Annotated in this window: 219 protein-coding genes, 3 tRNA genes, 1 other RNA gene and 1 riboswitch (2 of these 224 cut by a window edge); of the genes, 101 read left to right on the top strand and 122 right to left on the bottom strand. The window is 39.3% G+C overall.

From position 1 onward, the window contains the following. From ABFU83_RS05075 to ABFU83_RS05060, 4 genes are all read left to right on the top strand, one after another. Nucleotides 1–1,555: the 3' portion of a TonB-dependent receptor gene (locus ABFU83_RS05075; RefSeq protein ID WP_347069392.1), read on the top strand. It extends 812 nt beyond the left edge of the window; only the last 1,555 of its 2,367 coding nucleotides appear in the window; its start codon lies beyond the left edge, outside the window; its stop codon occupies nucleotides 1,553–1,555. 24 nt (nucleotides 1,556–1,579) lie between these two features. Beyond that, nucleotides 1,580–2,395 carry a DUF4249 domain-containing protein gene (locus ABFU83_RS05070; RefSeq protein ID WP_347069391.1) on the top strand — a complete coding sequence of 272 codons (816 nt, stop codon included), beginning with the start codon at nucleotides 1,580–1,582 and terminating at the stop codon, nucleotides 2,393–2,395. Nucleotides 2,396–2,477: 82 nt separating this feature from the next. Continuing rightward, a complete protein-coding gene (locus tag ABFU83_RS05065) occupies nucleotides 2,478–3,140 on the top strand; it encodes a thiamine diphosphokinase (protein ID WP_347069390.1) in 663 nt (220 codons plus the stop codon). 121 nt (nucleotides 3,141–3,261) lie between these two features. Beyond that, nucleotides 3,262–4,284: a M28 family metallopeptidase gene (locus ABFU83_RS05060; protein WP_347069389.1), complete on the top strand. Its 1,023-nt coding sequence runs from the start codon at nucleotides 3,262–3,264 to the stop codon at nucleotides 4,282–4,284. Nucleotides 4,285–4,386: 102 nt separating this feature from the next. Here ABFU83_RS05060 and ABFU83_RS05055 read toward each other — a convergent pair whose 3' ends face one another. From ABFU83_RS05055 to ABFU83_RS05025, 7 genes are all read right to left on the bottom strand, one after another. Continuing rightward, nucleotides 4,387–4,602, bottom strand: a complete 216-nt coding sequence (locus tag ABFU83_RS05055) for a heavy-metal-associated domain-containing protein (RefSeq protein ID WP_136401253.1) — start codon at nucleotides 4,600–4,602, stop codon at nucleotides 4,387–4,389. Nucleotides 4,603–4,607: 5 nt separating this feature from the next. Continuing rightward, nucleotides 4,608–6,812, bottom strand: coding sequence for a heavy metal translocating P-type ATPase (locus ABFU83_RS05050; protein ID WP_347069388.1), 2,205 nt, complete (start codon nucleotides 6,810–6,812; stop codon nucleotides 4,608–4,610). Between the two features lie 83 nt (nucleotides 6,813–6,895). Then, nucleotides 6,896–7,456 carry an AraC family transcriptional regulator gene (locus ABFU83_RS05045; protein WP_347069387.1) on the bottom strand — a complete coding sequence of 187 codons (561 nt, stop codon included), beginning with the start codon at nucleotides 7,454–7,456 and terminating at the stop codon, nucleotides 6,896–6,898. A gap of 61 nt (nucleotides 7,457–7,517) precedes the next feature. Further along, nucleotides 7,518–9,788: a cation:proton antiporter gene (locus ABFU83_RS05040; protein ID WP_347069386.1), complete on the bottom strand. Its 2,271-nt coding sequence runs from the start codon at nucleotides 9,786–9,788 to the stop codon at nucleotides 7,518–7,520. A 124-nt stretch (nucleotides 9,789–9,912) separates the two neighbouring features. Next, on the bottom strand, nucleotides 9,913–10,632 hold the full coding sequence (locus ABFU83_RS05035; protein WP_347069384.1) for a response regulator transcription factor: 720 nt from the start codon (nucleotides 10,630–10,632) through the stop codon (nucleotides 9,913–9,915). Next, nucleotides 10,601–11,347: a histidine kinase gene (locus ABFU83_RS05030; RefSeq protein WP_347069382.1), complete on the bottom strand. Its 747-nt coding sequence runs from the start codon at nucleotides 11,345–11,347 to the stop codon at nucleotides 10,601–10,603. The genes ABFU83_RS05035 and ABFU83_RS05030 overlap by 32 nt, the downstream gene beginning before the upstream one ends. A 12-nt stretch (nucleotides 11,348–11,359) precedes the next feature. After that, nucleotides 11,360–11,761: a rhodanese-like domain-containing protein gene (locus ABFU83_RS05025; RefSeq protein WP_347069380.1), complete on the bottom strand. Its 402-nt coding sequence runs from the start codon at nucleotides 11,759–11,761 to the stop codon at nucleotides 11,360–11,362. A 134-nt stretch (nucleotides 11,762–11,895) separates the two neighbouring features. On the opposite strand from ABFU83_RS05025, the gene hemN reads away from it, so the two are divergent. Then, entirely contained in the window at nucleotides 11,896–13,254 is a 1,359-nt protein-coding gene (gene hemN / locus ABFU83_RS05020; protein WP_347069378.1) for an oxygen-independent coproporphyrinogen III oxidase, read from the top strand. 1 nt (nucleotide 13,255) lies between these two features. Here hemN and ABFU83_RS05015 read toward each other — a convergent pair whose 3' ends face one another. Then, the gene (locus ABFU83_RS05015) at nucleotides 13,256–13,720 is read right to left on the bottom strand and encodes a hypothetical protein (RefSeq protein ID WP_347069376.1); all 465 of its coding nucleotides are present in this window, start codon (nucleotides 13,718–13,720) and stop codon (nucleotides 13,256–13,258) included. Between the two features lie 117 nt (nucleotides 13,721–13,837). On the opposite strand from ABFU83_RS05015, the gene ABFU83_RS05010 reads away from it, so the two are divergent. After that, on the top strand, nucleotides 13,838–14,413 hold the full coding sequence (locus tag ABFU83_RS05010; RefSeq protein WP_347069374.1) for a uracil-DNA glycosylase family protein: 576 nt from the start codon (nucleotides 13,838–13,840) through the stop codon (nucleotides 14,411–14,413). Here ABFU83_RS05010 and ABFU83_RS05005 read toward each other — a convergent pair. The 8 genes from ABFU83_RS05005 to ABFU83_RS04970 all read right to left on the bottom strand — a co-directional run bounded on the left by ABFU83_RS05005 (nucleotide 14,410) and on the right by ABFU83_RS04970 (nucleotide 23,184). Beyond that, entirely contained in the window at nucleotides 14,410–15,111 is a 702-nt protein-coding gene (locus tag ABFU83_RS05005) for a sulfite exporter TauE/SafE family protein (RefSeq protein ID WP_347069372.1), read from the bottom strand. The two genes, ABFU83_RS05010 and ABFU83_RS05005, sit on opposite strands and share 4 nt — an antisense overlap. Before the next feature lie 79 nt (nucleotides 15,112–15,190). Next, nucleotides 15,191–15,637 carry a FixH family protein gene (locus ABFU83_RS05000; protein ID WP_347069370.1) on the bottom strand — a complete coding sequence of 149 codons (447 nt, stop codon included), beginning with the start codon at nucleotides 15,635–15,637 and terminating at the stop codon, nucleotides 15,191–15,193. Nucleotides 15,638–15,669: 32 nt separating this feature from the next. Next, nucleotides 15,670–17,088 carry a cytochrome c oxidase accessory protein CcoG gene (gene ccoG / locus ABFU83_RS04995; RefSeq protein WP_347069368.1) on the bottom strand — a complete coding sequence of 473 codons (1,419 nt, stop codon included), beginning with the start codon at nucleotides 17,086–17,088 and terminating at the stop codon, nucleotides 15,670–15,672. 46 nt (nucleotides 17,089–17,134) lie between these two features. Beyond that, on the bottom strand, nucleotides 17,135–18,079 hold the full coding sequence (locus tag ABFU83_RS04990) for a cbb3-type cytochrome c oxidase N-terminal domain-containing protein (RefSeq protein WP_347069366.1): 945 nt from the start codon (nucleotides 18,077–18,079) through the stop codon (nucleotides 17,135–17,137). A gap of 11 nt (nucleotides 18,080–18,090) precedes the next feature. Continuing rightward, on the bottom strand, nucleotides 18,091–18,279 hold the full coding sequence (locus tag ABFU83_RS04985; RefSeq protein WP_136401240.1) for a CcoQ/FixQ family Cbb3-type cytochrome c oxidase assembly chaperone: 189 nt from the start codon (nucleotides 18,277–18,279) through the stop codon (nucleotides 18,091–18,093). Between the two features lie 6 nt (nucleotides 18,280–18,285). After that, entirely contained in the window at nucleotides 18,286–20,481 is a 2,196-nt protein-coding gene (gene ccoN, locus ABFU83_RS04980) for a cytochrome-c oxidase, cbb3-type subunit I (protein ID WP_347069365.1), read from the bottom strand. A 2-nt stretch (nucleotides 20,482–20,483) separates the two neighbouring features. Continuing rightward, nucleotides 20,484–20,675, bottom strand: coding sequence for a cbb3-type cytochrome oxidase assembly protein CcoS (ccoS, locus tag ABFU83_RS04975; RefSeq protein WP_136401238.1), 192 nt, complete (start codon nucleotides 20,673–20,675; stop codon nucleotides 20,484–20,486). 133 nt (nucleotides 20,676–20,808) lie between these two features. Further along, nucleotides 20,809–23,184: a heavy metal translocating P-type ATPase metal-binding domain-containing protein gene (locus ABFU83_RS04970; RefSeq protein WP_347069362.1), complete on the bottom strand. Its 2,376-nt coding sequence runs from the start codon at nucleotides 23,182–23,184 to the stop codon at nucleotides 20,809–20,811. A gap of 105 nt (nucleotides 23,185–23,289) precedes the next feature. Here ABFU83_RS04970 and ABFU83_RS04965 point away from each other — a divergent pair, with 105 nt between their 5' ends. Then, on the top strand, nucleotides 23,290–23,970 hold the full coding sequence (locus ABFU83_RS04965; protein WP_347069360.1) for a Crp/Fnr family transcriptional regulator: 681 nt from the start codon (nucleotides 23,290–23,292) through the stop codon (nucleotides 23,968–23,970). A 35-nt stretch (nucleotides 23,971–24,005) separates the two neighbouring features. Here the strand turns inward: ABFU83_RS04965 and ABFU83_RS04960 are convergent, their stop codons facing one another. From ABFU83_RS04960 to guaA, 11 genes are all read right to left on the bottom strand, one after another. After that, nucleotides 24,006–24,944: a nitronate monooxygenase gene (locus ABFU83_RS04960; RefSeq protein WP_347069358.1), complete on the bottom strand. Its 939-nt coding sequence runs from the start codon at nucleotides 24,942–24,944 to the stop codon at nucleotides 24,006–24,008. 11 nt (nucleotides 24,945–24,955) lie between these two features. Further along, complete coding sequence (locus ABFU83_RS04955; RefSeq protein WP_347069356.1) at nucleotides 24,956–26,566, bottom strand: S8 family serine peptidase; 1,611 nt, start codon at nucleotides 26,564–26,566, stop codon at nucleotides 24,956–24,958. A 25-nt stretch (nucleotides 26,567–26,591) separates the two neighbouring features. Beyond that, nucleotides 26,592–27,779 (bottom strand): tRNA 2-thiouridine(34) synthase MnmA, encoded by a 1,188-nt coding sequence (gene mnmA, locus ABFU83_RS04950; protein WP_136401233.1) that lies wholly within the window; start codon nucleotides 27,777–27,779, stop codon nucleotides 26,592–26,594. Nucleotides 27,780–27,837: 58 nt separating this feature from the next. Continuing rightward, nucleotides 27,838–28,584, bottom strand: coding sequence for a hypothetical protein (locus ABFU83_RS04945; RefSeq protein ID WP_347069355.1), 747 nt, complete (start codon nucleotides 28,582–28,584; stop codon nucleotides 27,838–27,840). 115 nt (nucleotides 28,585–28,699) lie between these two features. After that, nucleotides 28,700–30,595, bottom strand: a complete 1,896-nt coding sequence (gene yidC, locus ABFU83_RS04940) for a membrane protein insertase YidC (protein ID WP_347069354.1) — start codon at nucleotides 30,593–30,595, stop codon at nucleotides 28,700–28,702. 31 nt (nucleotides 30,596–30,626) lie between these two features. Next, nucleotides 30,627–32,243: a CTP synthase gene (locus tag ABFU83_RS04935; protein WP_347069353.1), complete on the bottom strand. Its 1,617-nt coding sequence runs from the start codon at nucleotides 32,241–32,243 to the stop codon at nucleotides 30,627–30,629. Nucleotides 32,244–32,345: 102 nt separating this feature from the next. After that, nucleotides 32,346–32,582 (bottom strand): DUF3820 family protein, encoded by a 237-nt coding sequence (locus ABFU83_RS04930; protein ID WP_347069352.1) that lies wholly within the window; start codon nucleotides 32,580–32,582, stop codon nucleotides 32,346–32,348. Next, complete coding sequence (locus ABFU83_RS04925; protein WP_347069350.1) at nucleotides 32,582–33,022, bottom strand: DUF805 domain-containing protein; 441 nt, start codon at nucleotides 33,020–33,022, stop codon at nucleotides 32,582–32,584. The genes ABFU83_RS04930 and ABFU83_RS04925 overlap by 1 nt, the downstream gene beginning before the upstream one ends. Continuing rightward, entirely contained in the window at nucleotides 33,022–33,423 is a 402-nt protein-coding gene (locus tag ABFU83_RS04920) for an OsmC family protein (protein WP_347069349.1), read from the bottom strand. Before ABFU83_RS04920 ends, ABFU83_RS04925 begins: the two co-directional genes overlap by 1 nt. Next, a complete protein-coding gene (locus ABFU83_RS04915; protein ID WP_347069348.1) occupies nucleotides 33,423–35,423 on the bottom strand; it encodes a LysM peptidoglycan-binding domain-containing protein in 2,001 nt (666 codons plus the stop codon). The genes ABFU83_RS04920 and ABFU83_RS04915 overlap by 1 nt, the downstream gene beginning before the upstream one ends. 75 nt (nucleotides 35,424–35,498) lie before the next feature. Then, nucleotides 35,499–37,028 (bottom strand): glutamine-hydrolyzing GMP synthase, encoded by a 1,530-nt coding sequence (gene guaA / locus ABFU83_RS04910; RefSeq protein ID WP_347069347.1) that lies wholly within the window; start codon nucleotides 37,026–37,028, stop codon nucleotides 35,499–35,501. Nucleotides 37,029–37,321: 293 nt separating this feature from the next. On the opposite strand from guaA, the gene ABFU83_RS04905 reads away from it, so the two are divergent. Next, complete coding sequence (locus tag ABFU83_RS04905; protein WP_347069346.1) at nucleotides 37,322–37,525, top strand: hypothetical protein; 204 nt, start codon at nucleotides 37,322–37,324, stop codon at nucleotides 37,523–37,525. A gap of 54 nt (nucleotides 37,526–37,579) precedes the next feature. On the opposite strand, the gene ABFU83_RS04900 is transcribed toward ABFU83_RS04905, so the two are convergent. Together ABFU83_RS04900 and ABFU83_RS04895 are read right to left on the bottom strand one after the other, a co-directional pair. Then, the gene (locus tag ABFU83_RS04900; RefSeq protein WP_347069344.1) at nucleotides 37,580–38,269 is read right to left on the bottom strand and encodes an SIMPL domain-containing protein; all 690 of its coding nucleotides are present in this window, start codon (nucleotides 38,267–38,269) and stop codon (nucleotides 37,580–37,582) included. 49 nt (nucleotides 38,270–38,318) lie between these two features. Next, the gene (locus ABFU83_RS04895; RefSeq protein ID WP_347069343.1) at nucleotides 38,319–38,957 is read right to left on the bottom strand and encodes a rhomboid family intramembrane serine protease; all 639 of its coding nucleotides are present in this window, start codon (nucleotides 38,955–38,957) and stop codon (nucleotides 38,319–38,321) included. A gap of 110 nt (nucleotides 38,958–39,067) precedes the next feature. On the opposite strand from ABFU83_RS04895, the gene ABFU83_RS04890 reads away from it, so the two are divergent. Continuing rightward, the gene (locus tag ABFU83_RS04890) at nucleotides 39,068–39,979 is read left to right on the top strand and encodes a lysophospholipid acyltransferase family protein (protein WP_347069342.1); all 912 of its coding nucleotides are present in this window, start codon (nucleotides 39,068–39,070) and stop codon (nucleotides 39,977–39,979) included. 19 nt (nucleotides 39,980–39,998) lie between these two features. Here the strand turns inward: ABFU83_RS04890 and ABFU83_RS04885 are convergent, their stop codons facing one another. From ABFU83_RS04885 to def, 8 genes are all read right to left on the bottom strand, one after another. Then, a complete protein-coding gene (locus ABFU83_RS04885; protein ID WP_347069341.1) occupies nucleotides 39,999–41,492 on the bottom strand; it encodes an aminotransferase class V-fold PLP-dependent enzyme in 1,494 nt (497 codons plus the stop codon). Between the two features lie 154 nt (nucleotides 41,493–41,646). After that, on the bottom strand, nucleotides 41,647–42,393 hold the full coding sequence (locus ABFU83_RS04880; protein WP_347069340.1) for a succinate dehydrogenase/fumarate reductase iron-sulfur subunit: 747 nt from the start codon (nucleotides 42,391–42,393) through the stop codon (nucleotides 41,647–41,649). 16 nt (nucleotides 42,394–42,409) lie between these two features. Then, a complete protein-coding gene (locus ABFU83_RS04875; RefSeq protein WP_347069339.1) occupies nucleotides 42,410–44,326 on the bottom strand; it encodes a fumarate reductase/succinate dehydrogenase flavoprotein subunit in 1,917 nt (638 codons plus the stop codon). 13 nt (nucleotides 44,327–44,339) lie between these two features. Further along, entirely contained in the window at nucleotides 44,340–44,996 is a 657-nt protein-coding gene (locus ABFU83_RS04870; RefSeq protein WP_347069337.1) for a succinate dehydrogenase cytochrome b subunit, read from the bottom strand. A gap of 16 nt (nucleotides 44,997–45,012) precedes the next feature. Beyond that, nucleotides 45,013–46,443, bottom strand: a complete 1,431-nt coding sequence (locus ABFU83_RS04865) for an anion permease (protein ID WP_347069336.1) — start codon at nucleotides 46,441–46,443, stop codon at nucleotides 45,013–45,015. Nucleotides 46,444–46,469: 26 nt separating this feature from the next. Beyond that, entirely contained in the window at nucleotides 46,470–47,642 is a 1,173-nt protein-coding gene (locus ABFU83_RS04860; RefSeq protein ID WP_347069335.1) for a porin, read from the bottom strand. Between the two features lie 198 nt (nucleotides 47,643–47,840). Beyond that, nucleotides 47,841–48,233, bottom strand: coding sequence for a VOC family protein (locus tag ABFU83_RS04855; protein ID WP_347069334.1), 393 nt, complete (start codon nucleotides 48,231–48,233; stop codon nucleotides 47,841–47,843). 2 nt (nucleotides 48,234–48,235) lie between these two features. After that, nucleotides 48,236–48,883 carry a peptide deformylase gene (gene def / locus ABFU83_RS04850; protein WP_347069333.1) on the bottom strand — a complete coding sequence of 216 codons (648 nt, stop codon included), beginning with the start codon at nucleotides 48,881–48,883 and terminating at the stop codon, nucleotides 48,236–48,238. 75 nt (nucleotides 48,884–48,958) lie between these two features. On the opposite strand from def, the gene ABFU83_RS04845 reads away from it, so the two are divergent. The 6 genes from ABFU83_RS04845 (at nucleotide 48,959) to ABFU83_RS04820 (ending at nucleotide 53,445) form a co-directional block, all read left to right on the top strand. Next, nucleotides 48,959–49,771, top strand: a complete 813-nt coding sequence (locus ABFU83_RS04845) for a helix-turn-helix domain-containing protein (RefSeq protein ID WP_347069332.1) — start codon at nucleotides 48,959–48,961, stop codon at nucleotides 49,769–49,771. Between the two features lie 92 nt (nucleotides 49,772–49,863). Continuing rightward, a complete protein-coding gene (locus ABFU83_RS04840; RefSeq protein ID WP_347069331.1) occupies nucleotides 49,864–50,238 on the top strand; it encodes a VOC family protein in 375 nt (124 codons plus the stop codon). Between the two features lie 48 nt (nucleotides 50,239–50,286). Continuing rightward, complete coding sequence (locus ABFU83_RS04835) at nucleotides 50,287–51,537, top strand: agmatine deiminase family protein (protein WP_347069330.1); 1,251 nt, start codon at nucleotides 50,287–50,289, stop codon at nucleotides 51,535–51,537. 119 nt (nucleotides 51,538–51,656) lie between these two features. Continuing rightward, entirely contained in the window at nucleotides 51,657–52,085 is a 429-nt protein-coding gene (locus ABFU83_RS04830; protein ID WP_347069328.1) for a GNAT family N-acetyltransferase, read from the top strand. Between the two features lie 6 nt (nucleotides 52,086–52,091). Next, nucleotides 52,092–52,610: a 5'(3')-deoxyribonucleotidase gene (locus ABFU83_RS04825; protein ID WP_347069326.1), complete on the top strand. Its 519-nt coding sequence runs from the start codon at nucleotides 52,092–52,094 to the stop codon at nucleotides 52,608–52,610. 76 nt (nucleotides 52,611–52,686) lie between these two features. Then, nucleotides 52,687–53,445, top strand: a complete 759-nt coding sequence (locus ABFU83_RS04820; RefSeq protein ID WP_347069324.1) for an SDR family oxidoreductase — start codon at nucleotides 52,687–52,689, stop codon at nucleotides 53,443–53,445. A gap of 82 nt (nucleotides 53,446–53,527) precedes the next feature. Here ABFU83_RS04820 and glmM read toward each other — a convergent pair whose 3' ends face one another. Then, complete coding sequence (gene glmM, locus ABFU83_RS04815) at nucleotides 53,528–54,916, bottom strand: phosphoglucosamine mutase (protein ID WP_347069322.1); 1,389 nt, start codon at nucleotides 54,914–54,916, stop codon at nucleotides 53,528–53,530. 80 nt (nucleotides 54,917–54,996) lie between these two features. Further along, nucleotides 54,997–56,064 (bottom strand): acyltransferase, encoded by a 1,068-nt coding sequence (locus tag ABFU83_RS04810; RefSeq protein ID WP_347069320.1) that lies wholly within the window; start codon nucleotides 56,062–56,064, stop codon nucleotides 54,997–54,999. A 78-nt stretch (nucleotides 56,065–56,142) separates the two neighbouring features. Between ABFU83_RS04810 and ABFU83_RS04805 the strand changes: the two genes are divergently transcribed. From ABFU83_RS04805 to ABFU83_RS04775, 7 genes are all read left to right on the top strand, one after another. After that, nucleotides 56,143–56,745, top strand: a complete 603-nt coding sequence (locus ABFU83_RS04805) for an acyl carrier protein phosphodiesterase (RefSeq protein WP_347069319.1) — start codon at nucleotides 56,143–56,145, stop codon at nucleotides 56,743–56,745. Continuing rightward, on the top strand, nucleotides 56,729–57,394 hold the full coding sequence (locus ABFU83_RS04800) for a DNA alkylation repair protein (protein WP_347069318.1): 666 nt from the start codon (nucleotides 56,729–56,731) through the stop codon (nucleotides 57,392–57,394). Before ABFU83_RS04805 ends, ABFU83_RS04800 begins: the two co-directional genes overlap by 17 nt. 81 nt (nucleotides 57,395–57,475) lie before the next feature. Next, the gene (locus ABFU83_RS04795) at nucleotides 57,476–59,296 is read left to right on the top strand and encodes a chloride channel protein (RefSeq protein ID WP_347069317.1); all 1,821 of its coding nucleotides are present in this window, start codon (nucleotides 57,476–57,478) and stop codon (nucleotides 59,294–59,296) included. Nucleotides 59,297–59,549: 253 nt separating this feature from the next. Next, the gene (uvrA, locus tag ABFU83_RS04790) at nucleotides 59,550–62,384 is read left to right on the top strand and encodes an excinuclease ABC subunit UvrA (RefSeq protein ID WP_347069316.1); all 2,835 of its coding nucleotides are present in this window, start codon (nucleotides 59,550–59,552) and stop codon (nucleotides 62,382–62,384) included. Between the two features lie 320 nt (nucleotides 62,385–62,704). Beyond that, nucleotides 62,705–63,430, top strand: a complete 726-nt coding sequence (locus tag ABFU83_RS04785) for a TIGR00730 family Rossman fold protein (RefSeq protein ID WP_136401203.1) — start codon at nucleotides 62,705–62,707, stop codon at nucleotides 63,428–63,430. Nucleotides 63,431–63,459: 29 nt separating this feature from the next. Beyond that, nucleotides 63,460–64,035 (top strand): transposase, encoded by a 576-nt coding sequence (locus ABFU83_RS04780; RefSeq protein ID WP_347065527.1) that lies wholly within the window; start codon nucleotides 63,460–63,462, stop codon nucleotides 64,033–64,035. Continuing rightward, nucleotides 63,945–64,868: an IS3 family transposase gene (locus tag ABFU83_RS04775; protein WP_347070195.1), complete on the top strand. Its 924-nt coding sequence runs from the start codon at nucleotides 63,945–63,947 to the stop codon at nucleotides 64,866–64,868. Before ABFU83_RS04780 ends, ABFU83_RS04775 begins: the two co-directional genes overlap by 91 nt. A gap of 48 nt (nucleotides 64,869–64,916) precedes the next feature. Here ABFU83_RS04775 and ABFU83_RS04770 read toward each other — a convergent pair whose 3' ends face one another. Then, on the bottom strand, nucleotides 64,917–65,237 hold the full coding sequence (locus tag ABFU83_RS04770; protein ID WP_347069314.1) for a rhodanese-like domain-containing protein: 321 nt from the start codon (nucleotides 65,235–65,237) through the stop codon (nucleotides 64,917–64,919). A gap of 158 nt (nucleotides 65,238–65,395) precedes the next feature. On the opposite strand from ABFU83_RS04770, the gene ABFU83_RS04765 reads away from it, so the two are divergent. Together ABFU83_RS04765 and ABFU83_RS04760 are read left to right on the top strand one after the other, a co-directional pair. After that, entirely contained in the window at nucleotides 65,396–65,746 is a 351-nt protein-coding gene (locus ABFU83_RS04765; protein WP_347069313.1) for a hypothetical protein, read from the top strand. Nucleotide 65,747: 1 nt separating this feature from the next. Continuing rightward, nucleotides 65,748–66,182 carry a hypothetical protein gene (locus ABFU83_RS04760; RefSeq protein ID WP_347069312.1) on the top strand — a complete coding sequence of 145 codons (435 nt, stop codon included), beginning with the start codon at nucleotides 65,748–65,750 and terminating at the stop codon, nucleotides 66,180–66,182. Between the two features lie 67 nt (nucleotides 66,183–66,249). Here ABFU83_RS04760 and ABFU83_RS04755 read toward each other — a convergent pair whose 3' ends face one another. The 3 genes from ABFU83_RS04755 to ABFU83_RS04745 form a co-directional block, all read right to left on the bottom strand. Next, nucleotides 66,250–66,678 carry a lipocalin family protein gene (locus tag ABFU83_RS04755; RefSeq protein ID WP_347069311.1) on the bottom strand — a complete coding sequence of 143 codons (429 nt, stop codon included), beginning with the start codon at nucleotides 66,676–66,678 and terminating at the stop codon, nucleotides 66,250–66,252. Nucleotides 66,679–66,922: 244 nt separating this feature from the next. Beyond that, nucleotides 66,923–67,534 (bottom strand): thioredoxin family protein, encoded by a 612-nt coding sequence (locus tag ABFU83_RS04750; RefSeq protein ID WP_347069310.1) that lies wholly within the window; start codon nucleotides 67,532–67,534, stop codon nucleotides 66,923–66,925. Nucleotides 67,535–67,558: 24 nt separating this feature from the next. Beyond that, the gene (locus ABFU83_RS04745) at nucleotides 67,559–68,125 is read right to left on the bottom strand and encodes a TlpA family protein disulfide reductase (RefSeq protein ID WP_347069308.1); all 567 of its coding nucleotides are present in this window, start codon (nucleotides 68,123–68,125) and stop codon (nucleotides 67,559–67,561) included. Between the two features lie 136 nt (nucleotides 68,126–68,261). Between ABFU83_RS04745 and ABFU83_RS04740 the strand changes: the two genes are divergently transcribed. The 3 genes from ABFU83_RS04740 to ABFU83_RS04730 are packed head-to-tail and all read left to right on the top strand — an operon-like array spanning nucleotide 68,262 to nucleotide 69,957. After that, complete coding sequence (locus ABFU83_RS04740; RefSeq protein WP_300488200.1) at nucleotides 68,262–68,717, top strand: MarR family winged helix-turn-helix transcriptional regulator; 456 nt, start codon at nucleotides 68,262–68,264, stop codon at nucleotides 68,715–68,717. Nucleotides 68,718–68,729: 12 nt separating this feature from the next. After that, a complete protein-coding gene (locus ABFU83_RS04735) occupies nucleotides 68,730–69,362 on the top strand; it encodes an NAD(P)H-dependent oxidoreductase (RefSeq protein WP_347069307.1) in 633 nt (210 codons plus the stop codon). A gap of 28 nt (nucleotides 69,363–69,390) precedes the next feature. Beyond that, nucleotides 69,391–69,957 carry a YceI family protein gene (locus ABFU83_RS04730; RefSeq protein WP_347069306.1) on the top strand — a complete coding sequence of 189 codons (567 nt, stop codon included), beginning with the start codon at nucleotides 69,391–69,393 and terminating at the stop codon, nucleotides 69,955–69,957. 81 nt (nucleotides 69,958–70,038) lie between these two features. On the opposite strand, the gene ABFU83_RS04725 is transcribed toward ABFU83_RS04730, so the two are convergent. From ABFU83_RS04725 to ABFU83_RS04680, 10 genes are read right to left on the bottom strand one after another with little or no spacing between them, the layout of a single operon-like run. Next, a complete protein-coding gene (locus ABFU83_RS04725; protein WP_347069305.1) occupies nucleotides 70,039–71,490 on the bottom strand; it encodes a TSUP family transporter in 1,452 nt (483 codons plus the stop codon). Then, on the bottom strand, nucleotides 71,480–72,187 hold the full coding sequence (locus tag ABFU83_RS04720; RefSeq protein WP_347069304.1) for a DUF2490 domain-containing protein: 708 nt from the start codon (nucleotides 72,185–72,187) through the stop codon (nucleotides 71,480–71,482). The genes ABFU83_RS04725 and ABFU83_RS04720 overlap by 11 nt, the downstream gene beginning before the upstream one ends. A 52-nt stretch (nucleotides 72,188–72,239) precedes the next feature. Beyond that, the gene (locus ABFU83_RS04715; RefSeq protein WP_347069303.1) at nucleotides 72,240–73,889 is read right to left on the bottom strand and encodes an NADPH-dependent assimilatory sulfite reductase hemoprotein subunit; all 1,650 of its coding nucleotides are present in this window, start codon (nucleotides 73,887–73,889) and stop codon (nucleotides 72,240–72,242) included. 24 nt (nucleotides 73,890–73,913) lie between these two features. Beyond that, nucleotides 73,914–75,569: a flavodoxin domain-containing protein gene (locus ABFU83_RS04710; protein ID WP_347069302.1), complete on the bottom strand. Its 1,656-nt coding sequence runs from the start codon at nucleotides 75,567–75,569 to the stop codon at nucleotides 73,914–73,916. Next, nucleotides 75,559–76,374, bottom strand: coding sequence for a uroporphyrinogen-III C-methyltransferase (gene cobA / locus ABFU83_RS04705; RefSeq protein WP_347069300.1), 816 nt, complete (start codon nucleotides 76,372–76,374; stop codon nucleotides 75,559–75,561). The genes ABFU83_RS04710 and cobA overlap by 11 nt, the downstream gene beginning before the upstream one ends. A gap of 32 nt (nucleotides 76,375–76,406) precedes the next feature. Then, entirely contained in the window at nucleotides 76,407–77,318 is a 912-nt protein-coding gene (gene cysK, locus ABFU83_RS04700; RefSeq protein WP_347069299.1) for a cysteine synthase A, read from the bottom strand. A gap of 21 nt (nucleotides 77,319–77,339) precedes the next feature. Continuing rightward, complete coding sequence (gene epsC / locus ABFU83_RS04695) at nucleotides 77,340–78,152, bottom strand: serine O-acetyltransferase EpsC (protein ID WP_347069298.1); 813 nt, start codon at nucleotides 78,150–78,152, stop codon at nucleotides 77,340–77,342. 4 nt (nucleotides 78,153–78,156) lie between these two features. Continuing rightward, a complete protein-coding gene (locus tag ABFU83_RS04690; protein WP_347069297.1) occupies nucleotides 78,157–79,392 on the bottom strand; it encodes a GTP-binding protein in 1,236 nt (411 codons plus the stop codon). 27 nt (nucleotides 79,393–79,419) lie between these two features. Continuing rightward, complete coding sequence (gene cysD, locus ABFU83_RS04685; protein WP_347069296.1) at nucleotides 79,420–80,325, bottom strand: sulfate adenylyltransferase subunit CysD; 906 nt, start codon at nucleotides 80,323–80,325, stop codon at nucleotides 79,420–79,422. Nucleotides 80,326–80,345: 20 nt separating this feature from the next. Further along, complete coding sequence (locus ABFU83_RS04680) at nucleotides 80,346–81,041, bottom strand: phosphoadenylyl-sulfate reductase (RefSeq protein ID WP_347069294.1); 696 nt, start codon at nucleotides 81,039–81,041, stop codon at nucleotides 80,346–80,348. Between the two features lie 632 nt (nucleotides 81,042–81,673). Next, a riboswitch (Fluoride riboswitch) is annotated at nucleotides 81,674–81,736 on the top strand. A 37-nt stretch (nucleotides 81,737–81,773) separates the two neighbouring features. Between ABFU83_RS04680 and ABFU83_RS04675 the strand changes: the two genes are divergently transcribed. From ABFU83_RS04675 to ABFU83_RS04615, 13 genes are all read left to right on the top strand, one after another. Next, nucleotides 81,774–83,078 carry a voltage-gated chloride channel family protein gene (locus ABFU83_RS04675; protein WP_347069293.1) on the top strand — a complete coding sequence of 435 codons (1,305 nt, stop codon included), beginning with the start codon at nucleotides 81,774–81,776 and terminating at the stop codon, nucleotides 83,076–83,078. A 243-nt stretch (nucleotides 83,079–83,321) separates the two neighbouring features. Next, nucleotides 83,322–84,722: an anthranilate synthase component I family protein gene (locus ABFU83_RS04670; RefSeq protein ID WP_347069292.1), complete on the top strand. Its 1,401-nt coding sequence runs from the start codon at nucleotides 83,322–83,324 to the stop codon at nucleotides 84,720–84,722. Between the two features lie 42 nt (nucleotides 84,723–84,764). Next, nucleotides 84,765–85,334 carry an aminodeoxychorismate/anthranilate synthase component II gene (locus ABFU83_RS04665; RefSeq protein WP_347069291.1) on the top strand — a complete coding sequence of 190 codons (570 nt, stop codon included), beginning with the start codon at nucleotides 84,765–84,767 and terminating at the stop codon, nucleotides 85,332–85,334. Nucleotides 85,335–85,417: 83 nt separating this feature from the next. Then, nucleotides 85,418–86,413, top strand: coding sequence for an anthranilate phosphoribosyltransferase (gene trpD, locus ABFU83_RS04660; protein ID WP_347069290.1), 996 nt, complete (start codon nucleotides 85,418–85,420; stop codon nucleotides 86,411–86,413). Nucleotide 86,414: 1 nt separating this feature from the next. Beyond that, on the top strand, nucleotides 86,415–87,200 hold the full coding sequence (gene trpC / locus ABFU83_RS04655) for an indole-3-glycerol phosphate synthase TrpC (RefSeq protein WP_347069289.1): 786 nt from the start codon (nucleotides 86,415–86,417) through the stop codon (nucleotides 87,198–87,200). Nucleotides 87,201–87,202: 2 nt separating this feature from the next. Further along, nucleotides 87,203–87,826: a phosphoribosylanthranilate isomerase gene (locus ABFU83_RS04650; protein WP_347069287.1), complete on the top strand. Its 624-nt coding sequence runs from the start codon at nucleotides 87,203–87,205 to the stop codon at nucleotides 87,824–87,826. A gap of 1 nt (nucleotide 87,827) precedes the next feature. Then, nucleotides 87,828–89,015 carry a tryptophan synthase subunit beta gene (gene trpB, locus ABFU83_RS04645; protein WP_347069286.1) on the top strand — a complete coding sequence of 396 codons (1,188 nt, stop codon included), beginning with the start codon at nucleotides 87,828–87,830 and terminating at the stop codon, nucleotides 89,013–89,015. A gap of 18 nt (nucleotides 89,016–89,033) precedes the next feature. Continuing rightward, nucleotides 89,034–89,795, top strand: coding sequence for a tryptophan synthase subunit alpha (gene trpA / locus ABFU83_RS04640; RefSeq protein ID WP_347069285.1), 762 nt, complete (start codon nucleotides 89,034–89,036; stop codon nucleotides 89,793–89,795). Nucleotides 89,796–90,162: 367 nt separating this feature from the next. Next, complete coding sequence (locus ABFU83_RS04635) at nucleotides 90,163–90,786, top strand: TetR/AcrR family transcriptional regulator (RefSeq protein ID WP_136401805.1); 624 nt, start codon at nucleotides 90,163–90,165, stop codon at nucleotides 90,784–90,786. After that, nucleotides 90,776–92,098 (top strand): TolC family protein, encoded by a 1,323-nt coding sequence (locus ABFU83_RS04630; RefSeq protein ID WP_347069283.1) that lies wholly within the window; start codon nucleotides 90,776–90,778, stop codon nucleotides 92,096–92,098. The genes ABFU83_RS04635 and ABFU83_RS04630 overlap by 11 nt, the downstream gene beginning before the upstream one ends. A gap of 20 nt (nucleotides 92,099–92,118) precedes the next feature. Beyond that, a complete protein-coding gene (locus ABFU83_RS04625; RefSeq protein ID WP_347069282.1) occupies nucleotides 92,119–93,198 on the top strand; it encodes an HlyD family secretion protein in 1,080 nt (359 codons plus the stop codon). A gap of 1 nt (nucleotide 93,199) precedes the next feature. Continuing rightward, nucleotides 93,200–94,783: an MDR family MFS transporter gene (locus tag ABFU83_RS04620; protein ID WP_347069281.1), complete on the top strand. Its 1,584-nt coding sequence runs from the start codon at nucleotides 93,200–93,202 to the stop codon at nucleotides 94,781–94,783. Between the two features lie 181 nt (nucleotides 94,784–94,964). Next, nucleotides 94,965–95,315, top strand: coding sequence for a hypothetical protein (locus ABFU83_RS04615; protein WP_347069280.1), 351 nt, complete (start codon nucleotides 94,965–94,967; stop codon nucleotides 95,313–95,315). Between the two features lie 35 nt (nucleotides 95,316–95,350). Here the strand turns inward: ABFU83_RS04615 and ABFU83_RS04610 are convergent, their stop codons facing one another. The 5 genes from ABFU83_RS04610 to ABFU83_RS04590 form a co-directional block, all read right to left on the bottom strand. Further along, a complete protein-coding gene (locus tag ABFU83_RS04610; RefSeq protein ID WP_347069279.1) occupies nucleotides 95,351–95,809 on the bottom strand; it encodes a hypothetical protein in 459 nt (152 codons plus the stop codon). A 20-nt stretch (nucleotides 95,810–95,829) separates the two neighbouring features. Next, the gene (locus ABFU83_RS04605) at nucleotides 95,830–96,261 is read right to left on the bottom strand and encodes an META domain-containing protein (RefSeq protein ID WP_347069278.1); all 432 of its coding nucleotides are present in this window, start codon (nucleotides 96,259–96,261) and stop codon (nucleotides 95,830–95,832) included. Nucleotides 96,262–96,340: 79 nt separating this feature from the next. Beyond that, a complete protein-coding gene (gene yaaA / locus ABFU83_RS04600; RefSeq protein ID WP_347069277.1) occupies nucleotides 96,341–97,099 on the bottom strand; it encodes a peroxide stress protein YaaA in 759 nt (252 codons plus the stop codon). 92 nt (nucleotides 97,100–97,191) lie between these two features. Beyond that, nucleotides 97,192–97,578: a hypothetical protein gene (locus ABFU83_RS04595; RefSeq protein WP_347069276.1), complete on the bottom strand. Its 387-nt coding sequence runs from the start codon at nucleotides 97,576–97,578 to the stop codon at nucleotides 97,192–97,194. 145 nt (nucleotides 97,579–97,723) lie between these two features. After that, nucleotides 97,724–98,725, bottom strand: a complete 1,002-nt coding sequence (locus ABFU83_RS04590; protein ID WP_347069275.1) for a metal-dependent hydrolase — start codon at nucleotides 98,723–98,725, stop codon at nucleotides 97,724–97,726. A gap of 190 nt (nucleotides 98,726–98,915) precedes the next feature. On the opposite strand from ABFU83_RS04590, the gene ABFU83_RS04585 reads away from it, so the two are divergent. The 4 genes from ABFU83_RS04585 (at nucleotide 98,916) to ABFU83_RS04570 (ending at nucleotide 101,398) form a co-directional block, all read left to right on the top strand. Next, nucleotides 98,916–99,269 carry a hypothetical protein gene (locus ABFU83_RS04585; protein ID WP_347069274.1) on the top strand — a complete coding sequence of 118 codons (354 nt, stop codon included), beginning with the start codon at nucleotides 98,916–98,918 and terminating at the stop codon, nucleotides 99,267–99,269. A 4-nt stretch (nucleotides 99,270–99,273) separates the two neighbouring features. After that, on the top strand, nucleotides 99,274–100,383 hold the full coding sequence (locus ABFU83_RS04580; protein WP_347069273.1) for a hypothetical protein: 1,110 nt from the start codon (nucleotides 99,274–99,276) through the stop codon (nucleotides 100,381–100,383). Nucleotides 100,384–100,602: 219 nt separating this feature from the next. Then, complete coding sequence (locus ABFU83_RS04575) at nucleotides 100,603–100,818, top strand: hypothetical protein (protein ID WP_347069272.1); 216 nt, start codon at nucleotides 100,603–100,605, stop codon at nucleotides 100,816–100,818. A gap of 13 nt (nucleotides 100,819–100,831) precedes the next feature. Next, nucleotides 100,832–101,398 carry a hypothetical protein gene (locus ABFU83_RS04570; protein ID WP_347069271.1) on the top strand — a complete coding sequence of 189 codons (567 nt, stop codon included), beginning with the start codon at nucleotides 100,832–100,834 and terminating at the stop codon, nucleotides 101,396–101,398. A 110-nt stretch (nucleotides 101,399–101,508) separates the two neighbouring features. On the opposite strand, the gene ABFU83_RS04565 is transcribed toward ABFU83_RS04570, so the two are convergent. Continuing rightward, the gene (locus ABFU83_RS04565) at nucleotides 101,509–102,084 is read right to left on the bottom strand and encodes an inclusion body family protein (protein ID WP_347069270.1); all 576 of its coding nucleotides are present in this window, start codon (nucleotides 102,082–102,084) and stop codon (nucleotides 101,509–101,511) included. Between the two features lie 800 nt (nucleotides 102,085–102,884). On the opposite strand from ABFU83_RS04565, the gene ABFU83_RS04560 reads away from it, so the two are divergent. Both ABFU83_RS04560 and eptA read left to right on the top strand, forming a co-directional pair. Then, nucleotides 102,885–103,712, top strand: a complete 828-nt coding sequence (locus tag ABFU83_RS04560; RefSeq protein WP_347069269.1) for a phosphatase PAP2 family protein — start codon at nucleotides 102,885–102,887, stop codon at nucleotides 103,710–103,712. After that, the gene (eptA, locus tag ABFU83_RS04555) at nucleotides 103,699–105,222 is read left to right on the top strand and encodes a phosphoethanolamine--lipid A transferase EptA (RefSeq protein WP_347069268.1); all 1,524 of its coding nucleotides are present in this window, start codon (nucleotides 103,699–103,701) and stop codon (nucleotides 105,220–105,222) included. Before ABFU83_RS04560 ends, eptA begins: the two co-directional genes overlap by 14 nt. Nucleotides 105,223–105,331: 109 nt before the next feature. Here eptA and ABFU83_RS04550 read toward each other — a convergent pair whose 3' ends face one another. The 3 genes from ABFU83_RS04550 to ssrA form a co-directional block, all read right to left on the bottom strand. Beyond that, a complete protein-coding gene (locus ABFU83_RS04550) occupies nucleotides 105,332–106,801 on the bottom strand; it encodes a PAS domain S-box protein (protein WP_347069267.1) in 1,470 nt (489 codons plus the stop codon). A gap of 279 nt (nucleotides 106,802–107,080) precedes the next feature. Next, nucleotides 107,081–107,491: a RidA family protein gene (locus ABFU83_RS04545; protein WP_347069266.1), complete on the bottom strand. Its 411-nt coding sequence runs from the start codon at nucleotides 107,489–107,491 to the stop codon at nucleotides 107,081–107,083. A 448-nt stretch (nucleotides 107,492–107,939) separates the two neighbouring features. Continuing rightward, nucleotides 107,940–108,336, bottom strand: a transfer-messenger RNA (tmRNA) gene (ssrA, locus tag ABFU83_RS04540). A gap of 208 nt (nucleotides 108,337–108,544) precedes the next feature. On the opposite strand from ssrA, the gene ABFU83_RS04535 reads away from it, so the two are divergent. Further along, a complete protein-coding gene (locus tag ABFU83_RS04535; protein WP_347069265.1) occupies nucleotides 108,545–109,747 on the top strand; it encodes an NAD(P)-dependent oxidoreductase in 1,203 nt (400 codons plus the stop codon). Between the two features lie 87 nt (nucleotides 109,748–109,834). On the opposite strand, the gene ABFU83_RS04530 is transcribed toward ABFU83_RS04535, so the two are convergent. The 4 genes from ABFU83_RS04530 to ABFU83_RS04515 all read right to left on the bottom strand — a co-directional run bounded on the left by ABFU83_RS04530 (nucleotide 109,835) and on the right by ABFU83_RS04515 (nucleotide 115,872). Next, on the bottom strand, nucleotides 109,835–110,197 hold the full coding sequence (locus tag ABFU83_RS04530) for a hypothetical protein (RefSeq protein ID WP_347069264.1): 363 nt from the start codon (nucleotides 110,195–110,197) through the stop codon (nucleotides 109,835–109,837). A gap of 1 nt (nucleotide 110,198) precedes the next feature. Then, nucleotides 110,199–113,267, bottom strand: a complete 3,069-nt coding sequence (locus ABFU83_RS04525; RefSeq protein ID WP_347069263.1) for a hypothetical protein — start codon at nucleotides 113,265–113,267, stop codon at nucleotides 110,199–110,201. A gap of 266 nt (nucleotides 113,268–113,533) precedes the next feature. Further along, nucleotides 113,534–113,968, bottom strand: a complete 435-nt coding sequence (locus ABFU83_RS04520; protein WP_347069261.1) for a response regulator — start codon at nucleotides 113,966–113,968, stop codon at nucleotides 113,534–113,536. 26 nt (nucleotides 113,969–113,994) lie between these two features. Next, a complete protein-coding gene (locus tag ABFU83_RS04515; RefSeq protein WP_347069260.1) occupies nucleotides 113,995–115,872 on the bottom strand; it encodes a PAS domain S-box protein in 1,878 nt (625 codons plus the stop codon). A 461-nt stretch (nucleotides 115,873–116,333) separates the two neighbouring features. On the opposite strand from ABFU83_RS04515, the gene ABFU83_RS04510 reads away from it, so the two are divergent. The 3 genes from ABFU83_RS04510 to ABFU83_RS04500 all read left to right on the top strand — a co-directional run bounded on the left by ABFU83_RS04510 (nucleotide 116,334) and on the right by ABFU83_RS04500 (nucleotide 120,315). After that, nucleotides 116,334–117,647, top strand: a complete 1,314-nt coding sequence (locus ABFU83_RS04510; protein WP_347069259.1) for a PAS domain S-box protein — start codon at nucleotides 116,334–116,336, stop codon at nucleotides 117,645–117,647. A 126-nt stretch (nucleotides 117,648–117,773) separates the two neighbouring features. After that, the gene (locus tag ABFU83_RS04505) at nucleotides 117,774–118,583 is read left to right on the top strand and encodes a helix-turn-helix transcriptional regulator (protein WP_347069258.1); all 810 of its coding nucleotides are present in this window, start codon (nucleotides 117,774–117,776) and stop codon (nucleotides 118,581–118,583) included. A gap of 73 nt (nucleotides 118,584–118,656) precedes the next feature. Then, nucleotides 118,657–120,315, top strand: coding sequence for a serine hydrolase (locus ABFU83_RS04500; protein ID WP_347069257.1), 1,659 nt, complete (start codon nucleotides 118,657–118,659; stop codon nucleotides 120,313–120,315). Between the two features lie 190 nt (nucleotides 120,316–120,505). Here ABFU83_RS04500 and ABFU83_RS04495 read toward each other — a convergent pair whose 3' ends face one another. Then, nucleotides 120,506–121,087 (bottom strand): hypothetical protein, encoded by a 582-nt coding sequence (locus ABFU83_RS04495; RefSeq protein WP_347069256.1) that lies wholly within the window; start codon nucleotides 121,085–121,087, stop codon nucleotides 120,506–120,508. Nucleotides 121,088–121,362: 275 nt separating this feature from the next. On the opposite strand from ABFU83_RS04495, the gene ABFU83_RS04490 reads away from it, so the two are divergent. Beyond that, complete coding sequence (locus ABFU83_RS04490) at nucleotides 121,363–122,430, top strand: serine hydrolase domain-containing protein (protein WP_347069254.1); 1,068 nt, start codon at nucleotides 121,363–121,365, stop codon at nucleotides 122,428–122,430. 196 nt (nucleotides 122,431–122,626) lie between these two features. Here the strand turns inward: ABFU83_RS04490 and ABFU83_RS04485 are convergent, their stop codons facing one another. Beyond that, complete coding sequence (locus ABFU83_RS04485; RefSeq protein ID WP_347069253.1) at nucleotides 122,627–122,794, bottom strand: hypothetical protein; 168 nt, start codon at nucleotides 122,792–122,794, stop codon at nucleotides 122,627–122,629. Between the two features lie 522 nt (nucleotides 122,795–123,316). Between ABFU83_RS04485 and ABFU83_RS04480 the strand changes: the two genes are divergently transcribed. Further along, the gene (locus ABFU83_RS04480; RefSeq protein ID WP_347069252.1) at nucleotides 123,317–124,024 is read left to right on the top strand and encodes a CPBP family intramembrane glutamic endopeptidase; all 708 of its coding nucleotides are present in this window, start codon (nucleotides 123,317–123,319) and stop codon (nucleotides 124,022–124,024) included. A 3-nt stretch (nucleotides 124,025–124,027) separates the two neighbouring features. Here the strand turns inward: ABFU83_RS04480 and ABFU83_RS04475 are convergent, their stop codons facing one another. After that, nucleotides 124,028–124,540, bottom strand: a complete 513-nt coding sequence (locus ABFU83_RS04475; RefSeq protein WP_347069251.1) for a contractile injection system tape measure protein — start codon at nucleotides 124,538–124,540, stop codon at nucleotides 124,028–124,030. A 283-nt stretch (nucleotides 124,541–124,823) separates the two neighbouring features. Between ABFU83_RS04475 and ABFU83_RS04470 the strand changes: the two genes are divergently transcribed. Continuing rightward, a complete protein-coding gene (locus ABFU83_RS04470; RefSeq protein ID WP_347069250.1) occupies nucleotides 124,824–126,080 on the top strand; it encodes a S8 family serine peptidase in 1,257 nt (418 codons plus the stop codon). Nucleotides 126,081–126,093: 13 nt separating this feature from the next. Further along, nucleotides 126,094–126,327, top strand: a complete 234-nt coding sequence (locus tag ABFU83_RS04465) for a hypothetical protein (protein WP_347069248.1) — start codon at nucleotides 126,094–126,096, stop codon at nucleotides 126,325–126,327. Nucleotides 126,328–126,755: 428 nt separating this feature from the next. Here ABFU83_RS04465 and ABFU83_RS04460 read toward each other — a convergent pair whose 3' ends face one another. From ABFU83_RS04460 to ABFU83_RS04450, 3 genes are all read right to left on the bottom strand, one after another. Further along, entirely contained in the window at nucleotides 126,756–127,097 is a 342-nt protein-coding gene (locus tag ABFU83_RS04460) for a TolC family protein (RefSeq protein ID WP_347069247.1), read from the bottom strand. Next, nucleotides 127,078–127,467 (bottom strand): hypothetical protein, encoded by a 390-nt coding sequence (locus ABFU83_RS04455; protein WP_347069246.1) that lies wholly within the window; start codon nucleotides 127,465–127,467, stop codon nucleotides 127,078–127,080. The genes ABFU83_RS04460 and ABFU83_RS04455 overlap by 20 nt, the downstream gene beginning before the upstream one ends. 315 nt (nucleotides 127,468–127,782) lie before the next feature. Then, complete coding sequence (locus ABFU83_RS04450) at nucleotides 127,783–128,697, bottom strand: bestrophin family ion channel (RefSeq protein ID WP_347069245.1); 915 nt, start codon at nucleotides 128,695–128,697, stop codon at nucleotides 127,783–127,785. A gap of 179 nt (nucleotides 128,698–128,876) precedes the next feature. Here ABFU83_RS04450 and ABFU83_RS04445 point away from each other — a divergent pair, with 179 nt between their 5' ends. Then, nucleotides 128,877–129,767: a hypothetical protein gene (locus ABFU83_RS04445; protein WP_347069244.1), complete on the top strand. Its 891-nt coding sequence runs from the start codon at nucleotides 128,877–128,879 to the stop codon at nucleotides 129,765–129,767. 37 nt (nucleotides 129,768–129,804) lie between these two features. Here ABFU83_RS04445 and ABFU83_RS04440 read toward each other — a convergent pair whose 3' ends face one another. Continuing rightward, nucleotides 129,805–130,518, bottom strand: a complete 714-nt coding sequence (locus ABFU83_RS04440; RefSeq protein ID WP_347069242.1) for a DUF3667 domain-containing protein — start codon at nucleotides 130,516–130,518, stop codon at nucleotides 129,805–129,807. A 30-nt stretch (nucleotides 130,519–130,548) separates the two neighbouring features. After that, nucleotides 130,549–131,157 (bottom strand): hypothetical protein, encoded by a 609-nt coding sequence (locus ABFU83_RS04435; protein WP_347069241.1) that lies wholly within the window; start codon nucleotides 131,155–131,157, stop codon nucleotides 130,549–130,551. 163 nt (nucleotides 131,158–131,320) lie between these two features. On the opposite strand from ABFU83_RS04435, the gene ABFU83_RS04430 reads away from it, so the two are divergent. Beyond that, nucleotides 131,321–132,259, top strand: coding sequence for a 2-dehydropantoate 2-reductase (locus ABFU83_RS04430; protein WP_347069240.1), 939 nt, complete (start codon nucleotides 131,321–131,323; stop codon nucleotides 132,257–132,259). Nucleotides 132,260–132,294: 35 nt separating this feature from the next. Here the strand turns inward: ABFU83_RS04430 and ABFU83_RS04425 are convergent, their stop codons facing one another. Continuing rightward, nucleotides 132,295–133,443, bottom strand: coding sequence for a patatin-like phospholipase family protein (locus tag ABFU83_RS04425; RefSeq protein WP_347069239.1), 1,149 nt, complete (start codon nucleotides 133,441–133,443; stop codon nucleotides 132,295–132,297). Between the two features lie 229 nt (nucleotides 133,444–133,672). Between ABFU83_RS04425 and ABFU83_RS04420 the strand changes: the two genes are divergently transcribed. After that, complete coding sequence (locus tag ABFU83_RS04420) at nucleotides 133,673–135,361, top strand: pseudouridine synthase (RefSeq protein ID WP_347069238.1); 1,689 nt, start codon at nucleotides 133,673–133,675, stop codon at nucleotides 135,359–135,361. Here the strand turns inward: ABFU83_RS04420 and ABFU83_RS04415 are convergent. The 4 genes from ABFU83_RS04415 to ABFU83_RS04400 form a co-directional block, all read right to left on the bottom strand. Continuing rightward, nucleotides 135,358–136,269: a helix-turn-helix domain-containing protein gene (locus tag ABFU83_RS04415; protein ID WP_347069237.1), complete on the bottom strand. Its 912-nt coding sequence runs from the start codon at nucleotides 136,267–136,269 to the stop codon at nucleotides 135,358–135,360. The two genes, ABFU83_RS04420 and ABFU83_RS04415, sit on opposite strands and share 4 nt — an antisense overlap. Nucleotides 136,270–136,368: 99 nt before the next feature. Further along, a complete protein-coding gene (locus ABFU83_RS04410; protein ID WP_347069236.1) occupies nucleotides 136,369–136,869 on the bottom strand; it encodes a hypothetical protein in 501 nt (166 codons plus the stop codon). 340 nt (nucleotides 136,870–137,209) lie between these two features. Continuing rightward, on the bottom strand, nucleotides 137,210–137,938 hold the full coding sequence (locus tag ABFU83_RS04405; RefSeq protein WP_347069234.1) for an MBL fold metallo-hydrolase: 729 nt from the start codon (nucleotides 137,936–137,938) through the stop codon (nucleotides 137,210–137,212). 2 nt (nucleotides 137,939–137,940) lie between these two features. Continuing rightward, nucleotides 137,941–139,185, bottom strand: coding sequence for an MFS transporter (locus tag ABFU83_RS04400; RefSeq protein ID WP_347069233.1), 1,245 nt, complete (start codon nucleotides 139,183–139,185; stop codon nucleotides 137,941–137,943). A 94-nt stretch (nucleotides 139,186–139,279) separates the two neighbouring features. On the opposite strand from ABFU83_RS04400, the gene ABFU83_RS04395 reads away from it, so the two are divergent. Then, nucleotides 139,280–140,167: a LysR substrate-binding domain-containing protein gene (locus ABFU83_RS04395; RefSeq protein ID WP_347069232.1), complete on the top strand. Its 888-nt coding sequence runs from the start codon at nucleotides 139,280–139,282 to the stop codon at nucleotides 140,165–140,167. Nucleotides 140,168–140,349: 182 nt separating this feature from the next. Here ABFU83_RS04395 and ABFU83_RS04390 read toward each other — a convergent pair whose 3' ends face one another. From ABFU83_RS04390 to ABFU83_RS04375, 4 genes are all read right to left on the bottom strand, one after another. Then, nucleotides 140,350–141,486, bottom strand: coding sequence for an efflux RND transporter periplasmic adaptor subunit (locus tag ABFU83_RS04390; RefSeq protein ID WP_347069231.1), 1,137 nt, complete (start codon nucleotides 141,484–141,486; stop codon nucleotides 140,350–140,352). A 3-nt stretch (nucleotides 141,487–141,489) separates the two neighbouring features. Further along, entirely contained in the window at nucleotides 141,490–145,869 is a 4,380-nt protein-coding gene (locus ABFU83_RS04385; RefSeq protein ID WP_347069229.1) for a CusA/CzcA family heavy metal efflux RND transporter, read from the bottom strand. Between the two features lie 79 nt (nucleotides 145,870–145,948). Continuing rightward, nucleotides 145,949–146,329, bottom strand: a complete 381-nt coding sequence (locus ABFU83_RS04380; protein WP_347069228.1) for a hypothetical protein — start codon at nucleotides 146,327–146,329, stop codon at nucleotides 145,949–145,951. An 82-nt stretch (nucleotides 146,330–146,411) separates the two neighbouring features. Next, entirely contained in the window at nucleotides 146,412–147,224 is an 813-nt protein-coding gene (locus ABFU83_RS04375) for a universal stress protein (RefSeq protein ID WP_347069227.1), read from the bottom strand. 1,190 nt (nucleotides 147,225–148,414) lie between these two features. On the opposite strand from ABFU83_RS04375, the gene ABFU83_RS04370 reads away from it, so the two are divergent. Further along, the gene (locus ABFU83_RS04370; RefSeq protein ID WP_347069226.1) at nucleotides 148,415–149,293 is read left to right on the top strand and encodes an AraC family transcriptional regulator; all 879 of its coding nucleotides are present in this window, start codon (nucleotides 148,415–148,417) and stop codon (nucleotides 149,291–149,293) included. Nucleotides 149,294–149,599: 306 nt separating this feature from the next. Here the strand turns inward: ABFU83_RS04370 and ABFU83_RS04365 are convergent, their stop codons facing one another. From ABFU83_RS04365 to ABFU83_RS04355, 3 genes are all read right to left on the bottom strand, one after another. After that, the gene (locus ABFU83_RS04365) at nucleotides 149,600–150,799 is read right to left on the bottom strand and encodes a PorP/SprF family type IX secretion system membrane protein (RefSeq protein WP_347069225.1); all 1,200 of its coding nucleotides are present in this window, start codon (nucleotides 150,797–150,799) and stop codon (nucleotides 149,600–149,602) included. Nucleotides 150,800–150,872: 73 nt separating this feature from the next. After that, entirely contained in the window at nucleotides 150,873–152,105 is a 1,233-nt protein-coding gene (locus tag ABFU83_RS04360) for a gliding motility-associated C-terminal domain-containing protein (RefSeq protein ID WP_347069223.1), read from the bottom strand. 108 nt (nucleotides 152,106–152,213) lie between these two features. Further along, complete coding sequence (locus ABFU83_RS04355; protein ID WP_347069222.1) at nucleotides 152,214–156,497, bottom strand: hypothetical protein; 4,284 nt, start codon at nucleotides 156,495–156,497, stop codon at nucleotides 152,214–152,216. Nucleotides 156,498–157,200: 703 nt separating this feature from the next. Here ABFU83_RS04355 and ABFU83_RS04350 point away from each other — a divergent pair. Next, nucleotides 157,201–157,521, top strand: coding sequence for a hypothetical protein (locus ABFU83_RS04350; protein ID WP_347069221.1), 321 nt, complete (start codon nucleotides 157,201–157,203; stop codon nucleotides 157,519–157,521). Between the two features lie 73 nt (nucleotides 157,522–157,594). On the opposite strand, the gene ABFU83_RS04345 is transcribed toward ABFU83_RS04350, so the two are convergent. The 3 genes from ABFU83_RS04345 to ABFU83_RS04335 form a co-directional block, all read right to left on the bottom strand. Then, on the bottom strand, nucleotides 157,595–157,966 hold the full coding sequence (locus tag ABFU83_RS04345; protein WP_347069219.1) for a MauE/DoxX family redox-associated membrane protein: 372 nt from the start codon (nucleotides 157,964–157,966) through the stop codon (nucleotides 157,595–157,597). Nucleotides 157,967–157,984: 18 nt separating this feature from the next. Then, the gene (locus ABFU83_RS04340; RefSeq protein ID WP_347069218.1) at nucleotides 157,985–158,476 is read right to left on the bottom strand and encodes a DUF4199 domain-containing protein; all 492 of its coding nucleotides are present in this window, start codon (nucleotides 158,474–158,476) and stop codon (nucleotides 157,985–157,987) included. A 200-nt stretch (nucleotides 158,477–158,676) separates the two neighbouring features. After that, the gene (locus tag ABFU83_RS04335) at nucleotides 158,677–160,005 is read right to left on the bottom strand and encodes an amidohydrolase family protein (RefSeq protein ID WP_347069217.1); all 1,329 of its coding nucleotides are present in this window, start codon (nucleotides 160,003–160,005) and stop codon (nucleotides 158,677–158,679) included. A 342-nt stretch (nucleotides 160,006–160,347) separates the two neighbouring features. On the opposite strand from ABFU83_RS04335, the gene ABFU83_RS04330 reads away from it, so the two are divergent. The 6 genes from ABFU83_RS04330 to ABFU83_RS04305 all read left to right on the top strand — a co-directional run bounded on the left by ABFU83_RS04330 (nucleotide 160,348) and on the right by ABFU83_RS04305 (nucleotide 164,170). Next, nucleotides 160,348–160,767, top strand: a complete 420-nt coding sequence (locus tag ABFU83_RS04330) for a DUF6591 domain-containing protein (RefSeq protein WP_347069216.1) — start codon at nucleotides 160,348–160,350, stop codon at nucleotides 160,765–160,767. 61 nt (nucleotides 160,768–160,828) lie between these two features. Next, the gene (locus ABFU83_RS04325) at nucleotides 160,829–161,701 is read left to right on the top strand and encodes a hypothetical protein (protein ID WP_347069215.1); all 873 of its coding nucleotides are present in this window, start codon (nucleotides 160,829–160,831) and stop codon (nucleotides 161,699–161,701) included. A 55-nt stretch (nucleotides 161,702–161,756) separates the two neighbouring features. Beyond that, nucleotides 161,757–163,043 (top strand): SPFH domain-containing protein, encoded by a 1,287-nt coding sequence (locus ABFU83_RS04320; RefSeq protein ID WP_347069214.1) that lies wholly within the window; start codon nucleotides 161,757–161,759, stop codon nucleotides 163,041–163,043. Between the two features lie 11 nt (nucleotides 163,044–163,054). After that, nucleotides 163,055–163,399 (top strand): hypothetical protein, encoded by a 345-nt coding sequence (locus ABFU83_RS04315; protein WP_347069213.1) that lies wholly within the window; start codon nucleotides 163,055–163,057, stop codon nucleotides 163,397–163,399. A gap of 206 nt (nucleotides 163,400–163,605) precedes the next feature. Then, nucleotides 163,606–163,938: a hypothetical protein gene (locus ABFU83_RS04310; RefSeq protein ID WP_347069211.1), complete on the top strand. Its 333-nt coding sequence runs from the start codon at nucleotides 163,606–163,608 to the stop codon at nucleotides 163,936–163,938. Then, the gene (locus ABFU83_RS04305; RefSeq protein WP_347069210.1) at nucleotides 163,931–164,170 is read left to right on the top strand and encodes a hypothetical protein; all 240 of its coding nucleotides are present in this window, start codon (nucleotides 163,931–163,933) and stop codon (nucleotides 164,168–164,170) included. Before ABFU83_RS04310 ends, ABFU83_RS04305 begins: the two co-directional genes overlap by 8 nt. 31 nt (nucleotides 164,171–164,201) lie before the next feature. Here the strand turns inward: ABFU83_RS04305 and ABFU83_RS04300 are convergent, their stop codons facing one another. From ABFU83_RS04300 to ABFU83_RS04270, 7 genes are all read right to left on the bottom strand, one after another. Further along, nucleotides 164,202–165,236 (bottom strand): hypothetical protein, encoded by a 1,035-nt coding sequence (locus ABFU83_RS04300; protein ID WP_347069209.1) that lies wholly within the window; start codon nucleotides 165,234–165,236, stop codon nucleotides 164,202–164,204. A 137-nt stretch (nucleotides 165,237–165,373) separates the two neighbouring features. Next, complete coding sequence (locus ABFU83_RS04295) at nucleotides 165,374–165,661, bottom strand: hypothetical protein (protein WP_347069208.1); 288 nt, start codon at nucleotides 165,659–165,661, stop codon at nucleotides 165,374–165,376. Beyond that, a complete protein-coding gene (locus ABFU83_RS04290) occupies nucleotides 165,652–166,176 on the bottom strand; it encodes a hypothetical protein (RefSeq protein ID WP_347069207.1) in 525 nt (174 codons plus the stop codon). Before ABFU83_RS04290 ends, ABFU83_RS04295 begins: the two co-directional genes overlap by 10 nt. Before the next feature lie 238 nt (nucleotides 166,177–166,414). Next, nucleotides 166,415–166,490: transfer RNA gene (locus ABFU83_RS04285), tRNA-His, on the bottom strand. 62 nt (nucleotides 166,491–166,552) lie between these two features. Beyond that, nucleotides 166,553–167,269: a bacillithiol biosynthesis deacetylase BshB1 gene (bshB1, locus tag ABFU83_RS04280; RefSeq protein WP_347069206.1), complete on the bottom strand. Its 717-nt coding sequence runs from the start codon at nucleotides 167,267–167,269 to the stop codon at nucleotides 166,553–166,555. 18 nt (nucleotides 167,270–167,287) lie between these two features. Further along, a complete protein-coding gene (locus ABFU83_RS04275; RefSeq protein ID WP_347069204.1) occupies nucleotides 167,288–168,352 on the bottom strand; it encodes a chorismate-binding protein in 1,065 nt (354 codons plus the stop codon). After that, nucleotides 168,349–168,777, bottom strand: a complete 429-nt coding sequence (locus ABFU83_RS04270; RefSeq protein WP_347069203.1) for a PaaI family thioesterase — start codon at nucleotides 168,775–168,777, stop codon at nucleotides 168,349–168,351. Before ABFU83_RS04270 ends, ABFU83_RS04275 begins: the two co-directional genes overlap by 4 nt. Nucleotides 168,778–168,915: 138 nt before the next feature. Here ABFU83_RS04270 and ABFU83_RS04265 point away from each other — a divergent pair, with 138 nt between their 5' ends. Further along, nucleotides 168,916–170,469: a hypothetical protein gene (locus ABFU83_RS04265; protein ID WP_347069202.1), complete on the top strand. Its 1,554-nt coding sequence runs from the start codon at nucleotides 168,916–168,918 to the stop codon at nucleotides 170,467–170,469. A 90-nt stretch (nucleotides 170,470–170,559) separates the two neighbouring features. Then, nucleotides 170,560–174,246, top strand: coding sequence for a phosphoribosylformylglycinamidine synthase (purL, locus tag ABFU83_RS04260; protein ID WP_347069201.1), 3,687 nt, complete (start codon nucleotides 170,560–170,562; stop codon nucleotides 174,244–174,246). 88 nt (nucleotides 174,247–174,334) lie between these two features. On the opposite strand, the gene ABFU83_RS04255 is transcribed toward purL, so the two are convergent. Together ABFU83_RS04255 and ABFU83_RS04250 are read right to left on the bottom strand one after the other, a co-directional pair. Further along, a complete protein-coding gene (locus ABFU83_RS04255; RefSeq protein WP_347069200.1) occupies nucleotides 174,335–175,378 on the bottom strand; it encodes an RluA family pseudouridine synthase in 1,044 nt (347 codons plus the stop codon). Then, a complete protein-coding gene (locus ABFU83_RS04250) occupies nucleotides 175,368–175,988 on the bottom strand; it encodes a PASTA domain-containing protein (protein ID WP_347069199.1) in 621 nt (206 codons plus the stop codon). Before ABFU83_RS04250 ends, ABFU83_RS04255 begins: the two co-directional genes overlap by 11 nt. A gap of 141 nt (nucleotides 175,989–176,129) precedes the next feature. On the opposite strand from ABFU83_RS04250, the gene ABFU83_RS04245 reads away from it, so the two are divergent. Together ABFU83_RS04245 and coaD are read left to right on the top strand one after the other, a co-directional pair. Beyond that, nucleotides 176,130–177,101 carry a D-alanine--D-alanine ligase gene (locus ABFU83_RS04245; RefSeq protein ID WP_347069197.1) on the top strand — a complete coding sequence of 324 codons (972 nt, stop codon included), beginning with the start codon at nucleotides 176,130–176,132 and terminating at the stop codon, nucleotides 177,099–177,101. Between the two features lies 1 nt (nucleotide 177,102). Then, nucleotides 177,103–177,558, top strand: a complete 456-nt coding sequence (coaD, locus tag ABFU83_RS04240; protein ID WP_347069196.1) for a pantetheine-phosphate adenylyltransferase — start codon at nucleotides 177,103–177,105, stop codon at nucleotides 177,556–177,558. A gap of 47 nt (nucleotides 177,559–177,605) precedes the next feature. Here coaD and ABFU83_RS04235 read toward each other — a convergent pair whose 3' ends face one another. After that, nucleotides 177,606–178,457 carry a T9SS type A sorting domain-containing protein gene (locus ABFU83_RS04235; protein ID WP_347069195.1) on the bottom strand — a complete coding sequence of 284 codons (852 nt, stop codon included), beginning with the start codon at nucleotides 178,455–178,457 and terminating at the stop codon, nucleotides 177,606–177,608. 286 nt (nucleotides 178,458–178,743) lie between these two features. Here ABFU83_RS04235 and ABFU83_RS04230 point away from each other — a divergent pair, with 286 nt between their 5' ends. Beyond that, nucleotides 178,744–180,477, top strand: a complete 1,734-nt coding sequence (locus ABFU83_RS04230; RefSeq protein ID WP_347069194.1) for a M14 family metallopeptidase — start codon at nucleotides 178,744–178,746, stop codon at nucleotides 180,475–180,477. 25 nt (nucleotides 180,478–180,502) lie between these two features. Here ABFU83_RS04230 and ABFU83_RS04225 read toward each other — a convergent pair whose 3' ends face one another. Then, nucleotides 180,503–181,105, bottom strand: a complete 603-nt coding sequence (locus tag ABFU83_RS04225) for an NUDIX domain-containing protein (protein WP_347069193.1) — start codon at nucleotides 181,103–181,105, stop codon at nucleotides 180,503–180,505. Nucleotides 181,106–181,112: 7 nt separating this feature from the next. Here ABFU83_RS04225 and pyrE point away from each other — a divergent pair, with 7 nt between their 5' ends. The 4 genes from pyrE (at nucleotide 181,113) to bla (ending at nucleotide 184,969) form a co-directional block, all read left to right on the top strand. Beyond that, nucleotides 181,113–181,760 carry an orotate phosphoribosyltransferase gene (pyrE, locus tag ABFU83_RS04220; RefSeq protein WP_136401882.1) on the top strand — a complete coding sequence of 216 codons (648 nt, stop codon included), beginning with the start codon at nucleotides 181,113–181,115 and terminating at the stop codon, nucleotides 181,758–181,760. A 33-nt stretch (nucleotides 181,761–181,793) separates the two neighbouring features. Continuing rightward, nucleotides 181,794–182,186 carry an SRPBCC family protein gene (locus ABFU83_RS04215; protein ID WP_136401883.1) on the top strand — a complete coding sequence of 131 codons (393 nt, stop codon included), beginning with the start codon at nucleotides 181,794–181,796 and terminating at the stop codon, nucleotides 182,184–182,186. 194 nt (nucleotides 182,187–182,380) lie between these two features. After that, entirely contained in the window at nucleotides 182,381–183,910 is a 1,530-nt protein-coding gene (locus ABFU83_RS04210; protein ID WP_347069191.1) for a hypothetical protein, read from the top strand. A gap of 162 nt (nucleotides 183,911–184,072) precedes the next feature. After that, a complete protein-coding gene (gene bla / locus ABFU83_RS04205; RefSeq protein ID WP_347069190.1) occupies nucleotides 184,073–184,969 on the top strand; it encodes a class A beta-lactamase, subclass A2 in 897 nt (298 codons plus the stop codon). A gap of 2 nt (nucleotides 184,970–184,971) precedes the next feature. Here the strand turns inward: bla and ABFU83_RS04200 are convergent, their stop codons facing one another. Further along, nucleotides 184,972–185,349, bottom strand: a complete 378-nt coding sequence (locus ABFU83_RS04200; protein WP_347069189.1) for a YchJ family metal-binding protein — start codon at nucleotides 185,347–185,349, stop codon at nucleotides 184,972–184,974. A gap of 135 nt (nucleotides 185,350–185,484) precedes the next feature. Further along, on the bottom strand, nucleotides 185,485–186,036 hold the full coding sequence (locus tag ABFU83_RS04195; RefSeq protein WP_347069188.1) for a hypothetical protein: 552 nt from the start codon (nucleotides 186,034–186,036) through the stop codon (nucleotides 185,485–185,487). Between the two features lie 107 nt (nucleotides 186,037–186,143). Between ABFU83_RS04195 and ABFU83_RS04190 the strand changes: the two genes are divergently transcribed. Then, the gene (locus tag ABFU83_RS04190; protein ID WP_347069187.1) at nucleotides 186,144–186,524 is read left to right on the top strand and encodes a DUF423 domain-containing protein; all 381 of its coding nucleotides are present in this window, start codon (nucleotides 186,144–186,146) and stop codon (nucleotides 186,522–186,524) included. A 60-nt stretch (nucleotides 186,525–186,584) separates the two neighbouring features. Here ABFU83_RS04190 and ABFU83_RS04185 read toward each other — a convergent pair whose 3' ends face one another. Together ABFU83_RS04185 and ABFU83_RS04180 are read right to left on the bottom strand one after the other, a co-directional pair. Then, nucleotides 186,585–187,859, bottom strand: coding sequence for a Glu/Leu/Phe/Val dehydrogenase (locus ABFU83_RS04185; RefSeq protein ID WP_136401890.1), 1,275 nt, complete (start codon nucleotides 187,857–187,859; stop codon nucleotides 186,585–186,587). A gap of 546 nt (nucleotides 187,860–188,405) precedes the next feature. Continuing rightward, on the bottom strand, nucleotides 188,406–190,418 hold the full coding sequence (locus ABFU83_RS04180; RefSeq protein WP_347069186.1) for a TonB-dependent receptor: 2,013 nt from the start codon (nucleotides 190,416–190,418) through the stop codon (nucleotides 188,406–188,408). Nucleotides 190,419–190,750: 332 nt separating this feature from the next. Here ABFU83_RS04180 and ABFU83_RS04175 point away from each other — a divergent pair, with 332 nt between their 5' ends. The 5 genes from ABFU83_RS04175 (at nucleotide 190,751) to ABFU83_RS04155 (ending at nucleotide 195,155) form a co-directional block, all read left to right on the top strand. Beyond that, nucleotides 190,751–191,383 carry a Crp/Fnr family transcriptional regulator gene (locus ABFU83_RS04175; RefSeq protein ID WP_347069185.1) on the top strand — a complete coding sequence of 211 codons (633 nt, stop codon included), beginning with the start codon at nucleotides 190,751–190,753 and terminating at the stop codon, nucleotides 191,381–191,383. 1 nt (nucleotide 191,384) lies between these two features. Then, nucleotides 191,385–192,185: a sulfite exporter TauE/SafE family protein gene (locus ABFU83_RS04170; protein ID WP_347069184.1), complete on the top strand. Its 801-nt coding sequence runs from the start codon at nucleotides 191,385–191,387 to the stop codon at nucleotides 192,183–192,185. Nucleotides 192,186–192,246: 61 nt separating this feature from the next. Next, nucleotides 192,247–193,662, top strand: a complete 1,416-nt coding sequence (locus tag ABFU83_RS04165; protein WP_347069183.1) for an MBL fold metallo-hydrolase — start codon at nucleotides 192,247–192,249, stop codon at nucleotides 193,660–193,662. 132 nt (nucleotides 193,663–193,794) lie between these two features. Continuing rightward, nucleotides 193,795–194,913: a TlpA disulfide reductase family protein gene (locus ABFU83_RS04160; RefSeq protein WP_347069182.1), complete on the top strand. Its 1,119-nt coding sequence runs from the start codon at nucleotides 193,795–193,797 to the stop codon at nucleotides 194,911–194,913. A gap of 160 nt (nucleotides 194,914–195,073) precedes the next feature. After that, nucleotides 195,074–195,155 (top strand) — tRNA-Tyr (locus ABFU83_RS04155). Between the two features lie 142 nt (nucleotides 195,156–195,297). Here ABFU83_RS04155 and ABFU83_RS04150 read toward each other — a convergent pair. The 3 genes from ABFU83_RS04150 to ABFU83_RS04140 form a co-directional block, all read right to left on the bottom strand. Beyond that, the gene (locus ABFU83_RS04150; protein ID WP_347069180.1) at nucleotides 195,298–195,996 is read right to left on the bottom strand and encodes a DUF1826 domain-containing protein; all 699 of its coding nucleotides are present in this window, start codon (nucleotides 195,994–195,996) and stop codon (nucleotides 195,298–195,300) included. Between the two features lie 140 nt (nucleotides 195,997–196,136). After that, on the bottom strand, nucleotides 196,137–196,619 hold the full coding sequence (locus ABFU83_RS04145; protein ID WP_347069179.1) for a hypothetical protein: 483 nt from the start codon (nucleotides 196,617–196,619) through the stop codon (nucleotides 196,137–196,139). Nucleotides 196,620–196,741: 122 nt separating this feature from the next. Beyond that, nucleotides 196,742–198,664, bottom strand: a complete 1,923-nt coding sequence (locus ABFU83_RS04140) for a sulfatase-like hydrolase/transferase (RefSeq protein WP_347069178.1) — start codon at nucleotides 198,662–198,664, stop codon at nucleotides 196,742–196,744. 132 nt (nucleotides 198,665–198,796) lie between these two features. Here ABFU83_RS04140 and ABFU83_RS04135 point away from each other — a divergent pair, with 132 nt between their 5' ends. The 8 genes from ABFU83_RS04135 to ABFU83_RS04100 all read left to right on the top strand — a co-directional run bounded on the left by ABFU83_RS04135 (nucleotide 198,797) and on the right by ABFU83_RS04100 (nucleotide 209,070). Continuing rightward, nucleotides 198,797–200,575, top strand: coding sequence for an AMP-dependent synthetase/ligase (locus ABFU83_RS04135; RefSeq protein ID WP_347069177.1), 1,779 nt, complete (start codon nucleotides 198,797–198,799; stop codon nucleotides 200,573–200,575). A gap of 116 nt (nucleotides 200,576–200,691) precedes the next feature. Beyond that, the gene (locus ABFU83_RS04130; protein ID WP_347069175.1) at nucleotides 200,692–201,144 is read left to right on the top strand and encodes a MarR family transcriptional regulator; all 453 of its coding nucleotides are present in this window, start codon (nucleotides 200,692–200,694) and stop codon (nucleotides 201,142–201,144) included. Between the two features lie 70 nt (nucleotides 201,145–201,214). Then, nucleotides 201,215–203,605 (top strand): 3-hydroxyacyl-CoA dehydrogenase/enoyl-CoA hydratase family protein, encoded by a 2,391-nt coding sequence (locus ABFU83_RS04125; protein WP_347069174.1) that lies wholly within the window; start codon nucleotides 201,215–201,217, stop codon nucleotides 203,603–203,605. A gap of 49 nt (nucleotides 203,606–203,654) precedes the next feature. Continuing rightward, a complete protein-coding gene (locus tag ABFU83_RS04120) occupies nucleotides 203,655–204,836 on the top strand; it encodes an acetyl-CoA C-acyltransferase (RefSeq protein ID WP_347069173.1) in 1,182 nt (393 codons plus the stop codon). A gap of 85 nt (nucleotides 204,837–204,921) precedes the next feature. After that, a complete protein-coding gene (locus ABFU83_RS04115; RefSeq protein ID WP_347069172.1) occupies nucleotides 204,922–205,254 on the top strand; it encodes a four helix bundle protein in 333 nt (110 codons plus the stop codon). A gap of 45 nt (nucleotides 205,255–205,299) precedes the next feature. Next, a complete protein-coding gene (locus ABFU83_RS04110) occupies nucleotides 205,300–207,090 on the top strand; it encodes an acyl-CoA dehydrogenase family protein (RefSeq protein WP_347069171.1) in 1,791 nt (596 codons plus the stop codon). A gap of 129 nt (nucleotides 207,091–207,219) precedes the next feature. Continuing rightward, nucleotides 207,220–207,744 (top strand): superoxide dismutase family protein, encoded by a 525-nt coding sequence (locus ABFU83_RS04105; RefSeq protein WP_347069170.1) that lies wholly within the window; start codon nucleotides 207,220–207,222, stop codon nucleotides 207,742–207,744. Between the two features lie 123 nt (nucleotides 207,745–207,867). Next, nucleotides 207,868–209,070, top strand: coding sequence for an LETM1-related biofilm-associated protein (locus ABFU83_RS04100; protein ID WP_347069169.1), 1,203 nt, complete (start codon nucleotides 207,868–207,870; stop codon nucleotides 209,068–209,070). A gap of 88 nt (nucleotides 209,071–209,158) precedes the next feature. On the opposite strand, the gene can is transcribed toward ABFU83_RS04100, so the two are convergent. From can to ABFU83_RS04075, 5 genes are all read right to left on the bottom strand, one after another. Next, on the bottom strand, nucleotides 209,159–209,794 hold the full coding sequence (gene can, locus ABFU83_RS04095; protein ID WP_136401908.1) for a carbonate dehydratase: 636 nt from the start codon (nucleotides 209,792–209,794) through the stop codon (nucleotides 209,159–209,161). Nucleotides 209,795–209,826: 32 nt separating this feature from the next. Further along, entirely contained in the window at nucleotides 209,827–210,465 is a 639-nt protein-coding gene (locus ABFU83_RS04090) for a carbonic anhydrase (RefSeq protein WP_347069168.1), read from the bottom strand. A 135-nt stretch (nucleotides 210,466–210,600) separates the two neighbouring features. After that, a complete protein-coding gene (locus ABFU83_RS04085) occupies nucleotides 210,601–212,199 on the bottom strand; it encodes a SulP family inorganic anion transporter (protein WP_347069166.1) in 1,599 nt (532 codons plus the stop codon). 81 nt (nucleotides 212,200–212,280) lie between these two features. After that, on the bottom strand, nucleotides 212,281–212,568 hold the full coding sequence (locus ABFU83_RS04080) for a hypothetical protein (protein ID WP_347069165.1): 288 nt from the start codon (nucleotides 212,566–212,568) through the stop codon (nucleotides 212,281–212,283). Between the two features lie 109 nt (nucleotides 212,569–212,677). Continuing rightward, a complete protein-coding gene (locus ABFU83_RS04075) occupies nucleotides 212,678–213,157 on the bottom strand; it encodes a Dps family protein (protein ID WP_136401912.1) in 480 nt (159 codons plus the stop codon). A gap of 106 nt (nucleotides 213,158–213,263) precedes the next feature. On the opposite strand from ABFU83_RS04075, the gene ABFU83_RS04070 reads away from it, so the two are divergent. After that, complete coding sequence (locus ABFU83_RS04070; RefSeq protein WP_347069164.1) at nucleotides 213,264–214,217, top strand: LysR substrate-binding domain-containing protein; 954 nt, start codon at nucleotides 213,264–213,266, stop codon at nucleotides 214,215–214,217. A gap of 15 nt (nucleotides 214,218–214,232) precedes the next feature. Here ABFU83_RS04070 and ABFU83_RS04065 read toward each other — a convergent pair whose 3' ends face one another. The 4 genes from ABFU83_RS04065 to ABFU83_RS04050 all read right to left on the bottom strand — a co-directional run bounded on the left by ABFU83_RS04065 (nucleotide 214,233) and on the right by ABFU83_RS04050 (nucleotide 216,170). Then, a complete protein-coding gene (locus ABFU83_RS04065; RefSeq protein WP_347069162.1) occupies nucleotides 214,233–214,430 on the bottom strand; it encodes a hypothetical protein in 198 nt (65 codons plus the stop codon). 126 nt (nucleotides 214,431–214,556) lie between these two features. Beyond that, the gene (gene mnmD, locus ABFU83_RS04060; RefSeq protein ID WP_347069161.1) at nucleotides 214,557–215,219 is read right to left on the bottom strand and encodes a tRNA (5-methylaminomethyl-2-thiouridine)(34)-methyltransferase MnmD; all 663 of its coding nucleotides are present in this window, start codon (nucleotides 215,217–215,219) and stop codon (nucleotides 214,557–214,559) included. 1 nt (nucleotide 215,220) lies between these two features. After that, nucleotides 215,221–215,673, bottom strand: a complete 453-nt coding sequence (locus tag ABFU83_RS04055) for a hypothetical protein (protein WP_347069159.1) — start codon at nucleotides 215,671–215,673, stop codon at nucleotides 215,221–215,223. Next, nucleotides 215,673–216,170 (bottom strand): DUF4920 domain-containing protein, encoded by a 498-nt coding sequence (locus ABFU83_RS04050; protein WP_347069157.1) that lies wholly within the window; start codon nucleotides 216,168–216,170, stop codon nucleotides 215,673–215,675. The genes ABFU83_RS04055 and ABFU83_RS04050 overlap by 1 nt, the downstream gene beginning before the upstream one ends. 354 nt (nucleotides 216,171–216,524) lie before the next feature. Between ABFU83_RS04050 and ABFU83_RS04045 the strand changes: the two genes are divergently transcribed. After that, on the top strand, nucleotides 216,525–217,592 hold the full coding sequence (locus ABFU83_RS04045) for a branched-chain amino acid aminotransferase (RefSeq protein WP_347069156.1): 1,068 nt from the start codon (nucleotides 216,525–216,527) through the stop codon (nucleotides 217,590–217,592). A 49-nt stretch (nucleotides 217,593–217,641) separates the two neighbouring features. Here ABFU83_RS04045 and ABFU83_RS04040 read toward each other — a convergent pair whose 3' ends face one another. Beyond that, nucleotides 217,642–218,025, bottom strand: a complete 384-nt coding sequence (locus ABFU83_RS04040) for a nucleoside triphosphate pyrophosphohydrolase family protein (RefSeq protein WP_347069154.1) — start codon at nucleotides 218,023–218,025, stop codon at nucleotides 217,642–217,644. Nucleotides 218,026–218,096: 71 nt separating this feature from the next. On the opposite strand from ABFU83_RS04040, the gene ABFU83_RS04035 reads away from it, so the two are divergent. Next, nucleotides 218,097–218,285, top strand: coding sequence for a hypothetical protein (locus ABFU83_RS04035; RefSeq protein WP_347069153.1), 189 nt, complete (start codon nucleotides 218,097–218,099; stop codon nucleotides 218,283–218,285). A gap of 43 nt (nucleotides 218,286–218,328) precedes the next feature. Then, entirely contained in the window at nucleotides 218,329–219,432 is a 1,104-nt protein-coding gene (locus tag ABFU83_RS04030; RefSeq protein WP_347069152.1) for a GyrI-like domain-containing protein, read from the top strand. Nucleotides 219,433–219,482: 50 nt separating this feature from the next. Here the strand turns inward: ABFU83_RS04030 and ABFU83_RS04025 are convergent, their stop codons facing one another. Genes ABFU83_RS04025 through ABFU83_RS04015 form a run of 3 tightly spaced genes read right to left on the bottom strand, consistent with a single transcriptional unit; the run spans nucleotide 219,483 to nucleotide 221,456 of the window. Then, on the bottom strand, nucleotides 219,483–220,205 hold the full coding sequence (locus ABFU83_RS04025; RefSeq protein WP_347069150.1) for a tRNA threonylcarbamoyladenosine dehydratase: 723 nt from the start codon (nucleotides 220,203–220,205) through the stop codon (nucleotides 219,483–219,485). 7 nt (nucleotides 220,206–220,212) lie between these two features. Further along, nucleotides 220,213–220,854, bottom strand: a complete 642-nt coding sequence (locus ABFU83_RS04020) for a TatD family hydrolase (RefSeq protein WP_347069149.1) — start codon at nucleotides 220,852–220,854, stop codon at nucleotides 220,213–220,215. After that, complete coding sequence (locus ABFU83_RS04015) at nucleotides 220,854–221,456, bottom strand: DUF1684 domain-containing protein (RefSeq protein ID WP_347069147.1); 603 nt, start codon at nucleotides 221,454–221,456, stop codon at nucleotides 220,854–220,856. The genes ABFU83_RS04020 and ABFU83_RS04015 overlap by 1 nt, the downstream gene beginning before the upstream one ends. Nucleotides 221,457–221,605: 149 nt before the next feature. On the opposite strand from ABFU83_RS04015, the gene ABFU83_RS04010 reads away from it, so the two are divergent. The 4 genes from ABFU83_RS04010 to ABFU83_RS03995 all read left to right on the top strand — a co-directional run bounded on the left by ABFU83_RS04010 (nucleotide 221,606) and on the right by ABFU83_RS03995 (nucleotide 225,470). After that, entirely contained in the window at nucleotides 221,606–222,820 is a 1,215-nt protein-coding gene (locus tag ABFU83_RS04010) for an MFS transporter (protein ID WP_347069145.1), read from the top strand. 166 nt (nucleotides 222,821–222,986) lie between these two features. Continuing rightward, complete coding sequence (locus tag ABFU83_RS04005; RefSeq protein WP_136401925.1) at nucleotides 222,987–223,343, top strand: BlaI/MecI/CopY family transcriptional regulator; 357 nt, start codon at nucleotides 222,987–222,989, stop codon at nucleotides 223,341–223,343. A gap of 6 nt (nucleotides 223,344–223,349) precedes the next feature. Continuing rightward, nucleotides 223,350–225,272 (top strand): M56 family metallopeptidase, encoded by a 1,923-nt coding sequence (locus ABFU83_RS04000; protein ID WP_347069143.1) that lies wholly within the window; start codon nucleotides 223,350–223,352, stop codon nucleotides 225,270–225,272. Between the two features lie 57 nt (nucleotides 225,273–225,329). After that, nucleotides 225,330–225,470, top strand: coding sequence for an SsrA-binding protein (locus tag ABFU83_RS03995; RefSeq protein ID WP_347069141.1), 141 nt, complete (start codon nucleotides 225,330–225,332; stop codon nucleotides 225,468–225,470). Here ABFU83_RS03995 and ABFU83_RS03990 read toward each other — a convergent pair. Beyond that, entirely contained in the window at nucleotides 225,467–225,979 is a 513-nt protein-coding gene (locus ABFU83_RS03990) for an adenine phosphoribosyltransferase (protein WP_347069139.1), read from the bottom strand. The two genes, ABFU83_RS03995 and ABFU83_RS03990, sit on opposite strands and share 4 nt — an antisense overlap. Nucleotides 225,980–226,056: 77 nt before the next feature. On the opposite strand from ABFU83_RS03990, the gene ABFU83_RS03985 reads away from it, so the two are divergent. From ABFU83_RS03985 to ABFU83_RS03970, 4 genes are all read left to right on the top strand, one after another. Then, a tRNA-Arg gene (locus tag ABFU83_RS03985) sits at nucleotides 226,057–226,130 on the top strand. Between the two features lie 151 nt (nucleotides 226,131–226,281). Beyond that, a complete protein-coding gene (locus ABFU83_RS03980; RefSeq protein WP_347069137.1) occupies nucleotides 226,282–229,125 on the top strand; it encodes a PAS domain S-box protein in 2,844 nt (947 codons plus the stop codon). Beyond that, nucleotides 229,122–229,526 (top strand): response regulator, encoded by a 405-nt coding sequence (locus ABFU83_RS03975; RefSeq protein ID WP_300490824.1) that lies wholly within the window; start codon nucleotides 229,122–229,124, stop codon nucleotides 229,524–229,526. The genes ABFU83_RS03980 and ABFU83_RS03975 overlap by 4 nt, the downstream gene beginning before the upstream one ends. Nucleotides 229,527–229,568: 42 nt before the next feature. Further along, nucleotides 229,569–230,144: a pentapeptide repeat-containing protein gene (locus ABFU83_RS03970; RefSeq protein WP_347069135.1), complete on the top strand. Its 576-nt coding sequence runs from the start codon at nucleotides 229,569–229,571 to the stop codon at nucleotides 230,142–230,144. 2 nt (nucleotides 230,145–230,146) lie between these two features. Here ABFU83_RS03970 and ABFU83_RS03965 read toward each other — a convergent pair whose 3' ends face one another. Further along, nucleotides 230,147–230,686, bottom strand: the 3' portion of a protein-coding gene (locus tag ABFU83_RS03965) for a biotin--[acetyl-CoA-carboxylase] ligase (RefSeq protein WP_347069133.1). 192 nt of this gene lie beyond the right edge of the window; the window shows 540 of its 732 coding nt (coding positions 193–732); its start codon lies off the right edge, out of view — the gene reads right to left on this strand; it ends in the stop codon at nucleotides 230,147–230,149.

Below are 230,686 nucleotides of genomic sequence, written 5' to 3'. Positions count from 1 at the left end.
TTTATTCCTAAAAATGACAGACAATAAAAACTCGGCCTATTTTTATGACCTGAATACCAAGTTGAGCTATAAACTCAACGATAACAACAACCTGTATTTGTCCGGATATTTCGGTCGTGACGTATTCGATCTGAATAGTAATTTTATAAATACATACGGAAATACGGTTTTTAACCTACGTTGGAATCATTTGTTTTCGGATAAACTATTCTCTAATATGTCGATGATCTATAGTGATTATTACTATGGTCTTACATTAGACTTTGTAGGATTTAACTGGGATTCCGGTATCAAAAACTACAATTTCAAATACGATCTCAAACATTATGTATCCAATAAGCTACAATTGAGCTACGGTGTAAACGCCATTTATTATGATTTTAACCCGGGAACGATCGAACCGAACAAACCAAATTCGGGTATCAACGCAGATCAATTGGATAAAAAATATGCTTTTGAACCTTCGTTCTATATTGATGCCGAGCAAAAAATCACGGATAATCTTTCCGTTAATTATGGTTTACGCTATTCGATGTTCTACCGTTTGGGACAACAAAAAATGAATATTTACGAAAACAATCAAGCCGTTATCTTTAATGATGATCTGAAAATTTATGAAAAAGCAACACCAACCGGCAGCGAATATTTCGGACGTAATAAAACAATTGCAAGCTTTGATAATTTCGAACCTCGGGTAGCCGTTTCCTATGCTTTAAATGACGATCAATCTGTAAAAGCAAGTTATAATCGTATGAGTCAGTATTTGCATTTGATCTCCAACACAGCTTCTCCTACGCCTTTAGACGTATGGGCGCCAAGTGATAATTTCTTAAAACCACAGACTCTGGATCAGTATGCGATTGGCTATTTCCGCAACTTTAGTGAGGACAAATATTCCCTTGAAGTAGAAACCTTTTACAAAAACATCAAAAACCGCGTTGACTATATTGACGGAGCCGATCTGATTGCCAATAATGCGATCGAACAGGTCGTCCTAAACGGAAAAGCCCGCGCCTACGGTTTGGAAGTATTGTTACGCAAAAACACCGGAAAACTAACCGGATGGGTATCGTATACCTTGTCCCGTTCCGAACAGCAAACACCGGGAAGAACCCCGAACGAAACCGGAATCAACAATGGCGACTGGTACCGTACCGGATACGACAAAACCCATAACCTTTCGATAACGGGATCATATACCCATACCGAAAAATGGACATTTGGAGCCATCTTTGCGTTACAATCCGGACAACCGGTAACCTACCCGAATGGACAATATATTTATCAGGGAATTTCGGTACCAAGTTATGGCGCGCGAAACGACAATAACCTTCCGTTATACCACCACCTGGATGTATCGGCAACCTATACGCCAAAACCGGAAAAGAAAAAAGGATGGCAGGGCGAATGGGTATTTAGTATTTACAACCTGTACAGCCGCAAAAATGCAGCATCAATCAGTTTCCGTCAAAATGAGGATACCGCCCGAAACGAAGCGATAAAACTATCTATTTTCGGGATCGTACCATCTGTAACGTATAACTTCAAATTCTAAAGTTTCAATTAAGATTCTATCATTATGAAAACGATATTAAAATATTTTACATTCCTGTTTACTATTCTGATGCTGAATAGCTGCGAAGAAGTTGTTGACGTTAAACTGGACACTGCTCCGCCCCGCCTGGTTGTGGATGCCGCCCTTAACTGGATTAAAGGCACAACGGGCAATAATCAGGTAATCTATTTAACCACCACCGCCGATTATTTCGGTACGGAAATTCCGAAAGTAAGCGGTGCCACAGTGGTCGTAACCAACAGTAGTAATGTTGACTTTAACTTTTTGGAAGCCGTACCCGGTGAATATATCTGTACCAATTTCCAACCGGTTTTAGGAGAAACCTACACCCTAACCATCGTTAGCAATGGGGTAACCTATAAAGCGACCGAAACCTTAAAAAGCGTAGCCAGTATTCTAAATATCGAACAGAAAAACGATGGTGGTTTTACCGGTGATCAGATTGAGTTAAAAACCTATTATAACGATCCCGGAGACGAAGACAATTACTATTTATTCCGTTACATTCGCAATAATACTCTGGCTGTTTTCCGTGCCAGCGACGACCGTTTTGTACAGGGAAATACGACTTTCGATATTTATTCGCACGAAGATCTGGAAGCCAATGATAAAGTAAACATCCGTTTGATGGGAATTTCCAGACAATATTACAACTATATGAACATCCTGATTAGTGTGGCACAAGGCGGTGGCGGGCCGTTCCAAACACCACCGGCTACCGTACGTGGTAATGTGATCAACCAAAACAATCAGGCCAACTATCCCCTCGGGTATTTTAGCCTGTCGGAAGTCGACGAAACCACTTATACCGTTCAATAAAAATCAAAAAGACAACTTTCACCGGTTGTCTTTTTTGTTTTAAAATCATTGCTTACTTTTGGAATAACTCAAAAGCAAACAAATGTCTTCACACCATATTGTCCGCGACGACCAGGAACCGGCCTTAATTATTGCCAACGGAGCGCCCTGTAATGACGAATTGCTCGGACAGTTATTGGAATGGTCACCTTTAGTTATCGTACTCGATTCGGCTATGGAACGCGTTCTGGATCTGGGAATCAAAGTAGATATCCTTTTGGGCGATTTCGACCGGAATTTTGATGCGGAATTTTACCAGCAAACCCAATATCCGATTGAGATCGTTCATACGCCCGATCAGGACAAAACCGATCTGGAAAAAGCCTTTGACTATCTTATCGAACGAAAAATACCGGCAGTTAACGTGGTTTGGGCCACCGGAAAAAGAGCTGATCATACCATTAGCAACATCACCAATATTGTACGCTATCGCAACCAGCTTAAGATTGTGATACTGGACGATCATTCCAAAGTGTTCCTACTCCCGAAAAAGTTTGAGAAATGGTATCCGGCCGATACGATACTGTCCTTAATTCCGATCGGAACCGTAAAGGGTATCCATTCGAAAAACCTGTTTTATCCGTTAGAGGACGATACCCTATCCATTGGCTATCGAACCGGAAGTAGCAATCATGTTAATGAAGACGGACTGGTGTGTATCGAACACGAATCCGGTGATTTATTATTAATGGAATGCTTTGATTAGTATTTATTATTGATTTTTTTAGCCTAAAAGCAAATAATAGCTAAAATTCACTCTTCAATTGAAACAAAATAGTATTTTAGGCTACCTATAAATAAGCATACAACCTACAACTCCAGAACCAATGAAAAAAATATTGCTTTGCGGCTTCGCACTTTCCCTGTTTTTAAGCAGCTGTTCTACTCAAAAAACCAGCGCTTCCAAGGATTATGTATCCAGGTATATGAATACAATTAATAAAGACGAGTTAAAAAAACACCTTTATATTGTAGCTTCCGACGAGATGCAAGGACGAGATACCGGCACACCGGGACAGAAAAAAGCCGGTGAATACCTGATTGCCGAATATAAAAAAATGGGGATTTCCTATCCAAAAGGAGCCGATGGTTTTTACCAGAAAGTTCCGTCCGAATTTATGGCACGTCCCTTTAGTCCGAAACTTAATGATTCTGAAAACATTTGGGCCTATATCGAAGGTTCTGAAAAACCGGATGAGGTATTGGTGATTTCCGCACATTATGATCACGTAGGAATGAAAAACGGAGAAATTTACAATGGCGCCGATGACGATGGTTCCGGAACGGTAGCCTTACTGGAAATCGCTCAGGCCTTTATGGATGCCAAAAAAGCCGGCCACGGTCCAAAACGTTCGATCCTTTTCCTACATGTTACCGGAGAAGAACACGGATTACACGGATCCCGCTATTATTCTGAACATCCGTTATTCCCGTTAAAAAATACGATTGCCGATATCAATATCGATATGATCGGACGACGCGATCCGGCACATAAAGACAATGGCAATTATGTATATGTGATCGGTTCCGACCGTTTGAGTACGGATTTGCATAACATCAATGAGGAAGCGAATAAAAAATATGTAAACCTGTTGTTGGATTACAAATACAACGACCGCAACGATCCGGAGCAAATCTATTACCGTTCCGATCATTATAACTTTGCCAAACACGGCATACCGGCGATCTTTTTCTTTAATGGTGTTCACGAAGATTACCACCAACCGGGTGACACTCCGGACAAAATCGAATACGACTTACTGGAAAAAAGAGCCCAATTGGCTTTTGCTACTGCCTGGGAGTTGGCCAATCGCCCTAACCGCATTGTAGTAGATAAAAACGGCGAATAAGCCTTACAATAAAAACACCTGATCCATTTCAAAAACAGATCAGGTGCACAAATTAAAGAGTATTAGAAGACACTTGTCAGACAAAACCTGACAGGTGTTTTTTTATTCGGTTACTTTTTCAATGATATAACCTACATTTTTTAATTGTTCCGTTAAAGTAGCTTCTGAAACCGTATCGCTGTTAATTGTTAGTATCTTTTGCGGGTTTTCGGTGTCTACTTTCCAGTTATCCGAACCGACAAGCGGATTTAAAACCGGAGTTACTTTTTCGATACATCCGGCACATTTAATATTGGTTTTAAATTTCATCGTTTTCATTGTATTTATTTTTTAAATTTTAAAAGTAAACTGTTACTCACCACACTTACGGAACTCATCGCCATGGCCGCTCCGGCAATCATCGGGTTTAATAAAAATCCGTTAATCGGGAACAATACGCCGGCGGCAATCGGAATTCCGATAACGTTATAGATAAACGCCCAAAACAGGTTTTGTTTGATCGTTTTTACGGTTTGTTTTGACAGGTGAATCGCCACCGGAATTTTTTTCAGATCGGACGAAATGATTGTCATGTGTGCCACATCCATCGCAATATCCGATCCTTTACCCATCGCAATACTCACATTCGCCTGCGCTAATGCTGCACTGTCGTTAATTCCGTCGCCAACCATTGCCACCACGCGACCTTCTTTTTGCAATTGTTTTACAAAATCCGATTTATCTTGTGGTAATACACCCGCTTTGTACCGTTTAATATTGAGCTGTCTGGAAACGGAGGCAGCAGTAGCTTCATTATCGCCGGTTAGCATAATCACTTCGATACCATCGCGTTGTAATTCTTCGATAGCGTGTACCGATGTTGGTTTAATCGCATCCTGAACAGCAATAATTGCCAGGACTTCCTGAGTCGACCCAAAAAACAAAACGGTAGCCGCATTTTGGTAATATTCGTTTGCAAACTGTTGTAATTCATCTGAAATGCGAATCTTTTCATTTTCCATCAATTTTTGATTTCCAACAAAATAGGTTTCGCCACCGGCTGTTGCTTTTACGCCAAATCCGGTAATGCTCTCAAAATGATCCAGACCAATAGTATCCAATAAAACATATTCCTCGACCACCGCCTGCGCTAATGGATGTTCGGATTGTTTTTCAATCGTTTTTAAGACCGTTGCTTTAGCCGCATTATCGTGTAACCATTTTGTAGCAGCCACTTTTGGTTTTCCTTCGGTAATTGTTCCGGTTTTATCCAAAATGATGGTATCCACTTTTTGAGCCAATTCCAGACTTTCGGCATCTTTTATCAAAATACCCTGTTCGGCTCCTTTTCCAACACCAACCATAATAGCCGTTGGTGTGGCCAATCCCAACGCACACGGGCAGGCAATTACCAATACGGTTACCATCGCCATTAAGCCTTGCGTAAATCCATTTTCACCGCCAAAAATTAACCATACGATTAAAGTCAGAATCGAAATTCCCACCACAATCGGTACAAATATCCCGGCAATTTTATCGACCAGTTTTTGAACCGGTGCTTTACTACCCTGTGCATTCTGTACCATTTTAATGATATGTGCCAGTAAGGTATCCCCGCCTACTTTCCGCGCCCGGAACTGTAAACTTCCTTTTTGATTAAGTGTTCCGGCAAAAACAGTCGTTCCGATTCCCTTTTCAACCGGCACCGGCTCTCCGGAAATCATACTTTCGTCCACAAACGAACTACCGGAAACCACTTCCCCATCTACTGCGATTTTTTCTCCGGGTTTTACCAGAATCAGATCGTCCAATACAATCGATTCGATTGGCACTTCCATAAACTCGCCGTTATCCTTTACCACGGTTACTGTTTTGGGTTGTAATCCCATCAGTTTTTTAATTGCCGAAGCGGTGTTTCCTTTAGCCTTTTCTTCCAGTAATTTACCCAAAAGAATAAACGCGATCACGACAGTAGCCGCTTCAAAATAAACATGCGCATGTAGTCCTCTTTGATGCCAGAAATCGGCAAAAAGGGTATTAAAGACACTAAAAATATAGGCGATACCGGTACTTAATGCGACCAAGGTATCCATATTGGCCGAACGGTGTTTTAACTGTCTCCATGCATTTATAAAGAAATCTTTTCCGTACCAGAACAAAACCGGAGTAGCAAAAAACCACATGATTTCGTTTCCGTAGGGCATATCCATAAAAAACATCCCGATGATAAAAACCGGAAGGGTTAATAGCGACGCGCCTATCGTTTTCTTTTTTAGTTCTTCGTAATGATTTTTTTGTTGGGTTTCGACTAGCTCGTTTACATTGCCATCTTCTTCAATGATCATATCGTAACCAATGGCTTGCATTGCTTTTTTAAAATCGTCGAGCGAAGCGACATCCGAATCGTATTCTACTTTGGCAGAGGCATTCGCATAATTAACAGCGGCATCGATAACACCTTTCTGATGTTTCAACATACTCTCCACGCTTACCGCACATGAAGCACAGGTCATCCCGGTTACCGGAAAATTTTTAATGATTGCTTCCATATCGTTATTTGTTTTTGTTAGAACAAAATTAGATCGGAATGCGCAAAAAACTGTTGTAGAATTTTATAATGGAGTTGTAAGATTTACACTTTGTCCAACGGGATTCGTTTTTCGTCCCGGATATTTTTAAAGTGTGATGGTGTTAATCCCGTTACTTTTTTAAACTGATTACTCAGATAGGCCACACTACTGTATCCCAACAGATCGGCAATTTGTTTTAGCGAAAGTTCGTCGTAAACAATCAGTTCCTTTACTTTTTCGATTTTTTGATTGATCAGGTATTTTTCGATCGTAATGCCTTCCATTTCCGAAAAAAGACTACTCAGATAGTTATAGTCGTATTGTACTTTATCCGAGAGAAACTCCGACACCGTCAGTTTTGTTTTTTCCTGATCGTGATGAATAAAGTTGATAATCGTCGTTTTTACTTTTTCAATAAGCTGCTTGCGTTTGTCATCGATAATCTCGAAACCGATCGCCTCCAAAGCATCCGAAAACTGTTGCCGTTTTTCTTCCGAAACAGAATCCGAAAGTATCACTTCCCCCATTGTAACCTGTTGGTATGGAAGTTCCATTTGATCCAGGATTTGGGTAACCGCCAAAACGCAACGTTGGCAAACCATATTTTTAACAGCTATTTTCATATTCTAAATATACTGTCAAAAATACAATTTGCCAACGGTATTTTAAATTCTTAACTTCTTTTTAAGGTTTTAAGATTAATAGCGATGGTGTATTATTAAGCCAGGTACTTCTGGATTCTACCAGTTTTTTCCAGCTGTCAACACTAATGATCATCAAATCTTGATCCTGTAAAAAGTTTTTTTCGATTTTACGTTCGTTTAGCAACTTAATATGATTGGGCGCCTGTTGTTCGATTGCGCGGATACCTTCTTTAATTGTCGCATTATTTTTAATATTTCCAACCACATCCAGCACCGTTACCTGCGATTCGACATTTGCGATCAGCTTTTGGGCATATTCGATCAGGAAAGCATCGGAATCATCGAATAAGGTTACAAAAACGCGATCGGCTTTTTCAAAATTCTTGTTGACCAACACCCCAACCGGAACTTCTGTTTTCGCCAGAATCTGTTCGGTGCGCTCGTCAAACGGTGAATTTTCGAATAGTTTTTCCTTACCGGTAAACTTATTCAACAGGTTTTCCGGATTAATGATACGGGTTGTAAAACCAAGAATTTTCCCCAATAGTGTTCCTTCAAAAATAGATTGTCCTAAAGCGACCAAAACCAGGTCAAATTCACCTTTATTAGACACTTCAATGATATCCGAATCCACATCGGTTGAGGTTTTAAACAAAGTGGTCACCTTTTGTTTTAACTCTTTCGATTCGGCTAATACCGGTTTAAAGCATTGTTCTTCGAATTCTTCCACATTAAAGGGATGTACTTCGTTACTCGACGGAATATGCATGGCCGTAACCATCGCATTTTTCTTCATTTTTTTAACAAAAGTATTCGCCAGTCGTAATAAACCTTTTCCTTCTTCGGGCGTATCGAACGACACCAATACCTTATATTTACTTACCTGACTGATTTCAGCCGGAATAATCTCGTCTTTCGTCTTAAATATGTAATTGATCAAATCTAAAGCCGGTCCGGTCATTAAGGTCGTCGCCAAAGCCATGATGACCATCATCGCAAAGATTTCCGGTTTTAACACACCTAAATCATATCCGATATTTAACACGACCAGCTCCATCAATCCTCTGGTATTCATCAACGCGCCGATCATTAAACTATCACGCCAGTTCTGACCTACGAACCTTGCCGTTATCGTACTTCCTACAAATTTTCCAACAACGGCTACCAATACAATCAAACCACAGATTTTCCATAAATACGGATCATCCAAAAGTCCGATTTGCGTACGTAATCCGGTAAAAACGAAAAACAACGGTAGCAACATTACCTGCGAAACGTCCTCCACTTTTTCGATAAAGATATTTCGAAAACGCATATTGTCCGGCATAATTGCCCCGGCCATAAAGGCTCCGAATAAAGCGTGAATACCGATTACTTCCGTAGCATAGGATGAGATTAATAACGTCAGGAAAAATATTGCCACAACCGATTTGGTAATGCTTTCTTTACTGGTATACAATTCCCCGATTCTTTTTAGGAACGGGCGTACCACTTTTAGCATTAGAATCACATAGATAATCGCAAGCGCTATAATATATAAGGAACTTAAAAACGAACCGGCCTTAACGATTGCGATTACAGCGGCCAGAATACACCAGGCCGTAATATCGTCGGCTGCGGCACAGGTAATTACCATTGCGCCAAGTTTGGTTCGGTGTAATCCTCTTTCCTGTACAATACGTGCCAATACCGGGAAAGCCGTAATACTCATTGCGATACCGGTAAACAAAGCAAACGAAAGGAATTCTACACCATCCGGGGCAAATTGGGTGTAAATAAAATAAGCCAGAACCATCCCGAGTGTAAACGGAATCACGATACTCGCATGGCTGATAACTACTGCTTCTTTGGCTTTATTTTGTAGTACTTTCAGATCGAGTTCCATCCCGACCACAAACATAAAAAGAATTAATCCGATCTGACTCAGGAACTGTAAATTCCCTAATGAGGCTTCCGGAAATAATAAATTGGAAAACTCCGGGAAATAGGTTCCTACAAGCGAAGGACCTAAGACAATACCGGCCAGTATCTCACCAATAACCATTGGTTGGCCTATTTTTTTACATAACTCTCCGAACAAACGCGCCACAAAAACAATGGTCACAATTTGTGCTAATAAAATCGCTAACGGGTGTGTCAGATTATGAATTAGAGATGCTAAAAATTCCTGCCATTGGCTATTCCCGGAATTGGGTAATACAATATGACGGCCATCTTCCAAAATCTTTCCATTTTGGACAGTCCAGTACATGGCCGCAAAAGCGACACCCAATACGCCGACATAAAAGAAGCTATTTTTAAAATTTTTCATAAGTTATCATTTTGGCTTACACTTATTTTGGTGCAAATATGCTATATAAAGCCTTGAAAAAAAATGAATTTGTACTATTAAAAACGCCTCTTGTAACGAAGCCGGTGAAAATTGTAATGAAATGCTAGAGCTTCACTTTCTCTACAAATTCCGGTCGGTAACTTTCACTTAAACCGAAACTAAACGGCTTACCGTTTGCCATCATCACATTGGCAGTAATCTCGTCGTGCGAATAAAACTGTATATTTTTTATAGCCAATGCTTCTTTTTTATTGATACGGCAAAACTCTTCCGTAGGCAATTGTTGTAACAACTTATCAAAAGAGTAATTTTTAGCAACAAAATTGGTAAGATCCTGTAGATAAATCACTTTATCCCGGCTGTCGGTTTCTGCCGATTTGATAAAGAAAATCTGATCGATCGACAATATGGTTTTTCCTTTATCGGTATTTAACTGTAGGTGTTTTCGAGTCGTTTTTGTAGTTTCAAAACGTTTTAATGCTTTTTGAACCGCTTGCTGCAGGCGTTCTTTTTTAATTGGTTTTACGACATAATCCACCGCATCAAGGTCGTATGCTTCGACCGCAAAGTCTTTATAGGCCGTAGTAAAAATAATTGCCTTCCCTTCCAATAAGTTAGCGACTTGTAATCCATTGATTCCCGGCATCTCAATATCGGAAATCAAAAGGTCAAAATCATACTTATTACATTCGGCAAGAAAGGTTTCCGGGTTATTAAAAGCTTTGATCACTTCCAATTCGGGAATTTGCTCACAAAGCATTTTAAGATAGGTTAATCCCGGTAATTCGTCGTCAAGAAGCAAGCATTTGAGTTTTGTACTCACGTAAATCAATTTTTAATTGTGCAACATAGACATCTCCTTCAATGAATTTGTCTAGTTTATAATGGTTTTTATAAATAATCTTTAATCGTTGTTCCAAGGTTTCCGATCCTAGTCCACTATTGTCTTTTTTAAAGGCCGCTTTACTGGAAATTTTATTGGTCACCATCATTGAAAAAACCTGACCTTTTAATTCGATAACAACCGTAATAAAAGCATCGGCACTTTGTAAATCGGCATGTTTAAAAGCATTTTCAATCAGATCGATCGAAATTAGCGGCGCCATTAACTGTTGTTGGTACGAGGCATCCGTTTCGTCGATTTTCTTTTTTACCGTAAGGGCAAAAAGTGGACTAATTTTGATTTTATTAATCTCAATCAGGTTTAAAGCGAAGTCGATTTCTTCTTTTGGGCTCACAAAACGCCTTCTACTTTCATACAAGATATAATCCAGTACATTCGACAACTTATCCATCGCAAAATAGGTTTGATAAGCATGTGATTGTATCGAATTTAATATATTTTTAAACAAATGCGGGTTCAGTTTGGATTCGAGTGTTTCCAATTGCAAATGGTTAAAACGTTCTTCAAAATCCACATATTTAACCTGCATATACTTTTTCTCTTTTTCCAACTGTTGCAGTCGATACAAGAGATAGCCCGCGATGCAAAGGATCAGCAGACACAAAACTAAAAATATATAATCCAGGTTTGTCATGTAATGAAAAGCTTATTTTTCCACCGTTTTTTTCTGATCATTCCATGCGTCGATACCACCGTCCAGTTCTACGATTTTTTTAAACCCTTTTTCTTGTAGGATTTCAACGGCTTCGGCACTTCTTCCTCCTGCTTTGCAGTAGACATAAACCGGTTTTGTTTTATCCAATTTGTCCACTTCCTCTCCGAAGTTTTTTTCGTAGATATGAAGGTTTTTAGCCCCTTTCAGGTGACCGGACTGGTATTCTTTTGGAGTACGCACATCGATCAGTTGTCCTTTATTGGCTGTGATTGTTTTTTCAAAAGCTTCCGGGTTTACCAATTGCGTTCCGTCTTTTACCTGTGCCTGACAAGCAGTAAAAAATAATAGCAAAAATAATAGCAAAAATAACAGTTTAAAAATGTTCCGTTTCATAATCGTCCAATATTAAAGGCCTAAAAGTACAAAAAATGTCTGTAATCGTCTGCCAATGTTTTCGTATGATAAATATCATTTTTTTTTGAAGTCCTATAATTTAATTTTGTTTGTTGAAAATTCAGTTTTAGGTTATGGCAATTTCACTAGTTCAAAAATATAATGTTCCCGGACCGCGCTATACAAGCTATCCAACGGTTCCGTATTGGGACGATTCGCAGTTTTCTGTTGCGGCATGGCGGGATACATATATCCGTTCGTTTCGGGAGAGCAATACTTCCGAAGGTATTAGTCTTTATATACATCTACCGTTTTGCGAAAGTCTGTGTACTTTTTGCGGATGTCACAAACGGATTACCAAACGTCATGATGTTGAATACACCTATATTCAGGCGGTTTTAAAGGAATGGGCATTGTATTGCGATACCTTTCCGGAAACACCAAATATCCGGGAAATTCATTTGGGCGGTGGTACGCCTACTTTTTTTTCTCCGGAAAATCTTGAACTTTTGATCAATGGAATTTTGAGTCGTTCCAACCGTATGGATAACTACGAATTCAGCTTTGAAGGACATCCCAACAATACAACCCGGGCACATCTGGTAAAACTTTATGAACTGGGATTTCGCAGGGTCAGTTTTGGTGTTCAGGACTACAGTCCCGTCGTTCAGAAAGCGATCCATCGTGAACAACCGTTTCACAATGTAGCCAAAGTAACTTTTTGGGCCAAAGAAATTGGCTATACCTCTATTTCGCATGATCTTGTATTTGGTTTACCTTTTCAAAAACTGGAAGATGTGATTGATACGATCGAAAAAACAAAATCGCTGGCGCCACACCGTCTGTCATTTTACAGTTATGCCCATGTACCGTGGATTAAAGGAACCGGGCAACGTGGTTTTAAAGACGAAGATGTACCTAAAGATCAGAAAAAAAGGCAACTTTACGAGGTCGGAAAAATGATGTTGGAAAAAAACGGTTTTCATGAAATCGGTATGGATCATTTTGCAATTGAAGAAGACTCGATGTATACAGCATTTCATAAAGGAAAGTTACACCGTAATTTTATGGGGTATACCTCCTCCAAAACACAATTGATGATTGGATTGGGTATGTCCTCTATTAGCGACAGTTGGTATGCTTTTGCTCAAAATGAAAAAACACTGGAAGACTATTATGCCCGTCTGGAACAAAACGAACTGGCAGTTTTTAAAGGTCATATTTTAACGGATGAAGATTTGATCATTCGTCGTCATATTTTAAACCTGATGTGCCGTTTTCAGACGAGTTGGACTCAAGAAACATTTCCCGAAAAAGACATGATAATAGCACAATTACGGGAAATGGAAAAAGATGAATTAGTGGTCATGACAGCCGATGGCATTACCGTTACCGAAAAGGGAAAGCCATTTGTTCGAAATATCTGTATGGCTTTTGATTTACGCCTGAAGCGAAAAGCACCACAAACCCAGTTATTTTCAATGACGATTTGATTTAAAGCAGTTCTGCATCGGTGATCACAATATTATTAAAGGCGAACTGTCGGTAAATACCTTTCAGCATGACTTTATCTCCATTTTTAATATCGCTGTAAAGTTGTTTCATATAGCATCCAATGTTATCCATATCTCCTACCTTTAATATCAGATAGGGCGTTTTATCGATATCCTGATCTCTTCTAAGCACAGTTCCGACGATCAGGATTTCCTTATTGTGTAGACAGGAATCTATTTCACATTTTTCGTTACAAATGAGGCCTGCAATTTCCGGTGTCAGAATATAAGCTTTAGGGAGATTATCAGCAACTTTTACCGGATTTTCTACAATAGCGGTTACTTCTTTTTTTATATCGGTAATCGGTTTGAGAAAATAAAACATCCACAGACTGGTTATTCCATACACAATGACCATTGCCCAAAACGTTGCTTTTAGCATAAATTTTAGTTGTTTTTTCTTCATGTTACCCTTAAATTTTAAAATCAAAAACCTTTTTTCAATACCAGACCGAACACAATCAAAATACAGGAAGAAGTATTATTTTTACTACTTAAACCTTTTGATCTAAAACATTTCATTATGAACCCGTTATTAGAACGTATCCATTTGTGTACACTGTGTCAGGCGTCATTACCTAACCCACCGAAGCCTATACTTTCTTTTGAGAGTACCTCCCGGGTTTTAATTATCGGACAGGCACCGGGACAAAAGGCACATACCAGTGGGATTCCGTGGAATGATGCAAGTGGGGAAAAATTAAGAAACTGGTTAGATGTGGGACCATCTGAATTTTACGATACGTCATTATTTGGTATCGTTCCAATGGGGTTTTGTTTTCCGGGTAAAGGAAAGTCAGGGGATTTACGTCCGAGGCCGGAATGTGCGCCAACCTGGCATTCACAGATCTTTACGGCACTTACGGATGTAAAACTTATTTTATTGATTGGGTCATATGCCCAATCTTACTATCTTAAGGAACGCTCCTATCGAACGTTGACAGAAAACGTATTGCATTACCGCGATTTTTTACCGGATTATTTTCCTTTGGTTCATCCATCACCGCGAAACCGGATCTGGCAGAAAAAAAATCCCTGGTTTGAGGAGGAAGTTATCCCCGAATTACGAAAACAAGTCCGGAAGGCACTGGTTCCTTAACCACAATGCGCTTCACCTCTAACAAAAAGACTCATATTCCCGGGAGAAACATATGGAATACCGAGTCCCAATCCTCTCAATATAAACAACATACCAATACAAACCGCTACATAAGGAATTATTTTCCCTATTTTGTTTCGTATTGGCTGACTTATCCAATTGGAGGCATATACAACGGTAGTCATCATGGGTATCGTACCTAATCCGTAAAGTACCATATATACAACACCGAGTGATTCACTCTGCATCGCAATGGCACCAAACAGAGCGGCATATACCAATCCACAAGGCAGCAATCCATTGAGCAGACCTATTGTAAAAAGTGCTGTATAACTTTTCTTTTTAAACTGATTTCCCAGACTACTTTTAATTTTAGAAAGCAGACGATACACCGGTTTTGAAAAATTATAACGCGCGAGGATTTTCTCCGGAACAAGCACGACTACAATCATTAAAATTCCGGCTATAATAGACATTTGTTGCTGCAATCCGGCCAAATAAAGACCTTTTCCGACCATCCCAAAAACCAATCCTAAGGTAGCATAGGCCATTAAACGACCACTATGGTACATTAATATCTGGATTACTTTTTTAGCTGGATTATGCTGATCAACTGGTAACATCATGGCAATAGGTCCACACATACCAATGCAGTGTAGACTACTTACCAAACCGAATATAAATGCAGAAAGCAACATACTTTTTCGGATTAATTTAGTTTGTAGCCAGGAGACAACCAAAAAACTATTAAAAACATCCCTGACTACAAACTAAAAATTACAAATTGACTACTAACTTATTCAAATAGGCTTTTCCTTCGTATTCCCAATCGATAGTAATGTCCCAACGACCGTCCACCAAATTTGTTTTAGGTATGAGCAAATTTGAAGCAGACAACGAAATCGGAACTTCGAAGTCCAGTTTCTGGTTGGACGGTCTGTAGAGGGACACTTTTCCTTTGATTTTGTCTTTATTGAAACTTGCCGGAAAAGCAATCATAATACCTTCTGGTGTTGCGGAGACTGTCACTTTTTCGGTTAAGTCGGCCGCATTTTGTTCTTTATCGAGCTGTTGCTGAAAGCTCATTTCTTTTTTATAATATTCTTCTGTAACCATTTCGTGGTCATAATTTTTATCGGACTGTACTTTAAATACGAAGTACATGATAAAAGTGATAAACAATCCGAAAGCGATTACGATGCTGGTTCCCCAATTTACTTTCATGGTGCGTTTTTTTTAAGGGTTATAAACGATCTTTAGTTAAAACTCCGCGGACCTAAAAAGTTGGTCGTTGTGGTTTCAATCAATACGTCTCCGTCATAGACTTCAATCGTTATTTTGGTTTTATCTCCTTTTAGAAAAGCCGGATGAATCTCGATAAACAATGTTCCCTGAGCCATTCCTTCTTTTTTAATCTGAAACTGTGGTTTTCCCACTACTATAATTTTTCCTTTAGGATCTACTAATTTAAAGTGTACCTTATTAAAATCTTTTACGGTTTTATTGACGATTTTATAGGTAAATACATTGCTAATATTATCGCCTTTACGTTCGTATAATTGTCCCGGCAACCGCAACACGGTGGCTTCTACCTCGTTTCTCAGAAATAACATTCCAACAAAAACACCTGTTAATATTATCAGAACGGACACATAACCTTTCATTCGCGCCGTAAAGACGAATTTTTCTTTTTTTACAATTTCATCTTCAGATGCATAGCGAATCAATCCTTTTGGCAGGTTGACACTTTCCATGATGTGATCACATTCGTCGATACAAGCGGTACAATTGATACATTCCAATTGCGTTCCGTTTCGGATATCGATTCCGGTTGGACATACGTTTACACATTGCCGGCAATCGATACAATCCCCTTTTCCGACTTGTGACCGGTCCTCATTTTTACGGAATTTGGCTCTTCCGTTTTCACCTTCTCCCCTCACATGGTCGTAGGCCACAACAATTGACTTATTATCCAATAAGACGCCCTGTAAACGCCCGTAAGGACAAGCAATAATACAAACCTGTTCTCTGAGCCACGCAAAAACAAAATAGAACACTGCTGTAAAAATCAACAGCGCGATCAACGTATTGGTATTGTGAAACGGTCCTTCTTTTACCATTTCGAGCACATGATCACTTCCAACCAGATAGGCCAGAAATACATTGGCAATTAAAAACGATATGATAAAGAACACGATCCATTTGGTAACTCTTTTTCGTATTTTTTCGGCATTCCACTCTTGTTTGGCCAGACGCATTTGTGCCCCTCTGTCGCCATCGATCCAGAATTCGATTCGTCGGAAAACCATTTCCATAAAAATGGTCTGCGGACAAATCCATCCGCAAAAAATACGTCCGAAAGCAACGGTAAAGAGTGTTACAAACACAACACCAACGATCATCGAGATTACCACCAGGTGGAAATCCTGTGGCCAGAATGGAAATCCAAAAAAATTAAACTTCCGATCCAACACATTAAATAACAGAAACTGATTTCCGTTAATTTTAATAAAAGGGGCCGAAAACAAGAAGGCTAGCAGAAAATAGCTGACCAGCTTTCTTTTTTCGTAGAATTTTCCTTTCGGAATTTTAGGGAAAACCCAAGCTCTTTTACCTTCTTTATCGATAGTTCCGATACTATCTCTAAAACTTTCATCGGGTAAACCAGACATGATATTTTTGATTTAACCTCAGGGTTATGCATCCTGAGGTGTTATTTTACTTTAGGGTTACAGCAGCCGTATGAAGGCTGTCGGCCGGTTTGGCAGCGTCGGTAGCCGGAGCACTGTCGTCTTTCCAAACATCACCTTCCGGAGCTTTTCCATCTTTTGGATTAGATCCTTGCAAACTCAGCACATAACTGGCTACTTTCTGGATATCGGATGGTTTGATAATCGCTTTCCAGGATACCATTCCTTTTCCGTCACGTCCTCCTTCCATAACCGTATTGAATACATTTTTGATTCCACCTCCAAGAATCCAGTGGTCGTCGGTTAAATTCGGTCCGATACCTCCACCACCATCATTTCGGTGACAAGCAATACAGTTGGTTTCGAAAATCGCTTTACCGGCAGCCAGTGAAGCCGCATCCGTGAGCAATGTTACTTTTTCTTTATCCATTAAATCCGGTGCCGTTTTTTTGTATTCTTCGACTGCTATTTTGGCTTCCGCCATTTCTTTTTCAAATTCCGCGGTCTGATCGTCATAACCCAGGATATGGAATTTCACCAGATAAATAAAGGCAAACGCAATACAGGCATAGAACAGATACACCCACCATGGCGGCAATACGTTGTCTAACTCTTTGATTCCGTCGTAATCGTGGTCCATCATTAGCTCACCTTCTTCTTCCATTTTACGGGAACGCGTTAGTTTTTGCAACAGATTTTTTACAAACGGTGTTTCAGCCAGTGGAAGATTCTCTTCGATTTCTTTTTGTTTGCGTTGTTCTTCCGTTAACAACGCATTAAGGATATTATTGGTCGCTTTTAGGACAATTTCTATTGCAATCAATACAAAAAGGAACAATAATAAGATTATCGATACGATAGGATACTTGATAAAAGCGGGTCTGTCGCCGGAATCGATAAAGAATTCCATGGCCATAAAAAAGATGGCAAATAAAACCGGAATTCGAACATATACTGGAAAATACTTTTTCATATTACTTACAATTATTGGTTGTTGGCCATGTCCTGATCTTCAAAAGGGATATTACTCATTTCGGTGATTTTTTCTTTTTTATAAGTAAAAACCCATACATACAATCCTATAAAAAACAGGAAGAAAATAAGTAGTGAAATGATGGGATAGATTTCAATTCCTGAAATGGTCTCCATATTGTGTTTGATGAACTTTAGCATAACAAATTAATTTTTATTTTCCGCTACATCTTTAATTTTAATATCCGTTCCCAAGCGTTGTAAGTAGGCAATTAAGGCTACAATTTCCCGGTCATGCATTGGTACAAAAGCTTCTCCTCTGGCAGCAGCATTCTTTTTACTTTCTTCATAACTCTTCACAAAATCCGGATCGGCATGTAAATTCTTTTCTATTTTTTGAGCCTGCTCTTTAATCTGTTGTTGCGCATTGGCGATTTCCTGATCGGTATATGGAACCCCTAATTTTACCATGACCCTCATTTTATCTTCTGTTTTGGAATAATCCATCGGTTTATTATCGAACAGCCATTTGTAACCCGGCATAATAGATCCGGCTGAGGTACTTTGTGGATCCCACATATGGTTAAAATGCCAGTTGTCGGAATATTTTCCACCTACACGCATCAAATCGGGACCGGTTCGTTTGGATCCCCATAAGAACGGGTGATCGTAAACATATTCTCCGGATTTGGAATATTCGCCATAACGCTCTACTTCCGAACGGAAAGGTCGTACCATTTGAGAGTGACAACCCACACAGCCTTCGCGGATATACAGATCACGTCCTTCCAGCTCCAGCGGTGTATACGGTTTAACACTCGTAATCGTTGGAATATTCGATTTTACTACCAGTGTTGGAATAATCTGTACAATACCACCGATAAGGATGGCTATAGTCGCTAAAACTGTCAACTGGATTGGTTTTCTTTCCAACCATCCGTGGAATTTTTCGCCTTTTAGTCGGCCGCTTGAAATTTTTTGTAATTCCGGTGCTTCTGCCAATTCATCTTCAATTTTCTGACCTACTTTAATGGTCATGATAATATTGTATACCAGCACCAGTAAACCAATTACGAACAGGGTACCACCAACGGCTCTCATCGCATACATTGGCATGATCTCTTTTACCGTTTCCAGGAAGTTACCGTAAACCAATGAACCGTCCGGGTTGAATTGTTTCCACATTTGCGCCTGAACAAATCCGGCTACATAAAGTGGTAAAGCATATAAGATAATCCCTAGTGTACCAATCCAAAAGTGGAAATTGGCCAGTTTGGTCGAATACAATTGTGTTTTTGTCATACGCGGGATTAGCCAGTAAATCATACCGAAGGTCATAAAACCATTCCAGGCTAATGCTCCAACGTGCACGTGTGCTACGATCCAGTCGGTAAAGTGTGCAATGGCATTTACGTTTTTAAGGGATAGCATTGGTCCTTCGAATGTTGCCATACCGTATCCGGTGATCGCTACGACGAAGAATTTTAAAACCGGTTCGGTTCGTACTTTATCCCAAACACCTCTTAGTGTTAGTAATCCGTTAATCATACCTCCCCATGATGGCGCGATTAGCATTACAGAGAAAACAACACCCAGATTTTGTGCCCAATCCGGTAAAGCGGTGTACAACAAATGGTGAGGACCAGCCCAGATATACAGGAAGATTAAAGACCAAAAGTGGATGATAGACAAACGGTAGGAATATACCGGGCGGTTTGCTGCTTTGGGAACGAAATAATACATCAGTCCGAGGAATGGTGTGGTTAAGAAAAATGCTACCGCATTATGTCCGTACCACCATTGTACCAGTGCATCCTGAACTCCGGCATAAACCGAATAACTTTTCATGGCACTCACTGGTAATGCGAGACTATTAAAGATATGCAGCACTGCAACGGTCACAAATGTTGCCAGATAAAACCAGATTGCGACATATAAATGGCGCTCCCTTCTTCGCAAAATGGTCATTATCATATTAATACCAAATACTACCCAAATAATTGCAATGGCAATATCTATGGGCCATTCCAGCTCTGCATATTCTTTAGATGTTGTATAACCTAACGGTAATGATATGGCAGCGGCAACGATAATTAACTGCCAACCCCAGAAATTGATGTTACTCAGTACATCGCTGTACATTCTGGTTTTTAATAATCGTTGTAAAGAATAGTAGACTCCCGCAAAGATAGCATTCCCTACAAAGGCAAAAATAACAGCATTTGTATGTAATGGTCTTAAACGTCCGTAACTCAACCAGGAGATTCCATCGGTTAAATTCGGAAACAGGTACATCGTAGCTATAAGGAGCCCGACGAGCATTCCCACAACCCCAAAAACGATTGAGGCATACAGGAATTTCTTTACAATTTTGTTGTCGTAATAAAATTGTTGCACTTCCATAATTAGTTTTGTTTTTCTATTTTTGTTTCTGTTTTTTGTTTGTTATCCTTCTGTAACTCATCGTCGAAAAGCATTCGTACAGATGGTGTGTAATCGTCGTCAAACTGTCCGCTTTTGACTGCCTTTATAAAGACATACAGAAACACTGCAGCAACAACTATACTGATGGAGATTAAAATGTAAATGACACTCATACCTTAAAATTGTGTTAAACAAAATTACTCTAGTTGCTTGTCAAAAAACATGATATTTATCATGTCTTCGCAGATATTTAAATCCCACAAACAACTGTATTTCACTAATATACAAATAAATTTTATTTTAATTTCACTCTTTGCGAGCGTATAGATTACTCATTACCGTTACAAAGCTTACAATCGTGATGGTGCTCAAAGGCATAATGATCGCAGCAACCAGAGGAGAAAGATTTCCTGTTACCGCAAAACTCAATCCTACGATATTATACAGCAGTGATAATCCAAAACTCATCATGATGGTTTTCATAGCATTATGGGAATACTTCAGGAAATAGCCGATTTTAGAAAACTGACCGGCATCAAGTATACCGTCGCAAGCCGGTGAAAAGACATTTACATTTTCGGAAATTGAAATTCCTACATTACTCTGCGCCAAAGCACCGGCGTCGTTTAATCCGTCGCCAATCATCATCACATTGCTTCCTTTTTCCTGTAATTCCTTTATATAGGCGAGTTTTTCTTCGGGTTTCTGATTAAAGACCAGGGTAGTTCCAGCCGGTAATAATTGCGTCAGGTTTTCCCGCTCACCTTCATTATCTCCGGAAAGAACGGTAAGGCTGTATTTACGGCTTAACCGTGCAAACAATTTTTCCAGTCCTTCCCGGTATTGATTATCGAAGGTGAATTTTCCTTTATAAACACTATCAATACTAACATGGACATTGGTTTGTTTTGATTTTTCCGTTTTTGTCAATCCTACAAATGTTGCCGAACCCAAACGGATTTCCCGATTGGCAACGATAGCACGAATTCCTTTTCCGGTTATTTCTTCAAACTCCCGGATTTCCAATAGATCCATAACCGGTAGAAAATCATATAATCTTCTGCTCAACGGATGATTGGAAGCCCGCAGTACATTCTTGATTTTACCGATTTCTTTTTCAAGCAAGGGTGTACCATCATAGGCAATCGCCGATTTTTTATTGGACGTAATCGTACCGGTTTTATCAAATACAATAGTATTGACCTTCGCCATTTGTTCGATGACGGTTGCATTTTTCAGATAGAGTTTTTTATTTCCCATAATCCGCAATACATTTCCCAGTGTAAAAGGAGCCGTAAGTGCCAACGCACAAGGACAGGCAACAATTAATATGGCAGTAAAAACATTAAAAGCGGTGTTGGTATCGATAAAAATCCAGTAGCCAAACGAGACAAAAGCCAGTAATAATAAGGCCGGAGTAAAATAGCGACTTACGGTATCGGTAATAGTTTTGTATTTTAAGTTCGTTTTTTTCTGAAAAACTTCATTACTCCACAACTGTGTCAGATAACTTTGTGAAACGGAATGCAACACTTCCATTTCAATCACTTTTCCGATTTGTTTTCCACCGGCAAAAATTTTATCGCCCGATTTTTTCACAATCGGTACTTCTTCACCGGTTACAAAACTATAGTCGATATAGGCGTTTTCGGAAATTAGAATTCCATCAACCGGGATAAGTTCCTGATTTCGGATTAACAAACGATCTCCTTTTTCGACCTCATATACCTGCGTTGCTTCTTCTCTTCCATCGCGATTAATTTTGGTAACGGCTATTGGAAAATAGGATTTATAATCGCGTTCAAACGACAGGAAACTATAGGTTTTTTGTTGAAATAATTTTCCGAGTAACATAAAAAAGATCAAACCACACATACTGTCAAAAAAGCCCTGGCCGTAATCGAATACGATATCAACGGTACTTCTCACAAACATGACAATGATTCCCAATGCGATTGGAATATCAATGCTAAGCATACGCGATTGAATGCTTTTCCAGGCAGACACATAGTATCCCCAACCGGAATAGAAAAATGCGGGAAGTGAGAGTGCGAAGATCAGCCAGCGGAAGAAATCTTTATATTGATCAATCCAGTATTCGCCAACTTCAAAATATTCAGGAAAAGACAGGAGCATTATATTTCCAAAACAAAAAAACGCTACCCCTATTTTGTAAATTAAACTCCTGTCGACGGTTTTCCTGATACCTTCATAATTTTCAAGACTTATATACGGTTCGTACCCGATAGCGTTTAAAAGGAGTACGATGGTCTTCAGATCGGTAAGTTGCGGATCATAAGTAATACGCACTTTTTTTTGGGAAAAGTTTACCTGTGACTGACTGATACCTTTTTGTAATTTTTGCAGATTTTCCAGTATCCAGATACAGGAACTACAATGTATATGCGGAATATAAAGCGATACAATATGTACCGTATCTTCTTCAAATTCCAGCAATCTGGAAACGATTTCCCGATTATCGAGAAAATCGTATTTTCCGTGAACTTCTTGTGGTGTCGCACCCGGTGCTTTTTCGAAATCGTAATAACTTGTCAGGTCGTTTTGGCTGAAAATTTCATATACCGTTTTACAACCCAGACAACAGAATGATTTATCCTCAAAGAGGATTTCTTCCGTTTTTACAATATCGTTACCACAATGGAAACAATTTTGCGTATTCATAATTTGCTCATTTTACCTATTACAAAGATTAGAATTCGTCTATATATAAAATATGATATTTGTCATACTTTTGTTATATTTGTATGAAACGCTAAGGATAATTTTATGGGGAAATGTGAACAATGTATCGTTAGGGAATTCAGCTCACTCAAGGCCTTGAATAAGGAGGAGTTACTGAAGATCGCAAGCTGTAAAACTTCGTACACTATAAAAAAAGGGGAACCTGTTTTTGAAGAAGGAGAGATTACCAATGGTATTTATTGTGTAAAGGACGGTGTTTGTAAATTATCCAAACTGAGCCAAAACGGTAAAGACCAGATTGTAAAACTGGTAAAACCCGGCGAACTTTTAGGTCAGCGTTCGATGATTAGTGACGAACCAACCAATTTAAGTGCGATTGCTTTAGAAGATATGCAGGTTTGTTTTATTCCGAAGAGTGAAATTCTTGCATTTTTCAACAACAACAATCAGTTTTCCATGAATGTAATGCGAACGATTTGCAGTGATCTAAAGGAAGCTGATGACCATATGGTTTCCATGGCGCAAAAAAGTGTAAAAGAACGTTTGGCTGAGACTTTATTATACCTGCACGATACTTTTGGTGTTAATGCAGACGGTACTTTAAAAATTCAGCTTTCGCGTGAAGAGCTGAGTAGTATTATCGGTACCGCGACTGAAAGTTGTATCCGTTTATTATCTGATTTTAACAAAAGTGGGTTTATTACCCTAACCGGAAAGAAAATAAGCTTAAAAGATAAAAATCAACTGCGAAAAATGGCAGAATAGAAAACCGGCAGCATCGAACTGCCGGCTTTTTTTATTTAGAATGTTGCTACTTGTTTTTTAGCGGCTTCAAATTCGGCGATAACATTTGTCACGATTTCCGAAACCGGTTTAATTTCGTGGATTAATCCTGCTATTTGTCCGATTTCCAGTTCTCCGTCTTCCAGATCGCCTTCGAACATCCCTCGTTTGGCTCTTGCACGCCCCAATAAGGCTTTTAATTCGTCCGGTGTAGGACATTTGGTATATAGAGTCTGTACTTCTTCGTAAAACTTATTTTTGATCAATCGAACGGGAGCCAACTCTTTTAACGTTAACTGCGTATCCCCTTCTTTTACATTTAATATTGTTTGCTTAAAATTATCGTGCGACGAACTTTCTTCGGAAGCCGCAAAACGCGATCCCATTTGTACGCCATCAGCACCTAATACCATCGCAGCCAACATTCCTCTTCCGGTAGCGATTCCACCGGCAGCAATTAACGGAATATTGATTTGCTCTTTTACCATTGGGATTAATGTAAGCGTTGTGGTTTCTTCCCTACCGTTATGTCCTCCGGCTTCAAAACCTTCGGCTACAACTGCATCGACTCCGGCTTCCTGTGCTTTTAACGCAAACTTGGAACTACTTACCACATGAACAACCGTAATTCCTTTTTCTTTTAAAAAAGCGGTCCATGTTTTCGGATTTCCGGCCGAAGTAAAAACGATTTTTACATCTTCTTCTACAATTATATTCATAATCTCCTCAATGTTAGGATATAACATTGGAACATTCACCCCAAAAGGTTTATCGGTTGCTTTTTTACATTTCTGAATGTGTTCGCGTAATACGTGCGGATACATTGATCCGGCACCGATAAGCCCAAGTCCTCCGGCATTACTTACGGCACTGGCTAATTTATAGCCACTGTTCCAGATCATTCCTCCCTGAACAATCGGATATTGAATATTAAAAAGTTCTGTTATTCTATTCATTATACTATTTACTATTTTTTTATGATCTTTCCTGAAAACGTATTTTGTCCCGACACAATGGTATACAGGTACATACCGGATCTCAGATTTTCCATCGAAACCGTTGTTTCCTGCAGGTCATTTAATTTTTTACGGATTATTTCCTGTCCAAGGTTATTGTAAAGTACAAAACTAGCTTCTCTTTGTCCCGAAGCCGAAATGGTTAGGTTTGCATTTGTAGGATTCGGATATAGGCTAAATCCGTTTAATGTAAAAGCCTCGGTTGCCAATGTAAGACTTAAGGCCGAATAGAAATCCGGAATTCCATAGCCGTAAAAATTGTCCGGGTTAGTATAGCGATCGGCCGATTGTTTTATGCGTTGTACAATCTCCGCATTGGTTTTGTCTGGTAATGCCTGCCACAAACAAGCTACTAATCCGGCAAGCGTTGGTGATGAAAAAGATGTTCCATTATTAAAGCCTAATTCTCCGGTTTCAGTAGTTACAGCCGAACCGGCACCCATAGCCATTACATCAGGCTTAATTCTTCCGTCGGCAGTAGGTCCCTGCGAACTAAACGACGAACGTACTTCAGATGCATTTACAGAACCGATGGTCAAAACATTTGGTCCATCTGCAGGAGCCGTAATATATTTCCACGGTTTTGCCCCTTCGTTACCGGCTGAACACACTACAATCATACCTCTTGTAAAAGCGATATTGGCACCGCGAGTCACAAAGGTTGTAGTACCGTTCATGTCCTGATAGGTATAATTATAACTGGCGTTTGTGAACTGACTATAACCTAAAGAAGAATTGATCACATCCACACCCAAACTATCAGCCATTTCTGCCGCTTCCACCCAAAGGCTTTCTTCCAGTGGATTCTCGGTATTATAATCTTCCGTTACAAATAAATAATAGGATGCATCCGGTGCGGTTCCCACCAACTGGTTTTCGACATAAGCCGCCATATTCGACAACACCTGGGTACCGTGCTGGTAACCAGTATAAAAATCAGTATTGCGGTTTACAAAATTATAGCCGCCTTTAATCTGATTATTATTTCGGATACGGGCAAATGGTGTGGTTGTATTTACTCCCGGAAAACCGGCATCGAGTACGGCAATAATCTTTCCGCTACCGGTATAATTTTGCTGGTGTAGTAAATGTCCGTTGAGCATTTGTATTTGTGCTGCCGATTGTCCATAGGGAAAATCCGCCTGTACATTCAATGTTTTGTGGAACAAACCGGAAACCGGGTTTTGTATCATTTTTCCGGCATTCAAGGTTTTATTCGCAAAGTCAATACTACTCACAAACGGCAGACTTGTTAAATCAGTAATAGCTTGTTGTGTTCCGCGAACATGTAATGCATTTAACCATTTGGATTGGGCCATAACCGTAACCCCCGGAGTTGCTGTTACCTGATCAATATAGGATTGATGAATGGGTGCATCTTTTTCATCGAGTGCGATTCCCTGTGCGGTTCTCCGGTCTAAAGCACGTTGTGAAAGTATTGACAACGGATTATTCAGAAACGTTTGCGCATTGGGTTTATCCAAAAAATAAACCCAAGCGTCTTCTTGTGAAAAGGATACGTTATATAATAAAAGTATAAATAGCGTAAAGTACGTTCTCATGTTTTCGGGGATTTGAAAACGCAATTTAAGAAATTACTCCCGAACCAACTAATTCTTCTCCAATATGCCATGAGACAAATTGCCCCTCTGTTATGGCCGATTGTGGCTCTTCGAAAAGGACATACATTCCGTCTTCAAATTGGAATAAGGTTGCTTTTTGTAATGGTTGCCGGTAGCGGATACGCGCCATCACTTCCATTTTTTCACCGGCTTTTAATTTCAAATCCTCACGAATCCAGTGCACTTCCGGTTGTTGGATAAACAAGGCTTTTTTAAACAAACCGGGATGGTTGTTCCCCTGACCGGTATAAATCGTATTCGACGTAACATCGGTAGCAATGATAAACAACGGTTCTTTTGTACCGCCAACATTCAAACCTTTACGCTGACCGATTGTAAAATAGTGCGCGCCCTGGTGTTTTCCAACCACTTTCCCCAATTCGGGTGTATAGGCTATATTTTTAGATAAATAGGCCAATTCTTCTTCCTGCGAAGCGAATGTTGGTTGTTCCTGATGGTACACCGGACTATCGGCATCCACTTCAAAAATTAATCCTTCTTTCGGTTGTAATTGTTGTTGTAAAAACTCCGGTAGGCGTACTTTTCCGATAAAACAAAGTCCTTGTGAATCTTTCTTTTCAGCCGTAACCAATTCCATGCGCGCTGCAATTTCGCGTACCTGCGGTTTGGTTAATTCTCCGATAGGAAACAAGGATTTAGCCAGTTGCTCCTGCGATAACTGACATAGGAAATACGATTGGTCTTTATTCCCATCGACACCCGCCAGCAGTTGATATACTTCTTCTCCGTCTTTTTCAAGGATTCCTTTACGACAATAATGTCCGGTAGCCACATAATCGGCACCAAGACTTAACGCAATTTTCATAAAGACATCAAACTTGATTTCGCGGTTGCAAAGTACATCCGGGTTTGGGGTTCTCCCCTTTTCGTATTCGTTAAACATATAGTCTACAATACGTTCTTTATATTGTTCACTCAGATCGACCGTCTGAAAAGGAATTCCTAATTTTTCGGCGACCAAAAGCGCATCATTACTATCTTCCAGCCATGGGCATTCGTTCGATATTGTTACCGAATCATCGTGCCAGTTTTTCATAAAAAGGCCAATCACTTCATAGCCCTGCTCTTGTAAAAGATAGGCTGCCACACTCGAATCCACACCACCGGAAAGTCCTACGACTACTCGTTTCATTTATTTATTCTCCTTCTTTTTATATTGATTTTCAGTTATTTTCAGCAAAAGTACAATATTATTCGGTTTTGCTTTTTAATTCGGTTGGTTTCTTCTTTCCGTCCGAATCGGTAACCATTTTAAACGTCATATCGTTTACCTTTTTCGCATTGACTTCCTTAACCAGTTTATTTTTTTCGTAGAATTTCCAGATTCCGGATTTTTTACCATTTTTAAACTGACCGCGAACGGTTACTTCATTGGCGGCATTGCGATAGATAGACGGTCCGTCGAATTGATCATTAAGATAACCCGTTTCTTCAATCACCACTCCTTTATCGGAATACTTTTTATAAATCCCTTGCTTGACCCCGTTCACATAGGTTACTTCTTCGGCAATCGCACCATTTGGGTAGAAAGTCTTTCGTATACCGTCTAATTTTCCGTTTTTATAATACTCCAGTGTCATCACCGGTTTCCCCCCTTTGTGGTAAATTTTCCATTCGCCTTCGTGTTCTTTGTTAACAATTTTCCCTTCGCTTACCTTATTTCCTTTCTGATCGAAAAAAATACTGTAATTAGACCCATCGTTGGCTGAAAAATCACGAGTCCCAATAACCGGACCTGCTTTGGTGTTGTCGAAATATTTAAAAACACCTGTTTCTTTACCATGATCAAATGTTCCTTCATAGCGCGGGTACTTAGTATCTTCATAAATACCTTTCCACAATCCGTGACGTTGACCTTTATCGTCGGTTTTATTGATTTCCTGTGCGAAAGCTACAGCAGAGAATAAAGAGCATAGCGTTAAAAATGTTGTTTTCATAGTATTGGGCTTATCCAAAATTAAAACGTAAAATCCTGAAAATAATTTTATAATGTCGGTTTGCTAATTTATCAAAAGATTGTACAAAAAAAGCATCCGTGATGGATGCTTTTTTTTATTTTTTGTTGCCCTTGGCATTTTTCTGTGCCTCGGCCTGCTCCATCATTTCCTGCATTTTTCGTTGAAACTTACTCTGTTTCTGAGGTTTCGTCTTATTTTCCTGAATCTGAGCATGGATCTTCTCTTCGTTAACAATGTAATTCTTGATAACCAACATAATACCAATTGTGATGGTGTTTGAAATAAAATAGTACAAACTCAAACCAGAGGCATAGTTATTAAAGAAGAACAACATCATAATAGGTGAAACATAGATCATGATTTTCATGATTTTGCTCATATCCGGCATTCCTTCCTGTGGTGGCGTACTCATTGCCTGATCTCCGGTTGTCATTTTCATATAGAAGAAAATCGCAACAGAAGCTAATATCGGGAATAAACTCACGTGGTTTCCATAGAATGGAATATAGAATGGTAAATGTAATACCGAATCGTATGATGATAAGTCATCTGCCCAAAGGAAACTCTTCTGTCTTAAATCGAAATAGGATGGGAAGAACTGGAAGAGTGCGTAGAAAACCGGAATCTGCATCAGCGCCGGCAAACAACCTGCCATTGGGTTTACACCTGCCTTATTGTACAGTTTCATCGTTTCCTGTTGTTTTTTCATCGGATCTTTACCGTATTTCTCGTTTAATTCGGCAATCTCCGGACGCAATACTTTCATTTTCGCCTGCGACAGGTAGGATTTATACGTTACCGGTGACATCACCAAACGCACTAAGATCGTAAAGATAATGATCGCGATTCCGTGAGGGATATAATCGCTCAATACGTTGTAAACCGGGATAAATACATAACGGTTGATCCAACCGAAGATTCCCCATCCCAAAGGCATGATTTCGTCTAAATTCTTATTGTATGAATTTAAGATATTATAATCCGATGGACCATAATACCAGTTCATATTATAGTTTAATTCTCCGTTTTTAAATTCCAACGGTAATTTTGCTACAAAGTTTTTAGTATAAACCGTGTCGATTTTTTCGTCGTGAACCAGGTTTTCCGACTTTAACTGAGCCGTTTTAAACGGTGTATCGGTTAATAAAATCGATGTAAAGAAATGTTGTTTAAACGCCACATACGTTACAGCTTCAGCCGATTTCTCGTCTAGTTTACTCGTCGCACTTAGCGAGTTGTCTTTTCCGTTTTCGTATTCGTATACCAAATCGGTATAACGGTTTTCGTAGCTTACACTTTTCTCGTTACGGAACGATTTTAACTGCCATTCCATATCCAACGGTTTCGCTGTGTTTACCACAGAACTCAACCCTTGCGAACGGATCGCGAAATCCATCATGTATTCTTTTGGTTTTAATACATAACGGTATTCCAGGAATTGATTCGCACCTGCTTTTAAACGCATGGTTACAACATCGTTAGCGCCTTCTTTGGTAACGGTTGGTTCGAAATAAAGGTCTTTCGTATTTAAAATACGATTGTCCTGCGTATGGATTTGTAAGTTCAGGTTAGCATTGTTTTGCTGAATCAAAGCCACCTGTTTTTTAGAATCTTTACTGAATTGCTCAAAACCGTTAATAGTTGCTTCGGTGATATAACCACCTTTGTTCGCAATTTTTAACGTTAAAACGCCATTGGATACTTCCGTAACGTTTTCTTTAGCCGACGGCAATGACGCGCTATAGGCAAAAGCTCCTAATGAACCCTGTAACGCTTTTACGCGAAGAGAGTCCGTTTTGGTGGTATCAGCTATTACTTTACTAACAGCAGTTTCCCTGGCTTTTTCCACTTTTTCAGTTTTCGCTTTTTCAGCGTCAGCAGCCATGGATTTTTTCTCTTTCTCGATGTTGTTAAACATCATCCAGATCATCAATCCGGCAATCAAAACAAATCCTACAATAGATTTTGCGTCTAATTTCTTTTCTTCCATTCTAATGTTTACTATTTACGGTGTTGCTTTTTTAGCAACCAACTTTATTCGTAACCGCCGCTTGTACAAAATGTACAAATAACGGATGCGGATTGGCAACGGTACTCTTGTATTCCGGATGGTACTGAACTCCGATAAAGAATGGATGGTTTTCCAATTCGATAACTTCTACCAGTCCGGTGTCCGGATTCACACCCGATGCTTTTAATCCTGCATTTTCCAGAACTTCCATATAATCGCCGTTAAATTCGTAACGGTGACGGTGGCGTTCCAAAATATTGGTTTTCCCATAAATGGAGTGTGCCAATGTATTTTCTTTTAAAGTACATTTCCAGGCGCCCAAACGCATGGTTCCTCCTTTATCGGTAATATTTTTTTGTTCTTCCATGATACTGATTACCGGATATGCCGTGCTTTCGTTCATTTCGGTCGAATTGGCATCCACATAACCCAGTACATTTCTGGAATATTCGATCACCGCCATTTGCATACCCAAACAGATTCCGAAAAACGGAATTTTGTTTTCACGGGCGTAGCGTACGGTTTCAATTTTTCCTTCAATTCCTCTTCCACCAAATCCGGGTGCTACTAAAATACCATCCAGACCTTTTAGCTTGTCGGCTACCGTTCTTTCGTCCAAATGCTCGGAGTGAATGCTGATCACGTTCACTTTTGTTTCATTGGCCGCTCCGGCGTGAATAAAGGCTTCCAGGATCGATTTATACGAATCCTGTAATTCTACATATTTCCCAACCAAACCGATGTTAACGGTGTGCTTCGGGTTTTTCAGTTTGTGCAAGAACTCATTCCATTGTGACAAATCCGGAGTATTTTTTTCCGGTAAGTCCAGTTTTTTTAACGCTACGCGATCCAATCCTTCTTCGAGCATTAAATTTGGTACGTCGTAAATCGTAGAAGCATCGATCGATTGAATCACTGCTTCTTTTTTAACGTTACAGAACAAAGCCAGTTTCTGACGTAAATCAGACGATATTTCATGTTCGGTTCTACAAACCAGGATATCGGCTTTGATTCCGCTTTCCATCAGGGTTTTAACCGAGTGTTGCGTTGGTTTTGTTTTTAACTCACCCGCAGCCGCCAGATACGGAACCAATGTCAGGTGAATCACAATTCCGTTGTTATCGCCCAATTCCCATAATAACTGACGAACCGATTCGATATACGGTAAGGATTCGATATCTCCTACTGTTCCACCAATTTCAGTGATCACTATATCATAATCGCCGGATTTCCCCAGCAATTGCATGCGTTCTTTAATTTCGTTGGTGATATGCGGCACCACCTGAACCGTTTTTCCTAAAAACTCACCACGACGTTCTTTTTCGATTACCGAAAGATACACTCTACCGGTAGTGACGTTATTGGCCTGCGATGTCGGTACATTTAGAAAACGTTCGTAATGTCCTAAATCCAGGTCTGTTTCTGCACCATCATCCGTTACATAACACTCCCCATGTTCGTAGGGATTTAATGTCCCCGGATCCACATTAATATAGGGATCGAATTTCTGGATCGTCGTTCGGTAACCTCTTGCCTGTAATAATTTAGCTAAAGAAGCTGCGATAATTCCTTTTCCTAAGGAAGAAGTCACACCTCCTGTAACAAAAATATATTTTGTCTGATTCATTGTGTTGTTGTTTGTTGTAGTTGTGTAAAAAACTTGGCAAAAGTACAATTATAAATTGAGAATTAATAACGGTACCCTGACAATTATTCGTTAATAAATCGGTTACGGTTTTGGGAAATTCCTTCTGATGTTTCGCACCAATTCTTCCAGTCCGTTTAGTTTTAATTCGTATACCAACTGTAGTTGTTCGCCCAGTTGTCCTTTTGGAAAACCTTTATTGTGATACCATACGACATAATATTCGGGCAGGTCGATAAGAAAACGCCCTTCGTATTTTCCAAAGGGCATTTTGGTATGCGCTATTTTTATTAGTAATTCTTTTTGTTTATCCGGAAACATTACTCTATTCCTATTTGGGAAATTGCACTTCTGCCTGGTGGCATTTTTGGATCTTCTCCATAATCGTTTCTTCCGTGGTCACCGTACAATACCATATAATATAACAGCATAAACGATCCAAACGGAATCAAACAAATCAGGTACATCCAGCCGCTTTTATTCACATCGTGCAATCTTCTTACTGTAACAGCCAGTGACGGAAGAATTGTCCCCAAAACATATACTATCAACAAAATGGCCATCAATCCTCCAAACATTTCAGATTCCGAACCAAGACCCACAAAAACTCCCATCCATAATGAAAACATAACAATTATATGAAACAGCATAAAATTCCAATATTCCGCACGTCGGGCTCGGCCGGAAAAGGTAGCATAATTATCCAGCATCACTTTTCTCCACCAGTCTAACATATTGTAATCTTGTTCCTTCTTAATCATTATTTCCAGTTAAAGGTTATTACTTTTTTGATATCCGGATTTAAACTCAAATACACCGGACAGGTTAATGCCGTTCTTTCCAGAATCGTTCTGGTTTTAGCATCGGCTTCGATATCCATATGGAAAACCACCTGAATTTCTGAAATTTTACGGGGTTCGGCTTGCATGATTTTGGTTACTTCGGCTGTCGATCCGGAAAAATCCACCTCCATCGAACGGGCCTTAATTCCCATAACGGTAAACATACAACTCGCCAAAGCATTGGCTACCGTATCGGTTGGTGAAAAGGCTTCTCCTTTTCCGTTATTATCTACCGGCGCATCGGAAATAATTTCACTCCCGGATTGTAGATGGATAGACGATGTTCTTAAATCGCCCAGATAGGTTACTTTTGAGGTCATTATTTTGCTTCTTTAACGGTTAAATCATCGTTGTAATTCATAATAAACACACCGGTATTGTAGTAACCACCACCCAAACTGGTATAGTCAAATTTATTTTCCACCTGTTCGGAAGCGTTTTCATTCACCGATTCTTTAAATCCGTTTTCCTGGAACATACGCACAATTACGTCGAACGTTACATCGAAACCACGGGTTGCAAAACGGTTCGGGAAAATATTGTTTTTCTTTTTAAAGGTATTGGCAAAAACCAAAGCCTCCGGTGTTTCGTTATCTTTGGTAACCGACGGATACAATAAGCGTAGTTTGGTTAAACGACTCAACGGAATTTCATCAAAATCCAGCGTTTCGTTTTTCTCTAATGTTACCAGTTGTACCTGGAATTGCGATAAGGCACTCACCAAAACATTCAGCGAATTCAATACCAATGTTTTGCTTTCGGTTTCCAGAATTACAAAATTCACTTTATCGGCTTCCATCAGGCTTTTGATATTTTCCAACGTAACCGCTCCTTTTTCGTTTAATTCCGCCAATCGTACCGATGGGTAATTTTCTTTTAGAAATTGTCGTGAAGAACCTTTTTTCGGATCGACAATTGCAATAATGTTTCCATTTTTAGATTGCATATAATCGAACATCTTGCGTTTTACATCATCCGAATTGGGCATCGATTGGAACAGGTTCGAATAGGGTTTTCCTTTTTCGTTCGACAATGGCGAAATCACCGGTGTATTGTACTGACTTAACAAGTTTGCAGTATTTTCCACATTTGACTGGAAAAACGGACCGATAACGGCATCGGTATTCGAAAAATTGTTTTTATCAATAACTGCCGCAACAGCCGAGTTGTTTTTCGTTTCTTTCGAATCAAAAATTCGGACTTTAACCGGTAATCCCAGTGCGCGCGCCGAATCGATCGCCATTAAAGCACCGGCATAAAAATCCAGTGTCATGTTTAGGAATTTATCCGAACGCAATCGTTCCTGAGTGGTACGTACTGAGTCCGAAGCAATACGATCCAGATTAAACGGCATAAACAATACCAATTCCTTTTCGTTGTCTTTTTTCAGCGTTTTTACGATATCAACGGATGTTTTATTTCCTTTAACCTCGTCAAATTTAGACGTATTCGGCATTTTCAATTGCATTCCCGCTTTCACTCCGTCTTTTAATTCCGGGTTTAACGCCACAAGCTGTTCTTCCGACAAACCGGACGATTTGGTTAAACGGTACATGGTTTCCTTTGGTTTGACCTCGTAGGTCATGTATTTATTGTTTACAGCGACTTTTTCGATTTCTTTTTCTACGGTTTTCGGAACCGCCGGAACATTTTTACTCAATCTAAGATTGTATCCGATTTCCAGATTCTCTTTGATCGCCGGGTTCAAGTCTTCCAGTTCCGAAACCGATAATCCGTATTTTTTAGCGATTCCAAATTTGGTTTCTTTGGCTTCCACTATATGATACGAGGTTTTACCATTGGTTGGCACAAGTGATTGTTTCACTTCCTGAACCGTATTTTTAACCGGCTCTTTGTCTGTTTTTGGTACACTAATCGTTAATACCTGACCAATTTTTAATCCTTCTTTTTCGACAGACGGATTGCTTTTATAAATCGCTTCAATAGAGGTTCCGTATTTTTTTGCGATACCGTATACTCCTTCTTTTGGTTCTACCGTATGTGTGATGGTTTTAGTCGCAACCGCTTCTTTGACCTTATCTTTCACCACCTCTTTAACCGGGGCTTTTTTATCATCTGTTTTAGCAGCAAGCATTTTGCCGGCACCTGTCGGAACCAGTATTTTCGTATTTTCCTTTAATCCGTTTTGCGAATCGGGATTCATCCGATAAATATCATAAGGCGTTACACTGTATTTCTTGGCAATCTGCACTACCGTTTCTCCTTTTTCTACCTTATGTTCGATGTAATTTTTGGTTTGCGCAAAGGCAACATTCGACAGGAACAATCCTGAAATTACAACAGTTACAAAATGTTTCATACTACTTTTTTTACGCGAATAAGTCGTTATAAAGTTAGAATTTTATAACGACTTATTCAGAATTTACTTTTCTTTTTATTCCCACTCAATAGTGGCTGGCGGTTTAGAGCTGATATCATAAACAACCCGATTTACCCCTTTCACTTTATTGATAATTTCGTTTGATATTTTCATCAGGAAATCATATGGCAAATGCACCCAGTCAGCCGTCATTCCGTCGGTCGATTCCACCGCACGTAATGCCACCACTTTTTCATAGGTACGCTCGTCTCCCATAACTCCTACGCTATTTACCGGAAGGAGAATCGCTCCCGCCTGCCATACCTTATCATATAATCCGTGTGATTTTAAACCTTCGATAAAGATCGCATCCACATCCTGTAGAATCTGAACTTTTTCCGGTGTAATATCCCCTAAAATACGGATCGATAAACCTGGTCCCGGGAATGGATGTCTTCCTAATAAATCCGGACTGATTCCCAATGTAGCGCCTACTCTTCGTACTTCATCTTTAAACAACATTCGAAGTGGTTCTACGATTTGTAATTTCATATAATCCGGTAAACCACCCACATTATGGTGTGATTTAATTGTAGCCGATGGTCCTTTAACGGATACCGATTCGATTACATCCGGGTAAATCGTACCCTGAGCCAGCCATTTTACATCTTCGATCAGATGGGCTTCATCATCAAATACTTCAATGAACACACGTCCGATAGTTTTTCGTTTTAACTCCGGATCTTCAATTCCTGCTAACTCAGTCAAAAAACGTGCCGAGGCGTCTACTCCTTTTACATTTAATCCCATTCCTTTGTATTGTTCCAATACACTTTCGAATTCATTTTTACGTAAAAGTCCGTTATTCACGAAGATACAGTATAAGTTTTCACCGATTGCTTTATTTAACAATACGGCTGCCACGGTGGAGTCGACACCGCCAGAAAGTCCTAAAACCACCTTGTCACCCTTGATTTTCTCGCGCATTTCTTCCACGATTTCCTCTACAAAGGCTTTTGGTGTAAATGTTTGTGGTACTTCAGCAATTTTTACCAGGAAGTTTTCCAACATTTGTTTTCCATCGGTCGAATGGTATACTTCCGGGTGGAACTGAATGGCATATGTTGTTTCACCTTCAATACGGTAGGCTGCGTTTTCCACATCTTTGGTACTGGCCAGGCGTACACCGTTCGTTGGTAATTGTTTAATCGTATCGCTATGGCTCATCCAAACCTGACTGTTCAATGCTACTTCATCAAAAAACAATTCATCGTCTTTAACAAAAGACAAATTGGCGCGACCGTATTCACGGATATTGGAAGGCGCTACTTCGCCACCGCTAAAATGTGCCAGATATTGTGCACCGTAACAAACGGCTAATAACGGCATTTTACCTCTGATTTGAGACAAATCAGGATGTGGAGCGTCTTCTGATCTAACGGAATACGGGCTACCGGAAAGGATAACCGCTTTATAACTTGATAAATCACTCGGAAAGTGATTGTAAGGAAAAATTTCGCAGAAAATGTTTAATTCGCGAACTCTTCTCGCAATAAGCTGTGTGTATTGCGACCCGAAATCTAAAATAAGTACGTTGTGTTGCATGTGCAAAAATAGACAATTCTTGAAAATTGAAAAATTTAAACGATCGAAAAAATGTAAAGAAATCGTATTCAAATGTTTACAGAATCATTTTCACCCAATAGTAGTCGTTTTCGCTGCTAAACCCGGCATATAAACCTGACAGGTTTGCGAAACCTGTCAGGTTTAAAACTCACAAAGACCTATTTTGGATGACCCTTTTCAGTAAAACAAAACGGGATAATTTTGGCCGAAAATGTCCTAAAGGATTTCTGGAAATACACTTTTAATCCAGAAAAAAAGCCGTAACTTAGGCTATGAATAAAGCCAAACTATATAAAATCATCGATTTGCTAGACGAAATCCGTGCCGTAAACGAAATGATCCAGTTACACCTAAATCATAACGATGGCGCTATGATGCTAGGTCAATATCAGCATCGAAAAAATCGATTGATTGAAGACTTGGCTTATGAAATAGATCCAAACAAATCGAAAACAATAACTCTTTCAGGTTTATAAATAAAAAAACGGCTTCAATGAAGCCGTTTTTTTGTTCTTATGTAAGACGCTTTGTTAGTCTAAAGCGTAGTTGATCGTTACGTTTGCTGTTACTTCGATTTCACCGATAGCCAATGTTTCTCTTGACATTTCCGTATCAGCCGACATTTTCATGGCCGCCATATACGGTCTTGGGTAATAGGTCGATGAATTATCAGACACTAAAATCGCTTTCCCCATTTTCTGGTTTAAAGCACCGGCATAATCCTGTGCTTTAGCTTTAGCATTCTGAACTGCTTTTACACGTGCCTGTGATTCGTATTCTGCTACTTTTGTCGATCTGAAATCTACTCCGTTGATCACATTGATACCAGAATCTACTAATCCTAACATCACCGTATCGTATTTAGACAAATCTTTTAACGTAATCGAAATCGTCTGACTTGCTGTAAAGTAATGTTTTTTCTTTTCGTAATCGTAGGTTTTGTTTAATTGTACCTGTTTGGTTTGAAAATCCGATTCCGGTAATTTCGATTTTTTCAGGTATTTGATCACCGCGTCGATTGCGATATCATTTTTCTTTTTCACATCGGCAGCTTGCTCGCCGGTATTTTCCACTCCTACGCTAATGATCACATAGTCTGGGGTTACTTTAATTTTCCCTTCTCCGGAAACAATTATCTGTGGTTGTGTTTTCATTTCCTGTGCGTTTGTTGTAACGGTTGCCATAAATAAGGCTACTGCGAATACTGCTAATTTTTTCATTTTTGTGCTTTTAAAGTTAAATCGTATAAATCAAATGTGATGCCAAAATTTATAACTTTCCTGTTTTCGCCAGAAAAAACAGGATAATAATTGGTATGGCCAACAGGATTACCATAAGGGTATTTTCGGTTAACATTTCGGGTACTTTGGCAATTGTGATCACATAGCCGCCAATTGCGCCGCCAAAATGCGCCACATGTCCAATATTGTCGTTTTTGGCTTTCATTCCATAAATCGAATACAGCAAATAGCCAATTCCGAACAAATAGGCCGGAACCGGGATAATAAAATACAATCCCAACGTCATATCCGGACGCAATAATATGGCCGAATACAATATTCCCGTAACCGCTCCCGAAGCGCCAATTGCCCGGTAATAATAATCGTCTTTATGAAAATATAATGTGAGTAAACTGCCACACAACAAACTTCCGATATAGATGATCAAAAACGAAAGCGTACCCAAATCATGTAGTACCACCGGTGCAAAAAAGAAAAGGGTTATCATGTTAAAAGCCAAGTGGGCAATATCGGCATGTAGAAAAGAAGATGAAAACATTCTGATCTGTTCTCCGGCACGAATACTACCGATATGAAATTCGTATTTTCTAAAAAAAGCCGGATCGTTAAATCCTTTAAAACTTACGATTACATTAATCGCAATAATCACTAACAATACAGGATCCATGCTGCTCTATTATTTTCTTTGTGTAAAAATACACATTGTTTGTTTAGGTAATGTTAATTTGGAATGGTAAAAATATTTTTAAAAGGTATATTTGTAAAAAATAATTAAAAATGCAGTTTATACTCTATATAATAGCATACCCGTTTTTATGGTGTGTCTCTATGCTTCCTTTCCCTGTTTTTTATCTGCTTTCGGACTGTATTTATTTTATAGTATACCATGTTATCGGATACCGAAAAAAGACCGTGCGAAAAAATTTAGCCGATACTTTACCCCATTTATCGGAACAGGAACGCCGTCGTATTGAACGAAAGTTTTTCCAGCATATGTGTGATATGTTTTTGGAAATGGTAAAAACAATGACCATCTCGGAAGCCGAAATGAAAAAACGATTTGTTTTTACCAATATCGAGTTGGTACAGGAAATGGAGAAAAAAAATAAAAGTATCATCATGATGTGTGCCCATTATGCCAGTTGGGAATGGTTGATCATTATCGATAAATACATTAATTTCAGAACATTTGCCGTTTACAAAAAAATACAAAACAAATATTTTGACAAACTAATCCGTGATATTCGTTCCCGTTTTAATTCGACGGTAATCGAAGCCAAAGAAACCGTCGATGGCATTCGTCGCAACGAAATCAATAATGTAAAAGGATTCTACGGATTTGCGAGTGATCAATCGCCGCAATTACACCGTACAAACTATTTCGATACTTTTATGGGAATCAATGTTCCGGTATTTACCGGTGCGGAAATGTTGGCTAAAAAACTGGATTTATCGTTGGTTTTTGTAAAAGTACAAAAGGTAAAACGAGGTCATTATCAAGCCACTTTTGTTCCATTATCTGAAAATCCAAAGGAAATTCCGAATTACGAAATCACCTCAACTTATTTGCGAATGGTTGAAGCACAAATTTATGAAGCGCCGGAATTTTATTTGTGGACACACAAACGCTGGAAACACCGTGACAAACAATCGGATCGATCGCCAAGAATTAAAAAAGCCCTGACATAATCAGGGCTTTGTTTTTTTTTTATAGTTGAAACCAGTTTTCTACCATTTGTTTTTCGGAATGCAACGCTTGCTTATGAACAAACTCATTTGATTTTTTGTTGTATTCATAATCCTTGCTCCATTCTTTATGATTTTCGGCCAAAGCTTGTAAGCTATTACAAACATACTCTACCTCATCGGTCGTGGTCGTCGGGTGAATGGACATACGAATCCATCCTGGTTTTTCGATCAAATCACCCGAAGTAATTTTATCGGTAAGATAATGCGATGTTTCCTGATCAACGTGTAACAGATAGTGTCCGTACGTACCGGCACAACTGCAACCGCCACGGGTTTGAATACCAAATTTATCGTTTAGTATTTTTACGCCCAGATTAAAATGCAGTTCGTTGATATAAAACGAAACCACCCCCAAACGATCTTCGTGTTGTCCGGCCAAAATATTGATATTCGGTACACTTTTTAAACGTCCAAAAACCTGTTCGATAATTTCATGTTCGCGTTTCAGTATATTATCAATCCCCATTTGTTCTTTTAGCTTCACAGCTAAAGCGGTTTTGATTACCTGTAAAAAGCCGGGAGTACCACCGTCTTCGCGTTCTTCGATATTATCCAGATATTTGTGTTCGCCCCAAGGATTCGTCCAACTCACAGTACCGCCACCCGGGCAGTCCGGGATCATATTTTTGTATAGTTTTTTATTAAATACCAACACACCCGACGTACCAGGTCCGCCCAGGAATTTGTGTGGCGACATAAAAATGGCATCCAGATACCCTTCCGGATTATCGGCCGGATGCATGTCAATTTTTACATAGGGCGCCGAACAGGCAAAATCGACAAAACAAACACCATTATATTCGTGGATCATTTTCGCGATTTCGTGGTAAGGCGTTCGGATTCCGGTTACATTAGAACAAGCCGTAACGGAAGCGATTTTCAACGTGCAATCTTTGTATTCTTCCAACAGAGTACGGAAGCTGTCCAGGCAAATCAATCCCTGCTCACAAGCCGGAATCACTTCCACTTTTGCAATGGTTTCCAGCCAGGATGTCTGGTTGGAATGGTGTTCCATATGCGAAATAAAAACAACCGGTTTTTTCTCGTCCGGTATTTGGGTGTATTTCTGAAGATTTTCAGGAACTTTTAATCCTAAAATACGCTGAAATTTATTAATCACACCGGTCATTCCCGAACCATCCACAATCAGAACATCATCCTGATTACTATTTACGTGTTTTTTAATGATATGACGGGCTTCATGATAGGCCATCGTCATCGCTGTTCCGGAAACTGTTGTTTCGGTATGCGTATTGGCAACAAAAGGTCCAAAATCGTTGATCAGTTTTTCCTCGATCGGACGATACAAACGTCCACTGGCCGTCCAGTCGGTATAAATAATTTTTTGTGTTCCGAAAGGAGATTCGAATTCCTGATCAATACCGATAATATTTTTTCGGAATTGTTGGAAGTACTGTTCTAATGTTGTGGGTTCCGTCGCTGTTGTTATCATTATAAAAACTATTGAAATGCAAATTTATAATTTATAACTACTAAAACTGTTAAAAATAACCTCGAAATAATCAGAACTAAATTATAATCCTAAAAAAAGATGGAAGTCTTAACCTCCATCTTTCCCCTTTTTAGAAATATATAACAGTGTGCGTCTACTTTTTCAGGATTTTCGCCCGGTTGTATTCGTAATTCATCTGCGCGATATTGAGTACCGAAATACTTTGCGGACATTCCACTTCGCAGGCTTCGGTATTCGAACAATGTCCGAAATCTTCGCTATCCATTTGCTGAATCATATTTAGTACCCGATGCTGTCTTTCTTCTTTTCCCTGCGGTAATTTCGCCATATGCGAGATCTTAGCCGAGGTAAACAAAGCGGCACTTCCGTTTTTACAGGTCGCCACACAAGCGCCACAACCAATACAGGCAGCCGAATCGAAAGCAGATTCTGCTGTTTCGTGATTGACAGGAATACTGTTCGCTTCCGGAGCCTGTCCTGTATTGACCGATACAAATCCACCGGAAGCGATAATTCGATCAAAAGCACCACGATCGACTTTCAGATCCTTTTTAACCGGAAAGGCTTTGGATCGGAACGGTTCGATGACAATCGTTTCGCCATCCTTAAACTCCCGCAAATGCAACTGACAGGTCGTGGTGTTTTTTAGCGGACCATGTGCCAGTCCGTTTATCATCACGCCACATTGTCCGCAAATTCCTTCCCGACAATCGTGATCAAACTCAACGGGTGTTTCATCCGAAAGTACCAGTTTTTCGTTAAGCGTATCCAACATTTCCAGGAACGACATATGCGGATTAACGTCTTCCAACCAATAATCGACCAGTTCTCCCTGTGTATTTTTATCTTTTTGTCTCCAAATTTTCAGGTGTAATTTCATAGCCTTTTCCCTTTAATTATTTGTAGCTTCTTACAATAGGTTTTACATTTTCGAATACCAACGGTTCTTTATGCAATGTAGGTTCGTTGTCCTCCCCACTCCATTCCCAGGCGGAAATAAACTGAAAATCAGCATCGTTTCGCATAGCTTCTCCATCGGGCGTTTGGTATTCTTCGCGAAAATGTGCACCGCAGGATTCATTTCGCGTTAAAGCGTCGTAGCACATCAATTCTCCAATTTCCAGATAATCGGCAACGCGACCGGCTTTTTCCAGTTCGGCATTCATTGTGTCGACTGTTCCCGGAATATGGACATTTTCGTAGAACTCTTTTCGCAACTTTTTGATTTCGGTAATGGCAAATTGTAAACCGGATTCATTCCGCGAAAGTCCGCAATAGTCATATAACAGCTTACCTAATGTTTTATGGTAATAATCGACCGTTTTGGTTCCTTTAGAATGGACAAAACGCTCCAACTGTTCTTTTACCTGTTTTTCGGCTTCATCGAAAGCCGGATGATCCGTTGGAATTTTTCCGGTATGAATTTCACCCGAAAGGTAATTTGCCATCGTATAGGGTGCGATAAAATAACCATCGACCGAGGCTTGCAATAAGGAATTCGCCCCCAATCGGTTGGCACCATGATCGGCAAAATTGGCTTCGCCCAACGCAAAAAGTCCCGGAATGGTCGTCATCAGTTCATAATCGACCCAAAGTCCGCCCATAGAGAAATGCGCTGCCGGCGAAATCATCATGGGTTCTTTATACGCATCGATTCCGGTAATTTTCCGATACATATCAAAAAGGTTTCCATATTTTTCCTTGATCTTAGCGACACCTTGTTCCCGGATTGCTTTGGAAAAATCCAGATAAACGGCATTTTTAAGTGCGCCTACGCCAAATCCGGCATCGATACGCTCTTTGGCCGCACGGGAAGAAATATCCCTCGGCGCCAGATTTCCAAAAGCCGGATAACGCCGTTCGAGGTAATAATCGCGTTCTTCCTCCGGAATAGCGTTTGCTTCGCGTTGTTCGTTTTCTTGTACCGGTACCCATATACGTCCGTCGTTTCGCAGGGATTCCGACATTAACGTCAGTTTCGATTGATAATCGCCCGATTGTGGCAATGATGTCGGATGAATTTGTGTCCAACTCGGACTCGCCATCAAGGCACCTTTTTTATGCGCTCTCCAGATAGCCGAACCGTTGCATCCCATTGCCAACGTCGACAAATAATAAATTTTACCAAATCCGCCGGTAGCCAGCACCACCGCATGCGCTGCATGTCTTTCAATTTCGCCGGTATCGAGATTTCGTACAATAATGCCCCTCGCCTTTCCGTCGATTGTTACCAGATCGAGCATTTCATGACGGGTAAACAATTGTACCGTTTTTTTATGCACCTGACGCATTAACGCCTGATAGGCTCCTATCAATAATTGTTGTCCCGTTTGTCCGCGGGCATAAAACGTCCGACTCACCTGTACGCCACCAAAAGAACGATTGTTCAGGTAACCACCATACTCCCGACCAAACGGAACGCCTTGTGCTACGGCCTGATCAATCAGATTTAACGAACACTCCGCCATCCGGTATACATTGGCTTCTCTGGCTCTGAAATCGCCTCCTTTTAAGGTATCGACAAACATCCGGTACACACTATCACCGTCGTTTTTATAATTTTTAGCCGCATTGACACCACCCTGAGCTGCTACAGAATGTGCCCGTCGCGCACTATCCTGAAAACAAAACGATTTGACGTTATAGCCCATTTCACCCAACGAAGCGGCAATCGAACTTCCCGCCAATCCGGTTCCCACTACAATCACATCGATTTTTTTTCGGTTGGCCGGATTAACCAGTTTGGCATTCTTTTTATAATTGGACCATTTTTCTTCGAGCGGTCCTCCCGGTATTTTAGCATCCATATTCATATCCCATCATTTTTTATTTAGCATTTAGAAAGTAGACATACACCGGAATAATGGCAAATCCAAGGCTGATCATCAGCGAATAGCCGATTCCGAAATAACGGATCCATCGTACAAATTTGGGATGAAATATACCCAAAGTCCGGATGGCACTGAAAAAACCATGCAAAAGATGATACCCCAATGCGATCATCGATATCACATAGATCACGACATACCATCCTTCCTGATAAGTTGTCACAACCAATGTATAGAGGTCTTTATTTCCATTGGCATCCATTGGTAAGGCTCCGAATTTATATTCGTACCAGAAATTTTTAAAATGAATGATCAGGAAAAGCAGTAAAACCGTTCCCAATACACCCATATTCCGACTGTACCATTTACTGGCTCTTGCGCGGTTATCCGTTTTATAAGTTCCGCCCGACTGTTTGTTTTTCATCGTAATAATCAAAGCATACAGTGCATGAAGTATAATTGAAGCGTACAAAACATAGGAAACCATTTTGATAAACAGATTTCCCGATAAAAAATGCGAATAGGCGTTAAACTGTAATTGTGCTGTTTCGGCCGGCAGGAATAGTTGCAGGTTTCCCAAAAGATGGATGATCAGGAAAAAACACAAAAACAGCCCCGTCAGGCACATCAAAATTTTTCTTGTAAGTGATTGCATGCTATATTCTTTTAAATTAATAGTAACCGATAATTTTCATCCATAGTCCGCCAATGGTCATATAGATGAGTAATAAGATCAGACCGGTTTCGAGCCCGCGGAGCCACCAGCTTTTTAAATCGACATAACCGCTTCCGAAGAATACCGGTGCCGGCCCGTGACCGTAATGCGTTAGTGTTCCGTATAACGAACCGATAAAACCCAACATAAAAGCCAGTAAAAGCCCCGGAATACCCATCGAAACACCTACGCCTAGCAAAGCCGCATACATCGCTGCCACATGCGCCGTAGCACTCGCAAACAAATAATGACTGAAAAAATAAACCAGAATGATCACCGGAAAGGCAATCTGCCAGCTTAAATCGCCAATCTGTACTTTTACCAGGTTACTAAACCATCCGATAAAACCCAATTCATTTAGCGAACTGGCCATCATTACCAAAACCGAAAACCAAACAATCGTATCCCAGGCTCCTTTTTCCGATTTAATATCTTCCCAGGTCAATACAGACGTCAGTAATAGCATAATCAAACCGATAAAAGCCGTTGTTGTTGCATCAATTGAAAACAAATCTCCGGTGATCCATAAAAACAACAAAATGAAGAACGCCAGTAACATTAGCCATTCGTTACGGGTAACCGGTCCCATTTCTTTTAGTTTTTGAGCTGCCATTTGTGGAGCATCGCCCGTTTTCTTTACTTCCGGCGGATATAATTTATACAACACGAACGGAATCACAAAAAAAGAAACCAATCCCGGGATAATCGCCGCAATGGCCCACGACATCCAGGAAATTTTAATCCCCAGATCGGCTGCAAACTTCTGACACATCGGATTACTGGCCGTTCCGGTTAGAAACATCGACGACGCGATAAGGTTCATATTATAACTGTTCAACGTGAGAAAGGAACCAAGCTTGCGGTGCGTTTCCGGTTTATCGGGTTCGGATCCAAAACTAATCGCCATCGATTTCATAATCGGATAGATGATCCCCCCACCACGTGCCGTATTACTCGGAATTGCCGGTGCCAGGCACAAATCGGCCAGTCCTAATCCATAGGCCAATCCGAGGGAACTTTTTCCGAATATCCGGATAAACAAAAAGGCTATTCGGTTTCCCAATCCGGTTTTAATAAACCCACGGGCGATAAAAAACGAAATTCCGATAAGCCAGATGACTTTATCGCCAAACCCTCTTAGTGCCAATGTGATGGATTTACCGGCTTCACCCGGTGCCAACACCTGCGAAAATGCCGTGATCCCGATGGCAATCATACACATCGTTCCCATTGGAGCCGCCTTTAGTATAATTCCTAAAATAGTGGCTACAAAAATGGCAAATAAATGCCACGCCTCGGGAGTAACGCCATCTGGTTGCGGAATCAGCCATAAAGCAATACCGGCAGCCAAAGTGATCAAAACTCTGGTAATGTTAACTTCTTTCATGGGGAGCAGTTTTATATTAATATTTTTTAAAGGCGACTCTGTACCTGTAGTAATAACAGGTTATTGTTATGCGTAGTCGTATCGTCGATGGTATGCTTATAACGATCGATTTGTAATCCCAACTGAATCCGGGCTCCATAATCTTTCAGGAATTCGAATCCGAGCATCGGCACAAGTGTCTGCCGAACATTGGAATTGATTCGGAAATTGGAATCCATATATTCATAACGACAGGAAAACTCGATTGCACTCAGTTTTTTATATTTGATTTCGTACCGTAGATTGGGCAGAAAATAAAAACCGCGTATCTGGTAATTACTGATATACGGTGTGCGTTCGTCTACTGGTAGTGAAAAATACAGATTGTGATTAATGGCTTGTTTGGCTTCCATTTGGGTTTCGAAAAACAAGCGATCTGTGAGTTGAAAATCGGCCGTGATATCGGCACCAAAAGCGTATACTTCTTTTTTGAAAACCTCGCCAAGTCCTGCGTTTAATCCAAAGTTGACATTGTTCTTTTTAGACAATCCCATTACAATCCGGGTCGAATATTGTTTCCCGTTATCTTTGTCCATTTCCTGATTCCGACCGTTTCCGTTTACTACCGAAAAAGCATAGGTAATGGGTAATTTACCAACATCAAGAGCACCCGTTAATGAGGCACCGATCTGAAAACTGGTCCAACCATTTTTTCCAAATTCATAATACTGATTCGAAAAATCCATTGATTTGATAATATCGACCGGATAGGTCTCTTCGATACCAAACCAGGGACGAAACTGGCCAACAGTAATCGCAAAATAGTTATTAAACGTATATTTGAGATAGGCGTTTTCGAGTACTTTATTTTTTGGGTCTGATTTAAAGTCGGCGAGATTAACCAATGCCACAACTTCTGTTCGTTCTGATATTTTGGCTCTGACCTGTGCCCGCATTCTTTTAATATCGAAAGAATTTTGGGTAACATTGCCATCGGAATGGTGTAAACCATTTAAGTCCACATTATCGGTAAGTCCTACCAGATAACGTGCCTGAAAAAGGCCTTTAAACTGAACTTGTGGGTATTTTACCGGAGCGGCAACCGGAACCGGAGCTGGCGGTATTTTTAGGCTATCGGTATTTTGAGCCAACAGGTTATAGGGCAGCAAAAAAAGGAATAAAGCTTTGGCTAGTAATACGTTAACAATTTTATTATTCATAGTGACGAATTTAGAGCCTCGTAGGTATTAGGTATTTACCTTACAAGGGAAATTGTTATCACTATAAAATTAACAAAAAAATTATAAAAAAATACCTTACAAAATATTTTTTTCAATTTTAAATATTCACTGTTAAAAACAAAACAATTTGTTACTAAAAAGCTGATATAAAAGTTTGAAGTGTAAAAAAATCACGATTTAATGCAGTACTTCAACAACGGTAAGTCGGTTTCCGTATAAATCTTTACAATGGAAAAACTTACTTTCGGTAGTAATGGTTAGCGCTTCGATAATTTCGACCATATTGGTTTTTACATAATGGTATAGGTCTTCACAATTATCAGTATAAATTACAATCGTAGGCTGACCGCCTGTTTGTTGTCCTATAAGTGCCGACTGGGTCGCGTCATCAGCTTTAAGCAACCATAATCCAACGGTAGTATTATCGGAGAAGCCAATATGGACATAGCGTTGCCCGTCTGGCATAGTCGCATCGTAAAGTTTTTTACAGAAAAAATTCTTGCGATAGAAATCAAATGCCTTGTCGTAATCTTCCACTAAAAGAATTACCCTTCCCAAACTGACTTTCATAATTACTGGCGTTTTAAACGGTCTTCTAAATATAACGAGGTCTCATTGTTAATGCTGTGATAGGTATTCTTTGTTTGTTCCTCCAGTCGGTCGGTAAACAAAATACCGTTCAGATGATCGGTTTCATGCTGGAAAATCACCGCTGTAAAGCCTTCGATAATTTCTTCGTGCTTCACACCTTTAATATCCTGATAGGACAATCGGATCGTATAATTGCGGAATACATCGCCACTTCGGTCCGGAATCGACAAACAACCTTCGTTTCCTTTTCGAAGCAATTTGGAACGCCAGATGATCACCGGATTGATGTAGGCTTCAAACGGCTCTCCACTTTTATCAAACCGCTGAACCCAGATTACATTTCGGTTAATTCCAACCTGTGGTGCGGCGATTCCTACACCACCATCTTCCGGATCCGTAACCGCCAGATACATTCTTTCCAGTAGTGCTGTCAAATCTTTGTCGATGGGATTTATATCTTTTGATACCGATTGTAGTATGTTCAATTCCGAAGGTTCCGTTATCTGAATAACCTTCATTTTCTGTTTTCTGTCACCGGAATGGATACGAGCTTTCTCTTCTTTTGTAAAATGTTGCGCCATAGAAGTCATACTAACAAAAGTAAACAACAATAGGTATATTTTTTTCATTTCTAAATTTAAGACATTATTTTTACCGGTAACAAAGATTTAAAATTAATCGGATTCCGGCAAATCACAATCATTTTGACGATAAATAGCAACATAAAAGCGTTATACAAACCTATCCAGCCTACAATACAGCCTACTTCTGACGGTGTGAGCTATCGGGAATTTTTGCCCGATACCAGGCTTTCCGCTTATATTTATTGCTACTGGCAATTGAAAACCAATCAGAAACTTCAGGATGAATTCAGCTATCAGGTAGTCGCAGACGGTTGTATGGATATTTATTTTGAACCCGATAATCCTTCAGAAGCCTATATAAGCGGATTTAATGCGCATTGCACTGAATTTCCATTGGGAAAAACATTCCATTATATTGGTATTCGTTTTTACCCGGCCATGTTCCCACTTCTTTTTCAGATTGATGCTTCCGAACTATCCTATCGTTACGAATTATTACAATTGGTTTTACCGGAAAAAGCCAACTATTTCAAAATGTATTTTACCCCTGGTCAGGATACCAAAACCATTAAACGCCAACTGGATCATTACTACCTGAACCGGATCAATCGTACTGTTTTACAACCCGATTTTCGCTTTTTTAGTGCCATCAACAATATCTTTTCAAAATCCGGGAATCTGAATCTCGAAACGGAACTTGATGCCGGCATCAGTCTGCGGCAACTACGTCGTTTGTCCCATTATTACTTAGGTGATTCTACAAAGACATTTTGTAAGGTCGTACGCTTTCAAAACGCAATACGACAGCATTTCGATTCGAATAGCCCTACTGATTATTCTTTTTTGGATTATGGTTATTACGATCAGGCTCATTTTATCCGGGAATTCAAAAGCATGTATGGCCGTACTCCTAAAAATGCTATAAAAAAATAAAATTTTAGAACCGACATTGCGATTGTCCGTTTTTTACAATTTTTTCTTCATTTAACAACAGAACTTTGTATTCTAAATTTAACCCTATAATTATGAAATTCAACTTTGGCATTATCACGACAAAACGAGCCGAAAGTAAAGCCTTTTATACTTCCGTATTGGGATTTGACGTTACTTTCGAAAACGACTTTTACCTTTTAATGCATAGCCCGGACGGCTTCTTTGAAGTCAGCTTTTTAGAACCCAACCATCCGTCACAACAACCTTTATTTCAACCGGCTTTTACCGGAAACGGAATGTATCTGACTATTGAAGTCGAAAATGTTGACAGTCTTTATGAGTACATGTGTCACAAAAACATTCCGATCGAAATCGAATTACGGGACGAACCATGGGGCGACCGACATTTCGCTATCAAGGATCCAAACGGGATCGGAATTGATATTGTTACCTACTCCGGTTCCTAAAAAGTCCGTATAATTTTTGTAACTTTATAAGTCAAAAAATTACTTGTAATGCGCGCGCACAACTACAAAACCGTTGGTGAATTCGAACCACAGGAATCCGTTTTACTGGTATGGCCATTGGTACAATATGCCACTGCTTCCAAAGAATATGACATCGAAGCTGTGACCATTTCCATTATTTCACATTTATTGGGCCATGTAGCCATTATCGTTTCCTGTTATGACGAAGCCGCCAAAGAACGTGCGATGCAGGAATTGAAGAATCACACGATCGACTGTGAAAAAATCAGTTTTATGGTTTTCCCGTCCGAATTTATTTACCCGCGGGATTTCGGAGCCGAAATACTGATCAATGAAAAAGGCGAACGCGCAGTAGTAGACTTTAATTTCGATTCCTACGGTATTTTTCCCAACAACCATCCGATTTCCAAAAAGATGGAAGAATTTGATCGGGTTCATGCTAAATTTATCGATATCGAAGGTTTGATTTTTACACGATTAACCAGTGAAGGCGGTGATCGGGAATTTAACGGAAATGGCATTTTGATGACCATTGAAGATACCGAAGTCACAAAGCGCAACAAAGGCTGGACCAAAGAACAGGTGGAAGATGAATTCAAACGGATTTTTAACCTCGATAAAGTAATCTGGTTACCGTATGCCACTTATGACGACGAAGATATGCATGCCGGCCCCATTCCAGACGAAAACGGAGCGTTTCACGCCTATCGTTCGGCTTCGGCAAACGGTCATATCGACGAGATGTGCCGTTTTGTAAGTCGGAATACTATCCTACTGGCACATATTACAACAGAAGAAGCCTTACAAAATCCGATTCATGCCTTAAATAAAGAGCGACTGGATTTAGCTTATACGATACTGCAAAAAGAAACCGATCAAAACGGAAACCCTTTTCACATCATACAAATGCCGGTTCCGGAACCGATTTATATCACAGTCAAAGAAGGTGACGACGTTTATGAAAATTATCACTTCCCATATGATTTACTGCACGGCAAACTCAAAGACGGAAGTCCGTTTCCACAGGAACATATGAAAGTACTGCCGGCATTGAGTTATTGTAATTTCCTGATTACAAACAATCTGGTTATCGCTCAAAAATACTATCGCGAAGGCATGCCATATATCATAAAGGAAAAAGATGAAGCCGCTCTGACCATTTTAAAAAACGTATTCCCGGATCGGAAAGTCATCGCAATCGACAGTATCGCCCTTAATTTATGTGGTGGCGGTATTCATTGCCATACACGTAATGTACCAAAAGTCAATCCGAAATAATCGCGGTACAATTACAGCAACATCGTCGCAAAATTTATACATAAATTAACACCTTTCAGCACCACAATTCTGGCGTAAAAGGTTAAATTTGAATGATGACCGATTTGCAAACTTCAATTATGTCCATCCGTAAAGCTACTTTAGCCGACAGCACCAAAATACAGGATTTACTAAAACAAATGGATTATCCCGATACCGAAAATTTTATCCTGAAAAAATTAGAAATCCTACTGTCGCATTCCGATGCGGTTTTATTCGTTTATGAAGAAGCCAACGAAGTACTTGCTTTTATTTCGATTCATTTTATCCCACAATTAGCCCTTGAAGGCGATTTTGCACGGATCAGTTATTTTGCCGTAGATGAAACCGCCCGTAGTAAAGGTATCGGTAAAGAAATGGAAGCCCATTGTGTAGCATTGGCACAGGAACGAAACTGCGATCGGATCGAATTGCACTCCCATTCCAGAAGAACCGAAGCACATCGGTTTTATGACCGGCAAGGGTATACCGAAGTCCCCAAATATTTAGTAAAATCGCTTAAATCATAATATCATATGAAACAACGCTTATTAGTGGATATGGACGGCGTCCTGGCCGATATATATGCCCAATTGATCGAATTCGAATACCAGGACCTTGGCATCCGCCAATCTTACGAAAAAATGAATGGAACATCGGAAGTCGACACTTTTAAAAATGCTTTAGAATATATTTTTAGTGATGGCTTTTTTAGAAACCTACCGGTTATGGAAGGTAGTATCGAAGTAATGCGACAACTCAATGAGCAATACGAACTGTTTATTGTGAGCGCTGCTATGGAATTTCCCAAAAGCCTTACGGACAAATTCTATTGGTTGGAAGAACATTTTCCGTTTCTCCACTGGAAACAAATCGTGATGTGTGGTTCAAAAACGGCTGTAAAAGGTGACATTATGATCGATGATCATTTTAAAAACCTGGATTATTTTAACGGAAAAACCCTGTTGTTTTCCCAGCCGCATAATATTTCCGGAAATACAAAAAATCATACGCGTGTAGATAGTTGGTCGGATGTTGCAAAAATTTTGTTGTAAAATACTTAAACTATCACCATAGTTACCTTTTTGCAACCACTTACCTTTGCCTGATAAAACTTTAAAAATCAAAGCAATGACTCAAAAAATAGTACTCGTAACCGGTGGAAGCCGCGGACTTGGCAAAAATATGGTACTGCAACTGGCTCAAAAAGGACTGGATGTTGTACTAACCTATAACAGTAAAAAAGAAGAAGCTCTTGAGGTTGTAACAGAAATCGAACAATATGGTCGGAAAGCCGCTGCCGTTCAGCTAAATGTATCTGATATCGCATCGTTTGACGCTTTTTGGATAACCGTTCAGCAGACTTTAAAAACCCATTTTCAAGCGGATCATTTTGATTATCTGGTCAATAATGCCGGAATCGGAATTCACGCTTCTTTTGAAGCCACTACCGAAGAACAGTTTGATACCCTAATGGGAATTCAGTTTAAAGGGCCGTTTTTCCTTACTCAAAAAGCCTTACCACTTATGGCTAACGGCGGTGGTATTGTAAATATTTCGACCGGGCTGGCCCGTTTTTCATTTCCGGGTTATGCCGCTTATGCTTCGATGAAAGGCGCTATCGAAACCCTGACCAAATACCAGGCAAAAGAATTAGGCTCCCGAGGAATCCGCGTGAATGTGGTGGCTCCGGGTGCTATCGAAACCGATTTTGGTGGTGGCGTAGTTCGCGATAATGCTGAAATGAACAAAAACATCGCAGCCGCAACTGCATTAGGACGCGTTGGATTACCGGATGATATCGGTGGTGTAGTTGCTTTCCTTTGTACCGATGACGCACGTTGGATTAACGCACAACGCATTGAAGTTTCCGGAGGAATGATGTTGTAATCCAAAAGGATTAAATAATCCTAAAAAATAAAAACCTGTCCGTTTAAGTGGACAGGTTTTCTTTTATGCTATCATCCCGGTTTTAGATTCCGGCGATTTCTTTGATTTCATCAATAATGCGCAACGCCAGTTTATCGGCTTGTTCCTGAGTAGGTGCCTCGGTATAAATTCGGATAATCGGTTCTGTATTTGACTTTCTCAAATGTACCCAATCTTCGGTGAAATCGATTTTGACCCCATCAACCGTCGAAATATTCTCATGCTGATATTTCGCCGTCATGGCTTTTAAAATCGCATCGACATCGATTTGTGGCGTTAACTCGATTTTATTTTTACTCATAAAATACTGCGGATAACCGGCTCTTAACTCGGCCACCGATTGCTCTTGTCCCGCCAGATACGTCAGGAATAGTGCCACACCTACCAAAGCATCACGTCCGTAGTGTGCTTCCGGATAAATAATCCCCCCGTTTCCTTCGCCACCAATAATCGCGTTATTCTTTTTCATCAGTTCCACCACGTTCACCTCTCCCACCGCGCTGGCTTCGTAGGTTCCGTTGTGTTTATTCGTAATATCGCGCAAGGCTCTTGACGATGACATATTCGAAACCGTATTTCCAGGCGTACGACTCAATACATAATCGGCCACGGCTACCAGTGTATATTCTTCACCAAACATTTCACCGTCGTTCGAAATAAACGCCAATCGGTCCACATCCGGATCGACTACAATACCGAAATCGGCTTTTTCTTGTACCACCAATTCGCAGATATCGCCCAAATGTTCCTTTAATGGCTCCGGATTATGCGGAAAATGACCATTCGGTTCACAATACAAACGTACCACTTCCACGCCCATTTGCTCCAGTAATTTCGGAATGATGATTCCTCCCGAAGAGTTCACACCATCGACCACCACTTTGTATTTTTTCTTTTTTACGGCTTCGGCATCCACCAAGGCTAAATTCAGCACTTCATCGATATGGATATCCATATACGCATCGTTTTCGGTCACGGTTCCCAAATGATCCACATCCGAAAAATCGAACGCCTCTTTTTCGGCAATTTCCAGGATTTTAGCACCGTCGGCACCATTTAAAAACTCTCCTTTTTCATTTAACAACTTTAGCGCATTCCATTGTTTCGGATTATGCGAAGCCGTTAGGATAATTCCACCATCGGCTTTTTCCAACGGAACGGCAACTTCAACGGTTGGCGTGGTCGATAATCCCAAATCGATCACATCGATCCCAAGTCCTATCAGTGTATTGACAACGAGATTGTGAATCATCGGGCCGGAAATCCGGGCATCGCGACCAATCACAACGGTTAATTTTTCCTTATTGCTATTTTGTTTTAAAAACGTTCCATAGGCGGAAGCGAATTTTACTGCATCCACAGGTGTTAGGTTATCACCCGTTTTTCCTCCTATTGTTCCTCGAATACCGGAAATCGATTTTATCAGTGTCATATATGCTATTGGGGATTAAAAATTCAAATTCATCACAAATATAAAAAGTTGTCGGCGTTGTACCCAATTCGAATCCTTTTTTATTTGGTTCGTTTTTTGAGTTTTAGAAAAAAGGACTCATAATATAGAAATGATAAAGTCGAAATTACGATAGTCATTCCGGCAACCACTACCGAAAATAAGAGGATCTGCAATACTTCCGGCAATTTTTCTATCACTGGAAAACGAAGAAAAACAAATCCTGTCAGATGCATTGCAAAAGCGTGAAACATATAAATTCCATAGGAAATCGTTCCTAAAAAAGTAACAACCCGGTTTTCCAAAAAAGAAAGCGGAACCAGACTTAACACGGATAACGAAACCGAAAACAAAACCATGCTAAGCAAATGATATCCCATTTCGGATAAAGAATCCTTAAAAATACCCGTTGAAAAATATAGTATTAGCAGGATCAGTACCACTATGACCATGGTCTTTTTACTATTGATTTTATCCTCGTATTGGTACGTCACTATCGAACAAAAACCGGCCGCTGCAAAATAGAAAAAATACAAGCTAAATATTTTTAAGTGTGGGATCAGATCCGAAAAAAATAACATAAAATACCCGATGGTAAAGCCCAGTAATCCTTTTAAAAGATATTGTTTAGGCACTACCAGAAATAACGGTGCAACAAACAGATAAAACTGCTCTTCGATTCCAATTGACCATAAAATTTCAAGGATACCGCCCGGTTTGCAGAGCACATTGAACACATTTGGCAAAAAGAAAACCGCCAGTAAAATCCCCTCAGCCAGGTTATAATCATTTGCGACATCATATCCGAGATGCGGTAATATCGACTGATAATAGACCAATCCCAACACCAGAACCAAATAATACAGCGGAAAAATCCGCAACATTCTTTTCCGGTAAAATCGTTCGAGCAATACTCTATCTGTATTCTTTTTTTCGATATACAATTGTCTTATAATGAGATAACCGCTCAAAGCAAAGAAAAAACATACCGCTTCGCTTCCCCTATGAAAAACAGGAAGACCGTCAAAAAAAGGCACCCCCCGGTTCCGACAAAATTGTGGAATATGATAAATCATTACCAATACTGCCAAAAAGAAACGCAAACCAGTGAGATTAGGCAATACCTTCATCTTTATAAAATGTCTTTTTCCAAAAGTAATTATTACATTTACAAAACAAAGGAAACTTTGACCAAAATAGATACCCTAATGAATTTTTTAGCCCATATTTATTTATCCGGAAATGATGATCTGATTAAAATTGGCAACTTTATGGCCGATGGTATCCGTGGTAACGATTACCGAAACTTTAACCCGGATATTCAAAAAGGGATACTCCTGCACCGGGCGATCGATACCTTTACCGATGCGCATCCGATTTTCAGAAAAAGTAAACACCGACTACATGAACCCTACGGTCATTATTCGGGTGTGATTATGGACGTATTTTATGATCATTTCCTGGCAAAAAACTGGGAACGCTATTCGGAAACTCCATTAGAAACCTATGTTTCGGCATTTTATTCGTCTTTAGAAGAGCATTATGATTTGCTAACCGAAAAAACCAAGGGATTAATGCCGTATATGATTGAACGCAACTGGCTGGTTAGCTATGCCTCTATAGACGGTATTGCGACCATACTGTTCCAAATGGATCAGCGGACAAAAAACCGTTCGCGGATGCAATATTCCGTACAGGAATTACAGGAATACTATATTAACTTTGAAATCGAATTCGCCCTTTTCTTTGAAGAACTAAAACAATTTGCAACCGATAAATTAGCGGAAATTACGCATGACTTTTCTAACTGATCTTACACAAGCCTTCCGCGAAAACGCCTCGGTAGCCAATGCCGGACCTATGGAAGCCTATATGAAACATCATTTTCAATTTTACGGCATCAAAGCACCTTTGCGAAAAAGCATCACCAAACAAATCTGGACGTTGCATAAAACCGAAGTCAAAAACAATACCCGTGAAATTGGTTTGACACTCTTACAACAACAACAACGAGAGTTTCATTATACCGCTATGGAAATATTGGAAAAGGAATTGCGCGGAAAATTTGTAAAAAGCGATATCGATCTGATCGAAAAAACCGTAACCACTGATTCATGGTGGGATACCGTCGATTTTCTTGCCAAATACCTGTTAGGCAATTACCTGACCCAATTTCCAGAAGAAACTGACACTGTGATTAGTCGGTTTTCCGATTCCGACAATATGTGGTTAAACCGATCGGCTATACTTTTTCAACTGGGTTATAAAAGCAAAACCGACGCAGCCTTATTGTTTGCCTTATGCAAAAAACATTCCGGCTCGGGTGAATTTTTTATCCAAAAAGCAATTGGCTGGGCACTGCGGGAATATGCGAAAACTGCCCCGAAAGCCGTTATAAAATTTGTTTCGGAAACCACTTTAAAACCATTAAGCAATCGGGAAGCTTTAAAAAATTTATAACATTTTTAAAATGATACTGGTTCAAAAGGCGTAATTTAGCAGTTTAAAGTTTCCAAAACGGATCACAAAAACATTCCTACAATGCCGAATAAAAACGTATCGCCTATAACCCTCTTTTTGCGAAAAAACTTAAAGCGTTTAGAAGCCACGTTATTTTTTTTAAAAGCCATTTTAAACAACCGACAGTTTATTTATTTATCCTGTATTTTAGTAGCTTTATCCTCAGCTTTGGCGGTAATCGTACTAAAAACGTTTGCACACTCAGTATTCCGTTTTGCAAATTATATCGACAACATACTTCACTTACCCTATAGTAACAGTATCCTGCCAATCGTCGGGATTTTACTGACTGCTTTTGTGATCAAAAAATTCCTGGACGGGAGTATCGAAAAAGGTACGTCCCAGATTATGATTGCCGTGGCTAAAAAATCGGGTATCATGCCCCGGAAACAGATGTATGCGCAGATTATCACAAGTTCCCTCACGGTAGGCTTGGGAGGATCGGCCGGATTGGAGTCACCGATTACCATTACCGGAGCTGCTTTCGGATCGAATTATGCGCAGAAATACCGTCTGAATTACAAAGACCGGACACTTTTATTAGCCTGTGGTGTGGCCGCTGGTATTGCTGCCGCCTTTAACGCACCCATTGCCGGTGTGTTGTTTGCCATTGAAGTGATTCTGGCCGATATGAGTGTCACCGCTTTTATCCCGATCATGATTTCGGCCGCAACCGGATCATTAGTGACCAATGTACTTTTAAAAGAAGACATCCTGTTATCCTTCCACCAACAACTCTCTTTCGATTATCACAATATCCCGTATTATATTGCTATCGGAATTTTTGCCGGACTGGTATCGGTTTACCACGCCCGGACGTTCCGAAAGGTCGAGCATTTTTTCGATCGTTATAAAAACAAAACCTATAAAAAGGCATTGATCGGCGCTTCAATGCTGGCCGTACTGATTTTCTTTTTTCCGACACTCTTTGGAGAAGGATATGAAAGCATTAAAATACTATCGAACGGAAATCCGAGCAAAATACTCGAAAACACACTTTTAAACCCGTTTAAAGACAACGATATCATTCTGTTGGTTTTTGTAGGCGCCACAATGTTTTTAAAAGTTTTTGCAACCGGACTAACCCTAGGAAGCGGCGGAAATGGCGGTAACTTTGCTCCTTCCCTTTTTGTAGGTTCCTATCTCGGTTTTTGTGTCGCTAAATTTTTTAGTTTAATCGGATTATCAGACAATCTGCCGGTAAGCAATTTTACCATTGTTGGAATGGCAGGCGTACTAAGTGGTTTGTTTCACGCACCATTAACCGCAATTTTCCTTATTGCCGAAATCACGGGTGGCTATGGATTAATGGTTCCGTTATTGATCGTTTCGTCTATCAGTTTTGCGATCACCAAAAAAATGGAAATTCATTCGATGGATATTAAAAATCTGGCCGATAAAGGTCAGGTATTTACCAGTGATAAGGACAAAAACATTCTTTCCTCGATTGATTTATCGAAACATATCCGTAATGATTTTACAACGATTACTTCCGATTCGAAACTGGAAAATATTGTCGATTTACTTTCGAATACACGACAGACGCTTTTTCCGATACTAAACGAAAAAGAAGAATTAACCGGTGTAATTAATTTTGATTCCATCCGGAATATTATTTTCAAACCTTTTCAAATCAAATACACCTCCTTACAGGATGTAACCGAAAAACCCGAAGCCGTGATCTGTTATGACGAAATCATGGAAACGGTAATGGAAAAATTCGAAACCTATCATACCGACATCCTTTTTGTTTTAAAAGACAATAAATACCTGGGGTATATTTCCAAAATCGAAGTACTGGAAAGCTATCGGGAAAAGTTAAAAGACATGCGAATCGAATAATAGCCGATTATTACCATAAAACTCATCATTATTTACCCGATCATCAGAAGATTTTACAGAACCTTTACAGCGAAAAAAACTTTCGTTCCGGGTTCTTTGTAAAAACAGCTATCTATTGGGAATCAAATACTTTTTAATTTGGTTTTGCGATCTGAACCTAACTTTCCACTACTAAAAAATAACAAAAATTTCTTTCTTCGGGACGTCTCAAATCGCGCTCAAAACAGTACCTTTGCGTTTTGCTCGATTTTTTATGCTAAACACAGAAGAAACTATTGAAGTATTAGGCGCAAGAGCGCATAATTTAAAGAATATTGACGTTGTGATTCCGCGGGAGAAACTGGTTGTGATTACCGGTTTATCCGGTTCCGGAAAATCATCGCTGGCTTTCGATACCATTTATGCCGAAGGACAGCGCCGTTACATTGAAACTTTTTCTGCGTATGCCCGCCAATTTCTGGGTGGATTGGAACGTCCGGATGTGGATAAAATTGACGGTCTTTCGCCGGTTATTGCCATTGAGCAGAAAACGACCAGCAAAAGTCCGCGTTCTACCGTAGGAACCATAACTGAGATTTACGATTTTCTTCGTTTGTTTTATGCCCGTGCCGGTGAAGCCTACAGTTACAACTCCGGTGAAAAAATGGTGAGCTACAGTGATGAGCAAATTAAAGAACTGATTTTTGAAAACTTCAACGGAAAGCGGATCAATATTCTGGCACCGGTTATCCGATCCCGAAAAGGACACTACCGCGAATTGTTTGAACAAATTTCCAAACAGGGCTTTGTTAAAGTACGCGTAGACGGAGAAATCCGCGATCTGGAATTCGGTATGAAAGTCGACCGTTATAAAACCCACGATATCGAAATTGTAATCGACCGTATGCTGATCGAAAATACGGAAGATAACGACAAAAGACTGACCGAAAGTATTAAAACCGCCATGTATCACGGAGAGGATATCATGATGGTAATCGAACAGGAAAGCCAGGAAGTTCGCTTTTTTAGCCGAAACCTGATGTGTCCGTCGACCGGTATTTCGTATCCGAATCCGGAACCAAACAACTTTTCGTTTAACTCGCCAAAAGGTGCTTGCGAACATTGTAACGGATTGGGTTTAGTAAGTGAAGTGAACCTGAATAAAATTATTCCCAACCCAAAACTTTCGATTAAAAACGGTGGTTTTGCACCATTAGGCGAACAAAAAAATTCCTGGATATTTAAACAATTGGAAATCATCGGGGAAAAATTTGGTTTTAAATTAACCGATCCAATTGAAAAAATAAGCCCGGAAGCGATCGATATGATCCTTAACGGTGGGAATGAAAAATTCTCCGTGGTTTCGAAAGTTATGGGAATCACCAAAGAATATAAAATCGATTTTGAAGGGATTTCCAATTTTATCAAAAACCAGCACGACGAAAGTGATTCGGCGACTATCAAACGATGGGCAAAAGAATTTATGGACGAAGTGGATTGTCCGGTTTGCGAAGGAACCCGCTTGCGAAAAGAAGCGTTATACTTTAAAATCAACGAAAAAAATATTGGCGAACTTTCGGCCATGGATATCGATGAACTGAGTCTGTGGTTTCAGGAACTTGAACCGCATTTATCCGAAAAACAAAAAGCAATCGCCACCGAAATTGTAAAAGAAATACGCGCGCGTTTGAGTTTCCTGGTCGATGTAGGATTAAACTATCTGTCGTTAAATCGTAGTTCCAAATCCCTTTCGGGTGGTGAAGCCCAACGAATCCGACTGGCTACACAAATCGGTTCCCAGCTGGTTGGTGTCTTGTATATTCTGGACGAACCGAGTATCGGATTGCACCAACGCGACAACGAACGTCTGATTCGCTCGCTGGAGCAATTGCGTGATATCGGAAATTCGGTTATTGTAGTAGAACACGACAAAGACATGATCGAACGTGCCGATTATGTGATCGATATTGGTCCGAAAGCCGGCCGTTTTGGCGGGGAAATCATCAGTAAAGGAACGCCGCAGGAATTGTTATCCGAAAAAACCTTAACCGCCTCCTATCTCAACGGAACCATGGAAATTGCAATTCCGGAAGTACGTCGTGAAGGAAACGGAAAAGTATTAAAACTGAGTGGTGCCACCGGAAACAACCTGAAAAACGTAAGCGTTGAATTTCCGTTAGGAAAACTTATCTGTGTAACCGGCGTATCAGGAAGCGGGAAATCAACGTTGATTAACGAAACGCTTTATCCGATTCTGAATGCCCACTTTTTTAATGCCGTTAAAAAACCGCAACCGTATAAAAAAATTGAAGGACTGGAGCATATCGACAAAGTAATCGATATTGATCAAAGTCCGATTGGCCGTACGCCACGTTCCAATCCGGCAACGTATACGGATGTATTTTCGGAAATCCGAACCCTGTTTACCCAAACTCCGGAAGCGATGATCCGTGGTTATAAACCGGGACGTTTTAGTTTTAACGTATCCGGCGGACGTTGCGAAACCTGCGAAGGATCGGGTGTTCGTACGATCGAAATGAGTTTCCTACCGGACGTATATGTAGAATGTGAAACCTGTCAGGGAAAACGTTTTAATCGCGAAACACTTGAAATTCGTTATAAAGGAAAATCCATTTCCGACATTTTGGAAATGACCGTAGATGAAGCGGTTCCGTTTTTTGAAAACATTCCGAAAATCTACCGTAAAATCAAAACCATACAAGATGTCGGCTTAGGCTATATCACCCTTGGTCAGCAAAGTACAACTCTTTCCGGAGGTGAAGCACAACGGATCAAATTGGCTACCGAATTGTCCAAAAAAGACACCGGTAACACTTTCTATATATTAGACGAGCCAACAACCGGATTGCATTTTGAAGACATTCGTGTTTTGATGGAAGTAATCAACAAACTGGTCGACAAAGGCAATACCGTAGTGATCATCGAACATAATTTAGATGTGATCAAATTGGCCGATTATATAATTGACATCGGTTATGAAGGCGGAAAAGGCGGCGGACAACTGGTTACCAAAGGAACACCGGAAGAGGTTATTAAAAACCAAAAAAGTTATACCGCTAAATTCCTGAAAAAGGAATTGCATTTATAAAATACAAAAGGCAATATATGATTGCCTTTTATTTTTACCGAACAAAACACTGTTGTACAATGCATTACAATAAAAGTATTGGATTTCGTATATTTATTTAAAAAAAAGGGAGTACTAAATTTGCATAACGTCAAAAAAGATAATAGTTTTAGACTATGTTTGTCCGGTTTTCGGATAAATGTCGACAAACAACAACACTCCTAATTCACATCATTATACCGACCTATCAGTTGCATCTAGTGTTACTGCGGGATAATTATGACATATGATCTACGAATTCCAATACAAAATAAAATAATAATTAATAGAAAAGAGTTTAGATGATGAAAGAACAATTTGAAAACGAAGACGACAGAATACAGGATAAATTCAAACAAAAAACCTGGAACGAGATACGAACAAACGACTCCTGGGCGATTTTTAAAATCATGTCCGAATTTGTAAACGGCTATGAAACGATGGGACGAATTGGTCCTTGTGTATCGATTTTCGGATCGGCCCGAACCAAACCGGAAGATAAATACTACCTATTGGCTGAAAAAATTGCCTACAAAATCAGTAAAGCGGGTTATGGTGTGATTACCGGTGGCGGTCCCGGAATTATGGAAGCCGGAAATAAAGGGGCGCATTTTGGCGGTGGAACTTCGGTAGGTTTAAACATTGAATTGCCGTTTGAACAACATTTCAATCCGTATATCGACCGCGATAAAAACCTACAGTTCGACTATTTCTTTGTACGCAAAGTAATGTTTGTAAAATACTCTCAGGGATTTGTGGTCATGCCGGGTGGATTTGGAACACTAGACGAATTATTTGAAGCCATCACTTTAATTCAGACCAAAAAAATCGGAAAATTCCCGATTATCCTGGTAGGTCGTGATTTCTGGTCCGGTTTATTGGAGTGGATCAAAACAGTGATCATTGAAAAACACGCCAATGCCAATCCAGCTGATTTAGATCTTTTCCGCGTGGTAGACAACGAAGATGAGGTATTGGAAGCGCTGGATAATTTCTATAAGAAATACAACTTAAGCCCTAACTTCTAATAGGGATATAAACGAAAAAAGGGACTTAAATGAACTGCCCCCAAAAAGTTAGACACTATTTGGGGGCATTTTTTATGGAAAGAAAAGTCAAGTACAATTATGAATTTAAACTTCATTGTGTAGAAGAAGTATTAAATAAAAACCGCTCAAAGGGCTCAGTTGCTCAGGAGCAAGAAATTAGTAAAACTAATCTTGGAAGATGGATAAACTTCTATCTTAAGTATGGAAAAGAAGGTCTGTTATCCCGTAAGAATCAGAATTACAGTTCCGATTTTAAGCTAAAAGTTATACGTACCATTGATCAGAAGTGTTTATCTTTGAGTCAGGCCTGTTTATTTTTCAACATTCCCAATGATGGGATAATCTTGGCCTGGCAGCGTCAATTTAAAAACCATGGCGCACCAGGTTTAGTACAAAAACCAAAAGGAAAACCCATATCGATGACTTACAAAAGAGCTAAAAAGAAATCCGATAAACCTTTGACCAGAGAAGAAGAGCTTTTACTGGAAAATGAATCTTTACGTGCTCAAGTAGCCTATTTAAAAAAGTTACAAGCCTTAATTCAAGCAGAAGAAGCCGAGCAAAACAAAAGGCACAAACCATAGAGGAATTAAGGCATAACCATGATCTATCTCTTTTATTGGATCATGCAAATATGGCACGGAGTAGTTATTATTATCATCAAAAGAGAAACGCTGTTATTGACAAATATACAGAGCTTAAAGAGTTGATTAAATCGATCTATCATTCTCATAAAGGTCGTCTGGGCTATCGCCGTATCACTCTTGAGATAAGGAATAAAGGTTTTGTAATTAATCACAAGACTGTATTGAAACTAATGAAAGTTTTAGGGCTTAAGAGTTTAATAAGAGTTAAGAAATATAAATCGTATAAAGGAGAACATGGCAAGATAGCACCTAATATATTACAACGGAATTTTAAAGCAGAACAACCCAATCAAAAATGGGCAACTGATATAACCGAATTCAATGTAAAGGGAAAGAAGCTATACTTGTCTCCTGTCATTGATCTATTTAATGGAGAAATAATAAGCTATGAATTATCAGAAAGGCCAAATTTTGAACAGGTCACTAATATGCTTAAAAAGTCATTTAGGAAAATAGCAGATAATACTGGGCTTATATTGCACTCTGATCAAGGATGGCAATACCAAATGAAACAATATCAAAGATTATTGAAGGACAAGGGAGTTACTCAAAGTATGTCAAGAAAAGGGAATTGCTTAGACAATGCTGTTATAGAAAACTTTTTTGGTATTATTAAATCAGAGTTGTTTTATCTTCAAAAGTTTAAATCAACAGAACATTTAAAACAAGAGCTTAAAAAGTACATAAGCTATTACAATAACAATAGAATTAAACTTAATTTAAATGGAATGAGCCCGGTGAAATACCGAGCTCATTATTGTCAAATTTAATTATAAATTTGTCTAACTTTTTGGGAGCACTCTAAAAAGTCCCTTTTTTTATTTTTCTTCCGGCATTTCGACCGGTCCATTCCATTCCATAATTCCGCCCACAAGGTTATAGGTTTTCGCGAAACCCATTTGCTGCATCAGGTTACACGCCTGACCGCTTCTTCCTCCGGATCGACAATAAATATAGTAGGTTTTGGATTTATCCAGTTCGTCTACCTGATAAATGAATCCCTGTCCTTTATAAATATCGATGTTGATGGCACCCGGAATGATTCCCTGATTCCATTCGTCTTCGGTACGCACATCCAGAATTACGGCGTTGCTGTCCTGTTGCGCTTCCTGCCACCATTGTTCTTGAGTAATGTCCATTGTTGATTTGCGTTTAAAAGTCAAATGTAGACAAAAAAGTGCAATTAGTTATTGTAAAAATTTGATCAAATGCAATTGGAATAGACAATATGATATACATAGCAACGTCACAAATAAACTGACTAAATTTTATTGTATTTTTACAAAAAATGACAAAGATGCCAAATATACCATTAGTAGAAAAACATATCGTTTTAAATTACGATCTAGGTTTTAAGGGAGATTATCAAAATTTATATGCTTTTTTAGATGAACATAAAGCTGTAGATTGTGGTAATTGCAATGCTGCTTTTGCGATGAGTTTTAGTCAGGATGACTTTGATGTTATATATGCCGAGCTGCGGCAAGCGTTGGAACAAAAAATACAGATTGAACCAAACGATAGAATATATATGACGGTTACTGATGCTACCAATAAAATGAAAGGTAAATTTTTATTTGGCTATAGAAAGAGAGCAATATGGGAAGGATATGGAAATTTAGGCATTAACGTTACCGATCAATTTTAAAATGAGTAAAAAAGCTATTTTAATTGATACCGGTTTTTGGTTAGGATTATTTGATCCCGAAGATAGCTATTATAAAGAATCTTGTGATCTCTTGGAACTTATTAAACTAGAACACTACACCTTACTTTTACCATTTCCCTGTCTTTATGAAATTATCCGAACTAAATATGTAAAAAACAAAGTACGTTTAGCAGCTTTTGATTCATTTATAAAAAGTAATACCGTCGAGTTTATTTATGACGAAGCATACAGAGACCAAGCACTTGAAAAAGTATTTTCTTTAAATAAGCATGCCCCCATAACACACTCTCTTGTTGATAGTATTATAAGAGAAATGATTTCGGATATAAATTTAAAATTAGATTATCTAATTACTTATAACGCTAAAGATTTTGCGGATATATGTGCCAAAAGACATTTAAAAATTCTTTCCTAAAAATAAATAACCCGTTGTATCTTTTTAAACACTATACAACGGGTTACTCGTTCTATTTATAATCGAATTACAGTCGGGTTAAAACCACCAAATTTGTATTTCCGGAAAGTACAAATTTTAATTTCAATGTGGTATTGGTTAATTGCATAATCTCTGCGTTAACCGTTGTTCCGTTTTGATATACAAATGTCAACGCGTTATTATTTCTAGTCCAGGCTCCGGTATCGATTGTTTCCTGGCAGTTTGGATTGTCGAAATAATGATCTTTAATGATGTTCGCTGGAAATATTTCAAGATAATCTTTTGTACAGCCGGTAGTATGCTGATAATCATTTATAATCTCCTGATTATTCGTTATGGTTCCTTCTTTTGTAAATTGCCAGGTTCCTTCAACCGGAGCGGCTACTTCCTGAGTGTCATCGTTATCTTTACTACATGAGGATAAACCTAAAAATAATACTGCTGCAAATACAGACAGGTTTTTTAATTTAAACATAATTATAATTTTTAAGAGTTTTTCTATTTTAATTATTACAATCAAAGCTCGCAAAAGTAAAATATATAATTACATAATTAAACAAATTACCTGTTTTAATTTGCTGTTACATTTAAACAATGTATTTTTTACATTATTACTTTTCCATCTGTAAAATTTATGATCAAATGATCACATATCATCAAATAAAAAGGAGTCAGTAATATACTGACTCCTTTTCCTTCAAAGTTTTTTGAAATGCTTATTACGCTTTAATCGAACAACCGATCGCTTTGGTTTCTTTTACCGCTACTTCTTTGTTTTTTAATAAAGCATCCAATGCATTTTCGGCATATTTTTCTTTTACGGCTGCCGCATCGCTATAATTATCGTCGATCGCACCAATATATTTTACCACATTTCCAGCTTTTGTTTTTTGTAAAATATACACGTGAGGCGTTTTAGTCGCTCCGTATTGTGGATAAATTTTCTGACCTTCATCCAATAAATACGGGAACGTAAAATTTTTCTCTTTGGCACGTACCTGCATCAACTCGAAACTATCGTCTTTTTGTTTGGCCGGATTGTTCGGATTGATCGCAATTACCGGATATCCTAATTTTTTATATTTTTTATCCAAAGCGATAATACGATCTTCATACGCCTGAGCATACGGACAATGGTTACAGGTAAACACCACGATAAAACCTTTTGCGGCCTTGAAATCGGCTAACGATACTTTTTTATTGTCGACATTTTTCAGACTGAAATCGGTCGCCACATCGCCTACCTTATAACCGGCCGCTGGTTTGATCATCGTAAATGCGCTTATAGCTCCCACGACTAAGGTCAAGGCTAAAAATTTAATTGCTTTCATATAATATACTTGTTTTTTAGGTTGCTACTTCATTACAGATTTTAATTCTTTTTCAAGAGCCTCGTACGTAAATTGTTGTTCGTAAAATTTACGTTGGCCTCCATTATAAATAACCGTTGCCGGAATTGCACCTGACCAGGCCGTATCGACTTTACTAATCCAGGCGTTGGCATCCGGATCGTTCAGATAGATCACCTCCGATTGCATGTTTTTCTTTTTTACAAATGGTAACAAATTGGATTCCACTTTTTGCGGCATATCCAGACTCACCAACAGTACTTTTACTTTTTGATCCTTATAGGTTGTATTCAGTTTTTCAAAATGCGGTAATTCTTCCACACATGGTACACACCAGGTTGCCCAGAAATTAACCACATAGGTCGTATCGTTATCCTTTTTTAAAAACGGCTCAAAAGCATTAAAGTCATAAGATGCTACCTTAATTCCGTCTTTTTCATAAACTTTAATCGGTTTTGGCTGATCGGCTACGACTGCTTTTTCCGGTTCTGATATGGTTGTTTCAGGTGAGGTTGCTTCTTTTTTACAAGACATAAAGCTACAAACCGCCAGCAGTATTATCATTTTTCTCATGGTATAAATCGGGTTTAGGCCACTAAAATTAAGCATTCTAACAGGCTCGAAAATAAATTTAACAAAAAATTAAACAAACATTTGTATATACAATTAAAAACATTACTACATTTGTACCTACAAATTTAATAACACAATGAAAATCGAAGACATCATCAAATCTACAAAAACATTATCACTGGGCAAACGAACAGTGCTAAACATTTTGTACACTCAAAATTTGGTTTCCGAGAAATTCGCTGAGGTATTAAAGCCTTATGAATTATCAAGTGAACAGTACAACGTATTGCGGATTTTGAGAGGTCAAAAGGCAAAGCCAACCAATATGTGTGTGATCCAGGAACGAATGCTGGCCAAAACCAGTAACACGACCCGATTGGTTGACAAATTATTATTAAAAGATCTGGTAACTCGCGAAGTTTGCCCGGACAACCGTCGGAAAATGGAAGTAACCATCACCGATAAAGGTTTGGAATTACTGGAAGAACTGGATCCCAAAGTAGATCATCACGAACAACTGTTTGCTCAAAATTTGAGTCAGGAAGAACAGGAACTTTTAAATGATTTACTGGAACGCTATCGAACAATATAATCAGAAATATACATGAGTAATTTAATAGAAACGCTAAATTGGCGTTATGCAACAAAGAAATTTGATGCTACCAAAAAAATTTCCAACGAAGATTTGGATACCCTTAAAGAAGTAATCCGTTTAAGTGCTTCTTCTTACGGACTTCAGCCGTATAAAGTATTGATCATCGAAAATCCGGAACTACGTGCCAAATTACAACCGGTTTCATGGGGACAATCCCAAATTGTGGATGCTTCTCACCTGCTTGTTTTTGCAAACATGACCGATTTCGGAGGAGAACAAATTGATGCTTTCCTAAACAATATTGTGGAAACACGTCAGATTCCAATGGAATCAATTGCCGGATATGGTGATTTTATGAAAAGTAAACTGACCACTTTACCTGCTGACAAACTGAGCAACTGGACTTCCAAACAAACCTATATCGCATTAGGAAATCTTTTAAGTGCTGCTGCTGAGTTAAAAATCGATGCAACACCAATGGAAGGTTTTGAAGCTGAAAAAGTAAACGAAATCCTGGGATTAAATGAACTTGGATTAAATGCTTCTTTAATCGCTACTTTAGGGTACCGACATGAAGAAGATGCGACACAGCATTATGCCAAAGTGCGAAAATCAAACGAAGAATTATTTATCAATTTATAATCAATTAATTAAACCATTTTAAAATCAAATGAAAAATTTAAAATCAATTGCGTTAGCTTTAGTAGTAGCTTTAGGTACTTTATCTGCATCCGCTCAGACTAAAAAAGTAGATGTTTCTAAAAGTACAATCAACTGGGTTGGTAAAAAAGTAACCGGACAACACGAAGGGACGATCAACTTAAAAGAAGGTGCTTTAGTTTTCAAAGGAAAAAAATTAAAAGGTGGTAACTTCACGGTAGACATGACTACAATCAGCGCTACTGACGTTTCTGGTAAATCAAAAGCTGGATTAGACGGTCACTTAAAAGCAGACGATTTCTTTGGAGTTGAAAAATATCCAACGTCTAAATTAGTTTTCAAAACGATTGCTGACAAAGGTAACGATGTGTATACTGTTACTGCTGATTTAACAATTAAAGACAAAACTAACCCTGTAACTTTCGACATCACTGTAAAAGGGAACACGGCTACAACAAGCTTTAAAGTTGACAGAACGAAATTTGGTATCGAGTACAACTCTGGTTCTATCTTCAGTTCAATCGGTGACAAAGCGATCAACGACGAATTTGATTTAACTGTAAACTTACAGTTCTAATATCCCCCTATTATATAATTGCTATGAAAAGGAAAAAGGTGCCGTTATTGCGGCACCTTTTTTTGTTTTAATTAGAAAGTATTAGAATATTTTAAACAACATTCGGATACTGAATACGATCACCAGAAATGCTACGGCCAATAGGGCTGTTTTTTGCGGTAATTTCCCGGCCAGTCGTGCCGCTAATGGTGCCGCAATGGAACCACCCAAAATCAGTCCGACCACAATATACCAATGACTGACGCCTAACGAAGCAAAAAATGTAGCCGAAGCCGCCAGTGTCACAAAAAATTCTGCCAAACTCACTGTTCCGACCACATAACTGGATTTTCGACCTTTGGCCAGTAAAGTCGAGGTAACAATGGGTCCCCATCCGCCACCGCCAAAAGCATCAAAAAGACCTCCCGAAAATCCTAATAAACCGGTATTTTTTATTTTTTTCCGAACGATTTTTTTCCGAAAAGCAATCAGTACCAAACGTATTCCAATGATCATAGTATAGGTAGCCAAAACAGCATACGTAATCGTTTCGTATTTATTTCCGAGGTAAATCAACAGCAAGGCACCGCTAATGGCTCCAACTACACCCGGAATGGCCAACCATACTAATAATTTTTTGTTGACATTTCCGAATTTATAATGCGAAAAACCACTGATTCCGCTGGAAAACATCTCCGCAGTATGGATACTTCCACTAATGGCCGGTAACTTAATCCCGAACAGCATCATACTCGTCGCACAGGTCACGCCATATCCCAAACCAACCGCACCATCGACCAATTGCGCAAAAAAACCAACCAGTACCATGCCGTAAAATGCCGGCGGAATCTCTTTTATATAGCCATTTAGTTCGTCAACCGAAATGATCGACGACAAACCATAGCCAAAAAAGACCGCCAAAAACACCACGGTGATTTCAAACGTCAGTTCTTTATATTTTTTCCCCTCTCTTTTGTCCGATTCCTTTACCAGTGCTTCCGTTGCTTTGTTTAACGAAGTCAGCTTGGCCTGAATATCGCCTTTATGTTGTTCGCGAAAAGCATTAAGGTTTTCTATACTATCGCTGATCGTATCCGGAATAGCCTCTTCCAGATGCTCGCGTAAACGACGCGCCAATACCGGTGATTTTCCGTTGGTTGAAATCGCAATCTTAAGATAGCCTTTATTGACGATCGAACCAAGATAAAAATCACATAAGTCCGGTTGATCGGCTGCATTGACCCATATTCCTTTGTCATTGGCTTTTTGTTTGATGTCCCGGTTTAATGCGGTATTATCGGTAGCAATAATCAAAAAATCGGTCGTATCCAGATCGTTTTCCTCAAAAGACCGCTCCCAAACAATCAATTGCGGGTGTTTTTGCTGTAACTGACGTAAACCGGAGTTGATCTTTTGTGCCACGACTGTTAAAGTAGTCAACGGATTTTGCCGTAATAAAGTTTCGGCCTTTTCCAAACCCACATTACCGCCGCCCACAATCAGAAACCGATACGCGTCACTTTTTAAAAATATGGGAAACAAATTATTTTTCATGCTTTTTAGTTTTTAATGATAGCGTATGGAATACCGAAAAACGGATGATATCCCGGTCGTAATAGTCCGTTCCGGAAGCGCGTTGCTGGTACCAGTTGAGATACCCCGCTTCTACCGCAAAATCCGGATTGATCCGATAATTAAGTCCCGCATACATTCTGTTTTGATCAAAAGTGTTTTTTACAATTTTACTTCCGGCATTGATCATTATTTCGTCTTTTAATCGGAGCGTTAATCGTTCTTCCCGGGTATCTTGCTGTCGCCATAATGGAATGTCCAATCCCAATTGGTATCGAAAACGGAAACTCGAAAAACGATAGCTACCGGTTAGTTCGTCATTCGCAAAATCGTGCATAAATCGTGCTTCCATTTTATAGCGGTGCGAGATCGTCATAAAGGCCAATTTTTGCTTGTTGTCAAAACCGATATCCGGACGCAATTCAGGAACAATCAGGTTGCTTTCGGATTCCGGATCCTGAGGACTTTGTAAAAAATACGTCATCCCAACCGAAGCATTCCAGTTTTCGATTAATTTCCGCTGAATATTACTGCGAAATACCAATTGATGTTGCGCTCCGGGATTAAAAAATCGCCGCTCCTGAACTTCACTCAGCAACGTCCAGTTTTCGTTAAACCGGATCGTATTATGATAAGCAAACCACACTAATTGTTGGTTGGTTACTTTTTTCTGAGCCACGAGCAACAGGGGAAATAACAGGGTTAAAAAGAGTATTCGTATCCTGTTTTTTTTAATTGACGGAAAAGTATTTCCGAAATGTAAAATCCCCAAATGTCTCATAGTGTAGGCGTTCTTTAGTATACTGATCAAAAAGTATATCGAGTTCTGTTAGTATTTCGTTTTCGTTTAATTGTTTTTTATAAATCTGATTCAGGCGATTCCCCAAACGGTCGCCACCCAGCATCAGGTTATACTGACCTGGTCCGGTACCTACCAATCCGATTTCCGCCAGATACGGTCGGCCGCAACCATTGGGACAACCCGTCATCCGGATGCTGATTTCGTCCTGATCCAGTTCGTATTTTTTAAGAAACGGTTCGATTTTGGTGACCAACTCCGGCAGATAGCGCTGTGCTTCGGCCAATGCCAACGGACACGTAGGCAAGGCTACACAAGCCATCGAACTTTTCCGCATCGCACTATCGCGTTCTTCGATCCCATATTTTGCAATCAGAGCTTCAACCTGAGTTTTAGCCGTTTCCTCGATATTCCCCAGAATCAGGTTCTGATTACAAGTAAACCGGAAATCGGAAAACTGCAATTGCGCCAGTTCAAAAAGAAATTGCTTCTGATAGGGTTTGATCACACCATGTTCAATAAATAAGGTGTAAAACCATTTATTTTCATGATTTTGCTGCCATCCGTAGCGATCGTTTCTTTCGGTAAAAGTATAGGATTCTTCCGGTAATAATTCGAAACCGATTCGTTTTTCCAATTCCTTTTTAAACGCTTCCACACCGAGTTTATCCACTGTATATTTTAAGCGGGACAACTTGCGGTCATTGCGGTTTCCATAATCGCGCTGGATCGTCAGAATCTCATATACGGCCTTTAGTGTTTTTTCTTCGGTATCGGTAAAACCAATAATCGTTGCCAGCCGCGAATAGGTATTCGGATTTCCATGCGTAGTGGCCAATCCGCCACCAATCGCGATATTAAATCCTTTTAACTGTCCGTCTTTGATAATGGCAATCAGTCCGATATCATTAGCAAATACATCCACATCGTTCGTTGGCGGAATCGCGATGGCAATTTTAAACTTTCTCGGCAAATAGCGGTCTTCATATAACGGATCGGCTTCCGAAGAGCGTTCGTAGGCTTTTTCACCATCGATCCACACTTCATAATACGATTGTGTTTTAGGCAATAATAAGGTGGAAATCCGATCGGCATAATCGTAAATCTCCTGATATAAAGGCGAAACCTGCGGATGCGAGCTACAGATTACATTTCGGTTTACATCGCCACAAGCCGCAATTGAATCAAGTTTTGCCAATAGAAAACCCTGAATGGTGGGTTGCAACTGATGCTTTAACAAACCGTGCAATTGCAGCGTCTGACGGGTTGTGATTTTGATCGTTCCGGTACCGTATTCTTCGGAAATCGCGTGTGTCGCCAACCATTGATCGGCCGAAATAACACCACCCGGAATGCGCAAGCGGATCATAAACGAATAGAGTTTATCCAGTTTTTTTTCGGCTCTTTCTACTCTTCTGTCACGGTCGTCCTGCACATACATTCCGTGGAATTTGACCAATGCTTCATCGTCGGGACGTACATTTCCGGTATGATTATCGGTTAAACTTTCTTTTAAGGTCCCGCGAAGTCCATCACTATTTACTTTAATCGTTTCAATCGGGGATAATTTATCGTTACTCATAGTATCGTTCAATTTAATGTTTGCTTAGTATACGTCTTTCAGATAACGTCCTTCTGACTCAAGATTTTCCAAAACTGTCTTTGCTTCGGTACTACTGATGTTTTTTTCAGTAGCGATAATCTCCAGCAAGGTATTTTCGACATCGGTACTCATCGGTTCTTTTTGACCACAGATATAGAGATAAGCACCGTTATCCAACCATTCACTCACCTCTTTTGCCTTTTGTTTTAAGCGATCCTGTACATAAATTTTATGTTTCTGATCTCTTGAAAAAGCCGTATCCAGTCGTGTTAGCACTCCGGTTGCGAGCCATTCCTGTACTTCGGTCTGATAATAGAAATCGGATACAAAATGCTGTTCACCAAAAAACAACCAGTTTTTTCCTTCGGCACCGGTCGCATCGCGATGCGCCAGAAAACTACGGAACGGAGCAATTCCGGTTCCGGGACCAATCATAATGATATCTTTATCCGGATCGGGCAATCGGAAATTGTGGTTTTTATGAATATAAAACGGAAGAGTTCCCTCCTTTGGAAAATCCGCTAAAAACTGCGAACACAATCCGGATTTCGGGATGCCATCCACTGTAAACACATTGCGATTAACCGTTATATGGATTTCTCCATCATGCGCTTCGGCAGCCGATGCGATCGAATACAGACGTGGCGCAATGGGCAATAACAATCCGATTACCGCATCGAAAGTGACTTTAGCATCGATCGGATATTTTTGTAGGATATCCAGTAAATCGGCTTTTGTTTCGGTAATTGGCACACCCAATAGGTTCGAAAGTGCCTCCAATGATTTTTTCGAAAGTCCTCTGATATTTTTGGTTTTCAGTTCATCACTACGGGAAGCGGCTTGTAACAATGTTGCAATTTCCAATGTTTCCGTAATTGCGTTTTCCGGATAAAAACCGATCGCATCACCCGGTTCGTATACCACCGGTTCGTCTGTTTCGATTTCAATATGATGTGTTTCTTTATTCGAACCGCGATCGTTTAAAACGACCTTATGCCGTACAATACCGGTATACGTTTTCTTTTGTGTTGCCGGAGCAACAATCGATGACGTTATATCCGTTTTTACAATCGTTGCTTGTTGTAGACTTCCCAATATTTCAGTAAACCATTTTTCGGCAACCGGAGTAAAATCCACATCGGCTTTCTGAAACGGCAATGCGCGTTGTGCGCCAAGTCGTGCGAGTTGCTCGTCTATAACTTCACCCGCTTTGCAAAACAATGGATACGACGAATCCCCCAAGCCCAAAACCGCAAACCGGGTTTTCGAAAGATTAGCACTGTTATTACTGATATTGTCAAAAAATTTAACCGCATTTTGTGGCGGATCGCCTTCGCCCTGCGTACTCATAATTACAATCAGAAAGTCTTCTTTTTCCAGTTTTTCCACCGGATACTGGAATGCATCGATCACTTTCGACTGGATTTTATTTTTCTTAAAAACCGTTTGTAACTGCGTCGCCAGTTTTTTGGAATTCCCTGTTTCCGTTCCGTAAATAATGGTTGGTTTTACCGAAACTGGCACTATCGTTTCTTTTGATTCCCTGGTTTCGTTTTGCGCCAGAAGTCCGGCCAGATACCCATTGGTCCAGATAATTTCTTCACGGGAATACTGTCGTACCAGATCTTTTAGTACCTCTAATTTATTTTCAGCTAGCATGTTGGAAGTTTATAATATGATTATCGAAATACGAGGTGTTTTTAGCTTGTTCCCGGAACCAGGCAAACTGTTCGTGCAATTGCACCACTTTCCCAACTATTAATAAGGTCGGTACATAACCAAATTCCGGTAATTCCTTGGTTTTTAATTCGGCAAACGAAAACACTCTGGTTTTTTGATACGGCGTTGTCGCTTGTTGAATCACGGCCAGTCCTTTAGTTTGATCAACATTATTGGCTAACAGATAACCGGCCAATTGTTGCAGTCGTTGGCCACTCATATAGAAAACAAGGGTATCGTCTGTTTTTCCCCAATCGGTCCATTGCTCCGGAGTGACCGATGTCAGATCGAATAAGGTCAGAAAACGGACACCACGTGCCAATCCTCTCGCTGTTAACGGAATGCCGGTATAGGCTGCCGCACCAAAAGCCGCCGAAATTCCGGGTACGATTTCATACGGAATCGCATTCGCTTTGAGCACTTCCAATTCGTCCAATATATTCGAAAACAACGAGGCATCGCCCCCCTTAAGTCGTACGACCAGCTTTCCCTGTATCGCAAATTCCACCATCAACGTATTGATATCGCTTTGCGGCGTATGGATTCCTTTCGAACATTGTTTTCCAACATAAATAATGATGGCATTCTTACGGGCATTATCGGCAATTAGTTGTGGCGCCACCAGACGATCGGTCAGGATTACATCTGCCGTTTGCAGATACCGGATCGCTTTTACACTTATTAAATCGGGATCGCCCGGACCGGCTCCGGCTAAAATGACTTTCCCTTTGTTTTCTATACTCATTGTTTTTTTAGTTTTCTTAGTTTATTTCGGGATTAATACAACCCTTCGATCGAAAGATACCGTTCGCCTGTATCGTAATTAAAGGTGACGATTGTAGCACCATCCGGGATTTGCGGAATTTTTCGGGCTACAGCCGCCAGTGACGCTCCGGTTGAAATTCCAACCAAAATTCCTTCTTCTTTTGCTACCTTACGGGCATAGTCAAAAGCTTCGTCTTTGCCGATTTGTATAATTTCGTCTAATAATTCCGGTTGTAAAACCGAAGGCACAAATCCGGCTCCGATTCCCTGTAACGGGTGTGGTCCCGGTTCGCCACCACTTAATACAGGCGATAATTCCGGTTCGACAGCGATGACTTTTAGTTTTGGAAATCTGGCTTTTAAAACTTTTGCCACTCCGGTAATATGTCCGCCGGTACCGACTCCGGTGATCAGATAATCGATACCTTCCGGAAAGTCCTGAATTAATTCCTGTGCCGTTGTTTTTTCGTGAATGGCTACGTTAGCCGGGTTATCAAACTGTTGTGGCGACCAGGCATTCGGGATTTGTGTTACCAATTCATTAGCTTTTTCGATCGCACCTTTCATTCCTTTCTCACGTGGCGTCAGTTCAAATTCGGCACCATAGATTTCCATTAATTTCCGACGTTCAACACTCATTGATTCCGGCATGACCAGAATAACCCGATAGCCTTTAACGGCACCAACCAAAGCCAGTCCGATACCGGTATTTCCTGAAGTTGGTTCGATAATAACACTACCCGGTTTTAAGATTCCTTTTTGTTCCGCATCTTCGATCATCGCCAGCGCGATACGGTCTTTAATACTGTTTCCCGGGTTGTTTTTTTCGAGTTTGATCCATACTTTTTTCGGACCTCCGAAAAGCTTCTGAAGTCGGACAACCGGTGTATTTCCTATTGTTTCTAAAATAGTATTTGCTTTCATGATTTTATTTTTTTTGTTGTTTTATATAACAAAATTGATGGGCTCCGGAAAGGGAGCTTTGTTTTTAATAACGATCTCACTTTTATGATATACCAGTGATTTTTTGGGAACCGATTGCGTGATCCATACATTTCCGCCGATAACCGCATCATCACCAATATGCGTTTCGCCTCCCAAAATGGTCGCATTGGCATAAAGGATCACATTGTTACCAATGGTCGGATGCCTTTTTTCTTCGGCTTTATCTTTACTCACGTTTAAAGCGCCCAAAGTCACACCCTGGTATATTTTAACATCGTTACCAATAACGGTCGTTTCTCCAATGACTACACCTGTCCCGTGATCGATAAAAAAACGAGCTCCGATTTTTGCGCCCGGATGAATGTCGATACCTGTTTTACCATGTACATATTCCGAAACCAACCTTGGAACTACCGGTACGTTACTTTTCCAGAGCAAGTGCGCCAAACGATAGACTGCGATAGCAAAAAAGCCGGGATATGCCGCGAGTACTTCATTTCTGGATTTTGCCGCCGGATCGAAATTAAAAATGGTTTCCAAATCGGATTCCAGTAAGTCGTGTACGATTTCTAGCGATCCAAAAAAGGTATTCGCTACGGTTTGGGCTTGTTCATCTGTCAGTACATATTTTACTATTTCGGTCAATTCTGATTGTAATTCCTTTTCTTTTTCCAAAAAGACCGCATAATTGTCCAATTCGGCATCGATCGTAAAAAGCCAGTTAAACAGCTTTTCAATCCAAATCCCGGTTTTTGCTTTATCAGGAATCCGTTCGTGGTTTCCCTTATTTTTTCGGTATAGCGGATGTTCCATTACGTTAGGGTAAAAACATTAAAGCACCGACTGTATTAAATGTTGTCTCATCGACCAGAATGGCACTTCCGTTTCGGGAATTTTCGAAAAAAGGATCGAAAAACAACGGCTGACTGGAACGTAGGGCAATCTGACCGATATCATTAATGCCAAGTTCATGTGTCTGATCAAATTGCCATTGGTTGACATCCCATTTCCGGTCGACTGCCTGAATTTTGACGCGTACCGTTTTAAAACGATGTTGCAACAAATAGGTTTTCCCGATTTGCAAGGACGCCGTATCCAACCAGCAAATCCAGGCTTTTAATTCATTTGACGCAAGCGGTAACGCATTGGCTTTTACAATCGTATCACCTCTACTGACATCGATATCATGAGCCAGGTGAAGTACCACATTGTCACCAGCCGTAGCCTGATTGACCACTTCCTGATGCCTTTCAATTTTTATAATTTTTGTTTCAATTCCCGAAGGTAAAATCACTACCGAATCGCCTGTCGCATAACTTCCACTTAAGATTTGTCCGGCATATCCGCGATAATCGTGATTTTCCTCATCTTTAGGCCGAATCACCCATTGCACCTGAAAACGGGCAACGAGATTTTCTTTTGTTGGAATTTCAATATGTTCCAACGTACTTAACAAAGCGTCGCCTTCAAACCAGGGCGTGTTTTCCGATTTTGTTACGATATTATCGCCCACCAGCGCACTAACCGGGATATAGGCGACTTCATCATAGGTTAATTCCGAACGAATCGCCTCAAAATCGGCTTTAATCGTATTAAAAACTGCTTCGGAATACGCCACTAAATCAATTTTATTGATCGCGATAATCGCCTTTTTGATTCCCATTAACGACCCCACACTCGCATGGCGTTTGGTTTGCGTGGTAATTCCTTTGCGCGCATCCACCAGAACAATGATCAAATCTGAATTGGACGCTCCGGTAATCATATTCCGGGTATATTGCTCGTGACCGGGCGCATCGGCGATGATAAATTTCCGTCTCGAAGTGGCAAAATATTTATAGGCCACATCGATCGTAATTCCTTGTTCCCGTTCGGCCCGGAGTCCGTCGGTGATTAATGATAAATCGATCGTCACATTTTCCTGTTTGGTTTGCTTTTGCAAAACACCCAGCTGGTCAGTATGAATACTATCGGAATCGTACAGCAAACGCCCGATCAGGGTGCTTTTTCCATCGTCTACATTTCCGGCTGTTATAAATTTTAATGTGTTCATTTTTTAAATTTTTAGAGGTGTTGTTTTTTAAAAATAACCTTGTTTTTTACGGTCTTCCATTGCGGCTTCCGACAACTGATCATCCAATCGGGTTTGTCCTCTTTCGCTAATCCGCGTCTGAATAATGTCATCGATAATATCCTGAATGGTTTCAGCATCCGATGGAACAGCCGCCGTACACGTCATATCGCCAACGGTTCGGTAGCGTACTTTTTCCACAACCACGGTATCCGTAGCGAGCGGCTGAATAAATTCGGAAGTCGCTACCAGTTTATCCTGATGTACGATACATTCCCGGTGATGAGCAAAATAGAGTTCCGGCAATTCGATCCCTTCTTGTTGGATATAATTCCATACGTCCAATTCGGTCCAGTTGCTAATCGGGAAAACGCGGACATTATGTCCTTTTTGGATTTTACCGTTTAGGATATCCCATAATTCCGGACGTTGTAATTTGGGATCCCATTGTCCAAAATCGTCCCGAACCGAAAAAATGCGTTCCTTTGCCCGCGCTTTTTCTTCGTCACGACGCGCTCCACCGATACAGGCGTCAAATTCATTTTCCTGAATAACATCCAGTAACGTATAGGTTTGCAAAGCATTACGCGACGGAAAACGTCCCGGTGTTTCTTTCAGATTGTACTTTCGGATGCTATCTTCCACCGAGCCGACAATTAATTTTTCGCCAATCTGATTCACCAGATAATCCCGAAAAGCAATGGCTTCCGGAAAATTATGTCCCGTATCGATGTGCACCAACGGAAACGGGAACGTCCCCGGTCGGAATGCTTTTAATGCCAGATGCACCAGGACAATTGAATCCTTTCCCCCGGAAAACAACAAGGCTGGTTTTTCGAACTGTGCCGCGGTTTCACGAAGAATGTATATCGCTTCGTCTTCTAATTGTTTTAAATATTCTTTTGTAGTACTCATATCTTTTATTTTAGGGTTGTTTACTGATGCAGTCCGCATTCTTTTTTGGAGGTTTCTTCCCACCACCAACGTCCGGCTCGGAAATCGTCGCCTTCCTTTATGGCTCTGGTACACGGCGCACAGCCGATGCTCACAAAGCCTTTATCGTGCAAAACGTTATACGGTATGCCATTTTGCTCGGCATAGGTTTTCACTTCCTGAGTCGTCCAATGCAAAAGCGGATTGTATTTGTACAACTGATATTGCGCATCCCATTGTACGATTTCCAGATTGTTCCGGTTGGCCGAATGTTCGGCACGAAGCCCTGTAATCCAAACCGTTGCTCCGTTTAAAGCGCGTTGTAACGGTTCGACTTTACGGATATGACAGCATTCTTTTCGCAGTTCCGGGCTTCCATAAAAAGCGTTGATTCCCTGTTCTTCTACAAATGTTTCCAGATGGTTTTGCTCCGGATAATAGGCTTTTATCTTTTTACCATACTGCAACAAAGTCTTATCCCAGGTCGCATAGGTTTCCGGGAATAAACGCCCGGTATCCAATGTAAAAACTTCTATATTGTATAGATTCTGAGCAAAAATGGCATCAGTAATCAACTGGTCTTCAATACCAAAACTGGTTGAAAACACTATCTTATCAGTAGTATTTTCAGACAAAAACTTTAGGTTTTCCCTAAGGTTTTTTCCATGTTTTAATGCATTGATTGTTATTTTTTCCATGTTTATTTTGTTTGTTTTTTTAAAATCGGGGATAAAAAAAGCCTCTTGAAAACAAGAGGCTTATCAACAGGTACTATTATCTTACAGCAACTAATACGACAGAAGGCCTCTTGCGAAGTTTCGCATACAACAACACATCATCATCATACAAACTGCAGCTATTGTTTTTTTAGTAATATGGGTTGTTGCTTTGGTCATTTTTATCTGAATTATTTCTGTAAGTTTTATTTTTTTATTTGGATTGGGATCAAAAAAAAACTCCCCAATTGCTTGAGGAGTTTTACTGATATTTGAAAATGTTTTACTGACATTAACGAATAGCAAAGCCCTCCTCATTATCTGAGCAGCACATACACATCGTCATACATAAAACCGAATTTGTCATCGAAATCATTTGTTTTGATGTTGCAAACTTATAACATTTTTTAAATATTCACCAAATAAAAAAATATTTTTTAAAATTAATTTTTCGCAACCGAAACCTGCAAAGGCGAATTACAACTGATAAAAACACAATAAATATAGTTATTCACTCTCTTTTTATCAGAAATAAAACACAAAATTGGTTTCTGCTTTATTTCAAAAATTGCCCCGTTTTGCTATCCAATAAAAATTAATCTTTATCTTTGTAACGTAATTACGGCAATGATGTCTGCCTTGAACCGCTTTAAAAAGCTGATGACGTCTGTAACACGGCTTATGCCGGTATAGATGTATGTAATCAAGACAATTATGGACAACACTTTTTTCAAACGACACATTGCAGCCTTTCCGCAACTTCCCCTGCTTTTATTTTTAATCCGTTGGTCGGTATTAGCCATCATTATTGGTGTACTTACCGGTTCCTTATCGGCTTTTTTCCTGACGGCACTCGATTGGGTCACGAATTACCGCGAACAGCATATCTGGATTATAGCCTTGTTACCGCTAGCCGGATTACTCATTGGATTAAGCTATCATTATTGGGGCGAAAGTGTCGTAAAAGGCAATAATTTACTACTTGAAGAATTCCATTCTCCCAAAAAAGTGATTCCGTTTCGTATGATACCGTTGGTCCTGGCCGGAACGTTACTCACCCATTTATTTGGCGGATCGGCCGGACGCGAAGGAACAGCCGTACAAATGGGCGGTGCCATAGCCGATCGTATTTCCCATTGGTTCGGACTTCAAAAAGAAGACCGTAAAATTATATTGATCATGGGAATCAGTGCCGGTTTTGCTTCGGTATTCGGAACGCCATTGGCCGGTGCGGTTTTTGCATTGGAAGTTATGATTTTAGGCCGTATCCGATATGAAGCCATTTTACCCGGATTTTTAGTCGCCGCCATTGCACATTATACCTGTCTGGCCTGGCAAGTAAACCATACACACTATTCTATTCCCTATGTCCCGGAACTGCGTCCGCAAACCTTGGCCTGGACTGTATTCACAGGAATTATCTTTGGTCTTACGGCCCTTCTCTTTTCTAAAACCACGCATTTTTGGAGCCATCAGTTTAAAGTCCGCATCCAATTTCCGCCTTTGCGCCCTTTTGTTGGTGGTATTGTGATAGCATTGGCAGTATATACTATTGGCACAACGCAATATATCGGTTTGGGAATACCAACTATTCAAGCTGCTTTTGACTCCAATTTAGCCTCATATGACTTTATTCTAAAACTGCTGTTTACCGCGTTTACGCTTGGTGCTGGTTTTAAAGGCGGTGAAGTAACCCCGTTATTTTTTATCGGAGCCACTTTAGGAAATGCACTATTCTGGTTTGTTCCGTTGCCTATGGCTTTACTGGCCGGAATGGGATTTGTTGCGGTTTTTTCGGGTGCCACCAACACGCCTATCGCCTGTACGCTAATGGGAATTGAACTTTTTGGAGTCGAAAGCGGAATTTATATTGCAATTGCCTGTGTAACGGCTTATCTGTTTTCCGGGCATACCGGAATTTATTCGGCACAAATCATCGGTAGTCCGAAGCATCAATTTTATCTCCGTTTAAAAGGAAAGCCTTTATCCGAAACAAAAAACACCCCTAAACAACTATAAAACAACACCTTAAAAAATATTTTCTATTTTTTTTCGCCAAAAGGCTTGTTTAATTGAAAATCATTTTTATACCTTTGTAACATAATTCAGAACAATGAACACATTTTATAACAATACTTGGTGGTGGAATTCCTTACGTCGAACATCGTGAGCGATACCTCCTATCTGTATTTTTAAAATCAAAAATAGATAAAGGCCTGTCATCACGACAGGCCTTTTTTGTTGCATTAAAATTTCGTTACTATGAAAAAATATCACCTACATACCCAATACAAACAAATCCTTGCCGACACGATTACACCGGTAAGCATTTACCTGAAAATCCGCGATAAATTTCCGAATAGCCTCCTACTGGAAAGTAGTGATTATCAGGCTAATAACAATAGTTTTTCGTATATCTGCTGCAATCCGATTGCCAGTATTAAAGTGGAAAATGAAACGATCGTACAAAGTTTTCCCGATGGTACTGTAAATCAAAATGCTATTATCCATCCAATAGATGTCATCACCGCGGTACAGGATTTTGCAGCCCGTTTTGAATCGGAAAACCACGGATTTAAGTTTATCAACAACGGTTTGTTCGGTTATATTTCCTATGATGCCGTACGTTATTTTGAAAAACTGACCCTAACCAAAAAACAGGGAGATCTGCATATTCCGGATCTGTATTATGCGGTATATCAAAACATTATTGCGATCAATCACTTTAAAAATGAAGCGTACATTTTTAGCCATAGTGTCGACAATCAGAACAATATTTCAGAAATTGAACAATTACTGTTTGCTAAAAATTTTGCCAGTTATGCTTTTGATACCGAAGGTGATGTACTGTCGAACCTGACCGATGCTGAATTTAAACAACAGGTCACGCTCGCCAAACAACACTGTTACCGAGGCGATGTTTTTCAACTCGTATTATCCCGTCGTTTTTCTCAGGCTTTTAAAGGGGATGAATTTAACGTTTACCGTGCTTTACGCAGTATCAATCCATCCCCTTATCTGTTCTTTTTCGATTATGGGGATTTTAAAATCATGGGATCATCACCGGAAGCACAATTGGTTGTACACAACCGGAAAGCCGAAATCCATCCGATAGCCGGAACATTTAAGCGAACCGGAAACGACGAAACGGATAGTATACTGGCCCGACAATTATCGGAAGATCCAAAAGAAAACAGCGAACATGTGATGCTAGTCGATCTGGCGCGAAACGATTTAAGTCGAAACGGTCGTGATGTACAGGTCGAAAAATACCGCGAAGTGCAATTTTTCTCCCATGTTATCCATCTGGTTTCCAAAGTTACAGGGAAATTACACGACAAAACTACGACAATGCAGACCGTAGCTGCGACCTTTCCAGCGGGTACTTTGAGCGGTGCGCCCAAGCATAAAGCCATGCAGCTCATTGAAAGCATTGAAAACACGTCAAGGAATTTTTACGGTGGTGCTATTGGATTTATGGATTTTGACGGTAACTTTAATCACGCAATTATGATCCGTACCTTTTTAAGTAAAAATCATCAATTACATTATCAGGCCGGAGCCGGAATTGTATCCGATTCGTCCGAAGAAAACGAAATGCAGGAGGTTTACAACAAACTGGGCGCCCTTACCAAGGCATTGGAATTAGCCTCTACTATTTAACCTGAAATAAAAATTAAAACAGAACCCAAAATAAAGCATCCGATGAAAAAGATAGTAATCATAGACAATTACGACAGTTTTACCTATAATCTGGTTCATTATCTGGAAGATCTCGACTGTGCCGTAACGGTTTTCCGTAATGATGAATTTCTGATCGACGAACTGAAAGACTTCGACAAAATCGTATTGTCGCCTGGTCCCGGGATTCCGGACGAAGCCGGCTTACTAAAAGAAGTCATCCGAGCCTATGCCGCTACTAAAAGTATTTTGGGTGTATGTCTGGGTCAACAGGCTATTGGCGAGGTATTTGGTGGAAACTTGATCAACCTTGAAAAAGTATACCACGGAGTCGCAACACCGGTTACCATCACTGTTGAAGATGAGCCATTATTTAACGGATTAAACAAAAACATACAAGTAGGACGTTATCATTCGTGGGTGATCAACCCTGATAATTTTCCGGCCGAACTGGAAATCACTTCGGTAGACGATAACGGCCAGATTATGTCTCTCCGCCATAAAACATTTGATGTTAAAGGCGTACAATACCATCCGGAAAGCGTACTGACACCAGACGGGAAAAACATCCTCCAAAACTGGTTAAACAGCTAAAAAACACTAACATATCATTCTATTACTAACACTGTCTGGAGCTTATTCGCTTTAAGATACAGCCCTTATTATATCTAAAAATCATGAAAACAATATTAAACAGACTGATCAATCAGGAAGTGCTGAGCCGTGAAGAAGCCCGGGATGTTCTGGTGAATATTTCCAACGGCGCGTACAATCCAAGTCAGATCGCCAGCTTTTTAACCGTCTATATGATGCGAAATATTACCATCGATGAACTGGCCGGATTTCGGGATGCTTTATTAAATCTTTGCATCCCGGTTGATTTATCGGCTTACAATACCATTGATCTGTGTGGAACGGGCGGCGACGGAAAAGACACTTTTAATATATCGACCCTGGCTTCTTTTATTGTGGCCGGTTCCGGAACAAAAGTGGCAAAACACGGAAACTATGGCGTTTCATCCATATCCGGTTCCAGTAATGTCATGGAAAATCTGGGAATCCGTTTTAGTAGCGATACCGGGTTTTTACAACAATGTCTCGAAGAAGCCAATATCTGTATTTTACATGCGCCGCTATTCCATCCGGCGATGAAAAATGTTGGTGGCATCCGAAAGGAACTGGCTGTAAAAACTTTTTTTAATATGTTGGGCCCCATGGTAAATCCATCGTTTCCTAAAAACCAGATGGTTGGTGTTTTTAATCTGGAACTCGCCCGAATGTATGCCTATTTATATCAGAATACGCCGATCAATTTTACCATTTTAAACAGCCTCGACGGTTATGATGAAGTATCCCTAACGGGGAATACCAAACTGATTTCCAATCGCAGTGAACAAATACTAAAACCCAACGATTTTAACGTGAATCGTCTGGATCCTGATGCGATAAAAGGCGGAACAACCGTAACGGAATCGGCACAACTTTTTCTGGACATTATTTCCGGAAAAGGAACCGAAGCGCAAAACAATGTGGTTTGTGCTAATGCCGCGATCGCGCTTGCTACGGTAAATCCGATTTCGATATCGGATGGATTTACTATGGCTGTCGAAAGTTTACAATCCGGTAAAGCTCTTGAAAAATTAAACAAATTACAACAATTAAGTTCCCGTTAAGATGCACATTCTAGATCAAATTATAGCCGACAAGCACAAAGAAGTTACTTTAAAAAAGAGCCTTATTCCTGAAACCCAGCTCAAAGCTTCGGTTTTGTTCGACCGCAAAGTTTATTCTTTAAGTCAAAATCTGAAAAATAGTCCGACGGGAATTATCGCCGAACACAAACGTCGTTCTCCGTCAAAAGCAGTGATCAATACCAGTTATTCCGTGGAAGATGTCGTAAGAAGCTACGAAATAGCCGGAGCCAGTGGTATTTCGGTACTAACCGATGGGAAATATTTTGGCGGTTCTCTGGACGATTTGGTACTCGCAAGAGCCTCGGTTAGCCTTCCGTTATTGCGAAAAGAGTTTATTATCGACACCTATCAGATTCTGGAAGCCAAAGCCTACGGCGCCGATGTTATCCTATTAATTGCGGCCGTTTTATCGCGTGTGGAAATCAAAACGCTATCCGAATTCGCCCAACAGATTGGTTTGGAAGTACTGTTGGAAGTTCACAACGAAGCGGAACTAGAAAAAAGTCTGATGCCAAGTTTGAATATGATTGGCGTTAACAATCGAAACCTGAAAACGTTTGAAGTAAATCTCGATTACAGTAAGACACTAGCCGATCAGATTCCGGATGATTTTGTAAAGATTTCAGAAAGCGGAATCAGTACGGCAACAGCCGTGAAAGACCTTCGCAATTATGGTTATCAAGGCTTTCTGATTGGGGAAAATTTTATGAAAAGTAATTATTTAGGTAATAGCATTAAAAATTTTATAAATCAGTTAGCTGAATAGTCATGAAAAAATCATTTTTACTTAAAATATGTGGACTAAAATATCCGGAAAATATTACCGCAATAGCCGCCTTACAACCGGACTATATGGGCTTTATTTTCTATAAAGAATCCACTCGATTTTGTGACAATATACTCCCTGAAATTCCAAAAACAATTCAAAAAACCGGTGTTTTTGTCGACGCCAATCTAACGACGATTTTGGAAACTATAGAACGCTACGAATTACAAGCCGTACAATTACACGGATCGGAAACACCCGAATTATGTACCGCCATTCGAAATGCGTCAGATGTGGAAATCATCAAGACTTTTTCGATCGACACCACTTTCGATTTCCGAAAACTCGAGGATTATGAAACCGTTTGTGATTATTACCTGTTCGACACCAAAGGAAAATTACCCGGCGGAAACGGTTTCCCTTTTGACTGGAAAATTTTAGAAAACTATCCGTCTGCAAAACCCTATTTTTTAAGCGGTGGAATTGCTATTGATCACATCAACACAATACCAACAACAGGACTAAAACCCTACGCCATAGACATTAACAGCAAATTTGAAACAGCACCCGGTCTAAAAGACATAACGCTATGTAAACAGGCACTTTTAACGATAAAAAACGATTAAAATGAATACAACCTATCACGCAAACGAACAAGGTTATTATGGTGAATTCGGTGGAGCATTTATCCCGGAAATGCTCTATCCGAATGTAGAAGAACTGCGGCAACGCTATTTAGCCATCATGGAAGAACCTGCATTTCAATCGGAATTCCATGCATTATTAACCGATTATGTAGGTCGTCCTACACCACTCTATTTTGCCGAACGACTTTCGAAAAAGTACAACACCCGGATCTATCTGAAACGCGAAGATCTTTGCCATACGGGCGCGCATAAAATCAATAACACTATCGGACAGGTTTTATTAGCCAAACGACTGGGTAAAAAACGCATCATTGCCGAAACCGGCGCTGGTCAGCATGGCGTTGCCACCGCTACGGTTTGCGCCTTAATGGGACTGGAATGTATTGTTTATATGGGTGAAATTGACATCCAGCGGCAGGCGCCAAATGTAGCCCGGATGAAAATGCTTGGTGCCGAAGTACGCCCGGCCACTTCCGGTTCGAAAACACTAAAAGATGCCACGAATGAAGCCATCCGCGACTGGATTAACAATCCCGTAGATACCTATTATATTATCGGTTCGGTGGTTGGCCCGCATCCGTATCCGGATATGGTTGCCCGTTTTCAAAGTGTTATTTCAGCCGAAATTCAAACCCAATTATTTGAAAAAGAAGGGCGTAAAAACCCCGATTATGTGATTGCCTGCGTAGGAGGTGGTAGTAATGCGGCTGGTGCTTTTTATCATTTTCTGGATGATGCCAGTGTACAACTCATCGCTGTGGAAGCCGCCGGAAAGGGAATTGATTCCGGAGAAAGTGCCGCGACTTCAGCTTTAGGTAAAACCGGTATCATCCACGGAAGCAAAACCCTATTAATGCAATCGGAAGACGGTCAGATTACCGAACCCTATTCTATTTCGGCCGGATTGGACTATCCCGGTGTAGGTCCGTTACACGCGCATTTGTTTACCAGTGGTCGCGCCGAATTTGCTGCGGCTACCGATAATGAAGCCATGCAAGCCGGATTGGAACTTTGTAAAACCGAAGGGATTATTCCGGCGATCGAAAGCGCCCACGCCTTAGCCGTACTGAATCAGCGTTCCTTTGGAGCCGACGATATTGTTGTGATCAACCTTTCCGGTCGTGGCGATAAAGACTTAAACACCTATACCTCCTATTTCGGATTTTAAATTGTAATACATTAGATTATGAATCGCATCACACAAAAACTACAGGAAGACAAAAAAATCCTTTCTTTATATTTTACCGCCGGTTATCCGAATTTAAACGACACGGTACCGATTATCCAAACCCTTGAAAAAAGTGGCGTGGATATGATCGAAATTGGCTTACCGTTTAGCGATCCCTTGGCCGACGGACCAACTATTCAGGCGAGTTCGACCGAAGCGTTAGAAAACGGAATGACCACCGAACGTTTGTTTGATCAGTTAAAAGACATTCGGAAAACGGTTCAGATTCCGTTATTGATCATGGGTTATTTTAATCCGATATTGCAATATGGCATCGCCAATTTTTGTCGAAAATGTGCCGAAATAGGAATCGACGGATTGATCATTCCTGATCTTCCCGTTGGTGTTTATGAAACCAACTATCAGGCTATTTTTGAGCAAAATGGCTTACTGAATATTTTTCTAATCACCCCACAAACATCCGAAGAGCGTATCCGCCATATCGACAAAATCTCCAGCGGATTTATCTATATGGTGAGTAGCGCAAATGTCACCGGAAGTCAAAATTCCTTTGGAAAAGAGCAAGAGAATTACTTTAAAAAGATTGCCGGAATGGATTTAAAAAATCCGCAGATTGTCGGATTTGGCATTGGTAATCGGGCGACGTTTTTACAGGCGACGCAACATCAAAAAGGCGCGATTATTGGTAGTGCTTTTGTAAATTTTCTAAAAAAGAACCCGCTTCAAAATATTCCGGATTTTATAAAAACTATAGTTTAAGTAAATAACACCAAAATACTCATTTAAAAATAGTTAAAATACAAACATAGATTTTATCTATTACAATAAATTTTGGGTTTTAACGTACAGAATGGGCAACTTTAGTGTTGCCTTTTTTATTGCATTGGAAGTTTGTAAAAATAGAAAAAAGAAATCAAATTCATAACATTTTCGAGGTTCTTTATATTCTCATTTTCAAGCTCTTTTTTCTAACTTCTTTTCACTCATTTCTTTACCTCGCCCATTCAAAATATCGCTCCTTTTCGACTAATTTATTTTAGTTAAAATAACGTTAAAATAAAACTAAACAAACGTTTAATTTAAACAAGTGTTTAATTTTGCAGTCACATTTCAAACCAATTATGTGATGTCTGAATTTAATGATAAACAACACGAGATTCTGCTGGTTGCAGAACGGTTGTTTTCCGAACATGGTTTTGATGGAACTTCTGTCAGAGACATAGCCAAAGCGGCCAATATCAATGTAGCGATGATCTCCTACTATTTTGGTTCAAAAGAAAAACTACTGGAAGCCCTTATTATTGCACGTATCGCCGGTTTACGCCTTCAGATTGAAAACTTACACAAAGAAGCGCTTTCTCCTTTTGAAAAGATCGACAAACTTATCGAACTGTACATCACCCGTATCAACAAAAACAAAGGGATGTATCAGATCATTCATTTTGAAATCAGTTCCAAAAAAAGAGAAATCAACTGTGAGTCCTTTAACGAAGTGAAACGCTATAACCTGGAAGCCTTACGAGACATTATTGAGGAAGGACAGGAAAAAGGTGTTTTTAAACCCAATATTAACATCACCCTGATTCCACCAACTGTGATGGGTACTTTTTTCCATTTCCAGATGAACCGTACGTTTTATACGGAATTATTAGAACTCGATACCGAGGAAAAATATGATCATTATATCAAAAACGATTTAACAAAACACATACAAAAAACCATTAAAGCACTTTTAACCTATGAAGAATAGTTCCCTCTGGTTGGGCACCTTCTTTCTATTTGGTGTTTTCTCTACTGAAGCTCAGGAGAAGAAAATGGCATTGGAAGAAGCCATCCAACTGGCTATGACACAAAGTACCGAGGCAAAAATGGCCGATACCAAAGTGGCCACCAAAGCATTCGAAATGCAATCGGTAAAAAACCGTCAATACCCCGACTTAAAAGTCAGTGGACAATATCAGCGCCTGACCAACGCCGATGTGAACCTGAAAATTGGCGGTGGTGGTGAAGAAGGATCCGGTGCGGCACCCAAGGTAAACCAGCTTATGCTTGGACAAGCAAGCGCATCGGTACCCTTGTTTGCCGGATTTAAAATCCAGAACAACATCAAGGTAGCCGAAAACCTGTATCAGGCCGAACAATACACGGCCAAAAACACCAAAGAACAAGTAGCTCTTGATGTAGTAAAACTTTATGTAAACCTATACAAAGCACAGGAAAGCACTCAATTAATAACTGAAAACATTAAGAGTGCCGAACAACGCGTAAAGGATTTTAAAGCAATGGAAGCCAATGGTCTGATTGCCCGAAACGATTTATTAAAAGCGCAATTACAGGTATCCAATTATAAAATTGCTTTGGAAGATGCGAAGAAAAATGTAAGCACGATTAACTTCCAACTGGCCACTTTATTAAAATTACCGGAAAGCACACAAATCGTTCCGAATGCTGCTGTTTTTGATAAAAGCAACATTTTGAATACTACAGCAGAAGACGCTTTAAGCGGGCGAAATGATCTGGAAGCCATCCGTTCCCAACAAAAAGCTGCCGATGCCAATGTAAAAATCGCTCAGGCCAATTACTATCCGTCGATTTCATTGATGGGAGGTTATATCGCTCTGGATCTTCAGAATGTAATGACTGTTACCAACGCGATGAACTTTGGTGTTGGTCTTTCGTATGACCTGACTTCTATTTTCAAAAACGGAAAAGAAGTAAAAGCCGCGAAAAGTAAAGCACACGAAGCCGAACAGGTTGTCGAAATGATGACCGACCGCGTAAAAGTGGAAAATCAACAGGCTAACGAAAACTACCAACTGGCTTTAAAACAAAATAAAGTATACCAGGAGGCGGTTGAACAGGCTACCGAAAACTACCGTATTGTAAAAGACAAATACGACAATGGCTTGTCGGATACCAACGATTTACTGGAAGCCGACGTAGCGCAACTTCAGTCTAAAATCAACCTGGCCTACTCCAAAGCCAACAGTATCGAAAAATACTATACCGCACTGGCTGCCAGTGGTAAATTAACCGCATCCGTAACACTCACCAAAAACTAATATTAATTGCTGTAAAGATCATGGAAAAAAAACCATCAAATAAAAAATTCATCATTGTTCTGGGAACACTAGTTATTCTGGGTTCGGTATACGGAATATTCAAATATATGCACGCTCAGGCGCACGAGGAGACCGACGATGCGCAGATCGAAAAAAACATGAATCCAATTATACCGCGTGTATCGGGATATGTAGCGAAAGTATATGTAAAAGACAATGATTTCGTTAAAAAAGGCGACACGCTTTTTGTAATCGACAACAAAGATTATCTGGTACGTGTAGAAGAAGCCAAAGCGGCTTTAGCCAGTGCTGAAAGCGCTTTTGAAGTGAGCAAAGCCGATGTAAGTGCTTCTGCTGCGAACATTTCGATTTCCGATGCGACAATCCAGTCGAATGTTGGAAATATCGATGCGGCAAAAATCCGCTTGGGACGTGCTCAAAATGACTTCGAGCGTTATGAAAACCTGTATAAAAACCACTCGATTACCAAACAACAATATGAGCAGGCTTTAGCAGCGAAACAAGAAGCTGAAAAACAGGTTGAAGTATTACAACAACAACGTAATGCCAGTGCACACCAACGCGAAGCTGTGGTTTCTAAAACGAATGTAGCCAACAAACAAACATCGGTAGCTGCGGCCAACATCAAAAAAGCACAGGCTTCGTTAGAGGCAGCCGAATTGAATCTAAGCTATACTGTAATCACTGCCGCTGTAGACGGTCAGGTATCCAATATCGACATTCAACCGGGACAAATGGTTCAACCGGGACAATCGTTATTCTATATTATCAACAACCAGGAAACCTGGGTTGTGGCGAACTTTAAAGAAACGCAGTTAAACAAAATGCGTGAAGGTCAGAAAGTGATCATCGCTGTTGATGCGTATCCGGATATCAAATTCGAAGGAGAAGTAAATTCCTTTTCACCGGCAACGGGAGCACGTTTTTCCATCCTTCCTCCGGACAATGCAACCGGTAACTTCGTAAAAACAATCCAACGTTTACCGGTAAAAATCAAATTAACACCAGGCAACGATCCTGAAAAAGTAAAATTATTACGTCCGGGAATGAACGTAGAAGTTGACGTACACGTAAAATAATATGGAAGCAACCGGAGAAGATAATTTAGTAGAATATGGCTTTCGAAGAGTCATCATCACAATCACCGCGGTACTTTGTGCCTTGCTGGAGATTGTCGATACTACTATCGTAAACGTAGCCCTAAACGACATGAGAGGTAGTTTAGGGGCTACCCTTACCGATGTTGCCTGGGTGATCACGGCCTATGCGATTGCGAACGTAATCGTTATCCCGATGACCAGCTGGTTATCGCAACAATTCGGTCGAAGAAACTATTTTGCAGCCTCCATTATTATCTTTACCGTTTCCTCTTTTCTTTGTGGTAATGCCTCCAATATATGGGAGTTGGTAGCCTTTCGTTTTATCCAGGGTATGGGAGGTGGTGCCTTATTGGTAACCGCTCAGACCATTATTACGGAAAGCTATCCCGCAGCCAAACGAGGAATGGCACAGGCAATTTATGGTATGGGTGTTATTGTGGGACCTACTTTAGGTCCGCCATTAGGAGGTTATCTGGTTGATAATTTTTCCTGGCCGTATATTTTCTATATCAATATACCATTGGGAATTATCGCTACGGTATTGACCCTTTCGTTTGTGAAGAGTCCGAAATATGGTGAAAAATTAAAAGCCAATCAGGTCGATTGGTGGGGCATTGTGTTCCTTTCGTCCTTTATCGGTTCCCTACAGTTTGTTTTGGAACACGGACAACAAGACGACTGGTTTGCCGATCCGATCATTGTAACCCTTAGTGTTGTTTCATTCTTCGGATTATTACTGTTTATCTGGCGACAGTTAACCTATAAATATCCGATTGTAAACTTGCGTGTATTGCAGGATCGAAACCTTCGGGTAGGAACCATTATGTGTTTTATTCTTGGATTCGGGTTATACGGTTCCACGTTTATTATCCCGATCTATACACAGTCCATTTTAGGATGGACGGCTACGGATGCCGGTTTATTATTGATTCCGAGTTCGATTATGACCGGATTTATGATGCCAATCATTGGCCGACTGATTCAGAAAGGCGTACCGCAATCGTATATGGTTGCCGCCGGATTCCTGTTGTTCTTTATTTTCACCTTCTGGATGCACAATGTGATCACGCCGGATACCGGAACCGAACATATGTTCTGGCCGTTAATTCTTAGAGGGGTTGGTTTGGGATTATTATTCGTACCGATTACCACGTTGGCACTGTCGACTTTAAAAGGGAAAAATATTGGCGAAGGAGCCGCTTTTACCGGGATGATGCGTCAGTTGGGTGGTTCGTTCGGTATTGCGATCATCACGACCTTTATTGCTCGTTTTACGCAATCACACCGTGTGGATCTGATCGCCAATTTAGACGGATCCAAATTCGAGGTACAACAACGCATTCAGCAATTGCAAATGGGATTTATGTCGAAAGGATTTAGCAGTAGCGAAGCATTGGACAAAGCGCATAAAGCCATTGAAATGTCGGTTATGAAGCAGAGTACGGTATTGGCCTATATGGATATTTTTATGTATCTGGGAATCCTCTTCCTGATTTGTGTACCGTTTGTACTATTGATCAAGAAAGGCGCCGGAGGCAAAGTCGACATGTCGAATGTTCATTAATTTCAAATAAGGTTATTTAATTTGTTACAAAAACTCCGGAAGTATTTCCGGAGTTTTTTTATGGTATTATGCTTGCGTTATAAAAACGTTTTCTTCTTTTAATTGTATTAAAAAATACGTACTTTTACAATACAGCAACTATTTGATTTTAAAATAGTTATTAACCCTAAAAAAACATACCATGGGATTATTCAGCAACTCCGAGAAGAAAATCATTGAAGAATTCAGCCGGAAAAGTGAAGACCGCTGCAATGATATCGAAAAAGAAATAAACGAACTGTTGGAGGATTTAAAATCCGAATACGAAGAAAACCGAGGCGTTTTATATGAGTTCAAAGATTACGTTTCGGAACTCAGTGATAAATTAAGCCCGGACGACCTCAACAAGTTAATGGATTTTTCATTGCGCTTGGGCCGAATAAAACGATGTGCCAAAAAAGGAGTTGAAGCATTACGCGAAATCTCCCGCGATCAGAAAAAAATGACCCGCGAAACCCTACGCGATTACGAAGAATATTTCTATATGCATTAAATAAAAAAATCCCGACTAGTAGTAGTCGGGATTTTTTATTTCTTACAGTCCACTTTAGCGAGTGGCATACCGGAATTAAACACGAGTTTGTCCGGGCTTTTAAATGTTACGGTGCCGTTTTTTTCTTCCACTTCGCCATAACCTTCTATTAAAGTCTTATCCTTAACCTGAAAAGCGATTTCCCGTTTGCTTTCCATTCCTTCCGAAGTGAAAGTATAGACCGCTATCAGTATATCGTTTTTAATCGTACCGCTAAACGTTCCGGTATTGGAATCTTTTTCGCTATAAGCATAGTCCAGATTACCGGTAACGGCATTGGCTTCTTTTTTGAGGTGCATATAGATGGTATTCCCGTCTTTACGGTATTCATAACATTCTTCCTGCACCGTAGGCACCATGTCGATGTCGCTATCTGTCGTTTTTTCTTTATCCGAATTTTTCTTACACGCCACAGTCAAAGCCAGAAGCGCAAAAACAAATGCTATTTTCCTCATCTCTTTCTTTTAAAGTCGTTTTACGGTTTCTTTTTAAAACGCATGGCTACGATATCATCCATTAGCAACACGAGTTTTCCGTCGGGAGTCACATCATATTTATTGATTTTCTGCATCATATCCAGAAAACGACGCTCCCCTTCTCCTTCACAAAAGCGCATGGTCATGGCTTTTGGCGCTTCAATCGCAATACTGTTCGGTTCTTTTGTGGTATAACGGGTTGAAAACGGATTACAACTGCTATTTCCATTTGCTTCTCCGGTTTTGGTAAACGACAATTGCGGTTTCGTGTCCGGATATAATCCTTCGAAAGCAATACGCACACCGGTGATATATTCCAGTTCCCAGCCATTGGCTGTTAGTTTATCATAGGCTGCTGCATTTTTTGTGCATTTACAGCCGGCTACTACTAAAAGCAATATTAGCCCCGAAATAAAGGATATTTTTCTCATAAATACAGTGTTTGATTCCTTAAAATTACGAAAATTCTGTTGAAAATAACCGTAAACACTTTATTTATAACGATTTGAATTAGCGCGTAAATACCAGTGTATTTCCTTTACTCAGATTCGCATCATACTGATAACCTTCATAATTAAACCCTTTCAGATCGTCGATTGTTTGTGCGTCGGTATCGATAATATAACGCACCATCATACCTCTCGCCTTTTTGGCGAAGAAACTGATCATTTTTAATTTTCCATCTTTATAATCTTTAAATTCCGGAGTGATAACGGGAACTTTCAAGGCTTTTTTATCCACGGCCGAAAAATATTCATTACTGGCCAGATTAATAAACAGCTCATCTTTTTTAAGTTCGCTGTTTAGTGCTTTTGTGATTTTTGGTTTCCAGAATTCATATAAATCCTTACTTTTTCCCACCGGAAGTTTGGTTCCCATTTCCAGTCGGTAGGGTTGTATCAGATCCAACGGTTTCAGCAATCCGTATAAACCGGAGAGAATTCGCAATTTTGATTCCAATACGGGCAATTTTTCCATCGGTAAAGAATAGGCATCGAGTCCAACATATACATCACCATTAAACGCATATACTGCAGGGCGTGCATTTTCCGGTGTAAACGGTGTTGCCCAATCCTGATTACGTTGCCAGTTCAGGTCGGCGAGTTTTTCGGAAATAGCCATCAATTCCGAAAGCTGTTTGGGTTTCTTTTTTTTCAATACCCGATGTACCGTATTAGCTTCTTTTAAAAAAGACGATTCTGTATACAGTCGCGTAGGTAGTGTAGTTTCAAAATCCAACGATTTGGCTGGCGATATTACAATTTTCATGGCATTTTATTTAAGGAACTCAAAAATACGAATTCCACTTTTAAAATCCCCTACAGCAAAATGGATAGTTTCGATCCCGCTATCGGATTTATTTATTCATTGTCATCTTCCAACATGATATCGCTCCACAAATACCGTTTTGAGAAACTATGACCATACCGGATTAGTAAAATGGCAACCACCAATAGTGGAATTTCCCAAAAAGCAGCAGCTCTTTTTTCTTCTACTATATAAAACGCAATTACATTCAACATTTTATAGATTGTTAGTAAATATCCGGTAACATAGGTCTCCGGTAACAAAATCAGTACAGCACATGCCAATGACAGCCATCCCAGGATAACACAATAATCATCTGAAACAATCCGATCCATTGAATGTACCGGATCATTCAAAAGCCAATAGGCGTCGTATAGATTTTTAACCATTATGGCTAAGACCATTACCGTGTTTAGTATTTTTAACAGATTTTGCTTCATCCCTTTCCTTAGCCTTTTTTTTAACTGACGACAGCAAAAGGCATATGTAAAGGTCTTCTTAAAAATATTATATAATGATCATCCTGAACAGTTTGTATAGCAAAATAATCCTAAAATCCAGAATTAAAAAGTGACGTTATACCATTTAATTTCCTGAGATTCTTTTCCAGAGCTGTTGTAGTAGCAATAGTCCTTCTGCTCTGGTTTTCGGAACTTCACGAACTTTAAATCCGCTTTTGGAAGGTAACAGCTCGTAGCAAAACGCAAACTCCGGATTGGTACTATTTCGATTCAGTAATCCGAAACGTAAATCGTTAAAATATAGTTTTCCGTCTTTTTTTGTAACGGTATATTTGCCTTCCGACAAATCGACCAACCGTAGCATTGTCTTATCCTGCATAAAACCATCTAAGAATTCGTGATTTTTAGGATACGCGTTAAAAACGATGGGTCTGGTATCGAAAAAAGAATAGTCACCAATCCAATAGGCCGTTTTCGTTTCTGCTGTCGCTGTCCAGAGTATCGTATTTAGGGGTGTTGGTTTGGTTTCGAGTGCTACCACCTCCAATCCGGAAAGTGTTATTGCCCGTTGGAATTTATAATACGTAACTCCTTTTAGCACCAGTGTCAGCATCAGATAAGCCGAACTGATTTTAAGTCCGCGGTTGTTCCATTGCGTACGATTGTAATCTGTACGTGCTTTCCGCATAGCCATGATCAAACAAAACAGGAACGGGATTGTATATAATGGATCGACTACAAAAATGGAGCGAAAAGCAAATTTATACGCCATAGGCCACAATAATTGCGTTCCCCAGGTCGTAAAGGCATCCAATAAAGCATGTGTAAACAAAGCCCAGAAAACCAGACCGGCACCATTCATCACGGAAACTTTGCTATCCTTTTCCCTTCGGGCAATAAACCAGCCCAGTAATGGCGACAGAATACTAAAAAACAGAATGGAATGACTAAATCCCCGATGGATTTCAACAGCGGATAACGGATCTAAAAATAGTCCGATCACAACATCCAGATCCGGGATTGTCCCTGCAATAGCACCATATAGCATGGCCCGGTTCCCTATTTTCCGACCGAGAATTTTTTCGCCAACTGCCGCTCCGAGTACTATCTGTGTTACTGAATCCATGCGGTAAAGATACGGTGAATGCCAATGAGGAACAAACCCTTTTCGGATATCCTGATAGTAGCCTTTTAATCTCCTACCGGAATAATTCGGTCAATATACTGTAAAAAAACATCAAAGATTACGTAAAAATACTAATTCCTGATTATCGCAAATGCTTTAACTTTATCAAACAACTACAAATCAAATAATTATGAAAACAATCCGTATTCCCGAAGGCGCTCAGGTAAAACTACAGGCCGTCATCAGTTCCGATGCCATTGTGGCAACCAACATTAGTTTAAATGACGTTATTGTAAGACAAAGTAAGTTGTATAAATTCAGTATTGATCTTGGTGACATTAGTACATTAGACAACAAAGAAATGTCCATTGTTTCGTCTTTTTTTGTTCCCGCTGGTAGTAATATCACTCCTATTTTTAATACTACACAGGTAGCCTACACTTTACTTTACAACGATGAGCGTTTTGAAATGACCGTCGAAAAACAGAAAATTACGGCTAGTTTTTTTATTGCTTATGCCTATATCAAAATTGTAAAATCATAAGCAGATGAAAAAAAATTACATAATCCTCCTATTTCTTATCGGTACTTACTGGTATGCTAATGCCCAAACCGATGTAGAACTTAGTCAGTTTCAGATGTCCAATATCACAAGTCCGGCATTCCAGTTAATGGAAGAAACCGTTACCGATGTGTATACACCGGAAAATGTAAAAGCTTTGGCTTTACATGTCCAAAACAATTTTGGTGAAAGTCTGGCCATTGAAGTCGCTCCTTATTTTTTTATCAACACCAAAAGTAAAAGCCGAACCTATTACAAATACATCGGTGTTACTAAAGAAAACGATGTTTTAAAACAAAATCCATTTAGCGGACTCAATACGACAACACTCTCTTTTGCCTATTTAAAAAAAGATTTTAAAAATATTGTCGGAGATAATGATCATAAAACTTTTTCTATTGGGATACGAACGACGCTATTGCGCTTTTTTGACAAAGAACAGATTTACAACAATGCCGAGAAAATTGCCGACGAATTGTTAAAAATCCCCTCACCTCCTATCCAGATTTTATCTATGGAGGCAGGACCAAAAAAAGACGAAGCTTTTAAAAAATTCTATTTGGAGCAACAAAAAATTGAAGAGCGCTTTAAACCCTTTCAAAAAACGATCAAGCCAATTTTTAAACTCGACGGCGCTTTAGCCTATAGCAATCTTTTTAAAGAAAACTCCACCGATGGCGGAACGGTGAGTCGTTTTGGTTCCTGGTTAACCGGAGAATTCAATCTGATTTTAAACGAAGACGATGAGACAAGCACTACCAATAATTATATGAGTGTTTTGGCAATCGCCCGCTATATTGAAGACGGTTTTAATATGGAAGTTGCCGATACCTATACAACCAGCTATTATCGGGATTTTGGCGGTAAAGTCAATTTTGAGTTTGGAAAATTTACGTTCGGATACGAATATGTAAAACGCAATGGTAGCATTAGCAGTGAACGATCCGTTGGTAATATCAGTTTTGCATTGGATAAAAACATCAGTCTCACTGGAGGTTTTGGAAAAGACTTTCAGGTAACCGACAACCTTTTGGCTATATTCGGGATCAATTGGGGACTAAATCTAGGCAATACATCCGCTTCCATTGCAAAATAAAACCTTGCTTCACTGTCATGTAAATTATATCATATCAATAACGATAAGCTAATAACGAGGTTATATTTTTAGAGACACAATAATCAGTTCTTTTAATCCCTCGGTACCGCTTTTAAAATCATATTACAAATGGACGAACCAATAATAACTCAGAAACCAGAAATAACTCAGAAACTAGAAATAGTTCAGAGACTAGTAGACACCTTCAAAATGGAACGGATGATCTACGTAATACTAACAACTTTATCGGCAATTTCGTTAGTTGGAATTGGAATTTATGTCGCATTGGTCGAAAAAAACTATGCCAGTTTTGTTGCCCTTCTGGTGCCAACCGGTACTTTAACACTATGCATCTTCCGGGTGCTGAAAATGTGGGATGATGCTTTAAAATATATTTCTAATATAACGCCTGAAAACGATGGACAACCTAGCTAAAAAAACACGGTTTTTGCCCGCAATTGGCATAGCCCTGACACTTATCGGTTATTTGTTTCTTACATTTGAAACCTATAGACTTTACGAAAAGAAAACGAAATTGCTAAATGAAATTGAGGAATTAGAAACTATTAAAAGTCGGCAAACAAGTGATTTAAAAGTAAAAGACACAATCATTACGATTCAGGACAAAATTATTGCCCAATCTTCCGATAGCGCAACCGTAAAAAAAGGAATTCTTTTAAACCAAAAAATAAAAGACCCAACTGAAAGCCACTTTATCAAAGTCGATAAAAAAGATACCAATACCGATCAGGCGCAAAAATTCGAGGCCGATGGATTTCACTATTTACTTGAAAAAGATGTCGATAATGCCATTAGTGCCTTCCGAAAAAGTGAAAACTCGCATAACGGATTCCATCAGGTATATGAAATTGCGGTGTACCTTAACAAAAATAAGAGCCAACTGTTGGATGCCAATTCCGAATTCTGGAAAGAAGCCTACCGTAAAATTGCAACCGATTACAGTTGGAGAATGCCGGAAGATGTCAAACAAAAATTAACAGCGGCAAGTCATTAAAGTAAAACAAATACGCATCTGCCGCATAAAATAGAAATGGCTATCTAAAACGTGGTTTCGGATAGCCATTTTAATTTCTTCAGTTTGGGGCTGAATTTTGTATTCATTAATTATTTCACAATAATTGTTGGATCCCAAACGAAGTAACCGAATAATTTCATATTGCCCGATGCTCGATCCATCGTATAGAGGGCAAAACTAACATTATAGTTTTCGGTTCCGGGTTTGATCACATCTGCCTGATAAAACCAATAACTCATTCCGCTAACCTGCTGAATCGGAAGTGGCGACGCGCCAGCAGAAGGTTGCACTCCGGCTGCCGTAAATACTTTCGAGGTGAAAGGGCCAAATACATCCGTACCGCCAAATTTCTGAATGTTATAGATGATAACCGCATTGTTAAAGTTATCATATTCCGATACCGCGTTGAATCGGACAACGTCTCCGGAAACCGCATTGATCACTAAATCTGCTGTTCCACTTCCTGCACTTCCAGTTAAATTAGAAGCCACCATATACTGATATTGGTGCCCAATACCTGTTGGTTTTGTCGAGTCAGTACTACCACCTTTCGGATAATCATTTATAATCTTATCCGTGTCAATAATTACCTGAATGTTGGTAATCAAGGCAACATTACTTAATGCTGCTTCTAACTCCTGTGCGTTTTTTAATTCTGCATCCATTTTGATAAAATTTAAAGTTTTGTCTACTCATTTTTCCAGTTTTTCGACTTCCGCTGGTATTGTATTTCTAATCAAAATTACAATAACAGACAGCCGCTAAACAGCGTATAAATACCTGATTTTAAATATTTTACAACTAAATAACATGCTTTTACAAATACAATTGGATAATTTCTTACGTACTAAAACCTGCTTTTTATTGCTGTGGTTTAAAAAAGGAATTGGTCGTTCAGAATTTCTTCTAAATTGTGTTGGACGTTTGTTCTTCAACTTTTAAAAATTTAAAGAAATGAAAAAGATGTTGTTTTTTCTATAGGTTACGGCGACCAGTATTTCTTTGGCCAATGCACAGAAAATATCGGACAAAGAAGTTCCGACAGTGGCCAAATTCGCTTTAAAAAAAAACATTCAAAATTGATCAATACTTTTATTGCGATCCGGAATCTTTTAAATACAATAAAATTTGGGACTACGCAATGTTAATTTATTGGTATTCCAAATTTGAAAGTAAACAAATCATTAACACAAGAGCATTTGATTTTACCGGGATTAATGGCATATCAGGACTTTCTATCCAATTGTTTTTAAAGACAATACCTTTTTACATTAAGAAATAGGAAACAAATATGCCTTCCGGATTTATTCCGCTTTGTATTTCTACTTTTACGTCATGAAAATCCCCAGCGCTGTTTTTTACATTCTAACCTCAGATTCCTATAAATTTTGATATATGGCGTATCCCAAAGTAGAAATACATCTGTATCTAACTGAACAACAAACCGTTTAAATAAAAATATAGAATGAACACAAAAATTAGTACTAATTATTCAAAGCTTCGGGTATTTCTGTTTCTTTTACCGCTATTTCTTTTAATTACAATTGTTTTATTTCTATATCAACAGCATGCTTTATCAATCAATAGCTATACAAAAATTCAACAGGATAGCTTCTTTTTTATTAATCATCATTTGGGTAGCTACCCAAATCTTCAATTCAATCTGACTCAATTTGGAGATTGTCTGATTTCATTGTCCCTTTTAAGCCTTTTTATTGTGTATGCTCCAAAAATATGGGAAGCTTTTTTATCCGCATCGCTTATTTCTTGCCTGCTAACCCGTCTTTTAAAAAGTTTATTTGCCGTACCGAGACCTGCTGCAACATTTGATCATTCTAAATTTATTATCACCGGAGAAATACTATCCGGTAACAACAGTCTTCCTTCGGGGCATGCTATCACTATCTTTACGGCACATACTGTGTTGATGTTTGCCTTTATGCCTAAAAAAATAAGTCATAAAATTATATGGTTTTTGCTGGCCATCCTTATAGGGCTAATCCTTGTTTTCACCCGTGTTGGTGTTGGCGCCCATTATCCGATAGATGTCATTGTGGGAAGTATTATTGGTTATATTTCGGGACTGCTCGGCATTTTTATAAGTCGGAAATATAAAATCTGGAGCTGGATTAATGACAAAAAATATTATCCTATATTTATTGTATTGTTTCTGATTTGTACGGTTGTGCTCATTAACCGAATGATTCACGAGAATCTGTTTATCTATTATTTATCTTTAAGCTGCTTACTTTTTTCCACATACAAAATCATTACAGTTTATGTTCAGAAATAATGTGTCCCTGACTCGTTTTGTTTTACTACTGAGTTTTTTAACTTTTATATTTTTTCATTATCCCTTTTTTGCCTTTGTATGCCATAATGTCGAGTATAAAAGTCTGAATGGCATATTGTTAATTATCAGTTTGATCATTATAATGTTGGTCGCCAATGCTTTTGTGTATTACCTGCTCTTTTCCCTTTCCCGTTATGTCGGGAAATTTTTATTGGTCCTGACCTTTATTTGCAATGCCATTGCGGTGTATTTTATTAATACCTACAATGTTATAATAGACGAAAGCATGATTGGTAATGTACTGAATACCAATTACGAAGAGTCCAGTAGTTATTTTTCGATCAAACTGATAATCTATTTGCTTTTTCTGGGAATTCTACCGAGTATTTATATCCTAAAAGTAAAGCTAACAAGTGTTCCTTTAAAGAAATTTTTAGTCACGGTGGCCCTTAGTTTGGTATTTATTCTGGCGTTAGCATTTGCAAACGCGAGCAATTGGTTGTGGATTGATAAAAATTCAAAAACATTGGGCGGCCTTGCGATGCCCTGGTCGTATAGCGTAAATACCGCTCTTTTTTATATTCATAAACACAAACAAAACGAAAAAGAAATGCTATTACCCGATGCCACGATAAAAGACACTCAAAAATCGGTTGTTGTATTAGTTATAGGCGAATCGGCAAGAAGTCAGAATTTCTCTTTATATGGTTATGGTAAAAACACCAATCCGCTGCTGTCGCAAACACCGAATGTCTTTCATTTCAATGCCACTTCCTGTGCTACCTATACCACAGCTGGCGTAAAGTGCATTCTGGAACATACCAATTCAGACGATTTGTATGAGATTTTACCCAATTATTTATTCCGAAATCATGTTGATGTTGTTTGGAGAACTTCCAACTGGGGCGAACCGCCTGTTCATATTAAAGAATATCAAAAGCGGGAGCAAATTGCCCCAAATTGCCAGGGTGATCCATGCAATTACGATGAAATGCTCCTAACCGGACTAAAAGAGCGAATCCAATCCAGTACGAGTAATAAAATATTTATTGTGTTACACACCAGTACGAGTCACGGGCCGACCTATAGTCAAAAATACCCGGCTCGATTTGAAACTTTTAAACCGGTTTGCAACAGCGTAGAATTAGGAAATTGCTCCAAAGAGGAATTGATCAATGCTTATGATAATACGATTGTTTATACCGATTATATTCTTTATAAAGTGATTGAAAATTTAAAAGAGTTAAAAGAGTATAACAGTACGATGCTATTTGTTTCGGATCATGGCGAGTCGTTGGGCGAGAAGAATTTATATATGCACGGATTACCGTTAAGCCTCGCGCCAAAGGAACAGTATGACATCCCATTTATCGTTTGGGTATCGGAGGGTTCCAAACAGCTTAAACCTAACAAAACGGTATCCCAAAACCATGTTTTTCACAGTGTTTTACATTTTTTAGGCATACAAAGTCCTGTTTATGACGAAAGTCTGAATATTTATAAAGATTAATTGGAAATCGTTGTCTCACTTTTCAAAAAAATTGTGGTACAACGATTTTTTTTCAAGTTAGAAAAACTGATATGGAAATCGTTAGCTTTATAATATGTTATTTTTCACATTATATCCGCAAAGCATTTATGTCCTGAAAAGTACCGTAGACTTTGGTACAGATTCCATCTTTATAATTGGACTTCCCTGTTGCTCTTACCCGGATCTCCTTTCCCTGAGCGGTTACAATTTGTAGTTCCATATCCCATGGTCTGCCCGTTTCGATCGCCAATTTTACCGCCTCTTTGATCTTATCCCTACTCGTGCCTTCTTTATAGAAATTAATGGCACTCGTTAATTCGGGAACATAATCCCTATCCACACCGTGAATCTCTTTTGTAACCGATGTCCACGACAGAAACTTATGGACTACATCGAGCTCCCAGCCACCGATGCGTGCCAATGCTCCGGTTTTTTCCACCATCATCTTATACAATTCTTCTGAAGCGATTAATGAATCCCGCACTTCTGTGATTTCAGTAAGATCCCGGGTCACTTTCGTAAATCCAATTACCGCTCCATTATTATCATGTATGGAAGTAATGACAATACTTCCCCAAAACAAGGTTCCATCTTTTCGAAGTCGCCATCCTAAATCCCTTGCTACGCCATGTTTTTCAGCTTCCATGATCAACTTTTGTGGACGTTTGTTTTGTCGGTCTTCATCCGTGTAGAATACACTAAAGTGCTGCCCTACAATTTCGTCATATCGATAACCTTTTATCCGTTCTGCCCCTCTATTCCAATTTTCTATATATCCGTCACCATCGAGAATAAGAATTGCATAATCATCGATCTCTTCCACCATCTTATTAAAACGAATCGCTTTAAGGTCTTTACTAGCCATAGAACCATCTACAATCATATGAATCGTTTTGTCGAAATCCTTTGTTGCAGTCTCGAACATAGTCATCCATTCTTGATCAACCGGATGGATTTCATCCTTAATCAGATTAACAAGTCCCATTAAGGTCGTTAATGGTCGTCTTATTTGATGGGATTGGAGTTGGGCGATTTTTAACAGCGAATCGGTACGCGCCTCTTTTTCTTCTATTTCATCTACGAGTTTCCTTCGGCTTATTTCATTTTCGATGATAAGTCCAATCTGTCGGGAAAACATATGTAGTATTTTCTTTTCCGATTCGGTAACGGTCTTTGTTTTTTTGGCGAATAAACAAAGGCTGCCAATTGGCCTTCCGTCACCCAAAAAAACCGGTATCCCTACAAAAAACCTCAGTTTAACGCTCGAAAGCGCCGGAAGAATATCAATAGAATTAAAGTGCTTTAAGGTATTCGGTATAATGATCATTTCATTGCTCTTTAGTATAAGATTGCTAAAGAAGGTATTCAATTTGTCTAATGGTATTGTTTTTCCCCATTTCAAATCCAATCCTTTCAAAAGATCATCAATAAAGTTAAGCTGTGCTATATCACACACCATCAGTTCCGCTGCCAGACCCAGCACTTCCGACAATTCCGTTAATCCATCGGGTGCGATTGGCATTGCGCTATACATTATTGTATCTTTTCCATTCCTCATTCGTACACTTTTAGTTTTCGTCACACTAATCCAATCCGATTCCTCAGAATGTACCTCTAATAAATAATAATAATTTTGGGTTTTGCTCACAATTTAGTAAAAATCTATCGAAATGATTTTAAATAGGCCCTTAAGTCTTTATTAAAAAGTTTTTTATAGTACATATTATAAGTCTTTTCTCATAATACAATAAAAAAGCCTGTAATCAATTAAATTACAGGCTTTTTTTCAAAACCGAAAACAGCGTCATACAAATGACTTTCCTACTTTCTGCAACGCTTATAATGGCATAAAAGCAACAGCATCCACTTCTATGAGCATACCATCCAGCGCCAGGCGCGGAACCGGAATTAAGGTACTTGCGGGAAATTCATGATTCGTCCACACTTTATGCATTTCCTCTGTCCATATCTTCAGTTTCTCCTGATCGTGATCGACAATAAGTATCGTGATTTTAAGGACGTCATCTGCTTTTAGATCATATTCTTGAAGCACGGTTTCTAAATTTTGCAAAGCAAATTTAACCTGTGTTCTAAAATCCTTAGAAAGCGTATGTTTTAAATCCTCTCCGCCGCTTTGCCCGGAGATAAATACATATTTTCCGTTACCTGAGGCACTTGTAGCGTGTGAAAAAGCAAAAGGCGTAGGATCGAAAAGTGTTTTTGGGTTTTTATGAATGATGTGTTCCATGTTTTTTTAAGAGTTCGTTTTACTATTTTCAGTTTGTGAACAGCCTGAAAATACTAAAATGAGGATGGATAAAATTAAGATATAGCTGCTTTTATGTATTTTGTTTGTAGCATTAATCATGATTGCAAAAAGTTGATTGATTTGAAAAATTTGAGTAATCGCTTTTTTAATTAGTACGTAAAATTAACCGCTATAATTTTTGAAAACGTATACATATGTAAAGGCTTTTCATTTTTAAATGTTTTAGCTGTTGCCATTTTTATAAGGCGTTTAAATATGGGCTATTGATACATCTATTTTGCCTGATAGCCGTTTTATGCATCCTTATCTATTTACCGAAGTCAGTACTTCCTTTGGGGGTTTTGAAAAAAATGTCGACTAGATATTGACTAGATTATTATTCAAAAAAAGCGCAATCCCTAATGAATATAGGAATTGCGCTTTGTTAATGTGGAGACGGAGAGAATCGAACTCTCGTCCAAACAAGCAATCGAAGAGCTTTCTACACGCTTAGTTTCCGATTAAATTTTCGACAAAAAGCAAGGCCGGAAACCGCCACTTTTTGCTTAGCTTTATCAGTGTCAGAACGGATTTAAAGCATTACCGTTCCTAGGTTTACTTTTACGGTTCCCCTATTCCAAACGCCATAAACCAAGGCTTTTGAGGAGAATCCAGCTTTCCGACCTTGTCGGAACTAGGCAAATCGTACTATAATTCGGATTAAGCAGCTAAAGCGTAATTATTTTCGCCGTTTATAAGTTTGAAACATGATATTTACGAGCTGTGTTCCAGCGCTCGACGTGCTTACTGTCCAATTCCACTCGCTGTCAAAACCAGTCGTCCCCGAACAGTTGTCTTTACTATAGCTAGCAAAAACCAGACCGCAAATATAAATGATTAAATTTTCAATTAAAAATAATTGCACCACTATTCTTTAAATGTTACATTTGGGAACTATTTATTAAAAACAAACTAAACAACCCATCGAGAGTTACATTAATAACAGTTTTCTTACTGTTTTGATGCTAATTTCTCAAAGCTACTTACTGTAAAATGAAAATTGGAATTATTAAAGAGCGAAAAAATCCGCCGGACAGACGCGTGGTTTTTTCGCCAACAGAACTCGTTACATTAAAGGAACACTACCCGCAGACGGAAATTAAAGTTGAAGCATCCGATATCCGGATTTTTAAAGACGAAGAATACAAAGCCCTTGGTTTTGAAGTAACCGAAGACATGAGCGATTGCGACGTGTTATTAGGTGTAAAAGAAGTACCGGTTGATGCCCTGATCCCGGATAAAAAATATTTTTTCTTTTCGCATACCATCAAAAAGCAACCGTATAACCGAAAACTGCTGGTGGCTTGTCTGGAGAAAAATATCAAATTAATTGATCACGAAACGATTGTAAACGAAACCAACCACCGACTAATCGGTTTTGGTCGTTATGCCGGAATTGTTGGCGCTTACAACGGTTTTAGAGCTTTCGGAATTAAATTTGATCTTTTTAACCTTCCAAAAGCCGAGACCTTGGCCGACAAGGCTGCTTTGGTAGAACGCCTGAGACGACCACTTTTACCCCCTATTAAAATCGTTTTAACAGGACATGGAAAAGTGGGTATGGGTGCTAAAGAAATCCTGGACGCGATGAAAATCAAACAGGTTTCGATTGAAGATTATCTGACCAAAAATTTTGCCACCCCGGTGTATACACAAATCGATGTGTTGGATTATAACAAACGTAAAGACGGACAAAAACTGGACAATCAGGATTTTTACCACAATCCGCAGGACTATGTATCCGATTTTGAGCGTTTTACAAAAGTATCGGACATTTTTATGGCAGGTCACTTTTACGGAAATGGTGCTCCGGTGATCTTAACCCGCGAGATGTTAAATGCTCCAGATAACAAAATCAAAGTCGTAGCCGATATCTCCTGTGATGTGGAAGGCCCAATTGCCTGTACGCTACGCGCTTCGACGATAGCCGAGCCAATTTATGGTTATTATCCAAGTGAAAATAAAGAAGTGGATGTGAACCATCCGGGTGCGATTGTTGTCATGGCAGTCGACAACCTACCATGCGAATTACCCAAAGATGCCAGTGAAGGTTTTGGGGAAATGTTCCTGCAACACGTAATTCCGGCTTTTTATAATAACGACAAAGACGGTATCTTACAACGCGCTAAAATAACCGAAGGTGGAAAACTAACCGAACGTTTTAGCTATCTTCAGGACTATGTAGACGGTAAATAATACCTTTTTTATATACAAAAACACCTGACCGTTTTAAAATAATGGGTCAGGTGTTTTTCGTTTGTAAAGTAAAGCCCTTATTATTTTCTATAAATCTCTTAAAGGTGTATTTATATAGGGATCGTTTTCATCGGGATTTAAACACATCTGTAAAGCTGTATCCAGTTTATAAATTGCGTCTAAATATTCCTGCTCTATTTCCGAATCATTTGAATATAACGAAATATCCATATATAAAGCGGGTAATATCCCTATTAAGATAAACATAATATTTTTCGGGACGAAACTTTCCGATTTATAGGTTGCTTTGAATGCTTCCAGATAAGTATATAATTCATCCAGTTTATTGTAATCAAGTCCTTGATTAAAATGAAACTTGATCAAGAATCCTTCTTTTTCATCATAAAGCAGATGATTTAAGTTTTGTTCTAATTTAGCTATAGTATCCATATTATTTAATTGCTTTTATTGCATTTACGGGTATTTTATCGGTAACTATTAAAAACTCTGATGATGCCTGCGCAAATCGCCTTGTTCTAGGGTTTTTAATCAATAAATTTCTGACTGTTTCATCGGATAAGTCAAAAAACTGTCCTTGTACTTTTGTCAAATCAATTTCCACTACCTTTTTCCCATCTTTTAAACCTCTCTCAATTGCTAGTTTTTCATCACTAAAAGATGATATAAAAGGTGTTTCTGTTCTAGTTCCGGTAGCCACGTGACCTTCTATAGTAAAAGGAGAACCAGATTTTGTAAGGCCGGTTTCACTTTTGGCTACAATTTCAGTATAAGCACTTTGATCATCTCTAATAACCCGCCAAACTTTATCTCTACCTTTAGGATTTGTTATATCATTAGAATATTGCCCCAAATACTCGATGAATTTTTCATCAAACTTAGTTTGCCATTTTCCTATTTTTTCAACTTCATCCAATAAGGTTTTTAATTTCGTAAAATCCTGTTCGGCTAATGCCTGTTCCAGTTCTATCGCCAGCTTATCGTCTTTGGCTAGCGTTTTGGCTTTGGCAAAGGTTTTTTCCAGAGTCGTAATATCCGCTTTACTCAACGTCCCTAAATCTTCGATCAGACGAGCCGCTTTTAATTCCAACAGGATTCCTTCAAATGTAAGTATTCCTTTTCTAACGGCAAACACAAGGTGCGTCAAAAGCTCTCCGGTTTGCAAAAGGAAAGGTATTGTGGCATTCGTAAGCTTTTTGGCTTGTGTTATACCTTGCATTACACGCTCATATTGCGCTTCTACCTTAGCTTGTTTTACAATATTGGCACGTACTTCTTTTTTCAACTCTGTAATAGCTTCAAGTCGTTTTTCCAGCTTTGTAATATCTTTCAACCTATTAAACTCACTGGCTGCCTCAGCAATAGGTTCGGCCGCTTTAAAAGCACTTCTAAGAGCCGCAGCATCCACCACCGCACCCGCTATCGCTATAACCACCCATACTAAGCTTGGATCATCGCTCAACACACCTGCATTATAACCGTCTTTTTCGGTTTTATAGGTTTCTATGGTTTCATACACGGTATAAGCACTCAGCGCAAAGCTGGCTCCTAAAGCCACCAATGCCAGTGTGCCGGTTCCTGCAGAAGCAATGGTAAGCACGATCGCACCAAAGGCAATGGCCAGATTTTTTATAAATTCAAAATTTTCGATCCGACCTTTTTTATCCGTCAGAATCGCATCCAGTGTAGATCCCGGAGCAATACCCTGCGCTTGTTTACAACTGTTATACAGCAAATCCATTCCATAAATGGCCTCTGGATTATTGATTATTTTTTCCTGTATATTGTCAATACTCGCTTCCTTCTCCTGAATATAGTTTTTCATAAACGCTTTGAGCTCGGCGGCATTCGAAACTTGGGCAAAAGCCGGTTTATCAAACTGTTTTTCTTTTACCAGATCGTTCGAGATAGTCCCCACCAGGGAGTCGGCTTTGTTTACTTTTTGTTGTCCTTTGTCGCGTTCGTCATAATCGACTTGTATTTCAAAACCATCCGCGTATTTATGTACCTTTGAAGCACCAGCAATTTGCGAATTACCCGCGCTATACATTTCCTTAGCGCCGGTACCTTTGAGCTGATTGAGCAATTGCTGTAGATAAGCCGGATTTTCGAGTTTGTTTTTTTCTTCAAACAAGATGTGCTTGTACTTTTGCAGCTGGTCAATCGCGGTATAAAGTGCCTCCTGTTCGAAAGCCGTTTCATATTCGCGAATCAGATCTTCAAAACCTTTAATACCACCTTTATAGCCAGCATTTTCCAAAGCTTTTCGAAGTTCCTCTGCCTTATCCATCATTATTTGATACGAAACTCGATCACGGATATTCATTCTGGCTAAACCTGCCCAATTCGCATAGTCTTTGTAGAGTGTATACAACTCTTTAAAACTGGCAGTACCGAGTTTTTTCTCGAGTTCGGCTCTTTCTTTTTGATTGGATTCCCGTTTCGCCTTACTTTCCTTATAATTTTGTATCGAGGCCTTAAAATCAAAAAGGCTCATCGTACTTTTACTGGTTTTACTGGCATAATCCAGCATTTCCAGAACCGTAAGGTTGTCGAATATATATTGTGCAACGGCTAGTTTTTCCTCCGCAGTTACCCAACCTCCTTCTTCCGATGTTCGGATAAGATTTTTTACCGCTTCCGGGAAAGCATCATATTCTTCCTGTAATTCCGCTGCTGTTTTTTTAGGTTGTGCCGTACCCGCACCATTTTCATGACCTGTTCCGGCTCCTTGTCCCGTACCGCTTTTTTCACTCTTTGTTTCTTTCTCTAACTCACTTTTATTGGATTTCGGTGTGTAATTAATGGTTTTACCTTCTTTCAGTAATTTTACCATACTTTCATCGAAAACTCCTGTAAGCGTTGCATAATTAGGCTTGTCTTCGGGCAATACTACATCAGACTCATTGAGAACCCGTGTCATAAAGGCATTAAATTGCTCTTTACTAGTGATCAGAGAGCCATCATAATCGGTTTGATTTTCATGAAAGTCTACGGTATATTTACCTTGGTTTTTATATACAGCCGGTAATCGGAATTTTCCGCTGTTAGTGGTAGCTTGGGGGATAAATTGAGGCGTTTGCTGCTGCGTGTTATTTTGAGGCGTTTGCCCTGTTGTCGATTTCGCGTTCCCTTCGGCCGATTTTATCTCATCATACTTTCTTATCTGATCAATATCAAGCGTTTCTTTATACGCCATCTCCTTTTTTTTCGTATCCGGATGGTTTAAATTTCCGGTTTGCTGCAAACTTTCCTGAAGTTTGGTATGCATTTTCGTGGAACCTTCCGAATACGCAGAATTCGTTCCATGGGTAGCTGGTACCGGATTATTTGCCGATCCTTTACTCCCACTTTCGTGTGTCGTTCCCGGGGCTCCTGAATTTTGTGATGGGAAATTGTTTTTTCCGGGTTCGGGTGTACGCAATGGTATCGACTCCGTCTGTTTTTTCTTTTGTTCGGTCTGCTGTGGATTATTTTCTTTATCAAGAGGTGTTTCTTTCATGCCGTCAATTTTAATTGGTCCTATTTATTCTTTTATCATACAGAATACAACTCCCTTTACAGGTGCTTATCTCTACTTCTTTATTTCGGAATCAAAATTCACTTATTTTAATTGCAATTAATAGTTTTTGAACAGGACAATTCTGTAGTTGCGGTAGATTGAATCGGGCACAGGTATATCCTTGTCGACCTCTCCAAAAACAAAAAACACCTGACTGGTTTTAAAATCCTGTCAGGTGTATTTGATTGTTAAAGTAGTAAAAGCAATTATTCCGGTTTTTCAATAACTCGGGCAGTTTTATGGTGATACTGGTGCAGTAGTTCCATAAATGATGTCTTTTTTAATGGTTTTACCAAATAATCATCGATAAAGTGATATTCGTTTATTTTTTCAATATCGGCAAGACTTGTTGAAGAGCTCAGGATAAAAACGGGAATATTTTTCACATAATCCAATTCCAACCGACATACTTCATCCATAAATTCCCAACCGGTCATCTGAGGCATATTAATGTCTACAAACAACATATCCGGCCAGGTTTCACTCTTTTCTTTATTCGCCTGAAAATAATTAAGGGCCAGAAGGCCATCTTCGAAACCGATGACCTCCGTGTGAACATCGGGAAACTTCTTTACCATCTTACTGAAGATAAAACGAAATATCGAATCATCGTCGATAATAGCAATACGTAAATTTGTCATATAAAGGGGTATTTAGGGCTTACGGATTAGTTGAACTGGATATAAAAGGTACTCCCTTTATCCGGTTCGCTTTCCACATATATTCGTCCTCCCAATGACTCGATCTGATGTCTTGTCATAAAAAGTCCGATACCTTTACTGTCGTATCCGGTATGGAAGGTTTTCCTGAATTTGAATATATGGGCTCCATGTCTTTCGAGATCAATGCCTACTCCATTATCACAAACACTCAGGCAACTCTTTCCCTCTTCGACATAGGATCTGATATAAATATGTGGTTTCCTACCCGGTATGGTGTATTTTAGCGCATTACCGATCAGATTATGCAGGATACTTTCCAGATAAATTCTTGAATAGGAAATAGCATTGATTTCAAAATTTGTTTCAATCACAGCGCTTTTGGCATAGATTTCTGCCGAAAACTGCTGAATCGTTTTTTTATAGAGTCGTTCAAAATTACATTCTTCAAAAGGGAGCGATTTACTACCTCTCACTTCGAGTATTTCAATCAATTCCTCCATAATTGCGATAAGGCCGTCACTGGACGATTGCAGGAGTTGCAAACATTCTTTTCTGTCGGCTTCATTATCGGCATGTTCAATTTCGGCAACCAACATCTGGATATTACCTGCCGGTCCTCTCAGATTATGGGCTACAATCTGATTGAACTCTTCCAATTGCCGTAGTTTGGTTTCCAGATCGATCGTGGCAATTTCCAGTTGTCTGTTATTGCGCTGTAATGTTTGGACATATTTACTGTACAATGTGATATCCTGAACCTGAGCAATAAAAAAAACGGGGCTTCCCTGCTGGTTAAAAACAGTAGACATCGTGAGAAGACACCAAATATAGTGTCCTTCCTTATGGATATACCGTTTTTTGATCGTAAAACTTGCGCTTTCGAGGGATTTTAGCTTTTTTATATTTTCCTCAACAAGCAACATGTCATCCGGATGGGTATATTCGCAACAACTCATTCGTGTCATTTCAGACAAGTCGTAACCCAACATCTTAGTCAGCGTTTTATTAACATCGATACAATGTCCTTCGGTATCGACCAAAGCCATTCCCAATCCCGAATGTAGAAATGCCTGATTAAACTTTTGTTCGTTAATCCGTACTTCTTCTTCAATTTTCATTCGGTTGGTAATATCGGTAATAATTACAGCCACTTTGCTTTTTGAAGAATAAATTGGCCTTGCCTGCATCCTGTACCACAACCCGCTATTGGTTTGAACGGGTGACTGATAGTCCATACTAAGTGATTTATTTTGGCTTAAGGAATCTTTGATCAATGCTACAAAAGAACATCCGAGTTCACCAGGAAACAGCGTTTCCAGATTTTTTCCCAGAAAAAGAGAAGGCTCGTAGAAAAGTTGGTCTTTATCGTTTGTCCAGCAATTTAGGATTACTCCGGTAGCACTTACCTCAAAAATCATATCATCTATAGAAGCTAAAAGCGCATCCAACTGATTTTTCCGCTTCTCTAATTTTTGACTTTTCGTTACAATTTCTGTCACATCAAAAAAGCTAATCATGACATATTTTAGATCTGAAATCGGAATTATCTGTGTGCTAACAGACAACCAGATGAGTGGTTTCATATCTATAGTCACTCCCAACAGCTGATTTTCAATGGTTTTTCCGTATTGTAATGTAATCGAAAACGGCAATTCTTTTTTATCCAGTGGCGTTCTGTCTTCGTCATAAGAAAGTCGAAACAACTCAAAACAACTTATGCCCTGACAGATTTCCTCGTCAAGGCCAAAAGCTACAAGGGCATTTTTATTTGCCCGAACAATGTTTCCTTCAAAATCTACAATAAATACACCTTCTTTTCCGATACGCTGCATATTGTTCAATAGCGCATCGTTCCACATATTCTGAAGTTTCGCTGAATGCATATCTCTTTTTTTAATTAACAAACTACCGACAGTCTAAAATAAAGTAAATCTCCTTTTGGAAACAAATATTGTGACCACTGCCTTCATTTTATCATCTCTGTCCGTATACGGTACAAGATTCAAGTCTCCAAACTCAATTCCGGAAGCTTTTCCTGGTAGGCGAAAGATACATTTTTAATTGCTTAAGACATTTGATCCTGTGAACTATTTCCGATAAATTTTCGAACATTTGAGGCATTTGTTAGCATTCTGAATGTATATTTTTTAATCTGATCGTTACTTTACCTTATGTATTAAAGTCTGTATTGGTTCATTCTCCTATTCCAATTTAATGATAAAAACCTATTAATCAACATACTGTTTTTATTTTTTCAGGTTTTGATATTTTTAGGATAAATGCTTCTTATTGCCATGATGAGATACAGAATTTATTCGTAAAATTGAACCTTACCAAACCCAATATGAGAACAAGCGCTTCCTCTATGATCAAACTCCTCGAAAAATTGTGGAGAAGCTACTCCGTTTTTATAAACAGAGGAACGCATACCGGGAAGAAATACCCGAACAGAAATGAAATGTGGAAAGACCGTTTTTTCACACAAATCATAAAATTTGCGGTACCAACCGGTATCATTGCGCTAATTCCCAGCATTATACTCGAATGCTTACATCACAGTTATCTGACAGCCATAACCGATCTGGCGGCATTTACATCCATAGTGCTAATCGTTTTGCATAAAAAACTGGACATTCGGTTTAAAAAACTTTTTGGTGTTACGGTAATGCTCACTTTTTCGATTATAAAAATCGTAACCCTGCATTCGCTAATGTTCGGAACGGTCTTCCTTCTATTGCTCAGTGTATTTGTTACGCTTTTGTTTTCAAAAAAAATGGCCTACTTGTCGGTTGCCGTCAATGCCATAATCTGTCTCATATTTGGTATTGCCTTATACGAAGGATTTCCGGTAAATCGGCTTGAATTAATGAACGACAACATTCCGGATCGATGGGTTTTATACGCCTTTAATTTTATATTTTCGAATCTGGTTATGGTAGCCGTTATTTTATATATCATCCGCGGTTTCGAAAAAACCATTTTAAAATCGGAAAATCTATATCAGAAACTCCGCCTGGAAATTCAGGAAAAGATTAATCGGGAAAATCTATTGGAAGATGCCGTAACCCATTATAAAAGCCTGTTTATTTTTAATCCGCTACCGATGCTCATTTATGACCCGCAAAACCTCCGGATGCTACATGTAAACAAAAGTGCTGTAGACTGTTACGGATACAGTATTAAGGAACTACTCAATATGAAAATAACGGATCTTATACGCTGTAATGAAACGGTTTTCCGAAATAAAATACGTCAGGATTACGTACACCAACGGGACGAACATTACTGTAAAAACGGAAACCGCATTCAGGTCGACATCAATGCCAGTAACATCCGACTTAACGGAACCTGGGTACGACTCGCTATTGTGAGAGACATTACTTCGGAAGCAGAATATATTACTGCTATAGAACAAAAGAATGAAAAACTCCGGGAAATTGCGCATCTGCAATCCCATGTTATCCGCAATCCATTATCCCGGATTATGGGAATCACCGAACTGATCCAATCTGATCCTGTTGAAGGCCCCGAATTAGAGGAACTCCTCTTCTACCTAAACCATTCCGCCGAAGAACTCGACATCGTTGTGGCTCAAATTGTAAAACAAACGGAAATGGAAATAAGAACCTCTTTAAACCTAAAAAACGGATTGATTTAAGTAACGATTTTCTTTTTAATTATCCGAAAAAGCACCGGAAAACAGGCCTAAATGCCGACTAAAAACTATAAATTTCCTTATATTGCTATCCAATAACGTACTGCAAAAACAGTTCGTTTTATACAGATGAAACAACTCAAAACAGGACAATTTTTCGGAGCAACCAACAGTCACCTGGAATGGAAAGGCCTCACCATTACCGATACCGAGTATACCCATGAAAAAGTAGACTGGCATTACCACGAAAAACCCTATTTTACATTTATCATTCAGGGAAAAGTGCTGGAAGGCAACCGGAAAGAAATCTATGAATGTACAGCGGGTTCGCTGCTTTTTCATAATTGGGATGATGCGCATTACAATAAAAAACCACCCGGATTTACCCGCGGGTTTCATATCGAAATAGCACAACACTGGCTGGATCGATTCGATTTGTCGCTCGACAGTCTACAGGGAAGTATTGCAGTAAAAAATCCGGATGTAAAACTATTGTTCTACAAACTTTTTTATGAAAGTAAAATCCATGATAACGCCAGTCATTTGGCAACCGACGCGCTTCTTGTTGAAGTATTGGAAAACATCAAAGGTCAAAATAAAACCGTTTATTCCGCACGTCCCGATTGGATAAAACCACTACAGGAAATATTACATGAGGATACGCTCCAGGATCTTTCCCTTTCACAGCTTTCGGCACTTTTAGGAATTCATCCTGTACATATTTCCCGTTATTTCCCTAAATATTTTGGTTGTTCTCTTGGCAACTATATCCGTAAGCTAAAAGTGGAAAAATCGCTTGCTTTGCTACCGGACAAACATACACCACTTACAAGTATTGCTCTGGATTCCGGCTTTTCCGATCAAAGTCATTTTATCCGTTGTTTTAAAGAAAACATGGGAATAACACCGTTGGCTTTCCGCAAACGAATGCACTTCTGATGTTAATTTCATACTATTTTCAAAAAAACCGATTCCTTATTTTTACAGCATAAAATCAAAAAACAAACTCAGGATGAAAGCATACTTTTGGTGTATGATCACTATTTTAGGATTATCGTTTAGCGTCACGGCACAACACAACATTACCACCCCCGAACTAAACACCAGTCCCCTATACCGAAAGAACATTGGAAAGCTGGTTTTCCTTTCCAAATCCATTCTATCGGAACAACTAACGGAAACCGATTTTCTGGAATCGTTTCAGAATAGCGACGGAAATGATTTATACCTCCGTGTTTTTATGGACAATTCGCTGGTTAATTTTCTACATACTATAAACCCAAATCTAACCGTTGACGAATTAATCCAAGCCGGAAACTTCCAGTTTTCGTTTTATGCCGACGACAAACTGCTTTATACCGAAAACCTCAATACCGGTGCGGGAACATTTCAAAGTAAAACCAAAGGAACCACGTTTCAGATTCCGCTAATCAGTAAATCGGGAGAAGATTCCTGGGGACGGTTTTTATGGTCACGTTTCTTTTTTAACGGTGGCGGCGAAGCGGCTTTTTTTTCCGGGAAACACAAACTTACGATTGAAATCCGTCCGTATCTGAAATCCGGTACAACTATCAAAACCGGTGCATTAATCGCACAGGGAAGTCTTATCGTAACCGCTCCGATAGTTTCGTTATCTGAAAACCAAATCGCTATTCAGAAAATAGCCCCAAAAAGCGACTGGCAATTAGCAACCGTTACCTATGACACTACTGTGATCCGTGTTTTAAACCAAAAAATTCAGGAAAAACGTTTTAAAGACATCACCAGTATTGTCGTCATCCAAAACGGAAAATTAGTGCTCGAAGAATACTTTAACGGTAGCGATCGCAACACCCTTCACAACACCCGCTCGGTTGGAAAATCCTTTGCTTCCACCCTTATGGGAATGGCCCTGCGGGATGGTTATATTAAAAACGAAAATCAAACTCTGAATCAGTTTTACAAGCTAAAAGACTTTGCGCACTATTCTATTTCAAAAGAAAACGTTACTTTAAAAAGCCTGCTCACCATGAGTTCCGGGTTTGACGGATCGGATCAGAATCCGGATTCGCCAGGCAACGAAGAAAGCATGTATCCTACGGATAATTGGGTTAAATTCGCATTGGATCTTCCAATGGATTCCGAAAAACAAATCGGAAAAAACTGGGATTATTTTACAGCCGGGGTAGTCCTTTTGGGTGATATTCTAAACCAACGGGTGCCTAAAGGGCTGGAATCCTACGCTGCGACCAAACTATTCAATCCGCTGGGAATTAAAAGCTACCAATGGCAATACACGCCTCAAAACGTAGCCAACACGGCTGGCGGCTTACAATTGCGAACGTTGGATCTGGCACGCTACGGACAATTATATGCCAACAAAGGTTTGTGGAACGGTAAACAACTCCTTTCAAAAGACTGGGTTGAGAAAAGTTTTACCAATTATTTCCCGGAAGATTCCAATACACCGGGATACGGTTATCTGTTCTGGAAAGAAACCTTTACGGTAAAAGGAAAAAATTATGAAGCCTTTGCCTGTAGCGGAAATGGCGGTAATAAAGTCTATATTTTTCAAAACGTTCCTTTTGTGATTGTTATTACCGCAACGGCCTACAACAAACCTTACGCCCATCCGCAGGTGCGCCGGATGATGCAGGAATTCTTATTACCGGCTCTAATCGCGCAACAATAACACTATTCTAAAACCGATCGATGAAAAAAGTAATTATCAGGTGTCGCATCCGGTATAGGAATCAAAACGAACGATAAAATAAACATCCGATCGCAATATTGTTAAAAATACCAGCGCTAAAAAATGTAATTGCGATCACTATTAAAACTCTTTTATGATTCCGGATTTTGCAAAAATCCGGAAACTTCTGTTAATCCAGTGGAAAAGAAAGTCCAAATGCCGCGCCACCGGAATCTTGTCTTACCGATTCATGGAAATAATAGGCGAATTTTACTTCGACATTATGTTTACGCCCTAATGCCAATCCTAATGTAAAAGGAACGTGCATTAGTAATCCATTTTTACTATAATGATCCGCTTTAGTATAGGTATAAAAAGAACCCAAAGAAACCCCTACACCCACTTCGATAAATGGTGCGACATACGGGATAGGTACTGCAAGCCGAACCTTGGTTCCCAATAACGCAGTATTGGCTTTAAGGTTGTATTCCTCCTGATTTACATCTTTTTCTTCCGATCTGGCCTTAGCAATCACCACCCCGGCATAGGGAATTACACCAAACCAACTACGCGGACACCAAACGTATTCGCCCTGAGCATAAAATCCGGAACCTGTTGTCATTCTGGTTTCCTGATCGTAAGGAGATACGATCCCAAGTCCTACAGAAGCATTTATAAATTTCCCTTTATTGGGTTGCGCAAATACCGGATGTACTACCATTCCGGAAAATAGAAATAGAAAAATGTTAATCGTAAAATATAATTTTTTCATAATACTGGCTTAAAATTTTAGCCAGCAAACTTAGGTATATTTAAAGAATAATTGGGGAAAACTATCCGTAAAAGACTACAATTGTCTAACAATAGTCCCTAAAATACAGATGGGTACTGCATTAACATTATAAATACGAAATTATCTTACTTCTGAAAAAAGCATCAAGCAAGTGTTCCTGTTTATTTAGTATCCTCCAGTTTACTGCTATTTTTTTATATTTTAGCCCAAAGCAAATTGCTTTTACAATCATCATCAATCAATCTTATTTAATCATGAAAAAAAATGTAATGCTAGTGTTTTGGGCACTACTTTCCAACGTCCTTTTGGGGCAGGAATTTGAACGAAAGGTCGACAGTATTATTCAGACCGAATTTAAAGAAGCACAAGGTCCCGGCGGTGTGTTTTTAATTGCTCAAAAAGGCAAACCTGTCTACCGAAAAGCCATTGGCAAATCGAATCTCGAACTGGAAACGGATCTGAATCCGGACAATGTGTTTCAAATCGGTTCGATGACCAAGCAATTTACCGCCATTTCGATATTGATGCTCGAAGAACAAGGGAAATTAAAGGTGAGCGATCCTGTTTCCAAATACATTCCGGATTATCCGAATGGAAAAAACATCACCATTCATCAGTTGCTAACCCATACTTCCGGGATCAAGGATTTTACCAAAATGAAAACCTTATCGGAAATTGCCCAAAAAGAAATGACTGCCAAAATGGTTGTCGACTTTTTTAAAAATGAACCCGTAACTTTTCAACCGGGAGAAAAATTTGACTATAATAATTCCGGTTATGTCCTCTTGGGCTATCTAATTGAACTTACTTCCGGAAAAACCTATGAAACCTATATACAGGAAGCCATTTTTAATCCGTTGGGAATGACACATTCTTATTTTGCCAGCGACCGGAAAGTAATTCCCAAAAGAGCGTATGGCTATCATAAAAAAACACAGGGTTATGTGAACAAAACCAGCATCAATTTTAGTGTTCCGGCGGCTTCCGGCGCCCTGATGTCAACGTTGGATGATATGCTGAAATGGCAAAATGCATTAAATCAGAATCTACTATTAAAAGCCGGTAACGCGGCAAAAGCATTTCAAAAATATAAATTGAACGACGGTCAGGAAATCGAATACGGTTATGGCTGGCATTTAAAAAACATCAATGGCGTCGCCACACGGGAACATGGCGGTAGTATTTTTGGTTTTAAAGCGATGGGCGTTTATTTTCCCACGGAAGATCTTTATATCGTAGGATTTAACAATTGTGATTGTAATTCTCCAACGCAAATCACGCGGGATATTGCCGCATTGGCTTTAAAAAGTCTGAAAAAATAAACCTTTTTCTGCTAAAAAAATCTAAAAAGACCTTCCTACGGAAGGTCTTTTTGATATCAAGTCAATTTAAAAACAGGTAATTACATCCTGTCCTGAATCTGAAAAAAAATGACCCTTTGTTTTGCATATACGATGCTGTTTTAAATAGCAGTCCAAATACAATACCCCATAAACTTAATATCCCAAAATATGACGATCAAACAGAACTTACGACAAGCATAGCAGAATGGATCGATGCCAGCCATTCTGCTCTTTCCATGCTAAAAGCACAAGCACCGACAACCGATCGGATATGTTGTAAAGCCCTTTTCCCGGGATCGGATGAAAGTGATCCAGATGCTATCGGAACAGAAATATTTAGCAATCCTAAAAATTTTCCAATAAAAACTATCAAAAAATTATTGCTGATTTTATGACACTCTTTCCGGATTATAGTAATGAAAATAAAATCCGGAATACTGCCGGGGAACAAATCCAAACACAATCGTTTGATGCCGGAACCAATATATATAAACACATTTTGTTTAATAATAATTCAAAATAAAAACAATCATAATGCCGATATCTCTCTTTTTCGTGCTTTTTTTGAAATGGAAGTAAGCGCAGCTCAGCCTCAAATAAAGGGCAATCAGGATTATCCTTTTCTACGTACTATTTACAAAGTACCTTATGATTTGTTAGCTCATAACGCCCGACCACTATCCAACCTTCAAAAGGCTACTATACACGAATGGATTCCGAGTAATTCCGCTCCTAAAAACACCGCTATAAGTCTTTGTTTTTAGTTTTTCAGATCCGCATTACAACAATTTTTCACGATAGTCGTATAAAATAAAAACTTGTTTTTTCTCTATTAAGGGATATATTTGTAAAAAACGAAATTAATATGGCGGTACTGGAGCAACTCAAAAAAGTAAACTGGCTACGAATTCTAATGTTCTACGGAATTATACTGGTAGGTACTTATTTTGCACGAAAACTTCCGAATGTTCTAAACCTTCTTCTAACCCGTATTACCGACATTCCTTTTACTTTTAATTACAATCACGGCATCGTTACACTGGTAACGGCTTTGTTATTTTATAAATTTAGCGGCGTAAAGCAGGAAATTACCCTACTGGGAAACCATAAAATCAAAAGTCTGTTATTTCCTTTTATATTATTACTATGCTATGCCGGATTTGGAATTAACAATACTAACGGCATTAACAGTCATCTATGGGCGTTGCTGATTTGTTCGTTTGCACTTCTCTACAATTTGATGGAAGAATATGCCTGGCGTGGTTACCTGATCGAAAGTCTGGGAAATACGCATTATGTCTTGAAAAGTCTTATTTCCGGTCTTTTTTGGGCGATATGGCATCTGTTAATTTTTAATAATTTTGATCAGTATGGTGGATTCTGGATTTTTCTGGCTTTCTGTATTGTTTTTGCTTTTATCCTGACATTCGCCGTTTGGCGTACCCAATCGATACTGGTTGCCGCAACCATCCATGCTTTTATTATTCAGACCAATATGGCCGCAGTGATCTGCTTTATTACTTTTATGCTGTTGTTAATTACCTGGAACAAAATATTTAAACGTACGATTTAAACACTAATAATTCCACTCCACATATACCGGTTTGATCATCCATGGAAATTTAATCGTTGAAAAAGAAAAAGGGGCTCTATTAATCAGTATATCATAAGCTCTTTTTTCAACCGTTAACTCCCAACGTTCCCTTTTATCGGTTAACATTCCATTTCGAATCAGCCAATTTCCGCGGAGACCTTCAACCGAACCCGAACCGATAGCCGGCCAATAATTGATCACCGTCTTGAGCAATCCATTCATAAGCTGCTCCTCCTGATCTGTTACTTCAATCGTTTGTGTTATAACCGTATCCGGAGCAATACCACAAAGTATTTTATTTAAAGACAACTCATGATCATCTGCATCTTGACAACCGGTTACCAGATAGTTGAGATAAAGCACCGCTTTTTCGCGATTTTCCGCTGCGGTAAACGTGTTATTTGTGATAAGCTTTAATCGTTCCAACAACATCGGAACATAGACGTTAATTAAAACCATTCCCGCGTTATTTATAGATAAAGTAGTTGTTGACATTATGTTTTAATTTTTAGGGGTCAAAAGTTTTCAAAAGTAACAGCAAGCTTTGCCGTATTGTTGCGTAAAACCAATTGTTTTACCCTTTTAAAATAATTACTTGTAGATCAATTACATGATCAAAATATTTACAGTTCAAAAACAGTAAAAATGACGGTAAAAACCGAAAAGTCCCTTCTCTGTCTTAATGAGACAATCCAAAATAAGTTTTTTATAATTACTACTCCATTAATTTTACAAATCTCCTTTCAGTTATTAATAGTAATCAAAATATCATAAATTTATGAAAAGACCTGAATTTGGGAGTTTGCCCTTCAATAAACAAAGTACAACACCTACCAATACTGATTCGCAAGCCAATAAAAAAAACGAACAGGAAACAGTAACAGACAAACCGCTCTATACAGGACGCTATTTAATTAAACTAATTGACGGTCAGGATTGTCGTGTAGTACGAAAAGTCCTGGAATCAAAGTTAGGTTTTAAAGTAGCCTGCTCCGACGACTTTAAAGATATTGCTATTACCGAATTTGGCATTGAAAATTCCGATGCATTAATTTATAAAGATTTAGGAATAGCATTAATTGACGGTGAAGAACAACAAATTAAAAGAATACAGTCGGCTACAACAAATTTTATCATTGAACCGGAAAAGATTGTATACCTTCCTGGAGATATCCAGGGAGTTCCTGATATATCATCTACCTGGGGACTACGGGCAACAAAAGTGATCCATTCAAATTTCACGGGTAAAGGTGTCAAAGTCGCTGTTTTAGATACCGGTTTAGATTTACAACATCCGGATTTTACCGGGCGTCAGATACATGCGGAGTCGTTTGTTCCGAATGAAGCCGTAGAGGATCTTCATGGTCATGGAACTCATTGTATCGGAACAGCCTGCGGAAAAACGGATATAAACCATAAAAGATATGGTATTGCCAGCGATTCCGTTATTTATGCCGGTAAAGTTCTTAGCAATCAAGGTAGCGGCGCACAATCCTGGATTCTAAACGCCATCACTTGGGCAGTCAAAAACGGATGTAAAGTTATTTCCATGTCGCTGGGTTCAAAAGTATTTCCGGGTCAGAGCTACGATCTGGCCTATGAAAGAGTGGCTCAGTATGCATTGTCAAAAGGTTGCATTATTGTGGCAGCAGCCGGAAACGATAGTATACGCTCTCAAAATGTATTCGCCCCGGTTGGAAGTCCTGCCGACTGTCCTTCTATTCTGGCTGTAGCTGCAATTGATCCGGATTTTAATGTTGCCGACTTTTCCAATCGTTCCATAAATCCTACCGGGAAAATCGCTATTGCCGCACCGGGTGTTATGGTACTTTCTTCCTGGCCTATGCCAAAAAGGTATAATACAATCTCCGGTACCAGTATGGCAACCCCACATGTAGCAGGAATTCTTGCCCTATTATGGGAAAAACATCCAAATGCCACACCTCAGCAAATTATAGAAAAATTGAAAGCAAAAGCAAAAAACATATCTTTACAAAGTATTGATGTTGGTGTTGGCCTTACCATCGCCCCCTAAAAGACGTTCTCTTATGGATATAAATAGTATAATAACACTGTCTGACGATTCTATTGGTAATACAAAAGAAATTGCCGATAAACTTCGGAATAATGGCTTCCAAATAGCTAGTATTTTTGAATTTGGTGTCATTACCGGTGTAGCAAGCGAAGAAAATCTTCTAAAAATAAGTACCTGGCCGGAAGTAAAATCGATTACAAAGGAAAAACAGATTCATATTTTACCACCTGACGAAAATATTCAATAATAAGATCGTTACGTTAGACTTTTTAGATACTTTATATTCGTATTCACCTATTCGTCCTGATAACAGGGAAATCCTATTAATTAGGACTACAGTTTGTTTATAATTGACTATCGAAAATATAAATTCAATGCTTGACAAAACCAAAGGGAGTGCTCAATAGTACTCCCTTTTTTTATTCATCCGATTACATTCTATAAAATCATCAAACACGGAACACCTACCATCTGCATAAAAATGATCTGAATGTGCCCGTTTGTTTACTTTTACTTTTACTTTTCAAGGTTAAAAAAATAAAAGTGGCAAAGGCCATTTCGAGTCCTTTACCCCTTTTTGGAGGGAATATTCGTTTCAGTATTCCCAATAAAAATCAATCAAAAAAACAAACTTATTTTTCCATCCCTATGTGTTTTTTATTTTTTTCTAATTGATCATTCGACACCACCACCCAAAGCGCGATACAGATCGGTTATAGCATTGTATTTTTCCAGATGGAGCGTAATCGTTTCCAGATCGTTTTGCAATTTGTTATTCTGTGCTGTAATCACTTCCAGGTAATTGGCCATCCCATTTGCATACAACTTCATCGCATCATTTGTTGCTTTGTTTAGCGCAATTCCTTTTTCTTCGGCCAATAACAATCGTTGCGACGCTCCCTTAGATCTTGCCATTGCATCGGAAACTTCACCTACGGCCTGAAGCAGCGTTTGCTTAAACTGAATCGCAGCTTTTTCCTGTTCGATCAGTGCGGTTTTATAGGCCGTTCGCAGCATTTTTTTCTGAAACAACGGTTGCGATGATCCATTGCCAATAGCTTTTAACTTCACTTATAGTTGCTTCCACATCGTTTTCTTCCAGAATCAGCACAAATATGAAATGCATAATCAACGTCACCAATAGTACGCCGAGAATCTGTATAAAGCTTTGAATAACCAACCTTTTTATCGGATCGATTGTCCAGGGCATTTTCTGATTAAACCAACGATCGAGGAACAAACTAAGTTTTGAAATAACGGCACAGAAAATAATGGAAATGACAAATTCTTCCACAATGTCTGAAAGCGGTCGTGTAGCATAATCCGTCCAATACGGATCCATCATATAGGAAATCAGATACGAGCCTATAAAAGCAAATAGGATCAATAACGCTCTTTTACCTTTACTCGTGATTATGGATTTGTCTTGATTGAACACTTTACTGGCAAAGATAACGAATACGACACCGTTCTGAACACAATATAACTATCGGGCATAGACTACTTTTTGGGATGCAAGGTACATCCACGTATACGTCTAGGGTACCCATTATTTGTAAAGCGTATAAAAAAGCCCCAGAAACGACAGAATCCTATTGGTGAAAAGAAAACAAATGGTAGTACTTCTTCTAAACCGGCTTTGATTTTACAACGATTCCTTTAAAATCACATGTTTTACTTTAGCCCCGTAACCGGATACCAGTTAATCAATGATGTTTTGATTTGTTTCGGGTAAAACCTCAAGGGTCACACCAATCTGCTCGAAAATGGTTGTATCGATCATCTGACACATGGTATTAAGTGCCAAATCGTTGGCTTCCATTCCAAAAGGTTCTTCGATTTCATCGGCAATGGCTTCAAAGGCAATAAAGGTATAGGTTATAAAAACCACAATAAAGGGAGTGAACCATCCTAAACTGTCGACCAAAGCAAAAGGCAATAAAAAACAATACAGGTATACCGTACGGTGTAACAAAACCCGATAGCTATATGGAATAGGTGTAGATTGGATTCGTTCACATCCGCCCAGGATATCGGCCAATTTATCCAGATTTTCGTCAAAGCGACTCTGTTGAATGGAATCGATTCTGTTTTCATTTTTGGCCTTTTGTAGCCATTCTCCCAACAGATTGAGGATGATGGTCGGTTTATAATGAGCCTTCGCTACCCTTTCGAGTTGTACTTTATCCAATCGTTTTTCAAGATCCGTGTACGGATCTGTATGCCGTAACTGGTGCTTTAAGGCATACGTAAAAGCACTCAACAGTTGTACAAATTTATAAATGGAATTTTTATCGGCCGGTGTTCCCAGTGTTACTGCCTGACGTGTTAGCGCGCGTGTCACATTCAATAAAGCCCCCCAAAGTTTACGTCCTTCCCAGAAACGATCGTAACTGGCACTATTCCGAAAACCCAGAAACAACGCCAATACAAAACCGAACAACGTCAACGGAGCGGTATTGAGCGGTACTTTAAACGACAATATTTTTCCGTGGAAATAAACCACCGCTATCGACAAAAACAGCATTAACAACAAGCGGGGTACTAATCCCGGTAATACCGAACCATGCCATACAAAAAGCATTCTAAACCAGTGTTCTCTTTTTCGTATAATCATATGATAAGCCCCGCGTTTTAATCGTCCGGAAGCATACAAATTTACAAAAACAGCGCGATCATACAGTCGACATAACCGTAGAAATACAGCCCAATATAATACCCAAAAATAAGGTTAAATTGTACCCCATAAAAAGGAAATTTTCCTACATTCGTCATCCAACCCTATTTTAGATCGAGATGAAAAAAAGCTTATTTGTTATCTTTACGGTAATTCTGTTCGGTGCTTGTACTCCTAAAAAAGAACCCGTACAAGTGTTCACAGGAAACGATTACGAACTCAAAATCGCCAGTCCGCAAAAAGCCGTTTTAGTATTATTTCCCTGCTATCCCTGCGATATTGACAACACGAAAACCGAGGCTAAATTTCTAAAAGACATCGAAAAACAAGGGATTACGACTCTGCTTTTAAATTACAACCAACGGCTTTTTCTAAGCGATGCTGAAAAAGCGCAATACGCAAAAACACTCAACTCCATACTGAATCAGCATAAAGTTGCGACAGACAATCTTTATATTGGTGGTTTTTCCGGTGGTGGAAATATTGCCATGTTATTGTCCGGTTATCTGATAAAAAGTAAAAATGCGATTCAACCCAAAGGTCTTATGGTAGTCGACTCTCCAATCGATCTGGAAGCCTTATACAACGATTCTCAAAAAGAGGTTGCCAAAAATGTAGATGCTGAAGCCGTCGCGGAAGGCCACTATTTAATCGAATTGTTGGAAAGTACATTGGGAAAACCTGCTGATCATCTCGAAAATTATAAAAAAGCCTCGCCTTATCTGGTTTCCAGCAAACCGACCAATACGATTGTCTATTTAAAAGATATTAAAACCCGTTTTTACTCCGAACCAGATTTGAAATGGCAAAAACAGCATAAAAACAGAACCTACGAAGACTTAAACGCCTACCAGTTGGAACAAGCCTCCAAGACGTTAAAAGAACTGGGCAGTACACAAACCGAATTTATAGCTACTCAAAACCGTGGGTACCGAGCCAATGGCGACCGGCATCCGCATTCGTGGAATATTGTGGAACAAAGCAGTTTGGTGAAATGGATGACCGAATAGTCCTGAAAACGGACTATTCGAGATTTAATTTACTTTTTTAAAAAACAAGGTCGATTACAGTTCCTAAAATGATTATTAGCCCCCAGAACGTTATGACCCCAAAAAGATAAGCTACAAATGCTTTGATATAATTTCGGGGCTTCGTTTTGTCGAAAAACTGCCCGATAGCCCAGGCGCAATATACTGTGGCCAAAAAGTTGGAATACAGGAATACCGGAATTCCCGTTAATCCTTCAAACAAGGCCGATACTGATAACATCAGCATTCCCATGCCGATAACAAAACATAACATCACCACGATTTCAAACAGGTTATAGGGGTATTTTCGGAAAAATAATTTAACCCATAACGCAATAAAAACCCCCATAATAATATTGGCATAGCCATAATGTTTTTGCACCCAGTCCCCCATAACCGTTATTGCAGATTTCTGGGTAACCGTGCCCGTTGCATAATGCTCTTCGATATGGAAATAATGGTTGATCAATGAGTAAATCAACGACACCACCACCATAAATAAAATCGGTTTAACCAATCGGCTGCGGTTTTCCGTCAGGAACTCCTGAATATTTTTTCCAGGTCGCAGCAGTATTTCCTTTATCGTATATAAAAAACCCCGTTCAAAATGCAGGACATGCTCAATCTCGTGCAGGATATAATGCAGATCAATTCGTTTGAGTTGTGCCGGCTGACCGCAATTGGAGCAATATTTATCGGTTATAGCTGTAGTACAGTTTTTACAATTATCCATTTTTTAGTTTCTAATTACATCTCAAAAATATTATTTAAAGCGTATACTCACTAAAAAATAGTGCGGTATTTTAAAATGAGCCCCTAAATTTTCGGGTTTTATGTCCGATTGCACTACTTCGCAATACGAACCCGAACCATCTTTATGCATTGTAGGTGTTATAATCGCAAAAATGGGGATATCCGTTTCGGAAGCGATATTGATTTCCAGAAATTCGTTCGAGCCCAAAAAATCTTTTAGGGCATATAATTCGGAATCACTGCTTAACTTAAAATAGCTTTTTTTACTACCGAAACCAGATCCCTTGATATACGTTTTTAGTTTTCCGTCGGTCATACTAAAGAAAAATTTCAGTGACAAACTTTCTAAGCTAATCTTAAAATAATCCGACTCACTTCCATCAAACAACCTAACTTTAGGAGACGGTTTTCCGTTTTTAAACTCCTGTATGTTAACCTCATAATACTTGCCTTTAAGTGCCTCTCCTACAAAATTCAATCGTTCAATATAGATATTTTGAAAATCGATCAGCTCCTGAACTTCTTTATTTTCACTGGCATAATTGTTACTCACTTTTACAATTTGTTGCGCCCAGCTTACGTTTGTAGCGAGTATTAACAGGAATAAAGTACGTCTCAATTTTAATTTATTTTTGGGTTACATATTTGCGTGTGCCAAAATAAACTAAAATTTCATAATTACGAGAAAAAAAAACAACAATCGTAACGAAATACAGAAATTGCAAAAAAACATCTTGATAACCAATTCTTTTTCGCTTAACTTTCTACAAAAATAAAAGTTGATGACAACCATACTCATTGTCGGAATCGGTGGTGTTGGCGGCTATTTTGGCGGACTAATAGCGAAAGCATTTCAAAACGATACTACTGTAGCCGTACAATTTCTGGCTCGGGGCAAAAACCTCGATACCATTCGCGCCAATGGTCTTACGATTGTGAAAGGTGCGGATAATAGTACCGTTTTTCCGCAAAAAGCGAGTGATACGCCTTCCGATCTTGACAAAGCCGACTACATCATTCTGTGTACCAAAACCTACGATCTGGAATCGACATTAGTACAATTGCAAGACTGTATCACCGAAAAAACCGTTATCCTTCCCTTGCTTAACGGACTGGACAGCACAACAAAAATTAAACGCCATTATCCCAATGTAATGGTGTTGGACGGCTGTGTTTATGTAGTTTCCCGTTTGTCTGCTCCCGGAATCGTAACCAATAGCGGAAACATCGAAAGTCTGTTTTTTGGCTCCGAAAAGGCATCGGACGAACGTCTTTTACAACTGGAAACGCTTTTAAAACAAGCCGGAATTCAAGCTACCCTTACACCCGATATCGCATCGGTAGTTTGGAAAAAATTTATGTTCGTATCGGCCATCGCTACGGCTACATCTTTTTATGATCAGTCAATTGGTGAAATTCTTGAAAATCCGGACAAACGCAATACGTTACTAGCACTGCTAATGGAAGTTTATTCATTGGCACAAGCCAAACAAATACCACTACCGGAAGATAGTGTTGCTACTACTTTAGCCAATATAGAAACGCTTCCATTTGCCGCGACCTCATCGTTACATAGCGATTTTAAAAACGAAAAAAAGCAAACCGAATTGAATGCCTTAACCGGCTATGTTGTTTTCGAAGGGCTCACTTATGGTGTTGCAACACCGGTTTACGAAAAATTATACACGGCTTTAAAAGCCAAAAAGAAACCGGCCTTATAATACTAAGACCGGTTTTATATTGATCAAAAGTTGAATTAAACGGAAATCGAAACCGGTTGCAAAGCGGTCAATTCGGCTACAATCGCATTAAACGTTTTCTCACCTGTAGCATTATCGATCAGATATTCTGACGCGGTAGTGATTAGCGAATCAATATTTCCCGGATCGATATTATCCATATGGGTTTGTCCCTGAATAATAGGCGGTTCCAATCGATAATACGTAAGCCCCGAAGCGGTTAACGCCTGTAATTGTTGTCCCGAGACCAACTGTACCGATTCTGTAATAATATTCACAACGGCACCACGCCCATTGTCGTTCCCGGACAAATCTTCCAGATCACTGGTAATCCACGGCATATAACCCCAGTTCCCATTATCGGGATCCGGATCACCCTGATGCGCAGTCACTAGTCCGGCGCCACAAGCATATGTTCCCGTTCCCAGAGATATCAATACAATATCACTCAGACTGGTTACCATTCCGGTACGAAAAGCTTCCGTTACGGCCCATATGGCCGGGTTATTCGACATTACCCCTCCATCGAGTACCCAACGTTCCTGTGCATTCGAATTCGAATTCTGTCCACCGCCCACATTACCTACCGGAAAATAGGTTGGTGCCGCACTTGTCGCACGAGCAGCTTCCCACACTTTATAATCATCGGCAGACGATTTGGCCGCATCCATCCAATTAAACAAATACGGTCCGTAATCCTGTCCCAATACCGGATTCTGTATCGTATTACCGCTGCTATTAATCGTATAACTGGTTGTAAACACGTGTTTGGTACGTCCATTAAGTGTCTTCATATTGGCTTGCGCTGCACTTAAGGTTCCCATTCCGAATTGTTGCTGTAAATACGGTTCGATACCGTTACCCTTACCATCGTCGCCATAATATTGCGCATAACAGTCTGGTATTAATGACTCTTGTGGTACAAAAATTTTATTGCCGTCGTTCTGATAAATGTTCAAGACTTCTTGCGCCGTAAAGGGTTTGTTACCGTTTATTGGCGATGTTAATCCTGTAGCGATAATACCTCCGGTTGAGGTTCCGCCGATCATATCGAAAAGTTCGTAGCAGCTTTTGTTTAATCTGCTTTCCAGTTCGTTAAGAAAATAGGCCGGTATAATCCCTTTTATACCACCGCCATCTACTGTTAAAATAACTACTTTCCCCATAACTTTAGTGTTTAGTATTGATTTGGTTGCACCTGTTTTTAAACAAGTTTCTAAAATTAACCGATAGACTGCAGTTCTATAAACGTATAATCACCTGTTTTCACGTTTGATTCGGAACCCGTGAATACCGGATTTTCTGGCTAAAAAGAATACGAATGGCTAAAATTGAACTGTTTTAGCGACTGTTAAACTGAAATACCCTAATTTCGCAGCACTAAAATCAATAACTGTGGGCAACGACACCCAAAATAGAATCACCTACTTTACCGATCGTATTCTGGACGCGATTTCGCTACCGGAACGCTTTACGTTTCCGTTTTATTATGAACCACATCCGCTCACGCAGATTGCTGCTTCAGAACTACAGGAATACCTCGAAAGTCAGACGGATATGGACCACAACTTCGGACTTATCGAAGATCAGGATGGAATCGCTATCGGGAAAATGTTTGGTGTACTTGTGGTTCGGGATGCCAACGGTAAAATAGGTTATTTAGCCGCTTTTTCCGGAAAACTGGCCGGTACGAATCAGCATCCGCGCTTTGTCCCACCTGTTTTTGACATGCTACTTGAAAACAGCTTTTTTCTAAAAGAAGAAACCATTCTAAACAGTATTAACAGTCAGATCGAAACAGTAACAGCCAATCCGCTTTACCACCGATTGAAAACTGAACTGGAACAATTTGTAAGTCAGTCGCAGGAAGAAATTACCGCTTTTAAAAAACAGCTAAAAGCGAATAAAGAAGAACGCAAAAAAAGCCGTGAAGCTCAGCAAAGCAGCCTAACGGAATCGGAATATGCCGTTTTTGAAGCCGATTTGATCAAACAAAGTTTACGCGATAAATGGGAGTTACAAGTGCTAACCAACAAATGGAAAGCATGTTTGGACGAAACCCGTTTACAATTAGCTCAATTTGACGATCAGATAGAAGCGTTAAAAAAAGAACGCAAAGAAAAGTCGGCCGCTTTACAGCAGCAACTTTTCGAGCAGTATTCCTTTTTAAATAAAGACAGAAAAACCAAAAGCCTGCAATCTATTTTTAGCGAAACGGTCTTTGGAAAACCACCCGCGGCAGCTGGCGAATGTGCCACGCCAAAACTATTGCAATATGCTTTTATCCACGGTTTAGAACCTTTGGCTATGTCCGAATTCTGGTGGGGCGCCTCTCCAAAATCGGAAATCCGCAAACACCGTCAGTTTTATCCGGCTTGTACCGGTAAATGTCAGCCGATTTTAAAACATATGTTGGACGGTATTCCGATGGATGATAATCCGCTGTTACAAAACCACGGAGAAAATACCACGCTGAAAATCATATACGAAGACGATAGCCTTGTTGTAGTCGACAAACCCGCCGAACTCCTATCGGTTCCGGGCATACAAATTCAGGATTCGGTTTATACCCGACTCAAAACAACCTGGGGCAACATCGAACCGTTGATCATTCACCGCTTGGATATGGCCACCTCGGGACTTTTGGTTGTCGCCAAAACCAAAGAAGCCCACAAACACATCCAGCGTCAGTTTTTAAAACGTACGGTTATAAAACGCTATACCGCCCTTTTATCAGGACTGGTAAAACAAGACGAAGGTGAAATCCGACTTCCGCTACGGGGCGATCTGGACAACAGACCGCGACAACTGGTTTGTGATACCCATGGTAAAAAAGCCGTTACCGTTTGGAAAGTCGTAGGTCGACAAACGACAACAACCCGAATTCATTTCTGGCCGCTTACCGGAAGGACGCATCAATTACGAATGCACGCCGCCCATGAACAAGGTTTAAACGCTCCGATTGTAGGCGACGATTTATACGGAACCGGTGCCGACCGTTTGCATCTCCATGCCGCTTATCTGGAATTTGTACATCCAAAAACACGGGAAACACTCCGCTTTGAAGTCAAAGAGTCATTTTAAAGCGTTGCTTTGGACACAACCGGAATACACAAGGTAAGGATGCATTTTTGCTGTGGATGTTCCTTGTAATTATTCCGAATGATTTCAAATGGCAATTGTTCCGCCGGGCGATAGCCGTTTTCATTCATCCAGATGTATAACGACGACCAGGCTTTTTCAAGATCGGCAAGGTCAATTTCAAAATTAGCGGTAATACATTTTCCGGGTGACAGGTTTTTGAAAAAAATACCCGGATCGGATTGGATTTCCCGATCGACCACTACTCCAATTTCCATACGGACTTTTTCCGGAGCCGTAATTTTAAAACTATCGTGATAGATTCGGATCGCTGCGATCTTTTCAGGATTTGTCAGTTTATTTTCCAACGCAAATTCAATCACTTTTGTAAAAGTCGCGTCCAGATTTTCCACACCAATATGATTTTGGTAAATCATTGGAAACGCAACCATTTCTTCTACTGTTATTACTGCATTCATTTCCATCCAGTTTTTAAGATTTTCGATGCGCCAAATATAGGCTTCAAATCCCTGAAAAATTTGTCCATTCGTGCTCTTTTTAATTTTGTCATACCGACTACTACGTTGTTTTCGGAATTCCGTCGGGCTCACCGAATAGCGTTTTTTAAATGCCTTCGTCAGCGCTGCATTATCCGAAAAGCCATATTGAAATGCCAAGGTTCCAATCGTTTCCTTCGTATCCCGAATCAATAAAGCGGCCACTTTTTCGATCCGTTTTCTATTGTAAAACTCCAACAGGTTTTCGCCGGTATATGCTTTAAACAACCGCTGAAAATGAAAGGGCGAATAATTTGCTACAGTAGCGATTTTTTCTACCGACAAAGGTTCTTCCAGATGTTGCTCGATAAAATCCAGGGCTTTCCCCAGCTGTTGTAAAGGTAAATCAGCCATACGATAGTGCTACAATCCGGTCGAAGGTAATCAAATTGAATTAAAAAACGCTACCGGTTTGGCGGTAGCGTATAGCAGTTACAAAATTTTAAAAAAGGATTAGTGTAGTTTATACGCCACACCTACCCCAATAGCAGACACTGTAAAATTATCGGATATTCCACGGTAAAAGGCGAACAGATCGAAATTATCTTTGTTCCATCCTACTTTACCCTGGTAATACAAACCACCGTCGGCGTTATTCAGACCAATTCCGTACCCGATATCTGCGGTGTAGAAAATATTGTGATCAAATTTTCCACGACCCGAAGCCGCCACTGGAATGTAGCCAAAATCGTCGTACGTAAAATCCATACCCGCCACCGTTTGCGTTTTACCAAAAAAACGGGAATATCCGGTTGCGATACCCAAATCCAGAAAGTCTTTTACTTTATAAAAGTAAACGGCACCATCTATTCCTAAATTAAATGACGAAACATCAGCAGCATCGCCAATCGGGAAACCGGCGTGTACACCAACTCTGATATCCTGTGCACTCAAACTTTGAGAGAACCCGGCCACAACAGCAACCAGGAACAAGCTTTTCAATTTTGAAATCATATTTAATGCGTTTAGTGTTATCTATTAAAAATAACCATTTAAAACAGCTGTATACCACTCAAAATCACTATTTTATTGACAAAATAAAACGGTAGATTTTCGGCTTAAAAAAACGCAAAACGACCTGTTTTACTAGAGTTTCTTTTATCTCGTCCAAAAAGTTATAAACCGGAAAAGCATCCCCTTGATTGGTAAGTACAATGATTGTTGTATTATTTTTTAAATCGCGCCAGAATAAACTTCGGAAACCTTTTCGATGATCAATGTTAAAAGGATATAACCGGTATTACTATAAGGACTTTACGTTTCCATAAAGTCCTTTTTAAACCGAAATCCTTTTTTATAATTCGACGATCGGTTTTTCCAGATCGTGGTAAAGCAATATTTTCCAATTTTCCTCCCGGGCCTGTTGCTCCCATTTCTGACGTAATGCCATTGCTTTTTTTCCGTCATAATCGGTTTTATAGGCGATATGGTATTTCAGATAAGATTCCTGTGGCAGATTATCGCCGCCATAAAATGCAATTTGATCGTCATTCCGAAACCAAAATACCTGGTGAAACGGCGAATGACCACCGGTGACTTCAAAAGTAATATAGTTGCCTATTTTCCCCTGATCGGCATTCATATAGTGCACATTTGACAATTGTTGTAAGGCTTTTATCGTTCGTAAATTAAACGACGGATTTTCCGGTTGTGACAAAGCATAATCCATTTCCCGTTGTTGCAGGAATAGCTTCGCTTTCGGAAAATAGGTCTCAAAATGACCGTCCTCCAAAAATCCCAATCCGTCGGTATGATCTTTATGCAAATGACTCAACAAAACCTTTGTGATTTGTTCCGGTTCGTATCCGGCGTCTTGTAACAACGAAATCAAAATCGGTTTTCCGTTGCGTTCAAAACCCAGTCCGGCATCAACCAAAACCAGATCGTCCGGAAGTTGGATCAGAAAAGGACATATTGCCATTTTTAATGCACCCGGCTCTCCAACCAGAGCGCTATCTACCAAGGTAAATTCTTTGGTTTTACTGGCCCAAAACAGACCTTCTCTAAGGGGTATGATTTTCATAATTAGAATTGTTCTTTGCTATACACTTCTTCTTTTACAATGCTATTGGTTTTCATTCGTTTCCAATATAGGTAGAACACCAATATCGCTACAATTCCGATCGCGCCCTGGAAAACCACGGTTAAACGCACACCAATCGACTCGGCTACAACACCCGCCAGAAGACTTCCAACCGGAATTAGTCCCTGATATCCCATGATAAAATAACTGATCGCACGCGAACGCATACTCGGATGCGCATGGGTTTGTATATAGGTATTGATAGCCGATGTTTGCGCCATCATTCCGATACCCGCTACTACTAATAAGATTACCGAAAGCGAAATCAGGTTGGAACCCGCCAGTAACATCACGCTACTTCCGAGCATAAAACCGGCTATTATAATGATTTTAATAATATGATCCAGTTTTTTAAGATTCGCCAGATACACGGCACTGATTACTGCCCCAAGACCGATAGCACTTTCGAACAAACTAAAAGTACTGGCTGTACCTTTAAAAATATCCTTCGCAAAAACAGGCATCAGCGTATTAAACGGAATCACGATCAGACTATTCATCGAAAGCAACAAAATCAAGCTGATCAACTCTTTTTCGTGTATCAGATAATGAAACCCTTCTTTTAACTCGTACCATACATTATTAACCGGTTCGGTATTTTCTGAAATCCGTATGTCCATTCGGTACAAACAATACAATACTGGAATATAACTTAAAAAGTTCCCGATAAAACAAAAATCCTCGCCTAAAGTTCCCAACACCAATCCTGCCAAAGCCGGACCGATGATCCGGGCCAGATTGGTCATCGTTGAATTTAACGCGATGGCATTGGGCAGATCCTCTTTATTCCCCACCATATCCATCATAAGCGTTTGCCGACAGATTACATCAAACGAATTGATGATCCCCTGAAGCAAACTTAAACCGATCAGCGCCGGAATACTATAATATTTAAAGTAAATCATTATGGCCAACGTACCCGCTTGTAGCATCGAAATGACCTGACTTTTCATCATAATTTTAAAGCGATTGTGCTTTTCGATATAACTACCGGCAAAAGGCGATAGTACCAAAGAAGGAATCAGACTGGCAAAAGTGACCAACCCTAATAAAAAGGCCGATCCTGTAAGTCGGTAAACCAACCAGCTTACAGCCGTTTTTTGCATCCAGGTTCCCATTAAAGAAATAGATTGTCCATAAAAGAAAAGCTGGAAATTTCTATACTTAAGTGACCGGAACATATTCATTTTTACATCATTTTACACTACAAAGTTCCCTATAATCTATAAATTTGTAAAACGTTATTTTTCTATATCATCAATCGATAAAACCGATTTAAAAATGGAACTACGTCAACTGAAATATTTTATAAAGGCCAAGGAGTTACTCAATTTTACCGCTGCCGCCGAAGCGCTTAATATCAGTCAGAGTACGTTGTCGCAACAGATTAAACAACTGGAGATCGAACTCGACACACCTTTGTTTAACCGGATCGGCAAACGGATTACACTCACCGAAGCCGGAGCTCTTTTTTACAGTTATGCACTGCAAACCGTTAACAAAGCCAATAGCGGATTAACCCTATTAAAAGACCTCGGCGAACTTAAAACCGGCGATCTCTCTATTGGCGTGACCTATGGATTGCGCCATCTGCTCACACCGGCATTAATTGCCTTTCTGAGCGATTACCCTGGTGTTACTGTAAAAGTGTACTTTGGTACTTCGGAAGAATTACACGACAAACTGATCGGTTTGCATTTGGATCTGGTTCTGGCTTTTGAAGAAATCGTAGCCGATGAAAACCTGACGTATACACTGTTGTTCGAATCGCCATTGTGTTTGGTTGCGGCATTAAATAGTCCGCTGGCCGCTAAAAAAGAAATTGATTTGACTGAAATACGTCAATTGCCAATTGTATTACCGGCAGCTGGTTACAGTACCCGGAAGTTTGTGGGTGACATCTTTGCGAAGCACAACATTCATCCGAAAATATCGGCCGAAATCAATGATATTCCCACTTTACTCGACTTGGTAAAATCCGGAAAATGGTATACCATTCTGGCGAAAACCACCGTTGCGATCGACAAAGAACTGGCCATTATTCCGATTAATAAAATCAATATGACCCGACGTGCGATGATCATCACACATCAGGATGCCTATCAGAAAAAAGCCGCCCGTTATTTTCTGGAACGACTCACGGCACCGCTTTCCAATTTCGGTATATAACGAAAAAACCTGTCAGGTGAGACAATTCCTGACAGGTCTTTCTATCTCGGGCAAATTATTGCTAACGGCCCAACTCTTTTCTCTTTTCTCTTTTCTCTTTTCTCTTTTCTCTTTTCTCTTTTCTCTTTTCTCTTTTCTCTTTTCTCTTTTCTCTTTATTCTTTTCTCTTTATTCTTTATTCTTTATTCTTCTCCGCTATTCATCGTTTTCATCAGCAGCGTATAAGCATTTTGGATGACCAGGTTGGAACCCGAATGGATTTTATCGGATACAATTTGTTGTAATCCATCCTGTGCAATTCCTGCAGCTACCGGAATCATTGCAAAACGATTATCCGGTTGTGCCTCAAAAACGTATTTTTTTCCTTTCCAATCCACCACACTAGCTTCCGGAACGGTAAGTGCTTTTGTATAGCGCACCTGAATGGTACCGTTTACAAAAAGTCCCGGAAATAAAGCCGGCTGGTAGGATTCCAGTTTACAAATCACCTCAGCAGCGCGATCCTGATTCAAGGCTTGATTAATATACGCGATCGTCGCCCGGTACTTCCGATCCGGCTGATCATTCGTGTAGACTTCCAGCTTTTGCCCGGCTTGCAGATAGGCAATATCTTTTTCAAAAGCAGTAAAAGACAGTACGACATCCTGTATATCGACCAATTCAAATAACATTTCTGTTGGTCCGACATATTTTCCGATATTGATATTTACTTTCGACACCAGTCCGTTTACCGGCGATACAATGGCAATGGACTTACTGATGGTAGCGGTAGACAATCGTCTGGTATCGATTCCCAGTAACGAAAGTTTTTGCCCCAATGAAGTCATCGCAATCCGCTGGGTTTCGCGTTCACTTGTAATTTGCTCGAACAGTTTGTCACTACTGGCTTTTTTAGCATTCAATTCTTTCTGACGGTTGTATTCCATTACGGTCAGATTGTATTTTTCTTTAGCCGTAAGATAATCCTGTTGCATCTGGATATATTGCATGTCTTCGATTTGCGCCAGTACTTGTCCTTTTTTGACATGCATACCCGGCATTACGTTTGTTTTACGGATATAACCACCCAACGGAAACGTTACGTCCACGCGACTTTGTGGCGGTACGGTTACGGTTCCCTGTAAGGACAGCACGCCACTAAGTTCTTTTTCTGAAGGTTGTCCTACCGTTATTGCGGCATTTTGAACCTGTGCGGCACTCAGCTTTACAATGCCCGGCGTAGGTGGTGTGGCATCTTTTGATGTTTCGGTTTCCTTTTTACTACAGGAAATCAATGTCAAAAATACGAATGCGACTATGGAGATGCTATACTTTTTCATGATTTAAAAGTTGTTTAAAGATTGTACCCGAATCACAGCCTTATTGTAATTATTGACCGTATCGAGGTATTCATTTTTTATGGTGATGGCCTGATTGACTACCAATACCCATTGCAGGTAATCGATATCCCCATTATTTAACTGACTGTTTGCCGCATCGATGATTGTTCGGGCATTTTCAAGTCCCTGTGATTCATAATATTGTAAACTTTCCCGGAATTTTTCCAGTTCTTTCGCGGCGTTGAGTTGTTGTGCCGAAAGTTCCGTTTTTATGGCTTCCGCCTGCGTTTTATAATAATCCCATTCGGCTTTGGCAGCTTTACTACGCGCCGACTGACTTCCGAAAAACAACGGCAGACTTATCCCGGCATTTATATAACTAAACCGTTGGTTGCTATCGTAATAGACTTCCTGTCCCGACGCATTGGTCTGAAAACCGGTAATACTAAGATTATTATACCCTAACGTGATATCCGGTAACATTCTGGCGCGTTCTGTTTTCCAACGCCAACGGGCACTTTCGGCTTCGTATTGCGATACCTTTACCGCCGGAAGATTTTCGGCAGATGATTTTTCAAACCTTCCTTTTTCGTCCATTTTTATTATGGAAACCTCCGGAACATATACAATACTATCCTGCAAAACCGTATTAAACGATCGCTGTGCAATCGCAATATCCTTATTGATCATATTGAATTGATTCGTATAAAACTGTCGTGCCGATTGCGAGGCACTTTTCTCTAATATATTCGTTTCGCCAACTTTAAACCGTAGTTTCGACTTCTCTTCCATCAAACGATAAATACTGTCGGCATAATGCAATAACTCTTTTTTATGTTGTAGCCAGATTAGCTCATAATACCATAGGCGCACCTGCGCTTTTAACTCTTGCTCCGTAAGTTGTGTTTGTGCCTGAGCCGCCCGAAACCCTTCTGTGAATGCTTTCTTTTGCCGGGAATATACCGTTGGAAAATTAAACGTCTGGCTTATCCCAAAACGGGTATCTTTAAACTGACTATTAAATTGGCCGTAGTCGACATCCACATTGGTTTTCGGGATATCGTAAGCCGACTGGCGTAACCATTCTTTCGATTGTTCGTTATGTCGCGCTGCCCGGATTCGTTTATTGTTTTTGATCGCAATGGCAACCGATTGGTCCAGCGAAACCGGAACCATTTCCTGCGCCCATAATCCTCCGGAAATCAAAAATCCGAACAAGAATAGGAGCATATTATTGTTTTTATTTTTTTTCATTTTCTTTTGAAATTGTTTCGTATGATAGGTCATTAAATAAATGGCTGGTAATACAAATAAGGTTAACAAAGTAGCGGTTAGCAATCCGCCGATAACCACCGTAGCCAGCGGACGTTGTACTTCGGCACCGGCACCATTACTCAATGCCATGGGTAGGAATCCTAAGGAAGCCACCGCTGCGGTCATCAACACCGGTCGCAACCTGTTTTTGGTACCGGTCATGATCAGTAGTAATGGATCCGAAATTTCGCCCTGCTTTTGAATTCGGTTAAACTCTGAAATCAGTACAATTCCATTTAGAACCGCCACCCCAAAAAGCGCGATAAAACCAACTCCGGCCGAAATACTAAACGGCATATCCCGTAAGATCAGTGCAAATACGCCACCGATAGCCGATAGCGGTATGGCCGTAAAAATGATAATCCCTTCCTTAAACGATCGGAAAGCAAAATACAATAGTCCGAAGATTAACAGTAATGCCACCGGAACCGCTACCGCTAATCGGCTTTTTGCCTGTTGCAGGTTTTCGAAAGCACCGCCATAAGTCACATAATACCCCGGATCAAATTTAATTTGGGTGCTTACTTTTTGTTGCAGCTCGTTTACAATACTCTGTACATCGCGACCACGCACATTAAATCCTACAATAATCCGGCGTTTGGCATCTTCCCGTTGAATCTGATTTGGCCCTTCCACTTCCTGAACCGAGGCTACCTGATATAACGGAATCTGCGCTCCGGAAGCCGTAGCTACCAGAAGATTCCGAACGTCGTTAATGTCTTTTCGTCCGGTGGCATCGACCCGTACGACCAGATCAAAACGCTTTTCGCCTTCATAAATATTCCCGGCCACGGCACCGGCAAATGCAGCATTCACCGTACGGTTAATATCCTGAACATACAGTCCGTATTTGGCCATTTCGGCCCAGTTATAATCGATCACAATTTGTGGCATACCGGTTACTTTTTCGACATATAAATCGGCTGTACCTTTTACACTATGGCTAATCGCTCCTAATTGATCGGCATATTGTGCCAGTTTATCAAGGTTCTCTCCATAGATTTTACAAACGACATCCTGTTTGGCACCGGTCATCAATTCATTAAAGCGCATTTGCACCGGAAACTGGAAACCCGTTGTCACCCCTGGCGCGACTTCCTGAACGGTAGCTGCCATTTTTTCGGCCAATTCGGAAAAAGAAGCCGCACTGGTCCACTCTGATTTATTTTTGAGTACAATGATCATATCACCTCCTTCAATCGGCATCGGATCTGTTGGTATTTCGGCACTACCGATTCGGGATACTACCCGGTTTACTTCTGGATACCGTTCCTTTAGTGCGACGGATATTTTCTGTATGGTTTCGGTAGTTGTAGTCAGATTCGTTCCGAGTAACAATCGGGTTTCGACGGCAAAATCACCTTCTTCCAGTTGTGGGATAAATTCGCCTCCCATTCGGGTAAATAACAATACTGCCAACGAAAACAAAACGATTGCAACCGCTATGATTCCTTTTCGGAAAATTAACGCTCTTGAAAGTAGTTTTTGATACCCTGCTTCCAAACGCGTCATTATTCTGTCGGAAATATTGGGTTGGTGGTTTACTTTTTTACTGATGAACAGTGCGCTAACCATAGGAACATACGTTAACGACAGGATAAAAGCACCGAGAATTGCAAAAGCGACCGTTTGCGCCATCGGTTTGAACATTTTCCCTTCAATCCCTTGTAAAGACAGAATTGGCAAATAAACGATCAGGATAATAATCTGACCAAAAACAGCCGCATTCATCATACGGGAAGCCGATCCGGTTACTTCCCGATCCATTTCCTGTTGTGAAATATCGGTTCGTAGTTGGTATTTTTTTTCCGAATGTAAATGATGCAATAGGGCTTCCACGATGATCACGGCTCCATCGACAATCAGTCCGAAATCGAGCGCTCCGAGACTCATCAGGTTACCACTTACCCCGAAAGCGTTCATCATACAAATGGCAAAAAGCATCGAAAGTGGTATTACCGAAGCGACAATAAGTCCGGCTCTTAGGTTTCCTAAAAAGAGAACGAGTACCAAAACGACAATCAGCGCGCCTTCGATAAGGTTTTTTTCTACGGTCCCAATAGCATTATCGACCATTTTGGTACGATCCAGAAAGGGTTCAATCGTAAGGCCTTCCGGAAGGATTTTTTCGATTTCGGAGACTTTATTTTTGACGTTATCGATTACATTACTGGCATTTTCACCTTTTAGCATCATCACGATTCCGCCTACGGCTTCTCCGCGATCATCTGTGGTTAACGCTCCATAACGGATGGCAGCTGCTAATTTTACTTCCGCAATGTTTTTAACCAGTACCGGCGTTCCGGCCTGAGTAGATTTGATCACAATGTTTTCGATATCCTTTATATCCCGTGCCAGCCCTACACTACGGATATAGGAAACGGTTGGTCCTTTTTCGATATAGGCGCCACCAGTATTCTGATTACTACGGTTTAGCGCTGTAAAAACATCACTAATGGTTAGATTGTGTGCTTTGAGTCGGGCAGGATTAACGGCTACTTCATATTGTTTTAGCTTTCCGCCAAAGGTTGCGACATCGGCAATACCTGGTGTTCCAAGCAACTGTCTCCTCACCGTCCAATCCTGTATGGTCCGCAAATCGGCGAGTGAATACTTACTTTCAAAACCTTTTTGGGGTTTGAGAACATACTGGTAAATTTCGCCCAATCCGGTGGTTACCGGTGCCATTTCGGGTCGGTTGGCATTTTCGTCGATAGCTACTTGTTGCAGGCGTTCGGTAACCTGTTGTCGCGCCCAGTACACATCGGCTTTTTCATCGAAAACGACTGTAACAACCGACAACCCAAAGCGGGAAATACTCCGACTTTCTTTTAGTTTCGGGATATTACTAATAGCCTGTTCGATCGGGAAGGTGATCAACCGTTCCACATCTTCGGCTCCCAAGGCTGGTGCCGTTGTGATAATTTGTACCTGATTGTTCGTGATGTCCGGTACGGCATCGATAGGCAAACGGGTCACTTCATAGGTACCATAGACTACCCATAGTAGCATGAAGATCCCAATTGCCAGTTTATTTTTAACTGAAAATTGAATGATTTTTGTAAGCATGACTTCATTTGAATTTATAGTAAATGCACCAACAGACACGATAGTGCCTTTGGTATTTTTTTAAAATCCGATACAGAAGTTATACGATTGGAGGACGAAACAAAGCACCCAAATGCGGATTAGGGTGTAAGTGGCTATTATAGGTAATTTTTAACCGGGAAGTATCCGGTATACGATTGATAGTTGTAGTATAGGTAATACGATTCGGAATAAACACCAAATGCGGCACATGGTGATCCACTTTTTTAAAAGGCAACTGCATATCGCGATCGTCATCAGAATCGTTAATATCGTCGCCCCAATAATGCATGGCCAGAAAATCGACAAAGCCGAGATTTCCATTATCGTTTTGATGTTCTTCAAAGTGTTGAAACAGAACCGGCAGTTTGAACAATTGTACAAAAAAGCAATTGTTCAGGCTAATCAGCAATACGAGTATGTATACGGCCAGTTTTTTCACATGACAAAATTAGAGCGTCCTTTTTTGGAAAACAAGTCAATTCTTAAATTTAACCTATAGTTTAAAAAGAATTTAAATTGCCTTATAACGGAAGCGATAATAAGGGGACCTTGCTTCCGGATGCCATCGCTCGGGTTTTACTTTTGTGTAACATCGAATCCCAGAAACCATATTTATACGGAACCATAATTAATAAATCCGTTTCAGAGGCTACAATTTCATCCCGAATGGCTTTAATTATTTCAGACGACTGTACGTTTTTATAGGTATGCTGAATTCCGGATAATGTTTCTTCCATTGGATGTTTTTCGTCTTGTTGCTGCGTGAATTCTTCCGATTTTTCCCGGATATGAAACACTTCAACCGAGGCATTATAATCGGTTGCAACTTCCCGTACTCTGTCGAGTACCCTCTTATGCACGCCTCTCACGATATCGCAGGCAAAAAGAATATGTTTAATGCCGTTATATTCGGCTCCCAAAGGAATACTCAGTACCGGGAATTTCAACATACTGATCGCAGCGGTGGTTGTATTGCCCAACAAATCTTGTTCCACCGATCTTTCGGCCATTCCCATTACCACCAATTCGGCCTTAAATTGTTGTATACATTTTACCAATTCATCGTAAAAATTACCCGCTACTACATGTGCCACCACTTCAACATGGTACATTTCGCTTAGAGTACTTGCTTTTTCGTTTACCTTATTTTTTTGTGTTTGAAACATTTTATCGATTTCCATAGCCGACAAGCGTGCATTTTGGGCGTGAATAGAAGTGTTATACAGATTATAAAGTACAAGTCGATAGGTTTTTCCGGTAACCGCTTTAGCAATATATTTTGCAGCATTAATAGCTTCGGCTGAAAAATCAGTTGCGATGATAATCGTTTCCATAGTTATTGGTAGATTTTGAGTTATTCAGCCTAAATTCGGGCTATTCAGACTGTTTTTAGAATTCCTTAAATTTAAGGATTCTAAATCGGAACTGTTCCGTTTAAAGTTATAAAATCCTGTTAAATTCTTCTCAAATTTAAGATCTCAAAAGGAATATAAACGACACTCACTGCTATTTATAAATAAAAAAAGCCGGTTAACCACACCGGCAAAAAAAACGATCAAAATACATTTTTTTGGATTAAATATGAAAAAAAATAAATTATTTCACGCTGGAAATAGTAACTAACCCCAATAAATTTTTTCATAAAAATCAAAAGCAATAGTTTAGCATTACATTTAATAGTCAAGTACTTTTTTTAATACACATCAGTGCGAACAGTAATCTGATGATTTCGTTTTACATTATAAGGCTATTCTTTTTAAATCTTCCAAAGCGATTCCAGTATTCTGATTCAGAGCCTTATATTAGCTTAATCTAATTTGTTTTTAATAATTATTCAAATTCTGAAACAAAGGAATGAATAGAAATTTTATATTCAAATCATTCAATCTTTTAGTAAAGAAAAATGAACGATTGAGTAGCAACTTAAGATTTGTATTGCGGCACTTCAGGAGTTTACTTAATAAAAAGTACATTTTTACAACTAAATTTTACATATTTTAACCATTTATGCTGAAATTAACTTTTTTTTATGTTTTCTTTATTTTTCTAATATTTTTTAACTATATTTGTTTTATACAAAAACGGTCCAAGTAACCACACCATAAGCCTGAAGCCAAAATACAAGGTTACCTGTATTCCGTTTTTAATTTATGGAAATAACTTTTTCCATAAGTTTCGCAATAAGTTATCCTTAATAAAAAGGGATTTCTTATTTCTTTTACTCCCCAGAATACTTACCCCCGCAACCGTTAAAAAGAATTAGTAATCTAAATTTAATGCCTATGCGATAAACCAAGACAAATTCACCCCAGTTTCGATTCCTCCCATTAGTAGATTATGATGTAAATGATTACAGTACTCATTTGAATCATAAAGCTACATTTAGTGATATTGCCTCAAGACAAATAAACTTTACACATCCGTATGATGTTCCAATACTATTGCATTGAACATGTATGTTATGATAGTATAAATATACTGTCATGAATCAAAAGATTAAGTTTAATTTTATTAATATCTTACTATGATGGAAGATCGTGTATTTAATTCAATTGAAACCGCCCGCTGTCTGACAAATGACCTTGTAAACGATGCACAAATAATTCACTTTCAGACCCAAAGGCCCATATCAAAAATTAAAGCAGTCCTTAATTACAATATGATTTTTTTTCCGATTAAGGGCATTAAAAAAGTAATTATCAAAAGAAATGCTATTGCACTAAACAACAGCAATTATATGGTCTTCTCGACTGGTGCTCAATTTATTTGTGAGACGAGTTCAAAAGAAAATAATCATATTGAAGGTGTCTGCATTATGTTTAATAATAAGATTCTCAACGATTTTCTTTTAAAATATCCGGATTTTCTAAAAGTAAAGAACAACCGTACGGTTCGTTATCTGGAGAGTTACCTGGAATGCCACAAGAGTGATTTTATCAATAGTTGCTTTCTACCTTCTTTACAATATATTACTCATGGTAAAGCTCCAGAAAACATATGCCTTGTAAAATTTGAGGAATTTATGTTGGATTTGTTCAGCCAAAATCCCGATACAATCAACTGGTTTATTAATATTATTTGTCGTCAAAAATCAGTAATACATCAAATTGTAGAGAATAACATATATAAAAACACCAGTATCTCTTCAATGGCATCAATGTGTAATCTCAGCCTTTCTACTTTTAAAAGACATTTCATGCAGATTTACGGAATATCTCCAAAGAAATATTTTTTAAAACACAAAATGGATAAGGCCGTTGTTTTACTTCAAACAAAAAGCAAAGAACATATTAAAGTTTATGATTTTCTGGGATTCAATACCAACGAAAGCTTTATTAAATCTTTTAAAAAGTACCACGGTATTACCCCATCGGAATACAAAAAATCATATTTCCTTAATTAATCCTGCAAATTATAGTATTGCTATTTTATTATGACCTTATTGTATAAGAAATGGGGCTGTCTCAAAAGTGAGTCAGCCCCTTTTCTGTTTTGAATGATTGACACTAAAATGCCTTAAAACCTGTTTTCTACCGATTCATTGTCAGTTATTTTTAAATTTTAACACATTATTCTTATCCTAAAAAATAGCGTTTTGACTTTTGAGACAGCCCATTTTTATATTTATAGTACTATTTATTTTCTGTTATTCAACGTACTCTTTGTTTATTATGTTTTGCCTTTTCTTTTTCAAGACGTTACGCATTTTTTAACGGCTCTTTTTCGCTTTGCTAACCGACTTCTCTTTTGAAGGTTCTTTTCTCGATTGCTGTACTTTTTCCTTTTTACGAGCTTCTTTCCTAAGTGCCTTCTCCTGGGCTTGCTTTATTTTTTTTTCGCGTTTTGCCTGTTCTTTTCGAAGGTGTTTTTCATTTTTAAACTGTTTATTTTCAGTGGTAGTAGTCGGATTTGTTTTAACTGGTTTATTTTTCAGTTCCAGATCCTGTTGCTCTTCAGTTTTATTCCTCTGAAGCAATTCTGTCATCGTATTATGGTTGTGTTTCGGCAGATCTTTGTCTTCATTTTCAGCATGTTTTTTTAAAATATCAAATTGCAAAAAAGCCTCATGCGTTCCCGAAGTATACGTTCCAACAGTCCCCCCACTATAGTCATATGCATAGCCAACAGTAAAATCGCCAATTTTAAAGCCAGTCAAAAAACTGAGTGCATTTCCCCATCTGTAAGATATTCCCAACTGCAGTTTATCATTAAAAAGAAAAGTTGTAGAGACATCGACTCCTAAAGGTGCTCCCGGAACCATTTTAATCAATGCTCCCGGTTTAAACTGAATCATATCATCCAAATCAAACGAGTAGCTACCCGTAAGATAATAATGCATTTTTCTTTTAGCTACCGACGATTGTATATCGTTGTAAAATTTTGTTTCTAAAAAATCCGGTACCGACAAGCCGGCAAACCATTTTTTTGAATAAAAGTAAGCACCGGCACCAATATTTGGCGAGAATTGTGACAATTTCCCTCTTAGTTCTTTATCGGTATGATCAAGAATTTTTAATTTATCATAGTCAATTTCCATAAAATTTCCACAGATATTTACTCCCAACGACATTATTATTTCGTCCGAAAGCATTACCGGATGCGCATAGCTAAATGCCAAACGGGTATCTGAAGAAGGGCCGATTTTATCATTTTCGACAGTAAATCCAATACCCTGTCGGTTTTCTTTTATAGGCGTTTGTCCTGATAATACTATATTTTTAGGAGCTCCATCAATCCCTATCCATTGCGACCTATAGAGTCCAACAATACTAGGTATTCCACTTGTCGCGGTATATCCGGGATTAAAAGCCATTTTATTATACATATATTGTGTATACTGAACATCTTGTTGTGCAAACGAACAGACGAAACACAATAAAGTTGTTCCTATTGTTATAATTTTTTTCATCATTAACGTTATTTATATAGCCTGATATGTTGTAAAGCATAATCCTTTTGATTGATAATCAAGCGTTCCGGGTTCAATTGATATATAGATATCCTGCTTTCTTTTTAATTTTACCATTGGCTATTTTATACGTTAAAACATAAAAGTAAGTTCCTGATGGAAGTTTTTTCCCTTTATCGATAGTTCCTTTGACATTGGAATATCCTCTGAACCAGTTTTCGTGACTGCCATATTGATTCGCATCAAATACCTTTCCTCCCCATCGGTTGTATATTTCCAACGAATTTTCTGTCAGTTTTTCTAATCCATCAATAAAGAAAAAATCGTTTTTTCCATCATTATTTCCAGAAATACCGTTATAAACAATTATTTCACTGTTTTTACTGTTTTCATCATCACCATCCGATTTTTTAATCTTTGCCAGTGCAAAAATACCGGCACGTTCTATCATAGCTGTCGCTAATTTCTGATCGGTATCCACTATTGTCGTATATGATTTCCAATGCTGGGCTTCACTATCCCAACGAACAATAGCAATTTCGGTATTGCCGTCCGATTCCGGATCAGCCTCTAATAGGTTTTCGTCTATAGACAAGCTCAAAGGAAGTTCTTGTATTTCAGCATGATTACATTCCAACATCCAGTAATGCATCGTATCAACAAACTGAATATTTTCCTCTTTTTGACTATGCGGATATTGCGAATTGGAGTTTTCCTTACGATAGGTACCTCTAAAAACGATATCGTCCCGTTGCGACACTCCGATAGCTTTAGGATTATAAAAACCGTTATGACCTACAGGAAAGTTAAATTCGTTTTTACCATGTCGTTCAACAAAACCTTCCACATGACTATTCATATCGGCATTATTATGGGTTGCATTCTCTTCAAAAATAAAACTACCGTTCTCTTCCACTTTTATAATTCCGTATTCAAAATCCGAATTTCCACCAATGCTGATTTCACCAGTAAGTAAAAGGGCCGGTTGTTCAGAATGATTATTAAATAGCGTATGGTTTAACTTACTCACAACTGCACCCGAGATATTTTGCTGTCGCTGTCCGACAAAACGGGTTACTCCCTCCTGCGTTGGATCGTACTCAACAATTCCATCGTTATGAAAATTGGCATGGACAAAAAAAGTACCGTTATTTTCGAGACTCGCAGTATTGGTGTTTTTAAAATCGGCAACACTGGAAAATTTAGTTTCGGGCAACACTTTTAACTGTCCGCTATTCACTGTTTGACCAGAAACCGGAATACTTCCACAGACAGCCGTTATAATTATTACAAAAATTTTATTCATAATTTCAATGATTCTTTTACTTTTAAAACAGTATATAAATCCCTTTTAAGCACCTTACTTAAAAGGGATCCTATACTTTAAGTACCCTAAGTATGAAGAAAACTATAACTAGTTTGCTCTACTAACAGTAGCTTCCAATACTTCCAGCTTTTCTTTCATTTGCTGTAAGCTTTGTTTCAATGTATTGATTACTGTACTTTGTAACTCAATTTGTTTTTGTTGCTCTCTGATTTGTGCTGCAACAAATCCGTTAACCGGAATTAACGTTTCGATAAGTTCGCCGGTATTTATTGTTTTTAAAACTCCGGTCGAGCTTGCAACAACAATCCGATCTTGGTATTTATCCCCCTCTGTTTCGTTAATCTTGCGGATACGTACATTTCCGGTACCTACATCCAGAGTTTCTTCTGGTTGTACATCAAGCCCCATCAAACCATCGCGAAAGGTTATATTAGATCCCGGTGCCTTGAATTCAGAGCGACCAATCGTTTTTAGCACCCCATCGCTACCGGCCACAACAACTTTATCTTCCAAATCGCCCATAATATTATTTATATCCCTGATGCGAACATTCCCGGATCCTACATCTATCGTTTCTGTAGGAGCATCCGCTTGTTTTTTAAAACCGGTATTTCCATTTTTTAAAACCGTAATCGCATTAGAGCGTTCCGACATTGTTCCGTTTCCAACTACCAACAATCTGTCATTCTCATCCCAGTTCGTTCGTGAATTTTCGGTATAGTCGGTTGTATAAGACCCTATAATTACTTCGTGAAAAGATTTTGCTCTAGAATAAAATCCTCCTAATACCATACTAAATTCACCCCCAGCGTGACAATATTCACTACCAATAATGACAGAATTCCTTTTTGCTATTAAATTATGATCACCCCCAATAATAGCAGCCGAAGCCAAATTTGAATCACTTGGTCTTGGTTCTACCCTTATAGTGTTAAGGTCACCTCCCAATATAACAGATCCTCCGGAATTCATCATTCCATTATTTCTACCGCCAACAATAAATCCAAATGGAGACGCATGCAGGGTATGTGATCTTCCAGCCATAATAGCCGAATAACTACTTGCAGAATCAATTGTATTCAACTCTCCTCCTATGATACTGGAATTTTCTGCATCGGTTATACAATGCTTTCCGAATACAAGACTATTATTCGCAGTAGCACTATTTTGTTCCCCTGCAACCACTGCATTAATTCCTATAGCCCTGTTTTGGATACCTCCCAGAACCACACTACGCTCACCATTAACCGCATTTGACTTTCCTCCGAGCGCCAGACCAAAACGACCATTAACAACATTTGCATCACCTCCTACTGCAACACCCCCTTCGGCGGCCATTATCTTATTTTTTCGTCCTGAGAAAATACCGGATGTACTGGTGTTCTCAGCTATAACATTGTGATGTCCTCCGTCTATTGTAGCCAGTACTGCTGATGGCTGTGTAATATTGTCTTCTCCGGTGACAAATGCATAGGCTCCCTGTGCTTTGTTTCGAAGTCCAAAGGAAGTTGAAAAGGCACCAATTTCACCTCCACTAATATCCTTACCTCCACGTACAGCACCGTTTACATTTAATCGTAACCGTTCAGCCCATGGCAAGACTCCTCTGGAATGTCCAATACATACACCACCGGCCTGATAAATATGTTGTCCATTCCATCTTGCTTTTTCGTTTGATCCCACGACCAGCCAAGGTTCGATCTGAGCTTCCGCATTGCGCTGTAATTGTAAATCTCTTCTGTCTACCGTACGCAAAACCCCATTGGCATCGGCCACGACCAATCTATCTTCGTCACTACCGTCTTCATTCTGGATTTGTCGGATTCGTACCTTTCCTTCACCAACATCGATGGTTTCGGTAGGCTGAGAAGCTGAACTTTTAAAACCGGTATTCCCGTTTTTCAAAACCGTAAGGGCATTCGATCGAGTATCGTACCCGTTAGCTATAGTGAATATACGGTCATTTTCGTCCCATCTATCACTTCTCCCAATCGGTGAATACAGTTTTGCTTTAGTTCCTAAAACCGTTTCATAAACAGAAGGAGCCATATTATTACTTCCGCCCAAAATCAGGCTATATTGACCATCGGCAACAGATTCTTTGGAACCTACAATTGTTCCATTTCTTTCCTCAACACGGTTGGCTTCGCCTCCAACAATAACACCAAATTCACCTCGCTCTGTTATAGTATTTCCTGTTCCTCCAACAATAGCCGTATTTTCTCCGTGTGTTTCATTATGTTTACCACTTACCAAAGTATTAGCTCCAGTAGCCATATTTTCGGCACCAATATTCACCGAAACTTTACTCTCATCATTCTCCGGATTAATTTTTACGGATCCTTTTACACTTAAGGCTGTGTCCTGAGCGGGCTGTCCTCCGATACCAACATTTCCGGTATGGTAAATATTCTCCGAATCAGATGTTGCGCTGCCAGTTCCGCCAGCTGCATTCCATGGACTTGTGGCAACTTCCGCATTGTTCTGGATGGCGGGCAGGTTAACTCTGTTTCTACTTCCTTGTTCATCAATATAAATCAGATCTTTACTCTCTTCATCATATACCAGAGCGGTCAAGGTTTCCGGGCCATTGACCAAATCCGATAAATCCACTTCGGTAGTCGTTCCATCCTCCGCATTATAACTCAGAATAAATGTGTTGGTGTCATACGAAAGTCTCGTAATGGTTTCCGGGTTATTCGCCAGCGCATTCAAATCAATGGCTGTAATATTTCCATCCTCCGCTTTATAGGTAAGGCTATGCGCAGTGGCGTCATAACTCAGCGCCGTTAGCGTTTCCGGGTTATTGACCAGCGCATTCAAATCAATGGCTGTAATATTTCCATCCTCCGCTTTATAGGTAAGTCTATGCGCGGTGGCGTCATAACTCAGCGCCGTTAGCGTTTCCGGGTTATTGACCAGCGCATTCAAATCAATGGCTGTAATATTTCCATCCTCCGCTTTATAGGTAAGTCTATGCGCGGTGGCGTCATAACTCAGCGCCGTTAGCGTTTCCGGGTTATTGACCAGCGCATTCAAATCAATGGATGTAATATTTCCATCCTCTGCTTTATAGGTAAGGCTATGCGCACTGGCGTCATAACTCAGTGCCGTTAGCGTTTCCGGGTTATTTACCAGCGCATTCAAATCAATGGATGTAATATTTCCATCCTCTGCTTTATAGGTAAGGCTATGCGCGGTGGCGTCATAACTCAGCGCCGTTAGCGTTTCCGGACCATTATTCAATAATTCTGACAAATTAATAGTGGTAGTATTTCCATCCTCCGCTTTATAGGTAAGGCTATGCGCGGCAACGTCATAACTCAGTGCCGTTAGCGTTTCCGGACCATTATTCAATAATTCTGACAAATTAATAGTGGTAGTATTTCCATCCTCCGCTTTATAGGTAAGGCTATGCGCGGCAGCGTCATAACTCAGTGCCGTTAGCGTTTCCGGACCATTATTCAATAATTCTGACAAATTAATAGTGGTAGTATTCCCATCCTCTGCTTTATAGGTAAGGCTATGCGCGGTGGCGTCATAACTCAGTGCCGTTAGCGTTTCCGGACCATTATTCAATAATTCTGACAAATTAATAGTGGTAGTATTCCCATCCTCCGCTTTATAGGTAATGGTATGCGCGGCGGCGTCATAACTCAGTGCCGTTAGCGTTTCCGGACCATTATTCAATAATTCTGACAAATTAATAGAGGTAAGTTCACCGTTCTCCGGTTTATAAGTCAGCACATGTGTTAGCGGATCATAAACAAGAGATGTCTGAGATTCTTTTTGTTTAATAAGCGCTTCAATCTTTTCCAGCACCACTTCATGATCAAACTGTGCGACTACAGCATCTCCTGTAAAATCAATTCGTTTCGTTTGTCCGGCTTCATTGGTATAGGTATAGCTACCATCCTGATTTTTCACGAGTGTTGTGATCGTTTCATTCGATTTTATAAGGTTACTGATATTAACCTCTTTCGAATCGCCTTGTTGATCAATATAAGTTAGTGATACAGTTTCCGGATCGTATAGCACAGTATCTTTAGGATTTCGAAGATCAACAGGGCTCATCATTCTATTCCAGGAACCGTCAAGCCAATAATACAATCCCGGGCTAACATTATCCGGGATTTGACCGGAAGTAGCAATATTAAAAACGATAAGACCATTTGGCAACGTTCCATCATTCACTATAGGGTTTTTACTTTTGGAATCAATTAGATTTACTCTTGGGATTAATATTCCCTTATTATTTGCGACAACATCCAATTGTGAAGTAATATCCGGGAGTTCCGTTCCGACTCCCACTTGTCCGTACATTTCAAATGCCCCTAGCACAAATAAAATTGATAGGAGTTTTTTTCTCATAAGCATAAGATATATATATTTAGTTTTAACTTATTATTTATTAGCTTGCGCATTGTTTCGATATGTACATAGCACATTCGAAAGCAAAACATAATCGATATCAATCGATATAATTAAAAATAGCCGGGGAACTAAAAAATGGAGTGATGCCTGCTTTAACAGGACTTTAAAATTCTTATTCAATATCTTAGGGAAAGATACGATCCTGTAATTTAGAGTACTGATTGTGTTAATTGATGGGGAAAGGGAAAACTTAAAATATAGCTATATAAATACCTAATAGATAATGCATTTCGTATAATCTCAAGATACAAAAAGTTTATCCGGCAAATACAATCCGTATTTAAGCTGCCATCCCTTCCTCATCAACAAAAAACTTACCAAAATAATTACAAGTGAGATTTGAATAAGAACGTGATGCAATATTAGATCTTTACGGTATTATCATTCCATCATATGAACTGTTAGTCTTTATAATCGGACTTTTTCTACCATAATTTTCGAATATAGATTTATTTACAGGTTAACAATAGTCTATAAACAATATACTCCAACAAAAAGGGCACTAAAAATCAACACATTAGTCAACAACTATCTATTTTATTAGTACCTTTATAGAATAGAACATTCATACAACGAAAAACGCATCACCTGCTACGGCTAAAAAAATCTTTAACCGAATTAACTTCAAAATAATTATAGTATGAAAAGAAGCAACATTTTAACTGTGCTATTTCTGGGATTGCTTACAGCCTTTTCGATTTCGGCACAAGGACAGGAAAAAAAAGAAAGCGTAGGCGATAAAATTGAAAAAACCGCTAAAAAGGTAGGTGATAAAACTGCTGAAGTAGCTGTTAAGGGAACCTCTAAAATTTCCGACAAAGTATGGAAAGGCAAGATGGCTCCGGATGGGACCGATGTTTACATTAACAATAAAAATAAAAAATACTATGTAAACAAAACGGGTAAAAAGGTTTACTTAAAAGCATCACAGATCAAAGATCGCCCGGAAGACAAAAAATAATAGCCTCCCTAACGGAAACGCCTCGCTGTTTGCACTTAAACAGCGAGGCGTTTCTATTTATAGCCTTCGTATATCAGGAAAACATCGGTTTGTATTTTTTCCAATTATCGGCAATCATTAGCACATTGATTAAGAAAAGCGTCAACACCAAAGGAAGTCCGGATGGTTCAAAAATAACATTATGGCAAACAATACCGACCATAACCGGCAGAATCATAATGGCGCCTAAAGCCCGGGTTTTAGGAATGATAAACAACAATCCGGCAACAGTCTCAATAACACCGGTTAGAGGCATCAACCACTTTATAGTCATTAGAGCCTCCATCATTTTCATTTGTTCTTCGCTCATTTTCTCCATAGGCATATAGTTCAAAAACTTATTAAGCCCGGCATTGATAAACATAAGCCCGAAAAGCAGGCAGACAATCAGCTTTATTATTTTCATAGTAATATGGTTTTAAGATTAGTTTTTGGAATTTTTATTACGAACAAAAAAGGCAACGATAAAAGACGTAACGATACCCATCATCAATGCACCGATGACACTCTGTTTCCTATAGTTTTCAAGACTAAAATAGGCTTCTGCTTCTTCCCGTGTTTTATGATAACCCGATTGTAAAGAATACTCGATAACATTTGGAAAATATTCCGGCGTGATCACACAAGAGATAATCCATTGTGTTAATGGACTAAAAAGAGCGATAAGTAACGTAATAATCAATCCGCTAATAAAACCTTGTTTATAGCTCATTACGCCATTATAATAGTGCAGTTTCTTGTCTTTAAGAGCCAAAACATATATCCAAATAGCCGGAATCATAAAAAGCATCGTCAAATATTGTTGCTTATCAATATGGGTACTATGCAACCCGCATAGTTTTTCCAATACCATCCATAACAGGGACATGATAATAAATATAAAAGCCCATTTGATTTCAATTTTAAATTTGGCCATTTGTTTTTTGTTACCGTGTGAAACAGACAACCAAATTAACAAAAAATCAATTTAAGTCATAATTTTTTATCAATTCAATTTTAAATAATTAAAACAAACCTTTTAAATAACAACATAAATTACGATATACTAAAAGAAATTCAAATCATCATTATCAATAGCTTCCTTTATAATATCCCACAACAATATCATTAAAAAAACTACTTTTTGGCTTTGACAATATTCTTGTATAGCTGTCCATTTTTCATGATCAGTAAAAAGTTCTTCTCCGGGTTTGCAATTATCGACAAATCTTTTAACGGATCCCCATCCACCAACAGTAAATCGGCCAAAGCCTGCTCTTCCACGACTCCTAGTTTTCCGGGATACGGATTGCGCAAACCGGATAACTGTAACAACTCCCCGTTATCCTGAGTGATCATCTTTAAAATTTCGGCATTACTAAACCATTTTTGAAGCCGTAAAATATAACTATTCTGCTCATCGTTTAATTCCGGTTCAAACAGGAAATCAGTTCCCCAGGCCAGCTTTACGCCTAACTTTTTCGCCAAAGGCCATACTTTATTTTGTCCTTCCAATACCGGTTTACGCTTTTGTTTGCGCTGTGCATCCATATTGTCGTTGTTATCCATTAAATTCTGAAGACTTAGCCAAACGTTTTTCTCCGCCAGTAATTTTAAGGTTTCTTCATCCAACATCTGACCGTGTTCAATACATTTCACACCCGCCTCCACTGCACGCTGCACCGCTTTTGGCGTATAGGCATGTACCATAACATAGGTCCCCCAGTCGGAAGCCGCTTCAACGGCCGCTTTCATTTCGTCGAGCGTATATTGCGTCACATCAATCGGATCATAGGCCGACGACGTTCCACCACCCGCCATCAATTTAATCTGACTGGCACCAAAACGCAGGTTTTCCCGTACAGCCGTTAATACATCATCCCGGCCATCGGCAATAAAAGTAGCGCCCACTTGTTCAGCACGGGACGGTTTTCCGAAAAAGCGACGGGAACGTTCGTTAGGCGCTCTAAAATCGCCATGCCCGGCAGTCTGACTCACCACAGCGCCCGAAGGCCAGATACGAGGACCGACCAATTTACCGGCATCGATGGCCGTTTTTAACGGAAAAATAGGACCGCCCGCATCCCGGACACTTGTAAATCCGCGAAGTAGCATTTGTTGTGCTGATTCTCCTATTTTACGAACCAGAAATTCCTCCGTTAAATCTTCTCCCATCAGTTGTGCCATCGTAAACGTACCAAAAGTCATATGAACGTGAACATCGATCAAACCGGGCATTAAGGTCTTACCACCTCCATTAATCTTTATAGCATCCTTATCGACCGTAATAGCTGTGGCACTTATTTTTTGTATCGTCGAACCGGAAACTAGAACATTCATCGGTGCAGTCAATTTAGCGGCTTTATGATCCAAAAGTCTGACATTTTCAATCAGAATCTGTTTGGTTTGTGCCATAGCAAAACAGCCACCCATCAAAAATAGTGTTAGTAGGTACTTAAATTTCATAGAAAAATAGATTTTGGGGTTATAACTATTACATATTGCCCCTAAGATACTTCAAAAATCAGATTTTGTCTAATAAATAATCCGGCCGTATTTCAATCCATTCGGTATTTCGTGTTACCATTCCCTGTTGAACCGCTATACCGACAAAGACAACACGTTCGCATAATTTTCCCCATTACGGAAACTCGTAAAGGAATCAAATAAAACGCATCTAAATTGCCTCACCTAAGAAACCATGAAGAAATCAATGCATATTAAAATCCCGCCTTAATTTTTAATAGGCCCTAAAATATTGAGTCATTACTCAAAACACGCTTTTATTAAACCTTAAATTATCAAAAAATGAATATCAAAAATTCACATTTAACATTCATTGCAGCCATTGCAATATCACTAACATCTTGTGGAAACCATAAAGCAGAAGAAAAAACTTCTCTCGATGAAGTAACAACTAAATACGAAGCTCCCGTTGCCGAAACAGACGAAAATACCACGGAAGTTGCGACCGCATCCACAGAAGAAAACACTACTGACGCTTATTTAAAAAGCTATGATGAATATGTTGATCAATATATAATTCTAATGAAAGAAGCTAAAAATGGTGATGTATCTGCAATGACCAAATATTCGGAATATATGGAAAAAGCAATCGATTTATCGCAGAAAATGGAAAAATCAGAAAATGAAATGACACCTGCTCAAATGACTAAATTTCTTAAAATCCAAGCCAAATTAACGCAAGCTCTGGCAGATATGTATTAATCATCAATCGTATAGATACAATCGTTGAAAATAAAAAGTTACGAACCAAATATAAAAATATATGATACTATATAACGAAAAAATAGAAAGACTCATAGCATTAGCATTAGCTGATGGAGAACTAACCGAAAAAGAAAGGCAAATCCTCTTTAAAAAAGCCGAAACTGAAGGAATTGACCTTGACGAATTTGAAATCGTCCTGGAAGCACGCCTTTTTGAAAAAATAAAACACAAAACACCGGATGCTATTGCCGCTACAGGATCGGATAAGTTTGGCGATATAAAAAAATGTCCCGCCTGTGGTGCCATTGCAGAGAGCTTTATAACAAAGTGTTCCGATTGTGGTGCTGAATTCAGAAACATTGAAGTATCTGGAAGTATCATTCGATTTTTCGATAAGCTTGATGAAATAGAAGCGACAAGAAGTACAGGATTTTATGCTCAAAATACAGGAAAAAGCATTGGCTTAGGAACCGTATTATTATGGTTATTCTTCTGGTATATTTTGATTTTTATAAAAGGTATTCAGCTTATCCTGGCGACATCAAAATCCGCAAAATGGTCGACTACCGATGCCCGAAAAGAAGAATTTGTACTCAATTATCCCGTACCTGTTTCCAAAGAAAACATATTGGAATTTCTTACAATTTCTGCCAGTAAAATTAATGCGGTATCCTATCTGACAATCTTCTCCGAAGATACCAAATACAAAAATACCTGGAATAAAATATGGCTTAAAAAAATTGAACAGATCAATTCGAAAGCATCCATGTCCATGAAAAACGATCCAAAAACGTATACCGAAGTACTAACTATTGTTGAAAATGCCCGTAACATAACAAAAGAGAACACCAAAAAAGTTTTTCATGTATTGGGCGCAGGCGCTGCTCTTATTGTAATTTTTATTATTTGGAATGCCATTGCAGCAACATAAAAGTAGTACTAACACCTAACTATTTAAAATAAATTTCATTATAAAAAACAAACCAATGGCATTATTTGGCAATAAAAAAGAAGGCGGATTAATGGACGTAATCCGTTGCGATGAACAGGAATATTTAGTATGGAAATGGCGACCGTCTGGCGCGGTTAATTCCACAAATAAAGAAAACGCAATACGTTACGGTAGTAATTTGCGGGTAAAAAACGGAGAACTTGCTGTATTTTTTTACAAGCAAAACGACGGAACCATTCAGGATTTTATACACGGTCCACACGACCAAACAATACAATCTGCCAACTTCCCAATTCTTACCAACATTGTAGGGGGTGCTTTTAACGGGAGCTCCCCGTTTCAGGCAGAAATCTATTATATCAATCTTTCCGGGAATGTTCAAGTCAAATTTGGGATTCCTTATTTTGATCTTTACGACCCCAGATTTACAGATTTAGGGGTTCCTTGTGCTGTCCGTGGAACGTTGACTTTTAATGTGACCGATTATAAAAGTTTCATCAAACTAAACCGTTTAATCAATTTTGATTTAGAAGATTTTAAAAATCAGATCAAAGATTTTTTCCAACGAAAAGCAAAGTCGGTCATCATAAATGCATCACAGGATAATAACTTACCGGTAATGCAAATTGAACGAAAAATTGATGAAATAAGTGATCATATTCAATCTAAATTAAAATCCGAATTAGAAGAACATTTTGGTGTAAATCTGAAACGCTTGGATATAGGAACAATTGAATTAGACAAAACACACGCTCATTATTTACAACTGAAAAAAATAACAGCCGATCAGCAAACCAAATTAGCCGAAGCCAAAACCGATATAGAAATTGAGAATCTTTCGGAAATTACAAGAATCCAACGAAAAGATATGGAATTAGGGGTTGAAGGCAAAAACTTTGCGGTTCATCAACTCAATCAGCAGACCGATGTTTTAAAAACAGCGGCTCAAAATCTTGGAACCATGGCAAATGTCGATTTAGACGGCGGTGATGGTGGTTTGAATGCCCCAGGTTTAATGGTAGGAATGGGAATTGGTAGCGCCATGGGTGGTCATATAGGCAACCAAATGGGACAAATGATGAGTAACATGAGTAGTATGCCTCCGCTACCTCCTGTCGTAATGTATCATGTAGCATTAAACGGTCAGCAATCCGGTTCTTTCAATCTGGAACAACTAAAACAATTTGTTCAAAGCGGGCAATTTACCCAAAACCATCATATTTGGAAAGAAGGCATGACTGACTGGGAATTGTCCAGTAATGTCCCTGAAATTGCTATGTTATTCAGTTCCGTTCCACCACCACCGCCCACAACAATTTAAAAAACAAACAAATGAAATTAGATTTTATAAAAACAATAATTGCAGTAGCTGTAAGCGCTTTAATCGCTTACGGCTTCTATGCCTTTAATACAAACGCAAATAAAAATTTAGTAACCGTTGGCAGTTTCATTTTCCTGGCGACTACATTAATTCTAACCATCGGAATACGTTTTACACTTCCGAGGACAGCAACTATGGCAAGAACCCTTTCCTGGATTTTCTTTTTAACGGCACTTGCCAGCAATCTTATTTTTTCATTCGCGATTTTTAAAGACGAACTTTATATCATTATAAATGGGATTTTGCTTTTGATTTATGTACTAATCTATTATTGGATAGGACAAGCGAAACAATAAATTTTAATATCAGATTAAACGGACCAGCATCGACAACGAAAACCGTGAGAGTTTCGAAAGCTGCCGGAACCCGGGCGGATGGAACCCTCAAAAAAGGCCATCGTTATGTTAAAGGCGGCGGCGTTGTTAAAGTGAAAAAAAAAATAGTTTGTAAATATTTTTGTATCTTTGAAATATTGGTTTAAATGTAAAAACACCAGTCTTTTATGAATGAAAATACTATTAGACTCCTTTTTGCAGGCGTGCCTTCCTTGGTATTTATTATAGGTGGTATTGCGGCTTTTTATAATATGAAAGGGACGTATAAAGATGAATTAAGGAAGACCGAAAAAGAGTTTGCTGATAAAATAGAAAAGCAAAATGAAAGGATTGGTTCGTTAAAAGACAAACTGAGCGGGCAAGATGTTGAACTTGAAAAACTCAAAGCGAAAGACGAAAATCAGCAACAGATTATTAATCAGCTAGATAAACTTATTTATGATTTAATCCCCTCATTATCCAAAAATATTAATTCCCAAAGCAAAAGAGAAAATGATTGATTTTGAAAAGCTTCAGTATTTAAATGATAAGGTAAAATCTAATACAGCTACTCAAAAAGAGAGAGATGAGTATATGTCTATGCTTTATAATAATGGTTCTATTACAAAAAATCAATATGAAAAATACATTGCCGATAAAAATTCTAACGACTTACTAAATACAGCTATTACTATAGCGGGTATACTGCTTTTAGGATATTTGATTAGTAAGTTAGCTGAAAATAATCAATAAAAAAACCTCGGAAATTCCGAGGTTTTATTTTTTAGTTTAATATTTCTTTTAAAAAATATAAGCCTCTTAGATTAAATTTGAATTCATCCTTAGACGAGTCAAGATAATTAATTAAGTCATATTCTTCTAATTTTGACCTCAAATCAGTTGTAAATCGAATGGAATTATGCTTAGGTTGGGTTGAGCGAGCAATACTTTTTAATTGCTTCTTATCACTGGGTTTTATATCTTTATTTAACTGATTGAAATAAATATCGTCATCTGTTGAAAAGAGATCTATAAATCTTTCTCCGCTTATATCGTCATGTATTTCTGTTCTATACAGGTATGTGTCTTCATCTATTGAGTTTTCTATATCAATAATCATTTGTTCATTTTCTACGGACAATCGTTCATTCTCTATAGATAATGCTTCATTATCTATAGATAACTGCGCGCTTGTCATGGATAGGTCGTTGTTTTCTATAGATAGCCGTTTGTTTTGTGTGGACAACCTGTTGTTTTCTTTTGATAATTTTTCGTATTCAGCTGATTTAAATTCATTTCTAGAATTTAGATCTACATTATCGGATTCGAGTTTAATGATTTTGTCGTTTAAAATACTATTGTGCTTTGAGGATATTTCCACTTGCTTCTCTAAGGATAATATTTTATCATTTAAAAACGATTTTTCGACATTTCCAGACCTAACGTCTTCATTGTCTTTTTCTAATTTAAGTATGATTGCTTTTTTCTTTAGTTCATGCTCCTTTACATCATTAAATATATCTTTTCTTTTCTTTTTTGCAGCTGTATGAAACTTCTCGATGTGCATAATTCCGTATGGAAGTATTGTGGTGTATATTATAGATATAATTAGAGGGGCAAGTATTGTCCAATAACTACAATATTCGCTACTTATAAGCTCGACAGTATTTTCAATTGACTGTTTCGAATAGATGAAAATAACAATTGGCTTCCAATTGTATGCAATAAATGAAAAAATAAAAGCGCCTGTTATAGGTGTTTTTATTCTTTCTCTCGAAGTTTCGAGCATCTCTCGAAAAAAAGAAATTAATTCGCTCATTTGTTATTATTTTAACAAACATAACAAACTTTATTTTATCAGATGAATAAAAATCGAAATAGTATTGACGTAAATATTAAATCGGATGCAGAAATGTAAAAGTGATAAAAAATAGAAAAGAGTATTTCTTTAAAATTTCATTTACAAAACAAGCCACTTAAAACAGAATATGAAGTTTCTCTTCTTACCTTATATTTTTCATGTTTCTCAAAAATTTTTTTTACGTCTATTTTCTTGATGTCTTTCAATCCAATTTGATCATCGCTTGAATAGTCAGGAAAAAAATCCTTCAAATAAGCTTTCATAGCTATAGTATCACTAACTAAAACTCCATGATTAGTAAATGGTGGAATCAAATAATATTCTTTTATCCTTACATTTTCGAAATTCAAATAACTTACAGAAACAAAAATATTTATATCCACAAACGAACGATGTCGGTATTTTCTTGTGTTAACTTTTCCACCTCATCTCTCAACATCCAACTATTATAATTATTATCAATCAAACCTCTTACTTTTCTTCTATAATTTCCATTAGGATAATCTACTTTGACTCCAACAAAATTATTATAAATTAAAAAAGTACTACCTTTGATTATACCGTCCTTTTCAGTTGTTTCAATATCTAGTACACTAATTGGCATATCACATCTAATATTTTTTGCTTTGCCAGAAGTATGTTGTATAGATATTTCAGTCTGCTTATAACTTCTAACAGTATCAATTCGAATTACAAATTCTGGTCTATTTTCAAAATAATCCATTTGATATTGTTTTTCAGCAATTTCATTAGCTTTAAATGAAATGTAAATTGCCGTTAAACCTAAAATAGTTGAGCAAGCAATCGTGAAATAAATTTCATTCTTTTTTAAATTTTTTCTTTTTAGAGTTTTCTTAATTTTTTTAAATATCTGAAGAATTATCTTTTTTATGATCATAATATTATAATAAGCATTTTAAGCTCAAATAAATTAAATATTATTGAGATATAATTCCGTAATAATACGCATTATTACATTTTATAACTGTTCATTTATTAAGAGAAAAAAAAAGAATCTTTTACTTAAATGTTGAGTTAAGCGATTCTTTAGAAGAAGAAATAGTCATTATAAACCGACTCAATCATATATGACATAAAAAAAGCGGCTTTATTTCTAAAGCCGCTTAAAGTACTAAGGGTGAATGAGGGGTCTCGAACCCCCGACCTTCGGAACCACAATCCGACGCTCTAACCAACTGAGCTACAATCACCATTTGATTACGGGTGCAAATATACGGCAATTTCCGTATCCCGCAAGCATTTTAAAAAAAAAATTATATTAAATTTCCTAAACTATTGACAGCCAAATATCTCTCCACAGTAAAACCTTCGGCATAATCCGTTCCGATCAGTCGTCCCAGGTCCTGCGAGCGATAATGCAGGCTATCCAAAAAGTTTTTTGTTGCAATTGGCGTCGTTGGTTCGTTCGAATTGGGCTCGTAAAACTGCGAACCATAAGCTAAAATCGCGGCCACTTTTTTATCGATAAACCCCGTCACGTCCACAACAAAATCCGGATTGATACTTTTCCACTGAATATAATGGTACACCACTTTTGGTCGCCAGGCTTCCTGAGCCACTCCATCCACTTCCGTTTCGATACGGCGTAAACCCGAAAGGAAACAAGCATCGGAAACCAATTTGCTTCCTTTTCCATGATCAATATGTCGGTCGTCAATGGCATTACACAACACAATCTCCGGACGGTATTTCCGGATCATTTTGATCACCTCCAATTGATGCGTTTCATCATTGACAAAAAAACCATCGCGGAACCGCAGGTTTTCCCGTATCGAAATTCCCAGGATTTCGCCCGCTTTACGCGCTTCTTCATCCCGGATTTCGGCAGATCCGCGGGTTCCCAGTTCGCCACGCGTTAAATCGATAATTCCCGCTTTTTTACCTAAACTAATTTCTTTTGCCAGGGTAGCACCGCATCCCAGTTCTACATCATCAGGATGCGCCCCAAAGGCCAGTATATCTAATTTCATTTTATTTTTTATAACTAATTATACTACTATTTTTTTCATGGTCATCGATTTGTTAAGTGTCTCGAAAAACTCTTTTTCCGGCACACTGTCTTTGGTAATACCACAACCGATATACAGATGAATGTTTTCTTTTTTTATTTTCATACAACGCAGGTTAACATATAAATCGGAATGCTCACTCCTACCCGTCGAAAAATTCTTATTGAGTTCACCCAAAAATCCAGAATAAAATTCCCGGTCGTACTCTTCGTTTTCCAGAATAAAATTGCGGGCGGCTTCTTTTGGTAATCCGCAAACAGCCGGTGTAGGATGCAAAATTTCAAGCACCTGTTTCAGACTTTCTTTGTCATTTAAACGCGCCGAAATATCTGTTTTAATATGCAACAAATTACCTGCTCTGGCCGTATACGGACTGGATATTTTTTCTTCCGATGCCCAATCTTTAAGATTGTCCAGAATAAACTCCGTTACATACTGCTGTTCTTCGATTTCCTTCGGTTCCCAATGTACTTTTTCGGTGCCTTCATACAGCTGTGTTCCGGCCAATGCTACGGTTTGCAACTGATAATCTTTTACTTTTAGCAGTTGCTCGGGCGTGGCGCCCATCCACATTCCGACTTTCGGATGGTAAAAACAATATTTAAACGCTGTCGGATAGTTTGCCAGTAACCGCGGAAACAAATGCTCCACGTCTTTTGTGGTTCCGCCAATTTTTTCCTTTCGCGAAAGCACCACCTTTTTAAAATGCCCGGCATGTATCGCCGCGACACCTTTTTCTACCAACTGCTCAAAATCTTTTTTTGCCGTTTCATCATAGTCTTGTGAAATGGCTCCTTCTTCCGGAATAGCCGGTAGTTCGTATTTCTCCGTTATAATCTCGGAATGTTCTTCCGGGATCAACACATAATTTTCACCATCAAACGGAGCCATAATAAAGCCCATTTCGGAAAAACTTTCGGCCAAGTACACATGATCATTCACCTGAAAAAGGCCAATGATTTCGTCGGAACCCGGTTTTGAATAAATGACAAACGGCAGGTTTTGCCCCTGGTGTACTTTTACTTTCAGGAATAAATCGGTCATGACGCTCTTTTTGGTAAAACCATATTGGTGAGTTTACAAAGGGAAATCAGGTTTCCTTCTTCATCCGTGATTTTAATTTCCCACAGATGCAGACTACGCCCTTTGTGGATAATTCGGGCCGTTCCGTAGACAATTCCTTCCCTTTTGCTTTTGAGGTGATTGGCCGAAATTTCGATACCGCGTACCTCTTGTTTTTCCGGATCGACAAACATGATGGAAGCCGCACTTCCCACGCTTTCCGCCAAAGCTACGGAAGCTCCGCCGTGCAACAACCCCATAGGCTGGTGTACGCTGGGATTAACAGGCATTTTGGCTACTAAAAAATCTTCTCCGGCATCTATATATTCAATTTCTAAGGTTTGCATCAATGTATTTTTCGACAAATGATTGCAAAGCTGTAGTACTTTTTCTTTATCAAATGACATAAACTATATTTTGAATGGTAAAAATACAAAATCAAAACTGAAGTAAGAATAAACTTAGCCGTCGAACGTTATATATAAATTGTAATTTAAGTATAATTTAACATCCAAAAATTAGTATTTTTACCAAAAATCAGAAACATGCGTCATTATTACTACGTCCTTGTCACCCTTTTACTTATTGCCCTGAGTTCCTGTCGAAATGATTTTTCTTTCGAACCGAGTACCGGGAATCTGGAATTTTCGAAAGATACGATCTATCTGGATACCGTTTTTACGAATATCGGTTCCAGTACCTATACGTTAAAAGTGTACAACCGCAGTAATAAAGACATTAAAATTCCAAGTGTCCGATTGGGACAGGGCGATGCGTCCAAATACCGATTAATGGTCGACGGAATTCCGGGTAAAGTCTTTAACAACGTAGAATTACTGGCCAAAGACAGTATGTATATTTTTGTGGAAACCACCATTAATTACAACGATTTTTCCGCTCCGGATGCCCAATATTTATACACCGATAAAATCGAATTTGACTATGGTACCAACTACCAGAAAGTCGACCTGGTAACCCTGGTCAAAGATGCCTATTTTATCTATCCGGGACGTACCAACGGTGTATACGAACAGGTTGAAGTGGGCGTTGATGAAAACGGTAATACCCTAACCACCCGTGGTCGGAATCTAAACCATAGTCATCCAACCAACGGTGACGAATACCTCTGGAAAAAAGACAAACCCTATGTAATATATGGTTATGCCGCAGTACCAACCGGTGAAACGCTCAACGTACAAGCCGGTGCCCGGATTCATTTCCATGCCGAATCCGGTTTGATCGTACAACAGGGGGCGTCATTAAAAGTAGCCGGAACCAAATCGGTAACCGAAGCACTGGAAAATGAAGTGATTTTTGAAGGCGACCGCTTGGAACAGGATTTTTCGGAAGTTCCGGGACAATGGGGAACCATCTGGTTACGTAACGGTAGTACGGCACACGATTTAAAAAACCTGACCATTAAAAATGCTGTGGTTGGTATTTTAACGGAAGGAAACGATGGTACCGACGAAACCCTAAAATTGACCAACGTACAGATTTATAATAGCGCTAATGTTGGTTTACTGGCTCGAAATGCCCATATCAAAGGCGATAATATTGTGATCAATAGAGCGGGACAAGCCGCGCTGGCTTGTACTTTTGGTGGAAAATACCTATTTAGACAATCGACTTTTGTGAATTATTGGTCGCGTCCGAATCAGGTGGCCGTAGCGATCGATAACGGTTCCGATCAGCAATTGATTCCATTGGAAATGGCCCAATTTGACAACTGTATACTGTTTGGATCGAGCAATATTCCGCTTTCGATGACGCGATATAACTCGCAAGCTTTTAACTTCCGATTCAACAACTGTCTGATCAAATTCTTTGATGTAGCACAGCAGTTTTCGAACAACAACCTATATCCGATTGCCAATACCACCGATTACAGCAACTGTCGTATTGCCGTAAATTCCAATTCGTTTAAACCGGATTTTAAAAACCCGAACAAAAACCAATTGATCATTGGTAATAATTCTGATGCAAAAGCTTTTGGAACAACTATGACCAATCCGTTTTTAGAAGATATCCTTGGAAATGTACGTCCGAACGGAGGTTCCGATCTGGGTGCTTACAATCACGTAGTATTCGAGAATTAACCGCTAAAAAATATAGCTGCTGAAATTGTCTAATTGACCGAATTAGATTAATTTTGCATTTTTAAAAACAACACACTAACAACACACACAATGATTCATTTCTTCGGAAACCAGACCAACACGGTTTTTGCAGTACAATCGCAAAACGAGCTTTCGGCTCAGGACATTACGAAATTAAACTGGCTGTTTGCAAGCACTTCTGAAAACCCTTGCACGGTTGTTAACGATACAAAGGCATCTCTGGATGCTTTTTTTGTTGGCCCACGTGCCGCCATGATCACACCATGGAGTACCAATGCCGTTGAAATTACTCAGAATATGGGAATTTCCGGTATTATCCGTATCGAAGAGTTTGAAAAAGCAACGGACGATTTTAATGATTTCGACCCGATGCTTTTCCAGAAATACACCAGCCTGAACCAGGATATTTATACCATCAACATCCAACCGGAACCGATACTGGAGATCGAGGATATCGCAGCCTATAACCAACAAGAAGGTTTGGCTTTAAGCGAAGAAGAAGTAGATTATCTAAACCAATTATCGGCTAAATTAGGTCGTAAATTGACCGATTCGGAGGTATTTGGTTTTTCACAGGTAAATTCGGAACACTGTCGTCACAAAATCTTTAACGGAACCTTTGTGATCGACGGAGAAGAAAAACCGACTTCCCTTTTCAAGTTGATCAAAAAAACATCGGAAACCCATCCAAACGATATTGTTTCCGCCTATAAAGATAACGTAGCCTTTATCAAAGGCCCACGAGTACAACAGTTTGCACCTAAAACAGCAGACAAACCGGATTTTTACGATGTAAAGGAATTTGATTCTGTAATTTCGATAAAAGCCGAAACCCATAATTTCCCAACCACCGTAGAACCGTTTAACGGAGCCGCAACCGGTTCGGGAGGAGAAATCCGCGACCGACTTGCCGGAGGACAAGGTTCCCTGCCATTGGCCGGAACAGCCGTATATATGACCTCTTATTCCCGATTGGAAGATAACCGTCCGTGGGAACAGGCAATGGACGAACGCAAATGGTTGTACCAAACCCCAATGGATATTCTGATCAAAGCATCTAACGGAGCCTCCGATTTCGGAAACAAATTCGGTCAGCCTTTGATTACCGGTTCGGTATTAACCTTCGAACACGAAGAAGAAGCCCGTAAATTAGGTTTTGATAAAGTGATCATGTTAGCCGGAGGTATCGGATACGGAAAAGAAAGTCAGGCGAAAAAATTAAAACCAGCTATAGGCGATAAAGTCGTCATCCTTGGAGGCGAAAACTACCGTATCGGTATGGGTGGTGCAGCCGTATCATCGGCCGATACCGGAGCTTTTGGTTCCGGAATCGAATTAAATGCGATCCAGCGTTCGAATCCCGAAATGCAAAAACGGGCAGCCAATGCCGTACGTGGTTTGGTCGAAAGTGACCACAACCCTATCGTATCGATTCACGATCACGGTGCCGGAGGGCATTTAAACTGTTTATCAGAATTGGTGGAAGAAACCGGTGGTAAAATCGATCTGGATAAACTACCGGTTGGCGATCCTACGCTATCGGCAAAAGAAATTATCGGAAACGAATCTCAGGAACGTATGGGATTGGTAATCGGTGAAAAAGATCTGGATACCTTACAACGTATCGCCGACCGTGAGCGTTCGCCTATGTATGCTGTAGGAGATGTGACCGGTGATCATCGTTTTACATTCGAATCGGCTACAACAGGTGCTAAACCAATGGATTTTGCATTGGAAGACATGTTCGGTAGTTCTCCGAAAATGATCATGAGCGATAAAACCGTAGCGCGTAACTATAAAGATTTAGCCTATACTACTGCTTCAATTCCAGACTATCTGAATCAGGTAGTACAATTGGAAGCCGTAGCTTGTAAAGACTGGCTTACCAATAAAGTAGACCGTTGTGTGGGCGGACGTGTTGCCAAACAGCAATGTGCCGGACCGTTACAATTACCCCTAAACAATGCGGGTGTTATGGCCTTGGATTTCCAGGGTAAAGAAGGTATTGCCACCACTATCGGACATGCTCCGGTTTCGGCTTTGATCGATCCGGTAGCGGGAAGCCGTACTGCAATTGGAGAAGCCTTGTCCAATATTGTTTGGGCACCGTTAAAAGACAAATTAGCCGGTGTATCCTTATCGGCCAACTGGATGTGGGCGTGTAAAAACGAAGGTGAAGATGCCCGTCTATATGAAGCAGTAAAAGGTTGTTCCGATTTTGCCATCGAATTAGGCATCAATATTCCAACGGGGAAAGATTCCCTGTCGATGAAACAAAAATATCCGAATGACGAAGTAATCGCACCGGGAACGGTTATTATTTCGGCTGCGGGTAACTGTACCGATATCACTAAAGTCGTAGAACCGGTGTTACAACGCAATGGTGGCGCGATTTACTATATTAACCTGTCGCAGGATACGTTTAAATTAGGCGGTTCTTCCTTTGCTCAGATTTTAAATACTATTGGTGATTCCGCACCAACGATTACCAATGCGGCTTACTTTAAAAAAGCATTCAATTCCATTCAGGAATTAATTACACAAGGACATATTCAAGCCGGACACGATATCGGAAGTGGTGGTTTGATCACTACCCTTTTAGAAATGTGTTTTGCCGATGTGAACCTTGGTGCTTCGTTTGATTTATCCGTTTTAGGAGAATCCGATACCGTAAAAGCTTTCTTTAATGAAAACATCGGATTGGTATTCCAGGCTGACGCTGAAGCAGAAACGATCTTAAATAACAATGGCGTTTCCTTCTTCAAAATCGGACAAGTGGTAGCCGGAAACACGGTAACGCTTACCAACAACGCGGATACTTTTACGTTTAACGTAGCCGAATTACGCGATACGTGGTATAAGACATCTTTCCTTTTGGATCAGAAACAATCCAAAAACGGAATGGCACAGGAGCGTTACAGCAACTATAAAAACCAACCGTTAACTTATACTTTCCCTTCACATTTTGATGGTAAAAAACCGGTTATCGACGCTTCGCAACCACGCCCAAAAGCCGCCATCATCCGCGAGAAAGGAAGTAACTCCGAACGCGAAATGGCCAACGCTATGTATTTAGCCGGATTTGACGTAAAAGACGTTCATATGACGGACTTGATCTCGGGTCGTGAAACATTAGAAGATATCCAGTTTATCGGCGCCGTGGGTGGTTTCTCGAATTCGGATGTTTTGGGATCGGCCAAAGGTTGGGCCGGTGCTTTCTTATACAACGAAAAAGCCAATACCGCACTAAAAAACTTCTTTAAACGCGAAGACACCCTATCGGTAGGAATCTGCAACGGTTGTCAGTTGTTTATGGAATTGGAGCTGATCAATCCGGAGCACGAAGTACATGGAAAAATGCACCACAATACCAGCGGTAAACACGAAAGTATCTTTACTTCTGTGACCGTACAACCAAACAATTCCGTAATGCTATCGTCGTTAGCCGGAAGTACATTAGGCGTTTGGGTATCGCATGGTGAAGGTAAATTTAAACTACCGTATGCAGAAGATCAATATCAGATTGTCTCCAAATATGCCTACGAAGGCTATCCGGCCAATCCAAACGGTTCGGATTACAACACGGCCATGCTATGCGACACAACCGGTCGTCATTTGGTCATGATGCCACATATTGAACGTTCGACCTTCCCTTGGAACTGGGCGCATTACCCAGCCGGTCATCAGGATCAGGTATCCCCTTGGCACGAAGCCTTTGTCAACGCCAGAAAATGGATTGACGCTAAAAATAAATAAAACAGAAAACGCCCCGAAATCGGGGCGTTTTTTATTTCAGACCGAACAAATCGTTGTTCTTTTCTCTTTTTTCTTTATTCTTACAATGCTACTCTTCCTCCTCCATCGTATGAGACTTCGAATACGTACGCCATTTTTCGATACATTCTTTCATATCCTGTGGCAATTCGGTATCAAAGCGCATAAACTCTTTGGTTGTCGGATGTTCAAAACCAAGCGTTTTTGCGTGTAAAGCCTGTCTGGGCAAGGTTTTAAAACAATTATCGATAAACTGTTTGTATTTCGTAAACGTCGTTCCTTTTAAAATCAGGTTACCACCATAACGCTCGTCGTTAAATAACGTATGTCCGATATGCTTCATATGCGCGCGAATCTGATGCGTACGACCGGTTTCCAAAATACAGGAAACCAGGGTTACATACCCAAAGCGTTCCAGCACTTTATAATGCGTAACGGCGTGTTTTCCAAAATCTTCACTATCGTAAACCGACATCTGCATACGATCTTTCATATGACGGCCAATATAACCTTCGATTGTTCCGCTTTCTTCTTCGATATTGCCCCAAACCAAAGCCACATATTCCCTTTCAGAAGTCTTATCGGCAAACTGTTTGGTCAGATATGCCATCGCATGATCCGTTTTGGCCACTACCAGTAAACCCGTCGTATCTTTATCGATACGGTGCACCAATCCTGGACGCTCACTGCTATTCATCGGAAGATTTTCAAAATGATAGGCCAAGGCATTCACCAATGTACCGGTATAATTGCCGTGTCCCGGGTGAACTACCAATCCGGCTGGTTTGTTGATTACCAATAATTGATCATCTTCATAGACAATATCCAGCGGGATATTTTCCGGAATGATTATATTTTCGAATGGCGGTTGTTCCATCAGAACGCGCACCACATCGAACGCTTTTACTTTATAATTGGATTTAACCGGAATATCGTTTACAAAGATATTTCCGTTGGTGGCCGCCTGCTGAATTTTATTTCTTGTCGCATTTTCAACAAGGTTCATCAAAAACTTATCCACTCGCAAAGGCGCCTGACCTTTGGCTGCTTCGAACCGATAATGTTCAAATAATTCGCCTTCTAAATCGGCATCCTCAATATTATTATTCTGCATTACTTTCTGTTGTCTTTTCTTTTACCGGAATACTATCCGTTGTTGTTTCCTCTACATATCCGGTTTTACCGTCACCCAAAACCAAATCAATTTTAGATGCTTTTAATACTTTATCGCCGGCTTTTAACGGTTTTCCGTTTTGTTTCATTTCCAAAACCACATCTTTCGCCATATACGACACATACTTAACCGTACCTTCGTCCAATCCTAATGCCCGTAGCGTCGACAATGACTGACGATACGTTTTCTGGATCAGATCCGGAACCGTTACCTGCGAATAGCCACCGGAGTTTACTTTCACATAGACTTTACGACCATCTTTTACCGTTACACCCGGAAGCGGATCCTGTTCTACGATCGAATATGGCGGGAAATCCGCTCTAAAATCAACCGTATCCAGCAAATGGATTTCCAGGTCGATATCGTTTAATTTTTCTTCGGCTTTTTCAACGCTCATTTTGCCCAGATTCGGCACCGGAATTTCTTCCCCGTGATTGGTGGCATAACCCAGCCATTGCATTACCAAAACCACAAAAACAATGATAATAATTAATGCTAATGCTAAATGCTTAAAGAATGTAAAACTAGTTAAAAACTTTTTCCAGCTCATAGATATTCGAATTTTGGCAAATATATAAAATACTGGAGGTTTTACTTTCATAACCCCTTATATTTTATATCACAAACCAACATGATTCAACAAATAATAATACTTTTGTAGTATACTAACTCATTATTCAAACGGAACAAAATGAAAAATGTTGCCATTATCATGGGAGGCTATTCCAGCGAGTACCAAATCTCCCTTACCAGTGGAAATGTGGTCTATTCTTTTTTAGACAAAACAAAATATAACGCCTATCGTATCCATATTTTCAGAGACAAATGGATAATGGTCGACGACAATAATACCGAATATCCGGTAAACCGTCATGATTTTACCGTAGCCTACCAGGGGAACACCCTATCGTTTGATGTTGTTTTTAATGCCATTCACGGTACTCCGGGTGAAGACGGACTCATGCAGGCCTATTTTGAGTTATTAGGAATTCCGCAAACGTCCTGTGATTATTATCAGGCGGCGTTAACATTTAACAAGCGTGACCTGTTATCGGTTTTAAAGCCCTATGGTATCAAAACCGCTACTTCCTACTATTTGAATCTGGGTGATGCTGTCGACACAGCTACCATTATCAAAACCGTAGGCTTGCCGTGTTTTGTAAAACCAAATAAATCGGGTTCCAGTTTTGGTATTTCCAAAGTAAAAACCGAAGCCGAATTATTACCGGCCATCGAAAATGCCTATAAAGAAGATAACGAGATCATCATCGAAAGTTTCCTTGACGGAACCGAAGTTTCTGTTGGTGTGATCAACTATAAAGGAACGATTACCGTTTTACCGATAACGGAGATTGTTTCCGAAAACGATTTCTTTGATTATGAAGCCAAATATCTTGGAAAATCACAGGAAATCACTCCGGCTCGAATTGCTCCGGAACTAGCCGAAAAAGTAAATGCAGTGGCCAAACGCGCCTATGAAGTGCTAAAAATGAAAGGCTTTTCGCGCAGTGAGTTTATCATTGTAGACGGCGAACCGCATATGCTCGAAATGAATACGATTCCGGGATTAACCACCGAAAGTATTTTACCGCAACAAGCCCGTGAAGCCGGAATTTCGCTTACGGATTTATTTGACAACGCGATTACACTAGCCCTGAAATAATATGAGAAAAGCCATCTTTCCCGGATCTTTCGATCCGATTACTCTCGGACATTATGACATCATTAACCGGGCTTTACCGCTATTTGATGAGATTGTTATTGCCATTGGTGTAAATGCTGAAAAAAAATATATGTTTTCGCTGGAAGACCGTTTGAAATTTATCACTGATGCGTTTCAAAACGAACCCAAGATAAGTGTGGTTACCTATACCGGTCTGACGATTGATTTATGTCAAAAACTAAATGCACAATTTATTTTACGTGGGCTTCGCAATCCGGCCGATTTCGAGTTCGAAAAAGCCATTGCACATACCAATCGTAAGCTATCACAGATTGAAACGGTCTTTTTATTAACTGCTGCCAGCACATCTTATATCAGTTCCAGTATTGTTCGCGATGTGATCCGGAATAACGGTAATTATCGTGTCCTGGTGCCCGATTCGGTAGTTCTAAAATAAAAAAGTCGCCCTAGGGCGACTTTTATTTTTTATAGGGTATCGGTTGACTATTGTTTTACAATTTTCTTAACCAAAGTACCTTCTGCTGTTTCTAAATTCAACATATAGATTCCGGTTGCGAATCCAGAAATATCAATAGTATTTCCGTTGTTTACCGAAACGGCAAATTGTTTTCCGGATACGTCTACTAAAGCCGCTTTGTTAATTTGCAATTCGTTAGGCATTTGCACAGTTAGAGAACCTGAAGTTGGGTTCGGGAAAACAGATACTAATTTTGAAGCGAATTCATTCACACCAAGCGTTGTTCCAACAGCGTTGATCACCATGTGTACATCCGGGAAGTTAATCGCCGCTACGTCTGTAGGAGTAGCAATACTACAAGCTGTTGAAGCAATATAACTTGGTCCGGTTTGTGGTGCTGTATTCGATCCTAAACTGATTCGCACTCCGGTTGCTCCGGCTGCATATCCTACTTCAACTACCAATGTTGAATTAGCAGGAACCGTAGCTGTTAGCGGCACCGATACAATGGTTCCAACATTAGCCGCCTGAACCGTATAGTCTGCCTGTCCTAACAATGTATATCCCGTAGCAGGGAATCCTGTAGGGAAAGTAGCTGTAGTTGAATACGCCTTAACGGTTACTACATAACCACTTGGAGCTGTTAATGACGCTACTCCAAACTGAATAGCGGATAAATTAAAACTTGAAGTCACCCCCATTGCAGTCAGATTAAAAGCTCTGTAATAACGGTTGTCACTAGATGTACCAGTACTGCTGTTTCCACACGCTACAGTATTACCATCAATTGCCTGAGAACTCGAATGAGTTAGCACAGTTTGTGCATTTATAGCAAGGGATGTTAAACAAAATAATACTAAAAGAGTAATTTTTTTCATGTTTAAATGTTTTTTGAGTTACAAACGCGAATCTAATCATAAAAAAAATAATTCCCTAAAAAAAGTAGTTAATTTAACGAAATATCCTATAAAAAAGAGTAATTAAAAATTATACTCCCAAAACACAATCTAATTAATAAAAAAGTTGCTCCTTCAAATTTCGATTTTGACTTATAATTTCAATAATAATACGTGCCCCTTTTATTCGAAAATCAGATAATTTACAACGCAATAAATCTTACTTTTACCACGAACAAATACAAAAAGTATAAACCGCACTATTCGAATGAAAAAAACATATAAAATTGTATTTCTTTTTTTGCTACAATGCCTTCCATTACTGGCACAGCAAAAGTATGCAACACCCTACGAAAAAGGCAATGGAAATCAGACGGCTACCTACGAAGAAACCATAGCTTACTATGAAATGCTGGACCAAAACTTTGAAAGCGTTTCCATGCGAACGATGGGATTAACCGACAGCGGCGAACCATTGCATATCGTAACTTTTAACCCCGGAAAATCTTTTGACTTTCCATCGCTTCAAAAAGACAAAGCCATTCTTTTGATCAACAACGGAATTCATCCCGGAGAACCCGACGGTATTGATGCCACGATGATGCTGTTCCGCGATCTGGCCACCGGAAAAATTGCGCTTCCAAAAAATACGGTTGTGGTAACGATTCCGATTTATAATATCGGTGGTGCGCTAAACCGGAATTCCACGTCGCGTGTCAACCAAAACGGGCCGGAATCTTTTGGTTTTCGTGGTAATGCCCGCAATTATGATCTGAACCGGGATTTTATCAAATCGGATACCCGAAACGCCCGCAGTTTTGCTGAAATCTTCCAATTGGTTTATCCGGATGTTTTTATCGACAACCATGTCAGTAACGGTGCTGATTACCAGTATACACTAACCTATATTGCGACACACTATCAGAAATTAGGCGGAAAAGCCGGAACCTATTTTAACAGCGAAATGTACCCGGCCATTTTAAAAGACCTGCAATCCAAAAAAATAGAACCGGTACCTTATGTGAACATTTACAATAAAACACCGGAAAACGGTTTTGCTAAAAATATGGAAACCGCTCGTTTTTCGACCGGTTATGCGTCTTTATTCAATTCATTTGGCGCTATGGTCGAAACCCATATGCTAAAAAAATACAGCGATCGCGTAAAAGTGACGTACGACTATATGTTGAGTACGCTTCGTTATACAGACGCGCATTATCAGACGATAAAAAACATCCGCCGGGAAACCCTGGAAGCTTATAAACCCAATGCAAAATATACGGTAGAATGGGAAATCGATTCGGCTAAAGTGACTCAGATTCCGTTTTTGGGTTATGAAGGCAACTACAAACCAAGCGACGTTTCGGGCAAACTGCGTTTGTATTATGATCGGAGTAAACCTTTCAAAAAAATGATTCCGTATTATGAGCTTTATAAACCGAAAAAACAGGTCACTATTCCGGAATATTACGTCATTCCGAAACAATGGTGGAATGTAACCGATTTGCTACAACTCAACAATATCGCCATGAAACGCCTGCAACAGGATAGTATTATCACGGTTGAAAGCTATCGAATAGCCGATTATAAAACCGGAAATTCTGCTTTCGAAGGTCATTATGCCCATTCGAATACCAATGTCGTGAAAACCACGGTAAAACAAGCTTTTAAAAAAGGAGATTTTCTGATTCCAACGCAACAAAAGAATGTCAAATTCCTATTGGAAACTTTGGAACCCGAAGCCGTAGATTCGTATTTTAACTGGAATTTCTTTGATGCGATTTTACAGCAAAAGGAATACTATTCGCCTTATGTTTTTGAAGATGTGGCCAAGCAATTGCTACTGGACAATCCGGAACTGAAAAAAGCACTGGACGAAAAGCGAAAAAGCGACCCTAAATTTGAAAATAGCGGCGAAGCGCAACTGGATTGGGTCTACCGCAATTCGAAATACTACGAAAAATCACATATGCAATATCCAGTTTATCGCATTGTACATTAAAAAAAGCCGGAGATTCCGGCTTTTTTTATTCAGTTACCTTTTCGGTTTCGAACAATAATTTGATGTTTTCATAGGAATTGGTCAGTGCTTCTTTGATTTCATTCGGTTTTAACCAGGCGACTTTTTCGATACCTTCTTCAATCTGACCCTTCGGAATACCATCAAAATCCGTTTTCATTTCAAACCAATGGGTCACTTTTAATTTATAACGACCGTTTCGTTTAAAAATATGATAGGTTTTTTGCAGTTTTTGCACAATCTTCAAACCGGTTACGCCGGTTTCCTCCTCTACTTCACGGATGGCTGTTTCGTCGATTTCCTCCCGCTTTTCGATGCCTCCTTTTGGCAGGTCCCATTTCCCGTTCCGGAAGATAAAAAGCACCTCGCCTTTTTTATTGTAAACCAATCCGCCACCGGCTTTTACCACCGGAATTTTGGCTTTTAGTTTTTTCATAATTTCCTTTTCATCAGGATAATACAAAAAAGCTTTTGGAATCTTATTCTGAAACATTTTTACAATAACTTGCTTGATATCCACACTTTCCAAAAGAAAAAGCTGAAAATCGGTTTCTTTAACAATTTGATTTGTCAAGAAAAGTGGTTTGTCGTTCACAAAAACTTTATACATTTGTACTATGATTTTTAATACAGACACAGCTAAAAAAACTGCCGAATTGCTTTTACAAATAAACGCAATTAAATTAAATCCAAAAAATCCTTTTACATGGGCTTCTGGATGGAAATCGCCAATTTATTGCGATAACCGTATAACGCTTTCATTTCCACCGATCCGGAATTATATCCGTGACGAATTTGCCAAACATATTGAAAAAGAATTTGGCAAGCCCGATGTGATTGCCGGAGTGGCAACCGGAGCTATTGGTATTGGAATACTGGTAGCGGAATACCTTGGACTTCCTTTCGTTTACGTACGCCCGGAACCTAAAAAACACGGTCGTCAGAATCAGGTGGAAGGTTTTTTACAAAAAGGACAAAACGTAGTGGTTATCGAAGACCTGATCAGTACCGGAAAAAGTAGTTTAATGGCCGTTGAAGCCTTAAAAGAAGCCGGAGCGAATGTAAAAGGAATGGTGGCCATCTTTACCTATGGTTTTGATTTGGCTCAGGATAATTTTAAAGCGGCCAATGTCGACCTTTATACGCTTGGAAATTACGACACGCTTTTGGAAGCGGCTGTTGAAAAAAAATACATCACCGAAGAAGAACACGAAACCCTAAAAGAATGGCGTCAGAACCCTTCCACCTGGGGAATCGAAGTGTAATAAACCTAATTTAGCAAAAAACCAATACAGAATATGAATTTAGAAAGCCCAAAAGTTAACGTAGAAAAATCCGCTCAGTATTTATTTGATGCGCTTACCGATGTAAAAAACTTTGAGAAATTAATGCCCGAAAACATTGCTAAATTCGAAGTATTGGATGAAAACGCTTTTATCTTCGGATTAAAAGGTATGCCGGAAATCAAATTAAAAATGAAAGATAAAGTGGCGCCCAACAAAGTTGTTTTAGGAGCAGCGAGCGACAAATTACCTTTTACGTTAACCGCTAACATCAACACGTTAACGGCAAATACCTCGGAAGTTCAATTGCTATTTACAGGCGAATTTAACCCGATGATGGCCATGATGGTAAAAGGACCTATCGGTAAATTTATCGAAACCTTAGCCGGAAATATGAATAAGCTATAATCGTTCGATATATAAAATTATAAGGCCTTTTAGTTTTCTGCTAAAAGGCTTTTTTATTAAATCTTCACAGGACAAATATTCAGAATTATTTAACTTATATGTTAGTGGCAGTACTTAAACCTATGTTAACAACTTTGTAAGAATATATCATGTTAAATTAAAAACATTTATATTTTTACATAAAAATACATCATATGAATTTAATTGATTGGTTAGACTTCGGAAAAGTATCAGCAGAAAGAGATGAGTTACTTATAAAATATTTTTACGATAATGGAGTATTGAGAAAAATTGTTAGTGATAATTTATCCTTTTTGATATTAGGAAGAAAAGGAGCTGGTAAAACTGCTGTCTTCAAATATTTGACTGAAAACCCAAATCATACAATTAATGACAATGACGTTTTAATTCCGTTGTCATTTGACAATTACAATTGGAATATCCATTCACTTTTAACAAATAGCGACAAAGCAGAATCGCATTCTTATCGTCAATCTTGGAAATTTGTTATTCTTGTAGAGGCAATCAAATGTATAACTGAACACTTCAAGAATAAAAAGCAACCAATTCCTCAGAAAATTGATAGAGCTCACAAAATATTAGAAAAATTATTTGATTCACCAGTTCCTACAATTTATCAAATAATTGGTAAAAAGATTTTATCATTATCTAAATTCTCATTACCGAAAGCTGGCGTTGATTTAGAATCAGGTTCATTAGATTCTTTTGAACTCGGAGGAGGAGAGATTGAATTCGATGAGGTAAAAAGTAATAAATCACTCCAACAGTCCTTATCCGAAAACATAGAAAATCTTATTAACTTTCTAGACAATGCTCTTCAATCTGTTAAGAATAAAGACTTTAGAATTTTCATATGCTTTGATAAAGTTGATGAAGCATGGGACGAAGTCTCATATGATTCATCAAAAAAAGTAATTGCAGGTCTTGTAAGTGCATGCGATTCATTAACAATCCAATACAAAGGATTTTTACGACCCATAATATTTTTACGTGAAGACATATTCGAAGTTTTAAGCTTAAATGATTCAAATAAACTCAGAGAAGATTGTGGAGAACTATTACATTGGAATAGAAACTCCATACAAAAAATGATATTAGCTAGAGTAAATCATTTTGCACAAGAAAATGGAATAGATTTATTCTCAGATACAGAAAATCTTTTTGAAAATAAAGAAATGCGTCAAAGAGCAAAGCCATTTAACTACATCATAAAACGTACAATGATGAGACCTAGAGATGTTATTGCTTTTTTAAGTCGAATTCTTGATGCTATGAAAGATAAAGCAAACGATCCTTTTGGTGACACAGAAGTATTTTTCACAACTATTGATTCAGCATCTATTTATAATGCTGAACCTGGGTATTCAGAATGGTTAAGGCAAGAAATATTAGATGAATGGAGTGTTCAGAATCCAATTATAGCAGACTTATTAAATAGTTTAAGAAATAATGCATCTACTAATTTTACAACTACTGAGTTTGAAGTTGAATTAAAAAAACTTAGACCTGCCACTAATAGTTCCGAAATTTTTGAATACTTAAAATTCTTATTTGACAATTCTATCATAGGTTTCAAACTTGGAAGTTCTACAGAGTGGAGATTTAAATGCTTTTATCCTTCACAGGGCTTTCTTGCATCATCAGAATATCGAGTTCACGAAGGATTGGTCAGAGCCCTTAACCTAAAAGAGAATAGAGAATAAGATTAATACTGCTATTAACAGTGTTTTTTACTCTATTACTCATATAAGTTATAGAATCACACTTCACCTGTACTAACTACATTATTACAAAAAAAGTTAACTCAGATTCAATTTCTACTACAGTCGCGAAGACCAAAACGTTATACTCAATCCTACTCAAGCATGAAATTCTTTAAAATTTTACCGGTTATTCTCGTTTTCTTCTTCGGAAGCAGCCTATTAGCACAAACCAACCGATTAAAAGCGCAATTCCAGGAAATTGTAAAAGATAAAAAAGTGACCATTGGTATTGCCGTGTATAATTTTACGACAAAAGATACAGTAACCTTTAACAACACACCGGATTATCCAACGCTGAGTGTGTATAAATTTCATGTCGCACTGGCTGTTTTACATCTGGTTGACAAAGGCACGTTAAAACTGGATCAGGAGATTTTTGTAAAAAAATCCGAATTATTAGAAAACACCCATAGTCCGCTTCGCGAAAATTACCCGTATGGTAATATTAACATCAAACTAAGCGAACTTTTAAGTTATATGGTTTCCCTAAGCGATAATAATGCCTGTGATATCCTATTCCGACTCGCCGGTGGCACCAAAAAAGTAGATCGTTATATCAAAAACCTAAAAATAAAAGACACGCGTATTGCTGCTACGGAAGAAGAAATGCACCAAAAATGGGAAAATCAGTATCTCAATACAACATCACCATGGGCGGCCGTACAATTGCTACAGCAATTTTATCAGATGAAAATCCTTTCCCCTACTTCCTATGATTATTTGCTAAATGTAATGTTGAGCACCAAAACCGGCCCGGATAAGATAAAAGGTCTTTTGCCTAAAGATATACTTGTGGCGCATAAAACCGGTAGTTCCTTCCGCAGTAAAGAAGGTTTAAAAGCAGCCGAAAACGATATCGGAATTGTTTTTCTACCCGGCGGACAAACCTACGCCATAGCCGTATTCGTAAAAGACTCCATGGAAGACGATACAACCAACAATGCGATTATCGCTCGGGTATCCAAAGCCGTATTCGATCATTATTCCATTAAGAAATAGTTTTAGTAGAATTTTCCGTCTACATAAAACCAATGCCCGTTTTGTTGTTTAAAAGTAGATTTTTCATGATGCACCTGTGGCTGTAACGCCGCATCCAGAAAATAGGCTTTAAACACCACTGTTTTTTCGGTGGATTGAAGGACTTCCAGTTTTACCCATTGGTTGGTTACCGCCCATTGTTCGATGTCTTTTTTCGAATGGTATTTACGTTGTGAAATATGCGTCGTTTTGAGTAGGTACTCAATCGCATGAACCGCATAGGCCGAATACCGGGAACGCATTAGTGTTTCGGCAGTAGGCGCCGCTTTAATTCCTTTAATATACGGTTCGCAACAGTCGGAAAACGGAATCGGATTCCCGCAATAACAATTAGGATTCATTAGTATCGGAATTAAATTTTTGCAGAATCAATTTTAGTTTTGCTTTACGATCGGATTCCGAACGTTGTTCCCGCAACCGTTTTTCGTTGATTTTTTTACTGTGCTTTTTTCGATTTTCTTGATTTTGCCGACTCATTACAAAAAGGGTTGTTTGATTTGTTGCAGGGTTTTATTGGTGGTGATCAAAGCTTCCGTTATCGTTTTTCGTAAAGCCTCAAAATCGTCATACTTAAGATAATCGGCCCAGCTATCGGTTTCCAAAAGTTTTTTGATCAATTGTATACGTTTGGTGGTTTCGGCAGCATTGCGCAAAACGGCCTTACCGTTGTATTCCGGGTTCGATTTATGTTGGAAATGAATGGCATCGGTTTCGGGATTCCATTCGATATAAAACAAATTTTCGGTTTCATTATTCGGATAAAAATCCGTCCATTTGGCATAGCCGGTTTTGGCGACACTATTGTTCGTTTTTCCATCTTCCAAAGGCACTAAACGCCAACGACAATTGGCCGCTCTTCCCCAATGGTTGGAATTTCGGTATACACCTTCCTCTGTAAAACAATAACTACTACCCGATTTACTCGTATAATGAAACTTTTTTTCTTGTACCGCATCGGGAGCAACCTCCTTAAAAATACAAAAGGTATGCTTAAAAAAATTGTTTTTATTGTACACTTTCCCGTTCATCCGGCAAAGATACTAAATGCAGATTTAAGAATTTTAATTGGTGGTTTGGCTTCTCCCGCTTATATTTGTAATACTAAAACTACTTTCCCACCAAACAACGAACAATTATGAAAGAGACCATACTCACTATTGGTGCCTGCTATGGCGGTTTAGCCGTTATTTTCGGAGCTTTTGGAGCACATATCCTACAAAAGAAACTAAGTACCAAATCGCTCAACAGTTTTGAAACCGGAGTAAAATACCAGATGTACCATGCATTGGCATTGGTTTTTATCAGCAATCTATTCACTTTTTCAAAAACAATTGAAACTCTGACAGCCTGTTTTTTTATAATTGGTACGTTTTTATTCTCATTTAGCATTTACGGTTTATGCCTGAGCAGCATTGGCGGTAAAAAATTAAAATTTCTCGGTCCCATAACGCCAATTGGTGGTTTGCTGTTATTTTTCGGATGGTTTTGTATGGCACTAAGTCACCTGATCAAATAAATAAAAAGGGGCTGACTCAAAAGTGAGTCAGCCCCTTTTCTTATAATATGTTCTACCCAATTATGGGAAAATACCTCTTTGTTTGTATGCCATTTCAATTCGGGCTAATGCCTGAACATAAGCAGCCGTTCTCCAGTCTGTTTTATACTGACTTCCCGTTAAAACTACTTTGCTGAATGCATCTTCCAGTTTTTTTCTTAATTTGATGATTACGTCATCCATAGTCCAGATTTCTCCGTTACGGTTTTGTAACCACTCGAAATAACTTCCGATTACACCTCCTGAGTTACATAAGATGTCTGGAATAATTTCGATTCCTTTTGCTAATAAGATTGTTTCACCATCGGTATCGATAGGACCATTAGCTCCTTCAGCGATAACCTGAGCCTTGATAGAATCAGCGTTTTCTGCAGTAATCTGGTTACCTAAAGCAGCCGGGATCACGATATCACAGTCAATTCCAAAGAATTCATCTGCTTTATAATCCTGAGTACCTTTGTATCCGGAAATGGTATTGTTATCGGCCTGGAAACGCAATAAAGCTTCCGGATCAATTCCCTCCGGGTTGTAAATCGTTCCGGTTGCATCCTGAACACCAACAAGGATAGCTCCGTTTTTATTCATAAAGTGAGCTGCCCAGTATCCTACGTTACCAAACCCCTGAACGATATATTTTTTACCTTCTAAAGAAGTTCCTCTTAATTTAGCCCAAGATTCCAATGTTACTACTACACCAAAACCAGTAGCACGGTCTCTACCTTCCAAACCTCCTGATCCTACAGGCTTACCTGTAACAACGTGTTGGTTTTTAGAACGCTCAGCCGGTGCTTTTGTCGACATATAGGTATCAGCAATCCAAGCCATCATTTGTGCATTGGTATTCACATCCGGTGCCGGGATATCATGCTCCGGACCAATATTATCTCCTAATGCATACGCAAAACGACGCGTGATACGCTCTAATTCGCCTTGTGAATATTTTTTCGGATCCAATTGGATACCACCTTTACCACCTCCATACGGAAGGCCGGCCAAAGATGTTTTCCATGTCATCCAGGTAGCCAATGCTCTTGCAGCATCGATGTCAACCGTTGCGTGATAACGCAAACCTCCTTTGTAAGGACCTAAAACATTATTGTGTTGTACTCTGTACCCTGTGAACATTTCGACTGTTCCGTTATCCATTTTCACCGGAAAATGAACAACAATTTCGTTATTCGTAACAGAAAGGATTTTTTTAACAGTCTCATCCAGTCCCATCACAGAAGCAGCTTTTTCAAACTGATTCTTAACATTTTCATACATGCTAGCCTTCGGCTTTTGTGCTGTTGCCATACTATTTAATAATTTACAACTTACTTTTGTTTGTTTGTTAGATTGCTCTGTAAAAAAGCATACAAATATATAGTATTAAAATTGAAGCAAAAACGAATTACCCAATAAATTAACATAATTTAAACGGCATTTAGACCTGTTTTCCAACTCCCAAAATTGTAGCTTTTATAATTCGACACAAAGGGAAGTGCTCTTACAATAAAAAGTGAATCGCGACGGCTAAAAAGAGTGTCTGTTTCGGTCTATATAATGTCTGGTTTATTCCTTTTTCAAGTAAACCTGTTGTAGGTATCTTTTATTCACGCCATTCCTTCTAAAATAATCCGGTATTTTTAGCGCAAATAGCTTTACTTTTCAGGCAAAAAATTATTCGTTTTTAGAATATGTTTTTCATTTGTAACGATTACCAGTCAGAATTCATATCGGTGCGTACGTATTAATGACAAACGAATCCGGTTTATTGATAATTGACACTTATACTTTCATTTTTTTTATTTATCAGGTTTTATTTAAAACGAAAGGCCGGCCTCAGCAACCGGTCTTTTTTTAGTTCTTAAAAATCCGAAGTGTCACAAAAAAATTCCGGCCTTCTTCCGGATATCCTTCGACTAACCTATAATTTTTATCAAAAACATTATTAATCCCGGCTTCAATACTCATATACTGCCATAACCGGGCCGATACTGTCGTATTTACAAGCGTAAAATCCGCTGCTTTGGTTCCGTAGCTTGTACTGTTTCGCGATGCATTAAATTCAGTACTGGCTAGTAACCGTATCGGTTTTATCGGCTTATACTGCGTATACAGAAATACTTTTGTATCGGGAATATCCGTAAACAAAACAGCCGGATTGGTGTTATTATGCCTTTGTATATAGGAGTAATTACCTCCCACAGACAGCTTTTCCCGGAAATCATATTTAAAAGTTATTTCCATTCCCATAAATTCGGCTGCTCCGGTATTTTGCATTTGCGATTTACCCGGCGTTACGTTATTTACACTAAGAATAGCGTCGGTAAGATGACTATAATATACCGAAAGCTGCATGGATAGCGCCTTAAAAAACACACCGGAATAGGACAAATCATAATTGACCGCTTTTTCCGGTTTAAGTCCCGGGTTTGGAATTGCCGTCCCCATTCTGTAGGAGTACCGATCCTTAATAGTTGCAAAACGTGTTTTATGTGCTATTGTAAAACTTGCTTTTTGATTTTCTTTAAAACTATAAAAGGCTCCTAATTGTCCGTTCCAGGCTGTACTGGCTCCGGTTTTTTCAAAATCAGAAACCATCTGAGTCGTACTGTTATAATCTTCGGCAGCGTCGTTTTTTCGGATGCTATAGCCAATCCCGGGAATAAGTATTAGCTTTCTGGTAACCGTATAGGTATTTTCCATAGCAAAACTCACGGTATTATCTTTAAAATTCCGAACCGGTTCGTTACTATTGTGTTCCCGATGGATATCACTTTTATAATGGACTGAGAATTTCAATAAATTTTCAGGGATAACGGCCGTTCCAAACGTAACATTTCCACCATAGGTATAATCATCATAAAGACTTTGAAAAGCATAAGGTTTGGTTTGTGTCGTATAGGACGCATCATCATAACTGTTGAGTGTATTTTTAAATGTATCATAATAAATCCTGCTCCTGATATAATCCGTAGCACTTAGCTTCGTATCCGATAAAAAATAATACGTTTCCTTATCCCAGACAGGCCATTGCCAGAAACGGGGTTTGGCCAAAAGCGGATTCAGTTGATCATCTCCAACATAAACCGGTGTTCCTTTTTCACCTTTCTGATAGCGATAGCCCAACACATATTCATGTCGTTCGTTGGGTGTCCATCCGGCTTTAAAACTGATCATCTGATCCGTACGAAACGAATTATCCCGTTCACCAGCATCCTCATTCGGACGAGCGTGGAAACCGGAAGCCATACGATAACTATCGCGATGTAAATAGGAATATCCCGCCTGAAAATAGTATTTCCCTAAATTCGAACCAATATTCAGATCCCCACGGGAGCCATTAGTATTGATCATCCCTAAAGCACCACTATATTCTATTTTTTCCGAAGGTTTTTTTGAAATCAGATTAATAGCACCACCCAGAGAATTTGGTCCGTAAAGCAGGGACGAAAATCCCCTGGAAACATCAATAGCCGAAAGATCGAAAGTCGTAAATCGGGCGAGATCCACATAACCGTCATAGGGAACATAAACCGGAATTCCGTCCATATATACCGGAACGGCACGAAGGTCAAATCCCCGAATCGAAACCATCGATTCATTTCTTGGTCCGGATGCCGTAAGGTTCACACCTGCCAACAAATGTAAAGCGCGTCCTACTTCTATCTTGTTATAGGTTTCCATCGCAACCTGACTGACCCGATCTTTGATTACACTTTTCCTAAAGGTGGTTATTTGTACTTCACCCAATTGAAAAAAAGCAGGCGTTATCGAATCGGCGGTCATTTTTTGGTTCGAAACCGGATTCTGGGCTTTACCTGGAAACGGAATCATCATAATCAATACAAAAAGTGTCGTTTTACTCATACGTTATTGTTATTTATTACTAGTACACATTTACCAATGACAATATCATTTATGCTGCGTATGATTTGGGAAATACAGGAGTAACAAAAACGGCATAGCAATGGGGATCGAAAGCGTTATAAGGATAGCGCATCCGTTATTCTTTATTGTATTTATTTTGGGGAAACAGGCGTCGGGAGGAAAAAATGCCTGATGGTAGGTTTTCTGCGCAATTCATTGCATTTGATAAAGATAAAAATAAATCGGGATATAAACCCATGGTACCCGATTCTTTTGAAACAAATGTTACATCAAGTTTCGCTTCAAAAAGATACCTTTACAAAAAATACTATATGAAAGCACTCTTATTCGAATCGTACGACTTCATTTTTGAAGAAGCCCTGCTGGAAGAAATCAACTCGATTTCCAGTTATAAAAAATTCAAAGCCGACGACTATCTTATAGAAATAGGAGAAAATATAGAATGGATGCCACTCCTCTTACAAGGCGCCATCAAAATCATGCGAGAAGATTCCAATGGGGATGAACTGTTACTTTATTTTTTAGAACGGGGCGATACCTGCGCAATGACATTGAGTTGTTGCATGGGAAAAAACAAAAGTAAAATCCGCGCTATTGCCGAAACCGATGGTGAAATGGTCCTGATTCCCATTGCTAAAATGGAAGAATGGATCGTAAAATACCCTACCTGGCGGAATTTTGTATTCGAAAGTTATAACGCCCGTTTGATGGAAATGCTGGAAGCCATCGACACACTTGCCTTTATGAATCTGGACGAACGCCTGTATAAATTTATCACCGACAAAGCAAAAGTATTGGGTACCACCGAAATCAGTACAACGCATCAGGAAATCGCTTCCGAAATGCATACTTCACGGGTCGTAATCTCTCGCTTACTAAAACGCTTACAGGACGAGCAAAAAATCAAATTACATCGTAACAAAATCGAAATTCTTGTTTTTTAAAATGGAATCGTTTTTCGGATATATCGGTGCGCTTTGCATCGGATTGATTTTAGGACTAACTGGTGGTGGCGGTTCCATTCTAACGGTTCCGGTACTGGTTTATCTTTTGGGAATTCCGCCGGTTACGGCTACAGCCTATTCCCTGTTTATTGTTGGCACAACTTCCGGTTTCGGGGCCATTCGCAACTATTTTAAAGGAATGGTTGCTGTTAAAACCGCTTTCTTATTTGCAATACCCTCGTTTATTGCGGTCTTCCTTACGCGTCGTTTTTTAGTTCCGGCGCTACCGAATACGCTTATAAAAACAGATTTTATCACATTGTCAAAAGATACCTTTTTGATGGGATTTTTTGCGATTATTATGTTTCTCGCGGCATTGGCCATGCTTCGAAAAAAAGCAAACGCCGATGAAACTGAAACGAGCACCTCAAAAAATAATTTTCTCCTACTCATTCCGCAGATTTTTTTGATTGGAGTGGTCATTGGATTAATTGGTGCCGGTGGCGGTTTTTTAATCATCCCGTCCCTGGTTTTCTTCGCTAAACTTCCGATGAAAAAAGCGGTTGGTACTTCTTTACTGATCATCGCTATAAACTCTTTAATCGGTTTTACAGGAGATCTGGAAAATCTAAATGCCGACTGGACGTTTCTTTTAACTTTTTCTTTGGTATCGGTTTTCGGTATCTTTGCAGGGATTTACCTGAACAGGTTTATTAACGAAACACAATTAAAAAAAGGTTTTGGCTGGTTTGTCCTTCTAATGGCGGTTTATATTCTGCTTAAGGAAAGTTTTCATTTGTGACAAAAGTCACTTTTCAAAAAAAAGCAACCTCTTATCTTTACACAAAATAAAAAATGCAATTATGAAAATAGAACAGATTTATACCGGATGTATTGCTCACGCCGCCTATTATTTGGAGAGCAATGGCGAAGCAGCCATTTTTGATCCGCTTCGCGAAGTACAGCCTTATATTGATAAAGCCACCAAAGATAACGCAACAATCAAGTATATTTTTGAAACCCATTTCCATGCCGATTTTGTTTCCGGACATTTGGATCTGGCACAAAAAACCGGTGCTACAATTGTATACGGTCCTACCGCACAACCTGGTTTTGAAGCGACAATCGCCACAGACGGTCAGGAATTTAAAATCGGGAACTATACGGTAAAAGCCATTCATACGCCCGGACATACGTTGGAAAGTACCTGTTATTTATTATTGAATGAAAAAGGAGAAATGCACGGTATCATAACCGGAGACACCTTATTTATTGGTGATGTGGGACGTCCGGATCTTGCTCAGAAACTGGTATCCGATTTAACACAGGAAAAACTGGCTTCGATGTTATACGACTCATTACGCGATAAAATCATGCCATTACCGGATCATTTGATTGTATATCCGAATCACGGAGCCGGAAGTGCTTGTGGTAAAAATATGAGTAAAGAAACTACCGATACGCTTGGGAATCAGAAAAAAGTGAACTATGCCTTACGTGCAGATATGACCAAAGACGAATTCATTTCGGAACTTTTGGATGGTTTGGGAGCACCTCCGGCCTATTTTCCACAGAATGTATTGATGAACATTCAGGGTTATGACAGCCTCGAGACGGTAATGGCCAAAGCCGATACCGCACTTAGCCCGGTAGCATTCAAAGCCATGGCTGGTCAGTTGGAAGCTTTACTATTGGATGTACGTCATGAAAGCGAATTTGTAAAAGAACATATTCCGGGATCCATTTTTATTGGTCTACAAGGAAACTTTGCTCCATGGGTAGGCGCCTTAATTATGGATGTACAACAACCGATCCTATTAATTGTATCGGAAGGAAAAGAAAAAGAAGCCATCACCCGACTGTCGCGTGTAGGATTTGACAATTGTCATGGTTACCTAAAAGGCGGACTTGAAGCCTGGAAAGCAGCCGGTTTTGAGACCGACAGTATTGTTTCGATCACACCGGAGCAATTTGCAACCGATAAAGACACTGGCAAACTGCCGATCGTTGACGCCCGAAAACCGGGAGAGTTCAGTGCCGAACACGTAGAGGGAGCAATCAATATTCCATTGGATTTTGTAAACAATCAATTGGCTGAAGTACCTACAGAAAGTGATTTTTACCTGCATTGTGCCGGTGGTTACCGTTCGGTGATTATGGCTTCCATTTTAAAAGCCAGAGGCTATCACAATATCATTAATATTGAAAAAGGAATATCCGGAATTCGGAATACTCCTGTAGCACTGACCAAATTTATCTGTCCTTCCACACAAAACTAAATACAAAAGCCCCAAAATCCGAGCAATATGATTTTGGGGCTTTGTATATCCAACTGTTAAAAATAATCTATTTAACGACTACTTTTAATCAGTTTTTAAATACATTTGTAGCATAACAAATTAAAAATAACAATGAAGAAACTTTTTTTAGTACTGTCTGTTGCTGCTGTATTTGCTTCTTGTAAAAAAGACAATGGTTTTACCATTTCCGGAGAAGCAAAAGGAGTGGATAATGACAAAATGGTTATTATTGCGACGCAAAGTGAATTAGGTCCCATCTCAAAAGACACCGTAAAAATTAAAGACGGAAAATTCGAATTTAAAGGAATCGCCGATAAACCGGAATTTTGTTTCCTAAGAATCCAGGACATCGGTGACATGGTACCTTTTATATTGGAAAACGGAACAATCAAAGTCGATTTTGTAAAAGATTCTATCCGTAATTCCCGCGTTACCGGAACCGTTACTAATGATCAGTTCCAAAAATATAACGACGAATCAAAACCGATTTTCAAAAAAATGCAGGCCTTCCAAATTGCCAACAATCAAAAGATGGCAATGGCACAGCAATCTCAGGATACGGTTACTGTTAACAGTCTGAGAAAAGAATACATGGTATTTCAGGATGCTTTAAACAAAAAATCGGAAGATTTCATTCAACAACACCCGGAATCGTTCTTATCGGTTATGTTATTGGAAAACTTCACGATTTATCAGTCATTACCGGTTGACAAAATCGAAAAGTATTATAAATTACTTACACCCGAAGCTAAAGACAACAAGCACGGAAAAACCATTAAAGACTTTTTAGACAAACAAACTGCGGTACAGGTTGGTAAAGCAGCACCTGATTTCTCGGCTCCAAACCCGGAAGGAAAAACCGTATCGTTAAAAGAGTCCTTAGGAAAAGTAACAATCATCGATTTCTGGGCTTCCTGGTGTGGTCCATGTCGTGCGGAAAACCCAGCTGTAGTGGCTTTATATAACGAACTACACCCACAAGGTTTAAACATCATCGGTGTTTCGTTAGACAAAGAAGCCGACAAATGGAAAGAAGCGATTGCAAAAGACAAATTAACCTGGACACAGGTTTCCAATTTAAAATTCTGGCAGGATCCTATTGCCGAAAAATATAATGTAAAATCGATTCCGCAAACCTTTATTCTGGATGCTTCCGGAAAAATTGTAGCAAAAGACCTTAGAGGTGCCGAATTAAAAGCAAAAATAATGGAGCTTTTAGCAGCAAAATAAAGCCCTGACACAAAAATCCCCGTACGGGGATTTTTTTATTTACCTCAACAACAACGGCTTAAAAAAAAGTCAGAAATTATATTAGAAATAAGTTTGCATACTAAAAAAACAGTCCTATATTTGCACTCGAATTAATCAAGGAAACACTTGGTTAGCCAATGGGGAGATACTCAAGCGGCCAACGAGGGCAGACTGTAAATCTGCTGACTAAGTCTTCGCAGGTTCGAATCCTGCTCTCCCCACAAACCCGGATACCCATCCGGGTTTTTTATTTTATATCGGTTATCATTTCCATTAAAACGGTAAACCCACTTCCTCTCCAATTATTTTTAGCTGTACCCGTTTTTAGTTCCAATAAAAAAAGAGACTCAGCCTTGAATCTCCTCAGCAAATCAGCAACAACCGATATTCCCCTTCCTTTTCTATTGGCGCTCTATGTATACACGGTAATACTTGTTGTTTTGGATGATCAACAGCCAATCGCCAAAGATGTCCGATTCCTAAATTAACCGGTTCTGCATTTGCATGTAACTGATAATGCAAATCAAAATAATTTTCCGTTAAAAAACCTTCAAACCCATCCGGCGGTCCATCATACAGTTCGTTTAGCTTTTTTCGGATTTCCGGGATTTGAATTTTCTGCGTGGCTTGCGCATTCGAAACAATATCACTTGCCGCTCCGTGATAGGTACACAGAAAAGTATCGGTTGCAATGGGCGACCGATCCACATGAAACGAATAGACATCCGTCGCTATAAAATCAAATTCATCATCGCGCTCATAACACTTAAGTAAATTCAGCGAAGGTGCAGCTCCGAAATCAGTTAATAACTGTAAATCATTCAGGATTATTTCCCTGGCTATATTTCCCTTTTCTGATAACTGGAGCGCCATTAAATCTTCGGGATACACTTCCGTAATATTTTCTTTTAAAGATAAACGGGTTACAATTTCGTTAAAATCACCATCCAAATTTCTGTACCAGCATAGCGCGTTCATTTCCCCTTTGAAATCGGTATATACAAGCTCTGAAAAAGTAGCTACTAATCCAATTTGCCCGCTATCAGAAAATACATTACTCATAGTATAACAGTAAGAAGCTAATTACTTCTTATATTACAAAACTATGCAATAGTAATCAGCTACGGAATTCTTAACATAAAAAAACTCCGGCTTTCACCGGAGTTCCTTTTTTTATTTATCTAAAGACACTTTAATCCCAGTTATACAACATTCCAATTATTATCATGGATTGCTTGTAACACCGCTATAAAACTCAAATCCGATCTTGTATAAGGACCGTCTTCTACATTTGTAGAGATCCAAAGAATATCCTCATTATCGTTTTCAGAATTATACGAGAAATAGGTAATCGCTCCATCGGCATTACAGATATCCAAAACAAGATGGAAACCATTTTCTTCCGGAATTGGATAATCAAAAATATTGAGACCTTCTTCCCAATCATCCAGACCGTAAAAAGTAGCATACGCTCCATCACCTAAATCAAGAATCAAAACACTCATCTCACTCAGGAAGTACATATAACTGTCGATATCCAAAAAAGGAGCTGTATCTTTTAAGCGTAGCGCTTCCTGAATAAAAGGTGACGGAATCCGGTTTATATTAGAACCTTCGGCTGCATACTTTTCCAGTAGCTTTGCAATTAACACCTCTACCCGTTCGACTTTTTTAATTGTATCCATCGTGTATTTTTTTTGACAATATACAAATTCCACCACAATAGTAGTACTTTTCCGATAACAAGTGTTTTTCATAAAAAAACTCCGGTTTTCACCGGAGCTCCTTTTTTATCCCTTTTAAGCCCTTATTCGGCGTATAATTTCTTATCGATAATACGAGCATAATAATCCTGTACAAATGCTTTACAAGCTACTTCCAACTCATCCATTTCCTTATTTCGGTTGGCAATCAGATTTTTCTCCAATCCTTTATCCGCAATCGCATAAAACCCGGTCGCTTTCTTACCGTCGAACAAACAAATATAATTACCGCGCTGGAACTGATACTGCGTTCCATTATAATTGATCACAAACGGTTTAATCGTTTTTTCACCAATCAAACTTCTTCCCCAGCTACGGAATGGCTTATCGTATCCGATCATATCCAATAAAGTCGGATAAATATCGATTTGCTGTGCCAACTCCTTATTCTCTCCTTTCAAGCTACCATCCGGTTTGTAAATCAGAATCGGCACTGCCGAACGGTTAATCACCTTAGCATATTCATCATAGGCCACCTGATTACAATGATCGGCTGTGATTACAAAAATCGTATTCTGGAACCATGGTTCTTTTTTGGCCGCTTCGAAGAATTTTTTAAACGCATAATCCGTATACCCTACAACCTGATGCATCGGCACCGTACCCATTGGAAACTTCCCTTTAAATTTTTCAGGAACCACAAACGGCTCGTGCGACGATACGGTAAAAATAGTCCCCATAAACGGTTGCTTTTTCGCATCAAACGTCTGCTTCATATATTGAAAGAAAGGCTCATCCCATATTCCCCAGGAACCATCGAAATCGGCATCGTTGTTGTATTCGGTTTTACCGTAGTAATGATCAAAGCCTAATATATTTCCAAATCCAAGGAAACCCATCGAACCGTTTGGCGCGCCGTGGAAAAACGACGTATCGTATCCCTCCTCTTTTAAAGTCGAAACCAGCGACTGGATTTTCTGTTTCGGATACGGCGATGAGGTAAAGGCATCCTGAAAAGAAGGAATCCCGGCCAAAACCGAAGACATTCCGTGAATCGATTTACTTCCGTTTGCAAAAGCATTCGAAAAAATAAGACTGTGCTGCGCCAGTGAATCAATAAACGGCGTATAACTTACAAATCCCGGAATTTTAGTATCCTTATTAAAGGCACCGATATACTCTCTTCCATAACTTTCGGTTATAAAGATGACAATATTCGGTTTGGTTTTCGGATTATTACGATACTGTTTAATTGGTTCCAATTCGCGTTGCACTACTTCCGGCGACACTAAATCCACCTTTTTAAAACTGGTGGTTCCCATCGTACGAATAACCGCAAAAGGTGTATTCAGTACAATATCGGCGTGTTCCGGCTTCGTTACATAGCGATTGGCATCTACAATATTAATCGGACGCGTACTCTTTTTAAAGTCACCTCGGATTCCACCTACAGCCAGAACCGCAATGGTAACCAATCCTAAAATCGACGACACGAAGTATTTTAGTTTATTTTCGTGTTGCACCTCTTTTACTCTCACCTTTTTATACAGATAAACCCAAAGGATCGCACACAAAAAGAACAACGCATATACATGCCAGTAGCTCACAATAAAACGCGAAAACATATTCCCTTTATTTGATTCGTTTTTCACGATATCCATAATAGCAATAGTGGTACGGGCATAGGTAAAACGATAATAGATAAAATCGACAAAATTGGTCGCAAATCCAATCAGGTTACAAACAAAATACAAATAGAACAAAAACTTCTGGTATCCTTTTTTGGTTGTAATCCACAACGGAAGAATCGAACAAACGATAAATAATGCATTGAGATACAAAATCGCCGCCGTATCGAAAACCATTCCGTGATACGCCAAAGCCAGAAAATCGGAAACCGAATCCACCTTCAGCATTTTGTAATTATAAACAAAGAATAGCACGCGGGCGACAAAATAGAACAGATACGCTAAAAACAGTCGGTAGAATAAAGCCTTATATTCCTGGATACGATAATTGGAATTCATATAAAAGTTACAAAATCAAAATTATAAAGGAATCAAAATTACAAAATTACCGATACCGCTTCCACAATTATGAATTTTAAATTTTTTGATTTGAGTTTTTTTTATAATTTGCAGTAACTAAATGCGCAAAACATGACTGACGTTACACGTTTATTTGATTTTCCATACTATCAACTGGAAAAATACAACCTGCCGGATGCCTTGGTAACCAAATATAATGGAGAATGGATTAAGACTTCTACCCAAGAATATCTGGATAAGGCCAATGCACTTTCCAGAGCGCTATTGCGAATGGGAATCCAGAAAAACGATAAAATTGCAATTATCTCGTCCAATAACAGAACGGAATGGAACATTACCGACATCGGGGTTTTACAAACCGGTGCCCAGACTGTTCCGGTATATCCAACCATTTCCGAAGAAGATTACCAATACATATTAGGTCATTCTGAGGCGCAATACTGCTTTATTTCCGATATCGAGGTTTTCAACAAGATAAATGCAATCCGTCACAATGTACCTTCCTTAAAAGAAATTTACTCCTATAATGTAATTGATGGTTGTAAAAACTGGACCGAAGTTTTGGAATTAGGAAAAGACGAAAGCAACCAACAGGAAGTCGAAAACCGGAAAAACAGTATTGTTACCACCGATCTGGCGACCTTAATTTATACTTCCGGAACAACAGGAAGACCAAAAGGTGTTATGTTGAGTCACCAAAATATCGTTTCGAACGTATTGGCCAGCTCGGTACGCGTACCATTGAGAGCCGGAAGCACACGCGGATTAAGTTTCTTACCCGTTTGTCATATTTTCGAAAGAATGATTTTATACCTATACCAATATTACGGTATCTCAATTTATTTTGCCGAAAGCATCGACAAAATGAGCGACAACCTAAAAGAGGTAAAACCACATGTAATGACAGCCGTTCCGCGTTTGCTGGAAAAAGTATACGACAAAATCTACGCCAAAGGAGCCGATTTAAGCGGTATCAAGAAAAAACTGTTTTTCTGGGCGATCGATTTAGGACTGCATTATAAGCCGTATGGTGAAAATGGCTGGTGGTATGAAAAGAAACTATCCATTGCCCGCAAACTGATCTTTAGCAAATGGCAGGAAGGTTTAGGCGGACAACTGGAACTGATGGTTTCCGGTAGTGCTGCTTTACAACCGCGACTAACCCGTGTTTTTGCCGCAGCCGGAATTCCGATCATGGAAGGCTACGGATTAACCGAAACATCTCCGGTAATTGCCGTAAATGATCAACGTAACCGCGGATTCAAAATTGGCACCGTTGGAAAAGTACTGGACAACCTGGAAGTAAAGATCGCCGAAGACGGAGAAATCCTATGCAAAGGCCCAAGCATTATGATGGGTTATTATAAAGATGACGAGAAAACCGCAGAAGCACTACAAAACGGCTATTTCCACACTGGAGACATTGGAGAGATCGACAGCGAAGGTTTCCTTAAAATAACCGACCGTAAAAAAGAGATGTTCAAAACATCCGGCGGAAAATATATCGCGCCGCAGATTATCGAAAACACCATGAAGCAATCCCGTTTTATCGAACAGATTATGGTTATCGGTGATGGCGAAAAAATGCCGGCCGCATTTATTCAACCAAGTTTTGACTTTCTAAAAGAATGGGCAAGTAGAAAACACCTTGCCATAGGAAACACCAACGAAGAGATCGTAGCCAACGAACAGGTTATCGAACGAATCAAAGAAGAAGTGGATCATATCAATAAAAAATTTGGTCATTGGGAACAAATCAAAAAATTTGAACTCACCGCAAATGTCTGGTCTATTGATGGAGGTGAGCTTACACCAACGTTAAAACTCAAAAGAAAGATCATCAAAGAGAAATACCAGAATCTCTATGATAAAATCTACCAGAACTCTTAAAAAAATAAAGATACTCCTCATACCCGAGGAGTTTTTTTTTATTTAACTTAAAATTAATCCAACAGTATTATGCATGCATAGTATTTTTTTTGTATATTTGAAATCACTGAAGAAAAATGAAAGATAAAACAATTGATTATGTTTTACGCGCAACCTGGCAAGCTGTTGCACGAATGTACAACGAAGAGGCAACCAAATATGGCGCCACGATGGCCACAGGATTTGCATTATTGAGCATCGATCGGGAAAACGGAACGCCATCGACCGCTTTAGGTCCCAAAATGGGAATGGAAGCGACAAGTTTAACGCGAACCTTAAAATCGATGGAAGATAAAGGACTAATAATCCGTAAAAAAAATCCGGTTGACGGTCGCGGTGTATTAATCTACCTGACCAAACTCGGAAAGGAAAAACGCGAGCTTTCCAAAGCCACCGTTTTAAAATTCAATGAGACCGTAAAACAAAACATCAGCGAAGAAAAGCTCAACCACTTCATGGAAGTTGCCGAGATCATCAACGAATTAATTTTGGATAAAACCATTTTCCATTCGGAAGAGGATTCTAAATAATTATAGTACTAATTGATTCCAGGTGAGCAATCGCCTGAAATCATCCAAACAAAGAAAACAGTAATTACAAATGAAACGACTAATCAAAAAAGTTGCGGTTATTGGTTCGGGAATTATGGGATCGGGTATTGCCTGCCATTTTGCCAATATCGGTGTGGAAGTATTACTTCTGGATATTGTTCCGAGAGAATTAACCGATGCTGAACAAAAAAAAGGATTGACATTAGAAAGTAAAGTGGTTCGAAACCGGGTGGTTAACGAACACCTTGCCAACGCTTTAAAATCGAAACCTTCCCCTATTTATGATCAAAAGTTTGCCAGTCGGATTACAACTGGTAATACGGAAGACGATTTAGCCAAAATCAAAGACGTCGACTGGATCATAGAAGTAGTAGTAGAGCGTTTGGACATCAAACAAAAAGTATTCGAACAAATCGAGCAATTCCGCAAACCGGGAACGCTTATCACTTCGAATACATCCGGAATTCCTATCAAATTTATGAGCGAGGGACGCAGCGAAGATTTCCAAAAACATTTCTGTGGAACCCACTTCTTTAACCCGGCCCGTTACTTAAAATTATTCGAAATCATCCCGGGACCAAAAACAGCCCCGGAAGTACTGGATTTTTTAAACAATTACGGCGAAAAATTCCTAGGTAAAACCTCGGTAGTCGCCAAAGACACTCCTGCATTTATCGGTAACCGTATCGGAATCTTCGGAATCATGAGCCTTTTCCATCTGGTAAAAGACATGGGACTAACGATCGAAGAAGTCGACAAACTAACCGGACCAGTAATTGGCCGACCAAAATCAGCGACTTTCCGAACCGTAGACGTGGTAGGTTTGGACACCTTAGTACACGTAGCCAATGGTTTATACGAAAACTGTCCGCAGGACGAAGCACACGACCTGTTCAAACTTCCGGATTTTATCAATACCATGATGACCAACAACTGGTTGGGAAGCAAAACCGGACAAGGTTTTTATAAAAAAGTAGACAAAGACATTCTATCTTTAGATTTAGATACATTAGAATACCGCGCGGCCAAAAAAGCCTCATTTGCGACATTGGAATTAACCAAAACGATCGATAAACCGATCGACCGCTTTAAAGTCCTCGTAAAAGGAAAAGACAAAGCCGGTGAATTCTACCGTAAAAATTTTACGGCAATGTTTGCCTATGTTTCCAATAGAATCCCTGAAATTTCAGACGATCTTTATAAAATTGACGATGCGATGAAAGCCGGATTCGGATGGGAAAACGGTCCGTTTGAAATCTGGGACGCTATCGGTGTAGCCAAAGGTATCGAACTGATGCAAGCTGAAGGATTGACTCCGGCAGCCTGGGTAACCGAAATGCTGGCTTCCGGAAACGACAGTTTCTACACTGTTAAAGACGGTATCACGCATTATTACAATATCGCATCCAAATCTCAGGTAAAAGTACCGGGACAAGATGCTTTTATCATCCTGAACAACATCCGCGAAAGCAAAAAAATATGGAGTAACAGCGAATCTGTGATTCAAGACCTGGGCGATGGAATTATCAACATCGAATTCCAGTCTAAAATGAACTCCATTGGCGGTGGTGTGATTCAGGGAATCAACAAAGCCATCGACCTGGCCGAAAAAGAGTATAACGGTCTGGTAATTGGTAACCAGGCGGCCAACTTCTCCGTAGGTGCCAATCTGGCAATGATTTTTATGATGGCCGTAGAACAGGAATACGACGAATTAAACATGGCGATCAAAGCCTTCCAGGATACGATGATGCGTGTACGCTATTCCGGAATTCCGGTTATTGCAGCGCCACACGGAATGACTTTAGGTGGTGGATGTGAAATGAGTATGCATGCCGACAAAGTGGTTGCCGCAGCCGAAACCTATATCGGACTGGTAGAGTTTGGTGTTGGGGTTATTCCAGGCGGAGGCGGATCGAAAGAAATGGCTTTACGTGCTGCCGACACGTTCCACAAAAACGATGTTGAGTTAAACGTATTACAGGAATATTTCCTAACCATCGGTATGGCCAAAGTAGCTACGTCAGCCTATGAAGCCTACGATTTAGGAATCCTTCAAAAAGGAAAAGATGTCGTGGTAGTCAACAAAGACCGTCAGATTGCCGAAGCTAAAAAACACGCTTTAGTAATGGCTGAAGCCGGTTATACACAACCCGTAAAACGCAAAGACATCAAAGTACTTGGTAAACAGGCACTGGGAATGTTTTTAGTAGGAACCGACAGTATGGAAGCCGGAAAATATATCTCCGAACACGATAAGAAAATTGCCAACAAACTGGCTTATGTAATGGCCGGAGGTGATTTATCCGAACCAACATTGGTAAACGAACAATATCTATTGGATTTAGAGCGCGAGGCTTTCCTTTCGCTTTGTACCGAAAGAAAAACACTGGAGCGTATTCAGTTTATGTTAACCAAAGGAAAACCGCTTCGTAATTAATCCATATGGATTTGAGTAGCACTTAACATCCATCATTCAAAACAAAACTATGAAAACAGCCTATATAGTAAAAGCATACCGGACAGCCGTTGGTAAAGCACCAAAAGGAGTGTTCCGTTTTAAAAGACCCGACGAACTGGCCGCCGAAACCATCGAATATATGATGAACGAATTGCCAAACTTCGACAAAACCCGCATCGACGACGTAATGGTAGGAAATGCCATGCCGGAAGCCGAACAGGGATTAAATGTAGGGCGACTGATTTCCCTTATGGGATTAAAAATTGAAGATGTACCGGGCGTAACCGTAAACCGTTACTGTGCTTCGGGAATTGAAACTATCGGAATGGCAACTGCCAAAATTCAGGCGGGTATGGCCGACTGTATTATTGCCGGTGGTGCTGAAAGTATGAGTTATATCCCAATGGGTGGTTACAAACCAACTCCGGATTATAAAGCCGCTGCTGCCGGACACGAAGATTATTACTGGGGAATGGGATTAACAGCCGAAGCGGTAGCCCAACAATTCAATGTTTCCCGTGAGGATCAGGATGAATTTTCGTACCAGTCGCATCAAAAAGCGTTAAAAGCGCAGGCAGAAGGAAAATTTGACAAACAAATCGTTCCGATTACCGTGGAGCACGTTTATATTGATGAAAAAGGCAAAAAAGCAAGCAAATCCTATGTTGTCAATAAAGACGAAGGACCAAGAGCCGATACGTCAAAAGAAGCCTTAGGAAAACTACGACCGGTTTTTGCCGCCGACGGAAGTGTAACAGCAGGTAACTCGTCACAAATGAGTGATGGTGCTGCCTTCGTACTGGTTATGTCGGAAGAAATGGTAAAAGAATTAAATCTGGAACCAATCGCACGACTGGTAAACTACGCTGCTGCCGGAGTAGAACCCCGAATCATGGGAATCGGACCGGTTAAAGCCATTCCAAAAGCCTTAAAACAAGCCGGATTAAAACAATCCGATATTGAATTAATCGAATTAAACGAAGCTTTTGCAGCGCAGAGTTTGGCGGTAATCCGCGAATTGGATTTGAATCCGGAGATCATCAACGTCAACGGAGGTGCGATTGCACTAGGTCACCCGCTGGGATGTACCGGAGCGAAGTTATCCGTTCAGTTATTCGACGAAATGAAACGCCGCGGCAACAAATACGGAATGGTCACGATGTGTGTCGGAACCGGACAAGGCGCAGCAGGGATTTATGAATTATTGTAATTTGAAAAGATACTAGAGAAAAGAAAAAAAGAAGGAAGAGTACTGACGATGAAAGAAGGAGTTAATGAGACACAACTTCAAGAATATGAAAATTTGGATTTTAGCGATGGAAATCGCAGCTGATACTCATAGAGTATGCCAAACTTTTCCAAAAACTGAAGTATACGGTCTTGTAAGTCAAATGAATCGATGCTCCATTTCCATGCCTTCCAATATTGCAGAAGGTTCCAGTAGAAGTAATAAACAGTTTCAATATTTTCTAAATATAAGTTTAGGATCTTCATACGAATTACAAACACAACTCTTGATTGCCTTCCAAAATGGGTACATAAAAGAGGAAACAGTAATAACAATTGAAAATAAAATTATCGAATTTCAAAAGATGATATCAGGATTTATAAGTAAGCTAGATCGTTAATCTTTCTTCTTTTCTCTTTTATCTTCTATCTAAAAAACTATAAAAATGGAAAACATCACCAGAGGAGGTCAATTCCTTGTAAAAGAAACAAAATGTGAAGACATCTTCACGCCTGAGGATTTCTCAGAAGAGCAGTTAATGATGCGTGACTCGGTTAAAGAGTTTGTCGATAAAGAATTATGGCCAAACAAAGACCGTTTTGAAAAGAAAGACTATGCTTTTACCGAAGAATGCATGCGTAAAGCCGGAGAACTGGGACTTTTAGGAGTTGCCGTTCCGGAAGCTTATGGCGGATTGGAAATGGGATTTGTATCGACCATGCTGGTATGTGATTATATTTCCGGTGCTACCGGATCATTCTCTACTGCATTTGGAGCGCATACCGGAATCGGAACCATGCCCATTACCCTATACGGAACAGAAGAACAAAAGAAAAAATACGTGCCAAAACTGGCCTCAGGCGAATGGTTTGGCGCCTACTGTTTAACAGAACCGGGAGCCGGATCGGATGCTAATTCCGGAAAAACCAAAGCTGTTTTGTCGGAAGACGGAAAAAGCTATAAAATCACCGGGCAAAAAATGTGGATTTCCAATGCCGGTTTCTGTAGCGTTTTTATCGTATTCGCCCGAATTGAAGACGACAAAAACATCACCGGATTTATCGTAGAAAATGTACCGAATAACGGAATCACCCTTGGAGAAGAGGAACACAAACTGGGAATCCGCTCCTCTTCTACCCGTCAGGTATTCTTTAACGATACCGTAGTACCGGTAGAAAATATGCTGGCCGGACGTGGTGAAGGATTTAAAATCGCCATGAACGCACTAAACGTAGGTCGTATCAAATTGGCTGCTGCTTGTTTGGATGCACAACGCAGAACGATTTCCGGAGCGGTAAAATATGCCAACGAACGCATTCAGTTTAATACACCAATTGCCAACTTTGGAGCGATCCGTTCCAAAATAGCCGAAATGGCTGCTTCGTGTTATGCCGGAGAAAGTGCTTCGTATCGTGCTGCCAAAAGCATCGAGGATCGAATCAACGCCCGTATCGCCGATGGTGTTTCCCATCAGGAAGCCGAATTAAAAGGAGTGGAAGAATTCGCGATCGAATGTTCGATCCTGAAAGTAGCTGTATCGGAAGATATGCAAAACTGTTCCGACGAAGGAATCCAAATCTTTGGAGGTATGGGATTCTCGGAAGACACCCCTATGGAAAGCGCCTGGCGTGATGCCCGTATTGCCCGTATTTACGAAGGAACAAACGAGATCAACCGTATGTTATCCGTAGGAATGTTAATCAAAAAAGCAATGAAAGGGCATGTAGATCTGTTAGGACCTGCTATGAAAGTAGCCGAAGAACTAATGGGTATTCCTTCTTTTGATACTCCGGATTATTCGGAATTATTCGCTGAAGAAAAAGAACTGATTGGCAAATTGAAAAAAGCCTTCCTGATGGTAGCCGGAAGTGCCGTACAAAAATACGGACCGGATCTGGACAAACACCAACAGTTGTTAATGGCGGCTGCCGACATGCTGATTGAAATTTATGTTGCGGAAAGTGCCATCTTACGTACTGAAAAAACAGCCAAAGCCAACGGTGCCGAAAATGTAAAAGAACAAATTGCAATGGCGCAGTTATACCTGTACCATGCGGTAGATATCGTTACCCTAAAAGGAAAAGAAGGAATCGCTTCTTTTGCCGAAGGTGACGAGCAACGCATGATGTTAATGGGACTACGTCGCTTTACAAAATATACGAATGTGCCAAATGTAGTGGCACTACGAGAAATTATTGCCGACAAATTGATAAAAGAAAATCATTACTGTTATTAATAGGCAATAACTATTTTTGGTTTAGTTTGTTTAAAAAAGACCGCTTAACAGCAATGTCAGGCGGTTTTTTTATGCGATTTACATCCCTATCGGATTAAAAAATCCTTAAATTTGATAAAAACACAAATTATGAAAAAAATACTACTGGTTGCTATGGGACTAAGCACACTCCTAACCGGGTGTAAAACCAAAACCGAATCGAAAATAAACGAGTTGAAAATTGCTTTAGAACCGAAAAGTAATACCAAAACCGGAGGAACAGTAACCTTTACCGAAAAAGACGGCAAAGTAACTTTTACAGCTGCTGTTTCCGGATTAACACCAGGCGTACACGCCATCCATATCCATGAAAAAGCAGATTGTTCTTCTGCCGATGCCACTTCTGCCGGCGGACACTGGAATCCAACGTTTAAAAAACACGGTAAATGGGGCCAGGGAGAATACCATAAAGGTGATATCGGTAATTTTACAGCCGATGCGAAAGGAAATGGAAAAATCACACTTACCACAGACGAATGGTGTATCGGATGTGGCGATGCGACGAAAGACGTTCTTGGAAAAGCCATTATTGTTCATCAGGGAGCGGATGATTTCGTAACGCAACCAACTGGTAATGCCGGCGGACGTGTGGCTTGTACCGCAATTATCCGTTAAAAAAATAATCCGGAAGCCTTCTCAAATTTACAAAATGCTTCCGGATACTATTTTTTAAAAACTTATCGACATCATTGTTATCCGACAAATAAAAAAAGTAGCTTTGTGGAATAATTTCAGACAATGATTAACCCTTCAATTAACGGTTGGATAGATAAGTTTTTTATTAAGCAAGATCCTTTGCCGTTACCTGTTGTGGTATACCCCAAAGAATTCTATAACAGCGTTCGTAAAACCGGATTTATTTACGGCCATGTGGTCAATTTTGTGACCGACAAACCCATTGAAACCAAAGGCTGGACTTCGGAAGAACTGACCAAAGTTGCACTATTAAACAGTCTCTATGGTGTTTATGGTCTGATTACTCATGACTCCGATCCCAAGATATTTATCCAAAAAGCCATTGTTTTTTACAACCAGATGAATCCGGAAGGGTTTAACCTGCTCAAAAAGATGCTACCGAGTTCCATGCCGAGCAACGAACTGGAGAAAATGATCAGTGAGCGGGTACGTACCAACGATAACATCATCAGTAAAAACTTCTCCCATATCCTGACCAATGCCTTACTGTTTATGGACGTACTGGCCTTTCGTCAATACCTGTTACATGGGGAAATTCCGAACAATTATCTGAAAAAACTGGAAGAAACCATTGTAAACCTTGTGACTTTGGCGTTAAATACCAAAACCAACAAATCGAATTACGATGATTTACTGATCAAGTTGTTTGAATCTTCTGTGCGTTTTACCAAGTTTAACACCCTGAGTATTCAGGACATTCAAATGCTTGAGCTGGACTATTTCAGTTCGCCTCTGGAAAAAAACTATTTGTTGGATATTACCGGTATGGCGCTGTGGAGTGATGCCGTTCTCGAAGAATCGGAAACCCGGTTTATGTACAACCTCGCGGAACAATTACAAATCGATCGGGAATATGCGGTTGAAAGTATTTGTGCCATCGATGAATTCATTATGAAATACCAGAAGGAAATTCCGTATTTCCGTTATTCCAATCCGGTAAAGCATTTTTATGATCAGGCGACACAAAACGTAATTGTCCTGATTACACGCAATAAAAACCGTCTTTTAAAGGAGATCAGCGAAAGCGGAGAATTAATGGTATTACTGGCCAAATCGACGCACAAAGACCTGGATCCGAAGGAAAAGAAAAAAATGAAAAAGCAATTACTGGATATTTGTAAAACGATTCCATCACTAACAATTTTCCTTTTGCCAGGTGGTAGTTTACTTCTTCCCATCCTGATCAAATTTATTCCGAAATTATTACCTTCGGCTTTTAACGAAAATCTGGATATTGAATCCTAAAACCTATTAGACCTGACAGGTTTTGGAAACCTGTCAGGTGTTAGCAGAGTTGATCAAATAAAAAAAGGCTGTCTTCCGACAGCCTTTTCTATAAATCCAATTGGTATATTTCATCTAAGTCCTTATCGGAACTTAAATTGACTTTTAAATCGGTAATATAACCGGACCGTAACCCGTAAACCCAACCGTGCAAATGCAACTCCTGTTCCTCTTTCCAGGCCGCCTGTACAATGGAGGTTTTGGCCAGGTCATATACCTGTTCGGTTACATTTAATTCGACAAAACGGTTGAATTTATCATTTTCGTCGGGAATCGCATCGAGTTCTTTTTTATGGAGACGGTATACATCTTTAATATGTCGAATCCAATTGTCGATAATCCCGATCGAACTGTTGGTCATTGCGGCTTTAATGCCACCACAACCATAATGTCCGCATACAATAATATGTTTGACTTTTAGTGCGTTTACGGCATAGTCGAGTACGCTCAACATATTCATATCGGAATGGACGACCATATTGGCAATGTTCCGGTGTACAAATACTTCGCCCGGTTGCGCGCCAATAATTTCATTTGCCGGAACACGGCTGTCGGAACAACCGATCCATAATAATGGTGGTTTCTGACTTTGGGATAACCGAATAAAATAATCCGGATCGTCACTTAACTTCGATTCGACCCATTTTTCGTTATTCTCGATTAACTTTTTATAAAACTCACTCATTATGATCTGTATTTCCGGAAACGAATCCTTTTTTAGTCGTGTAAAACTTCTTTCATAAACTGAACTTCACCGGTTTCAATATCATAGTAGGCACCGGCAATTCCAATTTGTCCTGATTCGAAAAGTTCGCGTAATACGTCGCTTCTGTCCAAAATATCATCCATAGTATGGATTACGTTATGTTGTGCAACAGCACTTACCAAAGTCGGATCGGTTGGATCAACTCCAGGCATTTCGGCTTTTACTTCGTTAACCGAAACCTGTACTTTACTTAAAAGATTTGTCAGATGTCCTAATTCGGCACCCTGACACGCTCCTTTAATCGCCCCGCATTTGCTGTGTCCTAAAACAACGATTAGTTTGGTACCGGCCAGTTTACAAGCAAACTCCATACTTCCCAAAATATCGTCATTTAAAATATTTCCGGCGATTCTTGCACTGAAAATATCCCCTAATCCCTGATCAAAAATCAATTCGGCTGAAGTACGACTATCGATACAACTTAAAACGATTGCAAAAGGAAACTGACCGTCTTTCGTGTCATTTACCTGTTCCAATAAATTTCGGTTCACCTTTAAATTGTTTACAAATCGTGCGTTACCTTCTTTTAAAAACTGAAGTGCTTTTGCTGGTGTTACTGTAGCTTGTGTTTCTGCTGTATGTGCTTTCATTTTTATGATTTTTTGGAAGCGTAATGATTAGGCTCTCCTAAAAAGTAAGCTTTTAAATTGCTTTAAAATTACTCATTAATCCAGAAACCGCTCTAATTTTTCGCTTATTTATTATTAGTTACTTTTTTAATTTACTTATTTTGAATGTTCTACAAATACGTTCTTCTTATCCGAACGGGTATTTTCCAGTTCGTATACGTCTTTAAAACCGACCAAATGCACTTCTATATTGTCTTCTACAGCGCGGATGGCTTTAAACTCTTTGATCAAATCCTGTACGTCATGCGCGATATAAACCGTATCGGATGCATTAATGATCACTTTCGAGTTTTCCGGGATTTCGTTTAATGTATTTTTGATAGCGGCTTTGTTCAGGAACGAAACTTCCTGCGCCAGGTCGATATGAATGATATCGCCATCGTGGTATTCTTCCTTACGGAAATTGTAGGCTCTTTTATGATTTCCACGCAATACGGCAAATACACTGATTACAATTCCCAACAACACCCCTTTTAGAAGATCGGTAAAAACAACCCCTAATAAAGTCGCGATAAACGGAACGAATTGGTATTTTCCTTTATGCCAGAAATGCATGATTACTGCCGGTTTGGCCAATTTATAACCTACCAGTAATAAAACGGCCGCTAAAGTTGCCAAAGGAATTTTGTTTAATACAAACGGAATACTTACCACACTGATCAATAATAAAAATCCGTGGATAATCGACGACATTTTTGATTGTGCCCCCGCATTGGCATTGGCAGACGAACGTACCACTACCGATGTCATAGGCAAACCACCTAACAATGAACTTACCATGTTCCCTACCCCTTGTGCTTTTAATTCCACATTGGTGTTGGTGAATCGTTTGTGCACATCCATACGGTCGGCTGCTTCGATACACAATAAGGTTTCAATAGAAGCCACGATAGCGATTGTAAAGGCCACCATCCATACTTTCGGATTTGTAATAGCGGTAAAATCCGGTAGTACAATAATCTCTTTTACATCGTCAAAAGAAGACATCACCGGTAAGGCTACCAAATGCTCTTTTGCAATAGCCAGCGAACTCCCCGTTTGTAAAAATATCTCGTTGATTAAAATTCCCAGGATAACCGCCACTAATGCGCCCGGAACCAGTTTGATTCTTTTTAGGAAACCGATTTTATCCCAGGAGATCAAAATCGCCATCGATATAAGCGTAATGATCACTGAACCCATGTTGATATAATCCAGTGCGCCTAAAAGCGATGAAAACGTATTTCCGCCTTCCATTTGCACAAACGCCTGATCACCTTCAAAATCCCTGTCGTATCCAACAGCGTGCGGAATTTGTTTTAATATGATGATCACTCCGATACCGGCCAACATTCCTTCAATAACATTGGTTGGAAAATAGTTGGAAATACTTCCGGCTTTAATAAACCCTAAGATGATTTGGATTAATCCGGCCAGAAAAACGGCCAGTAAAAATACGTCGAACGCGTTCAGGTCGGTAATGGCTGTCAGTACAATAGCTGTTAACCCGGCAGCCGGACCCGAAACACTAATATGCGATTGGCTTAAATATCCCACAATGATACCCCCGACCACTCCGGCGATAATTCCTGAAAATAATGGTGCACCCGATGCCATGGCTATACCAAGACACAACGGTAACGCAACCAAAAATACTACTAAACCCGAAGCAAAGTCAGCCTTCAGGTTAGCAAAAAGATTGATTTTTTTTGTCATAACCGATAAAGTATAATACAATTAGATTGTAAGCGTGTAGAATACGCTTAAATAGCGAACATAAATGTTCCTGTAATTGAATTATACCTGTTCGGGAGGTGGAGAAAAGATTTCTCTAAAACGATTGTCGTGTTTCAGAGTGTTTTCGAAGGTAATAACCGCAGCGTTTTGCTTTGGAGCAAAGAAAACCGGATCCTGGAATTCGAATTTCAGCTGTGCTTTGGTTTCTTTGATTTCTTTTACCGTTTCTTCTTCAGAAAGGCTGTAAACCATAGACGTATCGGTATCGCTTTTCAGGAACCCAACAATGGTAGGAGTTGCCAGAAAAGTGATAAACAGAAATAATACTATTTTTACCAATACTTTCATGCCGCGAACTTACAAAAAAAATGATGTAAAAAAAGTTAAGTGAAAAACAATTAATATTTCTTTAATACTTTTTCACTTAACTTTTAAATTTTTATGAATTTTCAGTCTTTTAAATTTCTTCTTCCAACCAGGCTTTCATCATCCACATAGTTTTTTCCTGCTCTTTAATAAAGTCACTCATCATAGAGTTGGTTCCTTCGTCATCAATTTCGGCCGATTGACTCAGGATTACTCGTTCAATTTTTAACAGGTCGGTTAACGAAGCAATAATCAAATGAACGGCTTCTTCGTCGTTGGAAATATTGCGACCAACTGGCAGTTTGTTATTTTTAATATAATCGTCGAAAGTATGCAGCGGCGTTGCTCCTAAGGTTAGCACCCGTTCCGCAATCAAATCTACTTTTAACTGTGCATCGTTGTATAATTCTTCAAACTTCACATGTAAATCAAAAAAGCGCTTTCCTCTGATATTCCAGTGCAAACCTCTCAGATTTTGGTAATACACCTGAAAATTGGCTAATAAAATGTTTAATTCGGCTACTAAAACTTTTGTTTCTTTAACGGGTAATCCAAGGCTGTTCGTTTTCATATTACTTTTGTTTAAAGATTATACTACAAATTTAACCAAAAATTAGGCGTCAGAACTATAATTAATATTGATACTTTTTATAATTTTATCGAAAATTTCTATAAAAATGACCATCACACAATTATACTACGTATTAGCCGTAGCCGAACATAAGAATTTTACGCTAGCTGCCGAAAAATGTTTTGTAACCCAACCAACATTGAGTATGCAGATCCAGAAACTGGAAGACGAGTTGGAAGTGCTGATATTCGACCGGAGTAAAAAGCCGATACAACTCACCGAAATAGGCCAGAAAATCGTTTCCCAGGCCAAAAACATTGTTAACGAATCCGATCGGATCAAAGACATTGTCGACCAGCAAAAAGGATTTATTGGTGGTGAATTTAAAGTAGGGATTATTCCAACGGTTATGCCGACCCTATTACCGATGTTCCTGACCAATTTTGTTAATCGCTATCCGAAAGTAAATCTGATCATCGAAGAACACAACACAGAAGAAATTATCAAGCGCTTAAAAAACGGTCATCTGGACGTTGCTATCGCGGCAACACCATTGGAAGAAGACAATTTAAAAGAAATCGTATTGTATTACGAACCGTTTGTAGCTTATATTCCGGAAAACAACCGAAACTTTGATAAGACCGAAATTGCCATCAACGATCTGGATCTCGATTCTATTTTGTTGTTACAGGACGGCCATTGTTTCCGCGATGGTATTCTGAACCTATGCAAAAACAAAGGAAATTTTACCGATACTAAATTCCACATTGAAAGCGGTAGTTTTGAAACCCTGATCAAACTGGCCGACGAAGGATTGGGTACTACCCTGCTTCCGTATTTACATACACTGGATTTAAAAGAAAAAGACAAATTAAAATTACGTCATTTTAAAGAGCCGCGTCCGGCACGTGAAGTAAGTCTTATTTTTCCGAAAAGCGAGCTAAAAAGCCATATTATAGAAGCGCTGCGCAGTACGATCGCCGGTGTCGTTAAAGGTGCTATTGCCTTTCACAACGTCGAGATTATAAGTCCGCTTAAAAACAAAAAAGGAGTCTACTAACAGACTCCTTTTTTTTCATTGATTAACGTATATAAGACATTGTTTTAACTCGGGCTTGCCTACGGTATAATGTAATAACCAATCTCGTAACTGGTCGATTTCGTAAGGTAATAAGTTTTTTAGGGCTTTTTCTAACTCTTTACAAAATAACTTTGGGTCAAAGCTTACTCTTTCTAAAATAGATTTGGTGTAAGTAAACATAGCTCTTGGCATAATCTACAAGCATTAATGGGTTAATTCAAGGGTAAGAACGTAACTACTCTCGTAAATCTACAAAACGAAAGCCTATTTATTAGGCAAACGCACAAATTGTTATTTTAGTATAACCAATTCAAAAATTTAACATTTTGTAGCTCTCAACATTTCTCGTTTCCCCGGTGGCCCTGGTAATTTTTCAGTTTTAAATCCTGCTTCCTGAAGCGCTCTTTTGATAGGACCTCTGCAGGCGTAGGTTACCAGCGTTCCTTTTTCCTGTAGCGCATCAAACATGATTTTAAAAATCTCCGTTGTCCAGAGTTCCGGTTGTACATGAAATCCGAATGCATCAAAGTAAATCAAATTAAATCGGTTTTTGTAATCTATTTCGTTAAAGTATTGTTGCCTTTTTGTTAAAGTGAAATACGGCGACAGTACAGTTGGCGTCTCCCAGGGACAATTATGCATCGTTTCGAAAACCGACTCATGTGCTGTGGCATCCAAAGCCGAAACGTAATTCATATGCTCCCGCTCTTCCCGGCTAATCGGAAATGCTTCCACACCTACATAATCGATATGCTGTTGTTTCTTTTCCGCCTCCAGATAGGTTATAAACGCATTTAATCCGGTTCCGAAGCCGATCTCTAAAACAGCAACGGACTGTTCTTCAAAAAGCGACAGTCCGTTTGCTATAAATACATGTTTTGCTTCCTGTATCGCTCCAAATTTTGAATGATACGTTTCGTCCCAACCTTCAATATAAATCGTGGTTGATCCGTCTGCTGTTTGTATTACTTTACGATTCAAATTATTTAATATACAGTTTTTTAATTCTCGGAATTGGTCCACCGCATTTTGATTCATGACAACGTACGCAGGCATCCACTCCGTTATTAAAATGCATTTTGGCATTATCCGGATCGGCATAGATCTGTTTTTGTGCCTCAATAAATTTTTTAGCCTGCTCTTTAAAGAAAGCATCGTTTTCACTTTCGTCGGTCATTACCGCCTGGTGAATTTTCAGAAAGTGCTCCGGGAAATTCCCTACGGCTTCCCCGTTTTTAATCCGGTCTTTTAAACGCTGATTATCTACATACATCTGTTCCATCAAAGCAGCCATTTCGGACATTTCATACATTTTGAAATCTTTCTTTTCCGATTGTGCCGCCGGTTCGGGCCTGGCATCCGCTTCTTTCCGGTTACAGGAGATTACCAATAGCATAGCTCCGGAAATCCATGCCAAAAACAACATTCTTTTCATTACTTACTAATTAAAACGCCATCGGCCATAAAAGCATACGTAACTTTTGGTTGTTTGATACTGTCGATTTCCGCCTGCGATTTCCCGCCGTCTTTGGCATAATGTTTCAATTGTTCCACACTTTCGATATTTACAAAAGCTTTACCATTTACAATAGCTTCCTGGTTGGTCGCATTCATCGGGACAAAAAAGGCGTAATCTTTAAACTTTACAAAAGATTCTTTACCATCGGTCAGATCCAGTGTCATCCAACAACCTTTTTTCTGGCAAACATCTTTAATATTCGATTTGAATTTCAGGTTTAAAGTATCTCCTTCTTTCAGATCTTTGAATTTTGCCAGCATGGCTTCTTTGGTAATCACGCCATCGGCTGTAATACTATCACCAAAAACAGCATATTCGGTTTTGTTTTCGGCTATTTTGGTGTCCTCTTGTTTTTTAGAATTACAACTGGCCAATGTGATCAGAACAGCTGCTAAAAAAATACTTTTCTTCATATATCGTTAGGATTGGTTATTTTGATTATCAAGGTCTTAAACAATCTCCGTTAACTAGGCTAATTTGTCCTAATTTAAGACCTTCCAAAGAAACAAATTTATATTGAATATGCATAATTCTAATTTATTTTTTCGCTAATCCCGATTAATTCGGAGGAATTGCATTCAAAAAGTAATAATTCAAAAAAAAATTAATAGTTCCATATTTAATTACATTATTTTTAATCTTACTTTATTAAAAGTGCTTTTTTTAATTAAATTTGCAGCGACACAACAATTTTTTTATCAATTTAAAAATTATGTTTTATTGTTGGCCATCAACAATTTAGCCGGTTTTTAAAATTAATCGATTAAATGGAATTAAAAACAACAACTGACATTAGAATTATCAAAGCCGATAGCAGCAAAATCAACAGTGTTGATTTTGAGAACCTGACTTTCGGAAATATTTTTACCGACCATATGCTGATTTGTGATTATAATGATGGTAAATGGGACCAACCGGTTATTATGCCGTATGAACCGTTTACGCTGGATCCATCAGCAAAAGTTTTCCATTACGGACAGGCGATTTTCGAAGGAATGAAAGCCTATAAAGACGAGCATGACGATGTTTGGTTGTTCCGTCCGGATCAGAACTTTGACCGTTTTAACAAATCGGCCGTTCGTCTTGCGATGCCGGAAGTTCCGGAAGACGTTTTCTTAGGTGGTTTACACAAATTACTTGAAATCGAAAAAGAATGGGTTAAAAAAGGATTTGGAAATGCCTTATACATCCGTCCTTTTATGATTGCAACCGGATCGGGTGTTGTAGCAGCTCCTTCTACACAATATCGTTTTACCATTATCCTTTCGCCGGCAAAATCCTATTATTCCGGAGAAGTAAAAGTAGTGATCGCCGAGCATTTTAGCCGTGCGGCAAACGGAGGAATCGGAGCAGCAAAAGCTGCCGGTAATTATTCCGGACAATTCTATCCGACCAAACTGGCCAACGAGCAAGGTTTCCAACAGATTATCTGGACCGATGATGCGACGCATACCAAACTGGAAGAAGCCGGAACGATGAACGTATTTTTCAGAATCAACGACACCTTATATACAGCACCAACCAGCGAACGCATTCTGGACGGTGTAACCCGTAAGAGTATTATTGAGTTAGCAACCAAAGAAGGTATCGACGTACAGGTTCGTCCGGTATTGGTTGACGAGGTCGTAGAAGCCGCTGAAAACGGAACGCTACAGGAAATATTTGGAGCGGGAACAGCTGCGGTAGTGAACCCAATCGTAGGATTCTCGTATAAAGAAACCTATTATGAACTTCCGAAACCGGAAAATTCGTTTGCTACTTTTATCAAACAACAGTTAACCGGAATTCAGTACAAGCAAATTGAAGACACTTTTGGATGGACCGTAAAGATCTAATTCCAAAATAACCGATATAAAAATCCCGAAGAAAAACTTCGGGATTTTTTTATTTTAATATGGTTTCGAAATTCGGCTTAAAATAGTTGGGGCCTTTCATAACCTTTCCATCTTCCCGGTAAATCGGTTTTCCGTCTTCGCCCAATTTACTCATATTACTCCGTTGGATTTCATCAAAAACTTCCTCTATTTTATGTTGCAATCCATGTTCCAGAATCGTACCACATAAAATATAAAGCATATCCCCTAAAGCATCGGCAATTTCGACCAGATCGTTATTTTGCACCGCTTCCAGATATTCCTCATTTTCTTCTTTCATCAGATTATAACGCAATAGGTTAACCTGTTCGCCCAAGTCGGCTTTAGGAAACGAACTTACTCCCAGTCCGAAAGATTCATGGAACTCCTGAACAGCCTGTAATTGTTTTTTCATATTCTTTAATTTTACGGTCTAAAATAGAAAATCTCCGGGCAAAACGCTAATTTTGCGTAAAATTAAAAATCATGTTTACATCAGGTCAACTTTATTTTGCTTTATTCTTTATTATCGTATTTGTAACCGCTATGATTTATGTATACCGAAAAGACCTGTCACTCCATAAATTACATTACAAAGGATCCCTTTGGATACTACTGGCCTTTTTTGCTTTTATAGGAATTTTATTTATAATTAAACTGTTTTTGAAAGAATAATTGTTATAACTTTGGACAACTAAATGAAATTTTTTTTAATGCTATGCGCGTAGTTAAATACATATTTCTTTTATTACTCTTAGCTGCTGTTGCACTAACGGTTTACATTGCTACTCAAACCGGTTCATTCGATGTACAACGAAGCAAAGTGATTCAGGCAACACCCGTGGCTTTGTTCAATTATGTAGACGACTACAAAAATTGGGACGACTGGGGTCCCTGGAAAGAGGACGATCCTACAATCCGTAACAATTATAGCGACAAAACACAGGGAGCCGGTGCTTCTTTTTCCTGGACTGGTAAAGATGGAACCGGTAAGATGGAAACTATTAAAACCATTGGTACCGACAGCATTCAACAAAAAATATACTTTGATCAAAGCGAAACTCCTTCTGATGTTTATTGGGTTTTTACTCCGGTAAAGGGCGGTACTAAAGTAACCTGGGGAATGAAAGGAAACATGAATTTTATGATGAAAGCCTTTTCCATTCTTAGTGGCGGTTCCGACAGAATGTTAGGCCCGATGTTCGAAAAAGGATTGGAAAATATCGATAACATCCTGGTAAAAGAATTACAATTATACAATATTAAGATCAACGGACTGGTAAAAAAAGCCGGTACCTATTATATTAAACAATCGGCTACCTGTAAAATTCCGGAATTACCCGCATTAATGGGTTCCATGTTTACGAATCTGAACAAATTCACGAAAGACAATAATATATCGGTAAGCGGAAGTGCTTTTGCAATTTATAACAAATACGACACTACTTCCAACATAGTCGAGTTTTCGGTTTGTATTCCGGTAAAAGAAGAAATATTTACGGCACAGGGAAGTGATATTGCCGCTGGTGAATTAATCCCTTACTTAGCCTTAAAAACAACGCTTACCGGCGACTATTCCCATAGTAAAGAAGCCTGGGATAAATCCTATGCTGAGATTGTAAAAAACAAATGGATGGAAGATCCGAACGGGAAATATCTGGAAGTTTATAAAACAGGGCCTTTACAAAGCCGCAAACCGTCTGAATGGGTAACCGAAATCTTTATCCCGATTACGGCAAAGCCAAAACCGGTAGCTCCCATTGTACCAGTAACTTCTACAGACAAACCGGTACCACCACCAACAGCGAAACCAATCGAATAAAACATAAAAAAGTCCCTAAAGGGACTTTTTTATTTATATATGTTGATCAATTATTTTTCTTTTGCTAATAAATAACGAACCACGGTTTCGGCGGCATGCAAACCAAACAATGCCGGCATCCAGCTATTTGTTCCGAAAAACGATTTTTTAAAATTCTGTCCGTCTGTCATTTTCAAACTGCTCTCATCCGGTTTTTCTGTAGAAAACACCGCCTTAACGCCAGTAGAAATACCTTCTTTCTTTAAACGTTTGCGGATGGTTTTTGCCAACGGACAAACATCGGTTTTACTGATATCCTTTACCACAATCTTACTCGCTAGCAATTTACCTCCGGCTCCCATATTACTGATAATCTTGACTTTTTTACGTTTTGCAGCCAGAATCAGGTTTAATTTAGGTGTAATACTATCGATACAATCCAATACATAGTCAAACTCCGGTGTGATTAGTTCAAAAGCTCGTTCCGGCGACAGGAATTCCTCGATACGGGTTAACTCCAATTCCGGGTTAATATCCATCAAACGATCGCCTACAATTTTCACCTTAGGTTGTCCCACGGTCGAATGTAACGCGGGTAACTGTCGGTTGATGTTGGTAATATCCACGGTATCACCGTCCACTATTGTCATTTTCCCTACACCTGCTCTTGCAATAAATTCTGCCGCAAACGATCCGACACCACCCATTCCAACAATCAATACGTTTGCATTTTTTAATTTTTCGAGTCCTTCTTTTTTAAACAGCAATTCTGCTCGCTCTGTCCATTCAGCCATTTATTTTTTATTTATTGTTATCAAATACATTTTTAAAATTTTGCATCACCATTGCCTCAATGGCGCCACTTTTAATCGAAGCGGCTTTTTCATACACCTGAAAAATCGTCTCCTCCACCATATCCGTTTCCAGAAAAAAACGATCGTCCGGCACGGCTTTAAACACCGATTCCAGTTCGGGATTTCGCAACAGGTATTTCCCAAAAGAAAGATAAAACCCGTTATCCAAAAGCGATCGGGCCACCTGATAATTTTTAGAAAAACCGTGGATGATCATCGGTACTTCCACTTTCATTTGTTTTTTAACAGCGATGACTTCCTGATAGGCCGCCACGCAATGTAAAATGACCGGTTTTGGATTGTGTTCCAGCAATTCCAATTGGCGTTCGAAAACCGAAAGCTGTTTGTTGATATCCGTTTCAATCCGCTTATCCAGTCCGCATTCGCCTAGCGCCAAACAATTGGCCTCTTTTAGTTTTTCCGAAATGATACGCAAGTCATCCTCCAATCGATCTGCCTGCGCATACCACGGATGGATCCCAATGGAATAAAACGCCACGGATGGATCCAATTCGTTTGGATACTGATTTACAATTTCCAAAACACCCGGATCACCGGACGCTTTATGCGTATGCAGATTATACAACATTATTTATGAAACGCTTTAACACCGGCACGGATTTCTACTTTCAAATCATTGGCCTGCGGCGGTATCGGACAGGAATAACCTTCATTATACGCACAATACGGATTGTAGGCTTTGTTAAAATCGATCGTTATACTATCGCCATCCGGAATTTCCAGATCGATATAACGACCACCGCCATAACTATCCACACCACTGGTAAGATCGGTAAAAGGCAGGAACAGGTATTTTTTATACTTTTCCATTTTGGCCAATTCCAGGTTACGGTATACATTTAGTTTATAATCTTTACTATCGATTTTAAATGACAACTCGCCATATTTCACATACAATGGTTTTCGCGTCCCGGTAGTAGGCATTGTAAATGGTTTTTCGTCTGTTGACTTTACCAAACGTGCGGTTACACAATACTTTAAATCCACCGGAAAGAAATCCAGCGTTTTAAAACTTTTACGGTCTTTTTCTTTTAATGGCGATTCCTCTGCATTGGCAAACTCGGAATTGATCTTTTTCTGAAAAGCCGTAACAGATTCCAAATCGCATTGCGAAAAGCCCGTTAGCGGAAATGTCATTCCCAATAACAGATAGAATATTTTTTTCATCATAATCGGTATCAGGCTGTATGCGAAACAGCTGCTGCAAAAATAATCAAAAATCCCACGCCCGAAACCACTGCTATTATTTCATTATTAATTTACCTCATTTCCCGTTTACGACATTAAATAGTTTGTAAATTTGGCATTTAGAACCGTATATGCTACAAAAAGTTTTCTCCAACTACATCAATAATTTCAGAGGATTTTCGCGTGAAATCTGGATCCTGACCCTGATTACCTTTATTAACAGGGCGGGAACAATGGTACTCCCCTTTTTATCGAAATACCTGAAAGAAGACCTTCACTTTGACTACCATCAGGTGGGCTGGATCATGGTGAGTTTTGGTTGCGGTTCGATGATCGGTTCCTGGCTGGGCGGAAAACTATCGGACAAAATAGGCTTTTACCGCATTATGGTTTTTAGCCTGTTCACCAGTGGCATCCTGTTTATCAGCCTCCAATTTGTAACCAGTTTTACCGGACTATGCCTCGCGATGTTTTCGATTATGATCATTGCAGATATGTTTCGACCGGCTATGTTTGTATCTTTAAATACCTATGCACGCCCGGAAAACCGAACCCGCGCGCTGACACTTGTCCGACTCGCTGTAAACCTCGGATTTGCTGCCGGACCAGCTATGGGTGGTTTGATCATTATGGGAATGGGCTATAAAGGACTTTTTTGGGTTGACGGTATTTCCTGTATTACTGCCATCGTTTTGTTCCGCTTGTTGGTAAAAGAGAAAAAAAGAGAAAAAACCACCAGTCATTTCAACGATACGGAACCGGTAAAATCCGTATTCAGCGACAAACCCTTTTGGTTGTTTCTGTTTATCAGTTTTGCTACCGCAATGGTATTCTTTCAATTTTTCAGTACGCTACCTTTATACCATAACGAGCAATACGGACTCACGGAATTCCAAACCGGTTTACTAATGTCGATAAACGGCTTTTTGATATTCCTTTTTGAAATGCCGATCGTAGGTTATTTCGAGCGTAAAAAAGTGGCTAAAATCAAGCTGATCTTTTTTGGAGCTTTATTTATCACCTTCGGCTTCTATGCCCTGTTATTAAAAGGATGGGTAGGTATACTGGTGATTAATCTGGTCTTGATCACTTTTGGCGAAATGTTTGCGTTCCCGTTTTCCAACTCCTTCGCGATGAGTCGCGCTCCAAAAGGACATGAAGGCCGTTATATGGCTTTATACACGATGAGTTTTAGTCTTGCGCATGTAATGAGTTCTAAAACCGGTATGGAAATTATTTCCCGTTACAACTATACCGTTAACTGGATTTTTATGGGAACTTTTGCCGCGACTGCTGCTTTTGCGACTATCTGGCTGTTAAAAATCGTAAAATCAGAAAACGACTAACACACTAAAAACAAGACTTTTAGCGTTATTTCTTTCGACTACCTGAATAAAAAAACTATTTTTTTAGTTAATCAACTATTTTTTTAGTTGCAAAACTAAATTTATAGTTATATCTTTGTTTCAACCAATCGGAAATCCTATCCGATTATTATAGAAAATGAGTATCATGCAGAAATTAACAAACAAAGAAGAAGAAGTAATGCAAATTTTATGGACGCTTGAAAAAGCATTTGTAAAAGAAGTGTTGGCCGAAATCAAAGACGATCAGCCGCATTACAACACCTTGTCGACCATTATCCGGAATCTGGAGGAAAAAGGCTACGTGTCTCATAAGGCATTTGGCAATACGCACCAGTATTTTCCGATCGTAAAAAAAGAGGATTACCGCAAGAGTTTTATGAACAATGCGATCGAAAACTACTTTAACAATTCGTATAAAAGTATGGTTTCCTTTTTTGCCAAAGAAGAAAAAATCAGCGCAGATGAACTTCGCGAAATATTAGACATGATCGAAAAAAAATAGGCCTTTATGGAAGCATTTGGTATATACATTCTAAAAGTTACGGCGTTAATAACCGTTTTTTTTCTGGCGTATCATTTCTTTTTACGAAAAGAAACATTTTTTAATGCCAATCGCGGTTATCTGATAGCCGGTTTGTTTACGTCCGCTTTACTTCCACTGATCTCATATACAAAAATTATTTGGGTAGAACGGACTCCAATTGCTTCTATTACCTATGCCGACGGTACGTCACAAATTCAAATGGCAGTACCAGTGCCAGCCGATACCGGTTTTCAAATCGACTACCACTATCTGTTTAGTATTTTATATAGCATCGGTATTATTTTGTTTTGTATCCGTTTTCTGTCCGAATACCGATCGCTTCGAAAAATACTGAAAAAACCGAAAGCCGTAACCCATAATAATTTTCATTTTATCGATACCGAAAAAGTCCAATCACCTTTTTCGTTCTTTAACTATATTGTTTACAATTCCAAATTATTACAACAGGACGAGTTGTCCGACATTATCGAACACGAAAAGATTCACAGCCGACAGAAACACTCACTCGACATGATGATCGCGCAGGTATTTTGTATCTTTTTCTGGTTCAATCCGATCATGTGGATTTACAAAAAAGCCATTGCACAAAATCTGGAATTTATAGCCGATGCCGAAGCTACAAAAGTTGTAGACGACATTAAAGCCTATCAGAAGACCTTAGTAAAAGTAACAATGCAAACCCAATGCATTGCCATCACCAATCATTTTTATCAATCATTAATCAAAAAACGAATCGTTATGTTAAACACCAATCAGTCCCGAAAAAGGAACCTGTGGAAGTACCTAATCATCCTTCCGCTACTGGCCTTTTTTATCCTGCAGTTCCAGGTAAAGATCCTGGCACAGGAAAAACAAACAACAGCTACTTTACAACCTAACAACGCTCCCTTTGCACCCGGAGACGACATTACTGTAATTGTAGACAAAAACACCAGTGATGAACAATTAAAAAAGAATGTCGCGTTACTTAAAAACGAATACGGTGTTACACTAAAGTATTCCAAAGTAAAACGCAACAAAGCCGGTGAAATCATTCGTATTAAAATCGAATACAAAGACAAAGAAGGCAATACCGGTATCACACAAACGGAAAGTGACGAACCGATCAGCCCCATTCGTTTTATCAAAAAAACCGATCGTAACGGTAAAATCAAAATCGGTTTTAACTCAGAAGCAAAACAACAATCCTATGCCAGAAACGGAAAAACCCGTATCAGTACAACCATTAAAGACGAAAGCACCGATGAACAATCTGAAAGCGACACCTCGTTTGGTGATTATATCAGCAACTTTATAAGTCCACCCTCACCGCCAAGCCCGCCTAGTCCGCCTAGCCCACCATCAGGCCCAGGATCGGCACCGGTTCCTCCTGTTGCTCCGGCAGCACCAGTAGCGCCAGGTGTAAAATCTTCCTCCTCATCGGTGATCATTAAAAACGGAAAAGTAACAACCGTTTCCCGAAACGGAAATACTGTTTATCTCAATGGAAATGAAATAATAAATGCGGATGATCTTAAAATAGACACCAAAGAAATTACCCGTAAGGCATTGGAAGACGCTCGTATAGCCATCGAAAAAGCCCGTCCGGAAATTGACCGTGCCCGTGTGGAAGCCTTAAAAAGCCAGGAACTGGCCATGAAAGATCATGAAATTGCTATGAGAGCACATGAGGAAGCCATGAAAGGTTTGGAAAAAGCAATGAAATCACAGGAAATCGCTCAAAAAGAACGTGAAAAAGCCATGAAAGCCCGTGAAGCAGCTATGAAAGACCGCGCTAAAGCGCTGGAATCGGCACGAAAAGATCGCGAAAAAGCGATGAAAGAACGCGAAAAAGCAATGAAGGAACGCGCAATTGAAAGAGAGCGCGAACTTCGTGACAGCGAATAAAAAAAGAGTCACAAATGTGGCTCTTTTTTTTTCTATCTTTATCAAAACCAAAGGAATATGTTTAAAATACTGGCCCGACTTAACAAACTGCTTTTACCGAGCTACAGCAAACAAAACCTTGATCTTTCCAAAGCAAGCGCTTTTCAGAAGCTAATTATCGCCTGGCGGTATTATGTAACCACCCGAGCCTTAAACTAGTACTGAAGCGCTGCAAATCGCTCGTAGCCGGCAATTTTATCTCCTCCATTCAGAAAAGTCAGTTCCATCAGGAAATTGACCTGTACAATTTCGCCGCCCAGTTTTTCCACCAGCTCGCAAACGGCTTTAATCGTTCCGCCGGTTGCCAATACGTCGTCATGAATGACAACCCTATCCCCTTTTTGGATGGCATCGGCATGAATTTCCAGTGTATCGGTACCGTATTCCAGCGTATACGAAGCCGAAACCGTATCGAATGGTAGCTTTCCGGCTTTGCGAACCGGCACAAAACCCGCCTGTAATTCGTGCGCCAATAAAGTTGCAAAGAAAAAACCACGACTTTCCACTCCGATTACCTTGTCGATTTTTTTATTTTTCAGGTTTTCGATTAAAATTTGGAGGCATTCATTCGTTGCTTCCGGGCTCATCAACAAAGGAGTGATATCTTTAAACAAAATTCCTTTTTTAGGAAAATCCTGAATATCACGCACATACTCTTTTAGACTCATTTTTTTTTAAATTTTATTGCGATTTTGTTTGCAAGTTACACATTTACCCCTATATTTGCACCCGTAAAAACAACTAAGGCCTCGTGGCGCAACTGAATAGCGCATCTGATTACGGCTCAGAAGGTTACAGGTTTGAATCCTGTCGAGGTCACAACATCAGCTCATCTTTATGATGAGCTTTTTTTTTATTCAAATCAAACTTTTGTTGTGAAATAATGAGTATTTTGCAATTTTTATAATTCATTTATTCACATTTTTTATAAATTTATAAAGTTTTAACACCCATCCCAAAGGCAACTCCAATGAATCTGGATAAAAAAATTACAATTCTCATCAGTTGGTTTTTATCAAGACCAAAAACGACTGGGATATTGGTCTTTACACTCCTGTTTTTAGTTTCGAATTTAATTCTTTTTTTACGCTATCAAATTATAAAAGAAAGCGAGCAACGTGAAATGAGCAGCATCCTAAATGTGGTGCATCAAAACATCGAGCAATCGCTAAAAAACAGCCATATCAGTACGCTGACATTGGCCATGACCATTGACGACAATGGTAACCCAAGTAATTTTGACGAAATCGGTAAACAACTCGTAGACTCCAATCCGAATATTGATGCGGTAGAATTGGTTCCAAACGGAGTAATCAAATATGTTTATCCATTAAAAGGCAACGAACCGGTAATTAATTACAATATTCTGGATTCCGAAAAAGCAAGCCGATGGGCGATGAAAGCCATCAAAAACCGAAAAATATATTATGTTGGTCCACTGGAATTAAAACAAGGCGGTCTAGGCATCGTAGGCTGGTTCCCGGTATTCAAATCGAATAAATTCTGGGGATTCTGTTCTGTTGTCATCAAATTCAATACTTTTTTGGAGACGTCCGGAATTAAAACTTTTTCGACCGACAAATATTATTTTCAGTTTTCCAAAACCGATCCGGAAACCGGAAAAGAAGAATTTTTCCTTCCCAACAAAAAGAATTTTACCAATAAAACCCATTTAACCGTTTCATTCCCAGATGGCGACTGGAAGCTATATCTGATAACTACGAACAACTATTATCTGATCAAACAATTAATCCCGATTGCTATTTTAGCGATTGTATTGTCCCTGATTTGCGGTTTGTTTACCACGAGTTTATTAAAACGTCCGTCCGAATTACAACGTTTGGTACATTCGCAGGCACTTCGTTTAATGAAGAGCGAAATTAAATTCAAATCCATTTTCGAACAGGCCGCCATTGGAATTGCGCATATCGATTCCAATTCCGGTACTTTTATAGAAGCCAACGAACGGTTTTGTCAGATGCTTGGTTATGAAACCAACGAAATCAGCAAAATGGATTATATGATGATTACGCATCCGAACGACCTGGAAAACGATTTCAAAAAAATGCGTCTTTTAAAAAGAGGGGTTATCCGTGAATTCGGACTTGAAAAGCGTTTCTTCCACAAAGACGGCAATATCGTTTGGGCCAGCGTAACGATTACCCCGCTATGGTCGGTAGGTGAAAAACCAACATCGCACATCGGAATTATCGAAGACATAACCGATAAGAAAGAGGCCCAGGATCGTATCAAGAGAAGCGAAAAACGTTTTAAAAGTTTATTCAACAACTCACCGATTCCGTTGTGGGAAGAAGATTTCTCGGAAGTCAAAAAATACCTGACCGAATTAGGTCTGATAGATATGCCGAGAGAAGAAGTTGAAGCTTATCTGAAAAACAACATCGACGTAATCCGCAAATGTTTATCATTAGTAAAAGTGATAGACGTCAACAACATGTGTCTTACGCTACATTCGGTAAAAGACAAAAACATCCTAAAAGGCAAACTCAGTACGATTTTTGACGACGAATCCATTCCGATTTTCTCGAAACAACTTATCGCCATTACGCAACGACAAAATCATATTACCGGTGATTCTCAGATCAAATTCATGGACAACCAATACAAACACATCCATTTCCGTTGGAGTGTGGTTCCGGAATATGAAAAAACACTGGAACGCGTATTGGTTTCAACCGAAGACATTACAGAGCGTAAAAACTCCGAAGAAGTCATTTTAAAATCACAGCAGAAGATCGAATCTTTGATCAACACCATTGACGGTATTGTTTGGGAAGGCGATCCGAGTACCTTTGATTTCACCTTTATCAGCCGAAAAGTAGAAGACATCCTTGGTTATACACCGGAAGAATGGTTGGAAACGCCGTCTTTCTGGATCAACCATGTACATCCCGACGACAAAGAATGGGTTATCGCCTTTATGTCGCGTTACACCTACGAAAAAAGACAACACGATTTCGAATACCGTATGATCCGTAAAGACGGCGAAATCGTATGGCTACGCGATATTGTAAGTGTGGTAGTCGAAAACGATAAAGCCGTAAACCTGCGTGGTATTATGATCGACATTACAAAAGCCAAAATGGCAGAAATCGAACTCAACAACACACTACATCTGGTAACCGAACAAAACAAACGCCTCCTAAATTTCTCGTATATCGTTTCGCACAACCTGCGTTCACATACCAGTAACATCCAATCGATTTCAAACCTGATCGAATCGGCCGATACCGACGAAGAACGCGACGAAATGATCCAATTGCTAAAATCGGTTTCCTCGGTACTAAACGAAACGATGAACAACCTAAACGAGGTGGTAACCATCCAGACCAATATCAATCTGATTATAGAACCTTTAAATTTAAAAAAATATATTAACAAGACGCTGGACGTACTTCGGGAGCAATTACTGAAAAACGATGTGATCATCCATAATGATGTCAACAAAGACATCGAAGTCAAATACAATCCTGCTTATTTAGAAAGTATATTACTTAACTTTATATCGAATGCTATTCGATACGGACATGCCGACAGACAAACCGTAATTGATCTGAAATCCTACCAGGAAGACGGTAAAACCGTATTGGAAATTTCCGACAACGGAATTGGAATTGATCTGGAAAAAAATGGAGAAAAACTATTCGGAATGTACAAAACATTCACCAATCATGCTGATGCAAGAGGAATAGGATTATTCATTTCAAAAAACCAGATTGATGCGATGGGAGGAAAAATAGTCGTTAAAAGTACATTAGACGAAGGAACAACTTTTAAAATATATTTCAGATGAACGCCCCAAAAAGTATCTGTATAATTGATGATGACCCCATTTATCAATTAATTACAAAGAAAATAATTGAGAAAAGTCAATTATTTAGTCAGATTCTGAGTTACAAAAATGGAAAAGTTGCTATTGACTCACTAAAAGCCATTCAAAGCGCCGAGGAATTTCCCGATGTTATCCTACTCGACATCGATATGCCGGAAATGGACGGCTGGGCTTTTATGAATGAGTTACAACGGATAGATTTCGGGTTTGGAAAAAAGCCCGCAATCTACATAGCCAGTTCCTCCATTGCTAACGAAGACCGCGAAAAAGCAAACAGTTTTCCCGAGATTGTAGGCTATTTATGTAAGCCAATCGATCGGGATATACTCGAACGAATTCACTTAGAAAACCCCAAAGACTAGCCCATGAACAAAAACCTACTTACATAAATACCAAATTTTTGAATGACCCACAGCGATTTTATATTTAATACCCCTTTTACCAACCAGCTTTTTTCCGAAAGCGAAATCAAATACAAAGAATTCGAAGAATGCACTTTTACCGGTTGCGATTTTAGCAATTGTAATTTTTCAGGTGTTGTTTTTACCGATTGTATTTTTTACAACTGCAATTTTAAGGAAGCGCAAATCAATTATGTCGGTTTGCGGAATGCTGTTTTTAACCACTGCGATTTTACCGATGTAAATTTTGCCATGACCGATCAGCTGTTATTTGAATTTCACTTTAATGATTGTGTTCTGGATTACGCCAAATTTTATGCTTTAAAGCTCAAAAAAATGACGTTTACCAATTGCAGTATGATCGCAGTTGATTTTATGGCGACCAATTTAACAGAAGTTTTATTCGACAACTGTAACCTGCATCAGGCTGTTTTTACCGACGCTATTGCCGAAAAGGCCGATTTCCTGACCAGCTACAATTTTACCATCGACCCGGAAAAAACCAAACTGCGCAAAGCGCAGTTTTCGAAAGAAGGATTAAAAGGATTATTACAAAAATATGAAATCATTGTCCGGTAAAATCAGTATAATAATTTTACCTCTTTAATATCAAAAGTAGTAATGGAATCATTTTCAAGGAGTACTTCAAGCTTACCGTTTGAGGTTACTCCTTGGATAATTCCCATAAAATGCGAACCATCATTCGCTTCAAAAGGCATCGGTATCCCCTTTTTAAACAACCTGTTGTCGTACGACTGCCATAATAGCGCATATTCTTTAGCCTGTAAGAGCGATAGGTTTCGCTTCAGATTTCCCAATATAGCCAACATGACTGCCTCTTTGTCAAAAACCCTTCCGTAGATCGCGTAGAGCGATGAAGCTTTTGGCAGATTCACAAAATGCTCCTGATTTACATTCAATCCGATGCCAACTATCGAGAAAATCTCGCCATTACGTTTGATACTGTTTTCGATAAGTATGCCACCGACCTTTTTACTCTCTGCCAAAATGTCGTTTGGCCATTTAATTGCCAATCCGCCAATAGCAAACTCTTCCAATCCTTCGATTATACTAACAGCCACGGCTACATTCAAATGAAAGATTGCCTGAATATCCAACAG

Origin of the sequence: Flavobacterium sp. WV_118_3 (genome assembly GCF_039778605.1) — a bacterium.
Classification (GTDB): domain Bacteria; phylum Bacteroidota; class Bacteroidia; order Flavobacteriales; family Flavobacteriaceae; genus Flavobacterium.
The sequence above is the reverse complement of the archived record's forward strand: the minus strand, read 5'-3'. Positions and strand labels throughout refer to the sequence as shown.

Coding starts and splice junctions, on each gene's coding strand:
- ABFU83_RS05070 (WP_347069391.1), top strand. CDS start 1,580: ATGAAAACGATATTAAAATATTTTACATTCCTGTTTACTATTCTGATG.
- ABFU83_RS05065 (WP_347069390.1), top strand. CDS start 2,478: ATGTCTTCACACCATATTGTCCGCGACGACCAGGAACCGGCCTTAATT.
- ABFU83_RS05060 (WP_347069389.1), top strand. CDS start 3,262: ATGAAAAAAATATTGCTTTGCGGCTTCGCACTTTCCCTGTTTTTAAGC.
- ABFU83_RS05055 (WP_136401253.1), bottom strand. CDS start 4,602: ATGAAAACGATGAAATTTAAAACCAATATTAAATGTGCCGGATGTATC.
- ABFU83_RS05050 (WP_347069388.1), bottom strand. CDS start 6,812: ATGGAAGCAATCATTAAAAATTTTCCGGTAACCGGGATGACCTGTGCT.
- ABFU83_RS05045 (WP_347069387.1), bottom strand. CDS start 7,456: ATGAAAATAGCTGTTAAAAATATGGTTTGCCAACGTTGCGTTTTGGCG.
- ABFU83_RS05040 (WP_347069386.1), bottom strand. CDS start 9,788: ATGAAAAATTTTAAAAATAGCTTCTTTTATGTCGGCGTATTGGGTGTC.
- ABFU83_RS05030 (WP_347069382.1), bottom strand. CDS start 11,347: ATGACAAACCTGGATTATATATTTTTAGTTTTGTGTCTGCTGATCCTT.
- ABFU83_RS05025 (WP_347069380.1), bottom strand. CDS start 11,761: ATGAAACGGAACATTTTTAAACTGTTATTTTTGCTATTATTTTTGCTA.
- hemN (WP_347069378.1), top strand. CDS start 11,896: ATGGCAATTTCACTAGTTCAAAAATATAATGTTCCCGGACCGCGCTAT.
- ABFU83_RS05015 (WP_347069376.1), bottom strand. CDS start 13,720: ATGAAGAAAAAACAACTAAAATTTATGCTAAAAGCAACGTTTTGGGCA.
- ABFU83_RS05010 (WP_347069374.1), top strand. CDS start 13,838: ATGAACCCGTTATTAGAACGTATCCATTTGTGTACACTGTGTCAGGCG.
- ABFU83_RS05005 (WP_347069372.1), bottom strand. CDS start 15,111: ATGTTGCTTTCTGCATTTATATTCGGTTTGGTAAGTAGTCTACACTGC.
- ABFU83_RS05000 (WP_347069370.1), bottom strand. CDS start 15,637: ATGAAAGTAAATTGGGGAACCAGCATCGTAATCGCTTTCGGATTGTTT.
- ccoG (WP_347069368.1), bottom strand. CDS start 17,088: ATGTCTGGTTTACCCGATGAAAGTTTTAGAGATAGTATCGGAACTATC.
- ABFU83_RS04990 (WP_347069366.1), bottom strand. CDS start 18,079: ATGAAAAAGTATTTTCCAGTATATGTTCGAATTCCGGTTTTATTTGCC.
- ABFU83_RS04985 (WP_136401240.1), bottom strand. CDS start 18,279: ATGCTAAAGTTCATCAAACACAATATGGAGACCATTTCAGGAATTGAA.
- ccoN (WP_347069365.1), bottom strand. CDS start 20,481: ATGGAAGTGCAACAATTTTATTACGACAACAAAATTGTAAAGAAATTC.
- ccoS (WP_136401238.1), bottom strand. CDS start 20,675: ATGAGTGTCATTTACATTTTAATCTCCATCAGTATAGTTGTTGCTGCA.
- ABFU83_RS04970 (WP_347069362.1), bottom strand. CDS start 23,184: ATGAATACGCAAAATTGTTTCCATTGTGGTAACGATATTGTAAAAACG.
- ABFU83_RS04965 (WP_347069360.1), top strand. CDS start 23,290: ATGGGGAAATGTGAACAATGTATCGTTAGGGAATTCAGCTCACTCAAG.
- ABFU83_RS04960 (WP_347069358.1), bottom strand. CDS start 24,944: ATGAATAGAATAACAGAACTTTTTAATATTCAATATCCGATTGTTCAG.
- ABFU83_RS04955 (WP_347069356.1), bottom strand. CDS start 26,566: ATGAGAACGTACTTTACGCTATTTATACTTTTATTATATAACGTATCC.
- mnmA (WP_136401233.1), bottom strand. CDS start 27,779: ATGAAACGAGTAGTCGTAGGACTTTCCGGTGGTGTGGATTCGAGTGTG.
- ABFU83_RS04945 (WP_347069355.1), bottom strand. CDS start 28,584: ATGAAAACAACATTTTTAACGCTATGCTCTTTATTCTCTGCTGTAGCT.
- yidC (WP_347069354.1), bottom strand. CDS start 30,595: ATGGAAGAAAAGAAATTAGACGCAAAATCTATTGTAGGATTTGTTTTG.
- ABFU83_RS04935 (WP_347069353.1), bottom strand. CDS start 32,243: ATGAATCAGACAAAATATATTTTTGTTACAGGAGGTGTGACTTCTTCC.
- ABFU83_RS04930 (WP_347069352.1), bottom strand. CDS start 32,582: ATGTTTCCGGATAAACAAAAAGAATTACTAATAAAAATAGCGCATACC.
- ABFU83_RS04925 (WP_347069350.1), bottom strand. CDS start 33,022: ATGATTAAGAAGGAACAAGATTACAATATGTTAGACTGGTGGAGAAAA.
- ABFU83_RS04920 (WP_347069349.1), bottom strand. CDS start 33,423: ATGACCTCAAAAGTAACCTATCTGGGCGATTTAAGAACATCGTCTATC.
- ABFU83_RS04915 (WP_347069348.1), bottom strand. CDS start 35,423: ATGAAACATTTTGTAACTGTTGTAATTTCAGGATTGTTCCTGTCGAAT.
- guaA (WP_347069347.1), bottom strand. CDS start 37,028: ATGCAACACAACGTACTTATTTTAGATTTCGGGTCGCAATACACACAG.
- ABFU83_RS04905 (WP_347069346.1), top strand. CDS start 37,322: ATGAATAAAGCCAAACTATATAAAATCATCGATTTGCTAGACGAAATC.
- ABFU83_RS04900 (WP_347069344.1), bottom strand. CDS start 38,269: ATGAAAAAATTAGCAGTATTCGCAGTAGCCTTATTTATGGCAACCGTT.
- ABFU83_RS04895 (WP_347069343.1), bottom strand. CDS start 38,957: ATGGATCCTGTATTGTTAGTGATTATTGCGATTAATGTAATCGTAAGT.
- ABFU83_RS04890 (WP_347069342.1), top strand. CDS start 39,068: ATGCAGTTTATACTCTATATAATAGCATACCCGTTTTTATGGTGTGTC.
- ABFU83_RS04885 (WP_347069341.1), bottom strand. CDS start 41,492: ATGATAACAACAGCGACGGAACCCACAACATTAGAACAGTACTTCCAA.
- ABFU83_RS04880 (WP_347069340.1), bottom strand. CDS start 42,393: ATGAAATTACACCTGAAAATTTGGAGACAAAAAGATAAAAATACACAG.
- ABFU83_RS04875 (WP_347069339.1), bottom strand. CDS start 44,326: ATGAATATGGATGCTAAAATACCGGGAGGACCGCTCGAAGAAAAATGG.
- ABFU83_RS04870 (WP_347069337.1), bottom strand. CDS start 44,996: ATGCAATCACTTACAAGAAAAATTTTGATGTGCCTGACGGGGCTGTTT.
- ABFU83_RS04865 (WP_347069336.1), bottom strand. CDS start 46,443: ATGAAAGAAGTTAACATTACCAGAGTTTTGATCACTTTGGCTGCCGGT.
- ABFU83_RS04860 (WP_347069335.1), bottom strand. CDS start 47,642: ATGAATAATAAAATTGTTAACGTATTACTAGCCAAAGCTTTATTCCTT.
- ABFU83_RS04855 (WP_347069334.1), bottom strand. CDS start 48,233: ATGAAAGTCAGTTTGGGAAGGGTAATTCTTTTAGTGGAAGATTACGAC.
- def (WP_347069333.1), bottom strand. CDS start 48,883: ATGAAAAAAATATACCTATTGTTGTTTACTTTTGTTAGTATGACTTCT.
- ABFU83_RS04840 (WP_347069331.1), top strand. CDS start 49,864: ATGAAATTCAACTTTGGCATTATCACGACAAAACGAGCCGAAAGTAAA.
- ABFU83_RS04835 (WP_347069330.1), top strand. CDS start 50,287: ATGCGCGCGCACAACTACAAAACCGTTGGTGAATTCGAACCACAGGAA.
- ABFU83_RS04830 (WP_347069328.1), top strand. CDS start 51,657: ATGTCCATCCGTAAAGCTACTTTAGCCGACAGCACCAAAATACAGGAT.
- ABFU83_RS04825 (WP_347069326.1), top strand. CDS start 52,092: ATGAAACAACGCTTATTAGTGGATATGGACGGCGTCCTGGCCGATATA.
- ABFU83_RS04820 (WP_347069324.1), top strand. CDS start 52,687: ATGACTCAAAAAATAGTACTCGTAACCGGTGGAAGCCGCGGACTTGGC.
- glmM (WP_347069322.1), bottom strand. CDS start 54,916: ATGACACTGATAAAATCGATTTCCGGTATTCGAGGAACAATAGGAGGA.
- ABFU83_RS04810 (WP_347069320.1), bottom strand. CDS start 56,064: ATGAAGGTATTGCCTAATCTCACTGGTTTGCGTTTCTTTTTGGCAGTA.
- ABFU83_RS04805 (WP_347069319.1), top strand. CDS start 56,143: ATGAATTTTTTAGCCCATATTTATTTATCCGGAAATGATGATCTGATT.
- ABFU83_RS04800 (WP_347069318.1), top strand. CDS start 56,729: ATGACTTTTCTAACTGATCTTACACAAGCCTTCCGCGAAAACGCCTCG.
- ABFU83_RS04795 (WP_347069317.1), top strand. CDS start 57,476: ATGCCGAATAAAAACGTATCGCCTATAACCCTCTTTTTGCGAAAAAAC.
- uvrA (WP_347069316.1), top strand. CDS start 59,550: ATGCTAAACACAGAAGAAACTATTGAAGTATTAGGCGCAAGAGCGCAT.
- ABFU83_RS04785 (WP_136401203.1), top strand. CDS start 62,705: ATGATGAAAGAACAATTTGAAAACGAAGACGACAGAATACAGGATAAA.
- ABFU83_RS04780 (WP_347065527.1), top strand. CDS start 63,460: ATGAACTGCCCCCAAAAAGTTAGACACTATTTGGGGGCATTTTTTATG.
- ABFU83_RS04770 (WP_347069314.1), bottom strand. CDS start 65,237: ATGGACATTACTCAAGAACAATGGTGGCAGGAAGCGCAACAGGACAGC.
- ABFU83_RS04765 (WP_347069313.1), top strand. CDS start 65,396: ATGCCAAATATACCATTAGTAGAAAAACATATCGTTTTAAATTACGAT.
- ABFU83_RS04760 (WP_347069312.1), top strand. CDS start 65,748: ATGAGTAAAAAAGCTATTTTAATTGATACCGGTTTTTGGTTAGGATTA.
- ABFU83_RS04755 (WP_347069311.1), bottom strand. CDS start 66,678: ATGTTTAAATTAAAAAACCTGTCTGTATTTGCAGCAGTATTATTTTTA.
- ABFU83_RS04750 (WP_347069310.1), bottom strand. CDS start 67,534: ATGAAAGCAATTAAATTTTTAGCCTTGACCTTAGTCGTGGGAGCTATA.
- ABFU83_RS04745 (WP_347069308.1), bottom strand. CDS start 68,125: ATGAGAAAAATGATAATACTGCTGGCGGTTTGTAGCTTTATGTCTTGT.
- ABFU83_RS04740 (WP_300488200.1), top strand. CDS start 68,262: ATGAAAATCGAAGACATCATCAAATCTACAAAAACATTATCACTGGGC.
- ABFU83_RS04735 (WP_347069307.1), top strand. CDS start 68,730: ATGAGTAATTTAATAGAAACGCTAAATTGGCGTTATGCAACAAAGAAA.
- ABFU83_RS04730 (WP_347069306.1), top strand. CDS start 69,391: ATGAAAAATTTAAAATCAATTGCGTTAGCTTTAGTAGTAGCTTTAGGT.
- ABFU83_RS04725 (WP_347069305.1), bottom strand. CDS start 71,490: ATGAAAAATAATTTGTTTCCCATATTTTTAAAAAGTGACGCGTATCGG.
- ABFU83_RS04715 (WP_347069303.1), bottom strand. CDS start 73,889: ATGAGTAACGATAAATTATCCCCGATTGAAACGATTAAAGTAAATAGT.
- ABFU83_RS04710 (WP_347069302.1), bottom strand. CDS start 75,569: ATGCTAGCTGAAAATAAATTAGAGGTACTAAAAGATCTGGTACGACAG.
- cobA (WP_347069300.1), bottom strand. CDS start 76,374: ATGAGTATAGAAAACAAAGGGAAAGTCATTTTAGCCGGAGCCGGTCCG.
- cysK (WP_347069299.1), bottom strand. CDS start 77,318: ATGAAAGCAAATACTATTTTAGAAACAATAGGAAATACACCGGTTGTC.
- epsC (WP_347069298.1), bottom strand. CDS start 78,152: ATGGAACATCCGCTATACCGAAAAAATAAGGGAAACCACGAACGGATT.
- ABFU83_RS04690 (WP_347069297.1), bottom strand. CDS start 79,392: ATGAACACATTAAAATTTATAACAGCCGGAAATGTAGACGATGGAAAA.
- cysD (WP_347069296.1), bottom strand. CDS start 80,325: ATGAGTACTACAAAAGAATATTTAAAACAATTAGAAGACGAAGCGATA.
- ABFU83_RS04680 (WP_347069294.1), bottom strand. CDS start 81,041: ATGGAAAAAATAACAATCAATGCATTAAAACATGGAAAAAACCTTAGG.
- ABFU83_RS04675 (WP_347069293.1), top strand. CDS start 81,774: ATGGACAACACTTTTTTCAAACGACACATTGCAGCCTTTCCGCAACTT.
- ABFU83_RS04670 (WP_347069292.1), top strand. CDS start 83,322: ATGAAAAAATATCACCTACATACCCAATACAAACAAATCCTTGCCGAC.
- ABFU83_RS04665 (WP_347069291.1), top strand. CDS start 84,765: ATGAAAAAGATAGTAATCATAGACAATTACGACAGTTTTACCTATAAT.
- trpD (WP_347069290.1), top strand. CDS start 85,418: ATGAAAACAATATTAAACAGACTGATCAATCAGGAAGTGCTGAGCCGT.
- trpC (WP_347069289.1), top strand. CDS start 86,415: ATGCACATTCTAGATCAAATTATAGCCGACAAGCACAAAGAAGTTACT.
- ABFU83_RS04650 (WP_347069287.1), top strand. CDS start 87,203: ATGAAAAAATCATTTTTACTTAAAATATGTGGACTAAAATATCCGGAA.
- trpB (WP_347069286.1), top strand. CDS start 87,828: ATGAATACAACCTATCACGCAAACGAACAAGGTTATTATGGTGAATTC.
- trpA (WP_347069285.1), top strand. CDS start 89,034: ATGAATCGCATCACACAAAAACTACAGGAAGACAAAAAAATCCTTTCT.
- ABFU83_RS04635 (WP_136401805.1), top strand. CDS start 90,163: ATGTCTGAATTTAATGATAAACAACACGAGATTCTGCTGGTTGCAGAA.
- ABFU83_RS04630 (WP_347069283.1), top strand. CDS start 90,776: ATGAAGAATAGTTCCCTCTGGTTGGGCACCTTCTTTCTATTTGGTGTT.
- ABFU83_RS04625 (WP_347069282.1), top strand. CDS start 92,119: ATGGAAAAAAAACCATCAAATAAAAAATTCATCATTGTTCTGGGAACA.
- ABFU83_RS04620 (WP_347069281.1), top strand. CDS start 93,200: ATGGAAGCAACCGGAGAAGATAATTTAGTAGAATATGGCTTTCGAAGA.
- ABFU83_RS04615 (WP_347069280.1), top strand. CDS start 94,965: ATGGGATTATTCAGCAACTCCGAGAAGAAAATCATTGAAGAATTCAGC.
- ABFU83_RS04610 (WP_347069279.1), bottom strand. CDS start 95,809: ATGAGGAAAATAGCATTTGTTTTTGCGCTTCTGGCTTTGACTGTGGCG.
- ABFU83_RS04605 (WP_347069278.1), bottom strand. CDS start 96,261: ATGAGAAAAATATCCTTTATTTCGGGGCTAATATTGCTTTTAGTAGTA.
- yaaA (WP_347069277.1), bottom strand. CDS start 97,099: ATGAAAATTGTAATATCGCCAGCCAAATCGTTGGATTTTGAAACTACA.
- ABFU83_RS04595 (WP_347069276.1), bottom strand. CDS start 97,578: ATGAAGCAAAATCTGTTAAAAATACTAAACACGGTAATGGTCTTAGCC.
- ABFU83_RS04590 (WP_347069275.1), bottom strand. CDS start 98,725: ATGGATTCAGTAACACAGATAGTACTCGGAGCGGCAGTTGGCGAAAAA.
- ABFU83_RS04585 (WP_347069274.1), top strand. CDS start 98,916: ATGAAAACAATCCGTATTCCCGAAGGCGCTCAGGTAAAACTACAGGCC.
- ABFU83_RS04580 (WP_347069273.1), top strand. CDS start 99,274: ATGAAAAAAAATTACATAATCCTCCTATTTCTTATCGGTACTTACTGG.
- ABFU83_RS04575 (WP_347069272.1), top strand. CDS start 100,603: ATGATCTACGTAATACTAACAACTTTATCGGCAATTTCGTTAGTTGGA.
- ABFU83_RS04565 (WP_347069270.1), bottom strand. CDS start 102,084: ATGGATGCAGAATTAAAAAACGCACAGGAGTTAGAAGCAGCATTAAGT.
- ABFU83_RS04560 (WP_347069269.1), top strand. CDS start 102,885: ATGAACACAAAAATTAGTACTAATTATTCAAAGCTTCGGGTATTTCTG.
- eptA (WP_347069268.1), top strand. CDS start 103,699: ATGTTCAGAAATAATGTGTCCCTGACTCGTTTTGTTTTACTACTGAGT.
- ABFU83_RS04550 (WP_347069267.1), bottom strand. CDS start 106,801: ATGAGGAATGGAAAAGATACAATAATGTATAGCGCAATGCCAATCGCA.
- ABFU83_RS04545 (WP_347069266.1), bottom strand. CDS start 107,491: ATGGAACACATCATTCATAAAAACCCAAAAACACTTTTCGATCCTACG.
- ABFU83_RS04535 (WP_347069265.1), top strand. CDS start 108,545: ATGAAAATTGGAATTATTAAAGAGCGAAAAAATCCGCCGGACAGACGC.
- ABFU83_RS04530 (WP_347069264.1), bottom strand. CDS start 110,197: ATGGATACTATAGCTAAATTAGAACAAAACTTAAATCATCTGCTTTAT.
- ABFU83_RS04525 (WP_347069263.1), bottom strand. CDS start 113,267: ATGAAAGAAACACCTCTTGATAAAGAAAATAATCCACAGCAGACCGAA.
- ABFU83_RS04520 (WP_347069261.1), bottom strand. CDS start 113,968: ATGACAAATTTACGTATTGCTATTATCGACGATGATTCGATATTTCGT.
- ABFU83_RS04515 (WP_347069260.1), bottom strand. CDS start 115,872: ATGCATTCAGCGAAACTTCAGAATATGTGGAACGATGCGCTATTGAAC.
- ABFU83_RS04510 (WP_347069259.1), top strand. CDS start 116,334: ATGAGAACAAGCGCTTCCTCTATGATCAAACTCCTCGAAAAATTGTGG.
- ABFU83_RS04505 (WP_347069258.1), top strand. CDS start 117,774: ATGAAACAACTCAAAACAGGACAATTTTTCGGAGCAACCAACAGTCAC.
- ABFU83_RS04500 (WP_347069257.1), top strand. CDS start 118,657: ATGAAAGCATACTTTTGGTGTATGATCACTATTTTAGGATTATCGTTT.
- ABFU83_RS04495 (WP_347069256.1), bottom strand. CDS start 121,087: ATGAAAAAATTATATTTTACGATTAACATTTTTCTATTTCTATTTTCC.
- ABFU83_RS04490 (WP_347069254.1), top strand. CDS start 121,363: ATGAAAAAAAATGTAATGCTAGTGTTTTGGGCACTACTTTCCAACGTC.
- ABFU83_RS04480 (WP_347069252.1), top strand. CDS start 123,317: ATGGCGGTACTGGAGCAACTCAAAAAAGTAAACTGGCTACGAATTCTA.
- ABFU83_RS04475 (WP_347069251.1), bottom strand. CDS start 124,540: ATGTCAACAACTACTTTATCTATAAATAACGCGGGAATGGTTTTAATT.
- ABFU83_RS04470 (WP_347069250.1), top strand. CDS start 124,824: ATGAAAAGACCTGAATTTGGGAGTTTGCCCTTCAATAAACAAAGTACA.
- ABFU83_RS04465 (WP_347069248.1), top strand. CDS start 126,094: ATGGATATAAATAGTATAATAACACTGTCTGACGATTCTATTGGTAAT.
- ABFU83_RS04460 (WP_347069247.1), bottom strand. CDS start 127,097: ATGCTGCGAACGGCCTATAAAACCGCACTGATCGAACAGGAAAAAGCT.
- ABFU83_RS04450 (WP_347069245.1), bottom strand. CDS start 128,697: ATGATTATACGAAAAAGAGAACACTGGTTTAGAATGCTTTTTGTATGG.
- ABFU83_RS04445 (WP_347069244.1), top strand. CDS start 128,877: ATGAAAAAAAGCTTATTTGTTATCTTTACGGTAATTCTGTTCGGTGCT.
- ABFU83_RS04440 (WP_347069242.1), bottom strand. CDS start 130,518: ATGGATAATTGTAAAAACTGTACTACAGCTATAACCGATAAATATTGC.
- ABFU83_RS04430 (WP_347069240.1), top strand. CDS start 131,321: ATGACAACCATACTCATTGTCGGAATCGGTGGTGTTGGCGGCTATTTT.
- ABFU83_RS04425 (WP_347069239.1), bottom strand. CDS start 133,443: ATGGGGAAAGTAGTTATTTTAACAGTAGATGGCGGTGGTATAAAAGGG.
- ABFU83_RS04415 (WP_347069237.1), bottom strand. CDS start 136,269: ATGGCTGATTTACCTTTACAACAGCTGGGGAAAGCCCTGGATTTTATC.
- ABFU83_RS04410 (WP_347069236.1), bottom strand. CDS start 136,869: ATGATTTCAAAATTGAAAAGCTTGTTCCTGGTTGCTGTTGTGGCCGGG.
- ABFU83_RS04405 (WP_347069234.1), bottom strand. CDS start 137,938: ATGAAAATCATACCCCTTAGAGAAGGTCTGTTTTGGGCCAGTAAAACC.
- ABFU83_RS04400 (WP_347069233.1), bottom strand. CDS start 139,185: ATGAATATGTTCCGGTCACTTAAGTATAGAAATTTCCAGCTTTTCTTT.
- ABFU83_RS04395 (WP_347069232.1), top strand. CDS start 139,280: ATGGAACTACGTCAACTGAAATATTTTATAAAGGCCAAGGAGTTACTC.
- ABFU83_RS04390 (WP_347069231.1), bottom strand. CDS start 141,486: ATGAAAAAGTATAGCATCTCCATAGTCGCATTCGTATTTTTGACATTG.
- ABFU83_RS04385 (WP_347069229.1), bottom strand. CDS start 145,869: ATGCTTACAAAAATCATTCAATTTTCAGTTAAAAATAAACTGGCAATT.
- ABFU83_RS04375 (WP_347069227.1), bottom strand. CDS start 147,224: ATGGAAACGATTATCATCGCAACTGATTTTTCAGCCGAAGCTATTAAT.
- ABFU83_RS04370 (WP_347069226.1), top strand. CDS start 148,415: ATGATGGAAGATCGTGTATTTAATTCAATTGAAACCGCCCGCTGTCTG.
- ABFU83_RS04365 (WP_347069225.1), bottom strand. CDS start 150,799: ATGAAAAAAATTATAACAATAGGAACAACTTTATTGTGTTTCGTCTGT.
- ABFU83_RS04360 (WP_347069223.1), bottom strand. CDS start 152,105: ATGAATAAAATTTTTGTAATAATTATAACGGCTGTCTGTGGAAGTATT.
- ABFU83_RS04355 (WP_347069222.1), bottom strand. CDS start 156,497: ATGAGAAAAAAACTCCTATCAATTTTATTTGTGCTAGGGGCATTTGAA.
- ABFU83_RS04350 (WP_347069221.1), top strand. CDS start 157,201: ATGAAAAGAAGCAACATTTTAACTGTGCTATTTCTGGGATTGCTTACA.
- ABFU83_RS04345 (WP_347069219.1), bottom strand. CDS start 157,966: ATGAAAATAATAAAGCTGATTGTCTGCCTGCTTTTCGGGCTTATGTTT.
- ABFU83_RS04340 (WP_347069218.1), bottom strand. CDS start 158,476: ATGGCCAAATTTAAAATTGAAATCAAATGGGCTTTTATATTTATTATC.
- ABFU83_RS04335 (WP_347069217.1), bottom strand. CDS start 160,005: ATGAAATTTAAGTACCTACTAACACTATTTTTGATGGGTGGCTGTTTT.
- ABFU83_RS04330 (WP_347069216.1), top strand. CDS start 160,348: ATGAATATCAAAAATTCACATTTAACATTCATTGCAGCCATTGCAATA.
- ABFU83_RS04325 (WP_347069215.1), top strand. CDS start 160,829: ATGATACTATATAACGAAAAAATAGAAAGACTCATAGCATTAGCATTA.
- ABFU83_RS04320 (WP_347069214.1), top strand. CDS start 161,757: ATGGCATTATTTGGCAATAAAAAAGAAGGCGGATTAATGGACGTAATC.
- ABFU83_RS04315 (WP_347069213.1), top strand. CDS start 163,055: ATGAAATTAGATTTTATAAAAACAATAATTGCAGTAGCTGTAAGCGCT.
- ABFU83_RS04310 (WP_347069211.1), top strand. CDS start 163,606: ATGAATGAAAATACTATTAGACTCCTTTTTGCAGGCGTGCCTTCCTTG.
- ABFU83_RS04305 (WP_347069210.1), top strand. CDS start 163,931: ATGATTGATTTTGAAAAGCTTCAGTATTTAAATGATAAGGTAAAATCT.
- ABFU83_RS04300 (WP_347069209.1), bottom strand. CDS start 165,236: ATGAGCGAATTAATTTCTTTTTTTCGAGAGATGCTCGAAACTTCGAGA.
- ABFU83_RS04290 (WP_347069207.1), bottom strand. CDS start 166,176: ATGATCATAAAAAAGATAATTCTTCAGATATTTAAAAAAATTAAGAAA.
- bshB1 (WP_347069206.1), bottom strand. CDS start 167,269: ATGAAATTAGATATACTGGCCTTTGGGGCGCATCCTGATGATGTAGAA.
- ABFU83_RS04275 (WP_347069204.1), bottom strand. CDS start 168,352: ATGACCGATTTATTCCTGAAAGTAAAAGTACACCAGGGGCAAAACCTG.
- ABFU83_RS04270 (WP_347069203.1), bottom strand. CDS start 168,777: ATGTCATTTGATAAAGAAAAAGTACTACAGCTTTGCAATCATTTGTCG.
- ABFU83_RS04265 (WP_347069202.1), top strand. CDS start 168,916: ATGCGTCATTATTACTACGTCCTTGTCACCCTTTTACTTATTGCCCTG.
- purL (WP_347069201.1), top strand. CDS start 170,560: ATGATTCATTTCTTCGGAAACCAGACCAACACGGTTTTTGCAGTACAA.
- ABFU83_RS04255 (WP_347069200.1), bottom strand. CDS start 175,378: ATGCAGAATAATAATATTGAGGATGCCGATTTAGAAGGCGAATTATTT.
- ABFU83_RS04250 (WP_347069199.1), bottom strand. CDS start 175,988: ATGAGCTGGAAAAAGTTTTTAACTAGTTTTACATTCTTTAAGCATTTA.
- ABFU83_RS04245 (WP_347069197.1), top strand. CDS start 176,130: ATGAAAAATGTTGCCATTATCATGGGAGGCTATTCCAGCGAGTACCAA.
- coaD (WP_347069196.1), top strand. CDS start 177,103: ATGAGAAAAGCCATCTTTCCCGGATCTTTCGATCCGATTACTCTCGGA.
- ABFU83_RS04235 (WP_347069195.1), bottom strand. CDS start 178,457: ATGAAAAAAATTACTCTTTTAGTATTATTTTGTTTAACATCCCTTGCT.
- ABFU83_RS04230 (WP_347069194.1), top strand. CDS start 178,744: ATGAAAAAAACATATAAAATTGTATTTCTTTTTTTGCTACAATGCCTT.
- ABFU83_RS04225 (WP_347069193.1), bottom strand. CDS start 181,105: ATGTATAAAGTTTTTGTGAACGACAAACCACTTTTCTTGACAAATCAA.
- pyrE (WP_136401882.1), top strand. CDS start 181,113: ATGATTTTTAATACAGACACAGCTAAAAAAACTGCCGAATTGCTTTTA.
- ABFU83_RS04215 (WP_136401883.1), top strand. CDS start 181,794: ATGAATTTAGAAAGCCCAAAAGTTAACGTAGAAAAATCCGCTCAGTAT.
- ABFU83_RS04210 (WP_347069191.1), top strand. CDS start 182,381: ATGAATTTAATTGATTGGTTAGACTTCGGAAAAGTATCAGCAGAAAGA.
- bla (WP_347069190.1), top strand. CDS start 184,073: ATGAAATTCTTTAAAATTTTACCGGTTATTCTCGTTTTCTTCTTCGGA.
- ABFU83_RS04200 (WP_347069189.1), bottom strand. CDS start 185,349: ATGAATCCTAATTGTTATTGCGGGAATCCGATTCCGTTTTCCGACTGT.
- ABFU83_RS04195 (WP_347069188.1), bottom strand. CDS start 186,036: ATGAACGGGAAAGTGTACAATAAAAACAATTTTTTTAAGCATACCTTT.
- ABFU83_RS04190 (WP_347069187.1), top strand. CDS start 186,144: ATGAAAGAGACCATACTCACTATTGGTGCCTGCTATGGCGGTTTAGCC.
- ABFU83_RS04185 (WP_136401890.1), bottom strand. CDS start 187,859: ATGGCAACAGCACAAAAGCCGAAGGCTAGCATGTATGAAAATGTTAAG.
- ABFU83_RS04180 (WP_347069186.1), bottom strand. CDS start 190,418: ATGAGTAAAACGACACTTTTTGTATTGATTATGATGATTCCGTTTCCA.
- ABFU83_RS04175 (WP_347069185.1), top strand. CDS start 190,751: ATGAAAGCACTCTTATTCGAATCGTACGACTTCATTTTTGAAGAAGCC.
- ABFU83_RS04170 (WP_347069184.1), top strand. CDS start 191,385: ATGGAATCGTTTTTCGGATATATCGGTGCGCTTTGCATCGGATTGATT.
- ABFU83_RS04165 (WP_347069183.1), top strand. CDS start 192,247: ATGAAAATAGAACAGATTTATACCGGATGTATTGCTCACGCCGCCTAT.
- ABFU83_RS04160 (WP_347069182.1), top strand. CDS start 193,795: ATGAAGAAACTTTTTTTAGTACTGTCTGTTGCTGCTGTATTTGCTTCT.
- ABFU83_RS04150 (WP_347069180.1), bottom strand. CDS start 195,996: ATGAGTAATGTATTTTCTGATAGCGGGCAAATTGGATTAGTAGCTACT.
- ABFU83_RS04145 (WP_347069179.1), bottom strand. CDS start 196,619: ATGGATACAATTAAAAAAGTCGAACGGGTAGAGGTGTTAATTGCAAAG.
- ABFU83_RS04140 (WP_347069178.1), bottom strand. CDS start 198,664: ATGAATTCCAATTATCGTATCCAGGAATATAAGGCTTTATTCTACCGA.
- ABFU83_RS04135 (WP_347069177.1), top strand. CDS start 198,797: ATGACTGACGTTACACGTTTATTTGATTTTCCATACTATCAACTGGAA.
- ABFU83_RS04130 (WP_347069175.1), top strand. CDS start 200,692: ATGAAAGATAAAACAATTGATTATGTTTTACGCGCAACCTGGCAAGCT.
- ABFU83_RS04125 (WP_347069174.1), top strand. CDS start 201,215: ATGAAACGACTAATCAAAAAAGTTGCGGTTATTGGTTCGGGAATTATG.
- ABFU83_RS04120 (WP_347069173.1), top strand. CDS start 203,655: ATGAAAACAGCCTATATAGTAAAAGCATACCGGACAGCCGTTGGTAAA.
- ABFU83_RS04115 (WP_347069172.1), top strand. CDS start 204,922: ATGAAAATTTGGATTTTAGCGATGGAAATCGCAGCTGATACTCATAGA.
- ABFU83_RS04110 (WP_347069171.1), top strand. CDS start 205,300: ATGGAAAACATCACCAGAGGAGGTCAATTCCTTGTAAAAGAAACAAAA.
- ABFU83_RS04105 (WP_347069170.1), top strand. CDS start 207,220: ATGAAAAAAATACTACTGGTTGCTATGGGACTAAGCACACTCCTAACC.
- ABFU83_RS04100 (WP_347069169.1), top strand. CDS start 207,868: ATGATTAACCCTTCAATTAACGGTTGGATAGATAAGTTTTTTATTAAG.
- can (WP_136401908.1), bottom strand. CDS start 209,794: ATGAGTGAGTTTTATAAAAAGTTAATCGAGAATAACGAAAAATGGGTC.
- ABFU83_RS04090 (WP_347069168.1), bottom strand. CDS start 210,465: ATGAAAGCACATACAGCAGAAACACAAGCTACAGTAACACCAGCAAAA.
- ABFU83_RS04085 (WP_347069166.1), bottom strand. CDS start 212,199: ATGACAAAAAAAATCAATCTTTTTGCTAACCTGAAGGCTGACTTTGCT.
- ABFU83_RS04080 (WP_347069165.1), bottom strand. CDS start 212,568: ATGAAAGTATTGGTAAAAATAGTATTATTTCTGTTTATCACTTTTCTG.
- ABFU83_RS04075 (WP_136401912.1), bottom strand. CDS start 213,157: ATGAAAACGAACAGCCTTGGATTACCCGTTAAAGAAACAAAAGTTTTA.
- ABFU83_RS04070 (WP_347069164.1), top strand. CDS start 213,264: ATGACCATCACACAATTATACTACGTATTAGCCGTAGCCGAACATAAG.
- ABFU83_RS04065 (WP_347069162.1), bottom strand. CDS start 214,430: ATGCCAAGAGCTATGTTTACTTACACCAAATCTATTTTAGAAAGAGTA.
- ABFU83_RS04055 (WP_347069159.1), bottom strand. CDS start 215,673: ATGAAAAGAATGTTGTTTTTGGCATGGATTTCCGGAGCTATGCTATTG.
- ABFU83_RS04050 (WP_347069157.1), bottom strand. CDS start 216,170: ATGAAGAAAAGTATTTTTTTAGCAGCTGTTCTGATCACATTGGCCAGT.
- ABFU83_RS04045 (WP_347069156.1), top strand. CDS start 216,525: ATGGAATTAAAAACAACAACTGACATTAGAATTATCAAAGCCGATAGC.
- ABFU83_RS04040 (WP_347069154.1), bottom strand. CDS start 218,025: ATGAAAAAACAATTACAGGCTGTTCAGGAGTTCCATGAATCTTTCGGA.
- ABFU83_RS04035 (WP_347069153.1), top strand. CDS start 218,097: ATGTTTACATCAGGTCAACTTTATTTTGCTTTATTCTTTATTATCGTA.
- ABFU83_RS04030 (WP_347069152.1), top strand. CDS start 218,329: ATGCGCGTAGTTAAATACATATTTCTTTTATTACTCTTAGCTGCTGTT.
- ABFU83_RS04025 (WP_347069150.1), bottom strand. CDS start 220,205: ATGGCTGAATGGACAGAGCGAGCAGAATTGCTGTTTAAAAAAGAAGGA.
- ABFU83_RS04020 (WP_347069149.1), bottom strand. CDS start 220,854: ATGTTGTATAATCTGCATACGCATAAAGCGTCCGGTGATCCGGGTGTT.
- ABFU83_RS04015 (WP_347069147.1), bottom strand. CDS start 221,456: ATGATGAAAAAAATATTCTATCTGTTATTGGGAATGACATTTCCGCTA.
- ABFU83_RS04010 (WP_347069145.1), top strand. CDS start 221,606: ATGCTACAAAAAGTTTTCTCCAACTACATCAATAATTTCAGAGGATTT.
- ABFU83_RS04005 (WP_136401925.1), top strand. CDS start 222,987: ATGCAGAAATTAACAAACAAAGAAGAAGAAGTAATGCAAATTTTATGG.
- ABFU83_RS04000 (WP_347069143.1), top strand. CDS start 223,350: ATGGAAGCATTTGGTATATACATTCTAAAAGTTACGGCGTTAATAACC.
- ABFU83_RS03995 (WP_347069141.1), top strand. CDS start 225,330: ATGTTTAAAATACTGGCCCGACTTAACAAACTGCTTTTACCGAGCTAC.
- ABFU83_RS03990 (WP_347069139.1), bottom strand. CDS start 225,979: ATGAGTCTAAAAGAGTATGTGCGTGATATTCAGGATTTTCCTAAAAAA.
- ABFU83_RS03980 (WP_347069137.1), top strand. CDS start 226,282: ATGAATCTGGATAAAAAAATTACAATTCTCATCAGTTGGTTTTTATCA.
- ABFU83_RS03975 (WP_300490824.1), top strand. CDS start 229,122: ATGAACGCCCCAAAAAGTATCTGTATAATTGATGATGACCCCATTTAT.
- ABFU83_RS03970 (WP_347069135.1), top strand. CDS start 229,569: ATGACCCACAGCGATTTTATATTTAATACCCCTTTTACCAACCAGCTT.